General features: G+C 37.9%; 222 protein-coding genes, 1 other RNA gene and 2 riboswitches (1 of these 225 only partly in view). Of the genes, 49 read left to right on the top strand and 174 right to left on the bottom strand.

Features of this window, described 5'->3' with window-relative positions; genetic code table 11:
• Positions 1–162: 162 nt before the first annotated feature.
• From fabF to MF646_RS03205, 5 genes are all read right to left on the bottom strand, one after another.
• Positions 163–1,398 (bottom strand): beta-ketoacyl-ACP synthase II, encoded by a 1,236-nt coding sequence (gene fabF, locus MF646_RS03225; RefSeq protein ID WP_250095052.1) that lies wholly within the window; start codon positions 1,396–1,398, stop codon positions 163–165.
• Between the two features lie 24 nt (positions 1,399–1,422).
• Positions 1,423–2,367 (bottom strand): beta-ketoacyl-ACP synthase III, encoded by a 945-nt coding sequence (locus MF646_RS03220; protein ID WP_250095051.1) that lies wholly within the window; start codon positions 2,365–2,367, stop codon positions 1,423–1,425.
• A gap of 202 nt (positions 2,368–2,569) precedes the next feature.
• Positions 2,570–3,988 carry a phospholipase D family protein gene (locus tag MF646_RS03215; RefSeq protein ID WP_250095050.1) on the bottom strand — a complete coding sequence of 473 codons (1,419 nt, stop codon included), beginning with the start codon at positions 3,986–3,988 and terminating at the stop codon, positions 2,570–2,572.
• A 77-nt stretch (positions 3,989–4,065) separates the two neighbouring features.
• Positions 4,066–4,341 carry an acylphosphatase gene (locus MF646_RS03210; RefSeq protein WP_250095049.1) on the bottom strand — a complete coding sequence of 92 codons (276 nt, stop codon included), beginning with the start codon at positions 4,339–4,341 and terminating at the stop codon, positions 4,066–4,068.
• 170 nt (positions 4,342–4,511) lie between these two features.
• On the bottom strand, positions 4,512–5,645 hold the full coding sequence (locus tag MF646_RS03205) for a cyclic nucleotide-binding domain-containing protein (protein ID WP_250095048.1): 1,134 nt from the start codon (positions 5,643–5,645) through the stop codon (positions 4,512–4,514).
• A 330-nt stretch (positions 5,646–5,975) separates the two neighbouring features.
• On the opposite strand from MF646_RS03205, the gene MF646_RS03200 reads away from it, so the two are divergent.
• Positions 5,976–6,254, top strand: coding sequence for a hypothetical protein (locus MF646_RS03200; RefSeq protein ID WP_250095047.1), 279 nt, complete (start codon positions 5,976–5,978; stop codon positions 6,252–6,254).
• Positions 6,255–6,324: 70 nt separating this feature from the next.
• Here the strand turns inward: MF646_RS03200 and MF646_RS03195 are convergent, their stop codons facing one another.
• Positions 6,325–6,831, bottom strand: a complete 507-nt coding sequence (locus MF646_RS03195) for a hypothetical protein (RefSeq protein ID WP_250095046.1) — start codon at positions 6,829–6,831, stop codon at positions 6,325–6,327.
• A gap of 243 nt (positions 6,832–7,074) precedes the next feature.
• On the opposite strand from MF646_RS03195, the gene MF646_RS03190 reads away from it, so the two are divergent.
• Positions 7,075–7,293 (top strand): hypothetical protein, encoded by a 219-nt coding sequence (locus MF646_RS03190; RefSeq protein WP_250095045.1) that lies wholly within the window; start codon positions 7,075–7,077, stop codon positions 7,291–7,293.
• Positions 7,294–7,325: 32 nt separating this feature from the next.
• Positions 7,326–7,628, top strand: a complete 303-nt coding sequence (locus tag MF646_RS03185) for a hypothetical protein (RefSeq protein WP_250095044.1) — start codon at positions 7,326–7,328, stop codon at positions 7,626–7,628.
• A gap of 161 nt (positions 7,629–7,789) precedes the next feature.
• Here MF646_RS03185 and MF646_RS03180 read toward each other — a convergent pair whose 3' ends face one another.
• The 6 genes from MF646_RS03180 to MF646_RS03155 form a co-directional block, all read right to left on the bottom strand.
• Positions 7,790–11,431 carry a multicopper oxidase domain-containing protein gene (locus tag MF646_RS03180; RefSeq protein WP_250095043.1) on the bottom strand — a complete coding sequence of 1,214 codons (3,642 nt, stop codon included), beginning with the start codon at positions 11,429–11,431 and terminating at the stop codon, positions 7,790–7,792.
• A gap of 110 nt (positions 11,432–11,541) precedes the next feature.
• Positions 11,542–12,351: a hypothetical protein gene (locus tag MF646_RS03175; RefSeq protein ID WP_250095042.1), complete on the bottom strand. Its 810-nt coding sequence runs from the start codon at positions 12,349–12,351 to the stop codon at positions 11,542–11,544.
• On the bottom strand, positions 12,352–16,017 hold the full coding sequence (locus tag MF646_RS03170; protein WP_250095041.1) for a multicopper oxidase domain-containing protein: 3,666 nt from the start codon (positions 16,015–16,017) through the stop codon (positions 12,352–12,354). It lies immediately after the preceding gene.
• A 16-nt stretch (positions 16,018–16,033) separates the two neighbouring features.
• Positions 16,034–16,294, bottom strand: a complete 261-nt coding sequence (locus MF646_RS03165; protein WP_250095040.1) for a hypothetical protein — start codon at positions 16,292–16,294, stop codon at positions 16,034–16,036.
• Between the two features lie 22 nt (positions 16,295–16,316).
• Positions 16,317–16,664 (bottom strand): hypothetical protein, encoded by a 348-nt coding sequence (locus tag MF646_RS03160; protein WP_250095039.1) that lies wholly within the window; start codon positions 16,662–16,664, stop codon positions 16,317–16,319.
• 45 nt (positions 16,665–16,709) lie between these two features.
• The gene (locus MF646_RS03155; protein ID WP_250095038.1) at positions 16,710–17,474 is read right to left on the bottom strand and encodes a hypothetical protein; all 765 of its coding nucleotides are present in this window, start codon (positions 17,472–17,474) and stop codon (positions 16,710–16,712) included.
• 133 nt (positions 17,475–17,607) lie between these two features.
• Here MF646_RS03155 and MF646_RS03150 point away from each other — a divergent pair, with 133 nt between their 5' ends.
• Both MF646_RS03150 and MF646_RS03145 read left to right on the top strand, forming a co-directional pair.
• Positions 17,608–18,024: a hypothetical protein gene (locus MF646_RS03150; protein WP_250095037.1), complete on the top strand. Its 417-nt coding sequence runs from the start codon at positions 17,608–17,610 to the stop codon at positions 18,022–18,024.
• Between the two features lie 35 nt (positions 18,025–18,059).
• Positions 18,060–19,079: a copper resistance D family protein gene (locus MF646_RS03145; RefSeq protein WP_250095036.1), complete on the top strand. Its 1,020-nt coding sequence runs from the start codon at positions 18,060–18,062 to the stop codon at positions 19,077–19,079.
• A gap of 139 nt (positions 19,080–19,218) precedes the next feature.
• Here the strand turns inward: MF646_RS03145 and MF646_RS03140 are convergent, their stop codons facing one another.
• Together MF646_RS03140 and MF646_RS03135 are read right to left on the bottom strand one after the other, a co-directional pair.
• On the bottom strand, positions 19,219–19,386 hold the full coding sequence (locus tag MF646_RS03140) for a hypothetical protein (protein ID WP_250095035.1): 168 nt from the start codon (positions 19,384–19,386) through the stop codon (positions 19,219–19,221).
• Positions 19,387–19,399: 13 nt separating this feature from the next.
• Complete coding sequence (locus MF646_RS03135) at positions 19,400–19,663, bottom strand: alpha/beta-type small acid-soluble spore protein (protein WP_250095034.1); 264 nt, start codon at positions 19,661–19,663, stop codon at positions 19,400–19,402.
• Positions 19,664–19,785: 122 nt separating this feature from the next.
• On the opposite strand from MF646_RS03135, the gene MF646_RS03130 reads away from it, so the two are divergent.
• Complete coding sequence (locus MF646_RS03130) at positions 19,786–19,926, top strand: hypothetical protein (RefSeq protein WP_250095033.1); 141 nt, start codon at positions 19,786–19,788, stop codon at positions 19,924–19,926.
• A gap of 136 nt (positions 19,927–20,062) precedes the next feature.
• Here the strand turns inward: MF646_RS03130 and speD are convergent, their stop codons facing one another.
• Entirely contained in the window at positions 20,063–20,869 is an 807-nt protein-coding gene (gene speD, locus MF646_RS03125; protein ID WP_250095032.1) for an adenosylmethionine decarboxylase, read from the bottom strand.
• Positions 20,870–21,064: 195 nt separating this feature from the next.
• On the opposite strand from speD, the gene MF646_RS03120 reads away from it, so the two are divergent.
• The gene (locus MF646_RS03120) at positions 21,065–22,198 is read left to right on the top strand and encodes a zinc-dependent alcohol dehydrogenase (RefSeq protein WP_250095031.1); all 1,134 of its coding nucleotides are present in this window, start codon (positions 21,065–21,067) and stop codon (positions 22,196–22,198) included.
• A 275-nt stretch (positions 22,199–22,473) separates the two neighbouring features.
• On the top strand, positions 22,474–22,917 hold the full coding sequence (locus MF646_RS03115) for a hypothetical protein (protein WP_250095030.1): 444 nt from the start codon (positions 22,474–22,476) through the stop codon (positions 22,915–22,917).
• Between the two features lie 60 nt (positions 22,918–22,977).
• On the opposite strand, the gene MF646_RS03110 is transcribed toward MF646_RS03115, so the two are convergent.
• A complete protein-coding gene (locus MF646_RS03110) occupies positions 22,978–23,277 on the bottom strand; it encodes a DUF3219 family protein (RefSeq protein WP_250095029.1) in 300 nt (99 codons plus the stop codon).
• A gap of 70 nt (positions 23,278–23,347) precedes the next feature.
• Positions 23,348–24,295 carry a CBASS cGAMP-activated phospholipase gene (locus MF646_RS03105; RefSeq protein ID WP_250095028.1) on the bottom strand — a complete coding sequence of 316 codons (948 nt, stop codon included), beginning with the start codon at positions 24,293–24,295 and terminating at the stop codon, positions 23,348–23,350.
• Between the two features lie 121 nt (positions 24,296–24,416).
• Between MF646_RS03105 and MF646_RS03100 the strand changes: the two genes are divergently transcribed.
• The gene (locus MF646_RS03100; RefSeq protein WP_250095027.1) at positions 24,417–24,578 is read left to right on the top strand and encodes a hypothetical protein; all 162 of its coding nucleotides are present in this window, start codon (positions 24,417–24,419) and stop codon (positions 24,576–24,578) included.
• 175 nt (positions 24,579–24,753) lie between these two features.
• Here the strand turns inward: MF646_RS03100 and MF646_RS03095 are convergent, their stop codons facing one another.
• Together MF646_RS03095 and MF646_RS03090 are read right to left on the bottom strand one after the other, a co-directional pair.
• Positions 24,754–25,773, bottom strand: a complete 1,020-nt coding sequence (locus MF646_RS03095; RefSeq protein ID WP_250095026.1) for an NADH:flavin oxidoreductase/NADH oxidase — start codon at positions 25,771–25,773, stop codon at positions 24,754–24,756.
• Positions 25,774–25,788: 15 nt separating this feature from the next.
• Entirely contained in the window at positions 25,789–26,082 is a 294-nt protein-coding gene (locus MF646_RS03090) for a putative quinol monooxygenase (RefSeq protein ID WP_250095025.1), read from the bottom strand.
• A gap of 195 nt (positions 26,083–26,277) precedes the next feature.
• On the opposite strand from MF646_RS03090, the gene MF646_RS03085 reads away from it, so the two are divergent.
• Positions 26,278–28,065, top strand: a complete 1,788-nt coding sequence (locus MF646_RS03085) for a S9 family peptidase (protein ID WP_250095024.1) — start codon at positions 26,278–26,280, stop codon at positions 28,063–28,065.
• A 159-nt stretch (positions 28,066–28,224) separates the two neighbouring features.
• On the opposite strand, the gene MF646_RS23165 is transcribed toward MF646_RS03085, so the two are convergent.
• From MF646_RS23165 to MF646_RS03065, 4 genes are all read right to left on the bottom strand, one after another.
• Entirely contained in the window at positions 28,225–28,773 is a 549-nt protein-coding gene (locus tag MF646_RS23165; RefSeq protein ID WP_275980185.1) for an acyltransferase, read from the bottom strand.
• A 491-nt stretch (positions 28,774–29,264) separates the two neighbouring features.
• Complete coding sequence (wrbA, locus tag MF646_RS03075) at positions 29,265–29,936, bottom strand: NAD(P)H:quinone oxidoreductase (protein ID WP_250095023.1); 672 nt, start codon at positions 29,934–29,936, stop codon at positions 29,265–29,267.
• Positions 29,937–30,079: 143 nt separating this feature from the next.
• Entirely contained in the window at positions 30,080–30,691 is a 612-nt protein-coding gene (locus tag MF646_RS03070; RefSeq protein ID WP_250095022.1) for a flavin reductase family protein, read from the bottom strand.
• A 74-nt stretch (positions 30,692–30,765) separates the two neighbouring features.
• Entirely contained in the window at positions 30,766–31,206 is a 441-nt protein-coding gene (locus tag MF646_RS03065) for a MarR family winged helix-turn-helix transcriptional regulator (RefSeq protein ID WP_250095021.1), read from the bottom strand.
• Positions 31,207–31,532: 326 nt separating this feature from the next.
• Positions 31,533–31,624, top strand: a riboswitch (cyclic di-GMP riboswitch).
• 21 nt (positions 31,625–31,645) lie between these two features.
• Between MF646_RS03065 and MF646_RS03060 the strand changes: the two genes are divergently transcribed.
• Positions 31,646–31,789 carry an anti-repressor SinI family protein gene (locus MF646_RS03060; RefSeq protein ID WP_250095020.1) on the top strand — a complete coding sequence of 48 codons (144 nt, stop codon included), beginning with the start codon at positions 31,646–31,648 and terminating at the stop codon, positions 31,787–31,789.
• 122 nt (positions 31,790–31,911) lie between these two features.
• Here MF646_RS03060 and MF646_RS03055 read toward each other — a convergent pair whose 3' ends face one another.
• The 36 genes from MF646_RS03055 to MF646_RS02880 all read right to left on the bottom strand — a co-directional run bounded on the left by MF646_RS03055 (position 31,912) and on the right by MF646_RS02880 (position 69,260).
• Positions 31,912–32,883 carry a metallophosphoesterase gene (locus MF646_RS03055; RefSeq protein WP_250095019.1) on the bottom strand — a complete coding sequence of 324 codons (972 nt, stop codon included), beginning with the start codon at positions 32,881–32,883 and terminating at the stop codon, positions 31,912–31,914.
• A 71-nt stretch (positions 32,884–32,954) separates the two neighbouring features.
• Positions 32,955–34,745: an ABC transporter ATP-binding protein gene (locus MF646_RS03050; protein ID WP_250095018.1), complete on the bottom strand. Its 1,791-nt coding sequence runs from the start codon at positions 34,743–34,745 to the stop codon at positions 32,955–32,957.
• 11 nt (positions 34,746–34,756) lie between these two features.
• Positions 34,757–35,905 (bottom strand): nucleotidyltransferase domain-containing protein, encoded by a 1,149-nt coding sequence (locus MF646_RS03045; RefSeq protein WP_250095017.1) that lies wholly within the window; start codon positions 35,903–35,905, stop codon positions 34,757–34,759.
• Positions 35,898–36,380: a lasso peptide biosynthesis B2 protein gene (locus MF646_RS03040; protein ID WP_250095016.1), complete on the bottom strand. Its 483-nt coding sequence runs from the start codon at positions 36,378–36,380 to the stop codon at positions 35,898–35,900. The genes MF646_RS03045 and MF646_RS03040 overlap by 8 nt, the downstream gene beginning before the upstream one ends.
• A 19-nt stretch (positions 36,381–36,399) precedes the next feature.
• Entirely contained in the window at positions 36,400–36,693 is a 294-nt protein-coding gene (locus MF646_RS03035; RefSeq protein WP_250095015.1) for a lasso peptide biosynthesis PqqD family chaperone, read from the bottom strand.
• Complete coding sequence (locus tag MF646_RS03030) at positions 36,690–37,616, bottom strand: HPr kinase/phosphorylase (RefSeq protein WP_250095014.1); 927 nt, start codon at positions 37,614–37,616, stop codon at positions 36,690–36,692. The genes MF646_RS03035 and MF646_RS03030 overlap by 4 nt, the downstream gene beginning before the upstream one ends.
• 109 nt (positions 37,617–37,725) lie before the next feature.
• Complete coding sequence (locus MF646_RS23160; protein ID WP_275980183.1) at positions 37,726–37,914, bottom strand: paeninodin family lasso peptide; 189 nt, start codon at positions 37,912–37,914, stop codon at positions 37,726–37,728.
• Positions 37,915–37,948: 34 nt separating this feature from the next.
• The gene (locus tag MF646_RS03020; RefSeq protein WP_250095013.1) at positions 37,949–39,901 is read right to left on the bottom strand and encodes an asparagine synthase-related protein; all 1,953 of its coding nucleotides are present in this window, start codon (positions 39,899–39,901) and stop codon (positions 37,949–37,951) included.
• Positions 39,902–40,221: 320 nt separating this feature from the next.
• Positions 40,222–40,356 carry a paeninodin family lasso peptide gene (locus MF646_RS03015; protein WP_250095012.1) on the bottom strand — a complete coding sequence of 45 codons (135 nt, stop codon included), beginning with the start codon at positions 40,354–40,356 and terminating at the stop codon, positions 40,222–40,224.
• Positions 40,357–40,370: 14 nt separating this feature from the next.
• A complete protein-coding gene (locus tag MF646_RS03010; protein ID WP_250095011.1) occupies positions 40,371–42,311 on the bottom strand; it encodes a lasso peptide isopeptide bond-forming cyclase in 1,941 nt (646 codons plus the stop codon).
• A gap of 300 nt (positions 42,312–42,611) precedes the next feature.
• Entirely contained in the window at positions 42,612–43,418 is an 807-nt protein-coding gene (locus MF646_RS03005; RefSeq protein WP_250095010.1) for a glycosyltransferase family 2 protein, read from the bottom strand.
• The gene (locus tag MF646_RS03000) at positions 43,415–44,587 is read right to left on the bottom strand and encodes a glycosyltransferase family 4 protein (RefSeq protein WP_250095009.1); all 1,173 of its coding nucleotides are present in this window, start codon (positions 44,585–44,587) and stop codon (positions 43,415–43,417) included. Before MF646_RS03000 ends, MF646_RS03005 begins: the two co-directional genes overlap by 4 nt.
• 85 nt (positions 44,588–44,672) lie before the next feature.
• Positions 44,673–45,887, bottom strand: a complete 1,215-nt coding sequence (locus tag MF646_RS02995) for a protein kinase family protein (protein ID WP_250095008.1) — start codon at positions 45,885–45,887, stop codon at positions 44,673–44,675.
• A gap of 231 nt (positions 45,888–46,118) precedes the next feature.
• Positions 46,119–47,900 (bottom strand): ABC transporter ATP-binding protein, encoded by a 1,782-nt coding sequence (locus MF646_RS02990; RefSeq protein WP_250095007.1) that lies wholly within the window; start codon positions 47,898–47,900, stop codon positions 46,119–46,121.
• A 224-nt stretch (positions 47,901–48,124) separates the two neighbouring features.
• Positions 48,125–49,159: a glycosyltransferase gene (locus tag MF646_RS02985; RefSeq protein WP_250095006.1), complete on the bottom strand. Its 1,035-nt coding sequence runs from the start codon at positions 49,157–49,159 to the stop codon at positions 48,125–48,127.
• Positions 49,156–50,361 carry a glycosyltransferase gene (locus tag MF646_RS02980; RefSeq protein ID WP_250095005.1) on the bottom strand — a complete coding sequence of 402 codons (1,206 nt, stop codon included), beginning with the start codon at positions 50,359–50,361 and terminating at the stop codon, positions 49,156–49,158. Before MF646_RS02980 ends, MF646_RS02985 begins: the two co-directional genes overlap by 4 nt.
• A gap of 87 nt (positions 50,362–50,448) precedes the next feature.
• Positions 50,449–51,630 (bottom strand): glycosyltransferase, encoded by a 1,182-nt coding sequence (locus tag MF646_RS02975; protein ID WP_250095004.1) that lies wholly within the window; start codon positions 51,628–51,630, stop codon positions 50,449–50,451.
• A 27-nt stretch (positions 51,631–51,657) separates the two neighbouring features.
• Complete coding sequence (locus MF646_RS02970) at positions 51,658–52,851, bottom strand: glycosyltransferase (protein ID WP_250095003.1); 1,194 nt, start codon at positions 52,849–52,851, stop codon at positions 51,658–51,660.
• A gap of 20 nt (positions 52,852–52,871) precedes the next feature.
• Positions 52,872–53,291 (bottom strand): FAD synthase family protein, encoded by a 420-nt coding sequence (locus tag MF646_RS02965; protein ID WP_250095002.1) that lies wholly within the window; start codon positions 53,289–53,291, stop codon positions 52,872–52,874.
• On the bottom strand, positions 53,278–54,465 hold the full coding sequence (locus tag MF646_RS02960) for a CDP-glycerol glycerophosphotransferase family protein (protein WP_250095001.1): 1,188 nt from the start codon (positions 54,463–54,465) through the stop codon (positions 53,278–53,280). The genes MF646_RS02965 and MF646_RS02960 overlap by 14 nt, the downstream gene beginning before the upstream one ends.
• A 14-nt stretch (positions 54,466–54,479) precedes the next feature.
• Positions 54,480–55,508: a glycosyltransferase family 2 protein gene (locus tag MF646_RS02955; protein ID WP_250095000.1), complete on the bottom strand. Its 1,029-nt coding sequence runs from the start codon at positions 55,506–55,508 to the stop codon at positions 54,480–54,482.
• Positions 55,509–55,521: 13 nt separating this feature from the next.
• Positions 55,522–56,700, bottom strand: coding sequence for a glycosyltransferase (locus MF646_RS02950; protein ID WP_250094999.1), 1,179 nt, complete (start codon positions 56,698–56,700; stop codon positions 55,522–55,524).
• A 15-nt stretch (positions 56,701–56,715) separates the two neighbouring features.
• On the bottom strand, positions 56,716–57,831 hold the full coding sequence (locus MF646_RS02945) for a glycosyltransferase family 1 protein (protein WP_250094998.1): 1,116 nt from the start codon (positions 57,829–57,831) through the stop codon (positions 56,716–56,718).
• A 10-nt stretch (positions 57,832–57,841) separates the two neighbouring features.
• Positions 57,842–59,005: a DegT/DnrJ/EryC1/StrS family aminotransferase gene (locus MF646_RS02940; RefSeq protein ID WP_275980182.1), complete on the bottom strand. Its 1,164-nt coding sequence runs from the start codon at positions 59,003–59,005 to the stop codon at positions 57,842–57,844.
• Positions 58,995–59,642 carry an acetyltransferase gene (locus MF646_RS02935; protein WP_250094997.1) on the bottom strand — a complete coding sequence of 216 codons (648 nt, stop codon included), beginning with the start codon at positions 59,640–59,642 and terminating at the stop codon, positions 58,995–58,997. The genes MF646_RS02940 and MF646_RS02935 overlap by 11 nt, the downstream gene beginning before the upstream one ends.
• A gap of 2 nt (positions 59,643–59,644) precedes the next feature.
• Positions 59,645–60,253, bottom strand: a complete 609-nt coding sequence (locus MF646_RS02930; RefSeq protein WP_338035466.1) for a sugar transferase — start codon at positions 60,251–60,253, stop codon at positions 59,645–59,647.
• 32 nt (positions 60,254–60,285) lie between these two features.
• Entirely contained in the window at positions 60,286–60,438 is a 153-nt protein-coding gene (locus MF646_RS02925; protein WP_250094995.1) for a YwzD family small protein, read from the bottom strand.
• Between the two features lie 18 nt (positions 60,439–60,456).
• Positions 60,457–61,539 carry an EpsG family protein gene (locus MF646_RS02920; RefSeq protein WP_250094994.1) on the bottom strand — a complete coding sequence of 361 codons (1,083 nt, stop codon included), beginning with the start codon at positions 61,537–61,539 and terminating at the stop codon, positions 60,457–60,459.
• An 18-nt stretch (positions 61,540–61,557) separates the two neighbouring features.
• Positions 61,558–62,448, bottom strand: coding sequence for a glycosyltransferase family 2 protein (locus MF646_RS02915; protein WP_250094993.1), 891 nt, complete (start codon positions 62,446–62,448; stop codon positions 61,558–61,560).
• Between the two features lie 9 nt (positions 62,449–62,457).
• Positions 62,458–63,558 carry a glycosyltransferase family 1 protein gene (locus MF646_RS02910; RefSeq protein WP_250094992.1) on the bottom strand — a complete coding sequence of 367 codons (1,101 nt, stop codon included), beginning with the start codon at positions 63,556–63,558 and terminating at the stop codon, positions 62,458–62,460.
• The gene (locus tag MF646_RS02905; RefSeq protein WP_250095061.1) at positions 63,543–64,703 is read right to left on the bottom strand and encodes a glycosyltransferase family 4 protein; all 1,161 of its coding nucleotides are present in this window, start codon (positions 64,701–64,703) and stop codon (positions 63,543–63,545) included. The genes MF646_RS02910 and MF646_RS02905 overlap by 16 nt, the downstream gene beginning before the upstream one ends.
• Positions 64,704–64,716: 13 nt before the next feature.
• Positions 64,717–65,595 carry a UTP--glucose-1-phosphate uridylyltransferase GalU gene (gene galU, locus MF646_RS02900; protein ID WP_250094991.1) on the bottom strand — a complete coding sequence of 293 codons (879 nt, stop codon included), beginning with the start codon at positions 65,593–65,595 and terminating at the stop codon, positions 64,717–64,719.
• A 22-nt stretch (positions 65,596–65,617) separates the two neighbouring features.
• The gene (locus MF646_RS02895) at positions 65,618–67,459 is read right to left on the bottom strand and encodes a polysaccharide biosynthesis protein (protein ID WP_250094990.1); all 1,842 of its coding nucleotides are present in this window, start codon (positions 67,457–67,459) and stop codon (positions 65,618–65,620) included.
• Positions 67,460–67,480: 21 nt separating this feature from the next.
• Positions 67,481–67,618 carry a hypothetical protein gene (locus MF646_RS02890; protein WP_250094989.1) on the bottom strand — a complete coding sequence of 46 codons (138 nt, stop codon included), beginning with the start codon at positions 67,616–67,618 and terminating at the stop codon, positions 67,481–67,483.
• Positions 67,619–67,900: 282 nt separating this feature from the next.
• Positions 67,901–68,557, bottom strand: coding sequence for a CpsD/CapB family tyrosine-protein kinase (locus MF646_RS02885; RefSeq protein ID WP_250094988.1), 657 nt, complete (start codon positions 68,555–68,557; stop codon positions 67,901–67,903).
• Positions 68,547–69,260, bottom strand: coding sequence for a YveK family protein (locus tag MF646_RS02880; protein WP_250094987.1), 714 nt, complete (start codon positions 69,258–69,260; stop codon positions 68,547–68,549). Before MF646_RS02880 ends, MF646_RS02885 begins: the two co-directional genes overlap by 11 nt.
• 367 nt (positions 69,261–69,627) lie before the next feature.
• Between MF646_RS02880 and MF646_RS02875 the strand changes: the two genes are divergently transcribed.
• The 3 genes from MF646_RS02875 to MF646_RS02865 all read left to right on the top strand — a co-directional run bounded on the left by MF646_RS02875 (position 69,628) and on the right by MF646_RS02865 (position 71,733).
• Entirely contained in the window at positions 69,628–70,110 is a 483-nt protein-coding gene (locus MF646_RS02875; RefSeq protein ID WP_250094986.1) for a YqeG family HAD IIIA-type phosphatase, read from the top strand.
• Between the two features lie 60 nt (positions 70,111–70,170).
• The gene (locus MF646_RS02870; protein ID WP_250094985.1) at positions 70,171–70,707 is read left to right on the top strand and encodes a DUF3189 family protein; all 537 of its coding nucleotides are present in this window, start codon (positions 70,171–70,173) and stop codon (positions 70,705–70,707) included.
• Positions 70,708–70,812: 105 nt separating this feature from the next.
• Positions 70,813–71,733: a VanW family protein gene (locus MF646_RS02865; RefSeq protein WP_250094984.1), complete on the top strand. Its 921-nt coding sequence runs from the start codon at positions 70,813–70,815 to the stop codon at positions 71,731–71,733.
• A 29-nt stretch (positions 71,734–71,762) separates the two neighbouring features.
• Here MF646_RS02865 and MF646_RS02860 read toward each other — a convergent pair whose 3' ends face one another.
• From MF646_RS02860 to dacB, 3 genes are all read right to left on the bottom strand, one after another.
• On the bottom strand, positions 71,763–72,857 hold the full coding sequence (locus tag MF646_RS02860; protein WP_250094983.1) for a hypothetical protein: 1,095 nt from the start codon (positions 72,855–72,857) through the stop codon (positions 71,763–71,765).
• A 58-nt stretch (positions 72,858–72,915) separates the two neighbouring features.
• Positions 72,916–73,179 carry a hypothetical protein gene (locus tag MF646_RS02855; RefSeq protein ID WP_250094982.1) on the bottom strand — a complete coding sequence of 88 codons (264 nt, stop codon included), beginning with the start codon at positions 73,177–73,179 and terminating at the stop codon, positions 72,916–72,918.
• Positions 73,180–73,251: 72 nt separating this feature from the next.
• On the bottom strand, positions 73,252–74,703 hold the full coding sequence (dacB, locus tag MF646_RS02850) for a D-alanyl-D-alanine carboxypeptidase/D-alanyl-D-alanine endopeptidase (protein WP_250094981.1): 1,452 nt from the start codon (positions 74,701–74,703) through the stop codon (positions 73,252–73,254).
• Between the two features lie 157 nt (positions 74,704–74,860).
• On the opposite strand from dacB, the gene MF646_RS02845 reads away from it, so the two are divergent.
• From MF646_RS02845 to MF646_RS02835, 3 genes are all read left to right on the top strand, one after another.
• Positions 74,861–75,118, top strand: coding sequence for a DUF1292 domain-containing protein (locus MF646_RS02845; protein ID WP_250094980.1), 258 nt, complete (start codon positions 74,861–74,863; stop codon positions 75,116–75,118).
• A 24-nt stretch (positions 75,119–75,142) separates the two neighbouring features.
• Positions 75,143–75,340, top strand: coding sequence for a hypothetical protein (locus MF646_RS02840; RefSeq protein WP_250094979.1), 198 nt, complete (start codon positions 75,143–75,145; stop codon positions 75,338–75,340).
• Between the two features lie 252 nt (positions 75,341–75,592).
• Entirely contained in the window at positions 75,593–76,681 is a 1,089-nt protein-coding gene (locus tag MF646_RS02835) for a YkvI family membrane protein (protein ID WP_250094978.1), read from the top strand.
• Positions 76,682–76,794: 113 nt separating this feature from the next.
• Here the strand turns inward: MF646_RS02835 and pfkA are convergent, their stop codons facing one another.
• The gene (gene pfkA / locus MF646_RS02830) at positions 76,795–77,754 is read right to left on the bottom strand and encodes a 6-phosphofructokinase (RefSeq protein WP_250094977.1); all 960 of its coding nucleotides are present in this window, start codon (positions 77,752–77,754) and stop codon (positions 76,795–76,797) included.
• 165 nt (positions 77,755–77,919) lie between these two features.
• Here pfkA and MF646_RS02825 point away from each other — a divergent pair, with 165 nt between their 5' ends.
• The gene (locus MF646_RS02825; protein WP_250094976.1) at positions 77,920–79,119 is read left to right on the top strand and encodes an MFS transporter; all 1,200 of its coding nucleotides are present in this window, start codon (positions 77,920–77,922) and stop codon (positions 79,117–79,119) included.
• A gap of 595 nt (positions 79,120–79,714) precedes the next feature.
• Here the strand turns inward: MF646_RS02825 and MF646_RS02820 are convergent.
• From MF646_RS02820 to MF646_RS02805, 4 genes are all read right to left on the bottom strand, one after another.
• Positions 79,715–80,194 carry a metal-dependent hydrolase gene (locus tag MF646_RS02820; protein ID WP_250094975.1) on the bottom strand — a complete coding sequence of 160 codons (480 nt, stop codon included), beginning with the start codon at positions 80,192–80,194 and terminating at the stop codon, positions 79,715–79,717.
• A gap of 146 nt (positions 80,195–80,340) precedes the next feature.
• Positions 80,341–82,791 (bottom strand): DNA topoisomerase IV subunit A, encoded by a 2,451-nt coding sequence (gene parC, locus MF646_RS02815; protein ID WP_250094974.1) that lies wholly within the window; start codon positions 82,789–82,791, stop codon positions 80,341–80,343.
• Between the two features lie 2 nt (positions 82,792–82,793).
• Complete coding sequence (gene parE / locus MF646_RS02810) at positions 82,794–84,764, bottom strand: DNA topoisomerase IV subunit B (protein ID WP_275980181.1); 1,971 nt, start codon at positions 84,762–84,764, stop codon at positions 82,794–82,796.
• A gap of 424 nt (positions 84,765–85,188) precedes the next feature.
• On the bottom strand, positions 85,189–85,602 hold the full coding sequence (locus MF646_RS02805; RefSeq protein ID WP_250094972.1) for a CoA-binding protein: 414 nt from the start codon (positions 85,600–85,602) through the stop codon (positions 85,189–85,191).
• A gap of 148 nt (positions 85,603–85,750) precedes the next feature.
• Here MF646_RS02805 and MF646_RS02800 point away from each other — a divergent pair, with 148 nt between their 5' ends.
• Positions 85,751–87,064, top strand: coding sequence for a DUF2254 domain-containing protein (locus MF646_RS02800; RefSeq protein WP_250094971.1), 1,314 nt, complete (start codon positions 85,751–85,753; stop codon positions 87,062–87,064).
• A gap of 133 nt (positions 87,065–87,197) precedes the next feature.
• Here the strand turns inward: MF646_RS02800 and fadH are convergent, their stop codons facing one another.
• The 3 genes from fadH to MF646_RS02785 form a co-directional block, all read right to left on the bottom strand.
• Positions 87,198–87,968, bottom strand: coding sequence for a 2,4-dienoyl-CoA reductase (gene fadH / locus MF646_RS02795; protein WP_250094970.1), 771 nt, complete (start codon positions 87,966–87,968; stop codon positions 87,198–87,200).
• 420 nt (positions 87,969–88,388) lie between these two features.
• A complete protein-coding gene (locus MF646_RS02790; RefSeq protein WP_250094969.1) occupies positions 88,389–89,570 on the bottom strand; it encodes an acetyl-CoA C-acetyltransferase in 1,182 nt (393 codons plus the stop codon).
• Between the two features lie 258 nt (positions 89,571–89,828).
• Positions 89,829–90,716 (bottom strand): LysR family transcriptional regulator, encoded by an 888-nt coding sequence (locus MF646_RS02785; RefSeq protein WP_250094968.1) that lies wholly within the window; start codon positions 90,714–90,716, stop codon positions 89,829–89,831.
• A 190-nt stretch (positions 90,717–90,906) separates the two neighbouring features.
• Between MF646_RS02785 and MF646_RS02780 the strand changes: the two genes are divergently transcribed.
• The 3 genes from MF646_RS02780 to MF646_RS23155 all read left to right on the top strand — a co-directional run bounded on the left by MF646_RS02780 (position 90,907) and on the right by MF646_RS23155 (position 93,408).
• Entirely contained in the window at positions 90,907–90,999 is a 93-nt protein-coding gene (locus tag MF646_RS02780) for a YjcZ family sporulation protein (RefSeq protein WP_250094967.1), read from the top strand.
• Positions 91,000–91,131: 132 nt separating this feature from the next.
• Complete coding sequence (locus MF646_RS02775; protein WP_250094966.1) at positions 91,132–93,177, top strand: molybdopterin oxidoreductase family protein; 2,046 nt, start codon at positions 91,132–91,134, stop codon at positions 93,175–93,177.
• A gap of 105 nt (positions 93,178–93,282) precedes the next feature.
• On the top strand, positions 93,283–93,408 hold the full coding sequence (locus tag MF646_RS23155) for a hypothetical protein (RefSeq protein ID WP_275980180.1): 126 nt from the start codon (positions 93,283–93,285) through the stop codon (positions 93,406–93,408).
• 138 nt (positions 93,409–93,546) lie between these two features.
• Here MF646_RS23155 and MF646_RS02770 read toward each other — a convergent pair whose 3' ends face one another.
• Together MF646_RS02770 and MF646_RS02765 are read right to left on the bottom strand one after the other, a co-directional pair.
• Positions 93,547–93,777 carry a hypothetical protein gene (locus MF646_RS02770; RefSeq protein ID WP_250094965.1) on the bottom strand — a complete coding sequence of 77 codons (231 nt, stop codon included), beginning with the start codon at positions 93,775–93,777 and terminating at the stop codon, positions 93,547–93,549.
• 357 nt (positions 93,778–94,134) lie between these two features.
• Positions 94,135–95,307: a sensor domain-containing diguanylate cyclase gene (locus MF646_RS02765; protein WP_250094964.1), complete on the bottom strand. Its 1,173-nt coding sequence runs from the start codon at positions 95,305–95,307 to the stop codon at positions 94,135–94,137.
• A gap of 218 nt (positions 95,308–95,525) precedes the next feature.
• On the opposite strand from MF646_RS02765, the gene MF646_RS02760 reads away from it, so the two are divergent.
• From MF646_RS02760 to MF646_RS02750, 3 genes are read left to right on the top strand one after another with little or no spacing between them, the layout of a single operon-like run.
• Entirely contained in the window at positions 95,526–96,221 is a 696-nt protein-coding gene (locus tag MF646_RS02760) for a 2-phosphosulfolactate phosphatase (protein ID WP_250094963.1), read from the top strand.
• Positions 96,218–97,006: a phosphosulfolactate synthase gene (locus tag MF646_RS02755; protein WP_250094962.1), complete on the top strand. Its 789-nt coding sequence runs from the start codon at positions 96,218–96,220 to the stop codon at positions 97,004–97,006. Before MF646_RS02760 ends, MF646_RS02755 begins: the two co-directional genes overlap by 4 nt.
• Positions 97,006–97,404, top strand: coding sequence for a VOC family protein (locus MF646_RS02750; RefSeq protein WP_250094961.1), 399 nt, complete (start codon positions 97,006–97,008; stop codon positions 97,402–97,404). Before MF646_RS02755 ends, MF646_RS02750 begins: the two co-directional genes overlap by 1 nt.
• Positions 97,405–97,489: 85 nt before the next feature.
• Here the strand turns inward: MF646_RS02750 and MF646_RS02745 are convergent, their stop codons facing one another.
• Positions 97,490–97,840 carry a hypothetical protein gene (locus MF646_RS02745; RefSeq protein WP_250094960.1) on the bottom strand — a complete coding sequence of 117 codons (351 nt, stop codon included), beginning with the start codon at positions 97,838–97,840 and terminating at the stop codon, positions 97,490–97,492.
• Between the two features lie 101 nt (positions 97,841–97,941).
• On the bottom strand, positions 97,942–98,940 hold the full coding sequence (locus MF646_RS02740) for an NADPH:quinone oxidoreductase family protein (RefSeq protein ID WP_250095060.1): 999 nt from the start codon (positions 98,938–98,940) through the stop codon (positions 97,942–97,944).
• Positions 98,941–99,173: 233 nt separating this feature from the next.
• Between MF646_RS02740 and MF646_RS02735 the strand changes: the two genes are divergently transcribed.
• Together MF646_RS02735 and MF646_RS02730 are read left to right on the top strand one after the other, a co-directional pair.
• On the top strand, positions 99,174–99,842 hold the full coding sequence (locus MF646_RS02735) for a 3'-5' exonuclease (protein WP_250094959.1): 669 nt from the start codon (positions 99,174–99,176) through the stop codon (positions 99,840–99,842).
• Between the two features lie 37 nt (positions 99,843–99,879).
• Entirely contained in the window at positions 99,880–100,590 is a 711-nt protein-coding gene (locus MF646_RS02730; RefSeq protein WP_250094958.1) for a YwaF family protein, read from the top strand.
• Between the two features lie 17 nt (positions 100,591–100,607).
• On the opposite strand, the gene MF646_RS23150 is transcribed toward MF646_RS02730, so the two are convergent.
• From MF646_RS23150 to MF646_RS02715, 4 genes are all read right to left on the bottom strand, one after another.
• Positions 100,608–100,733 carry a hypothetical protein gene (locus tag MF646_RS23150; protein WP_275980179.1) on the bottom strand — a complete coding sequence of 42 codons (126 nt, stop codon included), beginning with the start codon at positions 100,731–100,733 and terminating at the stop codon, positions 100,608–100,610.
• Positions 100,734–100,754: 21 nt separating this feature from the next.
• Complete coding sequence (locus tag MF646_RS02725; RefSeq protein ID WP_250094957.1) at positions 100,755–101,090, bottom strand: hypothetical protein; 336 nt, start codon at positions 101,088–101,090, stop codon at positions 100,755–100,757.
• 146 nt (positions 101,091–101,236) lie between these two features.
• Positions 101,237–101,536: a hypothetical protein gene (locus MF646_RS02720; RefSeq protein WP_250094956.1), complete on the bottom strand. Its 300-nt coding sequence runs from the start codon at positions 101,534–101,536 to the stop codon at positions 101,237–101,239.
• A 71-nt stretch (positions 101,537–101,607) separates the two neighbouring features.
• Positions 101,608–103,125: a carboxypeptidase M32 gene (locus MF646_RS02715; RefSeq protein WP_250094955.1), complete on the bottom strand. Its 1,518-nt coding sequence runs from the start codon at positions 103,123–103,125 to the stop codon at positions 101,608–101,610.
• A 142-nt stretch (positions 103,126–103,267) separates the two neighbouring features.
• Between MF646_RS02715 and MF646_RS02710 the strand changes: the two genes are divergently transcribed.
• Entirely contained in the window at positions 103,268–103,576 is a 309-nt protein-coding gene (locus tag MF646_RS02710; protein ID WP_250094954.1) for a HesB/YadR/YfhF family protein, read from the top strand.
• Positions 103,577–103,629: 53 nt separating this feature from the next.
• On the opposite strand, the gene MF646_RS02705 is transcribed toward MF646_RS02710, so the two are convergent.
• The 9 genes from MF646_RS02705 to MF646_RS02665 form a co-directional block, all read right to left on the bottom strand.
• Positions 103,630–103,893, bottom strand: coding sequence for a DUF2564 family protein (locus MF646_RS02705; protein WP_250094953.1), 264 nt, complete (start codon positions 103,891–103,893; stop codon positions 103,630–103,632).
• A 1,213-nt stretch (positions 103,894–105,106) separates the two neighbouring features.
• On the bottom strand, positions 105,107–106,249 hold the full coding sequence (locus tag MF646_RS02700; protein ID WP_250094952.1) for a THUMP domain-containing class I SAM-dependent RNA methyltransferase: 1,143 nt from the start codon (positions 106,247–106,249) through the stop codon (positions 105,107–105,109).
• 122 nt (positions 106,250–106,371) lie between these two features.
• Positions 106,372–106,762: RNase P RNA component class B (rnpB, locus tag MF646_RS02695), an RNA gene on the bottom strand.
• A 69-nt stretch (positions 106,763–106,831) separates the two neighbouring features.
• On the bottom strand, positions 106,832–107,221 hold the full coding sequence (locus MF646_RS02690) for a reverse transcriptase-like protein (protein WP_250094951.1): 390 nt from the start codon (positions 107,219–107,221) through the stop codon (positions 106,832–106,834).
• 11 nt (positions 107,222–107,232) lie between these two features.
• Entirely contained in the window at positions 107,233–107,544 is a 312-nt protein-coding gene (gene gpsB, locus MF646_RS02685) for a cell division regulator GpsB (protein ID WP_250094950.1), read from the bottom strand.
• 77 nt (positions 107,545–107,621) lie between these two features.
• Positions 107,622–108,191 carry an SLOG family protein gene (locus MF646_RS02680; protein ID WP_250094949.1) on the bottom strand — a complete coding sequence of 190 codons (570 nt, stop codon included), beginning with the start codon at positions 108,189–108,191 and terminating at the stop codon, positions 107,622–107,624.
• Positions 108,192–108,253: 62 nt separating this feature from the next.
• Entirely contained in the window at positions 108,254–108,607 is a 354-nt protein-coding gene (locus tag MF646_RS02675) for a CotD family spore coat protein (protein WP_250094948.1), read from the bottom strand.
• Positions 108,608–108,993: 386 nt separating this feature from the next.
• On the bottom strand, positions 108,994–110,256 hold the full coding sequence (locus MF646_RS02670; RefSeq protein WP_250094947.1) for a ribonuclease H-like domain-containing protein: 1,263 nt from the start codon (positions 110,254–110,256) through the stop codon (positions 108,994–108,996).
• 15 nt (positions 110,257–110,271) lie between these two features.
• On the bottom strand, positions 110,272–112,536 hold the full coding sequence (locus MF646_RS02665) for a DEAD/DEAH box helicase (RefSeq protein WP_250094946.1): 2,265 nt from the start codon (positions 112,534–112,536) through the stop codon (positions 110,272–110,274).
• A 432-nt stretch (positions 112,537–112,968) separates the two neighbouring features.
• On the opposite strand from MF646_RS02665, the gene MF646_RS02660 reads away from it, so the two are divergent.
• Both MF646_RS02660 and MF646_RS02655 read left to right on the top strand, forming a co-directional pair.
• Positions 112,969–114,090, top strand: coding sequence for an acyltransferase family protein (locus MF646_RS02660; protein ID WP_250094945.1), 1,122 nt, complete (start codon positions 112,969–112,971; stop codon positions 114,088–114,090).
• A gap of 38 nt (positions 114,091–114,128) precedes the next feature.
• Positions 114,129–115,190 (top strand): serine hydrolase domain-containing protein, encoded by a 1,062-nt coding sequence (locus MF646_RS02655; protein WP_250094944.1) that lies wholly within the window; start codon positions 114,129–114,131, stop codon positions 115,188–115,190.
• Between the two features lie 89 nt (positions 115,191–115,279).
• Here MF646_RS02655 and MF646_RS02650 read toward each other — a convergent pair whose 3' ends face one another.
• The gene (locus MF646_RS02650; protein ID WP_250094943.1) at positions 115,280–116,185 is read right to left on the bottom strand and encodes a CAP domain-containing protein; all 906 of its coding nucleotides are present in this window, start codon (positions 116,183–116,185) and stop codon (positions 115,280–115,282) included.
• Between the two features lie 219 nt (positions 116,186–116,404).
• On the opposite strand from MF646_RS02650, the gene MF646_RS02645 reads away from it, so the two are divergent.
• Complete coding sequence (locus MF646_RS02645; RefSeq protein ID WP_250094942.1) at positions 116,405–116,590, top strand: DUF3918 family protein; 186 nt, start codon at positions 116,405–116,407, stop codon at positions 116,588–116,590.
• Between the two features lie 94 nt (positions 116,591–116,684).
• On the opposite strand, the gene MF646_RS02640 is transcribed toward MF646_RS02645, so the two are convergent.
• Positions 116,685–117,092: a VWA-like domain-containing protein gene (locus MF646_RS02640; protein WP_250094941.1), complete on the bottom strand. Its 408-nt coding sequence runs from the start codon at positions 117,090–117,092 to the stop codon at positions 116,685–116,687.
• A 190-nt stretch (positions 117,093–117,282) separates the two neighbouring features.
• Between MF646_RS02640 and MF646_RS02635 the strand changes: the two genes are divergently transcribed.
• Positions 117,283–117,816, top strand: a complete 534-nt coding sequence (locus MF646_RS02635) for a D-glycero-alpha-D-manno-heptose-1,7-bisphosphate 7-phosphatase (protein ID WP_250094940.1) — start codon at positions 117,283–117,285, stop codon at positions 117,814–117,816.
• A 145-nt stretch (positions 117,817–117,961) separates the two neighbouring features.
• On the opposite strand, the gene MF646_RS02630 is transcribed toward MF646_RS02635, so the two are convergent.
• The 4 genes from MF646_RS02630 to hisD form a co-directional block, all read right to left on the bottom strand.
• Positions 117,962–118,672, bottom strand: coding sequence for a hypothetical protein (locus MF646_RS02630; RefSeq protein ID WP_250094939.1), 711 nt, complete (start codon positions 118,670–118,672; stop codon positions 117,962–117,964).
• A 133-nt stretch (positions 118,673–118,805) separates the two neighbouring features.
• Positions 118,806–120,119, bottom strand: coding sequence for a GntP family permease (locus MF646_RS02625; protein ID WP_250094938.1), 1,314 nt, complete (start codon positions 120,117–120,119; stop codon positions 118,806–118,808).
• 149 nt (positions 120,120–120,268) lie between these two features.
• Positions 120,269–121,273 carry a LacI family DNA-binding transcriptional regulator gene (locus MF646_RS02620; RefSeq protein WP_250094937.1) on the bottom strand — a complete coding sequence of 335 codons (1,005 nt, stop codon included), beginning with the start codon at positions 121,271–121,273 and terminating at the stop codon, positions 120,269–120,271.
• Positions 121,274–121,310: 37 nt separating this feature from the next.
• Positions 121,311–122,600, bottom strand: coding sequence for a histidinol dehydrogenase (gene hisD, locus MF646_RS02615; RefSeq protein WP_250094936.1), 1,290 nt, complete (start codon positions 122,598–122,600; stop codon positions 121,311–121,313).
• 239 nt (positions 122,601–122,839) lie between these two features.
• Between hisD and MF646_RS02610 the strand changes: the two genes are divergently transcribed.
• Positions 122,840–124,096 carry an erythromycin esterase family protein gene (locus tag MF646_RS02610; protein ID WP_250094935.1) on the top strand — a complete coding sequence of 419 codons (1,257 nt, stop codon included), beginning with the start codon at positions 122,840–122,842 and terminating at the stop codon, positions 124,094–124,096.
• 67 nt (positions 124,097–124,163) lie between these two features.
• On the opposite strand, the gene MF646_RS02605 is transcribed toward MF646_RS02610, so the two are convergent.
• The 5 genes from MF646_RS02605 to MF646_RS02585 form a co-directional block, all read right to left on the bottom strand.
• Entirely contained in the window at positions 124,164–124,610 is a 447-nt protein-coding gene (locus MF646_RS02605; protein ID WP_250094934.1) for a hypothetical protein, read from the bottom strand.
• A gap of 425 nt (positions 124,611–125,035) precedes the next feature.
• Positions 125,036–125,239 (bottom strand): cold-shock protein CspD, encoded by a 204-nt coding sequence (gene cspD / locus MF646_RS02600; RefSeq protein WP_034633915.1) that lies wholly within the window; start codon positions 125,237–125,239, stop codon positions 125,036–125,038.
• Between the two features lie 770 nt (positions 125,240–126,009).
• The gene (locus MF646_RS02595) at positions 126,010–126,981 is read right to left on the bottom strand and encodes a YbgA family protein (RefSeq protein ID WP_250094933.1); all 972 of its coding nucleotides are present in this window, start codon (positions 126,979–126,981) and stop codon (positions 126,010–126,012) included.
• A gap of 15 nt (positions 126,982–126,996) precedes the next feature.
• On the bottom strand, positions 126,997–127,860 hold the full coding sequence (locus MF646_RS02590; RefSeq protein ID WP_250094932.1) for a Cof-type HAD-IIB family hydrolase: 864 nt from the start codon (positions 127,858–127,860) through the stop codon (positions 126,997–126,999).
• Positions 127,861–127,990: 130 nt separating this feature from the next.
• Positions 127,991–128,173, bottom strand: a complete 183-nt coding sequence (locus MF646_RS02585) for a hypothetical protein (RefSeq protein ID WP_250094931.1) — start codon at positions 128,171–128,173, stop codon at positions 127,991–127,993.
• 118 nt (positions 128,174–128,291) lie between these two features.
• On the opposite strand from MF646_RS02585, the gene MF646_RS02580 reads away from it, so the two are divergent.
• Positions 128,292–128,861 (top strand): hypothetical protein, encoded by a 570-nt coding sequence (locus MF646_RS02580; protein WP_250094930.1) that lies wholly within the window; start codon positions 128,292–128,294, stop codon positions 128,859–128,861.
• A 51-nt stretch (positions 128,862–128,912) separates the two neighbouring features.
• Here MF646_RS02580 and MF646_RS02575 read toward each other — a convergent pair whose 3' ends face one another.
• On the bottom strand, positions 128,913–129,623 hold the full coding sequence (locus MF646_RS02575; protein WP_250094929.1) for a YhcN/YlaJ family sporulation lipoprotein: 711 nt from the start codon (positions 129,621–129,623) through the stop codon (positions 128,913–128,915).
• Positions 129,624–129,883: 260 nt separating this feature from the next.
• On the opposite strand from MF646_RS02575, the gene MF646_RS02570 reads away from it, so the two are divergent.
• Positions 129,884–130,024, top strand: coding sequence for an aspartyl-phosphate phosphatase Spo0E family protein (locus tag MF646_RS02570; RefSeq protein ID WP_250094928.1), 141 nt, complete (start codon positions 129,884–129,886; stop codon positions 130,022–130,024).
• A 70-nt stretch (positions 130,025–130,094) separates the two neighbouring features.
• A riboswitch (Lysine riboswitch) is annotated at positions 130,095–130,278 on the top strand.
• A 135-nt stretch (positions 130,279–130,413) separates the two neighbouring features.
• Positions 130,414–131,301, top strand: coding sequence for a 4-hydroxy-tetrahydrodipicolinate synthase (dapA, locus tag MF646_RS02565; protein ID WP_250094927.1), 888 nt, complete (start codon positions 130,414–130,416; stop codon positions 131,299–131,301).
• Positions 131,302–131,395: 94 nt separating this feature from the next.
• On the opposite strand, the gene MF646_RS02560 is transcribed toward dapA, so the two are convergent.
• The 7 genes from MF646_RS02560 to MF646_RS02530 all read right to left on the bottom strand — a co-directional run bounded on the left by MF646_RS02560 (position 131,396) and on the right by MF646_RS02530 (position 139,436).
• Positions 131,396–131,860: a hypothetical protein gene (locus MF646_RS02560; RefSeq protein ID WP_250094926.1), complete on the bottom strand. Its 465-nt coding sequence runs from the start codon at positions 131,858–131,860 to the stop codon at positions 131,396–131,398.
• 150 nt (positions 131,861–132,010) lie between these two features.
• On the bottom strand, positions 132,011–132,946 hold the full coding sequence (locus MF646_RS02555) for a DMT family transporter (RefSeq protein WP_250094925.1): 936 nt from the start codon (positions 132,944–132,946) through the stop codon (positions 132,011–132,013).
• Positions 132,947–133,121: 175 nt separating this feature from the next.
• The gene (locus MF646_RS02550; protein ID WP_250094924.1) at positions 133,122–134,321 is read right to left on the bottom strand and encodes a M24 family metallopeptidase; all 1,200 of its coding nucleotides are present in this window, start codon (positions 134,319–134,321) and stop codon (positions 133,122–133,124) included.
• 47 nt (positions 134,322–134,368) lie between these two features.
• Positions 134,369–135,808 (bottom strand): aldehyde dehydrogenase family protein, encoded by a 1,440-nt coding sequence (locus MF646_RS02545; RefSeq protein WP_250094923.1) that lies wholly within the window; start codon positions 135,806–135,808, stop codon positions 134,369–134,371.
• Positions 135,809–135,824: 16 nt separating this feature from the next.
• Positions 135,825–136,859 carry a homoserine dehydrogenase gene (locus tag MF646_RS02540; protein WP_250094922.1) on the bottom strand — a complete coding sequence of 345 codons (1,035 nt, stop codon included), beginning with the start codon at positions 136,857–136,859 and terminating at the stop codon, positions 135,825–135,827.
• Positions 136,849–138,051 carry a M20 metallopeptidase family protein gene (locus tag MF646_RS02535; protein WP_250094921.1) on the bottom strand — a complete coding sequence of 401 codons (1,203 nt, stop codon included), beginning with the start codon at positions 138,049–138,051 and terminating at the stop codon, positions 136,849–136,851. The genes MF646_RS02540 and MF646_RS02535 overlap by 11 nt, the downstream gene beginning before the upstream one ends.
• A 191-nt stretch (positions 138,052–138,242) precedes the next feature.
• Positions 138,243–139,436, bottom strand: coding sequence for a cystathionine gamma-synthase family protein (locus MF646_RS02530; RefSeq protein ID WP_250094920.1), 1,194 nt, complete (start codon positions 139,434–139,436; stop codon positions 138,243–138,245).
• A gap of 187 nt (positions 139,437–139,623) precedes the next feature.
• Here MF646_RS02530 and MF646_RS02525 point away from each other — a divergent pair, with 187 nt between their 5' ends.
• Positions 139,624–141,315 carry a PucR family transcriptional regulator gene (locus MF646_RS02525; protein WP_250094919.1) on the top strand — a complete coding sequence of 564 codons (1,692 nt, stop codon included), beginning with the start codon at positions 139,624–139,626 and terminating at the stop codon, positions 141,313–141,315.
• A 27-nt stretch (positions 141,316–141,342) separates the two neighbouring features.
• Here MF646_RS02525 and kapB read toward each other — a convergent pair whose 3' ends face one another.
• From kapB to MF646_RS02485, 8 genes are all read right to left on the bottom strand, one after another.
• Complete coding sequence (kapB, locus tag MF646_RS02520; protein WP_250094918.1) at positions 141,343–141,723, bottom strand: kinase-associated lipoprotein KapB; 381 nt, start codon at positions 141,721–141,723, stop codon at positions 141,343–141,345.
• 12 nt (positions 141,724–141,735) lie between these two features.
• Positions 141,736–141,927: a hypothetical protein gene (locus tag MF646_RS02515; RefSeq protein WP_250094917.1), complete on the bottom strand. Its 192-nt coding sequence runs from the start codon at positions 141,925–141,927 to the stop codon at positions 141,736–141,738.
• Between the two features lie 9 nt (positions 141,928–141,936).
• A complete protein-coding gene (locus MF646_RS02510; RefSeq protein ID WP_250094916.1) occupies positions 141,937–142,188 on the bottom strand; it encodes a hypothetical protein in 252 nt (83 codons plus the stop codon).
• Between the two features lie 98 nt (positions 142,189–142,286).
• The gene (locus MF646_RS02505; RefSeq protein ID WP_250094915.1) at positions 142,287–142,634 is read right to left on the bottom strand and encodes a hypothetical protein; all 348 of its coding nucleotides are present in this window, start codon (positions 142,632–142,634) and stop codon (positions 142,287–142,289) included.
• A 104-nt stretch (positions 142,635–142,738) separates the two neighbouring features.
• Positions 142,739–143,395 (bottom strand): YpjP family protein, encoded by a 657-nt coding sequence (locus MF646_RS02500; protein ID WP_250094914.1) that lies wholly within the window; start codon positions 143,393–143,395, stop codon positions 142,739–142,741.
• A gap of 99 nt (positions 143,396–143,494) precedes the next feature.
• Positions 143,495–144,982, bottom strand: coding sequence for a glutamate synthase subunit beta (locus MF646_RS02495; protein WP_250094913.1), 1,488 nt, complete (start codon positions 144,980–144,982; stop codon positions 143,495–143,497).
• A gap of 129 nt (positions 144,983–145,111) precedes the next feature.
• Positions 145,112–149,707 (bottom strand): glutamate synthase large subunit, encoded by a 4,596-nt coding sequence (gltB, locus tag MF646_RS02490; RefSeq protein ID WP_250095059.1) that lies wholly within the window; start codon positions 149,705–149,707, stop codon positions 145,112–145,114.
• A gap of 274 nt (positions 149,708–149,981) precedes the next feature.
• A complete protein-coding gene (locus MF646_RS02485; protein ID WP_250094912.1) occupies positions 149,982–150,746 on the bottom strand; it encodes an NRDE family protein in 765 nt (254 codons plus the stop codon).
• 301 nt (positions 150,747–151,047) lie between these two features.
• Here MF646_RS02485 and MF646_RS02480 point away from each other — a divergent pair, with 301 nt between their 5' ends.
• The 4 genes from MF646_RS02480 (at position 151,048) to MF646_RS02465 (ending at position 155,133) form a co-directional block, all read left to right on the top strand.
• Positions 151,048–152,052, top strand: coding sequence for a toxic anion resistance protein (locus MF646_RS02480; protein WP_250094911.1), 1,005 nt, complete (start codon positions 151,048–151,050; stop codon positions 152,050–152,052).
• Between the two features lie 30 nt (positions 152,053–152,082).
• Positions 152,083–152,982 (top strand): hypothetical protein, encoded by a 900-nt coding sequence (locus tag MF646_RS02475; RefSeq protein ID WP_250094910.1) that lies wholly within the window; start codon positions 152,083–152,085, stop codon positions 152,980–152,982.
• Positions 152,983–153,090: 108 nt separating this feature from the next.
• Positions 153,091–154,035, top strand: a complete 945-nt coding sequence (locus tag MF646_RS02470; protein WP_250094909.1) for an MBL fold metallo-hydrolase — start codon at positions 153,091–153,093, stop codon at positions 154,033–154,035.
• A 117-nt stretch (positions 154,036–154,152) separates the two neighbouring features.
• The gene (locus MF646_RS02465) at positions 154,153–155,133 is read left to right on the top strand and encodes a DUF2777 family protein (protein ID WP_250094908.1); all 981 of its coding nucleotides are present in this window, start codon (positions 154,153–154,155) and stop codon (positions 155,131–155,133) included.
• Between the two features lie 57 nt (positions 155,134–155,190).
• Here MF646_RS02465 and MF646_RS02460 read toward each other — a convergent pair whose 3' ends face one another.
• The 4 genes from MF646_RS02460 to MF646_RS02445 are packed head-to-tail and all read right to left on the bottom strand — an operon-like array spanning position 155,191 to position 158,488.
• Entirely contained in the window at positions 155,191–156,633 is a 1,443-nt protein-coding gene (locus tag MF646_RS02460) for a PH domain-containing protein (protein ID WP_250094907.1), read from the bottom strand.
• The gene (locus MF646_RS02455) at positions 156,626–157,102 is read right to left on the bottom strand and encodes a PH domain-containing protein (RefSeq protein ID WP_250094906.1); all 477 of its coding nucleotides are present in this window, start codon (positions 157,100–157,102) and stop codon (positions 156,626–156,628) included. The genes MF646_RS02460 and MF646_RS02455 overlap by 8 nt, the downstream gene beginning before the upstream one ends.
• 27 nt (positions 157,103–157,129) lie before the next feature.
• Positions 157,130–157,348: a hypothetical protein gene (locus MF646_RS02450; RefSeq protein ID WP_250094905.1), complete on the bottom strand. Its 219-nt coding sequence runs from the start codon at positions 157,346–157,348 to the stop codon at positions 157,130–157,132.
• 12 nt (positions 157,349–157,360) lie between these two features.
• Positions 157,361–158,488, bottom strand: a complete 1,128-nt coding sequence (locus MF646_RS02445) for a conserved virulence factor C family protein (RefSeq protein ID WP_250094904.1) — start codon at positions 158,486–158,488, stop codon at positions 157,361–157,363.
• Between the two features lie 177 nt (positions 158,489–158,665).
• Here MF646_RS02445 and MF646_RS02440 point away from each other — a divergent pair, with 177 nt between their 5' ends.
• Positions 158,666–159,388 (top strand): metallophosphoesterase family protein, encoded by a 723-nt coding sequence (locus MF646_RS02440; RefSeq protein ID WP_250094903.1) that lies wholly within the window; start codon positions 158,666–158,668, stop codon positions 159,386–159,388.
• A 12-nt stretch (positions 159,389–159,400) separates the two neighbouring features.
• Here the strand turns inward: MF646_RS02440 and MF646_RS02435 are convergent, their stop codons facing one another.
• The 8 genes from MF646_RS02435 to ilvA form a co-directional block, all read right to left on the bottom strand.
• On the bottom strand, positions 159,401–159,823 hold the full coding sequence (locus tag MF646_RS02435) for a TlpA disulfide reductase family protein (RefSeq protein WP_250094902.1): 423 nt from the start codon (positions 159,821–159,823) through the stop codon (positions 159,401–159,403).
• 121 nt (positions 159,824–159,944) lie between these two features.
• A complete protein-coding gene (locus MF646_RS02430) occupies positions 159,945–160,382 on the bottom strand; it encodes a BrxA/BrxB family bacilliredoxin (RefSeq protein WP_250094901.1) in 438 nt (145 codons plus the stop codon).
• Positions 160,383–160,387: 5 nt separating this feature from the next.
• Positions 160,388–160,741, bottom strand: a complete 354-nt coding sequence (locus MF646_RS02425) for a thioredoxin family protein (protein WP_250094900.1) — start codon at positions 160,739–160,741, stop codon at positions 160,388–160,390.
• A 141-nt stretch (positions 160,742–160,882) separates the two neighbouring features.
• A complete protein-coding gene (locus MF646_RS02420) occupies positions 160,883–161,143 on the bottom strand; it encodes a DUF2524 family protein (protein ID WP_250094899.1) in 261 nt (86 codons plus the stop codon).
• A 52-nt stretch (positions 161,144–161,195) separates the two neighbouring features.
• Positions 161,196–162,119 carry a ribonuclease Z gene (gene rnz / locus MF646_RS02415; protein ID WP_250094898.1) on the bottom strand — a complete coding sequence of 308 codons (924 nt, stop codon included), beginning with the start codon at positions 162,117–162,119 and terminating at the stop codon, positions 161,196–161,198.
• A gap of 22 nt (positions 162,120–162,141) precedes the next feature.
• Positions 162,142–162,663 (bottom strand): type 1 glutamine amidotransferase domain-containing protein, encoded by a 522-nt coding sequence (locus tag MF646_RS02410; protein ID WP_250094897.1) that lies wholly within the window; start codon positions 162,661–162,663, stop codon positions 162,142–162,144.
• 135 nt (positions 162,664–162,798) lie between these two features.
• Positions 162,799–163,431, bottom strand: a complete 633-nt coding sequence (locus tag MF646_RS02405) for a YitT family protein (RefSeq protein WP_250094896.1) — start codon at positions 163,429–163,431, stop codon at positions 162,799–162,801.
• A gap of 975 nt (positions 163,432–164,406) precedes the next feature.
• A complete protein-coding gene (gene ilvA / locus MF646_RS02400; protein ID WP_250094895.1) occupies positions 164,407–165,654 on the bottom strand; it encodes a threonine ammonia-lyase IlvA in 1,248 nt (415 codons plus the stop codon).
• Between the two features lie 253 nt (positions 165,655–165,907).
• On the opposite strand from ilvA, the gene MF646_RS02395 reads away from it, so the two are divergent.
• Together MF646_RS02395 and MF646_RS02390 are read left to right on the top strand one after the other, a co-directional pair.
• Positions 165,908–166,105 carry a hypothetical protein gene (locus MF646_RS02395; protein WP_250094894.1) on the top strand — a complete coding sequence of 66 codons (198 nt, stop codon included), beginning with the start codon at positions 165,908–165,910 and terminating at the stop codon, positions 166,103–166,105.
• A 218-nt stretch (positions 166,106–166,323) separates the two neighbouring features.
• A complete protein-coding gene (locus MF646_RS02390) occupies positions 166,324–166,950 on the top strand; it encodes a trimeric intracellular cation channel family protein (RefSeq protein ID WP_420842473.1) in 627 nt (208 codons plus the stop codon).
• Between the two features lie 44 nt (positions 166,951–166,994).
• Here MF646_RS02390 and MF646_RS02385 read toward each other — a convergent pair whose 3' ends face one another.
• Positions 166,995–167,369, bottom strand: coding sequence for a YppE family protein (locus tag MF646_RS02385; RefSeq protein WP_250094892.1), 375 nt, complete (start codon positions 167,367–167,369; stop codon positions 166,995–166,997).
• A gap of 114 nt (positions 167,370–167,483) precedes the next feature.
• Entirely contained in the window at positions 167,484–168,029 is a 546-nt protein-coding gene (gene racA, locus MF646_RS02380) for a chromosome-anchoring protein RacA (protein WP_250094891.1), read from the bottom strand.
• A 228-nt stretch (positions 168,030–168,257) separates the two neighbouring features.
• On the opposite strand from racA, the gene MF646_RS02375 reads away from it, so the two are divergent.
• Positions 168,258–168,377, top strand: a complete 120-nt coding sequence (locus tag MF646_RS02375) for a spore protein (protein WP_250094890.1) — start codon at positions 168,258–168,260, stop codon at positions 168,375–168,377.
• A 79-nt stretch (positions 168,378–168,456) separates the two neighbouring features.
• On the opposite strand, the gene MF646_RS02370 is transcribed toward MF646_RS02375, so the two are convergent.
• Positions 168,457–169,398, bottom strand: coding sequence for a DUF2515 family protein (locus tag MF646_RS02370; RefSeq protein WP_250094889.1), 942 nt, complete (start codon positions 169,396–169,398; stop codon positions 168,457–168,459).
• Between the two features lie 156 nt (positions 169,399–169,554).
• Between MF646_RS02370 and recU the strand changes: the two genes are divergently transcribed.
• Complete coding sequence (gene recU, locus MF646_RS02365; protein WP_250094888.1) at positions 169,555–170,163, top strand: Holliday junction resolvase RecU; 609 nt, start codon at positions 169,555–169,557, stop codon at positions 170,161–170,163.
• Positions 170,164–170,189: 26 nt separating this feature from the next.
• Positions 170,190–172,769 carry a PBP1A family penicillin-binding protein gene (locus tag MF646_RS02360; protein WP_250094887.1) on the top strand — a complete coding sequence of 860 codons (2,580 nt, stop codon included), beginning with the start codon at positions 170,190–170,192 and terminating at the stop codon, positions 172,767–172,769.
• Between the two features lie 42 nt (positions 172,770–172,811).
• Here MF646_RS02360 and MF646_RS02355 read toward each other — a convergent pair whose 3' ends face one another.
• From MF646_RS02355 to MF646_RS02320, 8 genes are all read right to left on the bottom strand, one after another.
• The gene (locus tag MF646_RS02355) at positions 172,812–176,399 is read right to left on the bottom strand and encodes a dynamin family protein (RefSeq protein WP_250094886.1); all 3,588 of its coding nucleotides are present in this window, start codon (positions 176,397–176,399) and stop codon (positions 172,812–172,814) included.
• Positions 176,400–176,490: 91 nt separating this feature from the next.
• On the bottom strand, positions 176,491–177,006 hold the full coding sequence (locus MF646_RS02350) for a YpoC family protein (protein ID WP_250094885.1): 516 nt from the start codon (positions 177,004–177,006) through the stop codon (positions 176,491–176,493).
• Positions 177,003–177,659 (bottom strand): endonuclease III, encoded by a 657-nt coding sequence (nth, locus tag MF646_RS02345; RefSeq protein ID WP_250094884.1) that lies wholly within the window; start codon positions 177,657–177,659, stop codon positions 177,003–177,005. The genes MF646_RS02350 and nth overlap by 4 nt, the downstream gene beginning before the upstream one ends.
• A gap of 26 nt (positions 177,660–177,685) precedes the next feature.
• Positions 177,686–178,390 (bottom strand): DnaD domain-containing protein, encoded by a 705-nt coding sequence (locus MF646_RS02340; RefSeq protein WP_250094883.1) that lies wholly within the window; start codon positions 178,388–178,390, stop codon positions 177,686–177,688.
• Positions 178,391–178,550: 160 nt separating this feature from the next.
• On the bottom strand, positions 178,551–179,843 hold the full coding sequence (gene asnS / locus MF646_RS02335) for an asparagine--tRNA ligase (protein ID WP_250094882.1): 1,293 nt from the start codon (positions 179,841–179,843) through the stop codon (positions 178,551–178,553).
• A gap of 364 nt (positions 179,844–180,207) precedes the next feature.
• Positions 180,208–181,392, bottom strand: coding sequence for a pyridoxal phosphate-dependent aminotransferase (locus tag MF646_RS02330; protein WP_250094881.1), 1,185 nt, complete (start codon positions 181,390–181,392; stop codon positions 180,208–180,210).
• A gap of 71 nt (positions 181,393–181,463) precedes the next feature.
• Positions 181,464–181,946, bottom strand: a complete 483-nt coding sequence (locus tag MF646_RS02325) for a cell wall elongation regulator TseB-like domain-containing protein (protein ID WP_250094880.1) — start codon at positions 181,944–181,946, stop codon at positions 181,464–181,466.
• Between the two features lie 12 nt (positions 181,947–181,958).
• Complete coding sequence (locus tag MF646_RS02320) at positions 181,959–182,129, bottom strand: YpmA family protein (RefSeq protein ID WP_250094879.1); 171 nt, start codon at positions 182,127–182,129, stop codon at positions 181,959–181,961.
• A 114-nt stretch (positions 182,130–182,243) separates the two neighbouring features.
• Between MF646_RS02320 and MF646_RS02315 the strand changes: the two genes are divergently transcribed.
• A complete protein-coding gene (locus tag MF646_RS02315; RefSeq protein ID WP_250094878.1) occupies positions 182,244–182,399 on the top strand; it encodes a hypothetical protein in 156 nt (51 codons plus the stop codon).
• 156 nt (positions 182,400–182,555) lie between these two features.
• On the opposite strand, the gene MF646_RS02310 is transcribed toward MF646_RS02315, so the two are convergent.
• The 13 genes from MF646_RS02310 to MF646_RS02250 all read right to left on the bottom strand — a co-directional run bounded on the left by MF646_RS02310 (position 182,556) and on the right by MF646_RS02250 (position 195,245).
• Positions 182,556–183,413: a ComEC/Rec2 family competence protein gene (locus tag MF646_RS02310; protein WP_250094877.1), complete on the bottom strand. Its 858-nt coding sequence runs from the start codon at positions 183,411–183,413 to the stop codon at positions 182,556–182,558.
• 41 nt (positions 183,414–183,454) lie between these two features.
• Complete coding sequence (gene dinG / locus MF646_RS02305) at positions 183,455–186,274, bottom strand: ATP-dependent DNA helicase DinG (RefSeq protein WP_250094876.1); 2,820 nt, start codon at positions 186,272–186,274, stop codon at positions 183,455–183,457.
• A gap of 24 nt (positions 186,275–186,298) precedes the next feature.
• A complete protein-coding gene (locus tag MF646_RS02300; protein ID WP_250094875.1) occupies positions 186,299–187,282 on the bottom strand; it encodes a tetratricopeptide repeat protein in 984 nt (327 codons plus the stop codon).
• 63 nt (positions 187,283–187,345) lie between these two features.
• On the bottom strand, positions 187,346–187,729 hold the full coding sequence (gene panD, locus MF646_RS02295; RefSeq protein WP_250094874.1) for an aspartate 1-decarboxylase: 384 nt from the start codon (positions 187,727–187,729) through the stop codon (positions 187,346–187,348).
• Positions 187,730–188,587 carry a pantoate--beta-alanine ligase gene (panC, locus tag MF646_RS02290; RefSeq protein WP_250094873.1) on the bottom strand — a complete coding sequence of 286 codons (858 nt, stop codon included), beginning with the start codon at positions 188,585–188,587 and terminating at the stop codon, positions 187,730–187,732.
• Positions 188,584–189,423, bottom strand: a complete 840-nt coding sequence (gene panB, locus MF646_RS02285; protein WP_250094872.1) for a 3-methyl-2-oxobutanoate hydroxymethyltransferase — start codon at positions 189,421–189,423, stop codon at positions 188,584–188,586. Before panB ends, panC begins: the two co-directional genes overlap by 4 nt.
• 274 nt (positions 189,424–189,697) lie before the next feature.
• A complete protein-coding gene (locus MF646_RS02280; protein WP_250094871.1) occupies positions 189,698–190,678 on the bottom strand; it encodes a biotin--[acetyl-CoA-carboxylase] ligase in 981 nt (326 codons plus the stop codon).
• Positions 190,675–191,814, bottom strand: coding sequence for a CCA tRNA nucleotidyltransferase (locus tag MF646_RS02275; RefSeq protein WP_250094870.1), 1,140 nt, complete (start codon positions 191,812–191,814; stop codon positions 190,675–190,677). Before MF646_RS02275 ends, MF646_RS02280 begins: the two co-directional genes overlap by 4 nt.
• Positions 191,815–191,835: 21 nt before the next feature.
• Positions 191,836–192,966 (bottom strand): N-acetyl-alpha-D-glucosaminyl L-malate synthase BshA, encoded by a 1,131-nt coding sequence (gene bshA / locus MF646_RS02270; protein ID WP_250094869.1) that lies wholly within the window; start codon positions 192,964–192,966, stop codon positions 191,836–191,838.
• On the bottom strand, positions 192,956–193,684 hold the full coding sequence (gene bshB1 / locus MF646_RS02265; RefSeq protein WP_250094868.1) for a bacillithiol biosynthesis deacetylase BshB1: 729 nt from the start codon (positions 193,682–193,684) through the stop codon (positions 192,956–192,958). Before bshB1 ends, bshA begins: the two co-directional genes overlap by 11 nt.
• Positions 193,677–194,087 (bottom strand): methylglyoxal synthase, encoded by a 411-nt coding sequence (locus MF646_RS02260; RefSeq protein ID WP_250094867.1) that lies wholly within the window; start codon positions 194,085–194,087, stop codon positions 193,677–193,679. The genes bshB1 and MF646_RS02260 overlap by 8 nt, the downstream gene beginning before the upstream one ends.
• Before the next feature lie 32 nt (positions 194,088–194,119).
• Positions 194,120–194,920, bottom strand: coding sequence for a 4-hydroxy-tetrahydrodipicolinate reductase (gene dapB, locus MF646_RS02255; protein WP_250094866.1), 801 nt, complete (start codon positions 194,918–194,920; stop codon positions 194,120–194,122).
• Positions 194,913–195,245 (bottom strand): nucleotide pyrophosphohydrolase, encoded by a 333-nt coding sequence (locus MF646_RS02250; RefSeq protein WP_420842474.1) that lies wholly within the window; start codon positions 195,243–195,245, stop codon positions 194,913–194,915. The genes dapB and MF646_RS02250 overlap by 8 nt, the downstream gene beginning before the upstream one ends.
• A 244-nt stretch (positions 195,246–195,489) precedes the next feature.
• Between MF646_RS02250 and MF646_RS02245 the strand changes: the two genes are divergently transcribed.
• Positions 195,490–196,362 (top strand): YitT family protein, encoded by an 873-nt coding sequence (locus MF646_RS02245; protein ID WP_250094864.1) that lies wholly within the window; start codon positions 195,490–195,492, stop codon positions 196,360–196,362.
• Between the two features lie 110 nt (positions 196,363–196,472).
• On the opposite strand, the gene MF646_RS02240 is transcribed toward MF646_RS02245, so the two are convergent.
• From MF646_RS02240 to ndk, 24 genes are all read right to left on the bottom strand, one after another.
• Positions 196,473–197,150 (bottom strand): zinc metallopeptidase, encoded by a 678-nt coding sequence (locus tag MF646_RS02240; RefSeq protein ID WP_250094863.1) that lies wholly within the window; start codon positions 197,148–197,150, stop codon positions 196,473–196,475.
• A 121-nt stretch (positions 197,151–197,271) separates the two neighbouring features.
• Positions 197,272–198,060 carry a sporulation protein YpjB gene (ypjB, locus tag MF646_RS02235; protein ID WP_250094862.1) on the bottom strand — a complete coding sequence of 263 codons (789 nt, stop codon included), beginning with the start codon at positions 198,058–198,060 and terminating at the stop codon, positions 197,272–197,274.
• Between the two features lie 74 nt (positions 198,061–198,134).
• On the bottom strand, positions 198,135–198,734 hold the full coding sequence (lhaT, locus tag MF646_RS02230) for a lipoprotein heptaprenylglyceryl N-acetyltransferase LhaT (RefSeq protein ID WP_250094861.1): 600 nt from the start codon (positions 198,732–198,734) through the stop codon (positions 198,135–198,137).
• A gap of 67 nt (positions 198,735–198,801) precedes the next feature.
• Positions 198,802–199,584 carry a menaquinol-cytochrome c reductase cytochrome b/c subunit gene (locus MF646_RS02225; protein ID WP_250094860.1) on the bottom strand — a complete coding sequence of 261 codons (783 nt, stop codon included), beginning with the start codon at positions 199,582–199,584 and terminating at the stop codon, positions 198,802–198,804.
• Positions 199,585–199,641: 57 nt separating this feature from the next.
• The gene (qcrB, locus tag MF646_RS02220; protein ID WP_034628475.1) at positions 199,642–200,313 is read right to left on the bottom strand and encodes a menaquinol-cytochrome c reductase cytochrome b subunit; all 672 of its coding nucleotides are present in this window, start codon (positions 200,311–200,313) and stop codon (positions 199,642–199,644) included.
• Between the two features lie 15 nt (positions 200,314–200,328).
• Positions 200,329–200,823, bottom strand: coding sequence for a Rieske (2Fe-2S) protein (locus tag MF646_RS02215; RefSeq protein ID WP_250094859.1), 495 nt, complete (start codon positions 200,821–200,823; stop codon positions 200,329–200,331).
• 423 nt (positions 200,824–201,246) lie between these two features.
• Complete coding sequence (locus MF646_RS02210) at positions 201,247–201,708, bottom strand: YpiF family protein (RefSeq protein ID WP_250094858.1); 462 nt, start codon at positions 201,706–201,708, stop codon at positions 201,247–201,249.
• 319 nt (positions 201,709–202,027) lie between these two features.
• Positions 202,028–202,573, bottom strand: a complete 546-nt coding sequence (locus MF646_RS02205) for a ReoY family proteolytic degradation factor (protein WP_250094857.1) — start codon at positions 202,571–202,573, stop codon at positions 202,028–202,030.
• A 107-nt stretch (positions 202,574–202,680) separates the two neighbouring features.
• Positions 202,681–203,931, bottom strand: coding sequence for a tetratricopeptide repeat protein (locus tag MF646_RS02200; RefSeq protein ID WP_250094856.1), 1,251 nt, complete (start codon positions 203,929–203,931; stop codon positions 202,681–202,683).
• Positions 203,932–204,056: 125 nt separating this feature from the next.
• Positions 204,057–205,010, bottom strand: coding sequence for a hypothetical protein (locus tag MF646_RS02195; RefSeq protein ID WP_250094855.1), 954 nt, complete (start codon positions 205,008–205,010; stop codon positions 204,057–204,059).
• Between the two features lie 490 nt (positions 205,011–205,500).
• Positions 205,501–206,796, bottom strand: coding sequence for a 3-phosphoshikimate 1-carboxyvinyltransferase (gene aroA / locus MF646_RS02190; RefSeq protein WP_250094854.1), 1,296 nt, complete (start codon positions 206,794–206,796; stop codon positions 205,501–205,503).
• Positions 206,797–206,832: 36 nt separating this feature from the next.
• Positions 206,833–207,930: a prephenate dehydrogenase gene (locus MF646_RS02185; RefSeq protein WP_250094853.1), complete on the bottom strand. Its 1,098-nt coding sequence runs from the start codon at positions 207,928–207,930 to the stop codon at positions 206,833–206,835.
• A gap of 254 nt (positions 207,931–208,184) precedes the next feature.
• Positions 208,185–209,285: a histidinol-phosphate transaminase gene (gene hisC / locus MF646_RS02180; protein WP_250094852.1), complete on the bottom strand. Its 1,101-nt coding sequence runs from the start codon at positions 209,283–209,285 to the stop codon at positions 208,185–208,187.
• A gap of 42 nt (positions 209,286–209,327) precedes the next feature.
• Entirely contained in the window at positions 209,328–210,131 is an 804-nt protein-coding gene (gene trpA, locus MF646_RS02175; protein ID WP_250094851.1) for a tryptophan synthase subunit alpha, read from the bottom strand.
• Positions 210,121–211,323 (bottom strand): tryptophan synthase subunit beta, encoded by a 1,203-nt coding sequence (gene trpB, locus MF646_RS02170; protein ID WP_250094850.1) that lies wholly within the window; start codon positions 211,321–211,323, stop codon positions 210,121–210,123. Before trpB ends, trpA begins: the two co-directional genes overlap by 11 nt.
• Positions 211,301–211,960, bottom strand: coding sequence for a phosphoribosylanthranilate isomerase (locus MF646_RS02165; RefSeq protein WP_250094849.1), 660 nt, complete (start codon positions 211,958–211,960; stop codon positions 211,301–211,303). Before MF646_RS02165 ends, trpB begins: the two co-directional genes overlap by 23 nt.
• Positions 211,944–212,717, bottom strand: a complete 774-nt coding sequence (gene trpC / locus MF646_RS02160) for an indole-3-glycerol phosphate synthase TrpC (protein WP_250094848.1) — start codon at positions 212,715–212,717, stop codon at positions 211,944–211,946. Before trpC ends, MF646_RS02165 begins: the two co-directional genes overlap by 17 nt.
• Positions 212,710–213,729, bottom strand: coding sequence for an anthranilate phosphoribosyltransferase (gene trpD, locus MF646_RS02155; RefSeq protein ID WP_250094847.1), 1,020 nt, complete (start codon positions 213,727–213,729; stop codon positions 212,710–212,712). The genes trpC and trpD overlap by 8 nt, the downstream gene beginning before the upstream one ends.
• Positions 213,722–215,233 carry an anthranilate synthase component I gene (trpE, locus tag MF646_RS02150; protein WP_250094846.1) on the bottom strand — a complete coding sequence of 504 codons (1,512 nt, stop codon included), beginning with the start codon at positions 215,231–215,233 and terminating at the stop codon, positions 213,722–213,724. The genes trpD and trpE overlap by 8 nt, the downstream gene beginning before the upstream one ends.
• A gap of 296 nt (positions 215,234–215,529) precedes the next feature.
• Positions 215,530–215,901: a chorismate mutase gene (aroH, locus tag MF646_RS02145; protein WP_250094845.1), complete on the bottom strand. Its 372-nt coding sequence runs from the start codon at positions 215,899–215,901 to the stop codon at positions 215,530–215,532.
• Positions 215,894–216,991, bottom strand: coding sequence for a 3-dehydroquinate synthase (aroB, locus tag MF646_RS02140; RefSeq protein ID WP_250094844.1), 1,098 nt, complete (start codon positions 216,989–216,991; stop codon positions 215,894–215,896). The genes aroH and aroB overlap by 8 nt, the downstream gene beginning before the upstream one ends.
• A complete protein-coding gene (gene aroC, locus MF646_RS02135) occupies positions 216,991–218,163 on the bottom strand; it encodes a chorismate synthase (RefSeq protein WP_250094843.1) in 1,173 nt (390 codons plus the stop codon). Before aroC ends, aroB begins: the two co-directional genes overlap by 1 nt.
• Before the next feature lie 174 nt (positions 218,164–218,337).
• Complete coding sequence (locus tag MF646_RS02130) at positions 218,338–219,111, bottom strand: CheR family methyltransferase (protein WP_250094842.1); 774 nt, start codon at positions 219,109–219,111, stop codon at positions 218,338–218,340.
• Positions 219,112–219,315: 204 nt separating this feature from the next.
• On the bottom strand, positions 219,316–219,503 hold the 3' end of the coding sequence (gene ndk / locus MF646_RS02125) for a nucleoside-diphosphate kinase (protein WP_250094841.1). 256 nt of this gene lie beyond the right edge of the window; 188 of the gene's 444 nt are visible here — the last part of the coding sequence; its start codon lies beyond the right edge, outside the window; its stop codon occupies positions 219,316–219,318.

Here is a 219,503-nt window from a genome sequence, read left to right as displayed (position 1 = left end):
TTTCACTACTAATGTTAGTATGTTTTTTTCACATTTTATGGGGGATCTTCAGGCATATTCCTAGAAAATAACCGATTCAGCTCTGCTTACAAGTACGACATTTTTAAGAAAAAAAGAGGGGGGTGTTTCAAAACAGACCTTTTGAAACACCCCTGGTAAAAATTATATTTTCTTGAATGCCAATGTTACATTATGGCCGCCAAACCCTAACGAATTCGAGAACACAACGTTGACTTCTTTTTCTTTCGCTACGTTTGGAACATAGTCTAAATCAAGTTCTTCATCAGGCGTTTCATAATTGATCGTCGGTGGAACAACCCCGTCTCTCATTGCTAACAATGAAAAAATCGCTTCAATTGCACCAGCAGCCCCTAGTAAGTGTCCAGTCATTGATTTTGTTGAACTTATGGAAAGCTTATAGGCATGTTCACCAAAGACTTCCTTAATAGCGGCTGTTTCATATAGGTCATTATAATAAGTACTTGTCCCATGAGCGTTAATGTAATCTACTTCTTCTGGAGATATTCCACTATCAGATAGTGCGAATTTCATTGCTCGTTGACCACCTTCTCCTTCAGGTGCCGGAGTGGTAATGTGATGAGCATCACCAGTTGCTCCGTAACCGACGATCTCTCCATAAATCGTCGCTCCACGCGCTTGCGCATGTTCTAATTCTTCTAAAATAAGAACGCCTGAACCTTCTGCAATCACAAAGCCGTCGCGGTTTTTATCAAACGGACGACTTGCTGTCTTGTGATCTGGATTTGTAGATAAGGCCGTCATATTAGCAAATCCAGCAATCGTCATATCTGTAATTGCAGCTTCTGTTCCACCGGTAATCATCGCGTCAGCCTGACCATTTTGAATGACACGAAATGCATCACCAATGGAATTAGCGCCTGAAGCACAGGCTGTTACTGAACAATTATTAATTCCTTTCGCTCCTGTCTCAATTGACACCCTTCCTGATGCCATATCAGGAATCAGCATAGGGATAATAAAAGGACTCACCCGTTTTGGTCCCTTATCTAAAAAGCGTTTATGTTGCTCTTCAAACGCATCCAATCCACCAATTCCAGAACCGATCCATACGCCTACACGCTCTGCTTCAATGTTATCGCCAATTTGTAATTCTGCGTCCTTTACAGCCATCTTACTTGCTGCAATCGCAAATTGCGTGAAACGAGCCATTCTTCGTGCTTCTTTGCCATCCATAAATTCAGATGGAACAAACTCTTTTACCTCACCAGCCACTTTCACGTTAAACTGGTCTGAATCTACTCTAGTCATCGGTCCAATACCCGAAACACCTTTTTTTACATTGTTCCATGTTGTGACAACATCATTTCCTAACGGTGTCACTGCTCCAATTCCCGTAACAACCACGCGTCTTTTCATATGCTTACTCCCCTTTTAACCGTATTATCTTCCCCATTTTAAACAGAATGAACCCCAGGTTAAACCTCCACCAAAACCAACCATGACAATAACATCATCATCATGAATATTGCCATTTTTTATTTCTGAATATAGCGCCAATGGAATAGACGCAGCTGATGTATTTCCATGTTCTCTAACAGTGGTTGAGACTCGTCCTTTCTCAAGTCCTAGCCGTTCTCTAGCCGCTTCAATAATTCTCATATTGGCCTGGTGCGGTATTAGAAAATTCACATCTTCTTTCGATAAACCAGCCTTTTTTACTACGTTCAAACTAGATTCAGGCATTTGCCTTACAGCAAACTTAAATACTTCTCTCCCATTCATTGCAACATAGTTCGATTCTTTTTCTACCAATAAATGATCCGAACCACTTCCATCAGCACCTAAATCAACTGCCAGAATACCTCTTTGTTCTGAAACGGTACTCAATACAACAGCTCCAGCACCATCACCAAATAACACACACGTATCTCGGTCTGACCAATCAACGATTTTAGAGAATTTCTCACTACCGATAACCAAAACATTGTTGTAAGTCCCACTCTGAACAAACTGTTGACCTGTCACGACTCCATAAACAAATCCTGAACAAGCCGCACTAATGTCCATTGCCGCTGCATTTTGAATTTCTAGTGCACCTTGAACTAAACAAGCTACAGATGGAAACGAATAATCTGGAGTTGCCGTCGCTACTAAGATTAAGTCGATATCTTCAGCTTCAATTCCAGCATCTTTTATCGCCTCTTTTGCAGCCATAATTGCCATATGAGACGTATCAATATCATCACATGCAATTCTACGTTCCTCTATTCCAGTTCTAGTTCGTATCCATTCATCAGTTGTATCTACACGTTTTTCTAAGTCACGATTTGTTACAATATTATCTGGAACATACGCACCAATTCCGATGATACCAACACGCTTCATTTCATCACCCTAACTTTAATTATGACTAGGTCATAATATCTCCTATTAACTATATTACAGCATGTCCTCTTATTTTTGAAGGACATGCTGCGATTTTTTCAATGTATTTTTTGGTTACACTAGAAAGGTTGTCTCAAATCAGTTTCTGACCCCTAGGCCAAATCCCTTATGAAACAACCTCACTAGTTCATATATATTATCTTTAAAACGTCGTTAATCCTGTCTTTTTTTGTAGACGAAATAAATATTTTTTGTATTCAGAGAAGTCTTCTAAATATTCATCTACTGTAACTGTGTAGGTGGTTTCTTCATTGTTCCACAGTTTCTTAAAGTAATGACTCACTTCTTGTACAATCTCTTTATCATTGGACGCTTCAATTTTTAAAGAAGTGTCCAGATTAAAATCATCTAAATTTCTTCTTGTAAAATTAGCTGACCCGCCAATGATCGTACTCATTTCATCCCTTTCAATCAATATGATCTTTGAATGATACTGCTCATCATGGGTGTTATACCATTTTATATTTAGGTTGCCATTTCCATACTCTTCTAAATCATAGGCGACTGGCCTATTAGGGATACCAATATTCTCATTTCCGAATACCGTTTCATTTGGATCTAAGATCATTTGAACATCTACACCGCGCTCGGATGCTGCGACTAGCTCTTTTACGACCCCACTATCAGCAAAGTTAAACATCCCAATATAAATGCAGTCTTCCGCTTTAGTCTGCTGAATCTCTGCAAGGAGATGCGACCTTGTTTTCCCTTCGGTTAGCAATTGAATAGAAATATCTCCTGTCTCCTGTTTATTTTCAGTGAAATCAGGTAATTTCTTTCCTCCTGAAAAGTTTGCAACAGCTTGTTCTGATTGTAAAATATCATCAATGATATTCCCTTCCACAACAAAGGCAATATTAGAGTTATAGCCACTTGCATCATGGGGGTTAGCTGACGTAATCATCGCTCTTTTATCCGTTGTCATCACTTTCCTGTGATTTCCTTTCAAGTTTAACATTTTCAGGTATGAACCTAAGGTCACTTTTGGTCCATTGTCACTAAACGGATTTTGAATCCACCCTTCGCCTTCACGTCCAAACACATGTAAAAAAGCTCGCCAAAAACCTGAATAGATCGGATTCGCGTCTCTAAGCGGCGTTAAATTTGTTAAAATGACATCGATACCATGATCCTCAAGAGCGCTTAAATGTTTAGAAGGATGAGAACGATAAGTCGTATTAATTTCATCCGTAATAAAAGTAATTTCAAGATCTGGAGATTCTTCTTTTTTCTTAATTAATGCTTTTGTAATCCGATCCGTAATGTCCGGGTATTCCTTATCTTCATCGTACTTGTCATTAAACAAAAACATATCAAACACGATAAAATTTTCCGCTTCCTCAATCATTTCAATCACACGCTCAAAAATGTGATGATCACGTACTAATTCTCCATCTTTTTCATAAGTCAAATCAGATAAAAATTCTACATTCGTTACATGATGCACATTTCCTTCATACGAGACCCCTTCAGGAAGAGGTTTGTATAACCCATACACCGTATACGGAACAACGGTAATAATGAGAACGACAAACAAAACTAAAAAAAGTTTCTTTAACATCTACACCAACACCTACATAAAAAATTCGATTGTGTTAGTATCTCAATCATGTAAAAAAATCATTCAATATTCTCGGTTTAGTAGACAATTGAGAAGGATGTATACTGCTTTGTTTCTTCTTGTTCGTGTAACTCAACATCTGTCACTTTAGAAAACATAGGACCCTTTTTCACCGCTTGAATAAATGCTGACATGTCCTCCCTAGAGCCCTCTGCATCGATCTTAACCGATCCATTTTCTAAATTTTGAACAGTCCCTTTAATGTTGTGCTTCAAAGCTTCATGCTGAGTAAAATAACGAAACCCAACTCCTTGAACCCTTCCATGAACGATTGCCTGATAATGTACTAACATCAAATTTCTCCCTTCACTGTTTCTACAATCAGGGTACCTAGTTTCACAAAAAATGAAAAGCAAAAGGGCTGTACCGATAAAGGTCGAGCTTTGACCTTTTGGTACCCCCCTTAAGAAGTGAATATAGTGGCTGCATTTTTAACTTGCTCAATACCTAGCTAAGTGATTTTTTACAAAGTTAGGAATTCTGTAAAACCTAAAATAAATAACACCCAGATCCCGATCATCATATGAGAGATAGAAACTCCCACAAGAGAGCGTTGGCGAGCAAACATCCATCCCCAATACAGACCAGGTAGAAAAGCCGTCAGGGCAAACCAAATATTTATATGCGAATGTGCCATCGCAAACAATAAATTTGATAACAAGATCGATATTAAAACTTTCCTTTTTGTATAAGGAAGAAACTTGTACAATGCAGATTGCAATCCTGCTCTTGCAATAAACTCTTGGACAACAGAAAACAATATATAGACTACTACAGAAAATGCGAACACGGAATACGAAAATCCGATGTCTGCAAACGTTGCTTCTATGTTAAACAAAGGAATGTGAGAAAACGCAGGTATAAATGTAATTAACCCCCACTTTAAAATCAAGAAAAAGAATAAAACAGGGAGTGTCAATAGTATGGCTTCTTTACTATGCCGCTTCCAATTTTTCGTCGTTACGCCAAATGATTCAAACGAATAGCCACTTTTTTTCATAATTATTACCATAACTAATGCAAAAATGATTATGATACTAATATCAACATAGGTGGACACACCTACTGCTTCAACAAATACGGTAAGTGAAATTAATAAGAGCGTATAAATAGATGTTACTGTTAATAAATTGGTTGTTAACATCCCTAATGCTTTATACGATTTTCTTTCTCGCTCATTTCTTTGCTCTAATTCGGTCGATAATTGAGACGCCACCTTACTAAGCAGCCGTACTTGAAGATCTTTATATCGATCTGCCGCAAAGAGCATTGCGACATTGATTTTAATAACTGAAGTCGGACCTTGAGAGATAACCGTTTCTGTTTGCTGCTGCGATTCATCAAAGAAAGTACGATCGCCAAACATAGCTCCGTCTTTATAAACGAGGCTTTTGTCTCCTTTGAACAGTTGAACCATGCCGCTTTTTATTATATATAAAAACGAATTCGGCTCTCCTTCTTTTATGATGAAGTCGCCTTTTTTATAATAGACAAGCTCAGAAAATTTACTGAGCATTTTCATCTCATGTTCAGTGAACTCGGCTGTCAGATGATTGCTTTTCATCTCTGCGGATAAGTCTACGTTTGTACTAATCATCTGAATATTCTCCTAGTATAATAATTTTATAGTAACCATTATACTGTAGTAGAGATTAGGAATGAAGGTATGCGACTGTGCTAATTTTTAGTAATCTGTCGTTCTCATATGAATATAACGTCACATTTCCTTTTAAAAATGCTTTAAGTTTGCTGTTGTTGTAAGTAAGTTAATACCGTATAGTGTACAAGCTGAATAAAAACAAATTCAATAAACAAAAGCCTCTTTCTAAAAATTAGTATACTAGTCCATGCAATCTACACTTTTTGTCATATAGTATACTATCTCTACAATAAAAGTGGAGGAAAAAATTAGAAAGGGGAATGAAATATGTCACTAAATAAAAATTTAGGACTTGAGGATCTTCTTAGAGACCTTTTAAAAGATCGCAGAGATAAGAAATGTGGTGTTGAGGAAATCCTAAAAAAACTTCCACCTAACTATCCAGTTGGCGGCATTTTCTTAAAAGGAAAGTTAGTACCAGTGGCAGCTTTCTCTAACCTATGTGACTGCCTCGCTTACTTTATTGACGAAGACGGGCAAGTAATTGTCGTAGATGTTGATAAAGTATCAGGTGTAGCATTTGGTGAAGATGTAGAACCTGCATAATGTTCCTATTTCATATAGGGGAAGACATCTTACCGCCTTCCCCTTTTATTATTAGCATCAGGTAGAATCTTTAAGCATTAAGATCTTCTCTCCCCCAATGAATGCCATCTATTTTATTAATATCAAAGGATTTCATACTACTTTCGTCGTCAGTAAAATGGACAATCGTTCCCTCTGCACTAATATTAATGAACCTTGCTACTTCAACAGCAGCTCCATTTAGAAGAACCTCGTTTACCGGAAAATTTGCTGGTAATGTTTGAAATAATGGAACAAATGGACTTTTATATACGGGTAGATTCTTTTGTTTTTTCTCTAGTTCCTTACTTCTATCTAATTGTTCTTTGTAATCTTGGACAAGTTGTGTGAAAAGACTCTCTACATCCTCTTCTTCAGTATTAGTTGAACCTAAAAGGTCTGTTAACTGATGTTCCAACTCTCTCAATGTCACAAAATCATCGTCTTTTTTTCCTGTTTTACCTCTAGAATAATACATACTCTGATTACCTTGACACGTTTCATTAAATATTTTAGGTATTGACTTAGATATCTCTTTTACATACGTCTTCATAGCCATTCCATTCTCTCCTTTTCTGATTATGATTATTATATGGGACATTGACCTTCTAAGTGTGTATCCAAAGAAGATTGGGCTTTATCGAGTATGAAATCTTCCGAATACCAAAATAAGGTAATTAGGCTGCGAAAATAGATTAGTGCTCAGTTAATATTGGTTGCTTGTACCTTTCGATCTATCTCTTTCTTCATAGGATATAGTAGATCCTAATGAAAGAGGTGAATGAATCAATGAGCCATAGCTTTGAATGTCATTCTTGTGGAAGAGTGCGTCATGATTGTTTCTCACGTTGCCATTGCGGGTTTGACTTCCGTCATTTTAGACACCACCATGATTTTCGCAGACATCATGATTTTCACAGACATCACCGTTGCCACAGCTTATGCGACTGCCGCAGAAGATTCGATCATAGAGATAGACACTTTGACCACCACTTTAGACACAGAGATCACCACTGTTTAACAAGACATGGAATATGTGATGACAGGTTTAATGTGCGCCTAAGAGGCCTTGATGGTGGATTTGCATTTAGACTGCGTCAGCTGATTGGGTGTGTTGTGAAATTTGAGATTGAATGTGGAGATGAGTGTAGAGAATTCCGAGCAATCATCTGCCATGTTGGACGTGACTTTGTGGAAGTAGAAAAACTAGATGACGACAAAAAACGTCGAAGAGACTGTGACTGTAAAGGTCGTAAAAAACGTGATTGCACGTGCAAAGATCATAAAAATAGATTTATGATCGTGCCATTAGATGAAATTAAGTTCTTTAAGTTAGATGATAAAAAGCACTGCTAAATGATTAGTGATTTTTTAGTGTGTTTCGATCTAGAAACACACTATTTTTTAGTTCACAAACAAAAGAAAAAGGCATCTTTTGAACTACCTTTTCCTTCAATCTATTAATTACACGTATTGGTCATAATAGTGGCCGAATTCCGTACCTCCATTTTTTATCACTATATATCTTTTATAGGTGGAAGATGTGCTTGAAGTTTATCGTGAACACGCATAATTCCCCATAATCCAAGTTCTACATTCCAACGTATATTTCCAGTTCGATACAGATAGTCGCCTGGGTAATGGTACGTTCCCCCTGCTCCTCCCGTAAGCCTGGCATCTAATTTTTCGCCGATTATATTTTGTCCTCTAACTGACTTAAAAACAGAATCTACATCTTCACTGTCGCTTCTCCAATAATGACCATGAATATGAAAACTATTTGACCTTCTTCTCTCTGCTGGCGTAACTAAACGTACAGTCACAGGCTCACCTGGGTAGGCTTCAAAGAGAGGGGTAGCAGGATCTTGAAATGCTTTCGAACTTGCCCAATCATTAATAATCAAACTCTCGCTAAAGCGATTTATTAGTCTTTCCGTACGATAGTTAAAACCACGAGACCCTTGATCATACGTGTCAAATTCTTCTTCATCTATCTCTTCTAACAGACCATCTACCGGATCTACGATAAGCTGCCCGTTTTTGTCTAACAGTCGTACACCATCATGCAGCAAAAGAACAAATTCTCTAAAATCTGGAGTTACTGGATTTGAAATAATGACATTGCAACCTGTTTTAACCGGTTCTAGCGTTAGTGGGTCAAGATACTCTGACCCTCTAGCTTCTGCAATAAAGGCTCCAAACGCACCGTGGTGTCGATGATTTCGTATATCAGCCATATCCCACATGTTACATGCACCGTATGCTTTATCTACAAACCAACGATACGTGATCGATTCTCCCGGTCCTACTGTTTGATCAGGATTAAAGCCAACCGTTTCCCCGCTTGAGGACTTAACATCATAATCAATCAACTGTGGATGCAGAGATATGCGAGGTGATGGCGGATAAAACGCTGCTACTTTTATATCTGGATAGTGATGAACTCTATCTTCGTTATGAAACAATTTTGGATCTAATTTATTTACTAGATGAACCTCAACACAGTCTCCTACATTTCCTCTTAATACTAACGGTTCTGGGTTTATTCTACCAGATAAAATATCAACGACATCTTCAGCTAGTGCAAAAACAATCGCATGAGGATCATGATCACCATATTCGTTATATTGAATACACGTTTGAAATGCAACAACATCATATCTTCTAACCGGAGCACCTTCAGGGCAAATCGCACCATCATCACAGGCCTTTACAGGAGGACTTCCCGTCACTTCTGGTAATGGAGTGACTCGTGGTGGCGGCAATGGTCGGTCTGCTAATGGGATTAAATCACAGACTTCCTCGTCATAGGCCCGCAAGATCCCCCAAGTACCTACCCACAAATCCTCTTGATCTTCAAAAGCCCATAAATAATCTCCTGAACGCGGTATAAACGTTTCAAACGTAAATGACTCAGATATTCCGATATGCTTTGCAGTTATTTCATTTGAATCTAAATCTCGCCTTGCTTCATTCCATCGTAACCCGTGGACATTGAAACTATGAGATTCTTCATGTGCACCCTGCAAGATTCGAAATCTGATTGGATCTCCCTCATATGCCCTAAGTAATGGTGTTACTGGGTCACCATGCACCGTAGAACTAAATGCATAAGCAGGGTCGCAATTGTTGTTTAAGCGGAACTGTAGTGGTTCATTTTTGTAATTGACACCAAATACTCCTGGATCCTCATGTGAATTTGGAAACGGAGGTGGTTCAATTGGGCAATTATCTTTATCGAACAGTGGAGTGAAATCTTGAATAAATAAAGTGTAGTCGCGGTAATCTGGGATGAGCGGATTGGTTACTGTAACCTGCGTACCTCTATCTACTTCTTCTCCTGTTTTTGAATCGAATACGGATGAAAACCTTGGCAGTATATTAATGGAACCAAACAGACCATGTTGTTGTTGAGCCACAGCAAAAATATGATCATGGAAAAAGGTCGCTTTTAGCTCAACATCTGCATACCATTCATATCGAATGGTTTCTCCAGGGAGACAGCCACTGTTATAATTCCAACCGACATTTGAACCATCTCCAGCAATCGAATCAAATTTCACAAAATGAACATGTGCGCCGCACTCATACGTTCTTGTCACGAGTTGAAATGCATCTCCATCAAGTATATTTGGAAGTCGATTCGTAAAATTGATGCGGATACACGTACCAGCTTCTGCATGAATGACTAGTGGTTCGGGCTCCTTCTTCCCTGAAAGAACATCTTCTAAATCTTCATCCAACACATAAATTCTGCCTTTTGGGTCATGCCAGCCTTCACGATTATAAATAAGAGGTAATTCTATTGCAGTGACATTAAATTCTTTCACAACGGGATTTCCCAGACAGGTATCAACGAATACGGCACCTGGTCGTGCACTAGGAACAGCAGCATTCTTTTCAAGTTCTGTCATTTCTCTACCTCCGACAATGCCAAGTGGAGGCCTTGGTGCTTTACATCCAACTTTTCCTGGAATGAAGTTTGGATAACCTGGTTTTTCTAACGTCGGTTCCGGCGGACAAGGCCGATCTGGTAATGGCTGTAACGCAGCGATCGGAACACCATTTGGGTAACACTGTGAACCGTCTTGTAACGTATTAAATATTCGGTTAAGACCCCACATTCCATCTTCAAAATGAGGGTATAAATGACAGTGAATAATGACATCTCCATATGCCCCATGTAAACTTCCTAATCCATATAAAGGTTCCACTGTATAGTGATTTTGCGGGCTGATTGCTTGAGCATCAATGATATTAGAATCAACATCTTCCGGTGTAGCAAGCCATTGGTGTACGTGATAGTGAAATACATGGGTTTCCTTCACGCCCCCATGAATTAATCTAATTTTCGTTGGATCCCCGATATACCCTTTTAAGATGGGGGTTGCAGGATCTCCAAACACCCATGAATCATGATGCACCTCTTCTCCATCAAGTTCAGGATTTACAACTCCTTCTTCTATTAATCTCGCTCGGTTGGCTAATGATTCAGCCCGGTAATTAACAGCATGAATCGTTTCTGCAGGCTGACCCGTCATGGGATTCATACGCTCATTTCCTGTTAAATCATCACCTTCTGGTTCATCATTGAAATACCAGGCATATTCTCGAAATGATGGTAATAACGGATGATGAATATCTGCAAAAACACCGCTATTAATAGGGCCTCCTGTTTCTGGATCAGTCCAAGTTGAACCTCTTCTTTGGACAAGAATAGCACCAAACAGACCATGAATATTTGTTCCCAAATCTTCCCCGTCAATTGGGTTAGCCATATCGGAAAAATAATGAACGCCTTCTTTATCTACGTTTAATCGATAAAGTATCTCCTCGCCAGGAAGAACGGTTGTATCTGTATTAAAGCCTACATTTGCTCCATCAGAAGTCATGACATTATAATTCGCTTCTTGAAAATGCATAGATGAGGGAGTTTGTAATTGATTCTCAAACAAAATTTCTACTTCATCGCCTGCATTTGCTCGAATTGTTAAAGGCTGAACGAGGTCAACTGTACTAAAGGGATTATTTCGAACTAATTCACGCACTTTATCTTCATTTTCTTTTAATACATACATTTTTCCATCGGGATCGTGATCGCCGAAATTGTTATAAACAATTCGGATTGGAATAGCGACAACATGATACTTTCGTAACACCTTACTATCTCTCCTTTACAAATTAACTAGGACCAGTTTACAAAAGTGTCAAAAATCCTTTAGATGAATAAATGCTGATCACATTTACTTTATCTAAAGGATTTATAAAACTATTTACGTCTTCGTCTTCTTCTTTGTCTTCGTTTTCTCTTTTTAAATATGCTTATTCTAATGACGCTTATATCTTCCCTCCTAATTCGCATCTCTCTTTTCCCTTTGCAAAAAACCAAAACATGGTCATCCATATCAACAAACTCACCAGCCATGTTCTTTTTCTGTGTTCTTACAACAATTCTCTTTTTATCTTGTTCAAGAAAGCAAAGAAATGTTTTTAGGGTTAAGCCAAAAAATAACTGGATCAACTCAGGAGACCTAGCTACCGTTGCACCAAAATCTAGAGTAATAGCACGTCTGAGACATGGATCAATAGCAATTAAGTCCTGTCTGTGCAACGGCTCTATAAATCTCTTTGGATGTTTAATAGAGCAAACATCTTCTAATTGAATGAGGAGCTTATCTTTTTCATCTTGAAGCAGGACAAAATCTCTTCCTACGAAACATAGATGTCCAGTCACTTGCAATTTACGCTTTTGCCCTTCTTTGGCAACTTGAACTCGAATGCATTGCCCTAGCAATCCTTCAAAAGCCTCTCGCAACCTTTCTTCTTCCTCGATATGGGCTGCTCCTTCAGCTCTATTTCTTCTATTCAAAGCTAGGCTCAATAATAATTGATTGGCTGCTCTAATTCTTTCCTCAAGCTCTTCTAACACATCTTCAGGAAGGCAAGAGGTCGGTGACGGGAATTTTGGCGTTGGGATTTGCTTGGGACAACATTCTTCGGGTATACAAAAATCATCTGGTGCGTCTGCAGGGACAAACGGCGGACAGCGAAATTCGTTACAATCATGATCGTGACTCATTTATTCCACCTCCGGATCAAGGCATGATAAATCTTTAATAGGTAGAAGATTCGGTTGCAGTTTGTCATGTACTCGAATAATTCCCCACATTCCTAATTCAATATTCCATCTAATATTTCCGGTACGGTACAGATAGTCTCCTGGGAAACTATAAAGACCTCCAGCTCCATAAGCAAGACGAGCATCTAATTTTGCACCAATTATATTTTGTCCTCTGACAGATCTGAAACTAGAATCTACATCTTCACGATCACGTCTCCAGTAATGCCCATGAATATGAAATGAATTTGACCTTCTTCGTTCTGCTGGTGTTATTAAACGTACAGTTGTTGGCTCTCCTGCATAAGCTTCGAATACAGGAGTGGCGGGGTCTCGGAATGTGATTGAACTAGGCCAATCTTGAATAATAAACTTCTCCGTATAGCGGTTAATTAATCGCTCTGTTCTGTAATTAAATCCACGTGACCCTTGATCATACGTATCAAACTCCTCTGGATCGGTTTCCTCCAATATTCCATCTAACGGATCAACGATCAATTGCCCGTTTTTATCTAGTAATCTCACACCATCATGCATTAACAGAACAAATTCTCTATAGTCTGGGAGAAGTGGATTGCTAATCACAACACTTGTTCCTGTCTTCACAGGCTTTAATGTGCAAGGGTCAAGATAGACGGATCCTCTTGGCTCACATATAAATGCACCAAATGCTCCATGGTGACGGTGATTTCGGATGTCTGCCATATCCCACATATTACAAACACCATAAGGTTTATCTACAAACCAGCGATACGTGATAGATTCACCAGGCCCAACTGTTTGGTCGGGATTAAATCCAACTGTTTCACCACTTGATGATTTCACATCAAATTCTACAAGCTGCGGATGAAGAGAAATTCGAGGTGAAGGAGGGTAAAATGCTTGCAACTTCAAATCAGGATACTTGTGAACTCCATCTTGATTGTGAAATAAGTCTGGATCTAACATATTTACTAAATTAACTTCAACGCATTCTCCAACGTTCCCTCTTAAGACCAATGGCTCTGGATTAATCTTTCCAGATAAAATATCATCAACATCTTCAGCTAGAGCAAAGATAATTGCAAAAGGATCGTGGTCCCCGTATTCGTTATATTGAATACATGTTTGAAGAGCAACAACATCATATCTGCGGATTAGCGCACCATCAGGACAAACAAGACCATCATCACAGGCTTTTTCTGGAGGACATCCAGTTACTTCTGGGAGAGGACGGGTTCTAGGAGGAGGCAATGGCCGGTCTGGTAATGGAATCAAATCGGCGACTTCTTCATCGAACGCCCTCAAAATTCCCCACGTACCGCACCAAAGGTCTTCTGCGTCTTCAAAAGCCCATAAATAATCACCTGATAGTGGAACAAACGTTTCAAAAGTGAATGACTCTGATATACCAAGGTGCTCCTGATTGATTTCATTTGAATCTACGTCTCTACGTGCTTCATTCCATTTTAACCCATGGACATTAAAACTATGACTCTCCTCATGGGCTCCTTGTAAAATCCTAAATCTTATTGGATCTCCTTCATATGCCCTTAAAAGTGGTGTAATTGGATCACCATGAACAGTAGAACTAAATGAGTATGCAGGGTCACAATCCTTACCTAACCTAAATTGCAATGGTTCATTTTTATAGTTCACACCGAATATTCCTGGATCTTCTTGGGAGCCCGGAAATGGTGGCGGTTCAATTGGACACTTATTTTCATCAAATAATAAGGCAAAGTCATGGATAAACAGTGTATAATCACGATAATCTGGAATAATCGGGTTTGTTACCGTGACCTGTGTTCCATGGTCGACCTCTTCTCCTGTGCAAGAATCAAACACACAAGAAAATCTAGGAAGAAGGTTTATAGAACCAAAAACCCCATGTTGTTGCTGTGAAGACGCAAATAGATGATCGTGGAAGAAGGTTGCTTTTAGTTCTACATCCGCATACCATTCATAACGGATTGTTTCTCCAGGAAGAACACTACTGTCATAGTTCCACCCTACGTTCCCTCCATCTGATACAAGCACGTCAAATTTAACAAAGTGAACATGCATTGAAGATTCATATATACGAGTAACTAATTGGAAAGCATCTCCATCTAGAATATTAGGCAGGCGATTTGTAAAATTTATTCGAATACATGATCCAGCTTCTGCGTGCATAACAAGTGGTTCAGGCTCTTTTTTTCCTGATAACACATCATCTAGATCTTCATCTAAGATATACATTCTCCCCTTAGGGTCATGCCACCCTTGTTTATTATAGGTAATCGGAAGTTCAATTAATGAGACATTAAACTCTTTTACTACTGGATTACCGAGACAAGTATCTACAAATACAGCTCCAGGTCTTGCATTTGGAACAGCCGCATTCTCTTCTAGTTCCGTCATCTCTCTCCCACCAACAATTCCAAGTGGTGGCCTAGGTGCTTTACACCCTACTTTCCCAGGTATAAAATTTGGAAACCCAGGTCTTTCAAGTGTTGGTTCTGGTGGACAAGGTCGATCTGGAAGTGGTTGTAATGGCTTAATAGGCACACCGTTTGGATAACACTGTGAACCGTCTTGCAACGTATTAAATATACGATTGATATTAAACATCCCGTCTTCAAAGTGCGGATATAAATGGCAATGAATAATGACATCACCTATCGCTCCATGTAAGCTTCCTAATCCATAAAATGGTTCTATCGTATAATGATTTTGCGGGCTGATTGCTTGGGAATCTTTCGTAAATGAATCAACATCTTCAGGATCGAATAACCACTGGTGAACATGATAATGAAACACATGGGTTTCTTTTACTCCACCATGAACCAACCTAAATTTCACTGGATCACCAACATATCCTCTGAAGGTTGGTGTTGCAGGATCCCCAAACACCCATGAATCGTGATGCACCTCCTCACCATGTGCACCTGGTGCTACGACTCCTTCTTCGATTAATCTGATTCGATTCGCTAGTGGCTCTGATCGATAATTAATGGCGTGAACCGATTCAGCCGGCTGCCCTGTCATTGGATTAATCCGTTCATTTCCTGTTAAATCATCATTTTCTGGTTCATCATTAAAAAAGTAACCATATTCTCTAAATGAAGGTAGGATAGGATGATGAATATCCGCAACCGCCCCACTATTGATTGGTCCTCCCGTTACTGGATCCGTCCAAGTCGATCCTCTTCTTTGTACGAAAAGCGCACCAAATAAACCATGGATATTGGTTCCTAAATTTTCTCCCTCAATTGGATTTGCAACATCTGAGAAATAATGAATCCCTTCTTTATTTACCCTTAAACAATATAAAATCTCTCCTCCTGGCTCAACGGTTGTATCAGGATTGAACCCAACGTTCGCTCCATCTGATGTCAACACATCATAATCCGCTTCTTGGAAATGCATGGAAGATGGAGTTTTCAGTTGATTCTCAAACAGAATTTCTACTTCATCCCCAACATTTGCACGTATGGTTAGCGGTTCCACTAAGTCAACAGGTGTAAAGGGATTTTTTTGAACAAGATCTCTGACCAATTCTTCATTTTCTTTTAACACATACATTCGCCCATCTGGGTCATGATCACCGAAGTTGTTGTACACGATTCGGATGGGGATCGCGACCACGTGATATCGTCTTAACATATGAGTCCTCCTCTCATTAGAATACCGGAATTGTTGGTCCGTCTTCTCCTTCAATAAAAAAGGCGTGAAGGGTATCAATATGAACTTCCCAAATTCGATTTTCTAATTGTTCAATGTGAGTTCTTTCGACATCAATGAGTAGTTGATCTTCTATTACATCAATAAGAATTCCTATATACATAAACGGAAATTGTGGAACAAGGATCAAAACTCTGTTCCCTATAAATTGACTAAAATGATCAGCTAATGCTTGAGTTCGTTCATCATGATTCAACATACTACTCTCTCCTTTTAAACTTTTACGTTAATGGAATAATCGTCTCAGGATCAAAAAGGGTTATTCCGACTACTTTTTCGATTGGAAAACTCAGCGGCGTTGGAAACTTAAAAAAAGGAGCATTCGGCATTTTGATTATGGCATTTTCAATTGTTAGATGGCCTAACGTTACTTCAACAATTGTTCCTGTAAAAATAGGTCGGAATGTTTGACCTAAAATATTTAATTGATGGGACTCGAGTACAACTAAGACGTCTTCACCGATTAAGTCTCGAATCAAACCAGTGTCTGTACCTACTAACTCTGACAATGGCGGTAGATCTCTCCTCTGACCTTGTTTCTGTTTTTGCTTTTGTTTCTTTTTTCCCATATCCGTTCATTCCTCCGCGCAGTAAGATTTATACCTCTTGATTGACTAACGCTGTTTCTTTACTAACAATGAAAGTAAACTGAATAATCTGACTGTTTTAATAAAAATGATGTCCTTTAGTGGTATAGCTCGCTCCTCTTTTATACTTTTTACCACCACTTTGTCATTTTCAGATTTAATAATCTTGCCAATGAATTCTGATTCCCTCGTTACAACTTGAACACGTGTATGTTTCCATGTCTGTAAATTGGTTCGTAATGTTTCTTCAAAAAATTGTTGGACCAAAACGTCTTTTGATGCGACTGTTTCACTAAAACGAGTAATTAACTTCGTTCGTAATTCTTCATCGTATACAAAATGTTGATGAGTCGATGAAACTTCTGGTAATCCATAAGGGACTTTCGCTGATTCAATCGTTTGAAACGGAATCCATATCCGATCTTTTAATGTGAGTAACGTAACAAAGTCACGGCCTATCGTATTGACTTTCCCTAAAAATTGAACAGGATTTGTACCATTCTCTACGTAGACTTCTACTTGCTGATTGCGTTTGTGTTTAAAAAATTTCCGCAAGACAAGAAACTTTTTTCTTTCTGGTAACGCTTTTCCCATATTCAGTAAGTTGGAACGGTGCATATAATCCTCAACCATTTTTAATTCTTCTGTTGGGAGCTCACTAGAGGGAGACGTTAGCCCTTTTCCTTTCTGTAGACTCACAACATTTTCTAAGCTTTCATTGATCTTCTCTTGCCTTCTCTTCTCCCAGAGCAACTTCGAATACTCGTCTAATCTGATATCTGATCGTTTCATGCCATTCCCCTCCCTCCTTTCTTATCCCAACATATGACCGTTTTCCTATTTGTGGAATATTCTGGTGAAAAACTGGGCTTTTGACTAACCAAATTTGGGCAAATGCATATAGTGAACTTGGGAGGGATTTTTTGTGACTGCTTCGATTTTATGGCTTCTGTTTTATGCAAACTTCATTGTTGCTGGGATGTCTTATGCATACTTATTTAAGTACAGAAAGTTAATTGGCTATCACTTAGGAATGAATGTCGCGATGACACCTACTGGTATTATTTCGATTGCATCAGGGTTAATCCTTATCTATCATTTTCCTTTACATTTTACAGAGATTACGATCATTACGACGATCATAGGGGTTGTAATAGGGATTGTGTTCGGGGCGTTAGTCGAATATCAAACGGTTATTATGGGTGTAACAAGCGGTGTCATGGCTGGGATTATGGCTCCCATGATTGGAGATATGGCCCAACATAGTCTACTATTAATTGGATTTACTGAATTTCTTCTCTTTAGTTTGATTGGTATGCTTTGTTTTTCCATTCGATCATAGTAAGCACTGTTGAACAATGGTGGTGACAAAAACTTATGTACAGATGGTTGTTATTTTTTATCCCTTTTCTTTCTCTAGCTATTACTTTTGGATCCCATTCTGTTATACAAATCATTGAGTCTATTACAATGATTTGTTTCATAGGCCTTTATTTCTTTATCCACTGGGTGATTGGTGAGAGAACCTCTTCCCTTTTACGTCATCCTTTTTCTAAAAAGAAAGAAATGAGGGTCTATTTGGTTATATTGTTTACTTTCCTAGTAACTGGATTTTCTCAATTAGTGATATGGGCCGAATTTTTAACCAATGGAGATTTCAAAGACAGTGCTCTTTGGAAGATGATCGGTCTCTTATCTACCACCACAATGATTGGAATCATTGCATGGTTCAGACCTTTGTTGATTGTCCTATTTATATTATGTATCAAGCGGACAGAAAAAAAATGGCCTGCAGTTGTTCTCCTTTTGCTATTCACCTTAACGTTCTCACTCTCAGGTCACGCCGTGCCATTCAATATGGTGTTTTCTCATTTTTTGCATATACTTGCTACGGGGATATGGGTAGGTGGATTACTCGGGTTTGTGATTTACTCTTTTGCCTTGGATCAATCTTCAGAGAAACTAAAATTTATACACCAACGCTTGTCATGGTTTTCCATCGTCGCTTTCGTTCTCGTTGTTGTCATTGGCTTTACTGGATTCATCATGAGCTTCGCTTATATAGGAACGTGGGAATCACTTACAACAAGTCAGTATGGAGACTTACTTATTTGGAAAATTATTCTTTTTATCGTTATTTTAATGATTGCCGCATTTCACCGCCTCGTGTGGTTACCTAAACTTAACAAAGCCGAAAAATCTCTAGATAAACAAAAGACATTTAACAAGTTAGTATGGACCATTCGAATTGAGTTACTCGTCATTACTGCTGCAATCATCATAGCCGGTCTTCTTTCAGCAACCTCGCCGCCAGGTAACCCTACGGATAATATAGACCAAGCTCCTAATCAACATAACCATTCGTTTATTCCTTCTTCAGACAGCAGTCTTTCGTAGTGGCTGCTGTTTTCTTTATAACAACAACCTTGTTGTACAAACATAAATTAAAGATAAGGTTTTAGTTTTTCGTGCACAAAAAAGGAGATACAAAAAGCACCTCCTTTTAACCGCTTTTGGACAACAATAATTCACCACTTCACCCAGTTCTAATGCGTTTGCGTCTCGATGGTCCTTCTTGCTGCTTTTCTGCAAGCTCATTTCGTTCTCCACCATCTGATAATTCCTCTGCAAATTCATGGTCATATTCTTGTTCTTGCAATAGATGCTCTACCGGTTCCTCACAAACATCTCTTCGTTCCTTCACGAGTTCCACCTCTTCATTTATTTAAATTTTGCTGCGCCATTCGAATCATTTCTTTTACCATACTCCCGCCGATTTTGCCACCGACCTCACCTGCTTGTTTGGAAGTAAGGTGACCGTTGTAGCCTTTTTGCAATGGTACATGTAAGTCTTTTGCCACCTCATATTTTACATTCTCAGGATTTGAAGTTTTGAATCCCTCTTTTGCCATTACTTGTCCTTTGAAGTGATTAACCGCTTGTTCTGCTTCAGGTACAAGTAATCTTTTTCTTCTCGCCATTTGGATCATCTCCATTTCTACTCTTATCATTCCCTCTTTTGTTAAAAGCTTTCATAGTAGTAATTACCTTTGTTAATTGCTGCTTAACAATACAATAATAAAGAAGCAAAGGAGGGATTGATATGGATAAGAAAGACAAGTTAAACAACGAAAACACGTATAGAGCTGGCAATTATGCTTCAACAGATAACCATATCCCAAAAAGTGTTCGTGACGAATTCTTTAGTGATGATATGAAAACGTCTCGTAAAAAGAATAAATAGCGAAGGGGCTGTCCAAAAAGGTGTGATTTTAAAGGCCACTGAAAAAAGTCAAAACCATACCTTTTTCAGTGGCCTCGTGATTTTGACCTTTTGGACAGCCCCGCCTCTGTTATCGGCTTTCGAAACACTTCTCTAATTAATGAATGTTTTTCCCGTAAAAGATCTCATCCATCTCGGTTGTCAGCTTTGCCGTGATTTCTTCCGCTTCTCCTGGATGAAGATCTACCTTTGTTGTGCCGAACAAATAATTATCCAAATCAAATTCTTTTAGTTTACATTTCGTGTGAAAAATATTTTCTTGGTAAATATTCACATCGATCATGTCATACAATTTTTTCACTTCATCCGGTATGTAGTTTTGGATGGAATTAATTTCGTGATCAATAAATAACTTTTGTCCTTGAATATCCCGTGTGAAACCACGAACACGATAATCCATTGTCATAATGTCCGTTTCAAACGAATGGATTAAATAATTCAGAGCTTTTAGCGGTGAGATTTCTCCACACGTTGACACATCGATGTCTGCTCTAAACGTACTAATTCCTTCTACCGGGTGATATTCAGGATACGTATGAACGGTGATGTGACTTTTATCTAAGGACAAAACAACTGATTCTGGCAATGGTCCAGGTGATTCATCATAAGATTCGGTTGGTACTTCCACTACCGGCCCCTCTGATACTAGTAACGTAACACTCGCCCCTTGTGGAACAAAATCTTGCTTAGCGACATTTAACACATGAGCACCGATAATTTCTGTTACGTTTTCAAGGATTTTCGTAAGACGATCCGCATTATATTGCTCATCAATATACTCTATATACGCTTCACGCTCAGCCTTCGTTTTCGTATAACATACATCATACATATTAAAACTTAATGACTTCGTTAAATTATTAAATTCATGCAACGTCACTCGTTGTTCTGGTGTTATTTTCATGAATAAGGTCCCCCTTATCTCCCATTATCTTGTCAGTCTCGGTCTTATATTTTTTATGTTACCCATCTTTACTAATCTAAATCAGTAATCCTCACATTGCATAATAGATATAGATGTTAATAATTGACTGACGTTCGAAGTTACTTAGTGGAGATACTGTAAATGTAAAAAAAGATAAATGAATGGAGTGTCATCATGAGAGCCGTAACATATCAAGGTCCAAATCACGTGGAAGTGACGAACGTAGAGGACGCTAAAATTGAGAAAAAAGACGATATCATTGTAAAAATAACGAGCACAGCCATTTGTGGCTCTGATTTACATCTGTACCAAGGTAACTTTCCTGTTCCAAAAGGATATAGCATCGGTCATGAACCTATGGGAATTGTTGAAGAAGTCGGCCCTGATGTAACAAAAGTAAAAAAAGGGGATCGAGTCGTTGTTCCTTTTAACGTAGCGTGCGGTCATTGTATTTATTGTGAACATGATTTAACGAGTCAATGTGACAATTCCAATCCGCACTATGACTCAGGTGGATATTTTGGCTATACAGAAAAATTCGGAAATCATCCAGGTGGTCAGGCTGAGTATTTAAAAGTCCCATTCGGCAACTTTACTCCTTTTGTCATTCCAGAATCATGTGAGCTTGAAGATGAATCTCTCCTCTTTTTATCGGATGTACTACCAACTGCGTATTGGAGCGTCGAACATGCGGGCGTAAAAGAAGGAGATACTGTTATTGTACTTGGATCCGGACCAGTTGGTCTAATGACGCAAAAATACGCATGGAGAAAAGGCGCCAAGCGTGTCATTGCTGTTGACTATTTAGATTACCGCTTAAATCACGCGAAAAAAACAAACAATGTTGAGACATTTGACTTTACCGAGTTCCCTGACATGGGTGAACATTTAAAAGAAATCACTTCAGGCGGTGCCGACGTTGTCATTGACTGTGTAGGAATGGACGGAAAGAAATCTCCACTGGAGTTTATCGAACAGAAATTAAAGCTGCAAGGTGGAACACTCGGTCCGGTTCAAATTGCAACAAAAGCTGTAAGAAAAGCTGGAACGGTTCAATTAACCGGGGTGTATGGCAGCCATTATAATAACTTTCCATTAGGTCCATTCTTCTCACGAAACATTACAATAAAAATGGGACAAGCTCCTGTCATCCCAATTATGCCGACGTTATATGATCAAATTATTAATAACGAATACGACCCTAGAGAAATTATTACACATGTAGCTAACCTTGATGATGCGAATGAAGCGTACAAAATGTTTAATAATCATGACGATGATTGTATTAAAGTTGTTCTAAAACCATAATCCATTTGTTGAAGAAATAATGAGCATTCAAAAGAGTATAGGAATACACTTTTGAATGCTCTATTTTTTGTACTTTCTCTTTATCCAGCTTTCTAAAATCCCATCCTCACTCTTCAGCCACTATCCTAGCTCAAACCCTGTTTTAACCCACTTATACCTTCCATCATCTCTTTTACAAACAGTTCCCTCAAAAAAGTTCAAATTTTTTCAAAATCCATAGTGTCACATTTACCCATAGATGAATATCTTGGTTTTAGAAAAGGAGGAGAAAATCAATGCACAATCAGCAAATGAATCAACTGCCACACGGTCAACCAGTTCAGCACGGAATGATGCCGCAGCAACCACATACGGCGATGGATCCTACTATGCAACAACAACAACACATGGGATTAAGTCCTGATCATCTTCAACAATTACATGATTTATGTCAAAGGTATCATCATCACTTAATGCAATTTGAAACTCAAGACGGTCAAGTTCATGATGGAATTATCGATGGTATCGACCGGAACGGCGTGAACATGCTTATGCCAGCCGGTGATACGGACCGCGATGACGAAACAGATCTTCGTTATGGAGGGTATGGCGGTTATTTCCCTGGTGGAGGATATGGGCATGGCTATGGATATGGTTTCCCTAGAAGATTCCGTCGTTTTAGACGTCGTCATTTTCCATTCCATTTCTTAAGAAGATTCTTCTTCCCTTATTTTTATTAAATCCAATGAGAGGATGACGTTGATATTCCTTCTGTCATCCTCTCCTCTTTATTGCATGTTTTACGCTATCTCAATAAGTTGAAGGTGGAACACCCCTACATTATTTTCTTCATACAAATTGGTAAATGACGTAGAATAGTTCTGAATGGTACCCTTGAACTCTATCTCTTGTGCTGGAACCCTCACATCAAAATTCATTTTATAGAGCAATGTAGTGATTTTGTGATATTCCTCTCCACTTCTCACTTTAAAATCAAATGTGATTTTCGTTAAAGATTTCCCTTCATTTGATTCTACCTGCTCAGACTTAAAACTGATTACAGGAATTGATACATCATTTAAATAGACTTCCGTTACCACCTATCCTCACCTCATTTACTCTATTTTGTTTAATTATATGCTTACAATTGGATAAATTGTCTTTTTCCTGTCATTCTAAATCTAAAAACTTCTTAATTTCACCTTTTTTCTCTTCGAACACATGCTTTCCTAATGCAATTAATTCATCAACAAATGTCACATCATCAAAAGGAATTTCATCTCCTAAATCCCTATTTAATCGAAAATATTGATTTCCTAAAAGAATTTGACAATGATAGGAAATCGATTCAGACGAAAGATCAAGAGCCAAGTCAAGTAACTTAGGTTGAACTTTCATGGTCATTAAACGAAAAGGCAACCACTTTTTAATTCCCCAATATTTGTCTGGTTCAATATTGTATTCAATGTCCTGTAACCCTGTACCAAGTGATAAAATCTTCAAGTCTCCTACATTCAACTTAAAATAATCAAGTGCCTCTGTAATACAAACCAATGATGGATTATTGGCCCATAACCCTCCATCAACAGATAAATATTTATTTTTAATGTTGTTTGGCGGAAAATAAACAGGTGCTGAACAAGATGAGAGCACAGCATCCCATAATTTAATTGAGAGATCATCGCTGCCAGGATGACCATAATTTGAGCGGTATACATACGGTTTGCCATGAGTCACATCGACCGCTGGAATTAAAAGCGGTTTCGCTATATCCGATAACGTTAAATCACCAAACATCCCCTTAAAATATTGGCGCAAATCCTTATCACTATAAACACTTTTAAATATCCCAATTTTCGCCTGGCGCTTAAAAACCTTCTTTCCAAATTGTTTATAACTGTCTAATACATCAGACATTCTTTTTTCTAAAATAACCGATGTAGCAATAATCGAACCTGTGCTCGTTCCTGCTACAAGGTCAAATAAATTCGTAATAGGCTGGTTGTATTCTTCTTCGAGCGCTTGTAATATCGCTACTTCAAACACTCCTCGAATCCCACCACCATCAAGGCATAAAATCTTCAAGATCGTCACCTTTTCATGCTTAGTTTTAGTCATAGCATTTACCTACTAATGAAGCAGTATTACAACAATTCCAAATCATTACATTTTCTATGTCAGTATAGAACTTCTTACTTAAGAGAATTTTATTATTGAGTAAATGAAGGAGTTGAACCAAATGGAGTCAAATAAGCCAGTAGAATTTGATCGCTACACAGCGGCACATTTAAGCCCTGACATGTTACAGAGAATCGTATCGTTAGAAGACGAAATTAGAAGTACAACCGATAAGGATGTTGTTCTGATTGCGTACGAAGAAAGTCAGCATAATGCAACTTAGGACTAAAGGGGATGTATCAAAGCCAATATTAAAAGATGGCAATGGCTCCGTTCGCTACTCGCCTTGAGAGGAGAAACCCACTCCTCTCAAGGCTTTCAAAAGATGTAGCGACTCCGCACATTGCTTCGGGGTTATCCCAAAAGGTCAAAAAACAGACCTTTTGGGATAACCCCTTTTAAAAACTATACCCTGCTCGTAATGCATTCGGAGTTAAAATTTCACCGCCTAATGCAAGCGACGCTTCATTCGCCCAAAACGGACTGCGAAGCATTCCTCTACCTACGGCAACAAGATCTGCTTTTCCTTCACGAACAGCCTCATCACTAAACTGAGCATCTTCCATTCTTCCAACAGCAATTACAGGTACATCTAACGCTTGTTTCACTGCTGCAGCAAGGTCGACTTGATATCCTTTGCCAGAGTATTCAGGTCCGTTGTTACTTTCCCCACCTGAAGAAATATGGAAAATATCCACGCCTTCTTCTTTATACTTCTGTGCTAACTCAATCGCATAATTCACATCGTAGCCTTCTTGAGCGTACTCTTTTGCTGAAATCCGCATAATTAAAGGCATCGATTCTGGCATAACGCGACGCGCAGCTTTTATGATTTCACGACCAAATAAACTTTTATCTTGCCCGTATTTGTCTTCTCGCTGATTCGTTAAAGGAGATTGGAACTGATGAATTAAGTACCCATGTGCTCCATGAATTTCAATTGTATCCACCCCAGCCGCTACCGCACGCTGAAACGCTTGTTCAAATTTACCTACCATCTCTTCTACTTCTTCTGTTGTTAATTCTCGAGGCGCTTTGTAATCCTCTGAAAAAGCAACTGATGTTGAAGAAACAGGAACTTCGGCATCCTCTGCTTTTCGACCAGCATGTGCAATTTGAATGCCTACTTTCGCACCGTAGCTTTGGCAAGCCTTTACGATCCGTTCAAATGCCGGAATATGATCATCGGACCAGATTCCTAAATCAAAATCAGAAATTCTTCCATCTGGCTCCACATCTGTCATCTCCATAATAATTAACCCTGTCCCGCCAATCGCTCGACTTGTATAATGTGTGAAATGCCAATCATTTGGCTTCCCATCTTTTGCCGTAACGGAGTACTGACACATTGGTGGCATAACAATTCTATTTTTCAGCTGTAATCCCTTATATTCAAATGAATCTAACAAAGTTGGCATAATTAGTCTTCCTTTCTAATACTTTCTTGATACAGCAAACTGCTGTACTTCTGGAGGAGTTGCAAACCAATCTCCTGCTCTAGCGCCGAAGTTTTTGAAATGTTCCGTTTGATTATGGAACTCGACTGCAGCTTCATCTCTCCACTCTTCGACCATCACAAATTTCGTTTTTTCTTCCGTATCTTCATACAGATGATATGTGATATTTCCTTCTTCTGCTTTTGAGTTCGTAATTAAGTCCTGAACGTGATCAAGAAACAGCTCTCTTTTTTCAGGCAACACATGAAGATAAGCATGAATAACAACCATAACGTTCCCTCCAACTACATTGTTTTTTATTTATGTATCCAGTGTTAAAAAATAACAAAGGCAACATCTACACTATAATCATTTACGAAATCAATAGCAAAAAATCTGCTTATTTGAAATGGAAATATTTAGAACAATTGAACAATCTGTTAAAATATAACTAGCAATCTATTACCCAATTAAGGAGTGAGCTATTTGATCCAATTCCCTAAGCCTGATGTCGAACAATTTTTTCGTACATACGCAATTTCCACGTTTGCTGTAAGCAAGGATGAAAGCAGACTCATTTTCAGCAGCAATTTAAACGGAAAGAATAACCTTTGGAGTGTTGATTTCCCAAACCAGTTTCCTTCTCTATTTGCTCAAGTGGATCAACAATGTAACTTTATTAAAATAGATCCGGAGAATCGCTTCGTCCTAGCTGGCTTTGACGATAACGGTGATGAAAACTATCATATATACGCCCTTCCTGCAGAAGGTGGAAAACCGCAGCCACTTATTACAGGTGACAAGACCGATAAATTCTTTTTTGCCGATCAATCAAAAGACGGCAACATTCTTTATTACATTACAAGTAAAGGCAATTCTCAGTTTTTAAACATTCATCGTTATGACATGAAGTCAAAAGAAGATACGATTCTGTATAAGGGTGTCGAAGCACCGACCTACCTTTCTGCTGTAGCAAAGGATGAAACCAGCTTTGTCACAGCTCGAATTTTTGCTAACACGTACCAAGTAGCCTACCTTCATATTGACGGGGAAGAAGTGCTGCTTACCCCTTCAAAAGAAGAGGTACACACTGTATCTAGCCCTGTTTATGTCGATGAAGCAACTATTTACTTTGTAACTAATTATGGAGAAGAGTTTTCCTATATTGCTTCATTTGATATTGCTAGCCGAACGTTCACACCACAATTAAAACTAGAACAAGAAAATATCAAGTTCATTAAATGGAATGAGAAACAAAAGAAGCTGTACTTTGCAACCGAAAAAGGCGTAACGGACCATCTTTATTCATTTGAGCTAGGTGCTAAAGCTCCGGAACGTATTGAATGCCCAACAGACGTAATTGAAGAGCTTGTTGTCAGTGAACAAGGCAACCTTTATCTTCGTGGCAGAAGCTCAACCGTTCCAAGCAATATTTATGTACAAAAAGCAGATCAACCATTTGAACAACTAACAAAAAATAACGTCCTCGGTGTCTCCGAAGAACAAATGGTCGAACCTGATGTCATCACATATAAATCGTTTGATGGGATGAACATCGAAGCCCTACTCTTTAAAGCAAAACCAGAACTTTCAAATGGCTATACGATCGTCTGGCCACACGGGGGACCACAGTCAGCGGAAAGAAAATGGTTCAGAGCGATGTTTCAATGCTTTTTAAATCGCGGCTATACGATTTTTGCACCGAACTTCCGCGGGAGTACGGGCTACGGTGCTTCTTTTACAAAGCTTGTTGAAGGAGACTGGGGTGAAGGCCCTCGCCTTGACTGCGTACACGGTATTGAATGGTTATTCGAACAAGGAATTACGAATCAAGAAAAGCTATTTGTCGTCGGAGGAAGTTACGGAGGATATATGAGCTTGCTACTTGCCGGAAGACACCCTGAATACTTCCGAGCAACAGTTGATATTTTTGGAGTAAGCAATCTCTTCACATTCCTTAATTCCGTTCCAGAACATTGGAAACCAATAATGAAACGCTGGTTAGGAGATCCAATTGAAGACAAAGAGCGCTTAGAAAAAGATTCACCTATTACGTACTTAGACAACATGGTTAAACCGATGCTCGTTATTCAAGGGGCGAACGATCCTCGAGTTGTTAAAGAAGAATCTGATCAAATTGTTAACGCTCTAAAAGGAAACGGAGTTGATGTGGAATACCTCGTGTTAGATGACGAGGGTCACGGATTCTCGAAAAAAGAAAATGAGATTAAAGTTTATGAGAAGATGCTTGAGTTTTTGGAGAAGCATCAGTAACGGTATTAGAGGCACTTCGGTGGTGCCTCTATTTTTGTTATGCCATGGCAGATTTTGACGAGTTCTAAAAAATTAAACAAACGTTTGATTAATCTTGCTACAGGTTAAAATATCTGCAGTTATTATTCGTTTCCAGTTAAATTTTTTCAAATTTTTGAATCAATCTAAATCTTTAATTCGTATAGCCGGTGTACCTGCGTATAAACCATTTGACTGACAATCTTTATTAACGAGAGCGCCAGCCGCGATTACACATCCATCTTCAATAACGACCCCTGGTAAAATTGTCGCTCTAGCCCCAATCCAACACCCTTTACCAATAGTTATAGGCTTTCTATTTGATTCACCAGCCCTTTTATTTGATTTTCCAATAGCATGGCTAGATGTACAAATTAACACATCAAAAGCTATAGAGGTATTTTCCTTTATTGTTACTCTCTCCCAAGCGTCAATAAATACATTATGGTTCAGGAAAACACCTTCCTCTATAAAAATGCTTTTACCTCTAAAAGTACATCCTGACCTAATATTAGAAGTCTTGATTTTCATTCCTGCACACCTATATAAATAGAAACGAATTTTTTGAGGGATTAATATAGATTTTGCAATTGTATTTACCAATAAATTCCAAATAATCGTAGATACATAGATTTTAATTAATTTCATATTATATTCCTTTCTTTTTCTTGATTTTATAGTTTTTTCCAAAAAACCTCAAGAAAAGAATATTTAATTGAATGAAAATAAGGTTGGCGCTTAGGGTATCTCAATATTAGATAGCAAAGGGGTTTGATTCTCGGAAAAAGAATTAAATAACTTTATGAGAAAAAACTCAAGTTATTTCGGAATCATCAGTAAGAGTTATGAGGCACTTAAGTTGAATTAAACAAACGTTTGATTAATTTTTTGTAGGTAGGTCTCGAGGATCGTAATTATTTGCATTAAAATGACGAGTAGTCCTAAAGAAATGACAAGTATGCTCAATAATTTTTAAAATAGTAGCTGTTATATTGTAGACATTCCTTTTTAAAAATGAGGGGCCTTCTATCAAAAATGCCACCACCATAATAATCCACTCTCTCCTTTCCTGGGCAAGCGCATAAAGCAACATTTCCTTACGATTCTCGACGTTTCCTACCGTCTAACCAGACAAAAATCCCCTCGCATATAAAGGCTTCTATAGCGAGGGGACGTTATTATTATTGATTTCCTTTTTTAATCCACTCAGCAACTTGAACCGTACGCTTCGCTTGGTACTTCGCTGCTTCTTCTACATTTTCTTGCATCTTTCCATCTTGACCTACTGTTACACTTGTTCCGTACGGGTTCCCGCCTGAAGCAAATAATAAAGGATCTGTGTAGCCAGGTGATGCAACAATCGCACCCCAGTGGTACATTGTTGTATAAAGGGATAGAATCGTTGCTTCCTGCCCACCATGTGCATTACTTGCTGAAGACATCGCACTAACCGCTTTGTTAGCAAGTTTTCCTTCAAACCATAATCCACCAGTTGTATCAATGAATTGCTTCATTTGAGCTGCCATGTTACCAAAACGTGTCGGAACACTGAAAATAATCGCATCTGCCCACTCTAGATCATCCAATGTAACTTCTGGTACATCTTTTGTTTCTTCGACATGCGCTTTCCATGCTGGGTTTGATTCAATCGCTGCTTCAGGAGCAAGTTCAGGTACTTTCAGAACTTTCACTTCTGCACCTGCTGCGTTCCCACCTTCTTCTGCCCACTTTGCTAATTGATAGTTTGTACCTGTAGAACTGTAATAAATAACTGCTAATTTAACGTTTGACATATTGATCGACTCCTCATCTTTTTTATTAGTTTGACCAAATAACTTCTTTATAAAACTCATAGCCTCTCACACTCCTTTTTATATGTACTTACATCAGAAGACCAACACCCCCTTAAAAAGTTCTAGTTTATATAAAACGAGTTCATACAATATGAATTCGAGATATTTGTCGTGAAAATTCCCTTCTGATGTAGAAGGGCAATTTATTGTGGACGTTCAAGTTCAAACGTTTCACCTAACTTAGAATAAGCATTACCAGCTAATCGGCTGACTGGTTGTAATCTTAAAGCATCAATTCTCCCATTCTCATACAATTCTTCTCGAATGTGGTATTGAACAACACGCCCAATTAATAAGTCACAAGAAGGACTGTCATCTGTTCCACCAAGAGATATCGCTTTTTCTAGCACACATTCCATTCGAATCCTTGCTTCCTTTATACCCGGTACACTTATTTTTAAACTATCAACGGGCGTTAAGCCTGCATCTGCAACTTCACTTTTATCTGAAGGGAGGTTTTTAGCGGTCATGTTGATCTTTTCAATAAAGGATTCATCAGAAATATGAACAACAAATTCATTTTGCTCAATCGCATTTCTCGATGTATCTTTCATTTTCCCATTTTTCCGACCGACAGAAACAGAAATCAACGGCGGATTTGACGAGACGACATTAAAATAACTAAATGGTGCAGCGTTAAGGACACCCTGCCCCGAAAGAGTCGTCACGAAAGCAACCGGTCTTGGAATAATGCTTCCCGTTAAAAACTTGTAATTCTCACGTTCAGCTAACTGGTATGGATCAATTGATTTCATTATGCTACCTCCTGCCTATCTCTATTACATTATGAATTCATTTAATCTTAATTCGAGATAAATAAGTAAAAAAATTAAAGCTCTTGTGCATAAAAGCCTAATTTTTTTAATTGCTCAATCATTAGTTCTTTCTCTTCTGCTTTAAGCCCTCCAAAGATCTCTTCAATAGCTTCTTTATGCTTCGGAAAGATTTCTTGCATTAACTGAGTGCCTTCCTCTGTAATTGTCGCATACGTGACACGACGATCTTTCGGGCATGGCTGTCTTTTAATATACTGTTTCTTCTCAAGCTTATCAACTACATACGTAATGCTGCTACTTGCAAGCAATACTTTTTGACCAATCTTTTGAATTGGTTGATCGCCTTTGCTGTAAAGAAGTTCAAGAACACCAAATTCAGTTGGATTTAAACCATAACCTTTTATATCTTCTTCGACTCGTTTGGTAATGGCTTGAATCGCTCGGGTCATGACAACAAATAATTTTAATGAAATATCCTCTTCATATTTATGCATAAATATCAGTTCCTTTAATTACCTCAGTTTCGAGATAATTATACAATTTACTTTCACTCATTGTCAACTACAACTATAGTTGCAGGAAGAATTAAACATTTCCATTTTATTACAACCGTTTCAGAAAACCAATTCGACAAAAGTCTTTGTAGGATTTTTACAAATAATGTCGATATTTTTGGAACTTTTTACTAATATTGGCACAAAAAATATGGTACTATTGTAGTGAGATAATTAATGAAATTTTAAGAAGTGTCTGAAAAATTTACTTCTGCTAACTTTTTACTAAACTACTTTTCCTTGTTCAATCTTTTTTATAAAAATAATAGCGAAAAAGGCAAACTTCTTGAAAAATTAGGGCGCAAAACTACAGATCTAAGGTGAAAATTTCTTTTGCTATGATGGCTGAGTTACCGAACAATGGAGGCGGAGAAAGACTGTGATTGTATCTTCAAATGCAGAAAAAATGGAAACACTTGACCAAGAATGGGTCACGCTATTACAGGAAGCAAAAGAAATTGGACTTACACCTGAAGAAGTAAAACAATTCATTTGTAAGAATAGCAAACTAACTAATAAGTAATGATTCTTTAAGTCTAGTTAAAAAGTTAGTAGGATAAGAAGCAAAGGTGGGGGATAACCCATCTTTTTTTCTTATATTTTTATTTACCCATTTCATTTAGGTAATAAACCTATTTTTCAAATTTATTTTTTCTTTAATGTTAATATATTTATTTCCGGAGGATTCAAAAATCGAAAACGTAACATTGGAATCGCATCGCTGCTCCCAAGTCCCGTACTGACATATTGCTGAATCCCGCGGTACTCCCATAACCCTTTTACCCGATCACGCGGCGGTAAAATTCCTCTCCGGTCATACCACGGCTCTGGAACGAATAGAGCACCTATAAATGGAAGACGTATTTGCCCACCATGATAATGCCCTGCCAAGAGTAAATCAAACTGTCTAAACATAAACTGAGGGCTAGACGCCATATAATCGATTCGACGGTCAACGATTGGATAGTGAGAAAGGGCAATCGTTACGTTCGATTTATCCAAAGACTCCATTTCATCAAACAATTGCTTTTGATGATCCATATACGCTTTGTATGCCTCATTATTCGGCTCTGGTCTATTTAAGTATATTTCTTTATTTTTTACCGCTATGTCAAATTCCACAAACTGAATCGCAGCTCCTGCTTCATCATTAATTGTATAAATCGATTCAAGCAGCTTTACTCCACGGTGTTCCATGCCTTTAATGAATTCATCCTTCTCAAAAGGCCTGGTAGGGTGCAGGAAATAGTTGTTCGGATCCGCATTCCCCGGCACGTAAAGGGCATGAGTCTTATTATGTATCCCTTCAATCAACTGATAAAAAGGCCGATAGTTTGTACTCGCATTGCTATCTAACATATCTCCAGTAAAAACGATTGCATCATACTTAACTGAGTTCACCTTCTCAATTAAACTCGCTTGATTCTTCCCAAATTCTCTTTCATGCAAATCGGTTATTTGAAGGATCGTAAACCCGTCAAATCCCTCTGGCAGGTGCTCTATTACTATTTCTTGCTCTACCACAATGATCCGCTGATTGTCCCAAACCGTATAAATAATTAGAACAACAAATAGCAATAAAAGACCTAGCATCCCTTTTCCTCCTACTTTCCTCAATGACTCTCTCTCCTATCTAAACAGCAGGGGTGTTTCAAAAGGTCAAAAACGGACCCTTTTGAAACACCCCCTTAAGGTGTAGCTTCCATTTGATTTCGTAACAGGTGGCTAAATGTACTTTTCTTTTGAGCAGCAAGCTGTGTGAATCCACCCTTTTGAATGATTTCTCCCCCATCAAGAACAACAACTTGATCGGCATTTCGTATTGTGGATAAACGGTGTGCAATAACGATAATGGTCATCTTTCCTTTTAATCGTTCCAAAGCTGCCTGGATTTTTGCTTCATTTTCTGTATCCAAAGCACTTGTCGCTTCATCTAAAACAAGAATGGATGGATTTCGTAAAATCGCTCTAGCTAACACAAGGCGCTGCCGTTCTCCCCCAGACAGTTTAATGCCGCGGTCACCAATTAGTGAATCAAGACCTTCAGGAAGCTTTCTTACAAATTCCGCTGCGGATGAAAACTCAAGTGCTTCCCACATCTCCGCTTCGGTTGCATCAGGTACGACCAACTGCAAGTTTTCTCGGATACTAGCATTAAACAAAAACGGATCTTGAGGTACATAGCTGATCGCTCTTCTAAGTGAAATGAGATTGTCACTTGTTAAAGGAGTACCATCAATGAGTACTTGACCTTGCTCCGGTTGATTTAACCCCATGAGTAAGTCAATTAACGTACTCTTTCCTGCACCTGAACGCCCGACAAAAGCGGTCATTTGATTTGCTGGGATTGAGAGGTTAATATTTTTTAAGGCGTAACCAGATTCGTTGTAACGGAATTGAATGTTTTGGCACTCGATCCCTTTATGTACTTCGATTGGCTTTACATCTGTACTATTGATGTTTTCAAATTCCTTTGCTTCCCTGCATTCATTCTGCAATGCTTTAACCGCCTTAAAAGAAGGCATCGTCGTGGCAATTTGCTCTAAAGAACCTTGAATTCCAGCCACTCGTGGCCAAAGTCTAGAGAATATGACGATAATGAGCATGAGTTGAGCTGCTTGGGCGTTAAACAAGTTTACTGCGATAAAAATAAAGACAGCAATCAAAACCGCAGAAGCCACTTTGTAATAAAGCTGTGAAGTCGTTTTTAAAACGGTATATTCCACTTGTTCCTTCTCCATGCTTGCTGTTACTTTTTTAAACCAGTTCATACGGGATTCTTCTAAAGTATTGCTTTTAATATCTTTGATGCCGTTGATTTGGTCTGTGACACCACCTAAATATTCTTTCCCTAATGTAAAGTTACGACTCCCTAACTCTAGAGAACGTTTAAGGAATTTACGGTTAAAGAACAACAAAATTAAACCGCATGCTAAGACAAATGAAGTAATACTTGGCGATAGCCAAAAAGCCAATCCAATTTGTATACAAGTAAAAATCAGAGAAGCTAAAAATTGTAAAAATGAATGAGTTCCAGCACTTGAACGAGCAATCTCAGCTGTCATAAAATTCACGAGATCAGATTTTCGGTTTTTAATAAAAAATCGCCAATTGGCATGAAGCAATGAACGGTAGGTCTCAACGCGCATATGTCTGAAGAAACCATGTTGAATTCTAGTATTTCGAATCGTGATCTGCCTTTGGATCAAGTTTTGACCAATAACAATCAATACAAAGGCTGCTAAAATGACAGGTAGACCTACGGCACCAGGAATATCTTGCAAAAAGCCTAGTACTCCAGCTAAAGGCGTCCCTTCTGCATCTAAGTTTACAACCCCAGTCATAGCGATCATGGGAATTAACAACAATATCCCAATCCCATCAAGCAAACCAATTAACATCATCGCAAACATATTCGTGTATAGCTTCTTCCCAGCATATGCATGAATCTGTTTAAGAAAATAGAGAATATCTTTCATATAAATACCTCCTACAAAACAGCCTGTTTCCTAGTTTTCCTCCAAGCCCATAAGACAGGTCGAAGGGGAAAATATAGAAAATGAAGGGGTTTCGGTAATGGTAACGTTTGAGCATCCTCTGGAAATGGATGCAATAAGCTGAGAAGGTGGATCGCCTTTTGCTGAGTAGACATTAATGAAAAAAGATGGCTCGCATGATAGCTTGATATGTCTTCTGGAACCGGATCTGTATGTAAATTCACCATTCTTTCAAGATAAAAAATAGCCTCTTGAGCTAATTTCATCGCTGTATTCGTTACAAACGGAGTCATTTCTTCTTTGAACTCAGCATCTAACAGTTCAGAAGCTAAAATGATCGCCTGACCACCAACATGAGGATTGTGATACTTTTGAAAAAGCTGATAAACCTTAGCCCAATCAAGTTCCTGTTTCATAATTTTTTGGATATCAACTAACCAGCGCAGCCGTGACCAACCATGTCTTGCACCGTGTGCAACTAGGAAGACAAATAAATCTTCTTTCCCAAGCAAATATACAGGTGATTTTGTATTAGAACTTTTATTCCTGCGTTCCCATAACTCTTGAAAACTTGGTTCTTTCCCAGGACCTGGATGTAGACGCCAATGAATCTCAAGCTTCATCTGTTTCACAGGATGATAGTAAGTCACATGATGGTGCCTCCAGCGCCAATCGTTTAATACGGATTCAATATAATCATCTTTCTCATATCCAAGTTCAACTAGAATCTCCTCTGCTCTCTCAAGATGTTCAATTGGAATGAGAAAATCTAAATCACTCGATGTACGAAGCGACAAATCTCCATACAGGTCATGAGCAAGAACAGGCCCTTTTAAAAAGAGTGTTCTTATCTTACTGTTAGAAAAGATTTCACTCACCTTTTCCATTTCTCCCGTTAAGGACATCATCCTAAATATATTTTGCTGATAATGTACTTGCAAAAACTTTGAAACATGAACTGGAACATCAAGATTCTTAACCTTTGAATGTAGCAACGGAAACACACGATGATGTAATGAAAGATTTAAAAATAATTCCCAGTCTAATTCTGGCATTCGAGTGTTCGTATTGTTATCCTTCAATAATTCAAAGATATATGTAAGTTCGCTTGATATGCCAGCTGTGTTAATTGACTTATCCATAGGTTTCTCCTTCAACCTTCTCAGGCGTAATCTCCTTTGCAAATTTTGCAATCACGGTAAATTTCTCCATTCCTTCTGAACCAGATACGTAAAACGGTCCGCTACGCAGCCATGCATGTGCGGCGAAATTCCCTTTGTCGTCCTTCCCGGTTCCTAAATACAGCGTACTCTCAATGTTCCTCTTCTCTAGCATCTTCATCCCAGCAATGGCCTTCACCAAACATTGGCTTTCCCAAAATGTATAACGACTCATAATATGGGTCGCATTTGATATATTAAGTAACGTTTCTCTATTCGCCATGTTCGGAGTATAAGTCGTTTCTTCCATTTTTTTACCGAGTGAAGGGGCGATTTTAGCGAAAGGACGAGTTTTCAAAAACCTAGCCCATCCTAAATAGATAAACGCTTCTAACAATAACTTTTTTGTTTCCCACTTTAATTCGAAAAAAGCTTTGGCCCGTTTTACTATTTTCATATATACCTCCGAATCAACTTTAGCCTTCTACATGTACTAACCCTTCATCGATTAATTGACTTAAAAAGGTAATAACATGTTCCTCGCACTCAGCTTTTCCTACATCGTACTGTGCCTGCAATTTAGTTACTAAACCTTCAATCGTAATTGGTTCTTTGATCGAATCCCAAATCTCTCCACCTATATCCCCAAGGTTGTAGTACTTGCCATTATGGATACTTAGCATCACTTTTTCCCCATCCATATCGGAAACAATATTGCCTTCAATTTGACTAACGACATGAGTATTTATAATATTTTGATTTTTGATCATATAACCTTCTCCTCCTCATAGACAGTTTCTAAAATTAATTCAGTTAAGTCATGGGCAGTGAACCTAGATATTGGTCGCTGCAATTGGAACAATTCAATATGATTAGCCATTCTAGCTGTCGTGTGGAAATGCCAATCCATCAAACCTGCTGGGCCAATAAAGAAATTGCGATATGTATGAACAAATAATGTATGTAATTTGTTTAAATTTTGGATGGGCAGCATCTCAATTTCTTCATTCTTTGTTTTCACAAGTTCGATGACCCCAGCAAGCGGCAAAGGTTCAGTTACAAATTGATTCGTTACTGGTATCGCAAATTTTGTTTCACGATCGATAATGGGACGGTATCCATCTGATGTCATCCCAAATTGACTCAAGCTCTCTAACCAAAGTTTTTGTTGAGGATAAGCAGGTGTAACGATTGGACATCCGGATTCATTTAATGTTACAGGTATTACATCATCACTTAATAGTTGATAACCTCGCTTTATAAAAGCCGAAGCTAATGTGGATTTTCCTGCACCAGAATTACCTACAATCGCATACGCTTTTCCACCAATAACGACTGCACTGCCATGTAGTGGAAGAACTTTCCTTTGCATTAAGATTGCTCCCATACAAGTTCCTAACGTATAGAGTCTAATGTGGTCTTCATGAGCATCATCAAATGAAGAAACAAGAATTTCGTTTCCATTTCTGATTAGAAAAATCGCGACCTCTGGCATACGGAACATGATGAATGTTTCATCGATGACAAAATACTGATCATCCTCCGAATGTTCAAACCAGACTTGTTGTAAATCTGCTTGTTTTATGGCTACGTCGGGTACTTTAGCTTCTAGTTTAGTTGGAAGTAACTCTGGTAGAGGAAATTCGCTTGATATGGTTAGGCCGAAAGCTGTATAAGTTCTATAACTATTCACTGTGTTTCCTCCTAATAAATAATAAAAAACCAATTAGTGTTCCCTTATACTTGCTTAAGGTATAAGGGCCTTCACTTTCATTAATTCAATTTATAAAGATCTAAGAGATTTAACTACCCAAACTTCCTCCACCAACGCCTGAAGTTTTGTTTTTGCAACTTGCATTTGATTGATCATCATGTGTTTCGTGCCTTCCATCAGAAACATCAAAACAATCTGCATTTGCATTACCTGGTCCATTCATTGTCATGCTAACATCTAATACTTCTAATAATGGCTGTTTCCACTCTTTTCTCATCTATCTCACCTCCTTTCAATATTCATTTCACTGGTCAGAATCTCTTTAAAAAACGGTAAACTATTAAACTGCGTGTCAAAATTTTAAATTCATCTTCAAAAACCATTTCTGGACGTGGAGTATTCCCTAGTTTTTGCAAAGCATTTTTTAGAATTCCACCGTCTAGATAGTAAGAAACTTGGGGATCCTTAATCATCTCATGTAATTGTGAAATAAAATCACCCCACTTTGGAGTCATACGATGAATTACATCAGCCCCTTGAATCCCGCGACGGCTTTGATTTAATCTAACGGTATCAGGAAGAACCCCCTTAGTCGCTCTTCGAATAAATGAGCGTTCCATTCCTCCGTTAACATATTGTTCTTCAGGCAACGATAGACAAAATTGGATGACTCTTAAATCATTTGTAGGATCTCTATCCCACAAGGAATAACGCAATGATAATTTCGTATTAGCTACCCCGCTTTTATTCCAAGTATATAAGTTCTGGTAATATTTCTTTCTATAATCAGTTAGGTTTCCGACACTTGACCCACCATTTAAGTTAACTCCATAATCTCCTAGTTTTTCAAAAACTTTAGTCCTTTCAGCTAAGGATGGGTTAATGAAAACCGGAAACTGATAGTCACTTTGAGCACCTTTGGAGAATAATTGGCCTATTTTAGGAAATGTCTTTTTAGCAACAAATGGAATCATGACTTTCTTACCAGTCCTAAAATTCCTACAGTAAGCGTCTAGCTCTTGATTAAGGCGTAACCAGTTTAACTTCTTCATTAAATGACTGTAATATTGATAGGTTAAAGACAGAGACCCCCATGAAATCGAGTGATTCCCTCTTGCACCGTTTAAAAGAATTTTAATTCCATCTTTATGTGCTCTTTCACTTATCCCCTTAAGCCAAAAAGTGTTTTCAAAAAATTTAAATGGCATCTCCATTATGTCTAAGAAATTATCAATTTCTGTTAAAGGACTTATGCCAGCAAAATCCAAGTAGTTGTCATTTATGTTTCCGACGTGTTTGACCGTTTCCTTTATAAAAGGTCTTTCATCGGGTACATAATACTTATCAGTCCAATCGACAAAATCTCCTTCTGGAATATAACTATACGTATGTAGTTGTTTATTTTCTTTTTGTAGATTTTTAGCAGCGAAACTAACAACTGATCCCGAATCTAAACCACCACTTAAGTGAGATCCAACCTTACCAAAAGTTCGAAGCCTATCTGAAACAGCCCTTTGAAACACTTCTTGAAAAGCTTCTTCATATTCTTCGTTAGAACTAAGTTTTAAGGTTTCATTAACTTCAATTTTGCTGTACCTTTGTAGGGTGACTTTTCCTTCTTTCACAGTCAAACTATGTGAAGGAGGTAGTTGATGCACAGATCGATATGGTGTTGACACCATGTCTACAGATTCGACTATGTTAGGAATTGCAAGAAATTCAGCCATCCATTCTTCGTTTAGTTCTTTCTTTAAGTATGGTAATGTGAATAATGGCTCTATTGTGGTTGAAAAAGCAAATCGTTTGGAATCATTGTAAAAGTAAAGTGTACGAGATCCACTGAAATCTCTTGCAGCAAAGAGTTTCTCCTTCTTTTCATCCCAGATGACGATTGCAAAGTCACCTATTAAGTACTTAGGTACATCTTCACCCCATTTTTGATAAGCCAAAACAATTAATTGACTATCAGGCATTGATCTTCTATCTTGTTTATTAACCTGTAACATATCAAATAACTCTTTTCGATTATCAAGGATCACGTCAGCTGTTATAGCTAACTGTCTATTATAGTCATAATAAGGTAGTTTTTCATTGATGGATTCAGATGTAATCCATTGTGCATGACACCCCAGGAAAATATTATCTTGTTGCAAAGTATGAACATTATCTGCAGGAAAACACTGCGAAGATTTCATTAAATCCATACTACAGTTATTATTTATTGGTTCTTTTTTAAAATTATATATGCCAACAATTGCACTCATTACAGCCTCCTAACATCACTTTATTCGCACACTTTATAAAGAACAATAGGGAAGTTAAAAAAGATAATGATTTAATTTCTTATAATTACATAATCTCTAATTCTTAATTAAAGAACGAACCCATAAAAAAGTGTTTTTACATAAATGTCAAATGTCCTTTTTTGTGATATAAAAAAATAATCTGTAATTTTTACCGCTTGTTACTACTTGCTAAATTAACTTAATAAAACCTAGTTTTATTAAGTTAAAGTTCTCCTAGAAGAGAACTTTAACTTAAATCTAGTATGATTTCATATGTATGAAATCGAAGGTAAAAAACCTTAACTCCAAGTCAATTCCCATCGAGGAGTCCCCTCAGGATACGCTTGGTCTAGATGATCCCCATCATTCGGGTTAGCCATTGTCATGTCTACGTCAAGTACTTCTAATTCCGGTTTCTTCCATTCATTTTTCATCGTCTCACCTCCTTTCAAGTAAATCTTTTTAAAAATTTTGAAACAATTAGACTGCGCATCAGTAACCTATAATTCGGATCAATGGCGTATTCCGGAAGAGGTTCCTTTCTTACTTTTTCAAGAGAGTTCTGTATAACCTCTCCGTCCACAAAGTTTAATAATCTTTCATCAGTAGCAAGCTGCTCAACGTCTTTCATAAAATTATCCCAAATAGGAGTCATACGATAAAGCCAATCAGCCCCTTGGACACCTCGTATACGCTGGTTCAACCTTACTTTATCAGGTAATAAATTTTTAGTAGACCTTCTAATGAGTGCTCGATCCATTCCATTCTGAACATACTGTTCTTCAGGTACAGATAAACAAAAGCGGATAACTCGTAAATCATTGGTTGAATCTCGTTTCCATAACGAATAGCGTAAAGATAATTTAGCAGCTAGAGTATTCGTTGCATTCCAATGAAATATATCCTCAAAATGTCTTTTTCTTTGTTCATAAATATCATTTGTACCAAACCAACCTGTTTCATCTAAACCATACTTATTAATTTTATTAAATACATCTTTCTTATTTGCGAATTCCGCATTAATCAATCTAGGAAATTGTTTAGTTGTAACAGTAGAATTAAATTTATTAATGAATGGAAAAGCTACTTTTGCAAGTACAGGGATTCTGCGTAATCGAGCTCCTCCCGCATTCTGGCTATACTGATCCAATTCTTTGTAGAGTTTAATCCATTTCATTTTTTTAAGTAGAATTGCATAATAATTTAATGCATGCCCCCAAGAAATAGTGAAATTTCCTCTTCCTCCGTTTAAAAGAACCCCAACTTCCTTTTTATTAGCTGTTTCAAACATTCCTTTTATCCAAAAAGAGTTCTCGAAAAATTTGTATGGCATTTCTAGAATATCGAGGTATTCATTAATTTCAGAATATGAATCTTTTCCATCAAAATCTAAATAATGATCCTTAATTCCTCCAATATGATTAACCGTTGATTTAATAAATGGTCTTTCGTCAGGCAACAACCGTTTTTGTGTGTAATCTTTAAAGCCTCTAGAAGGAATATAACTAAATGTATGTAATAACTTATTTTCATTTTTTAGTGACCTTGCTGCGAAACTGACAACTGAACCAGAATCTAACCCTCCACTTAAATGAGCACCAACCTGTCGGTGTGTACGCAAACGAGCATTAACAGATTTTTGAAAGACTTCCTGAAAGGCTTCTACATACTCATTTTCAGATTTTAATTTCAATTTACTGTCAGCTAACAAAGTACAATATTGTTTAATTTTAACTTTATTTCCTTCTACAGAAATAATATGAGCAGGTGGTACTTGTTCAATTGTTCTATAGGGAGTTATTGATGTATTTACGGTATCTACAACTGAAGAAATAGCCAAGAATTCAGATAACCAATCTTCATTTAACTGCTTTTGTATATACGGTAAATTTAATAATGCTTCTATAGTTGTACAAAAAGCAAAATGCTGTTTGTCATGGTAATAATATAAGGTTCTAGTTCCTGAGAAATCTCTAGCTCCGAAAAACTTTTGTTTTCTCTCATCCCATATCATAAAAGCAAAATCACCTATTAAGTATTTGGGACAATCCTCTTCCCACTTGTAATAAGAAAGTAAAATTAATTGACTATCTGGAATGGTTTTTCTTAAACCTGTTTCTACTTGTAATAAGTTAAATAATTCCTCACGGTTATCAATTATGGCATCCGCAGTAATAGCTGCGTTTCTTTCTGAATCATAAAATGGCAATGGTTCGCCTATAGATTCAGGTGTAATCCACTGCGAAAGACATCCAAGGAAAGCATTATTTTTGTTCCAGCATTGAATATCATTAGCAGGAAATTGAGCTAGATTATCCATAATGATTGAATAATGATCCCTTGTAACAGGTGCATTATTAGAATGATAAATTCCAGCAATTGCGCTCATTAACTTCCTCCTATCGTGTTGTTCTTTTTAAAGAACAACACTACCAAAAAAATGTGTGGATAGCGATATCCAACAGTTTTAAAAATTTAATAAATTATTACTTTATAAAGGTCACTTGGTTATTCTTTATAAAGAACGTCTGTTACCTTTATCATACAACATAATCACCATAAGTCAATAACTCTCTATATAAAAAGTTTTAATTTTTATCGTTTTATTCAGAGAAAAAGACGGATTTAATTAGGTAAACAAAGTATCAAGCTTATATATTCTTACAATAGATTTACATTCTCCATATAGTTAATTATACCTATAGCGCCGTAGGGATTTATATAACCCATTAGGCACTAATCCAACAATAAGTGGTCGAATAGCATAAATATAAGATGTACACGGCAGCTTCAACATTTTATACCCACTGAATCGTACGTATGCCTCTTTTAATCTCAAACTATATTTCCTTCTCTTAATTGCACTTCGATCATCCCTTACTTCATAAAGAGACTCTTTAATATTGCAGCCCCTCGATCCATTTGCATACATCCTAAACCAAAGGTTATAGTCTTCAACACGTAAAGTTCTCTTTGTAACATCATAGCCATTAACAGCAAACAAGGCCTTACGCCGAACCATAGAAGGTGCATGGCAAAAAGGTGATTGGGCGATAAAATCCTCTGGCAATGGTTCTTCAATTGGAATAATCTCACCCCAAAACCCTTTTTCATCATAAAATCTCATCCCTGTACTGACAATATCATACTGTTGATTATCATCTAGAATCCTTACTTCTTTTTCTAATCGTTCAGGTAGAGAGCGATCATCAGCATCCTGTCTAGCAATATACTCTCCCCTACAATATTGAAGGCAATGGTTTAGGCTATATGCAAGTCCCTGATTTTTATCATTTTTAATCACTTTAATGTTAGAGTTTTGATCTGCATATTGTCTTGCAATACGATAGGTGTCATCTGTTGAACCATCATCGCACATAATTAATTCCCAATTCTTATATGACTGATTTACTATTGAGTCTACACTTTCTCTTAAAGTACCAGAACAGTTGAAAATCCCCATAATTATTGATACTTTGGGCTTATCGTACTTCATACTACCCCCTCTTTTCTTGCCCTTTCTTTCATAACAAGCCTATTTCTGTCCTCAAGAATATGTTTCCAAAGTACCCGTTGATCAAATTTTTCACGAACAAATACGATAGCTTTTTCACCCATTTCGTGACGTAGCGTTGGATTTAACATTGTCTTCATTGCTTCAATTAAAGGATCTACTTCACCTTTTGGAACGACCAGACCTGTTTCTCCTCGCAGCATAGCATCAGTAGGTCCAGGTATATCAGTTACAATAACGGGAATTCCCATTGCTTCAGCTTCAATAACTACAGAACCAAACCCTTCACGATAGCTTGGTAAAATAAAAACATCAAGAGCAGAATAGTATTTTTCTACTTCATTGGTAAATCCACAATATATTACTGTTTCACTTTGCTGAGACCATTCAAATAGGTCCTGGTGAACTCCAGCGTTCTCCTCAGGACCAATCATCATTAATTTAACATTAACATTATGTTGCGAAATATATTTAAACGCTGATAGAAGCTCATTAATTCCTTTATCTTTATTAAGCCTCCCTATAAAACCAAATACTAGATCATCATTGGAAATCTTATATTTCTGGCGAATCTCATCGCTCCATTTTTGCTTTGAAGTAAAATCAAACCTATTAAGATCCACCCCGTTCGCACTTCCATTCCATATCACGTTACTTTTGTTACTAGTATAAAGCTTTTCTGATTTGCTGAATTGTAAGTTTCCATAACTATCCGGCTCTATATAGGTAGAAAGAGAGCATACTATCTTCTCAATAGCTTTAAAAACCCTTCTACGCCAACCAGTAAAACCGACATAACGTATTCCCCACTGGCAATATAATCTGACAGGGGTTCTTGTTAACCATGAAGCTATTGAAGCATATAGTGCAGCGTTAGGTGTGGAATATTGGACTATATCAAATCTCTCTTTCTTGAAAAGTTTATATAGAAGATCCAAACTATTTAATGCACCTAGCCCATCAACACCCCTTTTCATGGTAATTGGATTATATTTAATATTTTTTGGTAAGAAAGCTATTAATTCTTCATCGTAATTACAAACTATTGTTATGTCGTAACCATTCTGTGATAAAAAAATAAGTTGTTGCAGGAGAAAACTTTTAATTGTTATGGATGTCGTTGTGACAACACACATTCGATTTTCCTTCATTTACAACACCACAAATTTCTTATAATAATTAAATTACCTTGAATAATGATATTCATATGACAGGTTGTTTTGAGTATTTTAGCTGTTATTTAGAAACATTTTCTTTCAAACAAAAGAATTCTCTGCTTCCATTATTAAAATCTTCAAATAAAATAAACCTATTTACCCACGCTACAACATCTTTTAGTTGCTTATCAGAATTAACCTCCCTACATTCTAGTTTAAGAATTGAAAGCTCTATATAAAATAAATAACGGTAAACATCAAAATCATTTAAATTTTCTATAAGATCAGAGTTAAGAGTATTATTATTTTTGTTTTTTATTTCGTTTAATAATTTCATAAAACTATTTTCTAATACTTTATCTAAACTCAATATCCATTTGTTATCATACACCTTAAAATGACTATTTTTATTAGCAAGCATAAACATCATAAAATAAAAATCAAAAAAAGCTGTACGACTACCTTGTGTGTTCCAATCAATAACAAAAGTATACCTTTTATTACTGAGAATGTTACCTTCCCATAAATCACCATGTGAAAATACAACGACAATGTCTTTTTTATTAATCTCCTTTAATTTCATTCTTATTTCATAATAAAATCTTTTTATTATTTTTAATTCCTCAATATATTTTTCGTTATTAATAATACGTTTCTCTAGTATAGTATCTAATAAATTTAGCTTACTATTAAGATATAAATTATAATTTAATACGTCTGGTTTCTTAGTAAACATGAGATCCTTTAAAATGGGTAATGCATCTTTATAAAATACGTCTATATTATTAGTACTATATGATTGGCTTTTAATATTGATGAACTCTTCAATTAAGCATCTTTTCTTTACATCCCAGTCTAAGAGATTTGGTTTAATTTTACATGTTGAAGCTACAATTATTGTATTGATCCTTTTTTCTACTTCATGATTACTTATACACACTGGAAAATCTGTAATAACTTGTTCAGCTTTAAAATTAAATATTTTATTCTCACCTTGACGCAGGTTTAAAAGCAAATGACCACAGAAAGTTGAAGTTATAACTTTTTGAGAGTTTGTATTTTTAAAAATTCTCTTCTTCTTATAAAATGTAAAAGTAAAAGTAAATACTCTTATTACCCTAACTACAAATAAAGGTAATAATCTTGAAATTTTCCAAGTAAACCTTTTTTCAAATAAACCCATCGGTTTTGTCTTAAAATACAAATAAAAAAAAAGAGGAAGAAAAGAAACTTCCACATTGATATAGACTTTATCTCTAACGTAAATATAATAATATTTTTTATTATTATCCATTTTTTCTCCTTAACTGAGTGAATTGCATAATTAAACCAGTCTCGCATTGCTTTCAAGACAAAAAGAGTCCCTTCCCAAAAGTAGAATAGTAAGTTACCGGACCAACTAACGGTAGGAGGAAGACTCCCTAACGATTAACTAACCTTTCATTGAGAGGTACTCATGAGCGACTAGCAAAATAAAAATTAGCTTCTCATGTTCCATAGATAAGGCTTTATGAATTTAATTTTTTTAAATAATTGATTTTACAACCTTATTTTTAATTTCTGCTAGTTTACCTTTTTTTATCTCAAATACAATATCACAATTTTCAATTGTACTTAAGCGGTGTGCAATAATAATCAATGTCTTTTCCCCTTGTAAACCGTCGATAGCTTTCATAAATTCTTTTTCAGTTTGATTGTCTAGAGCTGAAGTGGCTTCATCCATAAATAAAATCTCTGGATTATGATACAAAGCTCGAGCGATTCCAATTCTCTGTCTTTGGCCTCCCGAAAGCCTGACACCTCGCTCCCCAACTTCTGTTTCTAATTTATTAGGGAGCGATTCAACAAATTCTTTTAATTGCGCTTGTTCTAGTGCTCTCCAAACTGCATCGTCATTAATCTGCGAATTTTCTATGCCAAAAGCAATATTTCCCCGTATAGTATCATCTGAAAGAAATATAGATTGGGGAATATACCCTATTTTTTGTTGCCAAAGTGATTTTATGTTTTTTATTTCGTTACCATCAACAGATATACTTCCTTTTTCCGGATGTAATAATCCAAGAATAATATCAACAAGAGTTGTTTTCCCAGCACCTGACTCCCCTATAAATGCAACTGAATTTCCAATCGGTATAGTTAAAGAGACATCTTTTACTGAATACTCTTGTTGACCTGGATAACGGAAAGATACTCCGGTTAAATTAATTGATTGATGAAATGCTCTCCTTCCTTTACGGATTAACAGGTCATTTGCATCTTTATCAAGAATACTATTAGAGGATTTGTCTTTGTTGTTAAACAAATCGTCGTAAACAACTGTTAAAGCTGGCTGACTGTATCGAATAGTTGTTATTAATGCAACAACACGATTGATCGAAGGCATTAGTCGAAAAGCTGCCATTGCGAAAAGTGCCATTGTAGAAACTAGCTGTGTTGTATCTAAACCTTGGAAAATGATAATAAGCATAGTAATAAGAACAATAGATACCAATAATGTCTCAATAAATAACCTTGGAACTAACTCTAACATTTTCATAAAACGGCTGTTTTTTACTTTAATAAGACTTTGCTTTGTGTAAGCGTTTATAAAGAAGCCTTCTTTCCCTGACACTTTCACTTCTTTACTTGCTCCTAATCCCTGATTAACCCACTTTATAATAGTTCCGCTTACTTTTTGTTGTTCTTTTCCTAAATAACTAATTTTTCTCCGGAACACTTTGAAAAATATAACTACACTGCCACCTAATAATACAGAAGCAGTGATAGTTGCTACAGGTGATGTAAGTAATAACAATATTAATATAAATGTAATGACTAGTACCTCTGTTAGTAGTTGAAAGCTAGACATCACAATTCCTTGGAACACTTTAGGTACTTCTCCGTTTACATTCCTAAGTAGATTTGAAGTATTTTTTTGCAAATGGAAAGTGTAAGGTTTTGTTAAGTACTCTTTAAATAATTCTCTTGATAGTTTTACTTGTTGATTATAAATGACTCTATACTGTACATAATGGAAGAATAATAAATATACATTCTTTAAAAGAAAAACTGAAAGTAAAAAAACAACTGAAAATATAATAAAACCTGTTGTTGTCTGGAATTTAAATAGTTCATATATATATGATAATATTGCTTGCTCTTGTATCATTCCTGGATTAGTAACCATACCAACAAATGGAACAATTAAACCTATTCCTATTGTTTCAAATAGAGCTGCTACGATCATCATAAGAAAAATAATAAATAGCTTTTTCTTTTCATTTTTATTAAATAATATTAGCAATTTTTTTATTGTATCAATCAACCTAATCAACACCTTTAAATTTAATTATGTTTGAATCAGTTCGTTGGAAAATAATCAATGAAATATATCATTCTTATTTTTCATATCTGTTAAGAGATATTGCTTTTTGTTTTAATGAAATTTATATATTTCATTATATTTAACATAATTTAACTGTTCAATTGTCACAATCCTTAGTTCCTAAAAAATTATTAAAAATTTCAAACATCGTTTGGAAAAATTATTTAAGAAGGTTTTCTAGAATATTTTTTAATTCTTATTTTATAATAAATAGTTTTGAAAAGTAATTTTTCATTTTTTTTTAGACATATTTTCTTTAATATATTAATAAATATTGAAGGAGCCTTATATTCTTCAATGTCCTCATAAAATTCTTTTTCATTCAATACTTCAGATATTATTTCATATTTTCGATTCACTGGAATGGTGCTTTTTACAATTTCTTGCAAGTAATTCAAAGTAACATTAGTATAATGCCTTTTTACTTCAGGTATGTAATTTTCAAGATTATATTTTTCACATAAATTTAACATAAATATTTTATTATCTAGAACATCTCTATACAAATCTTCCCTAAATGTCTGAGTTAAAGAATCTCTTGGATAAATATTGTAGTTATATAAAGGTTGTTCGATAAACACTAAATTCTTAATAAGTGGTAATAATGTAAAATTGAAACGTGCATCTTCACTGTGATTCTTATTCTCATCAAATATTATATTAAAATCATTAAATATTGATGTTTTATAAAGTTTATTAACACTTGATACTAGACTGTAGGTTTTGTTTTGTATCAATGAAGGGATTATCTCTTCAACTATTTCTTTATTATTAATAATACAATTAACATTTTTCCAAATAGGTGTTACGTTGTTTGTATTATTTTTGTGGTTAATAATAGTGATCGGGCTAACAACTATCTCTGCATTAAAGGTTATCGCTGTATCAATTAATCTTTCATACATGTTTTTTTCAACAGTATCATCTGGATCAACAAATCCTACATACTCTCCCTTAGCAATTTCTATCCCGCTATTCCTAGCTGATGAAACACCATTATTTTTTTTATGTATAACAATTACTCTATTATCATTCTTGGCATATTTTTCACAAATTTCACCACAATTATCTGGTGAGCCATCATTTACGAGTATTAGTTCAAAATCTTTAAAAGTTTGAGCTAAAATTGAATCTATACATTGCTTCAAGTACTTTTCAACATTATATATTGGAACAATGATACTTATCTTAGGATTCATCCTACAAATTCCTTTCTATTAATAAAACTATCCAGCTTTTTGCTCTCATTTTTCAACTTAGCTTTATCTTTTATTAAATTTGCAATTAATCTTGATCGTTCTTTTCTATTTTCGATTAAATATTTAACTTTCTCATATATTTCTTCATCATTACTTTTAACAATATATCCATTGCACTGATCGTTGATTTGTTCAAAAGCACCTACAAAATCAGTCGTAACAATCGGCTTATTTAAACTCTTAGCTTCTGATAAAGTTAAACAATACCCCTCATGTCTGGATGTTTGAACATAAATGTCTGATTTCTCAATGAACGGATATGGGTTTACTTTTGCTCCAAGTAATATAAAATCATTGCTTACTCCATTTTCTTCTATTAACTTTTCATAACCTTTCCTAGCATTACCCTCCCCAACACAATACCACCGAACGTTATAGCCTTCTTTCCGAAGTTTTGCTAATACTTTTATGGCTATGTCTTGCCCCTTTTCCTTTGAAAGTCGTCCGACGGTCACGATCTTTATTCCTTTAAAGTCATCATCAAATTCAACAGATCTTTGTGCCATTTCTCTAATTAGTTCTTTAGATATAACATTCATAAAGACATCAGTTTTGCTTTCTATATTAGGGATTTTCTCTATTAATTTTTTACTAGCCTCATTAGAAACCGCAAAGATTTTGTCATATTGAATGTATAGTTTTTTATATAGTCTCTCATTGATTAAATGTTTAGAAACATCAAAGTGAACCCACGAAATTTTCTTCTGCGCTGTTACTTTATTGGCTATATAATAATCAATAATATCTGTTGGTCCTTGATATGAAATGGCAACATCATATGTTGTTTCTTTTATAGGAACACTTTTTAATACTTCTTTGTAAAATAAATATCTGTTATCAAGGTATTTCGACACTAAATAAGAACACACAAAACTCGGAATTCTTATAAATTGTTTTCTTAAGTAATAATCTTTGACTGTTTGTTGAGGTGGCTGCATAATAACAGGCTTAATCTCTTTAAACCAAGTAGCTTCCTCTACTTTCACCCAGTCTGGAATTTCCTTCAAGAAACCACCTTTTTTCTCTAAAAGTAAAACTGTAATATCATATTGGTCTTTTGGCATGACAGATAAAAGTGAAAGCAATGACTTTTCTACACCACCAATATTCATACTGCTAAGCATGAATAATATTTTCTTCATTATGGCCACCTCTTAAAAAATGGAATAATTATTAATTAAGTAAGTCTCAAACAGTATAAAAATACTATTTGAGACTTACTAATTAAATTAGCTTGAAAGTTTTTCTATTTCTTTTGTCGAATCAACAATTTCATTGCTAAGATTTTTTTTGAGCTTATTTTTTAATATTTCGTCATCTAATATTTTTTTGATTGCTTGATACATCTCTTCCTCATCAAAATTCACAATTAAACCCGTGTGGTTATGAGTGATCTGTTCTTCTGCCCCAGTAAATTTCGTACTAACAATTGGGTTAGAAAAGCATCTGGCTTCTGCTAGTGTTATACAATATCCTTCATGACGAGACGATTGTACATATACATCACACTCTTTCATAAAAGGATAAGGATTAGATTGACTTCCTATTAAGATAAAATCATTTTCAACCTCATACTGTTTAATAAGTTGTTCATACTCCATTCTCGCATGCCCCTCACCAAGGCAATACCACTTAACGTTATACCCATTTTCTTTTAGCTTCGCTAATACAGGAATAGTGAGATCTTGCCCCTTTTCTTTGCTTAAGCGACCAACAGTTAGAATTCTCACTCCATTAAAAATGTCATCAAAACCTTTTTCTTTTGATGCTAAAGTAACTATTTGATTCTTTGATAAAACATTATAAAACGTATAGAATTTCCCCTTTAATTCAGGAAGCTGATTCACCAGGACATTTTTAGCTTCATTTGAAACTGCAAAGATCTCATCGAATTTTGGGTAGAGCTTTGATGCAAATTTTTGGTCAAATCCTATTTTCGAAATATCAAAGTGAATCCATTGAATCTTCTTTGCTGCTTTCATTTTATGGACGACAAAATAGCTTATGAGATCCATTGGACCAGCATAAGCTACCGCGATATCATACTCTTGATTCAGTTTTGGATGATCCTTTAATAAATATTTGAAGAAATGACTTCGATCTCTAGTTGCTTTGGATAGAATGTGTATGACTGCAATTTGACATGCCTTGATTACTTTACCTTTCTTTAATAAGCTCTTAGCCGTTAAGAGAGGAGGATTATTTAGAGCATCTTTTATTTCCTTAAACCCATTAAAATATTCAACGTTGACGCTGCTTGGAATATCATTTAAGAAACCGCCATACTCCTCTAGCATAAATATTGTTATATCATATTCATCTATAGGCATTTCAGCTATCATGTTCAGTAATGCTTTTTCAGTTCCACCGATATTCATATTTTTTACCATGAATATTATTTTTTTCTTCATTAGGCATTACACTCTTTCGATATAAATTTATCCGATTAATTGATAAAATTTTTCTAGCTCTTCGACATTACCTTTCTTTTCTACTTTCAAATACTTTACAATGTTTTCTTTAAGATTATCATCTTGTAGAACCTTCATAATCCCATTTGCTACAGCTGCTGGATTCATATCCACAACAAGGCCATTTTTCCCATGAACCATTTGATTGTATACAGCATCAAACCTAGTTGTAACGACTGGTACATTCAGCATTCGAGCTTCTGCAATAGCAAGACCAAAGCCTTCAAATTTTGAGGTTTGTACATATAAATCAGCATGTTTAATGTATGGATATGGATTCGCTTTTACACCTAATAGAATAAAGTGATCAGATAAATGGTTTTCTTTGATAGATTGTTCGATCTCTTCTTTTAATGGGCCTTTTCCTAACGCATACCATTTGAAGTTAATACCTTCTTCTTTCAGTTTCTTACATGCTTCTATTGCAATATCATAACCTTTTTGATTAGCCAGTCTACCAATTGTTAAAATTTTGATGCCATCAAAATCGTCCTCAAATCCTCCGTCTAATTCAGCCATTTTTGTTATAAATCCGGGATCGTTAATGTCATATAAGACTTTGACTTTATTTGTATAGTCTGGAAAGGTTTCTAAAAATATATCCTTTGTAGAATCGGAAACTGCAACAATTTTATCGAACGTATTATAAAATTTCTGCTGAAATCTTTTCTCTAGCTCATCGAGTTTGTAACTAACATTTACCCATGCGATTTTTTTCTTTGCTTTTATCTTTTCAGAAACATAGAATGTTGGGATCCCTTGGGAATAACTAATGGCAATGTCATAGAATGTAGGGTTAGTTTCTATCACCTTCGAAGCATACTGCCAAAATAAGCGTGCTTTTTGAGCATTTTTATAATTGTTTTTTCGTATTTTGAGAGAAAATTTCATTCTTGAAGTTAACATTTTAAAATTAGATTTCTTGATTGAGTTTACAAGGGCATTCTTTAAACTTAGATTAGAAAATGTTGTGTATTCCAATGGAGTTAATATATTAACTTCTTTAGGGACTAACTTTTCCAACACTGTTCCATGTGCAAAAAGCATTAAATCGACTTGATACTTAGAATAATCGAGCAAAGATAATAAAGTGACTAAACTCTTCTCCGCTCCTGCACAATCCAAAGATTCAATCACAAACAATAATTTTTTCTTCTTCATTGTATCAATCTCCATGTTTTTTAAACTATTTCAAGCTTCTCCTTCACAATCGTCGAAGAAACTCCCTTCGTATAAGGAAAAAACACCAGCTCCACTCCAGCTTTATTAAACTTAGTTTCAACCTCATTAAAAAGAGGGCTCCCTTTCCAATCATCTCCGACAAACATCACATCAAATTGAATTTGTTCCCAAGCAGCATACTTATCACGATGCACTTGTGGAACTACTTTATCTACATATTTGATTCCCTCAACAATCTCCATTCTTTCATTATGTGGTATAACTGGCTGTTTCTTTTTGTAGCTCATTACTAATTCGTCTGTACTAACGCCTACGATTAAGTAGTCGCATTGCTCTTTTGCTTTTTTTAATATATTTAAGTGTCCAACATGAAACAAATCAAAAACTCCTGTGGTGTACCCAATTTTATACGGCTTCATGTAATTCCCTCCTTTTCTTGTTAAAGCAAACTTCATCTAGTTTTTCCTTTACGTGTTTACAAGCTTCTCCGTTCTCAAATGAACCTACACTTTTTTGAAATCTAGATAGATCTTTTTGATACTCTTCGCTACTGAAGTTTTCTATTTTATGTAACAGCTCTTTATTGCTAACAGCGGTTTTAAATGGCAGTTTATTAATATCAAAATACAGGCTACGGTCATTTTTTGTATAGTCGACAAGGTCTGGAACATACAAGAAGCATGGTCGTTTCGTTAAGCTAAAATCAAACATTAAAGAAGAATAATCACTTATAAGTACATCAGATATGCTTAACAATTCTTGAATATCATCGTATGCCGTAACATCCATAACCCTTTCGCCATAAACTAATTCACTTGATTTAGACAATAGGTGAGGATGGAGCTTGATAAGAAACGTCCACTCTCCTCCATATTTCTTTTGTAATTGATCCAACACTTTATCATAGTCAAGATTATAAACATCTAATTGATTATCTTTCCTAAACGTTGGTGCATATAAGATAACCTTTGAATTTATTGGTATATTTAATGAACTTAAAATCCTTCTTTTTGTACTTTTATTACTTTGAATTAAAAGGTCATTTCTTGGAGTGCCTTGTTCAAAGATTTCACCCGAATACCAAAATGCTCTTTTAAAGATGTCTGTACTATACTTACAACCAGATAATAACAAATCACATTTCAGCGAATCTTTTTTTGCCATCTGAACATATTGTTCTGGCAGAGATTCCACAGCATCCTTTTCAATTTGTTTTAATCTCAGTGAACTATGCCATGTTTGGATATAATACTGCTCTCTCCTTTTTACGAATAGTTCAGTAGTACGAAAGTTTGTAATAATTACTTTCGATGTACATAATTCGTAGAAATATCTTACTGTCATCACCTTAACTTTCCGGATTCCATTTTTTTCTGGAATTAGGTTAGGATTATTAAATGCCCATACTAGATCGTATGTTTTAGCATCGTTACTTTTAAGAATGTACTCGGTTATATATTTTGGATTGCATCCATATTGGCTCCCGTAATAGCTAAAGAAAAAGATTTTATTTTTCTTAATAGGAAAACAGTTAAATAGATGGATGAGGAAGAGAGCTAGTGTTGTTTTTATGCTCCCTATTAACTTATTCATTTAACATGCCTCCTCTATGTATTAATGCGCTCTAGCCCAATCGGTCTTGGGAGCAATTTTATTTTTCTTAATAATTTCTTAGCTGCAAGGAAACCAACATTTAAGTAGGGATGAATTAAAAATAAAGCCAATTGTTTTTTTAATTCCTTATCCTTCTTTACAGCTTTATTAAATTGTGCAGCATGAGTTTGAATATAGTTTTTGATTTCTTGCTTATGTATGCCACCTTTATCCTTTTGTCCATTTAATAGAAGAAGGTTAAAGTGAGTTAAACATGTTCTTACTATCACCTTATATGATTCATCAATAAGCCCTTCATAATGTCCTTCAATAAAAGAATGCCTTTCTTTTAACCCTTTGATAATATCTAAGTTTCTCGGTGTATAGGTTGCAACTATGCTGTCACTCCGCTGCAGATAATAGAATTGGGGTCGATTTAATATCACATACTTGTTCACTTGATGCATCACCTTATGAGCCCAGAACACATCTTCAAATAGAACGCCTTTTTTAAACGGGATATCTTTAATCAGCTTTGTTCTATAAAGCTTCCCCCAAGCAAAGTTCTTCACTCTTTCATTAATGACTAACTCAGACATGACTTCTTTATTATTTAAGATCACGGGAGGATCGTCTTGGGAATAGTACCTATTATCAAATAACAAATGATCTTCATAGGCATAATAAAAAGCCGATTGCACGACATCCGCTTGAAACGATAAACTAGTCGATACCATGTCCTCAATCATAGAAAGATCGGCCCAATCATCACTGTCAACAAACAGGGTATACTCTCCTGTTACATATTTCATTCCATAATTTCTTGCATCTGATAGACCGCCGTTTTGTTTGTGAACTGCTTTGACGCGAGTATCTTTAGCTGCATACTCTTCAATCATTTTCCCGCATTGATCAGGAGAACCATCATTGACAAGAATCACCTCAAGATTTAAGTAAGTTTGATTCAAAATGCTATCTACGCATCTAGCAAGATAATTTTCTACTTTATAGATAGGAACAACAACACTCACTTTTGGTAGCATGTTTTGTCCCTCCTTACACAAGTTGATATAACTTCTCTAATTCGTCATTATTACCGTAGTTTGTAGCTTTACAATTTTGTGTTAATTTAGTTCGTAATCGAGTATCTAGATAAAGCTCTTCAATACCATTTGCAATCCCTTCAATGGACATTTCGCAAATGCACCCATCAAACCCAGTTCTTACTTGGCTATTTGCTGTTGTATAGTTTGTGATTAACACTGGCTTCGATAGGATTTGAGCTTCCCCTACTGTTACAGCTTTTCCCTCATAACGCGATGGCTGGACATATAAATCAGCTTCTTTCATAAATGGGTAAGGATTGATTTGTTTCCCTAATAATATGAAGTGATCTTCCAGACCGCTCTTTTCAATCAACCCTCTTATCATTTCTTCATCTCCGCCATATCCAACAACATACCAAGCTATGTTGTCATAGCCTCGATTTTTTAATGCTTTTAATGCATGTACGGCGTTGTCAATTCCTTTAGCATGGGATAGTCTAGCCACAGTAATAATTTTAAACCTTGGATCCTTAACCATTGGATTTTCAACTTTTTCATTTGCTAAATGTCTAACCATATCTGGAGAAGTAATGTTCTCTAAGACTACAACTTTCTTTTGTAATCTAGGATATTTTTGAATAAATGAATTTTTACATTCCTCAGATACAGCTATAATGTAGTGAAATTGATCCCACATTTGAATATCCATCTGTACATTCGTTTCTACTGTTGAAAAGTCGGTATGGATCCAGGCGATTTTTGTTATGGCCTTCACTTTATTAGCAATGAAATAATGAGGCCATAAGTAACTAATGGCAACATCATACTCTTTCTCTAATTTCGGTAGAAAGGGCAATGAATATTTCCACATATATTGCATTTGCTTATAGCCACTTTCAGAAGAGTTACTTAGACTTGCTTTGTATTTGGCAATTAGTCTAACAAGCCCTAATGAAAGGTTTCCAGATTTTAACGTTTCTCCTATGGAAAGTCGAAACGTTTTATATGGCTTTAACTCAGTTAATAGGTTTGGCTTACTTGGAAGTAGGTTCATAAAGTCACCAGTATGACTGTAGAGCATGACATCAACATCATACTTTTGATAGTCAAAGTTATTGAGCATACTGATCATGCTTCTTTCTACTCCGCCAACCTCCATATCAAATGAGGAGATTAATATCTTCTTCATATGTCCCTCCATTATTCATTGCGATTGGTAAATACTCATTAAATTATCAATCCCAACCGGTAATGAATAACCACTTTTTTCAAATGCTTCGGTTACGTCTAATTTCTTTTTCTCTACTTTGTTAGCTGCTTCAAGTATTTTCTCTGCCCAAATATCAGGGCCATCAGCTAGCTTTAATTTTGTAAGTAAATTCATGTGTAAGTCAGCTTCTGGTTGAATCGCTTCAGAAACAATACAAGGTACTTTGCAAGCTTGAGCTTCTAACAACACTAAGCCCAATCCTTCATAAATAGAAGGAAACACAAAAACATCCATGCTATGTAACATAGTATGGATATCATCTCTAAGTCCGACGAATCGTATGTGTTCGTATAAGCCTTTTGCTTTTGCTTCTTCTTCAATTTGTTTGCGAAGGTCACCGTCTCCAACAAGAAGCAATTTGGTGTTACTGTTTTTATTTAGCGTACTTTTTAGAATATCTAATAAAAAAGTATGATTTTTCGGTTCAATAAATCTGCCAATATGGCCAATAACAAAGCTATCTTCTAATTGTGCTTCTTTCTTGAACCTCGTTACAGCATGTTTATGATCACCTAAAAACGTTGAATACTCGATAAGATTAGGAAAAAACGAATACTTTTTGCTGTTAACTACTTTATTACCAAATAAATAACTACCAGCTTGATTGCTGCACGCCAGTAACTTCGTTGAAACCCCAGAGATCACCGTTCTCATTGAATGAATATATAGTTTTCTAATTAAACTATCGCTTTTATCGAGGGTCGTATGTGCATGTGCAATTCTCACCTTAACTCCGGCGAGCTTTGCTGCTATATTAGCAATCCCGCAATGAAACAGTGTATGAGAATGAACCACATCATACGGGCCATGCTTCTTCATTACTTCTATCATTTCTTTAATTGATTGGGTGTTTGATAACTTTATCACTTTCCCGCCCAATTGCTTAATTTCTTCGTCATAATGAGCATCCTCTTGACTGTACGAAATAAAATCAAATTGCACTTTTGTTCTGTTAACATTTCGAAAGACATTCATTAACATAGTTTCCGTTCCAGCACGGTTCATTGCACCAACAACGTGCAATACCTTTAATGGCTTACGAGCATTCATTTGCTACCCCTTATACTTTTAATTTTACCGACTTCTTAATACAGTCGATTACCCTCATTTGGTCTTCTTCTTTTAAGTTAGATCCTGAAGGTAAACAGATACCTGTAAAGAATAACGTTTCTGAAACATTTTCTGCTTCATCATGTTTGTAATATGTTACACCTTTGAATAGCGGCTGCAAGTGCAGTGGCTTCCAGACAGGACGTGCTTCAATGTTTAGTTCTGACAATGAATCTATTAGTGACTGAACGGATACACCCGCCTCTTTTTTGTTGATCGTTAATGCCGTAAGCCATCGGTTTGACCGGGTACCTTCTAATTCAGGCATGAATTTGAATCCTGGTAAATCAGCTAATTCTCGTACATAGTTTTCAAAAACCCTTCGCCTTGACTCCACTCTTTCATGTAATACCGCTAATTGCGATCTTCCAACGCCAGCAAGTATATTGCTCATCCGGTAGTTGTAGCCTAGTACACTATGCTGGTAATGAATGGCTTGATCCCTTGCTTGCGTTGCTAAAAAGCGCGCCTTTTGAAGTGCCTCGAAATTGTTAGAGACAAGCATTCCACCACCGGATGTCGTAATGATTTTATTTCCATTAAAGGAGTATATTCCAAACTCTCCAAAAGTCCCGCTTGGCTTTCCTTTATAACTTGAACCAAGTGATTCAGCAGCATCTTCAATCATCGGTACTTGATAAGCACGGCACAGTGAAACAATTTCATCCATTTTTGCACTTTGACCGTATAAGTTTACAACGATGACAGCTTTAGGAAGAGCTCCTGTAAGTGCCGCATCTATGAAAGCTTTTTCTAATGCCTGCGGAGACATATTCCATGTATCTGGCTCAGAATCAATAAAGACTGGTTCAGCACCTTGATAAAGAATGGGGTTCGCACTTGCCACAAAAGTAAGACTTGAACAAAATACTTTGTCTCCTTTTGTTACTTCTAATAAAGAAAGAGCCAAATGAATCGCTGCGGTTCCTGAACTTAACGCGACAGCTTCATTGACTCCAACATAAGTAGCTATTTCTTTTTCAAATGCATCGACATTCGGCCCAAGTGGTGCAATCCAATTTGTGTCAAAAGCTTCTCTTATGTATTTCTGCTCTTCCCCGCTCATGTGCGGAGATGACAGATAGATTTTTTTATTTTCTTCCTTATTGTACAAGTTTATCACCTTCTTTCATTGTTAGTTTTGCAGGAATACCAACAGCTGTTGAATAAGCAGGAATGTGAGAAATCACGGTTGCTCCAGCACCAATGGTCGACCATGCCCCGATACTAATATTGGGAATAATCGTAGCACCTGCCCCGATATGCGCACCTTCTTGAACGACGACCGATCCAGTTATCGTTGCATTTGGTGATATATGAGTAAAATCTTCAAGATGGCAGTCATGCTCGACAATGGCCCCTGTATTGATAATTGTATGATTTCCTACTTGCGTATCTGAGTTAATAATAGAATATGGCATGATAACTGTACCGTAACCAATTTTTGCTTCTGGACTAATAATGGCTGAAGGATGAATTAATGTTGTAAATAACTCCATTGGTAAATCTAGTTGACTAACTACTTTTTTTCTAATTTCGTTGTTACCGATACCAATAACAAACTTTATATCCTCAAAACGATCAGCAAACATATGTGCCGAAGCAATTGGTCCTGTATACAATTCATTTTTTTTCTGAAAATAGTTATACTTATCATCTAGGTATCCAATAACTTTCATTTCCTCTATAGATAAAATGAGATCACTTAACACTTTGCTATGACCACCGTGGCCAATGATTACAACCTTCACTCCTACTCACCACCAATTCTTGAATTAGTACCTTCAAACCGCTCAATCGTCGCGCTTCCTGGCTGGTTAATTCCTTCACGCTTCACCACTTTATAAACAGTTAAGAAAAGGATCTTTATGTCCAAAAGGAATGATTGATTGTTCACATACCAAACATCTAATTGAAATTTTTCTTCCCATGAAATAGCATTTCGCCCATTTACTTGGGCCCAGCCGGTAATGCCAGGTCGAACATTATGCCTCTTAAACTGTTCTTCCGTATATAAAGGAAGGTAATCCATTAACAAAGGTCTTGGACCAACTAAGCTTATGTCCCCTTTTACAACATTGATTAGTTGTGGAAATTCATCGAGACTGAGCTTCCGTAAGAAAAGCCCAAACGAGGTTAATCTTAATTGGTCTGATAGTAAGTTTCCATTCTGATCTTTTGCATCTGTCATCGTTCTAAACTTGTAAAGATAAAACGGCTTCCCGTGTATACCAGGACGTTCCTGCTTAAAAATAACTGGCTTTCCGAGCTTTACTCTAATCAATAAAGCAATAATGGTGATAACGGGAAATAAAAACAGTAATAAAGATAACGAAATAACCAAATCGAAAGTGCGTTTGATATCGGTCACCCCCATGTTGAACTACTTCTCATTCATTTCGTATCTTTATTAGCTGTCATAAATTCTTGTTTTATATCTTCAATTATTTCTGTTACACCAATGTTTTCTGTTTCTAAGCCTTTTTTATAAATGGTTATTAATATTTCTTGTAATTTCTCCTGATCAATTTTATCTGCGATTTTCATTAGTTAAATCCCTCATTTTCACTCACTAAATGGTAGAAATTCACTTCTATAAATGATATTTAAGGATAGGACATGCTCTTGATAAAAATAAAACAAGTAACAAGCAACGATTGCGAAATATATAAATTTTTGATCCTTTTCTTTAAACACTTTTACAACCCAAGCAATAAGGATTAATTGATAAAGCCCAAAGTAAATATTAAACCTAGCAAATATCCAGTTCTGTGAAGCAATAATAATAAATACGAGATTCAATAAACATAAATTTACGATATAGTCGCTCTTAGGGAATAACTCTCTTAATCTTTCTCTTCCTATAAAAGCCAGGGCAAGTGGTGCTGCATTAACAGCAATTCTAAGAACATTGGCCCCGCCTTCAGCAAAGTTTGCGTAATTCCCATATTGACTATCAGATATAGCTGAGAAGAGTAATTCAGAAAATTGGTTATATCCGATAACGATTACCACTGCTAATGCTAATATACGGAACGTCGTCTTCGTCCATGCCTCTCTTCGAATAATAAAATAAATAGGGATTAAAATAAGTGCACTTTGATGAAAAGTTGATGCAATTAATACAACGATAATGAATTTTTTCCAACTTCCATCGAATATATATTTGGTCGCTGCAAAAATGACAGCGGCCGCAAGAAATTGCCTTATCCCATTCATCGAAACCAAAAATAAGCCACTTGCTATATAAACATAGAGGCTTAATTCAAATAATCTTGCATATTTATAAAGAACCATGACAATTAGAGCATTTGTTATTAATGCAGTAGTAAAGATCATGATTTGAGCATCATAAGAGAAATTCTGCAAAAACATTTGCAGTACTCCAAATCCTATGTCTTTCTCGTTGCTAATGTACTCCCAAGTAAATATATTTTCATCATATATGCTTCTATACACATACGTGTCACCAATATTTCTCCTTAAACCAGATACTAACACTAAAGTCATAAGTGCAAAAAATGCAAAGAGTCTATTTGGTCTAACTGACACTGGTGAATTTGCAAATACCGTTGCAGGTTTAGCTAAATATCTAGCATAGATGGAAAATACAGATACAAGCGAAAGATTAATCCATAACATTGTCATCTCATATTCCCTCTCTGATTACACATTAGCAACTCGAGTTTTAGATAATACATAGAAATAAAGAACAAGCCCTAAAGGAATTGCCAGTACGGTTAACCCTTTGTTAGGAGTTTCACTTACGAACTTACGGTTACTAGTTAATAGACTGCTTGAAACATAATGAATCGCTTGCCTAAATTTAAAGGGAGTCGTTGCAAACGGAAGCTTCATTAATTCTTTTCGATAAAATGCAAACCCATTAGGATTCTTTCGATATTGATTTAACATATTTAAAGAAGATCCATCTGCTAAATATTCTACAACGCACAACGTTTCATTCATTAATAGTAACTCAAACTCTTCATCCAATTTGTAATATTTATAAGCTAATCCTACGTATTTTTCATTTTCGAATAAAGGATAAGGAAACTTCTTTGTGAGCTCTGTTCGATAGACTAGTTTTTTATCACCTGTCACCCCATGCTTCGTATACAACTCAAATAGAGTACAAGTTTTTAGATTTTCGGGAAGCTTGGTACCAATTACTTCGCCATTTGAATAGGAATCAAGTCCAACTATCCCGCTCACTTTATCGTTTCCATACTTTGACCAAAATGTCAGGATCTTCTCGACGGCGTCAGCAGGCATAAAATCATCTGAATCAATACATACATTTAACTCCGTATCGATATGCTCATAAGCCGTATTGTGAGCGCCATGCATTCCTTGATTTTCTTGCCAGTGGTACTGAATTCCGATAATTCCTTCTTCGATCCATGAGTTTACTAACTCTTCTGTGTTATCCGTAGAGCCATCGTCAACTATTAACCAAATAAACTCTTTATTTGTTTGGCTTTTTAAGCTTTCATAGCAGTTATGAAGACAATAAGCTCTATTAAATGTTGGTGTAAAAACGGTTAATCTTTTCATCATGCACCTCTAAATCGCAGAATAAAAGACTTGTGTCCATATTGCTGTATTTTTTATGTCGTAGCCTTTTTCTGATAAAGATTGACTTGATTTGATCCTAGGAAAAGAGTGAGTTGCTAGGTTCTTTATTTGTTCGACCCAACGTTTTCTTCCATCTAAAGAACAATATTGTACTAAATTCATTCCCATATCCACTTCATTCGTAATTTGATCCGATACGATACATGGCAAACCGGCACCTTGAGCCTCTATGAGGGTAACAGGCAAGCCTTCATGTAACGATGGGAACACAAATGCATCGAAACCTTGCAGTAAACGATTGATATCGCTGCGAACCCCAAGGAAGTGAACTTTCTCTTCTAGGTGTAAGGTTTTCACTTTTGCTTCGATTTCTTCTCGTAAAGGACCGTCGCCAACTAGTACAAGCTTAGCATTAGGTATTTCTCTACAAACATCAGCAAAAACATCTAATAGAAATACGTGGTTTTTCTGATGGTTAAATCTTCCTACATGACCAATGATAAACTCATCATCAAACTCTAATTCCGTGCGTATTTCTTTACGAACCTCTTTGGAAAACATAAACTTCTCGCACTCAATGCCATTTTGTAAGATCTTTACGTCTTTTGTTTTCCCTTGATATAACCACTTGGCTGCCGCTTCTGAACAAGCAAGGAAATGAGTAGCATTTTGTAATATATGTTTCCCTGCATACCATTTGTACATTTTTGCTGGCAGGCTTCCTTCACTGCTTGTATTGTGACTATGAGCGATTCGTACGGGTATCTTGTTTTTATTTGCTGCTCGTAATACAAATCCGCTCATTTTATCCATGTGAGAATGTACAATTTTATATTGTGAATGCTTAGAGAAAAACTGTTCTAATTCTTTTATGTATCCAAAGTGACCTTTCTCAGTAATATAAGGGATCTGGTAAACTTTCCCACCCATGCTTCTTATTTCGTCATCAAATACTCCTTCTTTACACGTTAGAAAATCAAATTGAACTGTTGATCGATCAACGTTTCGGTACAAATTCATGAGAAGGGTTTCGGCTCCGCCACGGTTCATATTCACAACAACATGTAACACTCTTATTGGATCGCCCATTCCACACCCTCCTGTTCATTCATATTTTTACGATAGATTCTGCTTAATTCATCGATAATGTTTTTGATTGAATATTTATTTTTAATTATGCTGCGACCGTTTGTGCCTAAAGTCTTTAACAATTCTCGGTCTTTAGCCAATCTAGTTAATTTTTCTGCAAAAGCAACAGGATCTTTTGGATCAATGACCCATCCATTTTTATTATTAAGAACTAATTCACAATGTCCTCTATTCTCACTAGCAACTACAGGCAAACCACAGGCCATTGCTTCCATGATGTTAACTGGCAGCCCTTCTCTCAAGCTTGAAGCTACAGCTACATCACAAATAGGCAAAAGCTGATCAATATCTTTGCGGAACCCTAAAAAATCAACTTGGTCGATAACATTTAGACTTCTCGCTAACTCTTCACACTCATGTCTTAATGAGCCTTCTCCAGCTAGTAAAAGACGAGCTTGAGGAAGCTCGTCTTTTACAGTCGCAAGAGCACGAATAAGCAATTGCTGATTTTTATTTTTGTTAAATTCAGCGGCATAAAACATTAGAAAGTCATTTGGATTGTACCCCAATTCTTCTCGATTTTCCTTTTTTGTTTGATCAGATAGAGGCTTAAAACGGTCATAGTCTATTCCGACACCATGGACATGTTCTATATTTTTCGCTTTAAATCTATGAGTATTTGCTAGCTTATAATCCTCTGAATTAATCGTTATTAATTCATCAGTAAGGTTAGATAAATAGCTTTCAATAGGATAATAAACCATCCAATTCATCAACGGTGCTCCTTTACAGAAGTGAAAGCCGTGGGCAGTATAAAGCACCTTTGTTCCTTTTTTCCTCACTTGTCGAGCTGCTAGTCTTGCTAGGACACCACCAAGTGGTGTATGACAATGAATCATGTCATATTGGTGTTCATGTAAGATCGCTTTTAATTCTTTATAAGCTTTTACGTTTGTAAAATGAAATGGAGAACGCGCAATGGGTATAGAAAATTTTTGATCTGTGTATGGTAATTCCATTGTTCCGGCGGCCGCAACATGAACGTCCCAGCCTTGTTCTTTAAACCATTTCATATATGGTAAGTGAAAGGCTTTAAAATGATAATCAACTGTCGCACAAAATAAGATTTTCTTTGCCACTGTCATCACCATTCCCAGCCTATTTAATATATTCTTTTTCCATAACTTTTGATAGATAATCTAATAGTTCGTACTTAAGTTCGTCGTGCTGCAAGGCAAATTCAATCGTCGTTTGGATGAAACCCATTTTATCACCCACATCATAGCGAACCCCTTCAAAATCATATGCATAAACAGCCTCTTGAAGATTTAAACTGGCAATAGCATCAGTCAATTGAATTTCTCCACCTGCCCCAGGTTCTTGCTGTTCTAGAATATCAAAGATTTTTGGACTTAGAATGTATCTGCCTAAAATAGCTAAATTCGAAGGAGCTTCTTCTAGATTTGGTTTCTCAACAAGATTACTTACGTTGTAAAAACGCTCGCCTATTTCTTTTCCAGCAACGATCCCATATCGCGACACATCTTCATCTCTTACGGTTTGCACACCGAGGATGGATGATTTATAACGATCATATTGTTCGATCATTTGCTTTAAACATGGTTTTTCTGCTCGGACAATATCATCGCCTAAAAGAACAGCGAATGGTTCATTGCCTATAAATTTGCGGGCACACCAAATGGCGTGACCAAGGCCCTTTGGTTCTTTCTGACGAATATAATGAATATCTACGAGCTTGGAAGACTTTTGAACTTCATTAAATAACTCAATTTTTCCTTTGTTTAATAGATTTTGTTCTAGTTCAAACGAATGATCGAAGTGGTCTTCGATCGCTCGTTTTCCTTTTCCGGTTACAATGATAATATCTTCAATTCCTGATTCCACCGCTTCTTCAACAATATATTGAATCGTTGGTTTATCAACAATCGGGAGCATTTCTTTTGGCATTGCTTTTGTTGCTGGTAAAAAACGTGTTCCTAATCCCGCTGCGGGAATAATGGCTTTTTTGACTTTCATTAGATCCTCTCCTCTTCAATTTTTACCCTGGTATTGGTAATGGTTTATCTTCAATCCGTTTAATGTCGCTCTCTTTGCGATTCGCTAAAGAAACAAGTGTAGCAGCTAATGTTTCTTTGTCTTGTACCATATAAGTACGAACGATCTCATCAATTTCATCGATAAACACATTTGCTGTTTTTCCGATATAAATTTTCGGAAAGACTTGTTTATCGTGTACTTCGTTTTCATTAAGTAATTCTTCAAACAATTTTTCACCTGGTCTCATACCGGTATAGTTAATTCCTATTTCATCAACTGAGTTTCCAGAAAGCTTAATTAAGTTCTTTGCTAAATCAACAATTTTCACAGGGTCTCCCATATCAAGGACAAATGTCTCTCCGCCTCTTGCTAAACTTCCAGCTTGGATCACCAGTCTAGAGGCTTCTGGAATGGTCATAAAATAACGGACCATATCGGGGTGAGTTACAGTTACCGGCCCACCTTCTTGTATTTGCTTTTTAAATAATGGAATGACACTGCCGCGGCTGCCTAAAACATTTCCGAAACGCACCGCAATAAATTTTGTTTTGCTTGTTCGTCCCATGTCTTGAATAATCATTTCAGCGAGCCTTTTCGTCGCACCCATCACACTTGTCGGATTAACGGCTTTATCTGATGAAATCATCACAAATGTCTTCACATAATTCCACTCAGATGCTACAGCAACATTTCTTGTCCCAATAATATTATTCTTAACGGCTTCTTCAGGATTTCGTTCCATTAAAGGAACATGTTTATGGGCTGCTGCATGGTACACAACATCTGGATGGTGCTTTTTCATAATAGAGATCATTTTATCGAAATCTTGAATGTCTGCGATTTCCGTAACAATTTGAATGTTTGAATCTCTGTGAACTCCCCTTAGCTCCATCTCAATCGAGTAAATGCTATTCTCACCGTGACCTAGTAGTATTAATTTTTCCGGATGAAATTGAGATACTTGCCTGCATATTTCTGAACCTATCGAACCGCCCGCTCCTGTGACAAGAACGACTTTGCCAGAAACATACTCCGAGATACTTTCAATATCTAATTCAACTGGCTCTCTTCCAAGCAAATCCTCTACTTGGACATCACGGAATTGTTTGACAGAAACCTTTCCTGTTACGAGGTCTTCTAGCATAGGCAAAATTTTCGTTTTGGCTTTTGTTTTAGCACATTCCTGAAAAATTTCATTTAATTCTCTCTTACTTAATGAAGGAATTGCTATAACGATGTTATCGATACGCAAGTTATGAACTGTCTTTTCGATTTGATCAATCCCGCCTACAACTGGAATTCCCAAAATATCGAGGTGATGTTTTCTCTCATCATCATCGATGAATGCAACAGCTAAAAGTTCTGCCTCGTTGCTATTTTGTAATTGTCTTGCAACCATCGTTCCGGCAGCACCCGCACCTATAATTAACGTTCTTTTTCTGTTCTCATTCTTTTTGATGTATGTATCACGTACAATCCTCCACCAAAAACGCGACCCTCCAATAAAGATCATGTGAAGCATCCATGTTGTTGCAAGCAAGCGTAAAAATACTCCTTGTACTAACAATTGCTGTACTACGGCCGCTATTAAAATCGAGAATGTCACAATCTTTAAGATGATAATTAATTCACCAATGCTCGCATACTCCCAGGCTTTTTTATAAAGTTTAAAATGAAATGAAAACACATGATGACAAACTAATAATGTAATCGCCGTTATAATGAGAGTTGAGTTCAAGATAAGGTGCCGATCATACACCAGTAAATTACTTAAAAAGATCGTTGTAACTATAAATAATGAATCAATTAAAATTAAAAGAGATAACCTTTGATGATATGCCACTTCTTCCCCTCCTTTCCTTACTTATAAGCGTAACGTTCTTCGTTCTATCGCATAATCTATAAGCTTCCTTATTTCTTCCAGCTGTTCTTTTGATGCATCTTGCTTAATATACCTAACTGCTTTTTTAATTGACTTTGGGTATTTATCGATATTTTTCATTCACTTACAACTCCTTTGCATCCATTTAAAAACTTTAACCGTACGGCTTCACGTAGAAACCATACAGTTAAAATACTTAAATAAAATCGGGCATTTAACCCGCCCTCACACCACACTCTTGATGACTAGCATCTAAGGTTTTTCAACCCACAGCATGACCGAGTACCTCCATCGATAATGGCAAGGAGACATCACCAAAATTTTTTCATGTCAATTGGTTCTTAATAAAGAACAAGTTGATCAAAAAAAAGAATTTCAAGAACTACATATTTGTTGTTCTTTTTAAAGTACACTTTTAGCTTTTGCATTGAAAATGACACCGAGTAATTTCGCATTCGAAATATCCAACATATTTTTTGCTTCTAGTGCTTGTTCATCTTCGGTCTTTCCATCTCTGATAACCATTATGACTCCATCGCACCTACCTGACAAAATCTTCGTGTCGCCCTCCTCTAAAACAGCTGGCGTATCGACTAAAACATAGTCATATAGTTCTCTTGCTTGATCTAAAACTTTATCCATTAATTGAGATTTAAATAACCTTTCTGTATCTAACGGCAGTGGCCCGCTTGTGACGACATTAACTAAAGGAACTTCTGTATGATTGATTGTTTCTTCTAACAGTTTTTGGCCTATTAAAATATTCGTAAGACCTACGTTGTTTTTAATTTTAAAGATCGTATTAATTGACGGTCTTCGAACATTTGTATCAATTATTAATACCTTTTTACCGTCATGAGCTAATGATATCGCCAAGTTAGCGGTTGTAATCGATTTTCCTTCACCATAGTTCGGTGAGGTAATGACAAAAGTTCGACAGTGATTTTCCAAGGCTGTAAACTCAAGATTCGTTTTTATGGATTCATACTCATCATTAATTAACGATTCTGGATGTTTATTAATTGTTATGAATTTCTTTTTCTTAAATTTAAGGAGCAATGGTTTCACCTCTTACAGAAGGGTTCGTTTTATTATTTTCATTCTTGTTAAGTGATTTTTTATTCATTTTTGAAACAGATCCTAAAACAGGGAGTTCGAGAGACTTTTCAATTTGTCGTTCTGAGCGGAACCGATTATCTAAGCTGTCTAGAAGGAAAACCAAACCAAGTCCAACAACGACTCCAAATGCGAACGCTAATTTAATGATGCGGTTATTTGCAGGGTTAATCGGCCAAGCATTTTCTCTTACAACAGCTTCTGCAAAAATCTCTACCCCTTCAAAACCTAAAAGCTCAACAGCTTTTTCTTTATATACATTTGCCACTGTATTGGCAATGATTGTGGCTTGTTCCTGGCTTGTATTTGTCACAGTTATTGCAACTATTTGGGAGCTATCCACTCGTGAAACATTAATTTGTCCCCTTAAAGACTCAGCAGTTTGGGTTAGTTGTAATTCTTCAATGACAGCCTCCAAGACAGGTGGTTCAGTAATAACTACTCGTAACGTATCAAAGAAACTAGAAGTCTCACTAATCATAATTCTTGACGTTGAATCATAAATGGGTGTTGGTTTGTTTAGATGATTGTAAATGGCTCCAGCACATGTAGTAATAACAGTAATTACAACAACCATCCATAGCCGTTTCCTTATTACATCAAATATCTTTCTAATATCAATTTCATTTCCTTTACCCTGCTCCACTTTTTCACCTACTCATTATTTTATTAGTTCTTTATAAAGCACAGACGAAGCAAAAAAAATTACTATGGACCAGATTAAAGAACTAGAACTTTTGAACCGGTATTAATTTTTGGATTTTTTTACAAAATTTTTGTCATTTCTTACCCTTATTTTAGTTCTGTATAGCGAACGTGTCAATAAGAGATTTCAAATTTCTGAAATTTTTTCTATATATAGAACAAAATCTGGTCTCAATTTAAGCTTTATAAGACTTTAGTCTCGGTTGCCTAGACCTCTCTCTTTCATTTTCCTAAACATCCTTGTCTAATATTTGCTAAAATAAGAAAAGATAATCTAATACATATACATAAAGGCAGTGAATCATAACATGAAATATTTCAAACCAGACTTTGAACTTCACCACTTCTCTGATATTACAGCAGATTGGTTAAAGAAAAACCAAATCAAGACCATCTTTTCTGATTTAGACAGTACCCTCGCTAGTCACGACCGCCCTGCTGGAGATGACCTAACGAATTGGATTGCAATGTTAAAAAAACAAGGTGTGCAATTAATCGTTGCATCGAACAATAGCCAAGGACGTGTCGATCGTTTTTGTGAGCCGAATGGCATTATTGGTTTTGGCAAATGTAATAAGCCAGCTGCCTCAAGAATTGAAAAACATATGAAAACCGTCGGTGCCACAAAAGAAACAAGTCTCTTCTTAGGAGATCAGTTATTTACTGATGTTTGGTGCGGGAAACGTGCGGGGATGAAGACTGCTCTTGTGAAGCCAATTGGTCAAGAGCATGAGCCGATTCAAATTGTTCTTAAGCGTAAGCTGGAGCGCTGGGTGAAAAGCCGCTGGTAAGTATAATGTGTTGAATGAGTGGGAAACTATCTTATCCCCTTTAATAAGAGGTGATTTGACATGATCTATATTTACAATTGTTATGCAGGCACCCACTCTTCCGCTCTTTGTGCAGCTTATCATTTAAAAAAGATTCCGAATGATCGCGTACCAACAAAAGAAGAGATTTTGGGAATTGATATCTTTAACAAATTAACGTCAAAATCGTTAGGGAAGCTTATTTATCATGGGAAAGATGAAGATGGCAGCCAGGTGTTCACACTGGGCCGTGGCCTTTCACACAAAATGGTGACAGCAATGAGCGAACTCCTTCTATTGTTAGAAGGCAAAGGCTATGAGCATGAGAAAGTAATCTGCTCCAACGCGTCTCCTACGGTACCACTTGAAATGACGTTTGGCGGGCTGTTTTCGCACAAGATGCATATTGATTTTATTGGTGTTCCATTGCTTGTAAAAGGAGCACAAAAAACGTTTCCGAACATATCAAAGTTAGTTGAAAAGACGAAACATGCTGCAAAAACCTCCACGAATTCAATTGAGGTGCTGGAGAATAAGGAATTGGAAGTAAGTAAGATCTCGAATATCATATCTCGATAAAGATTCAGTTGCAAACTGGGTCTTTTTTTCTTTAACTTCACTCCCCAATTATCACATGAAAACCTCTCCATCAACTCATACTACATACAGGAGGTAGTGTAGCACATGATACATATTTTTCTTGGATTTCTTTTGCTTTTTGTTCCTTTTACCGATATTGCCGATGATTTATCAATTAAATATAACGGTGAGACGATTGCGTCAATTTCTCGATCTGACTTTGCCAATAATCTATTAGGAAGAGAAATGATCGATCATGAAACATATGATCAATTTGTCCAACAACTTGATCAGGTAACGTTTGAACCTCCTGTTAATGCACAGATTGATAAGTTGGGAAATCTTGTTTCTGAGCAAGTTGGGTATCGGTTAAATAAGCATAAGTTAAAACAGTTATTTTACCAATATTATTTTGGCAAAGGTCCGATGGAGATAGATGTTCCGAGACAGGTACTTCACCCGCGAGTCGACAGTGAACTTCTTTCTGATATCCGTACTCGGCGAATTGGTCAGTATGTTACGTACTTTAATAGCCGCAACAAGCAACGCTCTCATAACATCAAATTAGCTACAGAAGCCATTAATAATCAAGTCGTGTTTCCTGGAGAAACGTTTTCGTTTAATCAAATTGTTGGAAAGCGGACAAAGGAACGAGGGTATTTGCCTGCTCCTGTCATTGTCAGAGGTGAGCTTTCTGAAGGAATTGGTGGCGGGATCTGTCAAGTATCTTCTACTTTGTATAATGCCGTCGATCGTGCGGGGTTAGCTATTGTTCAGCGTTATTCTCATAGTCGCAGGGTTCCTTATGTTCCGCGTGGTCGTGATGCGACCGTCAGCTGGTATGGACCTGATTTCGTGTTTCGGAATGAATTGAATCAACCTATTTTATTGCAAGCGAGGGTGTATGGCGGGCAAATGAGCGTCGTTGTGCTTTCTTCCGAATCGATTAATGTGGAACAACGTACCGTTCCCGGTGCGCCGCAGAAGTTACCTCGAGAAATTAATATAGAAGAGGATGACCAATAAGGAACTAGTTCCTTATTGGTCATCCTCTTTTAATGGAGTAAGTCAGTTGGGACGCTTTCTAACTTCCAATCACCTGTTGGTGAGTCACGTCGCACTTGGAATGTATAGAATGAACCTACTTCTCCTTTGTTCTTCTTTTTCACGAGAAAAGATAGCGGAAGCTCATATACAAGCGGTCCAGTTATAGACGGCGGATTTTTCTTTTTAACAAGTCTTATGGACTCAATTTCTTCAATTAATTTTTGTGATTCCCCGTTTTGATCTTTATAGATTAAATTTAGTAAATCAAGATCATTTTGATTTATTGCGATTAAAAACAGTTCAACTACCTGATTTGGTGGCAGTTGCTGCACGTACGGAGCAAGCATTCCTCCTGCCTTATACACCATTACTTGATGGGATAAATCAAGACTTTTCGATCTGTGCGTCGTACTGCCTTTAAAGTGGATACAGAAATGTCCTGGAAAATTATTCGCTAGCGCTCCCCCGCCATGTGGCATTCCGTGCATGGAAGCTGCAATCATTTTTCCTTCATGGTGCACGAGGATCGCCCGTCTTTTCCAGCTCCACTTTCCACTATAGATTTCTTTCATGATTTTTGTATCTTTCGTTGTTAATGGTTGGACATCTGCATGACTTGATCCTGCTCGTCTTTGCGCTTCAAATTTTAAGCCTGTTTCGATATCGGTAATCGTGAAAGAAGTGTAGCGCGGTATTAGCTTGTCAACTTCCTCCCACGAGAGAACTGTACCGAAGTGATGCGCCTCTAACCCACTAAAGTAATCATTAAGTTTATTGATGATTTTTTCTTCAACTTGAATTTTTTCTTTTTGTTGAACATCATATAACCCGTTTTTATAATCAAGCACAAAAATTCTTACGGTCCCTTTATCTTCAAGTAAAAGGTAGTGGTTGGAATGAGGTATTTCTGAGACAGGCTCAATCGTTTTTGCTTGGAATAGGGCTTGAACGATTTTGTCTGACTTGATCTTAAGTACGGTTTGATGTAATGAATGGCTCGAAGATTTGACTATGAGAGATACTTGTCCATTGCCTTCTGCTGCAGTTACGGCAGATGGTAACATCATACAAAGGACAAACAGCAAGATAATTGTTTTTTTCATTTGTCTGACTCCTGTTTATGTTTTTATTCGTTTTCCTCAGTGTTTAAACAGGAACGTACTATGAATCGGTTCCTTCCATTTCCTCCATAATTGCGGGGTTAAATAAGGAGCTTGTTATTGTTATATTCGGGTCAGGCATATCTGATCCGTCTGTATATTCTGCAATTTCTTCTTCAATTTTACGTAAGTCTTCCTCGATTAGATTTGTCGGTTGATTTTCTTGCTTTACTTGCTCTAACTTCGCTTGGAGCATTTTTTTCGTTTCCATAAGGACATAGAGATTTTCTAATTTTTCAAAATAAGTTAATGGTTGATGTTCCATCTTAAGCCTCCTGCATCTTCTGAGATGATATTTATAATTCCTCAGGCCAAACAAAGCTATTCCTGCTTACTGTTACAGATTGACTAGCTGCAGGACAATTTGATCTTCCAATTGTTTCGCTTTCTTTCCGTCTAATACGTTGTTTAACAGAATGGAGAAAATCACCGTTTCTCCTGACTTTGTTTCCACGTAACCAGATAATGTACTAACAGTAGTTAGTGTTCCCGTTTTAGCTTTTACCTTCCCTACTGCCTCTGGATTTGCTAAACGTCTATACAATGTGCCTCTTTCTAATCTGTTCTCCCCTCCTGAAACAGGCAGCGAATGTAAAAATACAGGGAACCAGTCTTCGGATTGAACTGAAAACAAAATTTTTGTTAATTGATTCGCTGAAATTAAGTTAATGTGAGATATGCCTGATCCGTCTCTTATGACTAATGTATCTGTCTCTACCCCAAACGAACGTAATTGTTCGTCCATCACCTCTAGTCCCTTTTCCCAGCTACCTTCCTCTTTCATCACCTTCCCCATCTCTTTAACAAGCACTTCTGCATGTCCATTGTTACTGAGTTTCATAAAAGGGACCATGAGCTCTGACAGTGGAATGGATTCACGTACGGCTAATAGACTTGTATTTTCAGGTGTTACTCCTCGTTTCACTTCACCAAGAAGCTTGATTCCCTTTTGTTGAAGCGCTTCTTCAAACATAGCAAGTGCGAAATCTGTTGGCTCCCAAACTGCAACTGTGCTTTTTTCTTCCGAAGTGTCTTTTGAAATTGTTCCTTCAATAATAATAGTGTTCGTGCCATGCTCTCTATTGACTGTTATTTTTGTTGTGTGATCAGCAGAAACGGTTTCTGTTTCATTGACAATGTGAACATATTCCGTCTGTGGTTCGATCTGAATTTTACCACTTTGACCTATATCTTGTGGGCTAACTTTTACAATAATTGATCCGGCATCGTAATCGTCGTCAGCGGATACTGTTAAAGCGGAAATAGCTGATCCATAATAGGTGGTTTCATCACTCCACGGTAAATCGACTGAATAGCGTGTGTCGTCATACCACGAGTCATCTCCAATTACATCGCCTCGAATGAATTTGACTCCTTTCTTTTGAAGGGTCCCTACTAATTGATCGATGTCTTCTTTCAGTAAGGTTGGATCTCCTTTTCCTTTTATATAAAGATTTCCATCTAATAAGGCCCACTTTATATTTCCATCTGTTACTAACTCTGTTTGAAACGTGTAATTATCACCTAATACTGCCAATGCTGTAGCTGCTGTAAAAAGCTTCATATTTGAAGCTGGTCTTAGGCGAGTTGTACCATTGTGTTCCATTAACAGCTCGCCTGTTTTAGCTGATCGAATACTGATGCTTGCTATTGCCCCCTCCATACTCGGATCCGTTTGTATAAGGTGCTCAATTTGATTCTTCATAAGCTCTCTATTTGTTTTCGCTTCGACAAACGGAGCATGGAACACGAGACAAATGACTATGATTGCTACAACAATTTTACGCATACGATTTACTCCTCCATCAAGAAAAGGTTCCTTTACCTTAATTAGTATGCAAAATGAACGATAAACCAATTCTTATGAAAAATAATCAACAATAAAAGGGGCAAATTATAAGTAGTACGTTACCTGGCGTACACTTGATGATATGGTGGTGAGCTTGATGGAACCAAATGAAGTTAGAGACCAAATAACGATAGAAGATGAACAAGGACATATGAAAGATTATGCAGTCGAAGCGTTATTTGATATGGAGGACCATTCATATGCTCTTCTAACATCAAACGAAGAAACCATTTTAATGAGAGTCGAAGATGAAGAGGATGAACAATACCTTGTAGGGATCACAGACCCTGAAGAAAGAGATTCCATTTTGGAAGCATACGAAATTGCTGTTGAAGCGAATCCTGCTGAAGAATAAACCTAGGTCTATGAGGTGATTGATGTGGCAAATGAAAAAAGTGATGTTCAAGAACATGTCCGAATGGGTCAAGGTGGAACAATGGGACTATTTGGATTAACTGGTCCCGATGAGATCGCTGACTACTCTCTTTCACCGAAGAAGGATACAACAGGCCAGATCGACAGAGAATATGACGGTGCTACAGCAACATCAAAAGAAACAGAACAAAGATCAGAATAGAACATGGAAAGCTACGGTATCTTCTTTACGTGCCGTAGCTTTCTTTTTTTGTCCTAATTGAGTTGGCATTATAATTTAGATAATACATACAGTACGTGAAATTATATGTATCATCTCTTAATTTCCAGTCACTGGCCCTAACATTTTTACAGCTGTACCATTTTCTCAAAGTATTGCTATTGATAATAAATTTGCTCGTTTCAATCCATAATAATAACCTCCTTACAAATATTCACAGAGGTGGTGACGATTGTGACGAATGAATCTCCTGCTCATTTAAATGCGTTTAAAATTGCAGCTACTTATATAGGTACCATTGTTGGGGCTGGTTTCGCATCTGGTCAAGAGGTACTTCAATTTTTTAGTGCGTTCGGATTATTAGGAATATGGGGAATTGTTCTAGCAACCTCACTTTTCTTTGTCTTTGGTTATATGATTTTAGTTATTGGACGAGCTTTAAGCGCTTCTGCATATGTGGAAGTTGTTCGCTTTTCAAATGGGCGGTTTTTCGGTTCACTGATCGATTTAATTATTACGATTTTCTTATTTGGAGCCCTTGCAGCGATGATTGCTGGTGCTGGGGCTATATCTGTTGAACAATTTGGTTTGTCCTCATGGTGGGGTACGATTTTGATGGCACTGCTTGCACTTTTCACGGTCATTCGTGGAATCAAAGGAGTCATAAATGCGATTAGCTATGTTGTTCCCGTTTTATTAATATCTGTTTTATTAATTTCACTATATGGAATTTATCGTAGTCCTGTAACAGTAGAAGATATTGAACGTACGGCAAACTTAGTAGGTGCCGCACCTAACTGGTTTATTGCTGCATTAAATTATGCTTCCTTTAATTTAGTTATTGCAGTTGCTATTTTGGCCCCAATGGGACCGAATGCAACGAAGAAAAGCACTCTGTTCTGGGGTGCGTTGTTAGGAGCTCTTGGTTTAGGCCTTGGTGTGTTAGCGATTTATTTTAGTGTTTTGTCTAATATTTTGGTAGTGGCTGTAGTGGAAGTTCCGATGATTTATATCGCTTCTCTCATCTCTCCGTTCATCCAGCTATTGTTTGCAGTTGTCTTATTTTCAGCTGTCTACTCTACAGCTGTTAGTAATCTGTATGGATTCGTTTCAAGAATGACCTTTATTGATCAGAAGTTTCGCATTTCGCTGATCGTTGGGACAACAATCGCTGCTTTTATTGTGAGCCAAGTTGGATTTTCTACGTTAGTAACGTATTTATATCCGGCTGTCGGGTATGGGGGATTCATCTTTTTTGCAGGATTGCTTTATGTGTGGGTGTTTAAGCGTGAGGCTTTAAGGGCTGCTGGCAAGAGCGGTTGATTTGTAGAGTTCATTTCTGAACACTCGAATCTGCTATATTTGATTTCCTCCTCTCACCCTCTTGCCACGAACCGCAACAAAAAGACGTGCCATCGCTGACACGTCTTTTTTGCTTAAATTGAAAGTTGACTCGATAATTCATACATTTTCGTATCGATTTCATGCGGTTTTGAAAAAATTTCATCGAATGAAGTGCTCACTAAGACATTTTTTTCAATTCCAACAGCTAAGCCAGATTTGCCTTCTAATAGTAAATCAACGGCGTGAGCGCCCAAACGGCTCGCTAAGACACGGTCAAATCCAGTTGGAGAGCCGCCCCGTTGGATATGTCCTAAGACGGTTACACGAGTTTCGATATTTAATTGCTTTTGAATGCTTTCTCCGATTTCAACGCCTGAGCCTACGCCCTCAGCGACAACAATAATACTATGTTTTTTTCCGCGCTTGGCGCCTCGTTTCAATCGATCGATAATCTCTTCCATATTATGTTCAACTTCAGGAAGCATAATGGTTTCTGCTCCGGCCGCGAGCCCACTCCATAATGCGAGATCTCCAGCGTGGCGTCCCATCACTTCGATAACATACGTTCTCTCGTGTGAGGATGCGGTATCTCGAATTTTATCAATAGCGTGGATGATCGTATTTAACGATGTATCAAAGCCAATTGTAAAATCAGTACCTGGAATATCATTATCAATCGTTCCTGGTGCTCCAATCGTTGCAACCCCATGTTCGGCAAGTTTTTGGGCTCCGCGATAAGACCCATCGCCCCCAATAACTACAACGCCCTCAATTTGATGTTTTTTTAAATGTTCAACAGCTTTTAATTGGCCTTCTTTTGTTTTAAAATCTTCACTTCTTGCTGTGTGAAGCATCGTCCCACCGCGATGAATAATATCACCTACAGAACCTAAATTTAGTTCCTTAATATCGCCTTCCATCATCCCAGCATAGCCGCGGTATACACCAAATACTTTGCAATCATGGTATATCGCTTTACGAACAACGGCACGAACGGCCGCATTCATTCCTGGTGAATCTCCTCCACTCGTTAATACAGCAATTCGTTTCAATCTACCCACTCCTAGCTATAAATTCACTATCTTTTAGCAAGTATTTCAATAAATGGGCGTAGTTATACGTACGTGAACGTAGCTTGACTTTTTTTGTAATTGACAGTGTATTTTATCATGTTACAGTAAAAGAAAATGCTTTTAAATAGGATGGGAGTGGAATTATTGGAACAAGCCGTAAGAAAAGCAGCTGGAGAGGAACATGTTGCATCAAAATCTGATCATCTAGTATTTTTAAGTGTCGTCTTTTGTTTTTGGTTTTGCACTTATATTTACATACCTGTTTTTGGCTTATATTTAGAGGATATTGGTTTTAGCTATTCTATCATTGGAATCATCTTAGGAAGTTATGGGGTGACACAAATCATCCTGCGTTTTCCTTTAGGTGTCCTTTCAGACCGACTGGCAGGTTTACGAAAGCCACTACTCATTTCTGGTTTTGTTATCGCATTCATTAGCAGCCTTCTGCTTATTTTCACGCAATCGTTTATCGGAATCTTTACTTCACGTCTTTTAGCAGGAATTACTGCTGCGATGTGGGTGATGGCAACTGTGTTGTATTCTCAATATTTTAAGACAGAAGATGCTTCCAAAGCGATGAGTCGTGTGCAATTTTTAACAGTGTTTGCGCAATTCTTTAGCATGATGATTAGCGGGTATTTAGTCATCCAACTAGGTTGGTCATTTCCGTTTTGGGTTGCTGCTGTTACCTCCATCATTGGGCTAATCTTAGCTTTTCGTATTAAAGAAGTTACTGGATCAACAAATAAAAAACCTATTAAAATAACTTCGCATATACAAAAGACGTATCAAATCCATGGACTAAAAACGATTACATTCCTCTCGTTAAGTGGACATGCGATTTTGTTTATTACCATTTTTGGGTTTTCACCGATGTATACAACACAGCTTTCATCAGGCAGTCATGCAATCACGTTGTTAGTTTGTTCATTTTTTATCCCGCATGCACTTGCTTCCGTTTGGCTTATGTTTTATCAAATTGATCTAAAAAAGCAAAAACTTGTTTTACTCTTTTGTTTTGCTTTCATGACACTGTTATTGTTCATGCCTCCTCTAGTAAACTCATTTTTATTGTTTTGTCTCATCCATGCTGGAATTGGCTTATTACTTGGGATTATTTTTCCTCTCCTTTTGGGTATGGTGATTCAACTTGCTACAAGTGAATTGAAAAGCTCAGCAATGGGGTTTTATCAATCCTTTTATGCCATTGGAATTTTGGCTGGGCCGTTGGTCGCAGGAGAGTTTGCAGACAGAATAAATTTACCTTTTGTCTTTTTCTTATGTGGAATCATATCTTTATGTGGGTTTATCATATTACTTTTCTACCGCCCAAAATATCAATAAACGATAAAGGGAGGTGCCGTAAATAGGTTGCGAATTCCGTTACCTATCGCAAAAAAACCAGATTTACACATGAAAATGTATATCTAATTGCACCGCATAAAATGCGGTGCTTTTTCCATGAAAAATAGCCCAGTCATTAATCTAAGCTAATTCTTATATTTATTTATAATCGCATCTTCAACAATAAAAATACATATTGGTTTGTATGAAGTTCTTTTTTCCATACTGATTTATCTGTTTGGGTCTTCATTGGCTTTATGAAGACTCTTCCCCATGCTTTTCTAGGCTGTTTGGCATTCATCAGCTTTATGAAGATCTTTTCCCCTTCTTTTCTGAACTGGTTTGGCATTCATCAACTTTATGAAGATCTTTTCCCCTTCTTTTCTGGACTGGTTTGGCATTCATCACCTTTATGAAGGGGAATTTGTAATACAATTTAACATACGAAATTTCACTCAAAAAACGTATAAATCCAACTATATCAATGCCCATCAAATTACTATACAATTTGATAGGCATTTTAGCTTGCTTTTATAATGTTTTGATAGGAAACGGAATCCGTTAGTAATCGGTACCTTCCTTTTCTTACGAATCCTTACGAAAACAAATAAAAAACAAGCAGTCCTCCCAAGCAAAACGTAACAACGGTTTCTCCAATGACGGAACCTGTTTTAACATAAATGGGTGTTCTCACATTCATTTTGATTGGATAAAATAATTTCACTCCTTGTGGGGTCATCGCATCAAGTACAATATGACTGCCCACACCAAGAAGGAGTCCGAGTTGGATTGCATTGGCTCCTTGGATCGTTAATTGCTCGGTAAGCATATGAACAATCACAAGAAATAGCAGGCTATGACTAAACGAGCGATGTCCAAAAACGGTGCTAATCGTTCTTGATACTATCGGTAGTCTTCTGCCGATCATTGATTTAGGGTGGCAAATGTCTGGAATAATGGCTCCTGCTAATGCCGTTGTATAAAATAAAAATGGCTCATTAATTGTTCCGGGAAACTGATTTTCATAGATCACAGCTGCCGTCAAACCACCAATCAGGTGAGTTGTTCCTTTCATCGTCTTCTTCCTTTTCTTTTAGTTTACATAATATTGTTATGGTTACCTTTTGTACTATTTAAAGCATTAATGAAGGGTACTGAAAATAGTCCATTTTCAGTACCCTCTACTCACTGAAAAAGGTCCCCCTTTTTCAACGGTTTCAATTAATCCTCGTTTTTCGGTGTTGTATCAATCTCTTCTCGAACTTCAATCACATTGCCGCTAGTTGATACGTCAATGATGAACGATCCATTGCTATAACGATCACTATTTCGATAGTTATCTACTTCCAATGTTTCTTCATGATTCTTATCAGTGATAACTACAAACGTTCCATCTTGATCTTTTACTCGTTTGCATGCGATGACTCGATGTGGATTTGATTTTAATTCACGTAACATGACAAGTCCGCGTTTCGCTCTACTTGACTTATCAAATTCGGTAATTGGTACCTTTTTCACTGCCCCGCGCTGTGTGACGATGATAAATTCAACTTTCTTATCGTCTGCTAGGAATGTGGACGCATCGACAACATGGTCTTCTTCCTTTAGGTTAATTGCTTTGACACCAGCTGCTCTTTGGCCAACTAGGTTAATTTCTTCTTCACCGAGCCAGAGCCCGTATCCTAGGTGGGTTGCGATAAATAATTCTTCATTTCCATTTGTTAACATACAAGCTACAACTTCGTCATGTTCCTTCAACTTTAGAGCCATTAAAGGCTTTGAAAAACGTTGAGCTTGGTATAGGGACAATTGTGACTTTTTAGCCATTCCATTTTTCGTGATAAACAGAAGCGATTGCTCTTCTTTAAACTCTTTAACTGGCAATGCTTTAATAATTTCATCATCTGAATTGTACCCGCTAACTAGGTTGGCTACATGTTGGCCGTTGTCTTTCCAACGGATATCTGGGAGCTGGTGAACTGGAATATAGAGATAGTTTCCGGACTTTGTAAACAACAACAACGTTTCTGTTGTGTTAATTTCAAAATGCCCGAGTAGGTAATCTCCTTCCTTCATCCCAGGATTCTCTCCATTTGATGCCCCGTATGAACGGATGCTTGTTCGTTTTACATAGCCTTCTTTTGTAACGGTAACCATAACGTCTTCTGATGCAATGAGGACGTCCATATTGATTTTGATTTCTTCGATTTCTTCTTTAATTACCGTACGGCGTGGGTCAGCAAATTCTTTTTTAATCGTTTGAAGATTGCTCTTAATAACTTGGATAAGCTTTTTCTCACTGCCTAGAATCGCTTCTAGCTCATGAATACGGCGTTCTAGCTCAGCTGCTTCTTCTTCGAGTGTTGTAATATCCGTATTTGTTAAACGGTATAGTTGCAATGTAACAATTGCTTCTGCTTGTGCTTCTGTAAATTCAAATTGTGCAATCAGGTTATCTTTCGCATTCTTTTTATCTTTAGACGCACGAATGGTTGCAATGACTTCGTCTAGAATTGAAATCGCCTTAATGAGCCCTTGAACAATATGTTGACGGTCCAACGCTTTGTTCAAATCGTATTTGGCACGTCTTGTAAAGACAAGCTTTTGATGGTCAATGTATGCTTGGATTAGTGCTTGCAGTCCCATTAATTTCGGTGCTTTATTGGCGATTGCTACCATGTTGAAATTATATGTAACTTGTAAATCAGTATTTTTTAATAGATAGTTTAAGATTGCATTTGCATCCGCTTCTTTTTTCAACTCAACAACGATTCGTAAACCAGTACGATCGGTATCATCTCGAACTTCTGCAATTCCGTCTACTTTCTTATCAAAGCGAAGCTCATCCATTTTTTTCACTAAGTTAGACTTAACGACTTCATATGGAATTTCCGTGATGACAATTTGCTCACGACCTCCGCGCAACTCTTCCACTTCTGTTTTCGCCCGAACGACGACCTTTCCTTTTCCGGTACGATATGCTTGGCGGATGCCATCGAGACCTTGAACGATACCTCCTGTAGGAAAGTCAGGGCCTTTAATGACATGTAACAGATCATCAAGCGTTGTTGTTGGCTTTTCCATTTGCATGATAACACCGTCAATAATCTCCCCTAAATGATGCGGAGGGATGTCGGTTGCATAACCAGAGGAAATTCCTGTGGAGCCATTGACTAGCAAGTTCGGAAACATGGCTGGAAGGACAACTGGTTCATCCTCTGTATCATCAAAGTTAGGAATGTAGTCAACCGTATCGCGATCAATGTCACGCAGAAGCTGTGATGCAATTTTCGATAATCTCGCTTCTGTATAACGCATCGCTGCCGGTGGGTCGCCATCAATTGATCCGTTGTTTCCGTGCATATCAACTAGTAGGTTACGAACCTTCCATTCCTGACTCATTCGAATCATCGCTTCATACACAGATGAATCACCATGTGGGTGATAGTTACCGATGACGTTACCAACGGTTTTCGCTGATTTACGGAACGGTTTATCTGCTGTGTTTCCATCTTTATACATTGCGTATAAAATTCTCCGTTGTACGGGTTTTAAGCCGTCTCTTGCATCAGGTAATGCACGCTCCTGAATAATGTATTTACTATAGCGACCAAATCGGTCACCGATGACTTCTTCTAAGGGAAGGTCTAAGTAACGCTCTGTTTGTGCCAAGCTTACTCCTCCTCAATAATTGCTAAGTTTTCGTTTTCTAAGATGTTTGAGTCTTCTTCCATCCCAAATGCAACATGAGACTCAATCCATTTTCGTCTAGGTTCAACTTTATCTCCCATTAATGTCGTGACACGCTTTTCAGCACGTGCTGCATCATCTAGTTTCACACGAATTAGCGTTCTCGTTTCTGGGTCCATCGTTGTTTCCCATAGCTGAGTTGCGTTCATTTCACCTAAACCTTTATAACGTTGTAATGTATAGCCACGACCGACTTTTTTCGTCGCCTTATCAAGTTCACGCTCGTCCCACGCATATTCGATTACTTCTTTTTTTCCGCTGCCTTTGCTGATTTTATAAAGCGGAGGCAAAGCAATGTATATTTTCCCTGCATCATACAGCGGGCGCATATAACGATAAAAGAATGTTAGCAAAAGGACTTGAATGTGCGCACCATCGGTATCCGCATCAGTCATAATGACGATTTTATCATAATTGACATCTTCTAACGTAAAATCAGACCCAACCCCTGCACCGATCGTATGAATAATCGTCCGAATTTCTTCATTTTTCATAATATCTTCAAGCTTTGCTTTTTCTGTGTTAATAACTTTCCCCCGTAAAGGCAAAACAGCTTGGAACTTACGGTCTCGTCCTTGTTTAGCCGATCCTCCAGCGGAATCACCCTCAACTAAATACAATTCATTACGTTGTGGATTTTTCGATTGAGCTGGTGTCAGCTTCCCGCTTAATAGGACGTCCTTCCGCTTGCTCTTCTTGCCGTTTCTAGCGTCTTCACGTGCTTTTCTTGCCGCTTCACGCGCTTGTGCGGCTTTCACAGCTTTTTTTATGAGCATTGTACTGACATCAGGGTTTTCCTCAAAGAAATAAGACAGCTTCTCAGAAACAACGCTATCTACTGCCGATCGAGCTTCGGTTGTACCGAGCTTTCCTTTTGTTTGCCCCTCGAATTGAAGCTTTGCTTCAGGTACGCGAACGGAAATGATTGAAGTGAAGCCTTCGCGAATATCTGATCCATCTAAATTTTTATCTCTATCTTTTAACAGTTTCACTTTACGTGCATATTCATTTACAGCGCGCGTCATTGCTGCTTTTGCACCAAGTTCATGTGTTCCGCCATCTTTTGTACGAACATTGTTAACGAAGGAAAGAACATTTTCTGTATACCCATCGTTAAACTGGAAAGCGAATTCAACTTCAATGTCGTTTTGGTCTCCTGAGAAAAAGACGACGGGACTTAACGTTTCTTTGTCCTCATTTAAATATTCAACAAACGCTTCAATTCCATTTTCAAAATAAAACTCTTGCTGTGAACCTTCGCCACGTAAATCGACTAGTTCAATTTTTAATCCTTTTAAAAGGAATGCCGCTTCACGTAATCGTTCTGTTAACGTTTCAATGTTATACGTAGTTGCGCTAAAAATGGTTGGGTCGGGCTTGAAATGAATGGTTGTGCCTGATTTGCGCGTCTTCCCTGTCTTCTCAAGTGTAGTAGCAGGTTTGCCGCCATTTTCAAAACGTTGCTTATATACTTGCCCATCTCGCTTAATTTCAACAACGAGCCATTCCGATAAGGCATTTACGACAGAAGCCCCTACACCATGGAGACCTCCACTTGTCGCATAGCCTCCTTGTCCGAACTTTCCACCGGCATGCAAGACCGTAAGAATAACTTCAGGTGTTGGTTTCCCAGATTTATGCATTCCTGTAGGCATTCCTCGTCCTTCATCACTAACAGAGATACTGTTATCGCGGTGTACCGTAACATTTATGTATGATCCGTGTCCAGCAAGTGCTTCGTCAACGGAGTTATCAACTATTTCATAAACAAGGTGATGGAGACCACGAGCGTCTGTACTCCCGATGTACATCCCCGGACGCTTTCTCACTGCCTCTAACCCTTCTAATACTTGTATCGCATCATCGTTATAATCCAAATGTTGTTTCTTAGCCAAAGTTGGTACTCCTTTCAACATGCTACTTTTCGTATTGTAGCACAAACGAACAAATGTTTCTATTTATCGAACAGTGCTGCTTTATCTATTGTAGCGGTTATTTCTGTATTCGCAACCTCTTTTCGATTATCCTGCATTTTCTTTAACATTCTGAAAAGAAAAGGGTGGGCTCTGCAAGGCTAGTGAAAAAGGCTAATGGTAACCTTTTTCACTAGCCTTGCAGCTTCAATGTTTCGGTGAAATAAGAATTAATTTCACCTTGTCCTCTCCCCATTATGTAATATCTTAAAAAACCTTCTATGAGTGGGTTTCTCATAGAAGGCGGCTACGTGCAAAGACATTGCTAGTATAGATCAACGTACTGATTATTGAGTGACTTTTCACCTTGTTCAGTATTCATTCTCTCTATTTTTAACCACTGTTTCTATTTCCACTTTGCATGTTCGACTTTTATGCAGCGATTCATGACGGTTTGAATTCCTTTTTCAGTTAACATATCGTATGCCTCTTCGTTTTCAAGCCCGAGTTGCGCCCAAAAAGACTTAGCTCCCACTTCAATCGTTTCACGTGCTACTTCCGGGAGAAATTCACTTCTTCTAAAAACATTAACAATATCAATGTCACCTTCAATTTCTTTAAGTGATTTAACTGCTTTCACCCCTAGAACTTCATCTGCTGTAGGATTGACTGGGATGATCTCATATCCTGCTTTTTGCATTGCTTCTGACACCATGTATGACGTTCGCTCTGGGTTTGCTGACAGACCGACAACTGCAATTCGTTTGCTTTCGTGTAATAATTGCTTCACTTCTTCATTGCTTGGGTATTGAATGGCCATCTAAACACTCCTTTATTCTTTTTCACTCTTCACATGTTTCCGCATGATCGGCTCATTTTCCTGCATAAACGAAAAGTTAAATGTTTAATTTTGACAAAATAACTAAAAATACTACGTAATACATCGTTAAAGAGGGAGGTTGTTTGTCATGAAAAATCGTCCCACATGGCTTATGTTGCGCTCACATTTTTGGTTTATCCCGGCATTATATGGACTCGTCTCTTTTATACTCGCCTTCTTGAGTGTTCTATTTGATATGTATGTAAACAATGATGTTTTGCCTGGATTTTTTATCGTTGACATTGGTTTGGCACAGACTCTGTTAAGCACAATCGCTTCTTCTCTGTTAACGATGACAACCATTTCATTTTCAACGATTATGGTCGTTCTTACAACCTACTTATCACAATTTTCTCCACGGACAATGCAGGATTTTTTAACGGATGACAACACACAGCGAATTCTTGGTGTTTTCATTGGCGGATTTGTGTATGCTTTAATTTTATTGTTGTTCATTCGAGAAACAAAGGAGCAAACGTTGTTTCTCTCACCGACACTAGCTGTGTTATATGCGATCGTTTGTGTAGGCTTTTTTGTATTTTTTGTCCATCATGTAGGAAGATGGATTCAAGTGAGTAATTTAATTCATCATATTACGCGAAATACAATTGAATCGATTCATGCCAATTATGAAGATGAGATGATTGAAGCTGCAGATGAGCCGTGGAAAGATTGGGAGAGTGAAGAACTAAATTTAATTGAGCCTACATACATTCATTCTGAGAAATCAGGGTATCTGCTTGTTGTTGAAATCGATAAATTAGTTGAGCAAGCAAGTGATGATGATATTATTATCAAAGTAGAAGTTGGACTTGGTGAGTTTATTGAAAAAGGTTCAACCATCCTTTCCTTTTGGGGAAATAAGAAAAGCAACGTAGATCAGGCTACGTATCAAGATTTGTTTCATGTAGGAGAAGAACGGGCGACTATTCAAGATATTGATTTTGGCCTTACAAAGCTTGTTGAAATTACTTTACGAGCGCTATCTCCAGGCACAAATGACCCGAATACGGCCATTAGCGGCATTCGAGCACTAGCTAGAATTCTGAAAGTGTTAGCAAAAAAGAACCTTCATCGTTCTTATTATAATGATAAATTTGAAAGTTTACGTGTCATCGTAAAACAGCGACATTTTGAAGACTATTTATATCGTTGCTACTATCAAATCAGACATTACGGGATCGAGGATGTATCCGTTGTTGCTGCTATGATCGACTCCTTACAATTAATTGCCTCACAAAATGAGACAAGAATTAAAAAGATGGTATGGCAATTCTCTCGTTACATCCAGCAAGGAATCAAAAAAGAAGCGATATTGGAACTTGATCGTAAATATTTAAATGAAAAAATCTATAAATTAGCTATTCAAACGGAACATGCGAATGATTACCATCCTTTATAGAGTAAAATGAATTACAAGTGTAGTAAAAGCCGTTATTTGCTCAAAGACTCTTTAAAACGGGATTTGTTTTGAGCAATATAACGGCACTCCGTAAACCTTAACTTGCACTTATACTTAGAGGGCCTGAAGTTCACTACAGCTTATAAGAAGCCCCGCTTAACCATTGCGCCCCATCGATGGTAATGCAATCTCCGTTAATATAACGGGCTTCTTCTGAGAAGAGAAACGCAGCGACTCCAGCTACTTCCTCTACTTTTCCAAATCGTTTTGCCGGAATGCCTTCTATAATTTTTTTATGAACACGCTCATTCTCAATCAGCTTATCGACTCCTCCAGTACCTTCAATTGGCCCTGGTGCAATTGCATTGACGCGAATTCCGTACTTGCTTCCCCATTCAACAGCGAGTGATCTCGTCATCGCTAATACACCAGCCTTAGCGCTAGCAGAGTGAACAACACCTGGTCCTGCTGTCCAAGCGTATGTTGCAACAATATTGATGATGCTCCCAGTCTTTTTCTCTTTGATCCAGTCCTTTGCCACCGCTTGTGTGCAATACCATGTTCCATTTAAGACAATGTCAATAACAGAGTTCCAGCCGTTTAGTGATAACTGCTCTGCTGGGACGAGAAAATTTCCTGCCGCATTGTTAACAAGGTAGTCAACTGCTCCAAACTTCTCTTTCGTTTGACTGACCATCCATTGGACTTTTTCTGGGTCACGAACATCCATGACAATTGGTAATACCTGTCCATCAAACGTCTCAATTTCTTCTTTTGCACGTTCCAATTTTTCCTCATCCCGCCCACTAATTGTCACAAAAGCACCTTGTTTTGCAAATCGTTTGGCCATTGCTTTTCCCATGCCATTGCTACCACCTGTCACAATAACTGCTTTTCCTTTCACAGCTCTGCCCCCTCTTGAGTGAATATTCATTCATTTTCCTATTTCATCATACCATGTTCCTCTTATAGTTAGAACTCTTTTTATTCATTGTACTAATAGAAAAAAGACTCTTTTATGAAGGCTGTTTCGCATACTTTGTTGTTTTTATGGGTTACGTGTCCTCCACATGTTCGTTCCATTGCGCTCCAGCCACTCGCTTTCCGCGGGGAGGTGCCGAGCCTCCTCGGCTATTTGCCTGTGGGGTCTCGCCCCTACCTCTTCAACCCGCAGGAGTCGAGTGACTTCCGCTCCATTTCACTACGAGAAAACACAATTTCTTCACAGCAACACTCTTTACGAAACAGCCTTTATTAAAAAAAAGACACTGAAAAGATACAATCGACCTTTTCAGTGTCTCTAAAATGAACCTTTTTCTTCTATTTAGTTACGTTCAACAATAAGTGCTGTTCCTTGACCGCCACCGATACAAAGCGTCGCTAAACCGCGCTTCGCATCTCTGCGCTGCATTTCATGTAACAAAGTTACTAACACACGTGTACCAGAAGCCCCTACAGGGTGACCTAACGCAATTGCACCACCGTTTACATTGACCTTTTCAGGATCTAAGCCAAGATCTTTTACGACAGCTAATGATTGTGCTGCAAAAGCTTCGTTAGCTTCGATTAAATCTAAATCTTCCACTGTTAATCCAGCACGCTCTAACGCTTGTTTCGTTGCTGGTACCGGTCCATATCCCATAATTTTTGGATCAAGTCCTGCATTTCCGTATGATTTAATTGTCGCTAATGGCTCAAGTCCAAGCTCTTCTGCTTTTTCTTTTGCCATTAAGACTACCATAGCTGCTCCATCGTTAATTCCAGATGCATTCCCTGCAGTAACCGTACCATCCTTCTTAAAGGCAGGACGTAGCTTTGCAAGCTTTTCGATTGTTAAACCATGCTTTGGATGCTCATCTGTATCAACTACAATTGGCTCCCCTCTTCTTTGCGGGATTTCAACTGGGACGATTTCATCTTTAAAACGGCCCTCTTTTTGTGCTTTTTCTGCCTTATGTTGGCTATGTAGGGCAAACTCATCTTGCGACTCTCTGCTTAATTCCCATTGTTCTGCAATGTTTTCAGCAGTAATACCCATATGAAAATCATTAAATTTGTCTGTTAAGGCATCGTGAATCATTGTATCAATTAACTGGCCATGTCCCATACGTTGACCCCAACGTGCATTTGGTAGAACATAAGGAGCGTTACTCATGCTTTCAATTCCACCAGCTAAAACTACGTCAGCATCTCCTAATGCAATAAATTGCGCTCCCATACTAACCGTACGAAGACCTGAACCACATAATTTATTAATCGCTGTAGCTGGTGTAGTTTCTGGTAAGCCAGCATTAATAGCAACTTGACGTGCTACGTTTTGGCCAAGACCAGCTGACAGAATGTTTCCAATTAGTACTTCATCAACTAGTTCTGGAGCAATATTTGCTCGTTTGATTGCTTCTTTTGTTGCGACAACCCCTAAATCAACTGCTGATACACTCGCTAATGAACCACCGAATGTTCCAACTGGCGTCCGTACTGCACTTACAATGACTACTTCTCTCATCTTTACTCCTCCTGCGACAAAAAAATGTATTCGATTTCCTTACACATACTTAATTCGACCAAAACATTTCAATTCCTTCAAAAAAATACAATTTTTCAGAAAGAATATGTTTTATTTTGTGGAGGAGGGGGAAAAGGGTAAGTTATTACCTTGTCAGTTACCCTTCTGTTAGAATGTAAATATTAAAAAAACCTTCTATGAGTGGCTTTCTCATAGAAGGTTTGCAAAGAGCAGAGCTTGTTATCTTCATTGTAGATTTTACGATTTATTTAAATTTAGTATTTTCTCGATAAATAAATCATGTGCTCGTGAGACAAATTCATGTTTCCCTTTTATAATAGATAATTTTCGTGTGAACCTTTGGTTTGCAATATCGATTTCTTTTAGCTCACCTAATTCTAATTCCTTCCTTACAGTTAAGCGTGAGATCATCGCTATACCAAGTCCTGCAGAAACCGCCTCTTTGATTCCTTGGCTGCTACTAAAGACAAAGGATCGCTTCATTTGTAATTCTAGATGCTGAATCAATTGGTTACTATACGCCCTTGTTCCGGATCCACTCTCTCTTAATATCCATACTTGATCTTGTAATAATTCAGGAGTTACTAAACTGACTTGTGCTAATGGATGGGAACTTGAAGCAATAATAATCATCTCATCATCCATGAACGGGACAGCTTCTACTTCCTGCTCGCTAACTTCTCCTTCAATTAAGCTAATATCTAATTCATTTGTCCGTGTTTTCTCCATAACTTCTTCTGTATTTCCAACCATTACTTCAACATTGACCTTTGGGTGATCGTTCGCATATTCAGCAAGGACTCTTGGGAGGATGTATTCCCCTATCGTAAAACTAGCTCCAATTTTGATCGTACCTTGAACAATATGTTGTTGATCGGCAATTTCCTGCTTTGCTTCTTCATAAAGAGATAACATTTGTCTTGCCTTTATATAAAACATCTCTCCTGCTGCTGTTACTTTTACTTGTTTCGGTGAACGAATAAACAACGTTGTTTCTAATTCACTTTCTAGATTGCGTATATGAAGACTAACATTTGGCTGTGATAAATTTAGAACCTTTGCCGCTTTTGAAAAATGCTTTAACTCTACAACAGTGACAAATATTTTTAAATGATCGATATGCATAATAAACTCCTCAAGTTTCATTTCCTTTTATTTTATCATAATTTTTTCAAATGATAAGATTCTCCTATATTTGATTGACTTATGATCAATAGGCACCTGCTTAATTTTTCATTTAATGGTCCCCTGCCCAATCAAATTCACCACCTCATCATACAGTGTAGTATAGCAACTCAAAAAGGAGGTATTCCACATGGGTTACTACGGCACAGGTGGTAGCGGATTTGCGTTAATCGTTGTGCTTTTCATCCTACTAGTTATTGTAGGAGCTGCTTTTGTTAAATAAAGAAAATGACAATAACAGATGAGGCCATTGAAAAAGGTTAAAACCGTACCTTTTTCAGTGGCCTCTTAAACTTTTCTACTATTCAATTAAATGATATAATCTACTAACTTCATTTTGGAAAGGGTTAAAATTATGCAATCATTTGTATCAAAAGAAGACGGAATTTCCCCAGCGGTTTGTTCTTTAGATTGTCCTGATCAGTGTGGACTATTAGTACATAAAAAAGCGGGGAAAATTGTTAAGATTGAGGGTGATCCTAATCACCCTGTTACACAAGGAGCGATTTGCAACAAAGTTCGTCTTATGACAGAACGTCTCTATGATCCGAAGCGACTGACCACTCCGCTAAAACGTGTCGGTGCTAAAGGCGAAGGAACCTTTACTCCTATTTCCTGGGAGGAAGCCATCGAAATCATTGCTTCCAACTGGCAAGAATTAATTGAAAACGAAGGACCTGAGTCAATCCTTCCATACAGCTTCTATGGAAATATGGGAAACATCAATGCAGAAGGTATGGATCGTCGCTTTTTTCATCGACTAGGTGCCAGTCAGCTTGACCGGACTATCTGTCAAGCTGCAGGGTCTGTAGGCTATCGCTATACGATGGGTGGAGCATATGGAACAGACCCTGAGGAAACAACGGAGACGAAACTTTTTATTTTGTGGGGAATTAATGCTGTCAGTACAAACATGCACCAAATGATGTTGGCTCAAAAAGCACGAAAAAATGGGGCGAAAATCATCGTCATTGATGTTCATAAAAACCAAACAGGCAAAATGGCTGACTGGTTTATTCCGATTGTTCCAGGTACTGATAGCGCGCTAGCTCTTGGAATGATGCATATTCTTTTTAAAGAAAAGTTAGTTAATGAACCATTTATGAAAAAATACACGGTTGGATATCAACAATTAGAAGAGCATGTAAAGCAATATGATCCTGAAACGGTTTCTGTGATTACTGGAGTGCCAGTCGATGACATTTATAAATTATCTCGTATGTATGCTGCCACCTCCCCCTCCCTTATACGTATCGGGAATGGCTTACAGCACCACGATAATGGTGGGATGATTGTGCGGACGATTTCATGTTTGCCAGCCCTTACAGGAGCATGGCTTGAAAAAGGCGGTGGTGCGCTCAAATCAAATTCAGGATTTTTATCTCACAACTCGTCAGCATTGCAGCGACCAGATCTGCTAAAAAATAAACAAACTCGCGTGTTTAACATGAACGAACTAGGAAAAGTGTTACTAGAAACAACTCCTCCTGTAAGGTCTCTTTATATTTATAATTGCAATCCCGCAGTCGTCACACCGGATAGTAATAAAGTGCGAAAAGGGTTGGCACGCGAGGATTTGTTTACTGTTGTTCATGACTTATTTTTAACAGAAACAGCGACATTTGCAGACGTAGTATTACCAGCCACTTCAGCTTTTGAGAACACTGATTTCTATACGTCTTATTGGCATCATTACATTCATATGCAAAAGCCTATTATAGAACCATATGGAGATAGTAAGTCAAACACTGAGGTATTCCGATTGTTAGCAAGATCCATGGGATTTACAGACGATGCCTTACAAGATTCAGACGAAGAATTAGTTCGTCAAGCTGTCCATCATCCAGAGAATCCTTTCTTAAAAGATGTACAGTTCGATGAATTAGATGAAAAACTGTATATCAAAGCAGATCGAAAGTCATTTTCTTTAGACAACCTTACTACTCCAAGTCATAAAATTGAACTTTATTCAGAAACTATGGTCAAAGATGGATATCCTGGGTTACCGACACACATACCTTTGGTTGATGACGGCGAGTTTCCCTTTCTATTTGTTCCTGGCCCAAATCATAATTTCTTAAATTCCACGTTTTCCAATAACGATAAGCACATAACGTTAGAAAAAGAACCTAAAGTTCATATAAATCAATTGGATGCACAAAAACTTGGAATTGCAGACGGTGACATGATTCGAATCTGGAATAATCAAGGCGAATGTGAATTAATAGCCGCAGTAGGAGAGAATGTTCTTCCTGGTGTTCTTGTCAGTCAAGGCTTATGGGCTGATACGCCCGGAAAGAAGCAACTTGTCAATGCATTAACACCTGACCGTCTATCCGATATGGGCGGAGGGGCTACGTTCTTTTCAGGTCGTGTTGCTTGTTCGAAAGAGTTATCCTAGAAATCTAGTAATACTACTTTTTTGTCATATTAATCACTTACATTCATATACTTGGACAAAGCGTATATAAAATAATAATTAAAACAATGAACGGTGGTGCTTAAATTGAAAATTATTTCATGGTATGCGCACAAGGAAAACAAACATGAAAAAAAAGAAGATCAAAAAGTAGCAGCAAAGACTTCTTTAAAGGACCTCTTTAAGGCAAAGAAAAATGATCAATCCGAATAAGTAACGAGATAATGAGTAACAGCAACCTTCTATTCTTCCATTGATAGATTGGTTTCTGTTACTCTTTTTACTTTTAATACAAAAGCAGAATCGGTTAAAGCACCAGGTCTGTTTTGCCCTTGTGCTTTAACCCTTCTTTCATTTTAATTTTCTTCGATCCAATTCAAACTGCCCGGTTAGATATACAATTACCCCTTTTCTCCCTAGAGACTGAATGGATTTAATCTTTCTTAATACTAGATCCGCATGTCCTCTTTGTTCAATTGTGTGTAAGACTTCTTTGACCGTTGCTTGTTGGTTTGTTGCAGGAGAAACCAATATATCTTCCTTAACAATCCCAAATCGTTCCTCTAAGTAGTTTTCAATCAAAGAAAATCACACCTTTCTTTTTAAAATCCAATTTATAGTAAATGATTGACCTTTTATTCTGTTCTTTTTCAAATCATATACCTCACAAGGTCGTCCCCTCAAACCTTTCGTCAGAATATATCTCATTAAAATAATCACTCATTTCACTATTTAGACAAAAGTTGAACAACACAAGTACAGAAAAGGTCAAAACCGCTTTTTTAGCTCAATTTTTAATTGCAATGACTCCTTCCTTTGCTTTAATAGCATTAAAAAAAGCTACTAACTTTTTTATCCGTTAGTAGCTCCATTCTATTCAAGCTATTTGACAATGTGACAAAATCGAGTAAATGTAATAAAATTTACATTTTATCGTCTCTAATTTCTCATTTTTGATACACTTTTAAATATTTTTTCAAAGATATCAAACTTGCGAGATTGAACATCGCTCAGATCTTCTGTATAAAATTGATAATTATTTTTACCCTTTCTTTTCGCATGATACATTGCCTTATCGGCATTTTCAATTAGCGTTTCCCTATTTTCTCCATCTTCTGGATAAACGCTAATTCCTATGCTTGGTGAGACCGTAACTTCTTGATCCTTTATTAAAAATGGCTTAGAAACAGTTGTGATAATCCTTTCAGCAATATCACTCGCTTCCTCTTTATCTGCTTCCTCACAAACAATAACAAATTCGTCCCCACCGAGTCTGACAATTAAATCTTCCTCACGAACACTTTCGTTTAACCTATTGGCTACTTCTTTTAATAGGAGATCACCACTCTCATGACCATACGTATCATTCACCTTTTTAAATCCATCCAAATCGATAAACATTGTCACAAGGGTATGATCATGGCGCTTCGATCGTGCTAATGCTTTTTTTAATTGGATGTCTAGGAGCTTTCTATTTGGCAATTCAGTTAAATCATCATAGAAAGCAAGCTGTCTTAATTGGTCTTCACGCATTTTTTGCTCAGTAATATCCAAAAATGTCCGATAAACACTCACCAATTTTCCGTTTGAATCATTGAACGGAACAGCCTTATTCTCAACCCATTTAACCTTTTGATTCTCCAGTTCAATTCGATGGGTATATGTAATGGAAGTTCCAAATAATAATTGTTTCTCTTTATTTAAAGCAAGCTTCATATCTTCTTGGTGGATGACATCTTGCCACTTAAATGGATTACGTTCAAATTCTTCTTTTGTACACTCAAAAATGCTCTCAATCCTACTTGAGACATGAATCGTTTTGTTCGTTACATCATAAGCGAGATGAATTAAGTCGAGATCATGAATGATTTGTTTTTTTTCATTTATTTCTTTTTGCAAACTCTTTTCTTTTGCCGTTATAGTCGCTAATTTTTCGTTCAACTCCCTTTGCGCAGCAGACTTCTTACGGTACATTCGTTGTAAGCTAATAATCGGGATTAGTAGAAATATAACTATGACTAGCATGTCCATTGTTAATTGGCCAATGATCATCAAATAAAATACATACAAACTGAACAAGAACCCATATAGATAAATCACTGATTTTGTCATAGTTACACACATCCATTTTAAGAGTGACGTTGAATACAACGCATTTACCTTCATCTTACTACAAGAGGCTTAATATCGTAACCTAAAATTCGACAAATTTCTTAATTGTTCACTACCTTTTTTTACAATAAAAGATGCAGACAGTTTTTTAGGAACATCTCTTTTGCTAGGCGAATATAGTAACCTTGAAACTAAGCCTGTTATAGGAGAGATATAAAATGACTATTGCCATACATCAGGGAAATAATCTCGAGTTGGAACGATCAGATATTAATATCGTTATTGACGTCATACGTGCATTCACAGTAGCTCATTATGCCTTTTTAGGAGGCGTGAGAAACATACTACTCGTTAAGTCGACTGATGAGGCAATAACATTGAAAAAAAAACATCCACATTACCTATTAGCTGGAGAAGAACACGGCATAGCGATAAAAGGGTTTGACTTAAGTAACTCTCCTAAACAAATTACACAGGAAAGGTTGACTGATAAAACTCTTGTTCAAAAAACAACAAATGGTGTTAAAGCAACGCTGCACTCTTTAAATACGAAACACCTCTTTGTTACTGGCTTTTCAAACGCAAAATGCACAGCCGAATATGTTAGGAAGTTAAATTCATTAGCCGATAAGAAGCTCATCATTAACATCATTGCTTCTCATCCTACCGGAGATGATGACCTAGCCTGTGCAGAATATATAAAAAACGTAATTTTAGGATCGAATACGATCACAGCCGCAGAAGTTAGGACTAGAATTATTCACTCACATGTTACACAGAAATTTTTTGATGAAACAAATTTAGATTTTGATCCTGAGGATATAGGTTTTTGCTCTAAGGAGCACAACAGCCATTTTATTATGGAAGTGAACAAAAACAGAAAAATACCAGTGATTGAGAGGAAAAACGTATGAATGTCACATCAACTTCTGGATTAATTCTTCCAGAAAGACAATTAAAGCCGAGAACAAAAGGACTCACTGTGTTAATTGATAACGGGTTATCGTTACATGCATTTCAAGACGCTATCACTAGCTCACCTGAATTGATCGACTTTGTTAAATTTGGCTGGGGGACGTCTCTCATAACGAAACAACTTCAAGAGAAAATAAATTGTTTAATGGACCATAACATTTATTATTTTTTTGGCGGCACTCTTTTTGAGAAGTTTCTAAGTCAAAATAAAATTGATCAATATTATGATTATTGTAAAATGTACAACTGTAAATACATTGAGATCTCTAACGGAACGATCGACCTTTCAAATAAAGAAAAAGCAAAGTATATATCTGAATTCTCAGCAGACTTTCACGTTTTTAGTGAGGTAGGCAGTAAAAATTCAGAAAAATCCGATAACTACTGCACATCTGAATGGGTTGAACAACTACACGAGGATTTGGATGCAGGATCAATAAAAGTTATAACAGAAGCCAGGGAAAGTGGTACAAGTGGTATTTGTCAAGGCAATGGAGACATGCGCTATCACGTTATTGAGGAGATACTTGCCTCTTCCATTAATAAAGAGGATATCATTTTTGAAGCTCCAACGAAAAAGATGCAAACATTCTTCATACAACTACTCGGTTCAAATGTGAACTTAGCAAATATCCCTTTTACTGACATCATTTCATTGGAAACTCTTCGATTAGGTTTACGCTCTGATACGTTTAATTTATTTGATAAGAAGGAGTTAGAATAATGAGAGAGACAAACAAATTGTTTCACCTCGCGATCCCGTGTAAGGACTTAGATGAAACAGTAGATTTTTATGAGAAATTAGGCTGTAAATTGGCAAGAAGGTATGACGACCGGGTTACGTTTAATTTTTTCGGAGATCAAGTGGTATGTCATTTAAATCCAAATGACATTGACTTATCACCAAAAATGTACCCACGACATTTTGGACTCACCCTTATTAATAAGAAAGAATTTGATCAACTTCTTGAACGAGCAAAAGCGAACGCTCTCCCGTTCTATTTGGAGCCAACTACTCGCTTTGAAGGAAAGCAAGAGGAACATATCATGTTCTTTTTAATCGATCCTGCCAATAACCTATTGGAATTCAAATATTATCATGATATTGAAATGGTTTACTAACCGGGTTAATCCCAAGAGGCTTTTGACCTTTTGGGATTAACCTCCTTACCATATCAAATGACATAAAGGTATGTAACACCTAGAGTTACTGAAATTGGTTAGGTGTTTGATTCATATGATTCATATTCATATGATTCGTACTATGTGTCATTGGTTGCATAGAAGTAGATTGCATGGAATGCATAGATTGCGATTGAGATAAGCGCTGATTTTCTTGTATTAACTGGTTACACATGTGAGAAAGTTGTTGAATTTGTTGACTTGCCATCCCTTCATGCTGAGCAATCTGTTGAAGTTGGCTAGTAATTTGTTTTAATTGAGAAGCGTGTTGTTGTTCCATTTGCTGCATTTGGTGCAGCATCTGCTGTAATTGCCCTGTCATTGATGTCATGTTCATGGATGTCATTGAACTCATTTGATTCGGTTGTTGAATCATAGTTTCATTCCTCCTAAAGGTTTGATGTTATTGGTACAAAAGTAAATTAACCTTGAATGGAATGAAATATGTGTGAAATTCCAGTTTTTTTCACAAGTCAACTATAACTTCACAATTGTCCTTCCACGAACGCTGCCAGCAACAATTTTGTCCAACACTTCTGGTAATTGGTCTAGTGAAACTTCTGTAACAACTTCATGATTTAAATGTACCGGCTTTAAATCAGTTGCTAAGCGATCCCATACCTTTACTCGTGTGTTCATTGGACAATACACGGAATCAATTCCTAACCAATTTACTCCTCTTAATATGAATGGAAACACTGTCGCCTCGACCTTCGTTCCACCCGTTAATCCACTATTAGCAACAGAACCGCCGTACTTCAGTGACGCAAGCACAAATTCCAGCGTTTTTCCTCCGACTGGATCAACCGCAGCCGAAAAGAGCTGCTTTCGTAACACTTTTTTATCTTCTGCGACTAAATCGTTACGATGAAGTACCGTTGAAGCTCCTAATTGACGTAAATAGTCGTGTTCCTCTTCTTTTCCTGTACTTGCAGTAACTTCATACCCTAACTTAGCTAACATATCTACAGCAAGACTCCCTACACCGCCAGTTGCTCCTGTTACAAGTACTGGGCCTTGATCAGGAGTTAAGCCATTTTCCTCTAAACGTTGAATCGATAAAGCCGCCGTAAATCCTGCCGTCCCTATAGTCATTGCTTCTTTAAGAGTTAATCCTTCAGGGAGCGGAACGACCCATTTTGCCGGAACACGTGCTAGTTCACTAAAGCCACCATGATGAGAAACCCCTAATTCATAACTTGTTACAATGACCTCGTCCCCTTCAGAAAACCGTTCATCTTTGGATTCAAGCACTGTCCCTGCCAAATCTATTCCTGGAATAAGAGGATATGATTGAATAATTTGATTTGGAATCGTGGCCAATCCGTCTTTAAAATTTACACTTGAGTACTGAACTTTAATCGTCACATCTCCTGTATGTAAATCAGATGGTGATAACTGCTTTACTTCCATCTTTGTTTTTCCGTCTACTATATCTAAAACGAATGCTTGAAACTGATTTTTCACATCATTCATCCTCTCTTGTCTTATCTCATTTATTTTAAATAATCCTACTGCTATAAGAATTACTTCTGTAACAGCACTGGCGTTTCCTTCCACTTTTTTTGACAAATTAATGGCTTGGACAAGACTGAAGATCAATTTCAATCTACAATAATAATAAAAGGAAAATGCTTTGCCTATGATTTGCATTTAAATAGTCTTTGAAGCGCAGAGTATAAGTAGGAATAAAGAAAGGATGATGTTTGTTGGTAGCCGTCATATTTGATCTGGAACTCATCAAACGATTTAGAAAAGGTCAGCCTAGTGAAATCGTTGAAATTGGGGCATGTAAAGTTCACATTGGGAAAAAAGAAATCATTGACCAGTTCCAGCTCTATATTTTACCAAAACGAGGTCACATCTCTAAAAGCACAAGAAAGTTCATTAAAATGAAAGAAGAGGATGTAGATAAAGCCGTATCATTCGAGGAAGCTATTCGACAATTTGCTAACTGGCTTGGTGATGACTATTATTTATGTTCATGGGGAAAAGACGACAAAGCGCATTTTATTAATCAAGCTGCTCAAAACAAGATAAACCTAGAATGGCTACGAAATTACAATGACATCCAAAAGCCGATCGGAAAATTAATAACTCAAAACCCAAACAATCAATTAGGATTAAAAAATGCTTTGAAAATTGCAGGAATCGAACCAAAAGGGAAAGCACACCGAGGGATTGATGATGCGATAAATACAGCCGAACTTTTTATTAAGTTTATTGATAGAATTGAGTTACAAGAAAATACATTGTCCGAAAAAGAAATCCTTAACCAATATAAAAAATATAAGCGATCTAGGTTTCGCCATACAGACCAAAGACAAAATAAGAAGGAACGCACGACCGCCTTACATTCGTCTAATAAACCGACTTAATACGTCTACATTCTTTGTTTAGTAAAGGAGGAGTGGTGTGACAGCTATATTTGAACGAGGATCTTATGTGAACGATGCACTCTTTCTTTCTCCTGTCCATATAACAACGTTAGTTCTTTTCGCTGTGCTCGTTTTTTTGCTTTTTTTATTCCGGCATTCCTCTTTTTTAAGGAAATATGGTCGCTGGATTCTTATTGTCACTTTAATCTTATCTGAAATAAGTATCATAAAATGGAGTATTTCTGTAGGGCTTTGGGATATTCGGATTAACTTACCTTTACAACTATGTACAATAAGCCTCTATTTGTGTGTATTTATGCTCATCACGAAGAGGCGCTTTGTATTTGAAATTGTTTATTTTTTTGGTTTGGCAGGGGCTTTGCAAGCACTCATCACACCTGAATTATTTTACACATTTCCTCACTTTCGCTTTCTACACTTTTTCATAGCCCATTTTGCTATTATCTTAGCCATCCTATATATGGTGTGGGTAGAAGGAGCAAGCATTACACTTAGATCCGTCTTTAAATCATTTATTGTATTAAACCTATTTGCCCTTATCGCACTCTTTATTAATATCGCAACGGGGGCCAATTATATGTTTCTTGCTCGGAAACCGCAAAACCCGAGCATTCTTGACTTCTTAGGACCATACCCTTGGTATATTCTTTCCCTTGAAGTTATTGCTTTGGTGATGTTTCTTCTCCTCTATCTTCCCTTTTTAATTAAACAAAAGCGTTTAAAGTAAGTTTGAATGTTCTTTGTTTAGTGTGGAGAAGATTCAATCTCTTCAGTATAAAGAGGAACGACTTCCCCTCTTCCAATATAGGTAAATACCGTCATAAAAGCTAAAAAAGAAATTATTAGTAGTACAGAACATAATCGTTTCATTTCGTGTTTTTCCTTTCAATTTTAGTGCAGGTCACTTTTGGTCCTAACCATACGAGCGGTAGCTAATGCTGGATACGTGCGAATCACTTCATTCTCTTCTATCCATACATCGACTATATCCCCCTCTTTAATCTGATCAATCTCAAGGGCACGTAAATTTTCATCAAATAGCGACGCCTCTCTTATATCAACGTAAATGTTATTACAAAGTAACAACCAATGGTCTTCTACATTACATACTTCGCTTGATAAATTTGCTTTTTCTTTCACTAAAGATTCTAAACTGACCTGATTCTTTTTTCGGGGGAAATACGGACTAAAAAAAGAGATCCAAGCCTTTTTCGTTAACGGTAACATCACCTTTTCACCTTCCTACTTTTTATAATAAAACGATCTATTTCTTCAATTCGTTTCAGCCAAAAAAAGAAGGAGGTGACCCAAAAGGTTCAATCCCCTTTTTCGTCACCTCCATGTTCAATCCCTTTTGCATAACCTAGTCTAGTTCAATGCAAGGATATATTGGATAAATCAAACTGATATTCATTCATATATCGCTGTACGAGGCTTGCTTCTTGCTCTGATAATCCTTGTAACGCTTCACCGCAAACGATGGCTGGACCATAAAGAGCTTTCACTTCATTGTTCTTTACTTGTACACCATCTTGGTGACAAACGAAGCTATATTTCTTTTCTCCTAATGTTAAACCAAGAATTTTTGCCTCACCATGAAAATACGTTTGTGGATCCGTCTCTAAAGCTATTACTGAACTCTCTTCTCTTGGATGCATTTCAACTATACGCATTCGTTATTTCACTCCAACTAAAGATTGTGTCAATAGTATTGCCAAAAAAGCTAAGATCCAACCATTTCCACCTAAAACTTATATAATCTGCGGTATTTTTCTTCTAGGTAACGAACAAGCGGCTTAGAATCAATGCCTCCACCTGTAATATCCTTAATAATCTCAGCTGGTTTTTTCATTTTTCCATGCTGGTGAACTTTATTCGTTAACCATTCACGAATAGGAGCAAACTCACCTTCTTTCACCAATTGATCAAAGTTAGGGAAATCTTTCTCCATCGCTTCTTTTATTTGGGCTGAATAAATATATCCAAGTGCGTATGAAGGGAAGTAGCCAAATGCCCCAAACGACCAATGTACATCCTGAAGAACACCCTCGCCATCATGAGAAGGACGGATACCTAAATACTCCTCCATTTTGTCGTTCCAAGCTTGTGGAAGTTCAGCAACCGTAATCTTATCTTCCATAAGAGCTTTTTCAAGTTCATAACGTAATATGATATGTAAACAGTAAGTTAGCTCATCACTTTCAATACGAATTAGCGATTGCTTCGCTTGATTCACAGCAAAATAGAAATCCTCTAAAGATACATCATCAAATTGACCTGATGAATGGCTCTTTAGTAAGTCATAGTTGCGCTCCCAGAATCCAAAATTCTTCCCAACGAATTTCTCCCAGAATAGCGATTGTGATTCATGAATTCCCATCGATGTTCCATCAGCAAGCGGCGTTCCGATTAATTCTTGTGAAATATTTTGCTCATATAAAGCATGACCGCCTTCATGTATCGTTCCGAATAACGCTACACGAAAATCATCTTCATTGTATTTAGTCGTTACACGAACATCATTAGGGTTAATCCCAATTGCAAACGGATGAACGGTCTCATCTAAACGACCAGCTTCAAAATCATAGCCAATCTCTTTTAGAATATCTAAGCTTAATGCTTGTTGATTTTCTTTAGGGAATTTCTTGAAAAGAAAATCTGTCTTTGGCTGATGAGATGACTCCATCACCCCTTTTACTAATGGAATCAGTTGGTCACGCAACTCTCCAAACACTTTGTCAATCGTATCAACAAACACACCTGGCTCATAATCATCTAACAATGTATTATATGGGTGACCTTCGTAACCCCAATAACCAACAAATTTCTTTTTAAATTCCACTAATTTTTCTAGGTTGGGACGGAACAATTCAAAGTCAGCCTTATCTTTTGCCTCTTCCCACAGTGACTCAGACTGAGACTGCAGCATGACATATTCCCTAAATTCATCTTTCGGGATTTTCGCATTTCGTTCATATGTCTTATGGCACTCGTCAACTGTCTTTTTTGTGATATCCGATAACTTACTATATGTACTTTCCTCACGTAATGCTTTTAAATAATTACCCATTTCTTCAGAAGTGGACAAAGCAAATACTTCTGATGACAATGTACCGATTACTTCTGATCGTTGTGATACTCCTTTTTTCGGAGCACCTGTACGTGAATCCCAAGCTAATAGAGCTAGCGCTTGCCCGTAGTCCTCCATTTTCTTTACATACTGCCTAAATTCTGACTCAAGATTTTGTATTTGTTCTGTCATATTTGGATGTCCCACCTTTACTCAAATATTAAATTTCATCCTTAGTCATTTCGCTATACGAATAAGTTTATCCTGCACGATAAATCAAATTATAGAAAAATGTCGACTGCTATGATATTGTTTTTACGAGGAGGGAAAACCATTGCATGTAACGATTACTGATTCAGCCGTAACATTATATATAAAGGAAATACCGCTAAAACAAGGGGATTCACTTAGACTTTATGTAAGAGTAGGTGGTATCGGATCTGGTGGGTTTTCTGTAGGTGTGATAAAAGCAGATCCAACCCCAACATCATATAAGATCAAAAAAAATGGGATCACTTTTTTTGTAACTGAAGATGACTTTTGGTATTTGGATGGAATGACGATCGACTATGACGAAGACTTAGGCTATTTACATTTTTCAAATCCTAAATTCGAACAACTTGATCATCCTGAAAATATATAAGAGAAGAAAAAGGACGTTCCTAGTAGGGGCGTCCTTTTATTGATTGCACATACTTATTCTTTTGCTTCCTTCAGTTGATGATCTGCTTTGGCTATCAGCTCTTGCGACATTTCAAAAAAAGCTTGATCAACACCAGTTTGATGAGCCATTGCTCTGTGAAGCTGCGCTTTCGCATCATTTAACGCATTTGTTGCAGCCTCAAGCTGCTCCTCATCCATACTTCGTGTTGCTTTACCAACCATATGTTCTGCAGACAGTACAGACATCTCTACTTGTTTTATGTCGTTAAATCCCGTTTGATTATAATGTTCTGACATAGCATATTCTCCCTTCCTTCAACTAAATGACAATCCTCAATTTCAGGTTGTCCATATCCTACAAAATCATACTTTTTACTGAAGTAAGAAAAAAAATTTGAAATGAGGAGAATATTTTATTCTTTAGCGGACATCATAATAACCGAGGAGCAGTTATTGCTTCTCACACACCATTCACCAACTTCATCAATTCGATGAACGATTGATCAACTCTTATGAGGTGGTTGCGTTGTACACAGTCCAAAAATTTCAAACATGTTCTTTGTAACATAAAATGAAATGAGGTGTCTGTGAAAGACAATAATCGTTAAGGCCGCAGAGAGTTACTAAATAGTATGTGAACGATTTTATCAACCTTTAATGAGGTGATAGCGTTGAACAGGATCCAGAAATTTCAAGAGTGTTATTTATAACATAAATGAAATGAGGGGTGTCTGTGAAAGACAATAATCGTTACGACCGCATAGGGTACTACTAGTAAAGCTAATCGATTCTCAAATGTTTGAGGTGATTCTATTGTACACATTCCAGGATTTTCAAGAGTGTTATTTGTAACATAAATGAAACGAGGGGTGTCTATGGAACGTAATAATCGATACGGCCGCAGAGAATAAAGAAAGTAAGGTGTTTGGTTTGAAGGGATGACCACATTGCGTTGGTCATCCCTTCTTTTTTATAAATCTGTTTTCGTAAGGATTGATGCTGTGAAATGGAGCGGAAGTCATTCGACTCCTCCCCGCGGGAAAGCGAGTGGCTGGGAGCGCAAGGAACGAACATAAGGAGAACACGTACCCAAAAACAACAATGTATGAAAAAAAAAGGAGAAAGTCAATAAGATAACTTTCTCCCAAAATACCATGATCATATTCAAGAATCATATTACATATGACAATGTGGTTTAAAACGATTTCTCTCTGTACACGCGACGTCGCTGCAATCACCTATTTGTGATTGGATTGGATCGTTATCTTCCTATTGTATATGTCAACATCAACTTGATGGGATATGGTTTAGGAGGTTGCAGGACTCCTGCCCCCTCACTAATAGAATGGTGCATTTCAAACACCCTTATGCTATAAATATCTTCCACTTAACATCAAAGAGGCAATGAGTGTAGTCGCTACATTATTTGAAGAGAAGCGGTTTCACCTGACACATAGTCATTGCCACCTTTGTTCCATTTTTAAGACAGCTACTTTACTTAGCCATTAGATCAGTCGTTTTTTCTCGGTGGACGCGGTCCAAAAAATTGGTAATAATCAACCTTTAAGTTTCCATTATACAGTTTCCGCTTCTTTGTTGCCTTCTTCCCATATAGTTCTTCAAATCCTTCATGAGATGTTAGCATATATATCGACCATGTATCTAACAATTGAAAGGTTTTTCCCATGTCTTTATACATTTGCTCAACCTCTGGTCGTTCCCCAAGACGTTCACCGTACGGTGGATTTCCAACAAGAATGCCATACTCGCCGCGATGCCTAAAGTCTTTTACTTGCATTTGTTTAAACGTAATCATATCACCGAATCCAGCTTCCATTGCATTGTTCGTTGCAAGCTCAACACTTCTATGATCGATGTCAGCACCTAAAATATCAAGAGGCTGGTCATACTTAGCTACATCTTCCACTTCTTGACGCGCTTCGTTCCAACGATCCTTTCCAATCCAATGCCAATCTTCCGATACAAAGTCTCGATTAAAGCCAGGAGCAATGTTTTGTCCAATCATGGCTGCTTCAATCGGAATCGTTCCTGATCCTGTAAATGGGTCAGCAAAAGGGCGATCTGGTTTCCAAGGCGTTAACATAATCATCGCTGCAGCTAATGTTTCTTTAAGCGGAGCCTCATTATGTAAATATCGATACCCGCGTTTATGAAGCCCTGTTCCACTTGTGTCAATCGTTAGCGTTGCCACATCTTTATGAAGAGCCACTTCAATCCGATAAAATGGTCCATTTTCATCAAACCAGCCTCGCTTATAACGCTTCTTCATACTTTCAACAACAGCCTTTTTCACAATAGCTTGGCAATCAGATACACTAAACAACTTTGATTTAACCGATTTACCAATGACCGGAAATTCAGCATGAACAGGGATTAAATCTGCCCATGGCAAGGCTTTTGTCTTTTCAAACAACTCATCAAATGTATACGCCTTAAATTCTCCGACTTTTAATTTGACCCGATCCGCTGTTCGAAGCCATAAATTTGCTCGAGGAATGGCTGATACATCTGCTGTAAATGTTACTTTTCCATTATCAACTTGCACATCTTCATATCCTAAATCTTTTACTTCACGTGCAACAAGAGCTTCAAGCCCCATCGTTGCTGTTGCAATTAATGTCACTTTTTCCATTATGTACTCCTTACCAAACATAGTGCTTCTATTATACGATTTCAAACTTCTGATGACAAACATCGCAAAAATAAAAAAAGCCCCTAAAAGGGGTTTTCTGTAAGAAAATCATCCATTAAACATTCGATAAGCCATGTTCTGTACCTTTGTACTGCAAACGGTGATGAACCTCGTACTCCGGTGGCAATCATCTATCTACAAGGGATCTCTCCCTTGTCCTTCTCAACAGTTCAATTCCCGTTTAAGAAGATGCCCCTACCATATTTTGGGTTTCTCGCTCGTGGGGTTTACCTCGTTCCACTCCATTCGTTTCCAAATGGACTCCGTCACTGTGGCACTTTCAAAGGCATCACACCATATCAAATGACGTAGGTGCTTACCTTGCCGTTAGTCCAGTCAAAACCAGACTACCCTAGCTTATTGATTGGCTAGGCACGATCACTACGGACATCGCAGCCCGTGCGAGCATGGACTTTCCTCTACACGTCAAGCGTGCAGCGATTACCTGAATGTTTAACGTTGTCTTAAGCGACAAAAATAAGTATACCTTGAAAAAAGGTAAGTTTCAACAGGAAAATTATTTCAATTTTTTCGAATGGCCTGCCTTGCCAAAGAATCGGCATTTTTATTTTGGTTGCTTGGCACCCATTTCATAAAAAACAATTCGAATTCGTCAATTCGAGAGATAGCTTTTTCTAAATACGGTTGAAATCGTTTGTTTTTTACGTAGCGTTTTTCAAGTGCATCATCAATTAACTTTGAATCAGTCCGAAACGAGGCAATCTTGATTCCACGATCAATGCATAAATCAAGCGCAATTATAAGAGCCTCATATTCCGCCTCATGATTGGACATTTGTCCAAGTGGGACGGAATGATTTTCAACCTGACCGTTTTTGTAGTTAATGAATATACCCGCTCCAGAAGGACCAGGGTCTCCGGCACTTGCGCCATCAATATAAACGTCGATCATTCATTAATCTCCTACTCGTACAATTTACTGCCAAAAACTTTCTTCTCTAAATTAGATAATCGTTGAAGAATATCATAATTTGTGCTGCCAACGTTTTGAGTTGGTGCTTGACGCTGAGACCTATCAGATAACTTCTTTACTTCCCGTTTAAGATGTGCATTTTCTTGCTCTAGTAGCTCAACTTTTCGTTGAAACAGTTCGTAATCTTGTATAATAGCGTCTAAAAACTTATCGACTTCATCTGGGTTATAGCCTCTCATGCTTGTTTTAAAATCTTTTTCAAGAATTTCTTTCGCCGTAAAGCGAATGTTTTGTTGGTTCATTTCCCTCACCTCTACCCACGTGTATGAACAGCTTTACTCTCTATTTTTCCAAAAGTTTGCCTTCTTGTCAATTTAAATTACGATTCCCACTCTGTACTAAAATTGTCGAATTGTTCTTCTTGAACTAATAAGTCGAGATCTGTGGGTGTAATAAATAATACAGGAAAAGACTCACTTGCTTGTCGCTTTTTAGCCACTTCTAAATAGAATGTTGGAGACCCGGGCTTGTCTTCATCATAAAGCAATAGCAAGCCATCTGCTTTTGCGATAATAAATTCGTTTTTTTGCCTTAATTGCATTGGATTGTCATAAGGTCTTTTCGTAATACTATCAACAAAATCGGCTTGACTAACGATGTCTTGGTAATATGATTTTGTTGCATCTTGCCAACGTTCTTCTTGATTAAGAAATGGTGTTAAGATAGCCAATTGCAACTGTGGGTATTCATCTTTCAATGTAAAAACGACTTCAGCTGCCCATAATTCAACTCCTAGCTGACCGCTAATAATCACCCACTCTAACCCTTCATCAATCAATGAACGCAAGCGATGTTCTAGTGCTTTCTTTATGTAATGGATTCCTTTATGCTTTTGATCAAAAATTCCTAGTTCATGCCCTTTGTATCCTGAAACGGCAATGGTTTTCATTTTATCGCCTCTTCCTGATAGAAAGAGCGAACTGATATCAGTTCGCTCTTTTTTCATCATTACTAACGTCTGCCGAAGCCAAATCCTGGGCCTGCTTGAGGACCGAAGCCTGGTCCTGCTTGCGGGCCAAATCCTGGGCCTGCACCTGGACCAAATCCTGGGCCGAAGCCTGGAGCAGTTGGCTGTGCGAATTGCTGGTGAAAGATTTGTTGACTCTGAGATGTTGTATGCGGGAAGCTCGCAACATGTTTATAAACGTGATTTGTATTATAGTGAGTGTGTGATGGATATACATGTGGCACGATATACTCACACGTCTTATCAACAACTTGATGTTGAGTAGGTGCTACTTGTGCAGGCATCACCTGAGTTGTTGTTGGAAGCTTACAAACTTTAGGTCTAGGTTTGCAAAACATAAGTTAATTCCTCCTTTTTTATTTGAGTCAATATTAACCTATGTTACAAAAGTATTTGTTGTACTAGTTGTTTGACCTAATTAACCGCCTAATCCCTTTAAAACCAATGGTTTGGGTCTCTGTCTATAAGAGAAAGAGAGCCGAATCACGAATTTCACTCATAATAAACAAAGTTAAGCCAATCATTACAAAAAATAATACTAAAATAGCACGATACATTTTGTTCACTCATTTCCTTAAAAAGAATTACCGAAACATATTGTAATCGTTTCTGAACGTCTTGACAATTACTTTTTTTACATTACATATACTTACAAAAACGATGTTGAAATTTGTTTAAAAACCACTAATAATGCGCTTCCCCAGGAAATGAGCGCTGCATGTCACTAACTGATTTTTTTCTCCAATCTTTTTATTCTAACATGAAGATCGTTAAGCATTTTTTCTTGCTTCACTTTCTGATGATTTACTAAATATTCTTCATCTGCAAGAGCTAATTTAGAATAGTATATTGCTTTTTCATAATCTTTTATTTGATGTTCATGTATTTTAGAACATTCAACTGCAGCTAAATACGTGTACTTTTTTGTCCCCACCAGAGAAGAAAAGCTTTCTAGTGCCTTCTCCCAATTCTTTTCTTTTTTTAAACACGTAGCATAAGCAAACATGCTCGCTTCAGCTACACTTGATCCTACTCCCTTTAATAATTCGTATTGAGCCATAGAAATCTCTTTCTCCCCTATCGCCTCATACCATCTCGCTACTTCGTATTTTTCTTTATTATTTAAAGAAAATGAATCCCACTTTAGAATCATCGATGATAAATGGCTATAAAGCGTCATTAATGAAAGGACATCCCACTCATGATGTTGGAAGATTCCTTTTACGTATTCCGGGGTTGGATCTTGCAAAAAATCAAAATACAACATAGGCGCCATATAACTAGGCGTATCTTCTATTCTTTCAAATCCCAATATTTCTTTTTCGACAACTGCTAATTTACAAGAAGGAAGAAGGTCTTTCCACATTCGTCTAGATGCGTGAAGCAAATCAAAATGTCCAAATTTCGGAAGTTTCGGAACTTGATCACGAACAAACGTGTGACGAGTCTTTACTTGTGGCCAATCGAATGCTTTTCCGTTGTATGTTACAAGATTCCCTAAAGTTCCTACGTCTGATAAAAAATGGTGATAAAGAGCTACTTCTGATTCCGGCCCGGGCAAAAAGTATTGTTTTACTCCAACATAATCTTCTTTAAAGTAAGCGTACCCTAGCATAAATATTGTATTCCCAACACCGCTGCTTAGACCTGTTGTTTCTGTATCAAAAAAAAGTAATTCTTCAACCTCTCGATCTTTCGCTGACAACGGGTGTGAAAAAGTATGTTCCTGCCACCTTTTCACTACTTCTTTCGTCATAGAAAAGTCATATTTCCCATGTTGGTGATCTAATGGATAATGTTGTTCCCTTATCATCGTATATTGATCCTCAAACCAAGTTGGAGTGGTTTGAAAAAGCCGCCAATCATTTTCAAAAGGGATGAGCTTCTTCTCCTCGGTTTTACACGTTGGTGGTCGTTGTATGAATGTTTCTTCTTTTTTCTTTTCGATTCCCATGTGCTGCTTCATACGCTGCAACTTATTTTTCATGCCTGCCACCCTCCCCTATTTCACTCTTAGTAGTCGTATAAATCGTTTTACTAGAGCCTTTATATTGCCTTCAGCTGCACCAACACAAGCGGGGCACCCATGTTCACAACAACAATTTGAAATTAGATGATCAACTTGTCCTAAAATCGTCGGCAGATTTTGATATACCTCTTTCGCTAAACCAATTCCACCTGGGTATCGATCATAAACGAAAATCGTTGGCATTTCAGAGTGTTCTGCTTTCATTTGTGGAACGACATGAAGATCGTGACGATCACACATGACAAAGACAGGTGCGACTTGTTGAATCAATTGTGCTAAGCCTGTTAGTGCTTGGTCAAAAGGACCTTCTCCAAATCGCTTAGTTATATCGGAAGAAAAGCTGATCCACATCGCGTTTGTATGAAGCTCTTCTTCTGGTAAATGAATGGGCCCTGAACCAATATTTTCAAAGGTTGATAGACGAATCTTCTTAAAAATCGTTGCTTTTGCATTTACCATGACATCTCCGTAACTTACAGTAACCTCTTTGTCAGTTTGAATGAGATCTTCTTCTAATACTTTTAGTTGAACAGCTAAGTTAGCATCCGTAAAATATTCCACGTCTACTTCACGGACAAAAGCCTTTTTCTCATCCCAGTCTAAATATTCCACTTGGTACTGCGTTCCTTGGTGTAAATAGATCGCTTCATCATGCAACAATGTCATTGCACTAAATCGATCCATTTCACCAATAACTGAAGGCTTAGACACATCACTTTGATCGATAATTACAACGTTTTCCTGCGATGCAGAACGTAAGCTAATGCCATGAGCAGGAAACGCATCATTCATCCAATACCACTTATCTGCTCGTTCATGCAGGACGTTCTCTTCAGTTAGAAATTCAAGGATATCCTCAATTTCCACACCATCAAACGTCTCACCCCTTTTAAAGGGGAGTTCATAAGCAGCACATTTTAGATGATCAACAAGTATAACGAGATTATCTGGGTTGATTCGAGCTGATTCTGGACTTTTATCAAAAAAGTATTCAGGATGTTGGACTATATATTGGTCCATTGGCGTTGAGCCAGCAACCATAATGATCACGGACTCATTTTGTCTGCGCCCAGCCCTTCCTGCTTGCTGCCATGCACTTGCAACTGAACCAGGGTATCCTGTCATAATACAAACTTGCAGTTGACCAATATCAACCCCTAATTCCAGTGCATTTGTACTTACGACACCAACGATCTCACCCTGCCGAAGTCCACGTTCAATTTCCCTTCGTTGTTTCGGTAAATACCCACCACGATATCCACGAATGGTATCGGGTCCGATATGCTTTTTCGTCAATGCTTGCAAGTGGCTTAAAATAATCTCCACACGGACCCTGCTTCTAGCAAATACGATTGTTTGAATGTTATTTTCTAGAAATCGTTTAGCAAGGTCATTGACTTCAACCGTTGCACTTTTGCGGATATTTAGCGCTTGATTCACAATTGGCGGATTGTAAAAAAGAAAATGTTTTTTCCCTCTTGGAGCACCATTTTGATCAACTAACCGCATCGGACTTCTCGTCAATTCTTCGGCTAGTTCTTTCGGGTTGGCAATGGTTGCTGATGTACAAATAAAGATTGGATTGCTTCCATAATAATTAGCGATTCGCTTTAACCTGCGGATGACGTTAGCAACATGGCTTCCAAACACACCACGATACGTATGAAGCTCATCAATCACGATGTACTTTAAGTTTTCAAAGAAAGCGACCCACTTCGTGTGATGTGGCAGGATGGCAGAATGAAGCATATCTGGGTTTGTAATCACGACATGGCCAGCTTTTCTAACTGCCTGACGGATATTTGGCGCCGTATCTCCATCATAGGTAAAACACTTCAAGTCAATGCCCATTTCATCTATGATTTCATTGAGTTCACTCTTTTGATCTTGGGCTAGCGCCTTTGTCGGAAACAAGTAAAGAGCTCGACTTTCCTCATTCTCAATAATTTCTTGCAACACAGGTAAGTTATAACATAGCGTCTTTCCAGATGCTGTTGGTGTAACAGCAACAACATTTTCCTTTTTCCTAGTGTATTGAAAAGCCTCGGCCTGATGCGAATAAAGCGAGCCAATCCCCCGTTTTCTAAGTGCCTGTTGGATTTTTATGTCCAAGCTACTAGGGAAATCAATCGATTTCGCTTCAACTTCTTCCATTTCATGCCAATGAACAATTCGTTCTTTCCAATCATCATTCGTACGAAAATCATCTAATATATGTTGTAAGCTTTTTTTAAACATTACACACCTCAAATTCCTATACTAAAAATAAGTTACAGTCCTTCTTCTATATAAATAGTCTGTCGTCAAACATCACTAAATCTAGTTTACTTTTTTATTTTAGCGAATGTTTGTTTGTTTTTCTAGCATGAACGCTATGAATCTCATGAAAAAACACGATTAAATCGTTTGTAAATGTTTGGTAGTCGTTACAACGAAATGGATTACGATTGACATCTATTCGCCTTCCTTTTACCATTGTACGAAACATGGTTTAGCTAAACTAGAAATCTACAGTTTACAATTTTGTAATAAAGGGTATAGATTACTTGGGGTATGAGTAAACCTTAAGTACGTAATATATCTTTCTCTAAAGCTTAATAGTTAGTCAAATTTGAAACTTATTGAAGCACTCGTAAAGAAGAAAAATAGATAGAAAGATGTTGATTCGTTATGGGGAAAAAACATATAAATGAAATTTCTTTCTTGCGTAGTATTGCTTGTTTAAGCATTGTGCTGCTTCATTCGATTGCTTGGGGAATGGAATATGTTGGTTTTTTATTAAATCTGCCTGAATACAGTGAAATGATTCTTGATTCCATTAATGTTTTCTTGTATTATGGAACACCTACTTTTATTTTTATTACTGCTTTCATATTAGGATATAGTTATAAGGAGAAAGCGAGCATACCAAAGGGCTTTCTCACTAAACGATTAAAATTCATTCTAATCCCATACGTCTTTATGGCTTTTCTATACGCGGCCCCCTATAGCCTACTCTCGTTAGAGCAATACACGGTAAAAGTACTTTTAAACATTTTTATTGGAGATTTCCATGCTTATTTTGTACTAATCATTTTCCAGTTTTATATATTGTTTGTTTTATGCAAAAAGTGGTTAGATCACGCACATCCAAGCAAAGTCATTTTTTATTCGTTATTGATTAATGGAGCGTATTTATTTATTTTTAATTTTACAAAGCCACTCGACTTTGTTTTTAGTGACTATGTGTGGGACCGATTTTATTGGATCCCCTTCCCTGGCTGGATTTTTTATTTTTCAATCGCTTATTATATTGGGCAAAACTATGAAACATTCATCCGGTATATTCAGAAATACAAAGCCATTGTCATAGCTGCCCCTTTTGTTACCGGGATTGCCCTCCTCTATTTTTATCATAGCGGGTTGATTACGATCCATAGTTCTAAGAGAATTGATATTTTATTTCATACATTAAGTGTCATTGCATTTGTTATCTATGTTGCAATGAAAATGAAAAGAATCCCTTCTTTATTTATGATCATCAATAAGTATTCGTATGGGATCTATTTGCTGCATACAAGTTATATTTCAATACTAATTGTTTTCTTCACATTATTGTCGGTGAATTTTGGGATATTTACGATTCTCATCCTCTTTGTAGGAAGTACATTATTCTCAATTATGACGATTTATTATTTAAATCGGTATAATTTTGGAAAGTATATCGTTGGAAAGGTGGATATACCGAAACAGGTAAAAAAAGTTACTTCAGAAGCTGTTTTTGCCAGCAATAAGCAACATTCAAATTCTTAGACATATCAACAAACATACTTAAGTTAGGGTGCATCATTATGATTGGACGAAAAAGGAAACTCATGCTGCTTGCAGGAATGGTTCCTATTTTAGCTTTCAGCCTTATTAGTTGCAAACATTCAACCACTCAAGGGGATTCAACTTGGGAATACCACACTCATCCAGAAGAAGCAGGTTGGTCTAAAAAGAAATTAAATGAAGCAAAAAAATTTTATAATTCACTTGGCTCAACTGCTGTCATGGTCATTTATGATGGAAAGGTTCTCGTCGAATGGGGAGATGTCACCAAAAAAAGCAATGTTCATTCGGTAAGGAAAAGCTTTTTAAGTGCCCTCTACGGCATTCATATTGAAAACGGGATCATTCATCTAGATGATACATTAGAGGAACTAGCTGTCTCAGACCATGACCCCTTATCCGTTTTAGAACAAAAAGCAAAAGTCGAAGACCTCCTCACCTCTCGTTCTGGTATTTTTTTAAGGGCTGGCGAGGAGTCGTTAATGATGAGATGGAATCGTCCAGAACGTGAAGCCTATATACCTGGAACGTACTTTCATTATAATAACTGGGATTTCAATGTTTTAGGAACGATCTTTAATGAAAAAACGAACACAGATCTCTTCAGCGAATTTCATGAAAGAATTGCCCTTCCTCTTGGTATGGAAGACTATACACCGGAAGATTCTTTCTATAAGTATGAGCTTAACCGTACGATCCATCCATCTTACTTATTCCGAATGTCCGCAAGAGATATGGCTAGATTCGGGCAATTGTATCTTCAAAATGGTCAATGGGCTGGAAAACAGTTGATTCCAAAAGAGTGGATCAAAACAAGTACATCTAAGCATACAGCTGTACCAGCTTCTAAAGAATATGGATATGGGTATATGTGGTGGGTAGCGGATAATGGTCGATTTCAAGATTTAGGTTTGTACTCAGCAATTGGCCGTTACGGTCAATCAATAGATATTGTTCCAAAAGAAAACCTTGTTTTGGTGCATCGAGTAGATTCGGATCATCTTTTAAATCGCACGTTTAATCATGTGAATGATCGAGATCGGTTACGTTTATTAGAGATGATTCTCGATGCCAAATTATAGATAATAAAGAAAAACAGGCTCCATTGAGGAAGCACTAAGGTTGATAATACCTTCTTGCCTTACCTTGAGCCTGTTTTTACTTCTTTTTTTTAACGAGTTATGAACATTTGTGTCCAATAGTGTCCATTCTCTTGGTACCCGACACCAATATGTGTATATGAACCATTTAAAATATTTGCTCGGTGTCCTTCACTATTCATCCATGCTTGTACGACTTCTTCTGCTGAACGTTGACCTTGGGCAATATTTTCTGCTGCAGCTTGATAAGAAATATCGTGGTCCCTGATCATATCAAAAGGAGATCCATATGTTGGACTAGTATGTGAAAAATAGTTATTTTCTTGCATATCATTCGACTTTACTCTCGCAACATTGCTAAGTGGTGCGTCTGCCTGCAAATCTGGTAACCCATTATTTCTTCTTTCCACATTTGTTAGTTCAATAACCCTTTGCTCAATCTCACTAATTCCCTCAGTTGTTTCTGCTTGAGGTGTCTCTTCTTGTTGAGCTGGTGCTTCTGGCTGTTGCTCTACAGGCGCTTCAGGTTGTTGCTGTGCAGGTTGCTCTGGTTGAACAACTTCAGGTTCAGGAGCCGGTCCGCCCCCTTGCCCTGGTGGCATCCCTCCACGTAAACGTTCAGCAATATCCTCAGGAGAAAGTCTTGTTGCTCCTTCTGGTAAAAGCCGAGCAATATCTTCTGGCGTTAATTGATTAGCACCTTCAGGCAAATGCTGCATTACGTCACCCGGTAGCAATCTTGCAATTTCGTCTCTAGACATTTGAACAGAGTGTTGTACTTCAAAGTCATATTTTGCATGTTGGACTTGGATTGGTTTTGTGTGAGGGTATTGTTCACTTGATGCTGTTGTAAAATCACTTGAAATTTGCCCTTCTCCAACCCCTACTCCTTCCATTGCATTTTGATCTTCTTGACAACCGACAATAAGTAGTAGAAATGCACTCATTAAAGCAACAAAGATAATTGTTCTTTTCATTTTTTTTGCTCCCTTGTTTTGTATTTTTATTGTTCATTATTGTTCATCATAGTTGTTCAATATATAGACTATTTTCATTGGTAAATTTATGAAATATTGAACTGAATTTATTGTCTAACATAAGTTGGCAAGAAACTCGACGCATAACTCTGCACGAAAAAACTGATCATAACTAATGTTTGATACACAGATTCAAACAATTTTGAAGGGGGAAGCAAAATGCAAATGTTTGGTCGTAAACGTAAAAGAAACGGAAATGGTTTAATGATGTCTGTTGTAGGCTTAGGAGTTGGAGCAGCTGCCTATACGATGATGCGAAACAGAAATAATGGCGGGGGCAACATGAACATGATGGAACCCCTCAAAGATATGTTAGGCCAAGGTCAAAACCAAAACCAACGTTAAGTGAAAGAGGATAAGTCAAAACGACTTATCCTCTTTTCTTTTATGCAACAAAAAAGCATCAGTCTCATTACAGCCTGATGCTCTTTATGTTACGTTATGCTATTTTTAGTGTCTTACCGAAAGGCACCTTAGGAACAAAATCATTCGGAACTAACCACATAACGTCATATTCTACCTTTAAATCTTCATAAAAATAACCCGTTACATCTGTAATATAAAATAAAATGTCGATATTTTCAGTTTCTCCCCATTCCAGAACTTCCGTATATGAAGATTTTCCGTGTTTATAATACGTCACTTTTGCTTTATCAATTGAAGAGACATCTCTTATTTTAAAATCGGACTGAACGAGTTGTGTTTCCGGGTTTAATTGTGCAAATAAAGAAATGATGTTATCAATTAATTCTGTATTGACTTCGTTTGTTGATGTATCAACCGCTAACGCTATTTTTTTTCCTTGATGACGTTGAAGTGTTGTTAGTAGTGCTTTTTGCCATTTCACAAAGCATCGCCCCTCAATAATCATTTTCGTGCAATGATTATTTTGTTTACCTAAAGCAAAAGATATTCTTGTCAAAAGAGGATATATATCTTAAAGAGGATCCAATGTTAATAACAACTTAGTCATAAAATCAATAAGGCAAATCGTAAACAATGTGGTTGATTTTTTTGTTTCTAAAGTGGAGGTTATTATGAATAAAGCTGTTTTTCTAGACCGCGATGGGGTTATAAATGAAGTGTTAAGTAAAAGGGTTAAATTCGTGAACAACCCTAGTCAATTTTACTTATTAGAAGGCGTTGGTGAAGCAATACGTCTGTTTAATGAGGCATGTATTCCAACATTCGTTGTTACAAATCAAGGTGGTGTGGGACTTGGATTTATGAAAGAAGCATCTTTAATAAAGGTTCACAAAAGAATGGTAGAAGAACTAGCAAAATACGGAGCTCATATTGATGATATTATGTATTGTCCTCATAAACCTAAAGCTGGTTGTGCATGTCGAAAACCAGAAGCACAAATGCTTTTGGATTTAGCTTCCACTCATAATATAAATTTATCATCTAGCATTATGGTGGGAGATCGCGAACCTGACATCGAGGCAGGTAAAAAAGCCGGCTGTAAAACTGTATTTATTGGTGACGAAACAGATAATTCTGCACAGGCAAACATTGTGTTCCCTCACTTATTAGCAGCAGCTCCCTGGATTTTAGAGGAATTAACATAAAGCCTTGAGAAAAGGAGTGCACTGAAAAAGGTACGGCTATCACCTTTTTCAGTGCCTTCGAGAGGAGCAGGTTTGTGCTCTTAAGGCTAGCTAAACTAATTGTATTCCAAGCTTTAGTGACCGCTCCGTTCACTAATGTTTCCTATTAATCCCAATTATTGTCCCAATTGTTATTATTCCAATTGTCGTTATTCCAGTTGTTATTATCCCACGGATTCATTTGTGTTGTTTGACCGGCTTGCCAGTCAGCACTATCCGGTGTAAATGGTTCATCATGCCCAGGGAATCCTGGTCCAGCTTCTCCCCATTGACCAGCTGGTACTTGAGGCATTCCCGCACCTGGAAACCCTGCGCCTGGCATTTGCCCTGCTCCCCATTGGTCAACTGGTGCGTGAGGCATTCCTCCTCCCGGAAATCCTGGTCCCGGCATTTGTCCCGCTCCCACTGGCGCGTGAGGCATTCCTCCTCCCGGAAATCCTGGCCCCGGCATTTGCCCTGCTCCCACTGGTGCGTGAGGCATTCCTCCTCCCGGAAATCCTGGCCCCGGCATTTGGTGGCCTGCTCCCACTGGTGCGTGAGGCATTCCTCCTCCCGGAAATCCTGGCCCCGGCATTTGGTGGCCTGCTCCCACTGGTGCGTGAGGCATTCCTCCTCCCGGAAATCCTGGCCCCGGCATTTGGTGGCCTGCTCCCACTGGTGCGTGTTGTATACCAGCCCCTGGAAAGTCCATAGGGGTAGTTCCGCATTTACCGCACTTACATCCTTTAGCAGCTTGCTTTGGCTTTTGGATTTCCCACCCTGGACAAGTTGATTGGCTTACTGGTTGTTGCCAGTGGTTATGTGAATAATGATTCATTTACAATCGCTCCCTTCGATACATAGTTACAATATCTATGCTATGCATACACCTATGGAGCGTTCAAAATTATTTTATAAAACAAAAAATGACCCAGCACGATCTATCATTCATGCTGGATCATTATTATTCATTATAGTCCGATTGCAAATAATGCAATTGCTAACACGACACCTAAAAGAGGAACAACAACCGTTAAAGCTCCAAATGCTGGATACGCATCTTTGTGTGTTTCTCCTGCAATGGCGCGTATTGTCGTTACAGCATATCCCCCATGTGGAAGGGAATCAAGTGCACCCGATGCAAGTGCTGCTGTTCTGTGCATCGCATCAGCATTCACTCCCATTTCTAAATAATGTGGAGCGAGAAGTGGCAAGGCAATTGCTTGTCCACCTGAAGAAGATCCCGTTACCCCTGCAATTAAACAAATAGCAACTGCACTTCCAATTAATGGGGCACCAGGTAGGTTCGTCATAAATGCTACCGCATCAGCAAATGCTTGCGTTTCTCTTGCTACTCCACCAAAGCCTACAACAGCTGCTGTGTTTCCAATAGCAATAAGAGCCCCTGTTGTTCCTTCTTGAATAGCGTTAGAGAAATTCTTGAAGTATTTATAATTTAGTACATATGTTGCAATCACCCCTGATAACAATGCAATAATCAGTGCTGACTTTTCTAAGAAGCCATGCGTAAAGAAGGTGACAACTAACACAACAATTAGTGGAATTAAACTAATATATGGATTTGGTAGATCCTCACGACTATCTTCTGGATCATTGTCTCTTGCTTCAAATCTTTCTCCATTGTTTACCGCTTTCTTAATCATCTGCTTTAACCACCAATAACCAAAAATGATCATAAAAACAGCAACAATTAAACTAACTTCCCAAGCGGCATATGGCGTAGTACCTAAAAATTCAATCGGAATCCAGTTTTGAATTTCAGGTGAACCCGCAGAAGTCATCGTGAAGGTGACGGAGCCAAACCCTAACGCAGCAGGGATAAACCGTCTTGGTAAATCAGCTTTCTTAAATAAGCTGACAGCCATCGGGTATACTGCAAAAGCTACAACAAATAAGCTAACTCCACCATACGTAAGAACCGCACACGCAATCACAATAGCAAGTGCCGCTTGTTTCATTCCTATTTTCCCAACGATCCAGCGAGCAACACTGTCTGCTGCGCCACTATCTTCCATTAACTTCCCGAATATCGCACCAACTAAAAACATTAAAAACCATGATGCCACAAATCCAGAAAATGTGTTCATATAACTCGTTAAAAAGTCAGCAGCTCCCGCTTCTGCCAATTGTGGAAAAATTGGTAAGCCACTAAAGATTGCACAAAGTAAAGCTGCAAAAGGAGCAGCAACTAATAAATTCATTCCCCTAACCGTCAAAATAATTAGTAGAGCCAGTCCACCAATTAGTCCAATAAAACTTAGCATTTTTCTCTCTCCTTTAACCTGCTAAGCTCTGAAACTAGCAGTTCATCTTACACAACCAATAAAGCGCTTTCCTTTTTATATGCTAGTTTTTATCTATAGAAAGAGGTGGGCAGAAGTAGAAGTTTTCCTTTCATCTCTTGCCCACAAATTTACAATCGATCTTTAACAGAATCTCTAATGATTAGTTCTCCTGGTAAAGCATGTATAGATGCTTTTTTCTCTTCCTCATTCATCTCATTCATTAATAATTCAACCGTCGAATTAACCATGGCATCAACAGGTTGTTTCCATGTAGTTAACGAATAGGAAGGCCAACTAGCCATACTAATATCATCAAATCCGATAACGGAAAGATCATTTGGCACTCGTAATCCTAATGACTTAGCCGCATCCATCGCTCCAAGTGCTGTAATATCATTTCCGCAGAAAATGCTATCAATTGGTTTGTTTGATTGTAGCAGTGTTTTTGCTGCCGCATATCCACTTTCGTAAGAATAGTTACCTATCTCAACGGCTACATCAAAAAAACCATGTTTCGCTAATGATTCTTCAAATCCTTTTTTCCGGTCCATTGTTGTTGATGTTTCTAATGGACCAGAAATAAAGGCAAAATGCTTATGTCCCGTTCTAACTAAATAATTAGCAATTTCCTGACCTGCAAAATAATTATCACAAAACACAGCACTATAATTAGAATTTTCTATATAACGGTTAAACAGAATCACAGCAATATCATTTTTCAGAAAACGCTTGACAGCAGATGAAGAAAGCAAAGCGTCGGTAATAATAACCCCATCGACGTGATATTCAATCAAATGACTGATTTCATCTTCTTCAACTAGATTGTGCTCTGAATTCATAAAAATTAAGTGATAACCTTTTTCCGCTAATTTTGTATAAAATTTCTCAAGCACTTCAGGATAGAATGGATTTTGGATGTTCCTCATCACGATCCCAATCATTTTTGTTTTATTAGTGATCAAACCTCTTGCGATAGCATTCGGTTGATAACCTAACCTCTCTGCTGCAGCAAGAATTTGGTTGCGTTTTTTTTCTGACACATTAGCACCTGAACCAAAAACTCTTGAAACCGTCGATTGCGAAACACCCGCTAATTTAGCAACATCCATTGAAGTAACTTTCTTTTTGGTCATATTTATTCCCCCTTGTGTCAGGGAAATTATATCATATTTAGTTGTTTACTTTTTCTTTTTTGTAACGTCTTACGCGAAGGTCAGCTTGAGCCTTATGTCCCATGAACCCTTCAAGTTCACATAGACGAGAACCATATTCACCGACAACAACACTTGCTTCAGGAGTAGCTTTTTGATATGTGCATGTCTTAAGGTACTTACCAACCCATAGACCGCCAGTGAATCTAGCCGCTCCTTTTGTTGGAAGTGTATGGTTCGTTCCAATCACTTTATCTCCATAAGCAACATTTGTTTCAGGGCCTAAGAATAATGCACCGAAGTTTGTCATGTTCTCTAAGAAGTAGTCTGGGTTTTCCGTTAGGATTTCCACGTGCTCATAAGCTAGTTTATCTGCTTCAACTACTGCCTCTTCTAAACTATCTACTATTATAATAGATCCATAATCATTCCAAGCTACGCTTGCCACATCCGCTGTAGGCAGTGTTTCAAGCTGACGCTCAATTTCTTTTACTGTTTCTTCAGCTAACGTTTTAGACGTTGTAATTAGAGCAGATGGAGATGTTGGACCGTGCTCTGCTTGACCAAGTAAATCTGTAGCAATGATTTCTGCATCTGATGTTTCATCTGCGATTACAAGTGTTTCAGTTGGCCCAGCGAATAAGTCAATTCCAACTCTTCCAAATAATTGGCGCTTTGCTTCCGCAACAAACGCATTACCAGGTCCTACAATCATATCTACTGGCTCAATTGTTTCTGTTCCAACGGCCATTGCTGTCATAGCTTGAACGCCACCTAAAATGTAAATTTCATCAGCGCCAGCTAAATACATTGCTGTTACCGTTGCAGCAGGAATTTCTCCTTTTATTGGAGGTGTGCAGCCAATCACTCGCTTCACTCCAGCAACTTTGGCAGTAAGAATACTCATATGCGCTGAAGCAACCATTGGATACCTTCCGCCTGGAATGTAACAACCTACACTATTCACTGGAATATTTTTATGTCCAAGTGTCACACCTGGCAAAGTTTCTACTTCAAGATCTTTAATACACTCTCTTTGCTTTTCTGCAAAGTTGCGGACCTGCGCTTGTGCAAACTTAATATCTTCAATTGTTTGTTCAGGAACTGAATTCACAATTTCAGCAATTTGTTCATCCGTTAAGCGAAAGCTTTCCGCTTTCCAGTTATCAAACTTTTCAGCTAATTCACGAACAGCTTTGTCACCATTTTCTTCAACATCTTTTATGATTCCACTTACTATTTCTTGTACCTTCGTATTTGATTCTTTGATTTCCACTTCACTTTTACCAGTTTTAAAAAAAGTAGCCATTTTGTTCACTCTCCCTTTCTTTTTGCATACGTATTCAAAAATAATCAAATAAAAATGTTTTTTCCATTGCAATCTTGAATATAAAAAATATTTAAATTTGAATACGTATGCAAAACAAATTATAAACACGTTTTTATAATCTGTAAACCCTTTCTTTCAAAAAAATGACTAATTTGTGTCGTAATTTCTCCATACTACAAGTAATATCAAACAAAATTACACTAAAAAGGAGTACGATTATGATAAAGACGCTGGACCTTACTAAAGCCATTTTAAAGCATGCCAAGCGTTTTGATTCTTTAGAAGAATTAGAACCATTATTACAGCAGGCAAGCGAAGCAAACTATGTCCTCTTAGGAGAGGCTACTCATGGCACATCTGAATTTTATTCATTACGTGCTGAAATTTCAAAATGGCTCATTTCTAAGAAAGGATTTCAATTCATTGCAGTAGAAGGAGATTGGCCTTCATGTTATGAAGCAAACCGATACATTAAAGGTTATAAGAATTCATATTCGAATGCAAAAGATACTCTTGCCGCATTTAAGCGCTGGCCATCATGGATGTGGGCAAATGCAGAGATAGTTCCATTTCTTGAATGGTTAAAACATTATAACTCTCATGAAGAAGCAACTGATAAAATTGGTTTTCACGGAATTGATGTGTATAGCCTTTGGGAGTCCATGTCTGAAATTGTAGATTATCTTAAAAGTATTGAGTCACCTGATCTAGAAAAGGCAAAAGAAGCTTTCACCTGTTTTGAACCGTATCACAAAGAAATGCAAATGTATGGTGTTTCGGCTACTTTTTATGCTCAAGATTGTTTTGAAGAGCTCGTAACCCTTCTAGAATCCATGCATAGCAATCGTTCGATTTATAAAAAGGACGCAGAAGCCGATTTAAACCTTAAAATGAATGCACTAGCTGTAGAGAACGCAGAAAGCTACTACCGCACGATGGTAACCAATGATAGTGAATCATGGAATATTAGAGACGAACATATGGTTGAAGCTCTCGATCAAATTTCGAATTACTATGGTCCTAATGCGAAAGGAATCATCTGGGAACACAATACACATATTGGAGATGCCCGTGCAACAGATATGGCGGAAGAAGGTATGGTGAACGTTGGACAGTTAACACGAGAAAAGTATGGAGATAATCACGTTTACGCGATTGGCTTTGGAACGTACGAAGGAACAGTGATCGCAGGTGAGAAATGGGGGGAACAAGCACAGAAAATGGACGTCCCTAAAGCGATAGCAGGAAGTTGGGAAGCTGAACTACATGAAGCAGGAGCATTTGATAAATTTATTATGTTTAATGAGGCGAATCACTCCTTATTTTCTGAAGTAATAGGTCATAGAGCCATTGGCGTCGTCTACAACAACCAATACGAACATTTAGGCAATTATGTTCCTTCAAGAATTTCGGAGCGTTATAACGCTTTTATTCATATTGAACAGACAGAGGCATTAACCCCCTTGTTTGATTAATAACAGCTTACAAAATGACCCGTACCTCCTGTTAAAAGAACGGGTCATTTTGTCTGTAATAAACCTCCTAACGGGATAATGTTAGTCTGTTCCATTCATGAGTAAGCTCAGCTAACTTATCTTTAATGTTATTTACTGATTGATCGTCACCAATTTTTTTGAAATAAGACAATTCAATTAAAAAATGGTCGATCTCGTTATAAACAGTCTCTTTATTTCTTTTTACATTACTACTATTTTTTGAGGCTGCTTTCATTGTAAAGTCAATATCATTGTCCAATAGCTTCAATACATTGGGACTTTTAAGCTTTGCCTCTACTAATTCAAGAAACCCTTTATGTCTTTTAAAGATTAATTTATTGTTTACTTCACTATTGTAAATGTTTAAGATCATTCTACCTTTATTGAAACCCCAAAAAATTCGATATTTATCTTGGAGTACCCCATTTATTAGCTTATCTAATTGGTTTTTAGGAACATAAATGGATAAATCATCATAATGCGTTGCTTCCATTTGAACACCCCTCACATTTATTGTACGAATCAGGTATTACTAATGTGTATACACTCAACCGAAACAATAGACTCTTCCAAGGGAACTGAAAAAGCTCTTTTTCTTTTTCAGTTCCCTTGAAGCAATGTGCTGAGCCGCTACGATCCTTTAAGTCAGCTATGAGCGGCTTTCTCTTAGCTTGCGTGCAGCGTGCGGAGCCATTGCTACTTAATCGAAGCACTGAAAAAGCTCTTTTTTCTTTTTCAGTTCCCTTCCCTATTCGTTTACGTTAACCAATAAAATGTAAGCCCTTACAATACTATTATATTCACGTTTTTTAAATCATGCCACATTTATTCACTTTATCCATAACTTCTACTGTTGAATATTGAACAAACAAAAAAAGACAATGTCTCATATTTGAGACACTGCCTTTTAAAAGCAATTTATAGTTTTACTACGTTAGCTGCTTGTGGTCCACGGTCGCCTTCTACGATTTCAAATTCAACTGATTGACCTTCGTCAAGTGATTTGAAACCTTCGCCAGTGATAGCGCTGAAGTGTACGAATACGTCGTTTCCGCCTTCTACTTCAATGAAACCGAATCCTTTTTCTGCGTTGAACCATTTAACTGTACCAGTTTGTGCCATGCTAAAAAACCCCAATCTTAAAATTATTTACTTAATATGCAATCGTATTTACAATCCGAGGTAAATAAAAATTCACATATTATAAGGAACATCAACCACGAATCGAGTGAATATCCCTTATAACATGTGAATACTGAACTCTTTTATGTGCTGCTAATTGATGCAATTTGTTTCTAATGGGAAAATATAAGGATCCATCAATCAATCTCCAGACGATGAAAGCCCTGCCTCTCGTTCATCCTTGCGGCTCCTTGACCGCGCCAGCTGAATGAAAAGCGCTACCTTTTTAAACTGAAGTTGACGACCGTTAATTTAACTATAGCCTATTTATTTGTAGATTGCAAGTAACTTTCCATTCTTTTGTTAAAAACTGTCCTGAATTTGGAAAGTAATGTATAAACCCCACCCTATTACTGAAACTGTTTCATAACAGGAGACTAAATAAAAACAGAGCTTCTTTAAAAAGAAGCTCTGAACTGTTATTTTTCTTTTCTTAATTACGGCTATAATAATCATTAATAGATTCAAGAATAGATTGATCTTCCTTGATTTCCACTGGCTTTTGTGATGAATTCGTTTTTACTTTTTTCATTTCCCTCTCACCCTTCTGTTTAGTATTTTGAATTTTTCTTCTCTTTATCTTGGTTTTATTATATATCATCTGTTCTATATCAGTCAACACCTTTTTTGTTGTTGTATTAATACATTATTATGTGAGTAATGTTAAAAATGACACAGACACAAAAAAAATAGGCTGACACAAAGTCAACCTACGATAGAGCCCTTCCTTTCCCAGAATCACTAATTGCTATTAGCCCTATAGGGTAAGGTTCAAAATATGTTTGATTTAATAAATATTCATTTTCAAAGCGGTGGCACCATGAATGAAGAATCCCAAGCACACTGCTTAATGGAATTTTTTGATTCTGATACTGATCTAACAACTGAAAGAAATGATCTTTTTCGGCTTTTGTAAGATGTTTAGAAAAGTAACCAAATACATGCTGACAAACATTCATATGTGAGGTTGGCTTTGCAGGATTAATAAACAACTCATCTAGTGCACGTTCGTAATTTTCAATTACCTGTTCAATGGAAAGGTGATCATGATTGGCAACGATTCTTCCAAGCTGTTTCACCTTGACTTGATCATAAGCCATAAATAAGTATTTATTCTTTGCATGGAAAAGAATCAGTTCTGATTTGCTCTTCATTTGCTTCACAGATCGAAATTCTGAAATCGTAAATAAATGGGTAAAAAAATGCTCTCTAAGAACAAAATTTCTAAGTCGCCCTTCGTCTTCACGAGGCTTTAATGGAAAGAAGTACTCAATACGAGTAGCAAAGATTCCACTACCATTTCGAATAACAGGAGATTTTTCGATCCCGCTATACACCTTTGCATCTGTTATTCCACACGTCGGCGAACGATTTTTTAATAAGAAACCATCTACTTCACCAATATCCCCTAGAAACTCATTAGCAAATTCCGTCATTTGAAGCGTCAAATCTTCATTCGTTTTCGGTTGAATTAATTTATTTTCATCTCCATCGGAAACAAGCCGAACTACTTCTCTTGGTGTTCCTAGACCAATTTCCATCTCCGGGCATATAGGAATAAATTCAACATAGTCGGCTAGCTTCTTAACGGTAGGCTCATTTATTTGATCGCCATTATATCTGCAAGCAGCAAACTCCATACATTTACTGACAACCACTTTCGGTTTAGCAAACGTCCGCACACCTTCACCTCTTATCTACTTATCATTCAGTTGCCTTCGAATGGCTAATGCGACTCCATCTTCATCATTTTGTTTTGTAACAAAGTCAGCAAGGTCTTTGATCGCTTGTTCCGCATTTCCCATCGCTACTTTATATCCTGCCACTTTAAACATGGATACATCATTAAAACTATCTCCTATTACCATTACTTCATTCATGGAAATCCCTAGTTGTTTTGCATAAGCTTGTACAGCGATCCCTTTTTGAGCTTGAATATTCGTAATCTCGATATTATCTGGAGCAGAAGCACTAACCGCTATGTTTGGAATTTCATGAAGCTTCTCTCTTACCTCATTTAGTTTCTGTTCGTCTTTTGAAAAAGCTAATACTTTTAAAATAATCGTATCTTCTTGATCTAGTAGTTCATCATAACTTCCCACTAAAGATATCGATCCCATCTCAAATCGCTCTTTAGCCATCGCTTGTAATGTTTTAAAATCCTCATCAGAACCTGATGAAACGAAAAAGTCAATAACTGCTTGAATGGCTTTTTCATAGTTATCAGAAAATGTTCCTCTGTTTGTATACAACTCAAAATAAATATCTTGTGTTAGCAACATATCAAATATTTCTTTGCTATTTTCTTTTAGAAGTGGGATCGTCGATAATAGTGTTTCATTTTCATCTCGAAACTGAGCTCCGTTCACACTAATAACAGGACAGGTAATTTGAGCTTGCTTTAATGGGTACCGAGCTTCTCTTTCATCTCGTCCTGTTGCAACAACAACCTCAACACCAAATTGTTGCGCTTCTTTCACTGCTTTAGCATTTTCTTTTGTAACTTCATGTGCGTCACCAAGTAACGTACCATCCATATCAATTGCAATTAATTTAACCAATGTATTTCCACTCCTATGTCTTGTCTCTTTAAGTTATTTTAATCCTTTTACTATATCATATTAAGAAATACAAAATATTTAAAAAGTAAAACACGAGCACGCATTAGCATACTCGTGTTTTATTCTTCATTTATTTGTCGTTCTCTCTTTTATTGTATTGCTTCATCATTTCCTCAATTTCAGCGAGTTCTTGATCTGCTTCTTTTGCCTGCAAATATTCGAGTGTATGCGCAACCCTGTTCCCTAACATCATAACCCCCAAAAACAACACAAATATGATAGAGATTGAAATAATTAATAATGCAGTATACATTTTGCGCTCCTCCTCTTCCCTTTGCTACATCATACGGAGGAACTTTAACGTTAATGCATACTTTTTCCTTCTCGATTCATACTAGGGGAAACGTTTGTATATCGGAGGTAGATGCACCTTGAAAAAGAAACATGTCTTTATCTTGTTTGGAACCAGTTTGATTCTTGCAAGTTGCGGAGCCGATTCGGAAGCTGATATTGTAGGTGATGTAGAAGCTCAACAATTTAGAGCTCATTATCAAAATGATGGCCCTGCCCCTCCTAGTATTAGAGATCAAAACAAACAAAGGGTTCCTCGTTATACTGCGCTTCAATCTTATGCAGATGAAGCCGGACATTATATTAGTGACACTGCCACCTTGTTAGAAGAGATTGCTCCGTTCTTTGATCAACCACATGTTCAATCCGCTGATGTTGACAATACGTTAAGTAAAATAAAAAACATCCGCGACAAGAGCTCTGAATTCATTGATTTAAATCGACCAGAACCGTTTGATAGTATGCATCATGTACATATTTCAACATTAATGGAACTTGATGCATTGGAGAGAATTTTAAAAGACATGAAAGATCCTGTTCATCATCTTCAAGTGACAAACGCTCGCGTCTATTACGAAAATGCAATTTTGTCACATAAATTAATGGAACGTGAATTCCTTTCAGTCACTGAAGACTTCGGAATTCATTAAACAATATTGGGTGTTCGACACAAAAAGAGCAGGGGTTTTTCTTCCCTGCTCTTATCTACGACCGCGTATTGCATCATCCACTAAATCAGTTAGTTCCCCAGCTGTTCCACCAATGGAATCAAATGGTTTATCAAGACCAACATGATGCTCGACAGCATTCATTCGGTTAATCATCTTTCGATCTGTTGTAATACGGACATTTCTAAGGTCTGTTATTTGTCGTACCTCTTCTTCCACTAACCTTTTTAACTTGACTCGATCTTGTTCACTTGACTCAACACCAATTACGATATGGTTGCCATCTGTCATAACATGGGCATCCCTAACATTTTCTAATGATTCAACACGCGTCTCAATTTCCCTCGTTATGTCGGTTGTTGCTTGCTGATTCCTTATTTTGTTCTTTCGCGCAACATGAGGATCGTTGCTGTATGAGTATTTATCACGCAAAACACCAGGACGATTACTAAGGATTCGGGCTCCTTGTTGATTAAGTCCCTCATGATTCATACTCAAATTCCGGTGCCTCGTTGTATATGAACCTCTATCTGTTAAATGACGTACTGGATCTGTTAACCCTTTTGGTGATTGATCTGGGACCATCATATCACTAAGAGGTCCTTCTAGAGCACGTACCTGCTGAACTCCATACCCATTAAAACCTTCATTCCTGTCAGGGCTGGCTCCCATTTCCGCTTCTTGAGGTATGGTGCATCCTGTTAATAATGCGGCCGTGATGACCAAATAACCTACACATTTCATTGGAATCCCTCCTACCTTTATTGTGCGGAGTAAATCCACATCTCAACCTGAAAATATCTAGAAATCAACTTGCAATTTTTGTCGTTTTATTACTAATTTCATCTATTTATGACTACTTTAGAAGAAACACTTTTCAACATACTTCTAATGGGTATAATAATTTTTATAAATAGACATTTGCTTAGACACATCAGCGCTTTTTCTCATTTCAGCCTAATCAAGTCGTCTGTTTGTTCATTCTTTTTGAGGTGGAGTGCAAAATGATATGTGTAGAAATAGAGCAAAAGCGATTACAAATGCTGAACCTTGCTAAAAAGTATGGAATGACAGCAAAAGTAACCGTTGAGTGTAGTCAAGAACTGGACAAGCTTTTAAATTTATTACAAAGAAATTCTCATTAAAGCATTGCAATCATCGTAAACATTTGGTAAGGTAGACACAAATTACGTTATATCTTACTTCATACATTGAAGTGAGGGTAGAGGTGCAAGGATCATAAGTACATTAGCGGAGGAGAATGAGCTCTGAAGATGCTAATTGGAAAGGGATACTTGCCGAAGTTAATGAGTTCTCATGTCTCATTAGCTGGGACTGTTCTAAATAAGGGCAGTACTGTCATATAGCAAAAATTGCTATATGGAGGGCTATCTCACACATTGAATTGGTTTTGCTGCATTTGCTAAACCTAACAACAATGAGTAGAGGCCTCATTGTTGTTTTTTTGTGCCTCCCAGTAGCCCATCTTCCCCTACGTATATAGAAAATTATTTATGAATTGAGGGTGAATTGGATGAATTTTGGTCGTATTATCACGGCAATGGTCACACCATTTAATCAACATGGACAACTTGATGTACCTGCAACACAAGAGCTCGTAAAACATCTTATCGCAAATGGAACGGATGCAGTCGTCGTAGCTGGAACGACAGGGGAGTCTCCTACTCTCTCTACAGAGGAGAAATTATTGCTGTTTAAAACTGTCGTTGAAACAGCAAATGGCCAAATTCCAGTTATCGCTGGAACAGGCTCAAATAATACTCAAGCCTCAATTGAACTTACAAAACAGGCTGAAGAAATCGGTGTAGATGGAATCATGCTTGTCGTACCTTATTACAACAAACCTTCTCAAGAAGGAATTTATGCGCACTTCAGTACGATTGCAAATGCAACGAAATTACCTGTCATGCTTTATAATATTCCTGGAAGAAGTGCGGTCAATATGAACGCAGAAACAACATTACGTTTAGCACAGCTACCTAATGTTGTCACAATCAAAGAAGCTAGCGGCGATTTAGATGCAATAGCAACAATCATCGAACACGCACCTGAAGGTTTTACAGTATATAGTGGAGATGATAGTTTAGCATTGCCTATGTTAGCAATTGGTGGGGCTGGAGTTGTATCCGTTGCTTCCCATATTGTTGGTAACGAAATGCAGCAAATGGTTCGTAACTATCAAGCAGGTCAGGTGACAGCTGCTGCTATGCAGCATCGTCAGCTTCTCCCAGTGATGAAGTCTCTATTTATGGCTCCTAACCCAACAGCTGTAAAAGCTGCAATGGAAATGAAAGGGATAAAAGCAGGCCCTGTTCGCTTGCCTCTAATTCCTTTAACGGCTGAGCAACAACAAGAACTACAGTCAGTTGTTCAACCAAACATTAATTTTTTTGTTAGCTAATTAATAGACCAAACCGCTCAGAGATCACTCTGAGCGGTTTTTATTTATTATTTGAATGTTTACAAGGCGCTTAGTGAACCACTTAGTAGGTAAATCACCTATATCCTTTTGCTTTTTCATATAAATATTGCACCCCATATAATAAGTATGCTTTATAGTGTAAGTAGATAAAAAACTGAAGAGGATTTAATTGATTAAGACGTATAATTTTATATTTTTTTAGAACATCAATGATTAAAAAAGCAAAAGTTGCATCGGCTACGACATTAAGAAAAACAAACTTTTTAAAGTTTCCAAATGAATATTTAAGCAACCACATGGAAAGTGGCATATAGGGGCCAACACTAAAAGGAAGTTCGTCCCTAAGAAATGATTTTTGTTTATCATAAAACTTCCACCAATTTCGCTTGTTTCCGTACAAATGATTGACAATCTCAAAAACAATAATAAAAAAACCTGCAAAAGAATAACGTTTCCTACTACTTTTTCCTATAAACAATAGAGATAACCACGGAATCATTAATGCCAAATTAAACACAAAATGCCTTTTTGTTATCATATGAAGTTTCACCTCAACCAACTTAATTTACTCTTATTAAAGTATCCAAACTCATCATTAATATAAGCAGCAAAAAACCAAAGCGCTGTTCGATTTGGCCTTTTGCTGCTTTACAATGTTTCTTTAGAATAATGGACACGCTAAGAAATACTACATGCTTTTTTTGTGTAACACTTTAGACATTTTTTTTGGTTTCATCAGTGCATTTTCTAAATAACCAGTTCCAAATAAAACACCGACCACAATAAAGATAAATCCAAACGTTTGATACCAATATACTTGTTCGTTTAAAAAAATAGCTGAACTAATTAAACCAAAGAAAGGCACGAAGTTATTAAAAATAGCTGTTTGCCCTGCTCCAATTTTTTGGATTGCAGCATTAAACAAAAAATGCCCAACCGCAGTAGCGACAATCGCTGAAACAAAAAAGATAACATAGATGCCTAACGGTGCGCCAATCATACTTCCAAAACTTCCTGGTTCTAACAGAAAGCTAATGAAAAGAAGTCCAATTGATCCAATTAGCAGCATCATGCTTGTCATTTGTTTTGAATCTAAAGTTGCAGTCGCTTTTTTAATATAAATAAAACTAATCGCTTGTGCGAACATTGCGATAAAAATATACATCTCACCTAGAGATATAGCACTATCTCCTCCCCCGCCTTGAATAAAAAGTACACCAATAAAACCTAAACCTATTCCGACGACCCTCCACCTCGTTAAGCGATCGCCAAGAAAGACAACAGCAAGAATCGAAGTCGACAGTGGGAGAAGCGCTAAAATTAAAACAGCATTCGAAGCATTAGTCATTGTTAAGCCCATCGCTAAAAAATAATGATGAGCAACGACACCAAAAAGAGCTCCTAATAGCGTGTATTTCCACTCTCTTTTCGTTAGCTTCCTCATTACTTGACTTCCAATAATGATAGCAGCTGTTGCCACTCCTGCAGCCATAATTCGAAATACGGTCATTGTTATCGGTGGAAACGCCTCTACTAACATTTTCAACATAACAACATTTAATCCCCAAATAATCATCACAAAAAAGACAATGCCATATGTGAATATCAGAGATTTTTCTTTCATAGCAAACCGTCCTCTCTACATTCCGTAGTAGTATCTTACCACCGCCAATATGTATGGTCACTAGTTTTTTCGTGTTACGTAACAATTTTTTAAATACGAACCCTTTACACTTGTGATAAAACACAAAAAAGGTGACTCAATAAGGTATGCTTTACCTCATGAGTCACCTTGCTCATTAAGACGTATGCTCATCTGATATGATTGATAACATCGGCTTTTCATACAAATCACGTGGGAAGTTTGTTAAAAGCTCAACACCTTGGTCTGTTATGCGAATCGTTTCCGTTATTTCCACTCCATAATCGTTATACCAAATACCTGGCATTAAATGAAACGTCATATTTGGCTTTAGGATTGTTTCATCTCCTGGCCGGAAGCTAACAGTATGCTCTCCCCAATCAGGTGGAAAACTTAGCCCAACCGAATAACCAAGCCTGGAGCTTTTTCTGTGCCCATGTTTACCAATTGTCTTGCTCCAGATTCGTTCAACTTCTTCCGCACGAATTCCAGGTCGAATAAAATCAAGTGTTGCCTCTATTCCTTCTTCAACGACTTTAGCAAGTTCCTTAACCTCGTTTGGCGCTGTGCCAATCGCCATCGTTCTTGCCATTGGTGCATGATAACGTTTATAGGCACCAGCAATTTCTAAAGTTAAAAAATCACCTTTTTGATAAAGTCGGTCCGTCCATGTGAGATGAGGGCAAGACGTATTCTCATTTGTTGGCATCATAGGTACAATCGAAGTATAATCCCCACCAAATTCTTTCGTTCCCTTTATTTGAGCATAATAAATTGCTGCTGCGACATCTGATTCTCGAACACCAACTTGAACACGTTCGTATGCTGCTGTCATGGCACTCTCCACAATCTTTCCTGCTCTTTTCATATAAGTGATTTCATCATTTGATTTTATAAGCCGAATCATATTTACCAAGCTTGACGTATCTTTAAATGTCGCATTTGGCAGACCGTGTTTTAACCGTTCGTAACAAAGAGCTGTAAAATAATGAACATCCATTTCTATACCAATCGTTCTCCTGCTCTGACCAATTTCCGTTAATATATTAGCGACAAAGTCTATCGGGTGTCGTTCCGTTGACTGAACATAAAAGTCAGGATAGGCAATAATATGGTGTTCATCAAGCCACGTTGTTTTTGCTACACCATTTGCGTCCATTTGACGCCCAATCCATAACGGTTGAGCGTCTTCTAACGTTACAACCATCATTTGATGGACATAAAAACTCCAAGCCGAATAATTTGTTAAATAATACATGTTGGAAGGGTTAGAAATAAGAAGAACATCAACTCCTTCATCAACCATCCGCTTTTTGACGGCCTCCAACCTTCTCGTGTACTCTTCTAATGCAAACAAAGATTTCACCCTCTTTCTATAGCCCCACTCTCATATTTAGCGAACAGCTATTTTTGTAATTTAAACGCCACTACTTTTTGTTCCGTCATCGCTTCAATTGCATACCGAACTCCTTCGCGACCAATTCCAGAACCCTTTATTCCACCAAATGGCATTCCGTCAATTCTTACATCACTGCTATCATTAATCATGACTCCTCCAAATTGAAGCTCATGAATTGCTTGAAATGCTGTTTCTAACTTCTCTGTAAAAATGCCGGCTTGCAAACCATATCCACTGTCATTTGATTGCTCAATGGCCTCTTGGAGCGAATCAACAGGTTCAATGAGTACGACTGGACCAAAGACTTCTTGTGTTGCAATCGTTGCTTGTGTCGGAACATTCGTTAGGACAGTTGGCTCAACATAAGCTTTCTTCCTTTCCCCTCCACAACAAATGGATGCACCTAGTTTCTTTGCTTCAGCTATCCAGCTTTCAACTCTTTTTGCTTCTTTTTCAGAGATCATCGGTCCAATATCTGTTGTTTCTTCACTTTTTGTTCCTACTTTTAATTTTTTCGTTTCTTTAACAAATCGAGTTAAAAATGTTTGATACAAGGGATACTCAACATAAATTCGTTGGACACCAATGCAATTTTGACCTGCCACTCCAAATGCCCCAGACACTGTTGACGAAATGGCTTCTTCTACATTTGCATCTTTAAGAATGATGGTTGGTGAATTAGAACCTAGCTCCATCCCTGTTTTCTTAACTCCGACTTTTTTCGTAATTTCTTTCCCAGTTTCATAGCCTCCCGTGAAAGAAACAAATCTGACATCGTCATGTTCTACTAATGGATCGCATATATTAGAACCACGTCCTGTAATAACAGATAGTATATTTGCTGGCAGTCCCGCGTGTAAGAAAGCTTCTGCTAATCGCAAAGCACTTAATGGCGTCAGAGATGCCGGCTTAACGATAACTGCATTACCTGCAGCAATAGCTGGGCCTACTTTATGAGCAACTAGATTAAGAGGATCGTTAAATGGGGTAATTGCTGCAACGATTCCTACTGGAAAACGATATACATAACCAACTCTCGTTTCATGACCAGGCATCTGTGAAAAAGGGATCGTCTGCCCATCAATTCGTCTTGCTTCTTCAGCACTTAATCGGAGTGTTTCAATACAGCGAATCACTTCTTTCCTAGCTTCACGAATTGTTTTACTGCTTTCTGCTATGATGGTATTTACAAAGCTAGTTTTATTTGCCTCTATATAGGAAGCTGCCTTATGAAGAATGTTCATTCTCTCATGCACAGATAAAGTTGCACTTTTTTCTGCACCATCTTTTGCCTTTTTAATTGCCTCCTTAACATCTTCAACACTCGCTGACGGTACCGTTGCTATTAATTCACCCGTACCCGGATCAAAGACATCCATTTCTTCCTTTGCCTTAACCCACTCGCCTCCAATTAACATACGTTCTTGAACGATTTGGTTTTTCATTTTATCCCCCCTCTTGTTACCTGCCACGTTCCATGTGTATTAAATCGATAAGAACGGCAAATCCCGTTTCTTTAATTCCTGCTCCTGCTCCAACAAGTGTAATTGGTCCAGACAAGTCACATTGATAGGTTATTGCATTCATCGCACCTGATACCCCAGCTAATGGGTCATCTAATGTCACCATCTCCGGTGCAACAGAACCCTTTACTCCCTCTTCTGTTCTTTTCAATGAACCAATTAATTTCCAACATTTCCCTGATCTCTTTGCTTCTTCTATGGCACTTTGTGTTACACCTGTTATTCCTTCACACGTAACATCGTCTCGTTTCAACGGCACACCAAGGACAACATTCGCTAAAATTAACACCTTATATAAAACATCGTACCCTTCGACATCAGCAGTTGGATCTGCTTCTGCATAGCCTTTTTCCTTTGCCTCTTGAAGTGCTTCTTTATAACTAAGCCCTTCTTCCATCCGCATTAACATATAATTCGTTGTACCATTTAAAATACCGCGTATTTCATTGATATCATTTCCAGTTAACGTTTCTAATGGTAAACGCAACGCCGGAGAACCGCTCATTACGGCGCCTTCAAACGACCAGCGGACACCATTTTCTCGAGCAAGCTTAGATAGGGTATCATATGCTAAGGCAACAGGACCTTTATTTGTCATCACAACATTTTTTTTATTCGAGAAAGCCCAAGTACAATGATCGATAGCAGGTTGGCCTGTAACAACGTCTGTAAACGTCATTTCAACAACAGAATCTGCATTAGATTTCTCAATGGTCTCCTGAGTTGACCAGCCCCTGATAAGACCTGGTTGATCAGGGTATGAGTCTAGGCTCCCTGTTTCCTTAATTGAACTCATCACTTTATCTAAACAGAGACCATCTGGATGATGAAGGGACCCCTTATACAAATCAGATATGGAAACAACTTTAAAGTCCAGATGTTCCTTCTTAAGCTTCCACCCTTTTTCTCTTAAAATTTCAACAAACCCTTGACCGACTCCGCCAAAACCAATTAAATCTACTTTATGTGCCACCTTCAATCCCTCCCTTTTTCATCAAAAGTAAGGCTGCTTTCACAAGTGTGTGTGTGCCAATTTCTAACGCACGTTCATCAAAACAAAACGAAGGCTGGTGAAGACTTGTTTTCATGTTGTTCTGATCAGCTGCTCCAAGAAACATCATCGCTCCAGGAATTTGTTTCGTTATATGACTGAAGTCCTCACCGCCTAATCCGTATGGTATCGAATGAATAGCAACATTGGGGTCTACTAATCTAATCGCTTTTGAAAGAACATTCACCATGTCAGGGTCATTTATAAGAGCAGGTTCCCCATGATGAAGGTACAGTCGATAGGAACCACCTAGTGCTTCAATTTGAGCTAATCCTTTATCAAGTTCAGCTGAAAGGTGATTCCTTGCTTTCTCAGAATACGTTCTCATCGTTCCACGAATCGTTACCTCAGATGGGATTACATTTGATGAGACTCCTCCTGTAATTTGACAAACGCTTAATACCGATGGTTCAAGGGCAGAAGTTTGTCTAGACGGCAAACTATACAAATATGGCAATATCAAAGAGCTTAAATAGATTGGATCAACTGATTGTTCAGGGTATGCCCCGTGTCCCCCTGTTCCTTGAATCGTCACCGTAAAGGTATCGACATTAGCCATTGCCACTCCCGCCTTTAACTTCACTTCACCTATTGGAATATCTGGATCTAAATGCAAGGCAAAACACGCTTCCACTTCATCTAATGCTCCACTATTTAATACATACTGTGCACCTGTTTTTCCGAATTGATCTTCAGTTTCCTCTGCTGGCTGGAATAAACACTTTACCGTTCCATGTAGCAGATTCGCTTCATATAAGCTTGATAGAAAGTAAACCGCTCCAATAAGCATGGCTGTGTGTCCATCATGCCCGCATGCATGCATCACTCCAGTATGACATGACTGATACGGGGCTTTCGTCTCCTCTGTTATCGGCAAGGCATCAATATCGGCACGGAGCCCAATAACTGGGCGCTCTCCATCCCCAACTGTTGCAATAACTCCTGTATCTAATCCGATTTGATCTTTCCCTGATTGAATCGATACACCTGGCAACCCTTTAATTTGTCGAATAATATAGGCAGTTGTTTGTTTTTCTTCAAAACTTAATTCTGGATATTGATGTAGATGTCTTCTCCACTTAACTAATTGTTTCTGCCACTGACCTTTTGCCAATTGCCATCACCCTTACATTGCAGCTTTATTTGAGGGCCCTGAAAAGGACGGGTTTTCCTTTTCAGAGCCCGAAGCAATGTGCAGAGCCGTTGCAAGTCTTTAAGGTCTTTATGAGTGGGTTTCTCATAAAGCGCAACGTGCGGCGCCATTGCTGCTTAATCGAGGGCCCTGAAAAGGACGGGTTTTCCTTTTCAATGGCTTTTTATTTCATCGAGTGCTTGCTTTAAATCATTAAGTAAATCGTCAATATCTTCAATCCCGGCAGAATAGCGTACTAATCCTTCTGGTATCCCTAAAGCAGCACGTTCTTCCGGTGTATTTTCAACATGACTTGTCGTTCTTGCAGGACCAACGGTTGTTTCAACAGCACCTAAATTTGCAGCACGGTGAGCATATTCTAACTTTGGTAGAAATTGACGAACAGCATCTAGTTCACCTTTTAAGGCAAAGCTCAGCATCCCGCCAAAGCCCTTCATTTGCTTTTTAGCAATCTCATGGTTTGTGTGCGTTTGAAGCCCTGGGTAATACACTTGTTCTATTTTTTCATGATCTTCTAAAAATTGAGCGACTTTCATCGCATTTTCTTGCTGCTTTTCCACACGCAGCTTTAATGTTTTCATCCCTCTCAGAATGAGATAGGCAGCCATAGGATCCATTGTAGCTCCATTTATTTCACGATAATGATAAATATCCTTTACAAGGGATTCTGACCCACAAACAACCCCGCCTAACGCATCTGCATGACCACCAAGAAACTTAGTAGCACTATGAATAACAAGATCCACTCCAAGCGTTAACGGGTTTTGATTGATCGGGGTTGCGAATGTATTATCAACGAATACAAGCGCGCCAACTTTTTTCGCCGCTTTTGTAATTCGGACAATATCCGTAATTTTGACTGTTGGGTTCGTCGGCGTTTCTAAATAAACCAAGTTACAGCCTTTTGCAATTTCTCTTTCCATTTCCTCATGATTTCCTGTTTCAACGAGCTCGACTTCTATATTTAATCTAGGGAGAAATTCCGAGAATATTTTATTTGTTCCTCCATAGGTATCTTTAATAGAGACAACTCTATCACCAGGTTTAAGTATCGTAAGAAGTGAGTTTGATATTGCTGCCATTCCTGTTGAAAAACTAGTAGCAGCTTCTGCATGTTCTAATATTTTCACTTTGTCTTCAAAGGATTGCACAGTCGGGTTCGTATTTCTTCCATATATATGACCTTTTCGCTTTCCGATCGCCACTTCATACCATTCATCGATATCATCATAATTGTAGGCAACACTATGCACGACTGGAACTTGAGTTGCTCCGTGTACTAAATATTCTTTTTCCCCTGCCCAAACTGACTTTGTACCTGCTTGTAAACGTTTTTTTGCTTCCATGTTGCCACCCCTCTCTTTTGTTACTTTCATCATATTCATTTACATAGAGCAAAACATTCAACAATTTGTATGAAAAAAAAAGACGGTTATTCATCTTTTTTTACAAATGTTCTGACATTGTCTTACAATAGAACATAATCATATTCATCTTGTAATGTAATAACCTTGTTGTAAGGAGGATGGTTTTATGACAATTACAATGAATCGTGTTCAGTCGTTAGAAATCCTCAAATCAGCAGTCACTCGGACGGGCGTATCCGAGTTAGAAAAGACCAATGTAGATTGGGTATCCGTGATTGAAACACCTGTCGAAACTTTTGTTCGTAAAAATGAACTCGTTCTCACAACTGGGATTGGCTGTGCCAATAATGAACAAACGTTCTATGAATTTGTAAAAGAAATAATCGAAGCAGGTGCTTCAGGACTTGCTATTGCAATCGGCCCTTTTGTGAAAGTGATCCCAAATTCAATCATTGAGCTTGCAAACAAGCATCAATTCATTTTAATCGAATTAGATTGGTCCATTCGATTTTCTGATATCTTAGAGCAAGTCCTTGCAGAAATTCATGAACAAAAACATCTATACCTTGAAAAGATTGAAAATATTCGGAAATCTCTACTCGACTTCATCCTATCTGGTAAGTCCTTAAACGTTGTTGCTGATCATGTAGCTAAGTCCATTGATTGTGGAGTATTAATTGCCGATAAGCGTGGTGTCATTCGCGGCAAGTCAGACCCTTTTCCTGATGATTTATTGACTAAGTGGGCTGATTTTTTGCATAAGCAACTAGAAGAGGACGGAATATATCACTCTCTTGACCAAACGTTTGAATGGATTGAGTATGACGGTGGGTATGCCTTACAAATAACAATTCACTCTACCGGAAACATTCAAGGCTATATTGTTGTTGGTGGCTTCGGAGCTGAACCTTTTAGTGAAGAGGAACATTCTGAGTGGGTAATGTTGCTTGAACACGTAACGACCGCTGTAGCCATTCATTTCTTACACGAACAAGCGGCTAAGGAGGCTGAATGGAGGCTACGAGATGATTTTGTTTGGGAGTTGTCTAGAGATGCCATTCCTTCAACCGAGCTGATGCTCTCAAGAGCAAAATCTCTTAATTATCAAATTAATCTACCATATATATGTCTAGTCGGGAAACCAGAACAGCTTGAAGAAAGCTTTCGGTCAATGAAGCATTTATCGATTACATTTGACCACTGGCTGCATGAATGGATTCGTCATATGGAAGAAGAAGCTGAATCGATTGCTAAATCGATGGCACTAAAATCATTGGTCACATACCAAAATGAAGAACTAATCATCTTTTTGGAAGTTAATCATCATGTTATGGAACAAGCAAGAACCTATATCAACAAGCTACAAACTCGTTTTCAATTCCTTAATCCTTCGATCTCCATAACTTGGGGCATCGCTAAGCAATATGGTTATTCTTGTTTTGGAACTAGTTATCAAGAAGCAAAAAAAGCATTAGAAATTGGGCGGAAAAGGAATGGAAGAAATAGCATATCTGTTTACGCCGATACAAAAGTTGATCGTGTAATGGATAATTTATTGAAAAACGATGAATTAATTGACATCGCAAAATCAATTCTTGATTCTCTGCTTCGCTACGCTGAAGAAAGACAGATTGACCTTCTCCATACATTTACCGCATACCATCATAATCATGGGAATGTTAGTCAAACAGCAAGGGAATTAAATCTACACCGTCAATCACTTCTTTACCGTTTACGAAAAATTGAATCGTTAACGAATTGTTCCTTAGATGATCCTGACGAATTGTTTTTACTGGATTTAAGCATTCGTTTATGGCTTCATGGAATGGATATGAAAGAAGCCGAGTATAGAACATAATTCTATACTCGGCTTTGTTTCAAAAAATTATGATAATCCATATTCTTTCTTACACTCTTCTAACTTTTCTAATGAAAGCTGGGCCCACTCTGTCTCTACATCCTCTAACTTGCTAATCTCATCATGTAGAGCTTGCTGAAGTGAATCCTTATAACTCGGTACTTCCCCTTCATATGCCTTTAATGACGAGAGAGGCACCCACGTTTTCTCAAACTCAGCCAATGCTTTCCGCTGATGAAATAAAGGTACATCTGTCATCTTTGGGTTGTGAAGATCACCTTGTGTGGGATGTTTAATAACAGCTTTAACTTTCACAAGAGCACGGCCGTTCTCCTCTTGCCTTTCAATTAATTCCGCAATATAGACCCCTGTTTTGTAAAATGCTCGTACATACTCAACTCCTGCCAATATTACCCCTCCTTATAAACCACCGAATCCTACTATAAACATAGCAAGCAAGTAAACAATAATTAAGAAAAATCCAATAGCAAAGCACCATATGGCTCGCTTCTTTTTCTGATGGAGAATACTATAAATACCAATTCCACCAAACAAACCTGTCAATAAAAACAATAGAAATGCGATTATAACGATGATGATTTCTTGTGACATATATCCTCCTTATAACCCAGGCACTAACCATGTAAAGAGTCGCCACATAAATTCAGATACAGGTACAAAGTATTCCTCAGATATGGCTCCTAAAGAACTTGTATCTGAAAAGCTGTCAATAATGATAAACGTAAAAGTTATTAAAATGGCAATAATTGTAATTGCTAAGATGACAGCTAATACAAGCGCATAGGCTAGTATAACTCGAATCGTCCACTTTAACCATTCTGGACGTTTTTTTTCTTCCATACGTGATTCCAAAAAAAACCCCTCCAACAGCATTGATCGTTCATACCTTAATCCTACCAAAAAAAACAAAGAAATTAAGTAAGATTTACGAAAAAATAATGAACAACGTCTTAATCCAGTTTAAGTTTGGTGAGAATTTCCTGTATTGGTACACCCTCTGGCGTTGATACATCACTAAAATCGAAATCTTCAAGATTAATGATCGTAGTTTCATCGTTTTTATTTTCATCCATATTAATAGTATCATTTAATTCTTCACTTCTAGTATTGTGTTTGGGTTCCTCATTTTCTCTCTCTATAGTAGCAGCCTGTAATACACCTTCTCTATCTTCATAAGTTATAGACTCTATTTTATAGTTTTCTACCTTCTGAGTTCCGTTAAATTGTAAAATCACGAGAACCCAAACGGTAACAAACATCGAAGCTGCGAACAAAATTGCTAGTAATTGCTTAATCATAGTAGTACCTTTCTTAATCATATTAATATAAAAATTATATCATATTAAAAAATAGGCGGAGTATGAAGTTCACACTTTCAAAGGATACAAAAAGACCGTGTATATTATGAATATACACGGTCTGTACTATTCCATTTTGGAGGCATATCTTTGCCCCAATGAATATTTCCAATAGTATGATGTTTTTCATGTTGATCTAGGTACGTATGGTAGTGAAAATTAAATACATAGCCTTGCTTAGGTGGTTGATCTCTTCGTACATGAAAGCGGAAGATATCTTCTCGACTTTCTTCATTGTAAAGATGAAAAATTTTCTCTCCTAAACCAGCCGATGGACTTGTCGATATTTTAATTTGCTCCCAATCTCGATCGGATAATGTTTCAGTTGTCTCACGTAAGACAGAGTCGAGTCGCGGTAAAATCAGCTCATTAAAAGACATACTTATTTTTTCACTAATCACTGTGCCAAATTTAAACATACTCTGTTCGGCTGCTTGTTTCATAATATAATCATTAATGACATCGGCTGATGATGCATTCCTGTGAATATATTGCTCAGTCTTAGCTGGTAATACATCCCCGAACAGATCATAACTATCTTCATTTACTTGATATATTAGCGGATTCTCATTACTTTCACCTTGTGTCTTCTGTGGCTCTTCGGCTTGTACGTCTCGAACAAAATCGATCGAAGGAACAAACAGTCCAAATGTAAGAAGAGCTGATGAAATGACGAGGCCACGCTTCACTTGTCGAAGCATATTCATACGCCCTTTCATAGTTTCAATTTTCTATTAACTCTATTCTCTCATGAAATCTATGAAAACGCCATTACAATCCCGTTACAAGCTTATGAAATTCTATGGTAAATTTGAACTCCCCATTAAGTAACGATCGCATTCTCTTGCTGCTTCGCGTCCTTCATGAATTGCCCAAACGACTAAGCTTTGGCCACGACGATTGTCTCCTGCTGCAAACACGCCAGGAACACTTGTCATGTATTTTCCGTACTCTGCTTCAATTGTAGAGCGAGATGTCGTTTCAATTGACAACTCTTCAATTATACGTTCTTCCGGACCAGTAAAACCGATCGCTAAAAATACTAGATCAGCCGGCCAAACCTTTTCAGTACCGGGAATAGGTGTACGGATTTTTCTACCTTTATCATCAATCGTTGTTTCTACACCAATTGTATGGATTTCTTTTACGTTTCCATCTTTGTCACCAACAAACTTCGTTGTGCTAACTTGATAACTACGAGGATCTGTACCATAAACTGCTTTCGCTTCCTTCTGACCATCTTCTACTGTGTGGATAATAGGAAATAATGGCCAAGGGTTCTTATCTGAACGCTCATCAGGCTTTTGGCGATTAATATCGAATTGAGTGATTGATTTTGCACCGTGTCGCACTGATGTTGTAATACAGTCAACCCCTGTATCTCCACCGCCAATAACAATAACATTTTTGTCTTTTGCAGAAATGTAATTGCCATCTTCATGGTTTGAGTCTAATAGACTTTTCGTATTTGCTGTAAGGAAATCCATCGCATAATGAATTCCTTTTAATTCACGACCTTCTACTTCTACATCGCGCGGTTTTGTAGCACCAGTACATAATAGAACAGAATCGAAGTCCTTTTTTAATTGTGCTGCTGAGATATCTTTTCCGATCTCTACATTTGTTTTAAATGTGATTCCTTCTTCTTCAAGAATTTTCACACGGCGTTCAACGATATGGTTGGCAAGTTTCACATCAGGAATCCCGTATGTTAAAAGCCCACCGATCCGATCTTCACGTTCAAACACCGTCACAGAATGACCTGCTTTGTTCAACTGAGCTGCAGCTGAAAGACCAGCAGGACCAGATCCTACAACAGCAACTTTTTTGCCCGTTCTTTTTGAAGGGGTTTGTGGTACGATCCAGCCTTCTTGAAATCCACGCTCAACAATATGATACTCAATGCTCTTAATAGAAACAGCATCATCACTAATGGCTACTGTACAAGACCCTTCACAAGGGGCAGGGCATACTCGACCTGTAAATTCAGGGAAATTATTTGTTTTGTGCAGTCTTTCAAGTGCTTCCTTCCATTTACCTCGATATACTAAATCATTCCATTCTGGAATTAAATTGTATACAGGACACCCAATTTCTCCAGATCCGTCCATAGTTGTTCCAGTTTGACAAAAAGGAACGCCACAATCCATACAGCGAGCTCCTTGTTGGCGTAAAGCTGGTTCAGGCATTAAAATTTGAAATTCTTTCCAACTTTTTGTCCGTTCAAATGGATCTCGTTTCGTTGGATTCTCTCTTTTATATTCAATAAATCCAGTTGGCTTCCCCATCGCATTCACTCCAATCTCTTCTATCTCTAAAAAATTAGAAGGAAAGATGAACTCAGAAGGACGGCCTGATCTTAAAGTTAACGATCCGTCAGCTTACGATCGATAATGCCGCCCCTTGAGACACCTTAACTATTTTCCACTTACCCGAGACTTATCACTCTTATTTTCATCGAAAGCAACCATCACAGCATCACTATCTGTAAGCCCTTCTTGCTTCACTCGATTAATAGCTTCAAGCATTCTCTTGTAATCTTTCGGAATCACTTTAACAAACTTCGCTAGTGATACGTTCCAGTTTGCAAGAACAGCAGCTGCTTTTGTACTCTTCGTATAAGCAGAATGTTTTTCAAGTAGTGTACGTAATAGATCCATATCTTCTTGTACTGTTATATCTTCTAATAACACCATTTCTTTGTTGCATTTTGAAGCGAATGTTCCATCTTCATCAAGCACAAACGCTATACCGCCAGACATACCAGCAGCAAAGTTTTTCCCAACTGAGCCAAGGTTCACTACAACTCCGCCAGTCATGTACTCAAGACCGTGGTCACCAACACCTTCAACAACAACACTCACACCGGAGTTACGAACAGCGAAACGCTCCCCAGCAATACCATTGATGTAGGCCTCTCCGCTTGTTGCACCATAGAAAGAAGTATTCCCGATCAGGATATTTTCTTCAGCTTTAAATGAAGAGCCTACAGGAGGGTGAACGATAATCTTTCCACCTGATAATCCCTTACCAGTATAATCATTCGCGTCACCTTCAAGGCGTAAGGTCATTCCTTTTGGAACAAAGGCACCAAAGCTTTGACCAGCTGAACCTTTAAAGTCAAACGTAATCGTATCTTCAGGTAATCCTTCAGCCCCGTAACGTTTACTAATTTCGCTTCCCACAATCGTACCAACAACACGGTCGATGTTTTTAATTGTAAATGTACCTTGAACTTTTTCACCATTTTCTAGCGCTGGCTTACTAGCTGCTAAAAGTTCTCTTGCATCTAGTGACAACTCAAGCTGATGATCCTGGCTCTTTGTACAGTAATTACTCTCATGATCTTCTGGATTCGGTTGGTAAAGCAAGTTTGATAAATCAATATGCTCAGCCTTCCAGTTATCTACCTCTTTATTTGGTTCAAGAAGATCTGTACGACCAATTAATTCATCCAATTTCTTAAATCCTAGTTCAGCCATTAGCTCACGGATCTCTTGTGCCACAAAGTGCATGAAGTTTTCAACGTGTTCAGCTTGACCCATATACTTTTTGCGAAGTTCAGGGTTTTGCGTAGCAATACCGACAGGACAAGTATCTAAGTGACATACACGCATGATGATACAGCCTAAAACAACAAGTGGTGCTGTTGAGAAAGCAAACTCTTCAGCTCCAAGTAATGCAGCAACAACGACATCACGGCCCGTCATTAGCTTTCCATCTGTCTCAAGTGTTACACGGTTACGTAAGTTGTTTAGTAGAAGTGTTTGATGAGTTTCTGCTAGACCAATTTCCCACGGTAAACCAGTGTGTTTGATACTTGTTCTAGCTGCAGCTCCAGTACCACCATCATATCCACTAATGATAATTCCGTCTGCACGGCCTTTTGCAACCCCAGCTGCAATCGTACCAACACCTGTTCCAGCAACAAGCTTCACGCTCACTTTTGCTGTCGGATTCGCATTTTTCAGATCATGAATAAGCTCAGCTAAATCTTCAATTGAATAAATATCATGGTGTGGCGGTGGTGAGATAAGGCCTACACCTGGTGTAGAACCACGAACCTCTGCAACCCAAGGATAGACCTTGTTTCCAGGTAATTGACCACCTTCACCCGGTTTTGCCCCTTGCGCTACTTTAATTTGGATCTCATCCGCATTTACAAGGTAATGACTTGTAACCCCAAATCTACCAGAAGCAACTTGTTTAATAGCACTTCTACGTAAATCTCCATTTTCATCAGGAGTAAAACGAGCTGGATCTTCTCCACCTTCCCCTGTATTACTCTTTCCGCCAATACGGTTCATTGCAATCGCAAGTGTTTCGTGTGCTTCTTTTGAGATCGAACCAAACGACATGGCACCAGTACGGAAACGTTTGAAGATTTCTTCTACTGGTTCAACTTCCTCTAGCGGAATAGATTTACGGCCATTCTTAAACGCAAGCAATCCACGTAACGTTGTTTGCTCTTTTGTCTGTTCATTGAGTGCATTGGAATACTTCTTAAATAAGTCATAATTGTTATTCCGACATGCATTTTGCAACATATGAATCGTATGAGGATTGTATTGATGCGGATCCCCATTACGACGCCATTGAAGGTCATCACCTGGATCTAACGCCTTATCTACACCTTCTTGTTTTGAATAAGCACGATTATGACGTGTACGTACTTCTTTTTCAATTATTTCTAGATTCACTCCACCAATTCTAGTTGTTGTCCACGTGAAGTAGCGATCGACGACCGATTCATGTACACCAACAGCTTCAAAAATTTGTGCACCTCGGTAACTTTGAATTGTTGAAATACCCATTTTTGATAAAACTTTCATAATTCCTTTTGCCGCAGCTTTAACATATTTGTTTACTGCTTCAACATAAGAAATCTCTTCAAGTAATCCATCTTGGATGAGCCCATCAATTGAATCAAATACAAGATAAGGATTAATTGCTTCAGCACCGTATCCTAACAAACATGCAAAGTGATGAACTTCTCTAGGCTCACCAGATTCAACAAGCAAGCTTACTTTTGTTCTCGTTCCTTGACGGATTAGGTGGTGATGCAATCCTGAAACTGCTAGCAGTGCAGGGATCGCTGCTTGTGTGTCGTTCATTCCACGGTCGCTTAAAATGATTAGCGTGTGGCCACATTTAATCGCAGCGTCAGCACGAGCAAATAGCGAATTAAGTGCGTCTTCTATTTGACTTTCTTCCTTTGAAACATCAAACAAGATTGGTAACGTAATAGATTTGAAACCTTCCATTTTGTTATGGCGAAGCTTCGCTAACTCTTCATTGTCCAAGATTGGATAAGGAAGATGAATGTGGCGACAGCTTAATGGTTCTGGATTCAGCAAGTTACGTTCTGCCCCAATAGTCGTACCAGTAGCCGTAACCACTTCTTCACGGATTGCATCAATAGCTGGATTCGTTACTTGAGCGAATAGCTGTTTGAAATAGTTGTACAAAAGTTGAGGTCTCTTTGATAAGACAGCAAGTGGTGAATCATACCCCATTGAACCAACAGGATCAACCCCATCTTTTACCATTGGCTGGATGACCTTTGACAACTCTTCATACGTATAGCCAAAAGCAAGTTGGCGTGTACCAAGGTTTTTAAAGTCCGTATTTTCAACATGAGCAGTCTCAAGAACATCTTCAAGGTTAATTAAGTGCTCGTTAACCCAATCTTCGTACGGATGTTCACTAGCAATCTGGTGCTTAATTTCTTCATCAGGAATAATACGGCCTTCTTCCGTATCAACTAAAAGCATATGTCCTGGGTGAAGACGTTCCTTATAAAGGACGTTTTCAGGGTCAATATCAAGAACACCTACTTCAGACGACATTACGATATAATCATCTTTTGTTACATAATAGCGAGACGGACGTAATCCATTTCGATCTAAACATGCTCCAATTTGTTTTCCATCTGTAAATACAATCGCTGTAGGGCCATCCCAAGGCTCCATTAACGTGCTATGGAACTGATAAAATGCTTTCTTTTCAGCACTCATTTGCTCATCATTTTGCCATGGCTCTGGGATCATCATCATTGCTGAATGAGCCATCGATCGGCCTGCTAATGATAAGAATTCAATCGTATTATCAAACATCGATGAGTCCGATCCACTGCTATCAACAATTGGAGAGATTTTTTCAATGTCCTCACCAAAGGCATCTGTTTTAAACATAGCTTCACGCGCATGCATCCAGTTAACATTTCCTTTTACTGTGTTAATCTCACCGTTATGAATCATATAACGGTTTGGATGTGCCCGCTCCCAGCTTGGGAATGTATTTGTACTAAATCTTGAGTGAACAAGTGCAATAGCTGTTTCAAAATCAGCATCAGGAATATCTAAGAAAAACTGATCAACTTGTTCTGTCGTTAACATCCCTTTGTAGACGATTGTACGACTTGAGAAACTTGCAAAGTAAAATGATTCATCTGGTGGAACAAGATCAGCAAGTTCATGTTCAGCACGTTTTCGAATCACGTAAAGTTTACGTTCAAAATCTAACTCCGTTTTAAGTTCTGAGCTGCGCTTAATAAATAGTTGACGAATAAATGGCATTGCTGCTTTTGCCGCATTACCAAGCATGGAATCATCAACAGGAACATCGCGCCAGCCTAGAAGCTCCAAGTTTTCTGTTTCTATAATGGCTTCTAGCCCTTTTTCGCAGTTTTCCCGTGCTTCTTCATCCTGTGGCAAAAATAGCATCCCTACTCCGTAGTCGCCTGCTTCAGGAAGAGCTATACTATCTGCTAAACAGACTTTTTCAAAGAAACGATGAGGAATTTGTAACAGGATCCCTGCACCATCTCCTGTATTTACTTCGTCACCTTGCCCACCACGATGTTCTAAATTTCGCAGAATTTGAAGTGCATCTTCAACTACTTGATGCGACTTCTTCCCTTTCATATGGGCTAAAAAGCCGATACCGCAATTATCATGCTCAAATTGTGGATCATATAGGCCTTGTTTTTTCGGTAATTGTGCGTACCGCATTGGCATCAACCCTTTCTCCAAAAAAGTAAAAATCAATCAACTCTCCCCAAAAAGCTATGAGCTAATATACAGGATCATATCATTTTTCTGACATTTCGGCAAATTGAAATTTGCTGAAATGTGTAATGAAAGCGCTTTACGTATGGTATTTCCTCAAAAAATTTTTATTAATTGTTTAAAACGACTAATTATAATTTCGTATAAAAATTCTATTTTATTGTATAAAAATTCATCGATTTTCGTTCGTTAATTTATTTTTTATAAAAAATATTTTTTAGGTTTCAAACAACATGTCAACTTTGTCTAAGCTCTTTCCATTAGGGCCATATCCTTGCTCAATAAAACGAATGAATCCTTTTTTAGAGAACAGAATGACCGTAGAAGCGCGAGTACCGTAATTAAAACCCTTAATAAAAATCGGCGAAAGCATGCGTTCAATCTCAATAGGAACACCTGTACTTGGGAGCTGGTCATCGTGAAATAATCTTTCGTCCTTTAGAATATCCATGCATCGTTCAATCAGACACTCTTCGTTCATAGACTCTAAGAAAACATCTGAAAGTTTTTCTTTCAGTTTTCTAGCCTTTGGCCAGTCTGTATTTAACTGGGCATTGCTCACTACATGTAATCCACTTTCTAATCTTTCGCTATCTGCCCTGTTAGAACTATAAAGCCACTGATCACCTTCACCTGTAATCAGGTTAAAACCTTGATATAAATCTTTTTCCTGCAATACTTTCCTTACATATGCTTCTGGTTCATCGTTATGAAGCAAGAAGTCGGTAACTAATGCTCCTCGTGATTTCATACCTTCAACGCTACGCTGTTCCCTCACATTCGTCACTGCTGCAAGCCTTCCGCTCTTGGTCACCCCTAACCAGGTGCCACCTTTTTCAAGATCTCTTCCTGCTACTACAGCTGTATCACCCGTCCATAAATGTGCTCGTTCTGTTGCACGATTAAAAAACTCATCTCTATTGCTGACTAATACTACGTCATATTCTGAATGTACATGTAACCCTATAGCAAGCAGACACATATAATCACACCTTTCACACAAGCTTTATGTACAAATGATATAAGAAAATATTTAATCCTTACCATTGATTACACCTTCCCTCTTCAATCTTTAACATACTTAATTAATTCACTACATCCAACTAGAGGATGATTGTATTCATCCATAAAATCCATCATAATATTACATAGCTTGAAACTGGATGAGTATTCAATACGTAAGATAGAATAAGAAAAGAGATAAAATTGCTAAAAGATCAACCTTAACCTTTTAGCAGCAAAAACAAGAACACACCATTGCCAATAGAGGAGGAATGATTCCTATGAGTAAGGCTAGCAATCAAACAAATAATGTATTAGACCAATACAAGCAAGATGAAGACCTTTCAAAACTCCTAAACTCATTAGATTCTTTAGGAGAAGATGAACAACGTGAAGCCGGAGAATCTTTAGAAGCATTAAAGCGCCCCGTAAAAGAAATGATGCAAGATCAATCAAATCAATTACCTACTCAGCTGCATCAATTAAAGGAAACAGTCAGTCAGTTAGAACCAACTTATTTGAAGGAAAGTCAGACAAAAAAATGGATTAACAAACTATTGCGACGCAACCCCATTGAGCAATATGCTCGTAAATATCAAACGGTCGAAGCACAAGTCGATGATATTGTTGAGGGGCTTTTAAGTGGAAAAGATAAGTTACAAGAAGATACACTCATGCTTCATCAACTAAAAAGTGTCGCTAAGGAGCGGATTGCTAATTTAAATGAACAAATTGATTTAGGCAATCAACTAAATAAGATGCTTGAAGATGAAATGGTGAAAGAACAATGGGCTGATAACCCAAACGAATTAAAAAAAGGCCAGTTGAAAGTCATTTCTCGTGTAAAAAACATGTCGCAGGCAGTTATGGTATTACAGCAATCATTGGCTTCTGTTGATTTAATTGTTGAAAATAACGACAAGCTTGAAGAAGCGATCTTTAACGCAATTACAATGACGAAAAACGTAATTACGGTTTCTGCTTCAATCCAATTAGCGTTGTCAAATCAGCAGAAGGTCATTAAAGCAGTCAAACATGTTAATGAGGCAACTGAATCGATGTTATTGTCTAACTCTGAATTGTTAAAACAAAACACAGAAGAAACATTAAAAACTCTTGAAGAGCCTGCTATTGCGATTGAATCGTTTCGCAAGGCATACAACAATGTTTTTGAAGCCATTGAATTAACAGAGAAATCAAATGAACGGATTGTGCAGACTGGTCAAGAATTTATACAAGAGCTCGACTCATTAAATAAGGAAATGAGAACAAAATTATTAAAGTAATGGGCGAGCTATTTAGAAAGGCGGGGTTTGATGGAGTGGGTAGATAAAATGAAGTTGATGTTTACACCGGCTCATAAAAAGCCGGTCGAGGATCACATTATTAGAGATACCGCGACAAGAAGTATGCTAGAGGATGCAGAAGACTTGCTTGTTAGAATGGCCGAAAATGCCCCTTCTTCTAATCAAAAGAAATCCATCCGTCGCAAACAAAAAGAATGGCTGATTAAAGTAAAAATCAATCATAAATATATCTCTGTCGTAATGCTGGATCAAAAACACTCATCTTCCCCTATTAAAAAACGGATCGTCATCGTTTGTTTTCGTAAATATATGAAAGCTAAAAATGGAATTGGCATTTGTAAAGAAGCTTCAATTCGCTACATTAAGGATGGACGAGCGCACATTCGTTCCGTTCGTGAATCATCCTTATTTCAAAGTCTTTTTTACCGTATTCACCATCTTGATTTAGCCTATTCAAATGATGCGGTAACGATTCAACAATCGGCTAAAGAGTTATTAACAAATCAGCAACATTTGTTACAAGAAACAAAAACAAATGATTTATCCATGTTACTTGAAGAAGCGAAGCGCTATGTTCGAACAGTAAATCAGTTTTCCGTTGATCCACTTATCGAAAGCAAAATGCAGAGACTTATACAACAAGGAGAGAAACTACAAACTGATTTTACATTATTAGATTTCGAGGAACGTCACACAGTTAGGCGTATGTTTAAAGAAGACGTCCCCTCCATTATTCATACTTATTTATCGCTTTCATTAAAACATCAGTTAGATCATAAAGAAGAGCTTTATGTTGCTTTATCTAAAATGGAATTAACTTTAATTCGTTTTGTCGAACGTTTGGAGCAACTTCGTGTGGAACGGATGAATCATTTATTGAAATTACAGTCAGTAAGGTATGATAAATAAGAATCGCAAAAATAGACTCTGCCATTTGTAATTATTTTCCTTGTCACCTTTCATTTCTTTGCTTACACTTAATGTAAGTGTTTTCAATTGATTGGAGGCTAAAATTATATGTCTACTATTATAAAACTGTCACCGTCTATCTCTCTAATAGACGGTTATGACTCAAACCTTTCCTACAGGACAGGTACATACGTTTTACACGAGAAAGAAACAACGTTAATTGAAAGCGGTCCGTCCCCTTCTGTTTCACATGTATTAAAGGGCCTTAAAGCACTTGATATCAATCCATTAAATGTGGCTTATCTTATTGTAACTCACATCCACCTAGACCATGCAGGTGGAGCGGGGCTTTTACTTGAACACTGTCCAAATGCAAAACTCATCGTCCACCCTAGAGGGGCAAGACATATGATTAATCCCTCTCGCCTAATAGACGGTGCAAGAGCTGTGTATAACGATAAATTTGAGAGTTTCTTCGATCCAATCGTACCCGTTTCAAAAGACCGTGTTATTGAAAAAAATAATGGTGAATCATTACAAATCGGGCAGGATTCGATACTTACTTTTTATGACACACCTGGTCATTCTGCTCATCACTTTAGTATTTATGACTCAAAATCGAAAGGAATCTTTACTGGGGATACATTAGGTGTACATTATGAACTCTTGCAAAAAGAAGGATATCACTTTGTCCTCCCTTCAACGTCCCCAAGCCAATTTGATCCAAAAGCTATGTTAGAGTCGTTGAAAAGGATTGAAGATCTTAACGTAGAAGCAATCTATTTTGGTCATTTTAGCGCATCTTATGAACCTAGTTTGGTTTATAGTCAAATTAGAAAATGGCTCCCTATTTTTGTTTCTGTAGGTCAATCTATTTACGGCAAAAACGAAAGTGAAGAGAAACTTGCTGAAACGTTACTTGCAATGATTCAAGAAGAACTTGACCAACAACAGATTCCGAGAAATCACCCCGTTTATGACCATATACAACTTGACTTACAAATTTGTTCAATGGGGATTTTTCATTACCTTCAAAAAAAAGAGATACAGTAAGTACTCCGTCATGAGACTGGATAATACGGCCTACTTGCGTAAAGTAGGCCCACCTTATTATAATGTGAATACCATTTTAAATGATTAGATACAATCACCGATGAAGTGAGGGGTTTTATGGACCGGAAACAAGCACAATCAAACATTGGCAATGTTGTGAGAATAGATGAAGGTGATTTAGGCACTTATTACGGTATACTAGAGGAAGTAATTGCTGAACCTAGAAAACCATGGCGAGGAATTGTAGTTATCCAAGGCGTTTTTGACCTACCTAATTTAGTAGATAAGGAAAATCACTCAGAAATCCCGCGACTTCTATATAAACAAGGAGAAACACGTGAATTTGAAGGAATAAAATTATCGGTAGTATCGGATGACGATCTTCCAGATACATTTGAGATGAGTGTTAATAAAGCTGTAAGGACCCGACATTTTGAATGGCAAAGGGAAATTGAAAGTCTTAAAACAAAACAAGATATGTTATTGCACTATTTTTCTACTTCTAATGTAAATCTAGACAACTTCCAATCAAACAAACACTCTGACGTAATCACCTATACGTTTCATCATGACGGCGATCGTTTTATTTTAATTGACGAGAACGAAGAACGTCTTGATTTAGAGGACTGCCCTTTTACGATGAAGTGGGAAGCGCAAAATGAAAAAATGATTGGTACATATGAGCGAAATGGCATATTTGTTTCAGAGCATGGATATCGATATAGCCCAAAAGAAGGGGATCTCTTTATGATCGATCGTGAGCAATTTGATCCTTATGTCATTCTTCGGAATGAATTAGAGCCAGCTGCTCTATCATCTCTTGAAAAAAACTTGGAACATTTCCAACTTACTCACGAAGATTTGGTAGATTGTCATAACTCACTATTAACTCAACTACTAAATACAAAAGATCAAAGAACGTTTCGCGGTGCTAATTTTTTACTTTATAAAAGCCCTGAAGGTATGATCCTCGTGCAGCATCATTATGAACGAACCCTTCATCATTACAAAAATGATCGAATTTACGATCGGTTTGAATTTACGACTGATCAAGGCAAACGAGCAATCGCAACATATACAAATGAATATTCTATATAATGGCAAAGGGGCTGTCTCAAAGGTCAAACATAGACCTTTTGAGACAGCCCCCTTTTTTTATTTGTCTATTATGTTCGTTCGGCCTGAATACCATTCAAACAACTGATCAGCTGTCTTTCTATCAAGGTCTACGGCGGTAAATGATTTTCCAATAACACTTGATAATATCGAAAAGCGGAAGCTAGCTAATTGTTTTCGCTTTTGAAAAAAGGATGTCTGAATTTCAGCTGCTTGTATTTTAGGCTTTTCTGAGACAACGAGCATTTGACTTATTTTCCGATAACGAATCCATACATGTGTTTGATTGATTCCTGCCCCAGCATCACGGTATTGCCAAAAACCAAAAACAAGGCAGATGGCAACAACAATAAACCCATAATAACCCGCGGGATGGATAAACCAGCCAGTGATGATAGTAGCTAGTAAAGGGACTGCCGTTGAACGGATGAAAAAGCGAATGAGTGATCGTCTAGGAGCAGGCGTTATTTCAAATTGTTCAGCATACTTCGGTAAAAATTTTGATAACTCCTCGATCATCTCTTCATCTTTAGTGATAGGAAAAAGGACGGTTGATAATTGTTCATCATTTGTCCCTCCACCAGCACTTTCAACATATACAGAGCTGAAACCAAAGGGCTGACGAAATAAATTTCGAACAACACGTACAGCAGTCACCTTATGCGTATGTATCGTTAATTGCCTACGCTCAAGCAGCCCTCTAGAAATGACCAACTCATTGTCGAACTTCTCAATTTTGAACCGACCATATTTTAAAAGTGTCCCCAAAAACGAAATGCACCAAGATATAAATATAACAAAAACGATAATCATGAGAATAATTGCCAGTCCTGAACCTGACAAAAAACCAAATACTTGTTCATAAATCGCTTCGGGTAGAAATTGTTCAACTTGAGTAAATAATGCAGCCACTGCAGAGATCGTTAATCCTAATCCACTAGATGTCAACGCGGCAATGACTAAACGGTTTGAAGAAAGATGCCAAATAAAATCTGCTTGTTCTTTCTTTTTCTCCTCTTCATCCATAGAGGCTTCCACCTGTTTTTTTAGAAGTTCAGAACGAATTTCCTCCGCTTCTTCACGACTAATAGCAATCAAACTTACCTCTGGTTCTGCTCCCCCGCCAGCAGTTTCGATTTTCACTTTTACTAAACCAAATAATCGTTGAAACACCCCTGCCGTTATATCAATACTTTGGACACGCTTCTGTTGAATATAGCGCTTTTTTTTAATAAGGAGTCCTTTTTGAATGTAAAGTTCTCCTTCAACAATTCGATATTTGAACGTAAACCAATGAGCAATACCGCTTAAAAAGACAAAAATAAGTATCCCTAGCCATATGTACTCAAACCGAAAAAAACCTACTGGCTCACTTGTACTACCTAAAAAGAAAGTTAAAATAAACGGAAGTAAAAAACTTCGTAAAGTAGTTAGGAAAGAAACAAAGATAGCGGCAACATGTAGTCGCTTAAGTTCACTCATCCTCTGCCACCGCCGCTAGCTCAGCGATTCTATCCCGTAATTCATCTGCAACTTCCATTGTTAAAGAAGGAATTTGATGAACGGTAGCAGCAGTAGATATTGATACCGCCGCTAATTTATACCTTCTTAATAGAGGGCCTTGCTCTGTGTCTACATGTTGGACACGAGTCATAGGAATTAACGTACGTTTGACGATAAATACACCACGTTGTAAATCAATTTCATCTGCCAATACTTCATACCGCCATTTCTTCCATTGTAACGGCGGAATAACAAAAACCGTAATAACAAAATAGACAGTAAACCCACTTAGTAATATCCATAAGATCCATAAAGGAATAGAAAAGAAATATACAAGAACACCATAACCAATTGGAATGAGCGCAACAAACAGACTCTCAAAACATGCGCGAAGCCTCCAAACTGGCAATGCTTTTTTAGATAAGAATTGGGATGGTTCGTGGCGCAAAGCACAACCTCCTAATATCAAAATAATCTACGAGCCTTCTTCCTCATCTGTTACATAAATAATTTGTACACCTAAATCTTTCAATACGTTTAGTAAGGCACTGTTTAGTTCCTTGTCATAAACTAAGCCGATGGATTCCACTAGCTCTAATTCCTCAAGATGACCTGCTTCTGCATCTTCAATTAGCTCTACCATATCATCCATTTCACGGCTTTTCAGCTCATTTAGCACCGCTTCTTTCGTCATCCTTGCCCACCTCTATTCATTATTTTTTCGCGATTCGGTCATTTGCTTCCAAACAGACCCTTTTGCTTCTTCGCCACCTTCAATTCGCGCAAGTGCCATTTTCACTTGTAAAGCAACTTCAAACTCAGGATCTGATTCAGCTTGTTTTAATGCCTCAATTGCTTGATCGTCCCCAACTTCATATAAAAACATAGCTGCTCTCCAACGAACCAGTTTGTTCTTATCTTTTAATGCTTCCATCATAGATGGAATGGCTTCTTCCATACCTAAATCTGATAAACAGTCTCCAGCTGTCCGACGAACAGTAACAGAAGTATCCTTTAATGCTTGATATAAATAAGGCAATACTTCTGTTGTTTCTATCATCCCAAAATAGACAGTGGCTAATCTTCTAATTGATGCTTTCTCATCTTGTAATGCTTTTGCTAAAACAGGAATATCTTTTTCCTTTGGATTCATTCTCTCGAGTACGGCATAACGATCACGCCAATCTTCTTGATCAAGCATATCTAAAGTGACATCAATAAATCGTTCCCGCTTTGCTGCTTGGATATCCTCTTTCCCATTTGCCATCGCCACAAGTCCATTTAAGCGATCTTGAGAATATGCTGCTGATATTTCTTCAGCAACGTCTTTTGCAATTTCATCTAATTCACCATAACGTACGCCTTTTTCAACCCATTTTCGTTCCATAACAACATTGTCGTCCTCTTTTTGAGCCTTAGCAATCGCAAGAGCAAAACGTTCTGGCAACCCTTCTCGTTTTTCCTGTTCCCCATCTGATAATTTGATTTGCATCGGTATCCCTTTAAAAGTTTGGACAAATACATTCACTTCACCAAAATGCTCATTTACTTCGTTTTTTTCTGATTGTGACTCAACATCCTCTCCAAATACAGCACGCACATGTGGAAGGATGTTTTTCCAATCTACCTTTGGATGTCGATCAATCGCAATGAAGTCTGCTACATGGTACACACCTTTTACACCCTCAATATTAAATAATGATTGTATGTATGAAGGGGCTTCGTTCTTATTTTTTTCCGTATAACTATTTCTAGCACTTTCACCAAGACTCTCACTTAACGTCAATTTCATCGTATTAGGGCTTGGTGTTGGTTCAATTGATGTTATTTTCATAATGAAAAACCTCCACAGCTTTAGATATCTTCTCCCTTTGATCTTATCATAGCACCAATTTTCGTGCCAATCAGATGATTCTCATGTAAGTTGCTAACAAGTATGTAAAAAATATTATTAGAAACATGAAAAATGGAGCTAGTCTGTTATAATAGAACAAAAGGGAGGGTTTTTTCAATGAGAATAGCTTTTTTATCTGATATTCACGGAAATGCTACTGCTTTAGAAGCGGTATTGCGCGATGTACAATCTCAACGTGTTGATAAGATTTGTTTCCTTGGTGACTTATGTTTCCGCGGTCCCGAGCCAAAGCGCGTTCTAGACATTGTTCGCAGTCTTGATGCGGATGTCATTAAAGGAAATGCCGATGAATGGCTTGTTCGTGGAATAAACGAAGGAGAAGTCCCTGAAAGCGCTCTTACTATTATGAAGCAGGAACGAGAGTGGACATTACAGCGCCTTAGCGATGAAGACCTTACATATTTGAAGGGACTTCCAACTGAATTAGTATTGGAAGATGGGTTAGATTCAATCGTTCATGCGTTTCATGCGACACCTAACAGCTTGTTTGACGTCGTACTACCTGATCAAACATCAGAAATTGAAAATACAATTATGCAAAGAGACGATGCTGACCTTTATGTATATGGACATATTCACCATCCATATATCCGTTCGCTTCATGGAAAAAATGTCGTAAATACAGGAAGTGTTGGTATGCCATTTGACGGACACCCACTCGCTTCTTATTTAGTAGCTGAAATTGAGGAGGGACGCCATCGCCTCCATTTAAATCGCGTTCCATACAACAGAGAACATGTTGTTGAAATTTATAAGCAGGGTGGGTATCCTAACATTGAAACAATGGGACGAGTTATTTTCTATGGTGTCAGACCGTAATTGATAACGGACCTATGCCTCAAGTATTGATGTAACACCTTTCATAATTTCCATTATGGTTGCCTTATCGTGATAGATGAAGGCAACCTCTTTTTTTTCATTTAACAAAACAGTTGTTGGCACCCCCATACACTGGTATAAATCATACACTTTCGTTCCCTTGTCTTTTAACACCGGGAACGTATAGCCATTCTTTTCAAGAAATACATTGACGTCCACTTCTGGGTCACGCCCTGTCACATGAATCATATACATATCAATCTGATCCGTTTCCATTGATTGGTAGAGCACCTGTTTTGCTTGTAAATCTCTTTGTGAATCTGGGCACCATGAAGTCCAAAATGAAATCATCGTGACTTTTTTAGTTGCTTCTTCAAGTGACCATTCCATATCTTTCCTTGCCATAGGCAATGTAAAGTCAGGTGCTTGTTTCATCTCACATCATCCTTTTTTATAAATAATATGGTGAATTTAAGGAGGGCACTGAAAAAGGAGGGTTTTCCTTTTTCAGTGCCCTCGATCCAACCTTAGTTTGAGTCACTAATCTTCTCTATATTTATTTACTACAATGATCATTGTAAGCAAGTGCTAAGTTACGAATAATATCTTCAGGTGCTGCTCCCTCAATTTGTTCACGTGGAATAAAGTGAACAACTTCCTTCCCTTTTAAGATAGCCATTGATGGCGAAGAAGGTGGAATATCCGCAAAATAAGAACGCATTTGCGCAGTTGCTTCTTTATCTTGACCTGCAAATACAGTTACAAGATTTTCAGGCGTATTGTCATGTTGAAGAGAGGTTACAGCAGCTGGACGAGCTAATCCCGCAGCACAACCACATACGGAGTTAATGACAACTAATGTCGTACCTTCTGCTTGCTCCATATACTGATCCACTTCCTCAGCTGTTGTTAATTCTTTAAAGCCGTTCTCTGTTAATTCTGCCCTCATCGGTAAAACTACTTGACGCATGTATTCTTCGTAAGCCATTGACATGTTTATTATCCCCTTTCAGTCTGTTCGTTTTCTAGCAAAGCCCGCGCCGCCGCATAAGGCTTCAGTACATCATGAATGAATCCAATCGATTGAAGTGCATAAATGCGCTCTACTCCTAGTCCTTTTTGAAACAAAAGTAAACATGGTACGCTTTTGATCTTCCACTTTTGTGCAAATGCAGGCGAGTGGTTAATATTCAACGAATAAATAGGCAATGACTCTAAGGTGGAATCAACAACCGCTACCATTTTTTCTGCTAACTTACAGGTTCCACATAATGGTGTATAAACAAAAACAACCGTTATAGGTTCTCGATCTGCCAGCATTTTTTCCAAGGTACTATGTGATATTTCCTCCATCTCATTCCCTCATTTCTTCATTCCCTATTTTAGCAGAAAAAGAACAATTATGTATAGGAGAAAGCTGAAAACCGTACCACTGCTCTTTTCACAAAAAAGAGGTTGTCGTAAATACGACAACCCCAATGACAATGTTACTAACTAACGCTTCAGTATAAAATGATTTTGTAGTTGATTGACTTGAATTTGCGTACGGTGCAATTGATCGCGTTGCTCAGGAGTGGCTGCATGCATAAGAGTTCCAAGTTCATCATTTAAATCTTGCAAATTCCTTTGTGCTTGGATGTACTCCCCGTAGTCTCCTTCTTGTACACGTTGTGAATCTTCAAAAGTCCTTTGTGCTTCTTCAAGTGTTGTTTCTGCTTTTTCTAGAAAATGTTCAAGATGAGTGCGCTCTGCCATGATCATTCCTCCTAATAATCTGTGATGTATGATCTTACTTTGCGCAACTAAATCAAACGTTATTCATCAACTTGTATACCATTAAATCATGAGCGACAATCGTCCCATCTAAAACCGAGCGAACTTCTTCTTCCAACTCATTCTCCGCTCCAGCATACCTTGAACTAATATGGGTTAAAATTAACTGATCAACGTTCGCTCGTTTTGCAATTGATGCCACTTCAGTAATCGTAGAGTGGCCAAATTGTTCAGCGTGACTTTTTTTATCTTCCCGAAATGTACCTTCGTGAATGAGCAAATTAGCTGATTCACTAAAAGAAATCATTTGTTCTAACGGTCTTGTGTCACCTGCTATAACAACCTTTCTTCCCTGCTTTTTTTCATGTAGAAACTCATTACCATCAATGATTCGACCATCAGGAAGCTCAATCGTTTCTCCTTGTTTAATCCGTTGGTAGATTGGGCCAGGTTTGATTCCAAGTTCTTGCAGTTTTTCAACTTTCAGCGCCCCTTGTTGGTCTGCTTCTGTTAGTTTAAAGGCAAAACTTGGCATAACATGATCTAATCCCATCACTTCTACCTTTATTGAATCGTCCTCATATATAATACCCTCATCGATCGAAATGAAATGGATGTCATACGAAAGGTATGATTTTGAAATCGTTAGCGCTGTTTTCACAAATGTTTCCACACCGTCAGGTCCATAAATCGTTAACGGCGTTTTAGCACCTTGGGCCGATCTGGAACAAAGCAAGCCAGGTAGACCAAACAAATGATCACCATGTAAATGAGTTATAAAAATACGATCGATTTTTGTTAACGTAATTGGACTTTTCAAGATTTGGTGCTGTGTCGCCTCTCCACAATCAAATAACCATTGCGTGCTTTTCTTCTGCAAGAAACGTACAACTAAGCCGCTCACATTTCGACTTGTCGAAGGAACTCCTGAACCTGTTCCTAAAAAATGAAACTCCATATACCTCACCTATTCTTTTCTATTACTTAGCTAATGCATCTGCAAATGCCTTTGCATAAGGAGGTAAATCTGGAGGTCTACGACTTGAAATAATATGGCCATCAACAACAACCGCCTCATCAAACCATTCTGCTCCCGCATTTTCCATGTCATCACGAATGCCAGGTGTGCTTGTTACTTTTCTTCCGTTCAAAATTTTCGCTGAAATCAGTACCCAGCCAGCATGACAAATCTGACCTATTGGTTTTTCGTCTTTATCCATTTCTTTGACAAAAGTTAATACTTCTGGATAGCGTCGTAATTTATCTGGTGCCCATCCACCCGGGACAAGAATTCCATCATAATCTTTTGATGATACTTCTTGATAACTATAATCAGAAGTAGCCGGCACTCCATACTTTCCAATATATGTCTTATCCTTTTCATTTCCAACAAAATGTACAGTTGCCCCCTCTTCACGCAACCGCATAACAGGGTACCAGAGTTCTAAATCTTCAAACTCCTCATCTAAAATAGCCATTATTTTTTTTCCTTCTAATCGCACTGCTATCACTCCTTTTCACTTATGTACATTGTAAGTATAGCATGACTAATTCTTCAGCAAAAATGATATCATCTACAAAGAAGGGGTTATCCTAAAAGGTTTTGACCTTTTGGGATAACCCCGAACATACTTATATTATGATTCATTAATTGTTTGAGAATGAGCCTTTTCGAATACAGGTTGCTCAGCTGGTGCTTTAATCGGTGATTTTTTGTAACGGCCTATAATCGTACTTGCTACAAAAATTACAAATACAGAAAGCAATGCATTACCCCAGCCAACTAAAAGGCCTGCAAAGATAATAATTAATAAATCACAAATAAAAATCGACAACCCGCGATTGACCTTCCACTTCTGATCAAGGTAAAGTGCCAAAATGTGGATTCCTCCGAGTGAGGATCCATTATTTAATACTAATGTAACTCCAAAACCTATGCATAACCCAGCCAAGATGGTCGAAAGCCACATCGGGACTGAAAAGAATGGCAATAGGTCTAACCCGTCACGAACGAGCGAGATACCAATGATCGACATAAAACTAGAAATGGTAAACCACTTTCCTAGCTTTTTAAATGACATTAAGAAAAAAGGTAAGTTAACTAAGAAAAACAGCACACCCCACGACCATGGGCTCACAAACGTTAATACTGTCGCAAGTCCTGCTGTTCCTCCAAAGGTAAGCTCATGTAAAGCTAAGAACTTTAAGCCGATTGATGTAAGGAATAAACCTAAAATAACTAAAGAAACCATTTTTAATCTTTCTATCACTAGTTCTCACCTCGACTTCCTCTACTATACTATCTACATTACGAGAAAAAAGTAGATTGGTCAATGTATACATCTGAATTTTTATTCATCAGAATTATCAGATAACTAACTGTTTTCAACATATTTTAAAAGTACACAACAGAAAATATGCAACTTTTTATACATTATAAACATAAAAAAACGAGAACCATCATAGGTAAAACGTTATATACTTTGTTCTTTCTGACAACAAAATATATAAAAGAATATACCTATCGTTCTCGTTTTTTATAAGGCTATTTTCGCATACTTTGTTGTTTCTATGGGTACGCTCTCCACATGTTCGTTCCACCTGAGCTCCAGCCACTCGCACCGGGGAGGTGTCGAGCCTCCTCGGCTGTGGGATCTCGACCCTACCTCTTTATGAGGCCACTGAAAAACTTGTTTCTTCATTTGATATCATTAGATTCACCTACATCTATGTAATACCTAAATTATAAAATAAAATGACAGTGAAATGTTTGATGAAAATTAAACTTCAGACTGTAGACAAAAGGCCTTTGAGTTTCATTTCTCAAAGGCCTTTTTACGCTATTTCTCCTATTTCTTTTGATCGTTGAAGAGTAGGGAATTTCTATCTTCCCACTCAACAAAGCGGACGGGATGGGAGGGCCGACTCCTGCAGGAGGGAAGGGCAGGTTGAAATCCACCGGCGCAGCCGGTTAGTTCAACGCCCGCCTGCGGAAAGCGTGCCCCCCATCCCGGGAGCGAGGTCGAAGCTCCTTTTCAAGTCCGAAATAAACGAGCACTTTTTCAGTGGCCTCCCTCTTCATCCCGCAGGAGTCGAGTGACTTCCGCTCCATTTCACTACGAGAAAACACATATCTTCACAGCAACACTCTTTACGAAAACAGCCTTTAATAAAATTCAACTGATCAATCGTTTCAATTAAATTTCTAGCTTACTGTCCGCCTAAAGTTTTCACGTGATTTAGCCTCAAATCAGTAAGTGAAATAAGCTCTCATCTTTATTAATTTCCTGGTAATCAAAGCCTTTTTTCAAAAGTCGATCTATGAGGCCTGGATAGTCATCACGACATTTCAGCTCAATTCCAAGTAAGACAGGTCCATTTGATTTGTTGTTTTTCTTTGTATATTCAAACCGTGTTATATCATCATCAGGTCCTAGAACCTCTTGAATAAATTCTCGTAGTGCTCCAGCACGCTGAGGAAATTGAACGATAAAATAATATTGAAGTCCTTCATAGATTAAAGATCGCTCTCTCATTTCCTGCATTCTCCCAATATCGTTGTTACCTCCACTTACAACACATACAACGGTTTTGCCTTTAATTTCTTCTTTATAAAAGTCAAGAGCCGTAATTGACATTGCTCCAGCTGGCTCAGCGACAATCGCATTTTGATTATACAATTCTAGAATTGTTGTACAAATTTTCCCTTCAGGAACTAATACAATATCATCTAAAACATTTTGACAAATTTCAAAAGGAATTTGTCCAACTTTCTTCACTGCTGCGCCATCTACAAATTTATCAATTTTTTCAAGTTCGAGTACTTGGCCCTTCTTAAGGGATTCTTTCATAGCAGGAGCACCTGCAGGCTCACAGCCAATGATTTTCGTGTGTGGACTTATGCTTTTAATATAAGTTCCAACTCCACTTATTAATCCCCCTCCACCAATCGAGGAGAATAAATAATCAATATTTTCATCAATATCGTTCATGATCTCCATTCCTACCGTACCTTGACCAGCAACAATCTTTTCTTGATCAAATGGGTGGATAAATGCCATTTCATGTTCATTACAATATTCCATTGCTTCATTAAATGAGTCATCAAAAGTGTCCCCAGACAACACAACGTCAACATATTCTTTACCAAAAAATTTCACTTGATCAACTTTTTGACGCGGTGTCGTTGACGGCATAAAAATTCTTCCTTTAATTTTCAGCGTTCGACAAGAGTAAGCCACTCCTTGAGCATGGTTTCCTGCACTTGCACAAACAACACCATTATTTAACTCTTCTCTCGATAGACTAGAAATTTGATGAAACGCACCTCTAATCTTAAATGACCGAACTACTTGCAGGTCTTCTCGTTTTAAATACACGTTACATTGATAACGCTCTGATAATACTTCATTTTTTTGTAACGGAGTATGTGTCACTACATCCTTTAAGCGTTGGTTCGCAATGATAATATCTTCAATATGTACGGTTCCCATAATCGTAATCCTTTCACTTTAAAAACTGTCTCTACTTTTACAATACGTTTATCTTATCATACCGGCTATCATTGCGTAACCCCTCTGTATCGTAATGAGTGAAAAGAGCAAATGATGACGCTTACACCCTATTCGTTTTTTGATCATTGATTATTTAATCATTCGTAACTATAATAAAGAGGGTACATTGTAATTTATAACAAATACATATGTCATTTGAAACATTGTTTGTTTTATTCAAGGAGGGGTGACCATGGGAAAAAAGATTTCAGTATTAACAGCAATTATGTTTGTGTTGTTTCTTTTGCCAGTACAAGTACTAGGTGCAGGTGGCGGATCTGAAGAAGCAGCAAGCAGTGAACCTTCAGGTATGCTTGTCCTAGCTCTTACAATTATGTCAATATTAACACTTGTTACTATGATTTTTTATTCGTTTCGTGATAATGGTTAATGACACTGTTTAACCAAGAAAAGAGGAGGCAATGGCTCCGCACGTTGTACGCCTTCTATGAGGAAACCACTCATAGAAGGCTTTTTAAGTGAGAGACACTTCTTTCTACTAGGCAACGGCATCGTACATTGTTTCGAGAGTACTGAAAAACCTTTTTTAGTACCCTCGTTGGGACACCTCCTTTTTCATGCTTACGATATTAATAGGAGATGACCGACATGTGGGAAGTACTAACTATTATCGGAACGATTGCTTTTGCACTAAGTGGAGCCATTGTTGCGATGGAAGAAAAATATGATTTAATGGGTGTGTATATACTAGGTCTTGTTACTGCATTCGGGGGAGGAGCTGTACGAAACCTTTTAATTGGAGTTCCGGTTTCAGCTCTATGGGAACAAGGTTCGTTATTTATTATTGCTATCGTTGTTATGACGATCGCTTTCCTGTTTCCTGTTATATTGCATCAACAATGGATTAAATTTGGTCTTTTGTTTGATGCGATTGGCCTCTCTGCTTTTGCCATTCAAGGTGCGATGTATGCAACGGACATGGGCCACCCATTGTCTGCTGTTATTGTAGCTGCTGCCTTAACCGGAACAGGTGGTGGGATGATAAGAGATGTTCTTGCTGGAAGGAAGCCATTATTCTTGCAACAAGAAATTTACATTGTTTGGACAATGGTAGCTGGTGCACTTATTGGTCTGCATGTTGTCACAACTCCTATGGGCTATATCGTCTTATTTGTTTCTGTCATTATTCTTAGGATGTTATCGGTCCATTACAAATGGCAGCTTCCGAGACGTGAGTTAAAGAGCTTTCCCGAAAAAACAAATACGAGCCTCTAATAAAAACAGCTGACACATCTAATATGTGTCAGCTATTTTTATTTTTATTGTTGTAATGCATCGATCAGTTGTTTCAAAACGTATTCAACAGACTTATATGTTTCCATTTGCCGTTTTCTCCCTGTCTCTTTATAAAAAGTCTTAATCGCGACAATTTCTAGGTTTTCTTCAGTTTGTTGTAATTGACTAGGATGTAAATGCATTGGCTTCTCATTTTGAACGAAATTTTTCGCCAATGGCAACCATTCACTTCTCACACGATCTACATTTTCGGCAAAAGGTTTAACGACTCCGTAAAAATCAGGTTCATAATTTTCATCTGCTCTAACAGTCTCAACATACATTTTTTCAGCTTCTTTATTTAAACGACGTAACTCTTCAGTTAAAGTAGTTAATTGGGAACGGTTTACTTCACTCATTTCAGCACCTCCGCTCCCAATCTTAGCAGAAAGGCCCTTCTAATTAAAAGGAAGTTGTCTCATTTTTATAGAGCGTGTTGAAAAAGGGAAAATTACCTCTTTTTGCACAAAAGCTTATAGTGAAAATAGCTGCATAAAAGAGCGCCATTTTTTCGGTTTAACGTTCCCTCCAACAACCATTGGCAATTCATCATTGTCTGATACTGCCCTTACTGGCTGATGAACTTTGCTTTCCATCTCGCACAGGCGTTCTTCAAGACTTTTAATCATTTTCATCATATCCTCTAACTCCGTACGATGTTTTAACAACTGATAGCTAACAACATCATCTGCTTTTTGAGAGATTTTTTCATCTAATTCATTCACCCGACTCATAACAGCTTCCAGTTTTTCTTCGTACGCCGAAGTTTCTACAAAATGCTTATTCACTTCAACAGCTTTCACATTGTTACCCTTTATTTGAATATCTCTCATCCGTTTTCCTTCTTTAAGTTGATCTTGCACGTTTCGCATAATCGCCACATGTTCATCTGTAAATAAATAATGTCCATGTTCATTTGTCTCACACACTAAACCAAAATATTTCGCCCACCGTTGTACCGTTGTTGGATTCACACCTAACTGCTCAGATACCTCTTTTGTTTTCATAGTCATTTCCATCAGACGTACCTCCCTAATTTTTGGTCTTGTACAACGAATTCTCCTTTGTGTATGAAATCCCTCCAAGCCTGACAAAACTAGAACTGATTCGGCAAAGAAAGTGAGAATAACCCTTTCTCACACAAATACGTTCGGATTTTGACAAAACTTGTTATTTTTTTGTTCGCATTCATTACGAATGTCGAAGACTGTGGATTCACATACTACAGATGAAAGGAGGCGTCCGATATGAATAAAGAGCGTAAACGTAATAGTGAAATGAATACTGCCGATAAAACAAAAGAGCAAAGAAAAGAAGGATACACAGGCGATAAGAAGCTAGGTGGACCAAACCGCCCGGCTGAATAATGTATGAAAAGGGTACTGAAGCAGTCAAAGTTACTGATTCAGTACCCTCGTTTATTTTAGAGTTCTCTCCTCTTCCATTTCATAGAGATCCTTTTACCTTTTGCATTAAATAAATTTCAATCCATTTTTTTTGTAACCATTTCGTTCGATCAACAGGCTGTATTTTTCTTAGATTTGAGAAATAGCACTCTGTTTTCTTTACCGATTGTGACCAATCGATCTTCTTCTTCCAATGATGAGCCACTATAGGATATGTTTCTCTAAGCTTTGGACTCGTATTACCAGTGGACCACCTGAAGTATTGTTCATAGTCATTTCTTGAACCTGTTGGAACTGTAGCTAAGCAAAATTGATAAATAGAATCATGGATCTCTGGGTGAAATAAAAGAGATTGTAACTGCCTCCCTAACCAAATCCTCGACTTAACCTTCTTAAAATTACGGACGTACAGGCCATATATTTTTTTTTCCATACTCGGAAAAATGACATAGCTCATATGTGCATGTTCTTCTAAGAAATAAACGAGAGATGAAAAAACTTTCTTTTGATAAAGAGGATGTTTCATAACGGGTTCCTCAATTGTAAATTGCTCATTGATAATTAATGATGTACAAAGTCTTTCTTCATCTCCAAAATCCCAAAACCACTTCCATTCCTTTTGCATAAATTCCGACACTTCTAGTTGTTTAAGTAATGAAAAGTCCGCGTGCTTTTGTTTTTTAGAAAATTCGTACCATAGTAGTTGTGGGTATGCATCAGCGAAAATCGTCCAATTTGCCCTTTCAAATGTTTGGAACAATAAGTCACTAAAAGGGCCCGTTATTAATTGTTGAAACCATTTGCTTTTTAAATCCGTCATATTCCAGCCAGCATTCCTTGATACCAATCCTGCTAATAAAGCCCATTTTATTTCAGGATTTTTTTTATAAAAGCCTTCATAAATTACGGTACGTGAAATATTATCAATGTTGCCGATTTCGGTTTTTCTTTTTATTTCATTTATAATTTTTGATTGTTTCATATTTTGACTTCTCCTCGGTAGTTTTACAAGAAAATCTATACCAGTTACTTGACTTATTATGGTAAGATTACTTGATGGAGTCTACTTTTACTGTTTCTAGTTTTCAGTAGTTCCATTCACATAAATGATTTCGTATTTGAAAGGTTTGTGAAAAGAATGGCGATACGTTATCCAAATGGACGGCGTTTTAACGAGCAAAAGTCCCCTACAAAAAAAGTTCGAAAAAAAGAGTTGACGTATAGCAACCGTGGAATGACGTTAGAAGATGATTTAAACGAAACGAACCAATATTACCTTGAAAAATCAATTGCTGTTATTCATAAAAAGCCGACACCTGTACAAATAGTCCAAGTTGACTATCCAAAACGTAGTGCAGCAGTGATTAAAGAAGCCTATTTTAAACAAGCATCAACAACCGATTATAATGGAGTTTACAAGGGACATTATCTAGATTTTGAAGCAAAGGAAACAAAAAATAAGACTTCTTTTCCATTGCAAAATTTTCACAAGCATCAGATTGAGCATATGAAACAAGTACAACAACAAAATGGAATTGCTTTTGTCATTTTGCGCTTTTCACTCACTGATGAAATTTACTTGCTTGATGCAAAACATTTAATACAATTTTATGAACAAAAAGAAACTTCTAGAAAATCAATTCGTAAGTTAGATATTGAAAAATTGGGTTTTTTGATTAAAATAGGATATCATCCACGTATTGATTACTTACAAGTAATCGACACAGTTTATTTACAAGATAAATGAACTTAGAGAGAAAGGGAGAAATTACGATGTCGAATGAAAATAATACAAGGCAAGGGCGTCGTCAAGCCCGTGAACAGTCGAAAAAGAAAACAACGACAAGTAAAAAAGGAATTTGGAAAAAAATATTGGTAGCGATTGTCGCATTATCTGCTATTGCTGTTATTGCTGGAGGGATTACCGTCTTTGCAATGATTCAAGGCGCTCCTCCTCTTGACGAAGAGAAGCTAATGCTGACACAAGGTTCACAGTTTTATGATCAAGATGACGTGTTTGTCTCACAATTAGAATCATCTGAACGCAGACAAAATGTTAGTATTCATGACGTGCCACAAGTTGTGGAAGATGCATTTATCTCCGTTGAGGATATTCGATTCAGAGATCATTTTGGAATTGATATTAGACGACTTTTCGGTGCTGTTCGAGCAAATATAAGAGAAGGATTTGGAGCTGAAGGAGCTAGTACAATTACGCAACAGCTCGTTAAAAACTTATTTTTAAATGAACAAAAGCAGTTAACGAGAAAAGTTCAAGAGCAATATTTGGCTATTAAACTAGAACAACAATATTCTAAAGACCAAATTCTTGAAATGTATTTAAATCAAATTTATCTTGGTTCTGGTGTATACGGTGTGGAATTAGCATCACGTACGTACTTTAACAAATCTGTTGAAGAACTTAGTTTAGCAGATGCTGCATTACTTGCAGGAATCCCTCGTCGTCCGAGCTTCTATGACCCAACGAAAAACCCTGAAGCTGCGGAAAGTAGACGGAATCTTGTTCTATCGTTAATGGAGCACCACGGTAAAATTACAAGTGAGCAAGCTCAAGAAGCAATGGCTATCCCTCTTGCGGATCAATTAGTGTTAACTGAACGTGAATCCTATCCGTATGAAGCTTTTTATAATCAAGTTCTAGCTGAGCTTGAAGCTATGGAAGGAATCACCATTAACGATATTTATAATGCAGGACTAAAAATTTATACAACGCTTGATGTTAGTGCACAGGAGCACGTCGAGAGAGTACTTCAGACTGATGAATTTGTGAACGTCTATCCTGACAATGAAGATTTCACGGCAGCTGTTACCCTTCTCGATACGAAAACAGGACAAATTAAGGCGCTCGGAAGCGGTCGTGAAGATACAGGCTACCAACGAGGGTATAACCTTGCAACTGATGACCGCAGACAGCCAGGATCAACGATTAAACCGATTCTAGATTACGGTCCAGCGATTGAATATTTACAATGGTCAACCGCTCACCGAATCGTTGATGAAGCCCATTCTTATGCTGACGGTACACCGATTAATAACTTTGACCGTCAATTTCAAGGACCAATGTCCATGCGTACTGCTTTAGCACGTTCTAGGAATGTCCCAGCCGTAAAAGCATTACAAGAAGTTGGACTAAGTCGTGCCCAATCATTTGGTGAAGGTTTAGGGCTTACATTTGAATTACCAGAAGGCCAAACGCAGATAGATGAAGCATATTCATTAGGAGGTTTTCACACTGGTGTGACAACAAAAGAACTTGCTGGAGCGTATGCTGCATTTGGAAACAATGGGATGTTTACAGAGCCATACACGGTTCGTAAAGTCGAATTTCCTGATGGTCGTATTATTAATATGCAGCCGGAATCAAGCCAGGCGATGAGTGATTACACAGCTTATATGATTACAGATATGCTAAAAACGGCTGTTACAAATGGAACTGGTGGCGTAGCCAATATACCTAACCTTCCAATGGCTGGAAAAACAGGTACGACAAACTTTGCTCGAGAAACTCGTGAAGCCCGCGGTTATCCTGAAGGTGCTGTTCCTGACATTTGGTTTTCTGGCTATACAACTAACTACACACTTTCTGTTTGGACAGGGTTCTCTCGCCAACCAGAGGATATAAGTAATAACTATTTCCCTAGTGGTGCAAATTCACGTCAAGCCGCTCAGCAAATCTTTAAAGCTATTATGCAAAATATCTCTGCTGATATTGAAACAGAGGATTTCACGATGCCAAACTCCGTTGTCCGTGTTGGAGTTGAACGCTCTACCGGCTTACTGCCTAGTGATTTCACACCACAAAGTGAAATCATTTATGAGCTATTCGTTCGTGGGAATGAGCCAACTCGAGTATCTGAACAATTTAAACGTCTTGATGCTCCTACAAATTTAATGGCAAATTACGAAGAAAGCGCAAATCAAATTATTGTTACTTGGGATTATCCAGAAGAGCATGCCGATAATGTAACATTTGAAATACAAGTAGCTATTGATGGTGGAAGTGCTCAAACGCTTGAGCGTAAGAAAGAGATGCAATATATATTCGGGGACCCGCAACCAGGCTCAAGTTATGTCTTTAGTGTCATAGCTATTTCAGATGAGGATAGTAGCCTGCGCAGTGACCCAGCTTCTGTTCAAGTGAAAATTGAAGAAGAAGAAGTTGAAGAAGAAGTTGAAGAGGAAATCGAGGAAGAAGTTGAAGAAGAAGAGGAAGTGACGATTCCAGATCCTCTTGATGAACTCGAAGATGATGAGCCAGAAGAAGATGATGATCAAACTGGTGATGGTGACACAGCAACAAATGAAGAAGAAGAAGAAGCTGAAACTGAATAATAACAATAAGCCCCGCATGCGCGGGGCTTATTGTATATTCAACTATTCTTTTATTTCCTGTAATTGTTCTAGCTCTTCTCTTATCGACTGTGCGTGCTTCGGGTCAGAGAGTGAATCAAATCGATCTAATTCACGCTTCAAGGCTGCTTGCATTGATTGTTTAGCTGCATGAACTAATTTTTCAAAATTCCGGTGTAATTTTTCTTTTGTATCACCTTCAAGATCTCTTAACAGATCACTTGTTTTTTTCGCGCCCTCTTGAACTAGATCTTCTTTAAGCTGTTTCACCTTTCCTTGTTCAAAGAACGCCTTTAACGATTGGAAATAGTTTTTGTATGGCTCTACCTCAACCGGGATATACCTCTTGGTTTCTGATGGGCTAAAGTCAGCCTTTTCTATTTCATGAGTCATAGAAAACGCATGAAAGTCTTTACGTATTTCCTGAATGGTCTCTTCTATCCATTCTTCTAAGGCTTGGTATAGTGCTAATTCGATCCGTATAAACGTAGCCTCAAGCTCTTGCTTGATAAAATGTTCCCCTTCACTTCTCCATTCCTTCAATGACGAAAGCAACGCCTGTTGTTGAGCTCGTTTGCTATTGCCAACAACAGTAGAAACATTAATAGACTCAGAAAATTGATCACCTAATACGTACCGAACCCTGTCACGTAAATACAAGAATAGCTGGCTTACTTCACGTGTACTCAGTTGCTCTGCAGTTAGAGGCTTATATGATTTAATTTTCTCATTCCAAACTGAAATGGTTTCCTCAATTTCCTGCCTTCTTGAGGTTTTTGTTGACTCTTCCCCATTTGCATATTCAAGCCCTTTTTCTAAAATAGCTTTATATCTTCTTGACTCTTCTTTCACTAACTCAAAGCTTAACCGCTTTAATTCAGTAACCGTATTTTGATAAAAAGATTTCTCAAATGTCGCGAACATGTCATCAGAAGACCGACCATCCCGTTTAGCTGCAAGCCCTTGCTTACTAGAAAGTGGATAAAGCCTCGGTTGGTGCACCCCATTTTGAATGAGTTGATCGTATACATGTTTTTTTACACCATTTAATTCATATGGACTACTCGCTAAATCGGCAGCATTTAAAATAAAGTAAAGTTTATCTGCTCTGAATCCTTCGTTCACTTTTGCCATTTGTTGTAAAAATTGCTGATCAGCCTTCGAAAAGGCATGATTATAATATGTTAAATAAAAGATAGCATCTGAATCTCGTAATTGTTTAAAAGCAACATTCGTATGTCTGCCATGTATCGAATTTACTCCCGGTGTATCTACTAATACAATTCCCTTTTCTGTTAATGGACAGTCAAAGTACAAGATCACTTTTTCAATAAGACACGCATCATGTTCATTTGCAACAAACGGTTGTAGTTCTTCTAACGTCACTTCAAAAGAACTCCCTAACTCCCACTTCCCATCTGCGATACTATTTTTTAAGGTTGTTAAGTAGGACTGGTATGTCTTTTGCCAACTTGTTGTTGCGTTCGTGTCTTCTTTCCACGTATGAATCGTTTCTAAACGAACATTTCTATCTAATTGAGATGCAACAGATTCGATTTCTTTGTTTAATTGTTCCTTTGACTTTACTTTCACAACGGCCGTTCTAGAACGGTGCCCTTCTTCTGATCGCTTTACAACGTTAACCGTTGCTGTCGTTGGATGTGGCGATACTGGCAATACCGTTTCACCGAGTAATGCATTTGCAAAACTTGACTTCCCAGCACTAAACGCTCCAAATAGTGAAATTGTAAACGATTGGTCCCGGTATCGTTCTAATCTATTGATCAATACTGATCGCTCATAGTTCATTCGTTCATCTTCCCGATAATCATGAAGGACGGATTCTACTCGCTTCGTCCACATTCCCGCTTTTTCTTCATCAAAGTCAATTTGTTCGTTCGCTTGCTCTGGCTCCCAATCTGTATCAATGACTGTCTCCTCAGGCAAAGTAATTGATTCAAAGGACGAGGTTTTAGGGAAATCTGGTACAGGTTTATCCATCGTCGCAACAAGCACGTTTTCATAAGCACCAGCATCTTGATATTGATTTACTTTTTCTTTTTGTGCACTTATACACTCTGTAAAACGATCATTAATATTTGTTAGCTGCATTACATAAGCATCTAATTCATGTAATCCTTCTAGCTCTTTCTCTAACTCAATTCGTTCCTCATCCCAATGCCTTTCCATCCCTTTAGACATAAGGTCAAGAACTGTTGATGCTTTTTGGCGAAGCTGCTTAACGACAGCTGCAGTCCGTTCCTTTGTAAAAGTGTAGACATATTCTCTATTTTTAGGACCGACTTGAACGGCCTGTTGGAAAAAGTCACGGTCAATCGTTGCATGTAAATGTTTAAGCTCTTGTTCGACAATTTCTCGATTCGATAGCTTCGTAAAATCATACGATTGAAAGATCTGATGAAGATGAAACTCTAATTGACTCTTTACTTTATCTTGTGTTTCTTCAATAAGCTCCTTTAACCTTGCCTCTTGTTCTTCTTCTGTTTTCTTCTTTGAAAATAAGAATCCTACTTTAAAACCAGGTTGGATGCTCTCAAGCCAATTACGCACTAATTCAGTTGTTGTATATGGAAAAATCGTAACATCCTTGACAAGCTCTTGCCATTTTTTTTCAAATGCTTGTTCAAATCGTTTCTTAGCATGAAAGGTTTCATCGTACTTGGCAGCAACCTCATGCCTTCTTTCTAATTGTTCAACCGAGTAACCTTCCTCCTTCATCCTCCCTTTTACTTGTTCCAATTCATCTTCTTTCTCCTCTTCAAGCCGATGAATGATGCTTAAATAAAAGCCTTGTTGCAGACGCTGCTTCGCATAAGGGAGAAGCTTCCCACCATGAAATAAAATCGCTTTCATGTCCTGTTCAAATTGAGTAAGTTGATTTAGTGGATGACTACGTGCTTTCATACTCGTATAGGAAAGTTTAATCATATTAATTCCCCACGCTGAAAATGTGTCGCGTACGGACTTATCAAACGTTTCAAATGACAGCTCAGATTCATCGTGCTTATCGATTTGGTTAACAATTAAATAGAGAGGCTTCTTCTCATCTGATAACTGCTTTAAGAACGTTAAATTCGTTTCCGATTGAACATGATTATAATCCATAACATACACAATAAAATCGGTTGTATATAACGCCTCTAAAGTCACAGCTTGATGAGTTGGATCAGTTGAATCCACTCCTGGTGTATCATATATTACACTGCTCTCGCCCAAAAACGGTAATGGTGCCTCAATTGTTAATGATGAAATTTCTCCGCCATTCATCCCCCATTCTCTTACTCTTTGCCAAGGGATTTCCCCTGTCCATTCCTTTTTTTCGCCATTTAATGAATGAACCGTAAGCCCTAATTCCCCATTTTTTATTCCAATAATATTGGCACTCGTTGGAATTGGACTTGTTGGCAGCATTTCTGCTCCAAGTAAATAATTTAGGATCGTTGACTTTCCTGCAGAAAAATGTCCACAAAATGATACTTGAAATTTACCGCTGTCCTTTTTTTCATCTACTAATCGTTGACGTTCACGTTCTTTCTCTGTTACGTCAACAATCTTAATTGGTGTTTCTATACCTAGTGCTTTGCTGCTCATCTAATCACCTGCTCCTACAAAATCTATCTATGTATTCTGAAAATAAATAAGAAAAAATAATTAATTTGTAAACGAAGAACAGTATCCCCTTTTAGTTTCCTCGCTTGCTTTTATATGTCTCTATCACTTTTAATTTTGCATAAATTTTTCTAAGCTCCACAAACAATGCTTTTAGCTGAACGTACGTATGATAACGAATGGGGCCAGTCAGAATAAATTCAAGCCTCTCTTCACAATTTACTGGCTTATATTGTAGCGACTTGACTTCCTTAGTTATCGTTTTTAATCCTTGAACTTTCGTTTCATTCATCCAAAACAATGCATCGATAAAAACGGCTGTCATGATGACCATTTTTCTTTTTGCTGCATTTGGATTTCGATTAGCATAGAAATGCTCAAGCCCAGGCTCTTCATCTTTCCACCACTCGAGGAGCTGAGGAACATACGCATGCTTTTTTTCCCAAGGCTTTTTTTCCATCGTTATATCATAATAGAATGGAGCAGCTTGACATATGTCTTTTAAGGACGAAAGTGTATCGTCCTTACTAACATATGATTCGTTATAAAAAGGTGGAACCTGAAAAGCTTGCGGGATGTATATGTTCATATTCTTTCTCTTGCTTTCATTCGTTTTTGTCCTTCACGACACATTGGCAGCAATGGGCATATGTCGCATTGAGGAGATTGCGCTTTGCAGTGATAACGACCAAAAAAGATCAATTGATGATGAGAATCTGACCAGCGTTCGATCGGGATTTTTTTCATTAACGTGTCTTCAACTTGGCGAACATTATCCTTCCAACGGCAGATGGCAAGTCGTTTTGAAACTCGTTCGACATGAGTATCAACAGCGATTGCTGGTACTCCAAAAGCTACTGAGGCAACAACATTGGCCGTTTTTCTTCCAACACCCGCCAACTTAACAAGTTCATCTCGTTCTTTTGGTACTTCCCCATTGTATTCTTCAAGTAATGCTTGTGCGAGTTTTTTTATATTTTTAGCTTTACTACGAAATAACCCAATTGATCGAATATCCTGCTCAAGCTCTTCTAATGGTACCTCAAGGTAATCCTCGGGCTTTTTATATTTAGCAAAAAGATGAGGAGTCACTTTATTTACGAGTGCATCTGTACATTGAGCGGATAGTAAAACAGCGATAACTAATTCAAAAGGATTAGAATGAGTTAATTCACACTCAGCATCGGGATACATATCCGCAATTACATCAAGAGCTTCGATTGTTTGTTTCTTTGATAACATGAACCTAATCCTCTCCTTAAAACGACTTACGATTGATCGAGCCAGCTAAAACCAGGATATGATTCAGCGTTTGCTCTTTTTTGTTCTTGTTTAGGCGAATGCTGATATTTGCGAAATTTTTCCCCATGTGCGCGAGCCTGTTCAATGGTTTTCACACCATTTCGCTTCCATTCAAAAAGAATGCGGTCAATATACCGAAAGTTTAATTTGCCAGACACTACCGCTTCTCGTAATGCTGCAGTAATTAGCTCCGTTGTATGTCTATCTTGATCTAACCACATCCCAAGTGTTTCTGCTTCAATAGGTGACAGGGGTCTGCAGAATTCTTCTTCAAAACGTTTATATAAAAGTCCTTCTTCGCTTTCTTTTTGTTGTTCTTCGAAATCTACTTCTTCTCCTTTTAACAACTGGATTAAGCGAACCCATAACGGTTCAAGTGTATAATATTCAAATAGGATTCCTTGCTCATCCCATTTTTTATCTAACGTTAAAAAACCTTTTCGTATTAATTGACCTAACATATCTGCACAATCATTCATCGACAGCGTCATACGCTCACTAAGAAGCTCAGGCGTCGGGAAGCCATCTCCATCCTCAATACAAGATTGGACATGTAACAAAGCCACTAGTTCACTTTCTTTTAAACCTAATTCGGAATAATGCTTAAGAAGCAAAGTAGGAATGGATAGCTGTCTTTGGGTTGTCCATTTCAAAAGTAAATTATGATCCATTTCAAAACACCTCATCCATTATTATAACATGATAGCATCAACTAGTCGTTTCCTTTTCCTTACACAATCAAAACCACGATTAGGCAAATCAGGGGTTATCCCAAAAGGTATAATATTGACCTTTTGGGATAACCCCTACATACATTTAGTCCATTAAGAATTACGGATACAAACGATTTAACAATCGAGGGAAAGGAATGGTTTCACGCACATGTTCTACTCCTGAAATCCATGCAACCGTTCTCTCAAGTCCTAATCCAAACCCTGAATGCGGTACGGAACCATATTTACGTAAATCAAGGTACCATTGATACGCATCCATTGAAAGATTATGAGCCACCAGATTACGTTTTAATAAGTCATAATCATGAATACGCTCAGAACCCCCAATAATTTCACCATACCCTTCTGGTGCAATTAAGTCAGCACACAACACTACATCTTCTCTATTAGGATCAGGCTGCATATAAAATGGTTTTAACGATGTAGGGTAATGAGTAATGAAAACTGGTTTCTCATAATGCTCTGCAATCGCCGTTTCATGTGGTGAACCGAAATCATCTCCCCACTTTATATCATCGAAGCCTTTCTCTTGCAAAAACGTAATCGCTTCATCATAAGTTATACGCGGAAACGGAGCTTTAATCGCTTCAAGTTTAGATAAATCTCGACCAAGGGTTTTCAGTTCCAACTGACACGACTTTAAAACAGATTGAACAACGTACGCTACGTATTGTTCCTGAATTTCTAGGTTTTCATGAAATTCAACAAATGCCATCTCTGGCTCAATCATCCAAAATTCAATTAAATGACGACGTGTTTTTGATTTTTCGGCACGGAATGTTGGTCCAAAAGAAAACACACGTCCCATTGCCATCGCAGCAGCTTCCATATAAAGCTGTCCGCTTTGAGAAAGATAAGCATCTTCATCGAAATACTTTGTTGCAAACAACTCAGATGTTCCCTCAGGAGCACTTCCAGTTAAAATTGGAGGATCTATTTTCACAAAATCATTCTCATTGAAAAATTCATATGTTGAACGAATGATTTCGTTTCTAATTTTCATTACAGCATGCTGACGCTTAGAGCGTAACCATAGATGACGATGATCCATCAGAAACTCAGTACCATGTTCTTTTGGTGTAATTGGATAATCTGTCGCTTCATGTAATACTTCTATTTTAGTTACGGTTAATTCATATCCGGATGGAGCTCGATCGTCTGCACGCACAACTCCAGTAACATATAATGAACTTTCTTGCGTTAGGTTCTTTGCTTTTTGGAATATTTCTTCCTCTACGTCCGCTTTTACAACGACTCCTTGAATGAAGCCAGTCCCATCACGCAACTGTAAAAAAGCAATCTTACCACTTGAACGCTTACTAGCAAGCCAAGCGCCAATTGTAACTTGTTGCTCGACAAATTGACCGACTTTTGCAATTGTTGTTTTCACATTCATACCTCCTACTATGTATACCAATCTTCATTATACCCTTGTGTAAAATTTCAAGTCAACGATCCATGAATGAAACGTGCGAAAAACAAAAATTCAAATTATTCGCTGAAAACATAAGAAACAGGCGTAGCAAAGGAGGCCAGGTCCTCCCCGTGGAAAGCGAAAGGCCACTGAAAAAGGTCAAAACCGTACCTTTTTCAGTGGCCTCGAAAGCGAGTGGCTGGAGCTCAAGTGGAACGAACATGTGGAGAACTCGTACCCCATAAAAACAACAAAGTATACGAAAACAGCCTTAAGCCTTAACTAAAGAAGCAAGAAAGCATAATTAAAATAAGAAAAAGCCGCATGGCGCGGCTTTTTCTTATTTTGTATGATTACGTACAAATCGTTCGATACGTGTCAATGCTTCTTCTAATAAATCAAAAGATGTTGCATAAGATAAACGAACATTATCTGGTGCACCAAAACCTGAACCAGGTACTAGTGCTACTTTTTCTTCCTCTAAGATCGCCTCAACCCACGAATCAACATCAGCAAAACCATTTAATTTCACAGCTTCGCTTACGTTTGGAAAAAGATAAAATGCTCCTTTTGGTTTAACGCAAGACACACCTGGGATTGCGACTAGCTTTTCAAACACTCCATTTAAACGTTCTTCAAACGCTTGTCTCATGGTCTCAACTGAACCGTCATCCTCTGTGTACGCAGCAATCGTACCATACTGTGCATTTGTTGTAGGATTTGACGTACTATGACTAGCTAGGTTGGTCATAGCTTTAATAACTTCAGCGTTTCCTGCAGCATATCCGATTCTCCAACCAGTCATTGAGTGAGACTTAGATACTCCATTAACAACAATCGTCTGTTCTTTTAATTCATTTGAAAGCTGAGCAATAGATGTATGTGTTGCCGTACCATATACAAGTTTCTCATAAATTTCATCAGAAACAATTAATACATTATGTTTTACACAAACGTCTCCAAGCTTACGAAGCTCATCCTCTGAATACATAGAACCCGTTGGATTACTAGGTGAATTTAAAATGAATGCCTTTGTTTTCTCTGTAATCGCTTGCTCTAGTTGTTCTGACGTGACTTTAAATTCATTGCTTTCAAGTCCTTCAATATATACCGGGCTTCCTCCAGCAAGCTTTACTTGTTCAGGGTAGCTCACCCAATAAGGTGTGGGGATAATTACTTCATCCCCCTCATCTAAAATCGCTTGAAATAATGTGTAAAGTACATGTTTTGCACCAGAACCAACGAGGATTTCTGCTGGCTTATACGTGATTTGTTGATCCTGCTCAAATTTACCAATGATTGCTTCTTTTAGCTTTGGTAGCCCTGCAGAAGGAGTATACTTAGTATGTCCCTCCTCCATAGAACGAACAGCAGCATCAATTATGTATTGAGGTGTATTAAAATCTGGCTCGCCTGCTCCTAGCCCAATGACGTCATGTCCTTGTTCTTTTAATTCCTTTGCTTTTGCTGTAATCGCTAACGTTGATGAAGGTGTTAATGTCGAAACTCTTTTCGCTAATCTCATATGTATGTCCCTCCCAAGTAATATACTATACACTATAAATTGTCCAGAGCCATCATTCAAGTATGAAATTGTTAATCTGTTCGTAATAAATATCTTTTCATGAACGTTCCTTTTTCAAACGTCACATAATAATAACCTTTTCGGTTCTCATCATTGATGTACGTAATTTCGTATACAGGTAACTCTCTTTCATATCCTAACTTAGCCGTTCGGATACGTGACACTTCTTCATTTCGCTCTACAATGGCAACAGCCTCTTCTCTTGTTATGCCGTCACTTGCTTTTTCTACATGATGAAAGTCATATTCAGCAGACACCCATACAATTGTTTCTTCATCCTTTTCATCTAATCCGGTAAAGACATAAAAGGCATCCGTTCCATGATAGTAAGTGACAGTCAATACAGTTTTGAGTAACGATTGTCCCACGACATAATTTTCTGCTTGTGCATAATTATGTCTGAGAGGTTCACGAATCGATTGATATGCATACACACTAAGTCCAGTTAATGATAAGACAATAATAATAACAATAAGAATCATCCATTTTTTCATATATATCTCCTGTTACGTACGATAAATCGAAAATACCATTGTGTCGTTATCCTTATCATCCAGTGCTAAGCCGAATAATAAGTCCTGTTCTTTTAATGTACGATTTAGTGCATTAACAATTTTATACGTGTCTTGTGCTTTTTTTACTCGTGTCGTTGATAAAACAACCATTTTTTGTCTCATGTTTTCTCCTCCAAATATATATTAGTTCCTTCCTTGATGCACAAGTTTTGCTAAACATAGTAATAAGGGTTAAGGTGATACTAAAAGTACGCCAAGCAAAGGGGGGCGTAACTAGTGTCTAACAATGAGCAATCGATGGCAACACGCTATCAAAAAGAAAAGGAAGAAGTGGCTCTGCTTAGTCGAAAAGGCTTGAAATGGCATCAAGTTTTTCCGATTTCAATCAGACAAACGTTATTTCCTTCAATGTTTCAGAAGGATCATAATTAAACTGTAATACAACCAACCAAAATAACTGCCTGCTCACACCTCAAAATGTTCTGCACAAATGCCTCGTGCAGAACATTTCACTTTTCCCTTAACAAATCATTCCTCTGACGAAATCATTATACCATTAGCAATAACCTTCGAAAACCATTGCTTCAATCACCCTTTAAAATGAACGGTTACAAGCTCATAATCATTCTGATTTACTTTTATAATAACAGCTCCATTTTGTTTCAATCGATACGTATCGATCCACGTTTCCTGCAACCGTTCTAACAACTGTGCACTGACTTCTCGATTTTCTCTCGTAAACAAAACAGCTACTTGTGGGTCTATTTCATTTAAAAACCGCTGGCTCGTTCCATTATTTGTACCAAATTCGGCAACTTTTAATACTGAAACAGGAGACAGCTCATCATTCATCCATACTCTCTCTATGTCTTCGTTTGCTTCAGATGAAAAGAAAAATTGATGTTCTTCATGAATAGTAACAATAAACGAAAGCGTAGGCATGATTGTAGAAGGGCTCGGCAAAACCTTCACGGTAACATGTTCGGCAAGTTCCTTTGTTGTATCGTCGGACCAACCGACAATCCGAACATCAAGTTTCTCATATTGCGTATTTGCCTGGTCCAACCCTTCTTCAGGTACGATTAACGTTTTCGCTCCCAAACGTGTTACAATTTCTTCTACATTCCCACTATATTCTTTTTCAAACCTCGGCAAGATAATGGTATCAATGGATGTTACATTTAACTTCTTCAGCCGGAAAAATAACGATTCTTCAGAGTCTTCTTCACCTGTGCCAATGAGAACTGATTCCTCATTTGGTAATTCTAAATATGTTGACTCCCCATTTGGAAGATCCAAAAATACAAAGCCAACATCCTTTTCTTCTAGCTGTAGATCTAGCTCCATTTCTTCTTGTCCATCTGAATTACTAACCATCCGAACTTCCAATCCTAATAAACCAGCTAATATGCCCACACAAAGAAGTCCGATAAGAATTTTACGCATCTCGCCTTAAACCCTCCATTAATTTTTAATCGATGGCAGCCTTACATATAATCTTGAAATTGTTCAAGTAGATCTTCTAGCTTCCCTTCGTGTACGGGTACATTGGGCAAGGATCGAATAAATTGTTTTCCATATCGTGTCGTAGAAATGCGCCGATCTAATATGAACACACAACCACGATCTTGTGTCGTTCTTATTAATCTGCCAAACCCTTGTTTAAACCGAATAATTGCTTGAGGCAAAGAAATTTCCATGAAAGGATTTCTTCCTTCTTCTTTCGCTTTTTCGTATTGGGCCTGAAGCAATGGCTGGTCAGGGGGGGAAAAGGGCAAACGAACAATAACTAAATTTCGAAGCTCCTCTCCTGGTAAATCAATCCCTTCCCAGAAGCTACTTGTGCCAAAGAGAATAGCTTGATTTGTTTGTTTGAACATTTTCATCAGCTTTGCTCTACTCCCGCTTGTCACTCCTTGACCTATTAACTGAAATGTAGAAAACTCATTAAACTTCTTTACATGATAATATACTTGTTTCAGCATCTCATAGGACGTAAAAAGGACTAACATTTTTCCACTTGATGCTTCCATCATTCTCCATAATTTAATGGACACTTCTATGGCAAAATCTTCATCCGATACTTCTTTAATTGCAGGAATATCACTAGGCAAAAGCACTCTAACTTGATCCATATACGAAAAGGGAGAAGGGATGACACATCGTGCTACACCAAAATCAGTTAACCCTAATCTCTTTTCTTGGTAATCAAATGAACCATTTATAGAAAGTGTCGCTGAAGTCATAACTACACTTTTTTTCTTAGCAAAGAAACGATCCGCTAAAATTTCTGACACATCAATAGGTTTGCTATATAAAAAAGTCGCATTTTTCGCACCTCTTGGCTCTACCTCTACCCAGTACACCATGTTTGGGTCATATTCAAGCAGTAATTCGTATAACGTTTGTTCTTCCTCATACACCTGATCTATTAATCCTTCGACATCAGCAATAAGACTGCGGTCTTTGTAAGTCATATCATCCTTCTTATCAGAGAATGGTTTAACCCAATTTTGCAGTTCAGCTATGCAATCCTTTGTCTGCATATGAACACGCATTGCACACTCAAGAATTGCTTGCCATGTTGAACTAGATTCCAAATAGCTCGCATATCGGTAACGGAGTCGACCTACATCAGTTGCACTTGCTTGGTTTTTTGATAAGACATACCCATGCAACATACGAAATAATTCATCAACTTCATCCTTTAATTTTTGGACTAATTCTAAACTAGTATCAGATGTTCCAACACCTTGAATTTGGTATTCGTGGATAAGGCGATATAGCTGTTCTAGCATACCATCCTCTTGACTTAACCCTAGTCGTTGAAATAGGTAAGAAAACGAGACAAAATCTGCTTTTGCGCCTAAATGGTCACTTGCTGTTTCTTCTAAGTGATGCGCTTCATCTAAAATCGCATATGAATATGTTGGCAGCAACCGTTGTTCATGGACTAGATCTGTACATAAAAGGGCATGATTCGTTATCACGATGTCTGAAGATTGAGCACGTTTTCTCGCTCGATGATAAAAGCAACGTGAGAACCACGGGCTATAGCGGCCAAGGTCTGAAGCTGCATCACTTTGTACTTCATACCAGAAGCCTTTCCCTCCTGAAGGAAGGTTTAATTCTTCCATATCTCCATGCTCTGTCTCTGTTAACCAAATTAAAAGCAACGCCTTTGTCAAAAGCACATCATAACTATCTTCATGAATATGCAATAACGATTGCTCAAATTTACGCAAGCATAAATAATGACTTCTTCCTTTCAGCAATGAAACACGTACGGAAAAGGGGAGAAGATGATTGAGTAAAGGCAAGTCTCTTGATAGTAACTGCTCTTGTAGTGGGATCGTTTGAGTACTCACAATAACAGGCTCATTTTTTGTATAGGCAAAAAAAGCTGCTGGAAGTAAGTACCCTAATGACTTACCCGTCCCCGTTCCCGCTTCGATCATTTTATGTTCATTATGTTGAAATGCCTCATCTACTTCCATCATCATTTTTTGTTGCCCAGGTCTTAACTCGTAATTTGTAAAAGCCGTTTGCATCTTTCCATCTTCATCATATAACGTTTGCAAATAATCATTGAAAAAAGGTTGAATCCCTTTTTCTTTTAATTCAGGTTCATCCTTAATTTTCTTTAAAGCGATTTGACGGTAACAATCATATTGCTCATCATCCGTTATCCCTTGAGTAAGCTTCTTGTGAATGATTGATTGTAGCATAGGTTCTAGATCACTTTTAAATCTTCTTGAAAGTGGTGCCAATTGTTGTAGTGTTAACACTGGCAGTTGATTTAATTTATGTAATAATGACAAAAAAAGAGTCGATGTTACTTCTGCATCACTATCTGCTTGATGTGGCCTGTCATGAGAGAAACCAAGGTGCTCAGCTAGCTGACCTAATTTGTAGCTTTCCTGCTTTGGTAGTAATACTCTTGCTAATTCAACTGTATCGAAAACAGGCATATCGGGAAGTTGATAGCCTTCTAATTCCATTTGGTTCTTTAAAAAAGCTTGGTCAAAATCAACATTGTGGGCAACAAAGCTGCTATTTGTAAATAACGGAAGTAACTCAGGAATAATTTCACGAAAAGAAGGGGCATTTTCTACTAAATCATCAGAAATGCCCGTTAACTCTTCAATAAATGGGGGGATAGTTTGCCCAGGATTAACAAAAGAGGCAAATGTTTCAACTATTTCCCCCTCTTCTATAACTACCGCCCCAATTTGAATAATCCGGTCCCCTTTTCCTACAGAGTGGCCCGTCGTTTCAACATCAACCACAACATAACGTTCGTTCATAGTACACCTCGTTCTATAAAAACCCTAATCAACAAGTTGCAGTTCCGAAATTTCGGGCCAACTTTTTTGCAGCCAATTAAGCGAGTAAGTAATGTTTTTATTATTTGGGTCTAAACGCATTGCTTCATGAAATATTCTTAATGCATTGGTTTTATCGTCTAATAATGCATAATTCCATGCTAGACCATGTAAAACGTTTACTGAACCTAAATGCTTTTCTTGCACCCGTTTGTAACAATGGATAGCAGCTTGATGATAGCCATGCCATTCACAAACGTATGCAAGAGCAAGCAAGGACTCTTCAGAATCCAAAAGTGAAATGCTCGTTGTCCAAGACGTCCAGGCTTCATCTAGGTTCCCATCTTGCCACTGACAACACCCTAAAAAAAAGAATGCTTCTCCATCATCAGGAACTTGTTTAATATAGGATAAGAAATATTGTTTTGCTATATGGAATACTTCATTAAAAAAGTAACAGATACCTAAATTATACACGACATCAAGAGATGAAGTAAGGTCATTTGCTTTCTCAAATGATACGATGGCATCATCTAGACGTTCTTCCCTCGTTTGAACGCAACCTAATCCTACATGTGCAAAGTGCTTAAGAGCAGGGTAAATACTTACTTGTATTATATATAAAAATGCTTCTTTTGCTTCTTCCAGTTGCTCTGAAAATAAGTATGCAAACCCTAAATAAAGCCGCCGCAACTCATCATTTGGTCCATTTCCTGACTCTTGTTTTAACGTACGGGCTGCCTGCTCAAACATCTCCAGTTCATAAAACGTTGTGCCTTTTGAAGTATAAGAAAAGGACGGCTCTCTTTCCTTTTTAGGATCTTTTAACTCATTTATCTTTTCATCAAGTTCTGTCCATTTATCTAATAGGGTTCCTGCTGTTTCTTCTAAATATTTTAAATGATTTTCTTGTTCTGCTTCAGACATGAATGTCCATTTTTTTTCTATGTTTTCATATATGGCATTCCAAGATGTAATCCAATCGTTCAAAAAAACCCCTCCTCTCGATGGTTATACTTAAAGTGTTTATCGAAGAGGAGGGGAATATTCGAATTATAAGACGGTAGAAGCTGGCTCCTTGTCTAACATTTGAACAATTTGATTGTTCTCATTCATAATTGCTACTTTTGGCTCGTGGTCCCTTACTTTCTCTTCTGCCACTTGTGCATAAGAAATGACAATAATGACATCTCCTTCATGAACAAGTCTTGCAGCAGCACCATTTAAACAAAATACATTGCTGCCTCGTGGACCTTTGATCACATATGTTTCAAATCTTTGCCCATTGTTATTATTTACAATTTGCACTTTTTCATTTTCTAAAATATCAACTGCATCCATGATGTCTTCATCAATCGTAATACTGCCTACATAATTTAAGTTTGATTCCGTTACACGTGCACGGTGAATTTTTGACTTCATCATCGTACGATACATTTACTTTTCCCCCTCCTGTATATCTACTATATAATTATCAATTAACCGAGCGTTCTTATAAAAGTAAGCAACAGCAAGGATTACTTTGCCACTAAGTTGTTCCGATTGTTCTAGACTTGGATAACGAAGGACATCTACATAATCAATCCTGCCAGATCCTGTTCCAAGGCGATTCTCTAGCTCAGCTAAAATGACAGAACGCCTTGTTTCACCAGAGAGGATCAAATTGGCTCCTTCCTTTAAAGCTTCATATAGGAACGGCGCTTCAGCTCTATCCTCATTCGTTAAATAAACATTTCTTGAACTTTTTGCTAATCCATCCTCTTCACGAACCGTTGGACATCCATGGATGTTTACAGGTACATTAAATGCTTCAACCATGTTCATAATAATAGCTAGTTGTTGCGCATCCTTTTGTCCAAAATAAGCCTCGTTCGGTTGTACAATTTGTAGTAACTTCATAACAACCGTTGCGACACCGTCAAAATGACCAGGTCGACTCGATCCACAAAGAACATCTACACCACTTGTAACATGAATGGACATTGGCATATTTGTAGGATACATTTCGTGAACAGACGGATAAAAAATAACATCTACCCCGGCTTTTTGGGCGATTTTTTCATCCCTTTGAAAATCCCTTGGATACCGATCCAAATCTTCATTTGGTCCAAACTGAAGCGGGTTTACAAAAATACTCAAAACAACAAAATCATGGTCTTTCCTTGCTGCTTCAATTAAACTCACATGACCTTCATGTAAGTAACCCATAGTTGGAACAAATCCGATCGAAAATCCCGTTTGTTTTGCAGCTATTACTTCATTCCGCACAGCTTTTATTGTCTCAACTACTTTCACTTGCTCACGCCTCCGTACAAACCCGAAAGCGCCTCTTCACTCATTGTAAAGGAATGCTCTTTAGCTGGAAATTTCTCTTCCTTAACTTCTTGCACATATGACTTTAATGCCTGCTCAATTATTGGTGATACATTCGCATAGCTCTTAACAAACTTAGGCACATGAACATCCCCATACCCAAGAATATCATGATAAACAAGAACTTGGCCGTCCGTATCAACACCGGCTCCGATCCCAATAATTGGAATATTACACTTTTCCGACAACATCTCACCTACTTGCTCCGGGACACACTCAACGACAATAGCAAACGCACCAGCCTCTTCTAACGCTTTAGCATCTGCTAGCAGTTTTCTAGCTGATTCAGGGTCTTTCCCTTGCACTTTATATCCACCTAATACACCTACCGATTGAGGAGTCAATCCTAAATGGCCCATTACAGGAACGCCTGCTTCTGTCAGTTTCGCAACTGTTTCAATGACTGGTCCTGCACCCTCAAGCTTAACGGCACTAGCACCACCTTCTTGGAGTATCCGTTTCGCATGGGCAAATGTATCCTGTAAACTAGCGTGATATGTCAAAAATGGCATATCTGTAACAATGAATGTATTTTGTGCTCCTCGTCTTGCCGCCTTCGTGTGAAGGACCATGTCGTCAATTGTTACTGGTACAGTTGAATCATAGCCAAGAACGACCATTCCAAGAGAATCGCCAACAAGGATCATATCCATTCCTGATTGTTCTACAAGACGTGCAGCTGGTGCATCATAGGCAGTCATCATCGTAATTTTTTCTTTCATTTGTTTCATCTTCATAAAACTAGCTGTTGTTTTCATATGTTTTCCTCCTTTTTTACGAGGAGGGCTTCATGACGTCAAATAAAAAAGGACTGATCCTCCAATCAAATACACAGTCATGTGTTAATCGACAGGAGGGCAGACCCTTTTTACGCATTCTAAAACAATTTGCATGACACAAACTGTTTGTTGACGTTATGTTATGAACCCCTCTGTCCTAGTCCTCATGGATCAAGGCAGACCCGTTATCATTGTATTTATCGGTGCAGTTCCTATTGGATACCGCCCATTCCTAAAAAAGTATAACAGATTTTTATTCTTGTTGGGAAACAATTTCAATATCAGCTGAATAAATTTTATGTTCTTGACCTTGTTCGTCCTCTAGAAGAAGAACACCGTCATTCGTTATTCCTTTAGCATAACCATAAATAACCTCACGCATCGTCCGGGCGTAAATATAGGTGCCTATACTGAGTGAATAAGCTTCCCACAGCGATCTTATTGTTGTAAATCCCTCTTTCAGATACAAATCATAAAGTTGCTCAAATTCATTTAGAACCGCTGAAATAACTTGAGCCCGATCGACTGATTCATCTTTCTCAATCGCTAAAGATGTCGCAAGCTCTCGTACCGCTGGATCGAAGTCATCTGACCGTTGATTAGCATTCATGCCAATACCAATAATGACCGAATGTACCCGATCAGGGTCTGCTTGCATTTCAGTTAATATCCCAACGAGCTTTCTCCCTTTTAAAAGGATATCGTTAGGCCACTTTATATCACACTGAATCCCCGTTATGTTTTTAATCGCTCGAACAACGGCAACAGCTGTTAACAAAGTCAGCTGTGGAGTTTTTTGCGGAGGTAAATCCGGACGCAGGATTATACTCATAGATACACTCGTGCCCTTTCTCGAATACCAATCACGACCAAGTCTCCCTTTTCCAGCTGTTTGTTCATTAGCAATAACGACATGGCCTTCGGTTGCACCTTCTTGTGCTAATTTATGCGCTGTATATTGAGTTGAGTTTGTCGTGTCAAAATAGGTTAATTCTTGTCCTAATCGTGTTGTGGATAACCCCACTTTAACTTCATGAGGGTGGATTCCATCACCTTTACTGACTAATCGATATCCTTTTCTAGGAGCTGATTCAAGTTGATAACCGTTCTTTCTAAGCTCATCAATATGTTTCCATATCGCCGTTCGTGAACAGCCTAATTGCTGACTAATCATTTCGCCAGAAACAAACTCTCCTTGATGCTCGGCAAATATTTTTAGAAGCTTTTCCTTCAAAGCTCATCCCTCCTCTCGAGTAAAGTGTTCAAAAGATCTTCCTTGTTATTACGATATTGACCAGTAACAACTAACTGTTCTGCTAGCGTAAGAGCTTCTTTCACCCAAGGTCCTTGTGGCTTTTCTAATGAATGGATAACATCTGCTCCAGTTATCGCAAGCTCTGATTTATGGCGAATCGGTAGTGCTTCCCACATTACTTGCAATTGATCAATAGACTCGCTCTCTTTGTTACCTAAAAGCCGTAACGTTTCAACATCCCTCGCTACTTGGATTGAAGCATAATAAAGATCTAGCCAACCCCAACGCTGATGGTTTCGTTTTTCATAATAAGTTAGTCGTTCACGTATCTTTTTTGATTGTTCGTTTGACAATGCAAGATTTCTCAAAAATGGTTCATCAACCTTATCTAAACAAAGACAAAATGCCGTTAGACAAAGTGTGTCTGAGGAATGTGTTAACGATCGAAATTGAGCTAATTGCTCTAATGCATGTTCTGTAAGCATTAGTCCTGGAATTGACTTGAACAACAGTGTCGTCTTTATCATTCGTAGAGCTTGATTACGATGTTTCCCTTTTAATAACTTGATCCATTCCTTCATAACTCGTTCAACAGCAACCTTTTTCAACAAGTCATGTTGAGCCGTAATGACAGACATTAGTTCATGATCTACATCAAACCCTAGCTCACTTACAAAACGAAAGACACGCAGCATTCTAAGTGGGTCTTCGGTCATGCGATCATATGGTTCAATTGACCTCAGAACATTATGTACCAAATCATTCTGTCCACCGACGAAATCAATCAGTTTGCCTTCATAGTCCATAGCCAAGCTATTTATCGTAAGGTCTCGGTACTTTACATCTTCGACTAATTTCTTTCCTCTAATCGTAGTCACTTCATAATGTTCGCCTCTATATTTGACGATCACTGTTTCGTGCAGATTGTTCATTCTATATGTTTTCAAAAAACAGGTAGACACCTCATAAGGAGTGGCTGTCGTAACAATATCAATATCAGCTAATTTACGGTCTAATAGTAAATCACGGACCGCACCGCCGACAATATAGGAGTCAAACCCTTTACCTTTTAATATATGTAGAACTTCTCGTGCTTTCTTCCATTCACTTGCCAAAGCGAATTCCTCATTTCCGAATTACTCATTTAGCAATATTTGTTGATAAAGCTTCTCATACCTTGAGACAATGATTCGAGAATGAAAAATGGTTTTCACTCTTTCTATCCCACGTAAAGAAAATGCTTCATAGCTTGCAGCATCTTGTAAAAGCGAAATCGCTTTATCAGCTACACAGTCTGTATCACCAATCTCGCAAAGATATCCTGTTTCACCATCTACTACTACTTCTGGGATTCCTCCTGTTCTTGTCCCTATAACAGGGACGCCACAAGCCATTGCTTCTAATGCAACCAGTCCAAAGCTCTCCTTCTCACTTAACAGCAACATAAGATCACTCATTGAAAGAAGCTCAGCAATATGCTTTTGATTACCTAAAAACAATACCTTCTCTTCTACTTGTAATTGTTTTGCTAACTGTCTAGCAACAGCAAGTTCAGGGCCGTTCCCTATTAACAACAGCTTTGATTTTACTTTAGCAGATATCTTTGCAAAACTTTTAATCACATCTGACACTCGTTTAACTGGTCGAAAATTAGAAATATGAATTAAGATCTTTTCATCCTCTTGAAGTCGGTAATGCTCCTTTAAGTCAGCAACCTCTCGTTTCATATAGACACGTTCATCAATAAAATTATAAACTGTCTCAATCGGTTTATCCGTTGAAACAAGTTCCCGGGTCTGCTGCACTAAATCATCAGACACAGCTGTGACTAGATCTGACTTTTCAATCCCAAATTTTATAATGTCTTTTAAAGATGGATCGTAACCAAGTACAGTTATATCCGTTCCATGTAGAGTTGTCATAATTTTCACATCATGATCAACCATTTGCTTTGCTAAAATCGCACAGATCGCATGCGGTACAGCATAATGGACGTGGATAATATCTAGTTTTTGTCGTTTTACCACTTCAGCCATTTTGCTAGCAAGTGTTAAATCATACGGTGGATATTGGAAAACAGAGTATTGATTCACTTCGACTTCATGATAGTATATGTTTGGGTATACACGATCTAAGCGAAACGGAACACTAGAAGTAATGAAATGAACTTCATGACCTCGTTCTGCGAGTAGTTTTCCAAGTTCAGTTGCAATAACCCCAGACCCACCAACCGTTGGGTAACAACTGATTCCTATTTTAAGACTCATAAATGCCGTTCCTTCCTTCAAGTAAGTTCGAAATGACTATCGGTTTCGTTGTTTTAAACCCTTCTGCATAAGTAACCCCAGCTTCTTTTCCGAATAAACGGTCTCTTGCTTCAACAACAGGTATGTATCCATTCGTTAACGGAGTCTCTACAGAATCGGACGTTTTGGTAAATTGACTTTTATATGCTTGTAGCGCTTGCATTTTTGTTTCGAAAAATTGAGAGACATCTACGACAAAATCAGGGTGCTCATATCCATTAATAAAATAAAAAAACACATCATCAGGACGAAAGGCATCTAATTTATTATCTTTACACTTATATCGCTTGATTCCCGCATTAAAGACAGCCTCTTTTACAATATCCGTACAGGCACCATGGTCTGGATGGCGATCCACATGATAAGGAGTAAACACAATTGACGGCCTATACTTACGGATGACAGATACAATATCGGAAAGTTGGTCTTCGGTAACGTTTCTCAAACCTCGATCGCTTAGAGTAAGTTGTATGCGGTTAGTAAGGTTTAAAATGTTCCCTGCAGCCTTTGCCTCTTCTTGCCTTTGCTCAACCGTCCCATTTGATGAATACTCGGCCTTTGTTAAGTCACAAATACCTACACGATAGCCCTCGCTTGCATATTTAGCTAAAGTTGCACCCATCCCGATTTCAACATCATCGGGATGGGCACCAAAGGCAAGAATATCTAACCTATCCATTATATTCATCCTTATCCGCTTCGCGCCAAGCAAAGTCCCCACGGTCTAAACCTTTAATAAGAACTTCAGCTGTACCGATATTGGTTGCAAGCGGAACATTTCGAACATCACATAAACGAATTAAAGCCGTTACATCTGGCTCATGGGGCTGTGCTGTTAATGGATCACGGAAAAACAAAATCAAATCAAACTTATTCTCTGCTACAAGAGCTCCTATTTGCTGGTCTCCTCCAAGAGGCCCCGATTTAAAACGTGTAACAGATAATTCAGTTGCTTCCATAATACGAGTCCCCGTTGTGCCAGTACCAAACAATTCATGTTTAGCTAAAATATGCTCATATGCAGTTGCAAATTGAACCATTTCTTCTTTTTTCTTGTCATGGGCTATAAGTGCAATTCTCATCCGTATTTCTCCCCTTTTACGTAATTAGATTGTTATTCAATAATATGTTCTAATCCATAGACTAACGTATCAATTTGAAGGACAGCATCAACAGCTAATTTTACCCCTGGCATAAATGATGCACGGTCAATGGAGTCATGACGAATGGTTAACGTTTGACCAACACCTCCAAAGATCACTTCTTGATGAGCGACAAGTCCAGGCAAACGGACACTATGAATTCTCATTCCCTCAAAATCTGCCCCGCGTGCACCAGCCAATTCTTCTGTTTCATCTGGATGACCTTGAGCTTTTTGCTCCCTCGCTTCTGAAATAAGTTGAGCTGTTTTGACAGCAGTTCCTGAGGGAGCATCTAATTTACGGTCATGATGACGTTCTATGATTTCTACATCTGGCAAATATTTTGCTGCCATTTGTGAAAATTTCATCATTAAAATTGCGCCAATTGCAAAGTTAGGTGCAATGATAGCACCGATTCCCTTATCCTCAGCAGTCGTTCTAAGCTCAGTTATGTCCTCTTCTGTAAAACCTGTTGTTCCAACTACAGGGCGGACACCATTTTCAAAAGCGATTTGCATATGTTTTTTCCCAAACGCAGGAGCAGTTAAATCAATGAGGACATCTATTTCATTTTCTTCAAAGCATTGCTGCATATCTGTGTAGATAGGTACATCAATCCCGTGAAACCCATCTAATTCGCTTAGCTTCAATCCATCGTGTTTTGAATCTACAGCAGCAATAAGTGTAAATTCTTCTGTATTTGTAACCATTTTTACTGCTTCTTTTCCCATGTTCCCCCGCGGCCCCGCGACGACAATCTTAACTTTACTCACTTGAAACACCTTCTTCTTCTATTCTTGTCCAACGATCTTTATCACGTGATTCAAATTTATTCATTACGAGATCAAAAGCTTCTTCTAAATCAATATGTAATGAATTAGCAAAACAGATTAAGACGAACAGAATATCCCCCATTTCTTGTTCCATAGTTCGGTCTTCTTCCGTTGTCTTTTTCGGTTTTTCTCCGTAGTAATGGTTCACTTCTCTTGCTAATTCCCCAACTTCTTCACTCATTCTAGCTAGCATAGCTAAAGGACTAAAATATCCTTCTTTAAATTGCCCTATGTACTGATCAACTTCGTCTTGCATTTGCTTCATTGACTTTTCATTCAACTAGACTTCACCTCACATCCTATCAATCCATGTTAGCGAATTGTTCCCAATTTGACAAATAAAAAACAATGATTTGCCGATAAATGCCAATTTTTATATAATATTCGTATTGTTCGGAGACGGCTGCCTTCAGCAAATGTCGATTATGTAAAACAGTAACCTCTTTGGGACACCCTAAACAGAAGAAGACCTTACTCCAACAATTGTATTTTATCATAAGGAGGACAAAATGACTTATAAGGTTCATATCAAAAATATACTTTTTATTTTATTAGGTTCATCTATCCTGTCTTTTGGTCTCGTTTATTTTAATATGGAAAACAATTTAGCTGATGGTGGATTTACCGGGATTACACTAATCCTCTACTTTATGTTTCTCGTTAATCCAGCCATATCAAACCTAGTTCTGAACATTCCTCTCTTTTTCATTGGTTGGAAAATCCTTGGAAAGGTAACCTTTGTTTATACGATTATCGGAACAGTAGGTGTTTCAATCTTTCTTGAAATCTTCCAACGTTACACTTTGATCAACATCCCATTGCATGATGATATGACACTTGCCGCTTTATTTGCCGGTGTCTTTATCGGTGTTGGCCTTGGTATTGTTTTTAAGTATGGAGGGACGACGGGTGGAGTTGATATTATTGCAAAATTAGGATTCAAATATATTGGCTGGAGCATGGGAAAAACGATGTTTATGTTTGACGCACTCGTTATTGCTACGTCTTTGATTTATTTAAATTATCGTGAAGCCATGTATACACTATTAGCTGTTTTCGTTGCAGCAAAAGTGATTGATTTTATCCAACAGGGTGCTTACTCTGCAAAAGCTTCCCATATTATATCTGATAAGGTTCCAGACATTGCCCAAGCGATAATGAATGAGATGGACCGTGGGGCAACGATCTTGAAAGGAAAAGGAAGTTTCACAGGGACAGACAAGGAGATTCTCTATTGTGTTGTTGGCAGAAACGAGCTAATTCGCTTGAAGACCTTAGTTGAACGAATTGATCCACATGCATTTGTTACAGTTAATGATGTACAAGACGTCATTGGAGAAGGGTTTACACTTGATGAAAATAAGAAACCACTACATCTATAGAAAAAAGGGCTGGCGCAAAAGTCCGGAGCGGGGGTGTCTCAAAAGGTCCAAAACAGACCTTTTGAGACACCCCCTATAGAAAAAAGCTTGGAGCACATGCTCCAAGCTTTTTAATCATCATTATTCATACCAATGTACATAAGGATGAATCGAACAAGTTCAAGTAATGCTACTAGAGCTCCGGCAACATATGTTAATGCTGCAGCATTTAATACTTTACGTGTATCACGCTCTTCGTCATTACGAATTACTCCGGTTGAGACAATTTGTTCCATCGCGCGGCTGGAAGCATTGAATTCAACTGGCAAAGTAACTAATTGGAATAACACAGCCGCAGCCATCGCAAAGATACCTAGCAGAATAAAGTTAGAAGCACCTAACAAGATCCCTGCCAAAATTAAAAAGAACGATGCATTTGAACCAAAGCTAGCTACAGGAACGAGGGCGTGACGAAAACGTAAAAACGCATAGTTTTCTGCATCTTGAATTGCGTGCCCGACTTCGTGAGCCGCTACTGCCGCACCTGCTACTGATGTTCCAAAATAGTTATCAGTAGATAAACGCACTACTTTTGAACGAGGGTCATAATGATCCGTTAACATCCCTTTTGTTTCTTCTACACGAACGTCATATAAACCGTTATCATCCAAAATTTTTCTTGCGACTTGCGCTCCTGTCATACCAGAAGAAGCATGAACTTGTGAGTACTTTTTGTACGCACCCTTCACTCTCATTTGTGCCCAAATTGGGATTATGAGAAGAAGAATAAAATAAACGATAAAACCCATCGAATGTACCACCTCTGTTGTAAGATCTTATCTAATATTTTAAATTGAACATCAAACAAAGTCAAACAAAAACCCTATCATTACAGTGTTTTCAAGCAGTTCTCACAATTTTGTCACAACCTTATTCTTTCACACGAACTTTTTGTTTCTCTGCTTTGTATTTTTTATAACCTACATATGATAGGGACATTGTAATCATCCCGCCAATGGTGAACATAACCCACCATAGGGACGGGTCTGCACTATCTTCTTTCACTCTATTATACAGATTCGTCCACTCCGCTTCCATTACTTCAATATGAGAGACCACCTTATCTTTATCTAGACTTTCCGATCTCATACGTTCGAGAAACGTTATTTGAGAATCAATTCTTTGCAACTCTTGCGGTTCAATATTTATGAATAAAGCTGGGCGAATCATATCGTAATGACGTAAAAATTCATTGAAGCGATGTTGATAAGCTTGGTTATCTCCGTCTTTAGCCGTTTCTTTCATAGTAGCTAACGATTGCATAACCGACTTTTCAGTGTGCAGCCAAAGTGGATGGTGCTCACTGGACAATGCATCAACAGCTAGACGAAAGGCTGTTACTTTATAGATTCTTTGATCTATAGACATATTTGTAGCTGTAACAGCTTCAACTGCTCCCTCAAACGAACCTGTAACTGTTCGTAACGCAGTCATTGTTATTCCTTCCTGTTGAAAATCAACGTCTAAGAAAGTAACTGAAAAATAATCCAACAATTGCTTAGCTTCTTCAAATTGTTCTCGTTTGACTAACTGAAGGATTTGGTCAGATGTGTGATTTAGCTCTTTCCATGTATGTAGCGATGTCGATTCATCTGCTTCAATACTCATTGGAAAACTTAAAACGAGTGCGGCAACCATTGCCATGATTACTTGACGCATGTTTGTCCCTCCTTCTTCTCATAACATCCTATGAAAGAATGGACAAGAGTAGACCAAGAAAGAGAGACAAACCCTCATTGAATTTCTAATTTTAATCGATTATTTCCGACGCTTAGTAAGTAAACAACCGCAATGGAAAAGATACTAAGCCAAAAGGTAAAGTACCCAATCAAGTCGATGTCAGGCATGAGCCGGGCTGACACCCATGGGTGCATCATAAAGACATAATCGATGATATCGTTATGTAGTGTCCATATGGCTGCGATAACAAGGTGAAGTGGCTTGATCCTAAAATAAGGGGCATATAATACTGCTTGTAACGCCATCCCCGCATGAGAAAAAATCAACATATAATTTTTCCAATCAAGCGTATCCCCTGCCCATCCTGCAGCAACATTCATAACAACCGCCCAAATACCATATTTAATAAGTGTTACTGCAGCTAACGCTTCAATAATCGGCCAATTTCTTCCCATTAAAAACGCCAATAAAACAAAAACAAAAAATAAACTTGCCGTTGGACTATCAGGAACAAATAACAAAAAATGTGATGGCGTCATTGCTAATTGACCCTGATACCATATATAGCCGTAAATGGTTCCAGGAACATTGATAAGCAACAACAATATGATCACCCATTTTTGACCAAATCGTTCAAGCAATTGTTTTCCCATAGCGTTCCTACCTTTTTATGTAAATTTTGATATAAGAAAAGCTGACTGTAGCAGTCAGCTTTTTCTTTTATTCATCTTCAGGTTGACCATGAGCTGCAATGTATTCAGCGAGAATTTCAAGCTCCTCGTCTGAACCTTCAAATAATCCAGCAGGCATCGAACCAATACCGTTAATAATAACATCCATTACTTCTTCAGCAGATTTTTCTGTATCTAAAAGTGATGGACCACCAGCTCCACCAGTCATCGTATCGCCATGACAACCAATACATGAAGCTTGAGCAGAGTAGATAGCATAACCTTCTACGTCTGTATTGATGTCGCCCTCTTCTACGATTGCGCCTTGCTCAGCAGCAGCTTCCCAATCATGTTGGTCAACTGACTCCCAAGTTAAGTAGAAGATAGAAATGAAACCAAGCATCATCATACTTGAAGCAATTGGGCGTCTAAACGGACGGCGCTCTTTTCCTGTATCTAACCAAGGAGCTAGTAAAAGTGCACCAAATGCAAGTCCTGGCATTACGATCGTACCGATGACATTAAAGTCACCTGATGCATATTGATATTTAAGTAACTGATACAAGAATAAGAAATACCAGTCAGGTAATGGAATATATCCAGCGTCAGTAGGGTCAGCCATACGCTCAAGCGGTGCTGGGTGAGCAACCGTAATGAGAAGGTAACCCATTAAAAATACCGCACCAACCATCCACTCTTTCAGTAGGAAGTTCGGCCAGAACGCTTCTGTCTTACCTGGATATTCCGAGTAATCCTTTGGAATATTGGGTTTGCGATTGTTTGCCTTGACACGAGAGTCACCGACAAACTTCATCCCTTTACCACGTTCCATCTCGTTCCCTCCTTTTCAATTGTTAGCTTTTTAAGCATAGTAGTAAGTTAGTAAATCTTACAACGGTCCAGAAATACCTTGTTTACGGATCATATAGAAGTGAGCCGCAAGTAAACCAAGCAATGCTGCTGGTAAGAAGAAGACGTGGATTGCAAAGAAACGAGCAAGTGTAGCAGCACCAATAATTTCACCGCCGGCAAGCAACGTTTTTGTAAATCCACCAACAATCGGTACACTTTCAGCAATTTGAAGTACAACCGCTGTTGCGAAGTATGCCTTCATATCCCAAGGTAATAAGTAACCCGTTACTCCTAATGCAAGCATAACAAAGAAAATAAGGACACCAACTACCCAGTTTAATTCACGAGGCTTCTTGTACGATCCCGTAAAGAAGACACGCAATGTGTGTAGAAACATCATAACAATAACTAAACTTGCGCCCCAGTGGTGCATACCACGAACGATCACACCGAAAGCGACTTCATTTTGTAAGTATGCTACTGATTGATAAGCGTTGACAATATCTGGTACATAATACATTGTTAAAAACATTCCAGATAAAATCTGAATTACTGTAATAAAGAATGTTAATCCTCCGAAACAGTACACGAACGCAGAGAAGTGGTGAGCCGGGTTAACATGCTCTGGTACTTCATGATCGGCAATATCGCGCCACATTGGCGTAATATCGAGACGCTCATCAACGTAGTCGTAAATTTTTTGAAGCATCAATTACGCCCCTCCTTATGTTCGCTGATTAATTTGACCTAAGTATACTTTTCCATCTTCCACTACAACATCATAAGCGTCTAGCGGACGTTGTGGAGGTGTACCCGGAACGTTAATACCATCTCTATCGAACCTTCCGAAATGACATGGACAATAAAATTCATCCGGCTCTTGCGTTCCATATGCTACTGTACAACCTAAATGCGTACACGTCGGTGATAAAGCTGTAACCGAATTATCACGAATGTAGATGAATGCTTCACGAGTTACTTCTGATTCATACCATGCATCAACTTGTTCAAATGAGAATCTGAACGTTTGTGGCTCTTCCGTTAGTTCGTCCACATCACATACATAAATCAGGTCTGACTCCGCACCAGCTTTTAGCGCAGGATCAAGCGCAAATCGAGCCATTGGCATTAACATACCTGCTGCCATAAAGCCACCAACACCTGTAAGTGTGTATGTTAAAAATTGTCGCCGTGAAACTCTGTGGTCTTTTTCACTCACTTGTTTTCCCCCCCTTACACAATAAGGTAAACCCAAAATTGGGCACAAAATAAGCACATATTATACTAGGACATACCCATGATAATACAACACGAATGAATTCGCAACATTTTCCGCATTCTGGCACAAATTCGGCATAATTTCATGGGCATATGTGTGAAAAGCATCATTGACTATCATAACAGATTCTGATTTTTTATCAAAACTTGTCTATAAAAAAATCAAAAAAGAGGTTATCCCAAAGGTGAATTTTGACCTTTTCGGATAACCCTGAAGCAATGTGCGAAAGTTGCTACATCTTTTAAAAACCTTGAGAAGAGTGGATTTCTTCCTATCAAGAAGCGTAGCGACCGGAGCCATTGACACCTCCGTACCGGATTTTGAAAGCAAACCATTGTTTACATAAAGACGAAAGAAATCAGCTTACTTATTTTGCCACTGATTCGTTAAGATCGGAATAAGTTGCTTCATTTGATCACTAATAACATCTTTCTTATAAGTCACATCCATATGTTCAAGAGGAATCGTTGGCATCCACAATAACATCCCATCTAATTCTCCTTCGACCGTTTTCCACTCACCGTCGGAAGTCAAGAATACAATATGGTTGATTCCTCCCGCTCGCAATTCTTCTTGCCACTCAGATAGTCTCTCGAGACGTTTGTCAAACTTCTCTGATTTCAAATAAGCAAATGATGGGAATTGAACAACCCTGCCATGAAATTGCTTTTCTACTTCACCTGTGATAATTGAAATAAATTCGCCCATCGCTACCGTTTGTTTTACTTCTTTTTGCCAAGATAACGGTATTAGCGGAATGATCGCTGTATCAACGTATTCTTTTGCTTGTAAATATGTATCCATTTCAGTTGCTTGCCATTTCATATGTACACACCTTCCACATTCAACACACAATTTGTTAAATTACCTTTTTTACAATCTAAGTATATAGTACCTTACTGTATGCGAAAATTAAAGTCACTAAAGAGGTACGGATTTGGGTAGGATTTCACCTTTCTGCACTCTCTAGGCAATGTTGTGGGACCTTTGCCTTTGGTTTGAGAAATGTCTCTCACCTAAAAAAGTCTTCTATGAGAGGGTTTCTCATAGAAGACACGTAACGTGCGGAGCCATTGCTACTAATACGCAGCCACTAGAAAAAGGTCTGTGATTACTTTTTTGTAACCTTGAGTCACCCTCGTCCTTAGCTTTCTTCTAATTGCTTAAGTTCCAGCACTAAATGTTTAAAACGTTCCTGATCCTGTTCATCAAGTGCACGGTCAATGTCTGATAATAATTGTTCCTTTTTAAAAGACTTTAATGCACGGTCTAATATCCATTCCGTCTCTTTCTGAAAAGCGACTGCAAGTTCTAAATTCTCGGGAATATGCGGGTTGTCTTCTAAAACAACTAGGTACGGTGGGTATTGTCTAGCTCCAGTAAAATGAAGTTCGATATAAATGTCCTCCGTTTGATTTAAACGAATATCGTGGAAAGCTTTTTCTGCATCAGTTGTAACGTGCTTTTCTTTATGAAAAGAGAACGGGATACTGTCTACTCCCTTTGCTGAGATTATCAACGCTTTTGGAGTATGCGCAGCCTGTTCAACAAAATGCACTCTTTCCATTAACTCATCATCACTCATTAAATAATTCAGCAGCCATGCACATTCACGCCTTTTTAATTCAAACTGTTGCAAAAAGGTCTTTAGAAACTCCTTCTTATCTACAACTGGAATGATGTTGCCCACGCTTCACCCCTCCTTACATCCTTCTCACTCATCACTATTCATTTGATGGATTGTATGATGTTAGTATTCGCTAAATTCTTTGAATTTCCTTTCAGAAATCGAAATTCCTATAAATTTTCAAGTAATTCAACAATATCTTCTCTATCGGGTTGATATTCAATTACTTTTTTAAATTTTGGAATGGCTTGATCTCTCATCCCGAATTCAAGTAAGAAATACCCGTATTCCTCTAAGAAGTCTATATCGTCTTTGTAAACTTCCTCAATTTCTCGGTACCTTTCATATGCCTTCTCATAATTATCTTGTTCTTTTAAAGCTGTTGCCCCGTACCAAGTGTAGAGTGAGTCTTCTTCACCATATTCGCGCATATGCTCCATGAGTTCAAGTAATTCCTCATATGATTCTGTATGCTTAAGATAGGCGGCGAGTGTTTGGACTGCTTCTACATTTGATGGGTTAAGAGCAATCACTTTTCGTAAGAGAGTCTCACCTTCAACAGGGTTTTGTTTCTTGAAGCTCAATTTTCCTGCATGGATATAAAGTGATTCATTAAATTCATCAATCTTCATCCCACGCTCTAATGTTTCAAATGCATCATCAAGCCTTCCTTCAGCCTCATACGCTTTTGCCAAGTAAGGATATAGGCTTGAGTAATCAGGATCAAGAGCCATCAGTGCTTCCAACTGTTCGATAGCTAAAATCATATCCCCTACCTGAAAAGCCGTAAATCCGTAGCCAAAAAGAGCATTAGGATCAAGATGATTTTTCAACCCTCTTTCGTAATATTCTAACGCATCCTCAAATTGACCGCTAGCACTGTATGCATCTGCTAATAGCAGTTCAACATGGACATTCGGTAACCGTTCGCTTGCATGAACTGCTTTTTTTAAATAAGGAATGCTTTTTATGTAGTCCCCACGTTCTAAATAAAATTCCCCAAGCCCATAAGAAATAATCGTCTCATTAGGAGCGGCCTGTGCTGCTAAAAGCAACTTCTGTTCTGCCACTTCATCAAGAGATTGCATTTGATATAAATCAGCTAATAGTAGCTGTGCTTGCAAAAAAGCCGGATCCTCTTGCTTTATTTCTAACAACATTTCAATGGCTTCGTCTTCCTCGTCCATATCAATTAATAGTTCGGCTGCAAATGCATAAAGACTTCCTTCATCAGGATATAACATTAACAACTCATCAATTATTTTTTTCGCTTTCTCCACATGTCCTAATTCGTGATACAATTCAGCAATATCATGCTTTAATTGATGATCAGCATTTTTCTCAAGTTTTGCTAACTGCTCTAATCCGTGCTCTACGCTTCCGCTTTCAATCGCACTTATTGCCTGTTCAAGTACATTCATTTTATATCCCCCATTATAATCACCAGCTTACGTACATTCTTTCGACATTTATAATTTATACCCTTTTAAAAAAAGAAGAAACCATCATCCAAAGAATGACGGTAATGTAATCACTAAAGAATTTATCACAAGTAATTTTCTTGTTGATATACATCAGCTGATACATCTTGCAATGACATGAACCTCCCTGGCCGAATCACTTCAATGAGACGCCCGTAGCCTGGTTTTAGGGAAATTGTTTCATACGTTTTAACAATTTCACCTTTTAAAACAACTACAACAGGTTCTTTTTTATAATAAACAATCCCGTCTCCTCGTGCAACTTTTTGGTCGATTGAATGAATCTGATCTTCTCTTTCATCAATAAATAATAGATAATCAGCATCACTGCCTTGAAGCATTGTACCTTTGTTTGGGTACAGCCCAACTTTTTGTAACAAAGGCTTCTTCCAACATGCAAGTACTTCTAATGGATCTGTTGTGTGAATTTGAAAGAGCGAGCAATAAGCCATCCATTCCTTTAACAATGCAGCTTCTAATCGATCTGATGAAGGAGTTATAATCGGAATAAGCACAGTTGGATAGGTTAGCAATGTCTGGGATATATGTGTCCAAGGTATGGTTTTCAACTGTTGAAACGACTGAATTTCCACTCTTACAAATGGAATACGGAACTGTTGAAACACTCGAAGGACTGCTGGACGCAATAATGAAATGGGAATAGTCATGCCAACAACATAATCTAATGTGCTACTTGCCATTGCATGTTTGGCTCGCTTAAAAACCGCTTCAATTTCTCGTTCATATTGTACACTAGGAGCAACAGCCACTCCCGTGCATCCTTTTTTAATAAGATAGCTCTGTCTGTCTTGAAACTCCTGAAAATCTTTAGAAGCAAGAAGTTCGTCATCGTACATAATACGACCATTTGTCATCAAAACCCCTGACATGTTTACCCTTTGTTTGTTCCATTTATCAAAAGAAGATGTGACATAATTAATTTGACCGTTCTCTATTAAATAAGACCGTATTTGATTTCGTTCTTCATCCATTTTTGTAACCTTGTCTAATAAATACATCACCATTCCTCCTACAATGACTAGATATAGACAAGCTATGACCGAAAACGAAAAAAGAGAACTGCAACACTTCTTTTTTTTATATATTTGAATGTCAGAATTTTTTAATATTGTATTGACATTGGTTTATTTCTGTATATAATAAAAGTAAGCGTATGGTTTCTCTCCACTCCTATCCATACAATTTTTAGCTTATTGCTAAGCCCTCATTTTGAAAACGCTTACGTTTTCGGATGAGGATTTTTTTTGCTTTTTAGAAGTCTTGTACTTCGATATATTTTAATGATGCACGTTTCTTACCTCTTCTCGCGCCGTTTTTCCTTCATCTCCCTTATGACGCTCTTTTCTTTGCTCTTCTCATGTCGTTTTGTCCTTCATCACTTTTTTCTTCTACAACCTCTTCTAAACCAGAAATCATGATTCAACACAAAATGACGTATGATGGAACCATACGTCATTCGATCGATCGTTATACTAAATTAAGACCTAACTACTTACCTTGCTGAAGCTGTTTAATATGATCAAAAAAGTTCGGGTACGAAACAGCGATTGAATCACTTCGACTTATTTCAACATCTCCATCAGTAATAAGACCTGCAACAGCTAAAGCCATTCCAATTCGATGATCACCGAAACTACTTACGGATGCACCGTTCAAAGAGCTTGGACCTTCGATAATCATTCCATCATCAGTCGCCTGAATCTTTGCACCTAACTTTGTCAGTTCACTTACAACCGTATCGATTCGATTGGTTTCTTTTACTTTTAACTCTTCCGCATCACGGATTACTGTTTTCCCTTCTGCTTGGGTTGCTAAGACAGCAATAACAGGAATTTCATCAATTAGTCTTGGGATTAGGTCTCCCCCGATTTCAATTCCTTTCAATGATGATGTAGAAATTGTAATATCAGCTATTGGTTCGCCACCAACAACTCTTTCGTTCTGAACCGTCATGCTTGCACCCATTTGCTCTAACACATCAACTATACCCGAACGTGTAGGATTCATGCCCACACCTTCGATTGTAATATTACTGTTTGGAACAATTGCAGCAGCAACTAAGAAAAATGCTGCTGATGAAATATCACCAGGTACAACGATGTGTTGAGCTTTTAACGTTTGACCTCCTTCAACAGAGACCGTTAATCCATCGCGCTTCACATGAACTCCATAAGCCTCAAGCATTCTTTCCGTATGATCTCGAGATAAGGCTGGTTCAGTTACGGATGTAACACCTTCACTTTGCAATCCAGCCAATAATATAGCAGATTTCACCTGTGCACTTGCCACTTTTGATTGATACTGGATTCCTTTTGTAGCCCCTCCTCGAATGGAAAGCGGTGTGAAGTTCCCCTTTTGACGTCCATCAATAACAGAACCCATTTCACGTAATGGGGCAGTAACACGGGCCATTGGACGTTTCGCTATTGAATCGTCTCCAATAATTACAGAATGGAAAGGTCTTGTTGCTAAAATACCTAACATTAGGCGAGTAGTTGTTCCTGAATTTCCAACATCAAGTATTTCAGTTGGTTCTGCTAGTCCATCCCAACCTTTTCCCTCAATCGTAACTTTTTCTCCTTCTTGTTTAATAGTAACTCCTAACTTACGAAAGCAAGAGATCGTACTTAAACAATCCTCCCCTGGCAAAAATCCTTCCACTGTTGTTGTTCCTTCAGCGATCGCCCCAAACATAACAGCACGATGGGAGATCGACTTATCCCCAGGAACTTGAATGGTTCCATTTAACCCTACATGTGAATGTTTCACAATAGCAGTACTCATCATATTCCTCCTAAAAAATCTTCAAATTTTCGCAATTTATAAAATGTACGTATCATACATCTCTTGTTGAAGATGTATTTGAGCTCGCTCACGATCTTCTTCAGAACGAAAACTAAGCCTTAAAACCCCCATTATATCTTCGCGTGTTTCTAAAATACGAATATTCGTTAAACTTATTTGATGCTGAGCTAGTATCCCTGTAACATCGGAAATAACACCAGGGTGGTCAGGTACATCAACAAATAAATCGTAGAATGATGGGATTGCACCTTTTTTTCGAACTGGTAGTCCATCTCTAAAATCTTTTGCTTCTTGAAAATATGTAAATATAGCTTCTCCACTTTCTTCTTCAATCAATGCCTTCACACATTCCATTTCGCGAGTCCAACCTTCAAGCAGCTGCAATAAACTATCCTTATTATGTAATAGGATGTCTCTCCACATCGCAGGATTAGATGAAGCAATACGTGTAATATCCCTAAAACCTCCTGCAGCTAATCGCGAAACAAGTGGATCTTCCCCTTCAATTTTGGCAATTTGATGGACGAGACTCGCTGCGATAACGTGAGGGAAATGACTAATAGCTCCCGCTAAACGATCATGCTGCTCAGCTGATAATTCAATAAAAGTTGCTTTCGTTCCTTTCAACCAATTTTGTAATTGAATGACGGCACGAACATCGGTTCCTTCTGCTGGCGTTAAAATATAAAAGGCATTCTCAAATAAATGGGATCTTGCTGCCTCTACACCACTTTTATGCGAACCGGCCATTGGATGACCACCGATAAACGTCACCTTTTTATCCTGTAGATGTTTTGCTTTTCCGACAATACGTACTTTCGTGCTTCCAACATCGGTGACAATCGCTCCAGTTTTCAATGAAAACTGTGCAATCTCTTCTACTAACTGCTCCGTTTTTAAAACCGGTGTAGCGAAAATGATTAAGTCCGCTCCCTCAACCCCTTCTCTTAATGAAGTGGCCGCTTCATCAATGACTTTTAATGATAACGCTACTTTTAACTGTTCTCCTGAAATATCGTAGCCCCGAATATGAACATCGTGTTCCTTTCTTATTGCAAGCGCGATAGAACCACCAATGAGTCCAAGTCCTACGACAAATACCGTTCGCTTCATGCTGTGCTCCCTTCCCTGTGTTAAGAAAAAAACGCCCTTCATTAAAAAGCCACAAAAAAAGGTACAAACCAACCTTTTTCAAATGCATGGAATAAGCCGCAATGGCCCGATACGATAAACCCGCTCATAGCATTTTAGGTATGAGACACTTCTCTATAGCAACGGCGCGCCACATTGCTTCGAGGGCACTGAAAAAGAAAAATGCCTTTTTCAGTGCCCTCATTAATCATGAAAGACGATTTCCCTTCAACTTCTTATTGTCCGACTGGTTTTGTAGCTAACATTTCTTCTAAAACAGCGAACAACTCTTTATTCTCTTCTTCGGTTCCAATAGTAATCCGGACGCAAGTTGGGAAACCAAGTGCCTGTCCTGATCGAACGATGAACCCTTTCTTTAGCAAGAAGTCAAAGATCTCATCACCCGGTCGATTAAAATCAATTAAGATAAAATTCGTTTGCGATGGGTAATATTTTAAACCATGCTGTTTGCAAAACTGCTCAAACTGTTTCAAAGCCTCTGTATTTTTTTCAACACATGTTGAGATAAATGCATCATCTTCAAGCGCGGCAACAGCTGCTGCATGAGCAAAAGTCGTATTGTTAAATGGCGGTCTTACAGGGTCAATGAGAGAGATAAGCGCTGGATTAGCGACTCCATAACCAATTCGTAATGCAGCTAAACCGTATGCCTTTGAAAATGTACGTAACACCATTAAATTATCGTACTTTTTCAATAACGGCAAAGTTTCTGGGTAGTCACTAGCCGTAACATACTCATAATAAGCTTCGTCTGAAACAACAAGAACATGTGAAGGGACACGCTCTAAAAAGCTCACAAACGCTTTTTCATCAACATATGTACCTGAAGGATTGTTAGGGTTACATACCCAAACAATTCGAGTATTTTCATCTATCGCATCTAGCATTGCATCCAAATCATGAACACCATCAACAGAAGGCACTTCTCGAACTTCAGCACCTTCGATCGTTGCGTTTAGCTTATACTGCGAAAACGTAGGGTCAGCTGTGACGGTATTTGTTTCAGGTGATAAAAATGCACGACATAAAAATTGAATAACTTCGTCCGAACCGTTCCCAAACACAAGTTGATTCCCATCAACACCAATTTTAGCTGCAACCTTTTCTCTAATCACTGCTGCATATCCATCTGGATAAATCGCTGTTTGTGACGCTGCTTCTTGAATCGCTTTTGCAGCTTTCGGTGAAGCTCCATATGGATTTTCATTTGAAGCAAGCTTCACAACTTTCGTTAATCCTAATTCTCTTTTTACTTCCTCTATAGGTTTGCCTGGCTTATACGAAGGTAAACCGTGTAATTGTGGTTTTGCTTTCATGATAGCACCTCATCTTATAAAAATATGCATCTATCTATTATGTTACGACGAAATGAGCGAAGTGACAAACTTTTTTATTTCCTGAAGTGCTGCTGGTCTTGTTTCCTTATTTCGCAATGCCTCTTCCTGTTCTCCAATAACAGAGACTAGGGCACTTCCAACTACAACTCCATCAGCATGTTGCGTCATTGCTTTCACTTGCTCATTCGAAGAAATTCCGAACCCAACTGCCGTTGGAATCCTGCTAGCTTCACGTACAGTTTTTAAAAAGTCATATACTCGTGGATCTAGTTCATTCCGAACACCTGTTACTCCTAATGAAGATACGCAGTATAAAAACCCTTTTGCTCGTTCTGCAATCTTTATCATTCGTTGCTTAGAAGTTGGAGCAACGAGCGAGATGAGAGATAAATGATTCTCTTCACAAAGTTTATCTAAATGCTCACTTTCTTCAAAAGGAAGATCTGGTACTAACAATCCATCAATACCTAGCTCCGCTGCTTCATTTACAAACCGTTCTTCCCCGTACTGCAACAATGGATTAAAGTAAGTAAAAATAATTACAGGGATCGTTAACCCACGCTTTCTCATTTCAGGGACAAGTTTTAAGGCCGCTTCTAAAGACATGCCTCCTTTTAAGGAACGCTTTGATGCAGCTTGAATCGTTGGTCCATCAGCGAGAGGGTCTGAATACGGAATTCCTAACTCTAAAATACTAGCTCCAGCTTCTTCTAATGTTAGAGCTATTTCGATTGTTGCATCAGCTGATGGATCACCAGCTGTAATAAACGGAATAAACAATGATTGATCGGTACTTGTAGCTATTTCCATTCGCTTATTCGCCATTTGAATCACCTCTAAAATGCTTCATTAATGTGTGAACATCTTTGTCTCCTCTGCCTGATAAGCAAACGAGAATAGAGTCATCTGGCGTCAACTCTTTTGCACGTTCAAATGCTTTTGCTAAAGCATGCGCTGATTCAATTGCAGGTATGATACCTTCTGTTTCAGATAACAACTTTAATGCATCTAACGCTTGTTGATCAGTAACTGCTTCATAAGACACTCGTCCACTACTCGCTAAGTAGGCATGCTCTGGACCTACACCAGGATAATCAAGACCAGCAGAAATGGAATACGGTTCTGTAATTTGCCCTGCTTCATCCTGTAATAAATAAGTAAGTGACCCGTGTATAACTCCCTTTCTTCCATGAGTCATTGTTGCAGCATGTTTATCCGATTCCACCCCTAAGCCCGCAGCTTCAACTCCTATTAATTTAACTGTATCTTCAAGAAACGGATAAAACATCCCAATCGCATTACTTCCACCACCGACACATGCAATAATTTCTGTCGGCAGCTGACCAACTCTTTCTACAAACTGCTTTTTCGCCTCGTCTCCAATAATACGTTGAAAATCGCGAACCATCTTCGGATAAGGATGAGGTCCTACAACGGAACCAATTAAATAAAATGTGTCCTCCGCGTTTGCTACCCAATAACGAATGGCTTCATTTGTTGCGTCTTTTAAAGTTTGGCTGCCTGAAGTTGCAGGCACGACTTCTGCGCCTAGTAATTCCATCCGGAAAACATTTAGAGCCTGTCTCTCCATATCTTCTGCACCCATAAACACTTTACAATCAAGTCCAAATTTTGCTGCAATGGTCGCAGATGCAACCCCATGCTGCCCTGCACCTGTCTCTGCAACGATTTTCGTCTTCCCCATTTTTTTGGCTAGCAACGCCTGACCCATCGCATTATTAAGCTTATGTGCCCCCGTATGTAAGAGGTCTTCGCGTTTTAAATAAATTTTGGCTCCTCCTAATGATTGAGTCAAATTTTCTGCATACGATAAAGCCGTCGGTCTACCTGCATATTCTTGTAAATGAGTAAGGTACTCTTTAGCAAAAGATTCATCTGCACTTGCTTCATCTAAAGCCTGTTCTAGTTCTTCAATGACACTCATTAAGGTTTCCGGAACATACTTCCCACCGAAATCACCGAAGCGTCCTCGTTTATCTGGGTACGTTGTGGTCATATCGCTTCATCCTTTCTTCTAGCTGCCTAATAAGATCCCTAGACTTCTTTCCATTTTCTTCAATACCACTTGAAACATCGACTCCATCTGGCCGATATTGTAAAACTTTTTCGACATTTTCTGGGCGGATTCCTCCAGCAATGAAAACCGGAACACCTTGTCTTTTCCCTTCTTCTAAATATAAAGGGATGTAGTCCCAATCAAATGATACGCCCGTTCCTCCCCACTGGTCCCCCACCTTACAGTCAACGATATAACCTGAGACGATCCCTTCATAACTTTGCATGAGTTTGATCGCATCTTGATGATGATGAATGGCTTTCCAAATTGGGATGTCAATTTGTTCTTTAAGTTCTTTTACTTCTTCTGCAGATTCATTGCCATGGCATTGAATCACATCAAGCGGGAGGTCTTGAATTGACTCTAAAATTGACATTACAGATTCATTGACAAAAAGGGCGACGAGTTTTTTATTGTTCTTGCTTTCATGCTCATGTAGCCACTCTAATACTTGTTCGCGGACAACCTGCCTTTTGCTCTTCGCAAACACAAATCCAATATAATCTGCACTACTAGCCAGTGTTACTGTCGTATCATGAGCGGAGTGATTTCCACACAATTTAAGAAGAGGCTGCAATGGCTTCTCCTCCAAACAACGTTGCAATTCCTTTTTCTGGCGACTCAGCTCTCATTAATGATTCTCCAACTAGTACACCAGCTGCTCCTGCTTTTTTAACTCGTTTAATATCGTCACTTGTGTGAATGCCGCTTTCGCTAACAAATAAACTACCTTCAGGAATAAGTGTAGCCATGTCTTCCGTTTGGGTTAAGGATGTTTCAAACGTTTTTAAATTACGATTATTAACGCCAATGATCTTCGGAGCAAAACAAGAAAGGAGTTCTTCTAATTCTTCTTTCGCATGAACTTCGACTAAACATTCTAGTCCAATGCTATAGGCGTAATCATATAATTCTTTTAATTCTTTAATTGGAACTGTACCTACAATAAGTAGCATCGCATCTGCACCGATATTCCGAGTTTCTTCTACTTGTTTTTTATCAATAATAAAATCTTTTCTCATCACAGGTAGATGTACTTCTTTTTTTATAGCAGAAAGATAATCACGGTGTCCTTTGAAATAGGTAACATCCGTTAACACAGAAATTGCATCTGCTCCGCCTTTTTCATACCCTTTAGCAATCTCTACGGGATTAAAATCCTCACAAATAATTCCTTTTGAAGGAGACGCCTTCTTTACTTCTGCAATTAGACCCGTGGAACGATTTGAATTGTTTAAAGCTTTGTATAATGAGAAGTGTGGTACTTCCGTATATTCAGGCATGATTAATTGCTCAATTTCTTCACGTTTCGTTTCTAATATTTTCTCAAGCATATTGCTGTTTCTCCTTTTGAAGTGATTGATAGTGACGATACACCTTACCTGATTCAATGGCGTTTTGTACTTCTTTCACACCTTCTTGAATGGAATTCACCCGATTGGTCGTATATAGCGCAGCAGCGGCATTAAACGTGACAATTCCGTGAGCCGAAGTGTTTGCTTCCCCTCTTAAGATCTCTTTAATCAGTAAGGCACTTTCCTGAGGTGTTCGTACTTGAATATCCTCCAAACTTCCTCTCTTCAAGCCAACATCTTCAGGTGAAATGGTATAAATTTTTTGTTCGTCTCCATTTATCTCAATAACATTTGACTCCGTTGTGATTGATAATTCGTCCAAGCCTTCCCCACCGGTTACGAGTAATGTCTTAGTTGTCCCCAACCTTACTAGTGTGTCGGCTAATTTCTTTGCAAATTCATGGTCGTACACACCAATTAGCTGATGCTTTGCTCCAGCTGGATTAGTTATAGGTCCCAACAAATTAAAAATTGTTCGAAATCCAATTTCCTTTCTAGGTGTAACTGCATGCTTCATTGATTGATGATAAAGCGGTGCAAATAAAAAGCAAAGATTGGAATTTAACAGAGCACTTCTCGCTTCTTCCTTATTATGTTGGGTTGGAATAGAAAGCTCCTCTAATACATCTGCACTTCCACTCTTGGAAGAAACCGCACGATTTCCATGCTTAGCAACTGGAACGCCCATAGCAGATAAAACAATCGCAGAAGCAGTTGAAATATTAAATGTACTTAGATCGTCTCCACCTGTTCCACATGTATCAACTACTGGAATATCATCTGTTTCTAAGCGAAGAGAATGCGCCCGCATCGCTTTAGCAAATCCTGTCATTTCATCAACTGTTTCCCCGCGAAAACGCATGAGCGTTAAAAGGCTCGCAATTTGACTAGGAGTTGCAGCTCCTTGCATAATTTCATTCATTGCTTTCTCTGCTTCTGCTTCTGTCATTGTGTGTCCATCCATGCATGAACGTAGAATATCTTTAAGCATGAGTGGTTACCCCCTTTTCCCCGAACATTTTTTCAGCTAATTGTACAGCTCGAATGAGTGCTTTCGCCTTATTTTGCGTTTCCTCATATTCTTTCTCTGGTACGGAATCAGCAACAATTCCCGCTCCTGCTTGTATATATGCCTTTTTATTTTTAATAACCATTGTTCGAATCGCAATACATGAATCGATGTTGCCATCGTAACCAAGATAACCAATTGCCCCTGCATATACGCCTCTTTTCGTTGGCTCTAGCTCCTGTAATATTTCCATTGCGCGAATTTTCGGTGCTCCTGAAACAGTGCCTGCTGGAAAAGATGCCATTAATGCTTCTAACGGCTTTGTCCCTTGTCGAAGTCGTCCAGTTACTTTCGAAACAATATGCATAACATGTGAGAATCGTTCAATCGAAAGCATTGTAGGTGTTTTAACAGATCCATATTCAGCAATTCGCCCGACATCATTCCTAGCTAAGTCAACAAGCATATAATGTTCAGCACGTTCTTTTTCATCTGCTAATAAATCCTCCGCGAGTTGTTGATCCTCTTTTTCATTTTGACCTCTTTTTCTCGTTCCAGCGATAGGATGAATTTCTACATGACCATCCTGCACTTGAACAAGTCTTTCTGGAGAACTTCCTACTACTTCCATCTCATCAAACTTTAAATAGAACAAGTAAGGGGACGGATTCACCATTCTTAGTACGCGATATACTTCAAGTGCAGAAGCCGACACACTCATCTCAAATCGCTGTGAAAGTACTGTTTGAAAAACATCTCCAGCTAAAATGTAATCCTTTATTTTCTTTACATCTGACAAAAATGCTTCCTTTTCATAGTTCGAAGTAACATTCTCAAAAGACACTTCTTCATCCGTTTTTGGAACGTTTTTTAACATTAGTGCATTAACCGGTTGTTCTAATAGCGAAGAGATTCGCTTTATTTCTGCTCTTGCAGAATGATACGTAGTAACTAATGATTCTTCTTTGTTAGGTCTAGCATGAACTAATACGGATAATTCTTTATTTTGATGATCATAGGCAATTAATGTTTGACAAAATAAAAATTGATAATGAGCTAACCTTTCTTCGCTACTTGTAGCAAGTGTTGGTTCAATCGTCTCAATTGCATCATAGCTCATATAGCCTACCGCGCCACCGCGAAAAGGAATTGGTATATCTAACGGTTGAACGTTAAGAAAATTCATCGTTTCATCAAACGCTTCTTGAAATGACTGTTTCTCAAGAACAATTTCACGATGCTTTGAATACGTGCGATAAACGCCTTTCTCCTCAATTAATTCAAACATAGGGTTTAACCCTATAAAGGAGTATCTAGACCACGAAGACTGCTCATCCTTACTTTCTAGTAAAAATGACACTTGATCACCTAATTGATGGACAATCTGTACTGGAGTTAAGCCGTCAGCAAAAAAACGTTCAAAAACAGGGATGGTATTAAATGCTTCAGCTGCTTTTTCAAATTCTAAAAAAGTTGGGGTTATCATTTGCAATCACTCCTTAATGGGAATGAATGAAATGAGTGGGAGGGGTGTGGGGTATATCCAGCCAAATTATCTAAATGTGTACTTTAGATTCGGCTCTTTTATAAAATTAAAACCTCCTAAACAAAGCGTTTAGGAGGATTATAGATAAACGTATCCCTCAACTAAACTCAGCTCTCCTCAACTCAATCTCATTCTCTACTAAACTAAATATTCATTCTTTTTAACGTAAAACATTACTAAACTAGGCTCGAAGAAAATCATTTCTTCATCTCATCTGCCCCTAGTCTAACGTTTTCTTAATCATTCGTCAAGGTTAAATCCGGTCGTAACTTCGTTGCTTCTCGCAAATAAGCATGTGCGATCTCTTCTTGAGCAACGTCTGTATTGACTGTCATTAATACTCGAATGCAAAGCGGCAGGCTCCCAGGAACAGGAATTTCCTGTGCACAAACAACTGGTACGTATGACCAGCCGTCAAATTCCCTTAATACTTTAGCAGGAAAAGCAGCTGTCACATCCTCGGTGACTGTAAAAAGTACTTGTGCTACACTTTTAGGATCGATGTTATTTGTCGAAATTAAGACTTGTACAAGTTCTTTTGATGCTTCAACAATCTCGTTCTCCGTATTTGAATCAATTGTAATAGCTCCACGTATTCCTCTAACCATTTATCTCCACCTCCATCTGTTCAACTAGTAACTGTTCAATGGTATTAGGTGGAACTTCGATTAATATCGCCTCTTCGATCTTTCGCAAAAGAACCATTCGAATCGTTCCAGCTTCTGCCTTCTTATCATTTTGCATCTTCGTTACGAGCCTAGAAACTTGCAATTGGTTTGATATTTTCGTATTATAACCTAGTTGTTTAAACCATTCTTCATATCTTTTTACGTCTAAGTCTACTTCAAAAATTTGTTCACTTAGTTTCAAAGCAAAAATCATCCCAATAGCTACAGCTTCTCCATGTGTTACAACTCCATAGCCTGATTCTGACTCGATCGCATGAGCCAGAGTGTGCCCGAAATTTAGATAGGCTCGAACACCAGATTCTAACTCATCCTCTGCAACAATATTCGCTTTAACAGCTAGGGATTTCTCTAGCATTTGATTAACTAACTCTACAGGAAGTTCCTCAAACGAAGTAACTTCTTCTTGTAACCAATTTAAAAATGTATGATTACGAATAAATCCATGCTTAATCACTTCAGCAAACCCAGAACGCCATTCTTTTTCTGGCAGCGAATAAAGAGCTTCTGTATCATAAAAGACTGCCTCAGGTTGATGGAAGCTCCCTACCATATTTTTTCCAAGTGGATGGTTAATTGCCACTTTGCCTCCAACACTGCTATCATGTGCTAACAACGTAGTCGGCACTTGAACAAAGCGGATGCCACGCATATACGTAGAAGCTACAAACCCAGCTAAATCGCCAACAACTCCACCACCTAATGCGACAATAACAGATTTCCTGTCTAATCCACTTTCTAAAGCCTTAGTCATAACCTGTTCATAAACTTCAAATGATTTGGATGCTTCTCCGCTTTTTATTACCGTTGTGTAAATAGGAAGCTTCTCATGAAAGCTTCCTACTACATCATCTAAATAAAGCGGTGCGACAGATGAATCCGTAATGACAAGTACAGATGACACATGACTCTCCATAATCGAATCCATCATTTCGCCTATCTTTGAACGTAATCCAGTATTGATAAAAACTTTATACGCTTTTGACTTCGCTTCAATTAGAACGTGATTCATTAAAACTCCCTCGCTTTAGCCTGATGACGTTCTACATTTTCTTGAATCGTACCGATTTGATCGTGACCGAACGTTTCAAGTAACGCATTGGCAATTTCCCAAGCGATTACTGACTCAGCGACAACAGAAGCAGCTGGAACTGCACAACTATCAGAGCGTTCAATACTTGCTTCAAATGGCTCTTTCGTTTCAATATCTACACTTTGAAGTGGTTTATATAATGTAGGAATTGGTTTCATAACACCACGTACAACAATTGGCATACCTGTTGTCATTCCACCTTCTAGCCCACCTAAGCGATTCGTTTTTCGACTATAACCATGTTCTTCGTCCCAAATGATTTCATCATGCACTTGACTTCCTGGTAAATGTGCAGCTTCAAAGCCAATTCCAATTTCGACTCCTTTAAAAGCATTAATACTCATAATCGCTGCAGCTAATTTACCATCAAGCTTACGATCATAATGAACGTGACTGCCTAACCCAACTGGAACATTTTCGACTACTACTTCCACAATACCCCCAATTGAGTCACCGTCTTTTTTGGCTGCGTCAATTGCTTCCATCATTTTCACGCTAGCTTCTTCATCTAAACAACGAACTTGTGATGCTTCTGAACGCTCCTGAAGATCTTCTACAGAATCATAGTGAACATTCTCTGCTTTTACTCCCCCGATTTCAAGAACATGTCCTCCTACTTTAATTCCAAAAGCTGCAAGGATCTTCTTCGCAACAGCACCTGCAGCCACACGCACGGTTGTTTCACGCGCTGATGAACGTTCTAATACATTACGCATATCACGGTGCCCATATTTTATCGCCCCATTTAAGTCAGCATGTCCAGGACGAGGGCGTGTTAATTTACGTTTCACTTCTTTTTCTTCTTCTTCACCAATCGGTTCTGCCCCCATAATTTTTGTCCAATGAGTCCAGTCTTTATTCTCTACAACAAGAGCAATTGGTGCACCTGTTGTTTTACCGTGGCGAACTCCGCTTAAAATTTGAACTTGGTCCTTTTCAATTTGCATCCTTCTACCGCGTCCGTATCCTCCTTGTCTACGGGCTAAATCATTATTAATATCACTCGCTACTAACTCAAGTTGAGCAGGTACCCCTTCAATTATCGTCGTTAGTTGCGGGCCATGTGACTCACCAGCTGTTAAATATCTCATCTCGACTCCTCCAATTCCAACAACACTTTTCTCTTTATCGCTTTTATGCGTTAAATTATAACATAGTTTATAATGTGCTGTCTCAAAAAATTTAGACAATTTCGTTATTATTTAGACATTTTATCAAACTAAGACCAATTCGTCTAAGGAAACTTTTATAACCTATTCTAAAAGCTATATTTTTTTATAAAAAAACGTATCTTCCGGCTCAAATTGATATATAGCCGGATTAAAGATTTGCTCTGTACTTCCAACAAATAATACTCCTCCAGGCTTTAGTGCTTGGCTAAATTTATGGTAAAGCTCATTTTTTGCCTCTTCAGTAAAATAGATCATAACATTACGGCAAATAATTAAATCATATTGATTTCCGAAGCGATCCGCAAGTAAATTTTGCTGCCTAAATTCAACAGTTCTTTTAATTTCCTCTTTTACTTGATATCCGATTGGCTCTTTCACAAAATATCTTGATAATATATCTGCAGGAACTTCCTTTAATGAACGTTCCGTATATAATCCAAGTTTAGCGCGCTCAAGGGTTGCACGATCTAAATCTGTCGCCAATATTGACACATTTCTAATTGGCATAAATTTAGACATAACCATAGCTAATGTGTAAGGTTCTTCACCAGCAGAGCATGCAGCACTCCATAGTTTTAACCTGGAACGCCCATGTAAAAGCCTAGGAAGAATCTTCCGCTCGAGCACTTCCCATCTCTTTGCATTACGATAGAATTCAGATACGTTAATTGTCATTTTCTCAAGAAATTCATTAAACAGATCCTCATTACCCGACATCGCTCGGTAAAATGATTGAAAATCTGGATAGCCTTTTTTGCTGCGCAAAGAGTCTAGGCGGCGCTTCATTTGTGCTTCTTTGTACAAAGACAAATCAATCGCTGTTTTCTTTTTCACATTCAATATAAAATGCTCATAGTCTTGACTCATGTATGTAACCTCTCGTTCTGTAATGGATTAATCATACGACGAATAATTGAAAATTGCTATGATAATTTGCATGCTAAACTAAGACTAGTAACATGTATTCAAATTCAAACCAATAAACTCTCATAAATAATAAGACTACAATCTTCTTTTTCTTCCACAAAAAAAAACTCATCCAATTGGACGAGCTTTTTAGAAGCGCTTACATTATACCCACTTACTAACTTCTTTTTTATAGTTATTTAGTTCTTGTTCATGAAAGAAAAGAGAAATTTCTCTTTCTGCACTAGCCGGTGAATCTGATCCATGAATTACATTCATAGATACTTGTACACCATAATCTCCTCGAATAGTCCCTGGTGCCGCTTCTGCAGGATTTGTTGAACCCATCATCG

Origin of the sequence: Halalkalibacter alkaliphilus (genome assembly GCF_023555415.1) — a bacterium.
Lineage (GTDB): Bacteria > Bacillota > Bacilli > Bacillales > Bacillaceae_D > Halalkalibacter > Halalkalibacter alkaliphilus.
Note: the sequence above shows the minus strand (reverse complement) of the source record. Positions and strands in the feature narration are given on the sequence as shown.

Coding starts and splice junctions, on each gene's coding strand:
- MF646_RS03205 (WP_250095048.1), bottom strand. CDS start 5,645: ATGATTAGTACAAACGTAGACTTATCCGCAGAGATGAAAAGCAATCAT.
- MF646_RS03045 (WP_250095017.1), bottom strand. CDS start 35,905: ATGGATAAGTCAATTAACACAGCTGGCATATCAAGCGAACTTACATAT.
- MF646_RS03155 (WP_250095038.1), bottom strand. CDS start 17,474: ATGAAACGATCAGATATCAGATTAGACGAGTATTCGAAGTTGCTCTGG.
- MF646_RS02460 (WP_250094907.1), bottom strand. CDS start 156,633: ATGAGTGAACTTAAGCGACTACATGTTGCCGCTATCTTTGTTTCTTTC.
- MF646_RS02635 (WP_250094940.1), top strand. CDS start 117,283: ATGAATAAAGCTGTTTTTCTAGACCGCGATGGGGTTATAAATGAAGTG.
- MF646_RS02545 (WP_250094923.1), bottom strand. CDS start 135,808: ATGAAAAACCAAATCGTTCAAGAACGTATGTTAATTGGAGGCGAGTGG.
- MF646_RS03090 (WP_250095025.1), bottom strand. CDS start 26,082: ATGGTTGTTATTCATGCTTATCTTCATGTGTTGCCTGAAAAAAGAGAG.
- MF646_RS02690 (WP_250094951.1), bottom strand. CDS start 107,221: ATGATCGACGTTTATATTGATGGCGCAAGTGCCGGAGACCCTGGTCCT.
- trpB (WP_250094850.1), bottom strand. CDS start 211,323: ATGACCACAACGTACCCAGATAAACGAGGACGCTTCGGTGATTTCGGT.
- MF646_RS02920 (WP_250094994.1), bottom strand. CDS start 61,539: ATGACAATGTTATGGATTAATCTTTCGCTTGTATCTGTATTTTCCATC.
- MF646_RS03145 (WP_250095036.1), top strand. CDS start 18,060: ATGTACAGATGGTTGTTATTTTTTATCCCTTTTCTTTCTCTAGCTATT.
- MF646_RS03200 (WP_250095047.1), top strand. CDS start 5,976: ATGTCACTAAATAAAAATTTAGGACTTGAGGATCTTCTTAGAGACCTT.
- MF646_RS02875 (WP_250094986.1), top strand. CDS start 69,628: ATGAAATATTTCAAACCAGACTTTGAACTTCACCACTTCTCTGATATT.
- MF646_RS02370 (WP_250094889.1), bottom strand. CDS start 169,398: ATGAAACAATCAAAAATTATAAATGAAATAAAAAGAAAAACCGAAATC.
- dinG (WP_250094876.1), bottom strand. CDS start 186,274: ATGAACGAACGTTATGTTGTGGTTGATGTTGAAACGACGGGCCACTCT.
- MF646_RS02755 (WP_250094962.1), top strand. CDS start 96,218: ATGAATGTCACATCAACTTCTGGATTAATTCTTCCAGAAAGACAATTA.
- MF646_RS02750 (WP_250094961.1), top strand. CDS start 97,006: ATGAGAGAGACAAACAAATTGTTTCACCTCGCGATCCCGTGTAAGGAC.
- bshA (WP_250094869.1), bottom strand. CDS start 192,966: ATGAGTCTTAAAATAGGAATCAGTTGTTACCCAACGGTTGGTGGGTCT.
- MF646_RS02440 (WP_250094903.1), top strand. CDS start 158,666: ATGAGAATAGCTTTTTTATCTGATATTCACGGAAATGCTACTGCTTTA.
- MF646_RS02390 (WP_420842473.1), top strand. CDS start 166,324: ATGTGGGAAGTACTAACTATTATCGGAACGATTGCTTTTGCACTAAGT.
- cspD (WP_034633915.1), bottom strand. CDS start 125,239: ATGGCACAAACTGGTACAGTTAAATGGTTCAACGCAGAAAAAGGATTC.
- MF646_RS02745 (WP_250094960.1), bottom strand. CDS start 97,840: ATGATTCAACAACCGAATCAAATGAGTTCAATGACATCCATGAACATG.
- MF646_RS02575 (WP_250094929.1), bottom strand. CDS start 129,623: ATGAAATGTGTAGGTTATTTGGTCATCACGGCCGCATTATTAACAGGA.
- MF646_RS03100 (WP_250095027.1), top strand. CDS start 24,417: ATGGAGTCAAATAAGCCAGTAGAATTTGATCGCTACACAGCGGCACAT.
- MF646_RS02780 (WP_250094967.1), top strand. CDS start 90,907: ATGGGTTACTACGGCACAGGTGGTAGCGGATTTGCGTTAATCGTTGTG.
- MF646_RS02240 (WP_250094863.1), bottom strand. CDS start 197,150: ATGGGTTTTATCGTTTATTTTATTCTTCTTCTCATAATCCCAATTTGG.
- MF646_RS03170 (WP_250095041.1), bottom strand. CDS start 16,017: ATGTTAAGACGATATCACGTGGTCGCGATCCCCATCCGAATCGTGTAC.
- MF646_RS02210 (WP_250094858.1), bottom strand. CDS start 201,708: ATGAAATGGCAAGCAACTGAAATGGATACATATTTACAAGCAAAAGAA.
- MF646_RS03050 (WP_250095018.1), bottom strand. CDS start 34,745: ATGAAAGATATTCTCTATTTTCTTAAACAGATTCATGCATATGCTGGG.
- hisC (WP_250094852.1), bottom strand. CDS start 209,285: ATGAAAGCAAAACCACAATTACACGGTTTACCTTCGTATAAGCCAGGC.
- MF646_RS02740 (WP_250095060.1), bottom strand. CDS start 98,940: ATGAATGATGTGAAAAATCAGTTTCAAGCATTCGTTTTAGATATAGTA.
- nth (WP_250094884.1), bottom strand. CDS start 177,659: ATGTTATCAAAGAAACAAACAATCGAAGCTCTTGATGTAATTGCGGAT.
- MF646_RS02725 (WP_250094957.1), bottom strand. CDS start 101,090: ATGTTACCGTTAACGAAAAAGGCTTGGATCTCTTTTTTTAGTCCGTAT.
- MF646_RS02890 (WP_250094989.1), bottom strand. CDS start 67,618: ATGAAAAATATCGATAAATACCCAAAGTCAATTAAAAAAGCAGTTAGG.
- gltB (WP_250095059.1), bottom strand. CDS start 149,707: ATGCGGTACGCACAATTACCGAAAAAACAAGGCCTATATGATCCACAA.
- rnz (WP_250094898.1), bottom strand. CDS start 162,119: ATGGAGTTTCATTTTTTAGGAACAGGTTCAGGAGTTCCTTCGACAAGT.
- MF646_RS02515 (WP_250094917.1), bottom strand. CDS start 141,927: ATGTCACAAGAAATCATCATCGTTATAATCGCATTTCTATTGTTTTTA.
- MF646_RS03040 (WP_250095016.1), bottom strand. CDS start 36,380: ATGAAAATAGTAAAACGGGCCAAAGCTTTTTTCGAATTAAAGTGGGAA.
- MF646_RS02340 (WP_250094883.1), bottom strand. CDS start 178,390: ATGGATCATAATTTACTTTTGAAATGGACAACCCAAAGACAGCTATCC.
- MF646_RS02395 (WP_250094894.1), top strand. CDS start 165,908: ATGGGAAAAAAGATTTCAGTATTAACAGCAATTATGTTTGTGTTGTTT.
- MF646_RS02985 (WP_250095006.1), bottom strand. CDS start 49,159: ATGAATCCTAAGATAAGTATCATTGTTCCAATATATAATGTTGAAAAG.
- MF646_RS03130 (WP_250095033.1), top strand. CDS start 19,786: ATGGATAAGAAAGACAAGTTAAACAACGAAAACACGTATAGAGCTGGC.
- panB (WP_250094872.1), bottom strand. CDS start 189,423: ATGAAAACAACAGCTAGTTTTATGAAGATGAAACAAATGAAAGAAAAA.
- MF646_RS02250 (WP_420842474.1), bottom strand. CDS start 195,245: ATGAAGCAAATGCAAGACGAAGTTGATCAGTACATAGGGCAATTTAAA.
- MF646_RS02630 (WP_250094939.1), bottom strand. CDS start 118,672: ATGAATCATTATTCACATAACCACTGGCAACAACCAGTAAGCCAATCA.
- MF646_RS02785 (WP_250094968.1), bottom strand. CDS start 90,716: ATGCATATCGATCATTTAAAAATATTTGTCACTGTTGTAGAGTTAAAG.
- MF646_RS02790 (WP_250094969.1), bottom strand. CDS start 89,570: ATGAGAGAAGTAGTCATTGTAAGTGCAGTACGGACGCCAGTTGGAACA.
- MF646_RS02925 (WP_250094995.1), bottom strand. CDS start 60,438: ATGAAAATCGCAGATAAAATTGATCAGGAGAAATTACAAGAAATATTA.
- MF646_RS03010 (WP_250095011.1), bottom strand. CDS start 42,311: ATGAGCGCAATTGCTGGAATTTATCATTCTAATAATGCACCTGTTACA.
- MF646_RS02665 (WP_250094946.1), bottom strand. CDS start 112,536: ATGTTTAAAAAAAGCTTACAACATATATTAGATGATTTTCGTACGAAT.
- MF646_RS02965 (WP_250095002.1), bottom strand. CDS start 53,291: ATGAAGCCGTATAAAATTGGGTACACCACAGGAGTTTTTGATTTGTTT.
- MF646_RS02945 (WP_250094998.1), bottom strand. CDS start 57,831: ATGAATGCTCGTAAGCCATTAAAGGTATTGCACGTTGTTGGTGCAATG.
- MF646_RS02650 (WP_250094943.1), bottom strand. CDS start 116,185: ATGAAAAGAACAATTATCTTTGTTGCTTTAATGAGTGCATTTCTACTA.
- MF646_RS03105 (WP_250095028.1), bottom strand. CDS start 24,295: ATGACTAAAACTAAGCATGAAAAGGTGACGATCTTGAAGATTTTATGC.
- MF646_RS02605 (WP_250094934.1), bottom strand. CDS start 124,610: ATGGAAGCAACGCATTATGATGATTTATCCATTTATGTTCCTAAAAAC.
- MF646_RS02475 (WP_250094910.1), top strand. CDS start 152,083: ATGGAGTGGGTAGATAAAATGAAGTTGATGTTTACACCGGCTCATAAA.
- aroA (WP_250094854.1), bottom strand. CDS start 206,796: ATGAGTACTGCTATTGTGAAACATTCACATGTAGGGTTAAATGGAACC.
- MF646_RS02845 (WP_250094980.1), top strand. CDS start 74,861: ATGGAACCAAATGAAGTTAGAGACCAAATAACGATAGAAGATGAACAA.
- MF646_RS02860 (WP_250094983.1), bottom strand. CDS start 72,857: ATGAAAAAAACAATTATCTTGCTGTTTGTCCTTTGTATGATGTTACCA.
- MF646_RS02700 (WP_250094952.1), bottom strand. CDS start 106,249: ATGGAAAAAGTGACATTAATTGCAACAGCAACGATGGGGCTTGAAGCT.
- galU (WP_250094991.1), bottom strand. CDS start 65,595: ATGAAAGTCAAAAAAGCCATTATTCCCGCAGCGGGATTAGGAACACGT.
- MF646_RS02435 (WP_250094902.1), bottom strand. CDS start 159,823: ATGAAACAAGCACCTGACTTTACATTGCCTATGGCAAGGAAAGATATG.
- MF646_RS03115 (WP_250095030.1), top strand. CDS start 22,474: ATGCACAATCAGCAAATGAATCAACTGCCACACGGTCAACCAGTTCAG.
- MF646_RS02350 (WP_250094885.1), bottom strand. CDS start 177,006: ATGAACATATACATCCCGCAAGCTTTTCAGGTTCCACCTTTTTATAAC.
- bshB1 (WP_250094868.1), bottom strand. CDS start 193,684: ATGGATAGGTTAGATATTCTTGCCTTTGGTGCCCATCCCGATGATGTT.
- MF646_RS02915 (WP_250094993.1), bottom strand. CDS start 62,448: ATGAAAAGATTAACCGTTTTTACACCAACATTTAATAGAGCTTATTGT.
- MF646_RS03165 (WP_250095040.1), bottom strand. CDS start 16,294: ATGTTGAATCATGATGAACGAACTCAAGCATTAGCTGATCATTTTAGT.
- MF646_RS02310 (WP_250094877.1), bottom strand. CDS start 183,413: ATGCGTAAAATTCTTATCGGACTTCTTTGTGTGGGCATATTAGCTGGT.
- MF646_RS02980 (WP_250095005.1), bottom strand. CDS start 50,361: ATGAAGAAAATATTATTCATGCTTAGCAGTATGAATATTGGTGGTGTA.
- MF646_RS02865 (WP_250094984.1), top strand. CDS start 70,813: ATGATACATATTTTTCTTGGATTTCTTTTGCTTTTTGTTCCTTTTACC.
- lhaT (WP_250094861.1), bottom strand. CDS start 198,734: ATGGGAAAACAATTGCTTGAACGATTTGGTCAAAAATGGGTGATCATA.
- dapA (WP_250094927.1), top strand. CDS start 130,414: ATGAATTTTGGTCGTATTATCACGGCAATGGTCACACCATTTAATCAA.
- MF646_RS02995 (WP_250095008.1), bottom strand. CDS start 45,887: ATGGATAATAATAAAAAATATTATTATATTTACGTTAGAGATAAAGTC.
- MF646_RS02525 (WP_250094919.1), top strand. CDS start 139,624: ATGACAATTACAATGAATCGTGTTCAGTCGTTAGAAATCCTCAAATCA.
- MF646_RS02200 (WP_250094856.1), bottom strand. CDS start 203,931: ATGAATGTACTTGAACAGGCAATAAGTGCGATTGAAAGCGGAAGCGTA.
- MF646_RS02425 (WP_250094900.1), bottom strand. CDS start 160,741: ATGGAGGAAATATCACATAGTACCTTGGAAAAAATGCTGGCAGATCGA.
- MF646_RS03195 (WP_250095046.1), bottom strand. CDS start 6,831: ATGGCTATGAAGACGTATGTAAAAGAGATATCTAAGTCAATACCTAAA.
- MF646_RS02645 (WP_250094942.1), top strand. CDS start 116,405: ATGCAAATGTTTGGTCGTAAACGTAAAAGAAACGGAAATGGTTTAATG.
- MF646_RS02530 (WP_250094920.1), bottom strand. CDS start 139,436: ATGGAAGCAAAAAAACGTTTACAAGCAGGTACAAAGTCAGTTTGGGCA.
- MF646_RS03120 (WP_250095031.1), top strand. CDS start 21,065: ATGAGAGCCGTAACATATCAAGGTCCAAATCACGTGGAAGTGACGAAC.
- aroH (WP_250094845.1), bottom strand. CDS start 215,901: ATGGTTAGAGGAATACGTGGAGCTATTACAATTGATTCAAATACGGAG.
- MF646_RS02675 (WP_250094948.1), bottom strand. CDS start 108,607: ATGTTTTGCAAACCTAGACCTAAAGTTTGTAAGCTTCCAACAACAACT.
- MF646_RS02445 (WP_250094904.1), bottom strand. CDS start 158,488: ATGAAAATAACATCAATTGAACCAACACCAAGCCCTAATACGATGAAA.
- MF646_RS02950 (WP_250094999.1), bottom strand. CDS start 56,700: ATGAAGAAGATATTAATCTCCTCATTTGATATGGAGGTTGGCGGAGTA.
- speD (WP_250095032.1), bottom strand. CDS start 20,869: ATGAAAATAACACCAGAACAACGAGTGACGTTGCATGAATTTAATAAT.
- MF646_RS02955 (WP_250095000.1), bottom strand. CDS start 55,508: ATGCTACCAAAAGTGAGTGTTGTTGTTCCTATCTATAAAGTAGAAAAT.
- MF646_RS02225 (WP_250094860.1), bottom strand. CDS start 199,584: ATGGAACGTGGTAAAGGGATGAAGTTTGTCGGTGACTCTCGTGTCAAG.
- MF646_RS03095 (WP_250095026.1), bottom strand. CDS start 25,773: ATGCCAACTTTGTTAGATTCATTTGAATATAAGGGATTACAGCTGAAA.
- MF646_RS02480 (WP_250094911.1), top strand. CDS start 151,048: ATGAGTAAGGCTAGCAATCAAACAAATAATGTATTAGACCAATACAAG.
- MF646_RS23160 (WP_275980183.1), bottom strand. CDS start 37,914: ATGAGAAAAGAGTGGAAACAGCCATTATTAGAAGTATTAGATGTTAGC.
- MF646_RS03135 (WP_250095034.1), bottom strand. CDS start 19,663: ATGGCGAGAAGAAAAAGATTACTTGTACCTGAAGCAGAACAAGCGGTT.
- MF646_RS23150 (WP_275980179.1), bottom strand. CDS start 100,733: ATGAAACGATTATGTTCTGTACTACTAATAATTTCTTTTTTAGCTTTT.
- MF646_RS03035 (WP_250095015.1), bottom strand. CDS start 36,693: ATGATCAAAAATCAAAATATTATAAATACTCATGTCGTTAGTCAAATT.
- MF646_RS02820 (WP_250094975.1), bottom strand. CDS start 80,194: ATGAAAGGAACAACTCACCTGATTGGTGGTTTGACGGCAGCTGTGATC.
- qcrB (WP_034628475.1), bottom strand. CDS start 200,313: ATGCTTCAAAAAATTTACGACTACGTTGATGAGCGTCTCGATATTACG.
- MF646_RS03160 (WP_250095039.1), bottom strand. CDS start 16,664: ATGGGAAAAAAGAAACAAAAGCAAAAACAGAAACAAGGTCAGAGGAGA.
- MF646_RS02760 (WP_250094963.1), top strand. CDS start 95,526: ATGACTATTGCCATACATCAGGGAAATAATCTCGAGTTGGAACGATCA.
- MF646_RS03000 (WP_250095009.1), bottom strand. CDS start 44,587: ATGAAGGAAAATCGAATGTGTGTTGTCACAACGACATCCATAACAATT.
- MF646_RS02385 (WP_250094892.1), bottom strand. CDS start 167,369: ATGAGTGAAGTAAACCGTTCCCAATTAACTACTTTAACTGAAGAGTTA.
- MF646_RS02555 (WP_250094925.1), bottom strand. CDS start 132,946: ATGAAAGAAAAATCTCTGATATTCACATATGGCATTGTCTTTTTTGTG.
- MF646_RS02720 (WP_250094956.1), bottom strand. CDS start 101,536: ATGCGTATAGTTGAAATGCATCCAAGAGAAGAGAGTTCAGTAATAGCT.
- MF646_RS02705 (WP_250094953.1), bottom strand. CDS start 103,893: ATGTCAGAACATTATAATCAAACGGGATTTAACGACATAAAACAAGTA.
- MF646_RS03020 (WP_250095013.1), bottom strand. CDS start 39,901: ATGAGTGCAATTGTTGGCATATATAATTTTAAAAAAGAACCAATAAAT.
- MF646_RS03065 (WP_250095021.1), bottom strand. CDS start 31,206: ATGCATAAATATGAAGAGGATATTTCATTAAAATTATTTGTTGTCATG.
- MF646_RS02320 (WP_250094879.1), bottom strand. CDS start 182,129: ATGAGACAAAAAATGGTTGTTTTATCAACGACACGAGTAAAAAAAGCA.
- MF646_RS02245 (WP_250094864.1), top strand. CDS start 195,490: ATGACTTATAAGGTTCATATCAAAAATATACTTTTTATTTTATTAGGT.
- MF646_RS02870 (WP_250094985.1), top strand. CDS start 70,171: ATGATCTATATTTACAATTGTTATGCAGGCACCCACTCTTCCGCTCTT.
- MF646_RS02610 (WP_250094935.1), top strand. CDS start 122,840: ATGATAAAGACGCTGGACCTTACTAAAGCCATTTTAAAGCATGCCAAG.
- aroC (WP_250094843.1), bottom strand. CDS start 218,163: ATGAGATATTTAACAGCTGGTGAGTCACATGGCCCGCAACTAACGACG.
- MF646_RS02805 (WP_250094972.1), bottom strand. CDS start 85,602: ATGGCCATTCAATACCCAAGCAATGAAGAAGTGAAGCAATTATTACAC.
- MF646_RS02330 (WP_250094881.1), bottom strand. CDS start 181,392: ATGAGATTAGCGAAAAGAGTTTCGACATTAACACCTTCATCAACGTTA.
- MF646_RS02420 (WP_250094899.1), bottom strand. CDS start 161,143: ATGGCAGAGCGCACTCATCTTGAACATTTTCTAGAAAAAGCAGAAACA.
- racA (WP_250094891.1), bottom strand. CDS start 168,029: ATGGAAATGACTATGAAAACAAAAGAGGTATCTGAGCAGTTAGGTGTG.
- fabF (WP_250095052.1), bottom strand. CDS start 1,398: ATGAAAAGACGCGTGGTTGTTACGGGAATTGGAGCAGTGACACCGTTA.
- MF646_RS02975 (WP_250095004.1), bottom strand. CDS start 51,630: ATGAAGAAAAAAATAATATTCATGGTAAAAAATATGAATATCGGTGGA.
- MF646_RS02130 (WP_250094842.1), bottom strand. CDS start 219,111: ATGAGTCAAGACTATGAGCATTTTATATTGAATGTGAAAAAGAAAACA.
- gpsB (WP_250094950.1), bottom strand. CDS start 107,544: ATGAACCAACAAAACATTCGCTTTACGGCGAAAGAAATTCTTGAAAAA.
- MF646_RS02620 (WP_250094937.1), bottom strand. CDS start 121,273: ATGACCAAAAAGAAAGTTACTTCAATGGATGTTGCTAAATTAGCGGGT.
- MF646_RS03015 (WP_250095012.1), bottom strand. CDS start 40,356: ATGAAAAATGAATGGAAGAAACCGGAATTAGAAGTACTTGACGTAGAC.
- trpE (WP_250094846.1), bottom strand. CDS start 215,233: ATGATAACCCCAACTTTTTTAGAATTTGAAAAAGCAGCTGAAGCATTT.
- MF646_RS02570 (WP_250094928.1), top strand. CDS start 129,884: ATGATATGTGTAGAAATAGAGCAAAAGCGATTACAAATGCTGAACCTT.
- MF646_RS02450 (WP_250094905.1), bottom strand. CDS start 157,348: ATGACGAAAGAAGCGGTGCTAAATGAGCTGAAAAGCCGTGAAATGGAT.
- dacB (WP_250094981.1), bottom strand. CDS start 74,703: ATGCGTAAAATTGTTGTAGCAATCATAGTCATTTGTCTCGTGTTCCAT.
- hisD (WP_250094936.1), bottom strand. CDS start 122,600: ATGGCTACTTTTTTTAAAACTGGTAAAAGTGAAGTGGAAATCAAAGAA.
- MF646_RS02715 (WP_250094955.1), bottom strand. CDS start 103,125: ATGACAGAACAAATACAAAATCTTGAGTCAGAATTTAGGCAGTATGTA.
- MF646_RS02655 (WP_250094944.1), top strand. CDS start 114,129: ATGATTGGACGAAAAAGGAAACTCATGCTGCTTGCAGGAATGGTTCCT.
- recU (WP_250094888.1), top strand. CDS start 169,555: ATGGCGATACGTTATCCAAATGGACGGCGTTTTAACGAGCAAAAGTCC.
- MF646_RS02560 (WP_250094926.1), bottom strand. CDS start 131,860: ATGATAACAAAAAGGCATTTTGTGTTTAATTTGGCATTAATGATTCCG.
- MF646_RS02495 (WP_250094913.1), bottom strand. CDS start 144,982: ATGGGGAAGCCAACTGGATTTATTGAATATAAAAGAGAGAATCCAACG.
- MF646_RS03215 (WP_250095050.1), bottom strand. CDS start 3,988: ATGTTAAAGAAACTTTTTTTAGTTTTGTTTGTCGTTCTCATTATTACC.
- MF646_RS02905 (WP_250095061.1), bottom strand. CDS start 64,703: ATGACAGTGGCAAAGAAAATCTTATTTTGTGCGACAGTTGATTATCAT.
- MF646_RS02960 (WP_250095001.1), bottom strand. CDS start 54,465: ATGAATAAGTTAATAGGGAGCATAAAAACAACACTAGCTCTCTTCCTC.
- MF646_RS02910 (WP_250094992.1), bottom strand. CDS start 63,558: ATGGGCGATCCAATAAGAGTGTTACATGTTGTTGTGAATATGAACCGT.
- MF646_RS02500 (WP_250094914.1), bottom strand. CDS start 143,395: ATGCTTCGACAAGTGAAGCGTGGCCTCGTCATTTCATCAGCTCTTCTT.
- MF646_RS02355 (WP_250094886.1), bottom strand. CDS start 176,399: ATGAGCAGCAAAGCACTAGGTATAGAAACACCAATTAAGATTGTTGAC.
- trpD (WP_250094847.1), bottom strand. CDS start 213,729: ATGCTTAAAGATATTCTACGTTCATGCATGGATGGACACACAATGACA.
- MF646_RS03220 (WP_250095051.1), bottom strand. CDS start 2,367: ATGAAGCGTGTTGGTATCATCGGAATTGGTGCGTATGTTCCAGATAAT.
- MF646_RS03005 (WP_250095010.1), bottom strand. CDS start 43,418: ATGAAGTACGATAAGCCCAAAGTATCAATAATTATGGGGATTTTCAAC.
- trpA (WP_250094851.1), bottom strand. CDS start 210,131: ATGGCGAATAAGCGAATGGAAATAGCTACAAGTACCGATCAATCATTG.
- MF646_RS02195 (WP_250094855.1), bottom strand. CDS start 205,010: ATGTATTTATTAGACAAGGTTACAAAAATGGATGAAGAACGAAATCAA.
- MF646_RS02585 (WP_250094931.1), bottom strand. CDS start 128,173: ATGTATACTGCATTATTAATTATTTCAATCTCTATCATATTTGTGTTG.
- MF646_RS02670 (WP_250094947.1), bottom strand. CDS start 110,256: ATGAAAAATAAGTTGCAGCGTATGAAGCAGCACATGGGAATCGAAAAG.
- MF646_RS02660 (WP_250094945.1), top strand. CDS start 112,969: ATGGGGAAAAAACATATAAATGAAATTTCTTTCTTGCGTAGTATTGCT.
- MF646_RS02325 (WP_250094880.1), bottom strand. CDS start 181,946: ATGAAAAAATGGATGATTCTTATTGTTATTATTATTGTCTTATCATTA.
- MF646_RS02680 (WP_250094949.1), bottom strand. CDS start 108,191: ATGAAAACCATTGCCGTTTCAGGATACAAAGGGCATGAACTAGGAATT.
- MF646_RS02470 (WP_250094909.1), top strand. CDS start 153,091: ATGTCTACTATTATAAAACTGTCACCGTCTATCTCTCTAATAGACGGT.
- MF646_RS03210 (WP_250095049.1), bottom strand. CDS start 4,341: ATGTTAGTACATTATCAGGCAATCGTTCATGGAAGGGTTCAAGGAGTT.
- MF646_RS02765 (WP_250094964.1), bottom strand. CDS start 95,307: ATGACAAAATCAGTGATTTATCTATATGGGTTCTTGTTCAGTTTGTAT.
- MF646_RS02260 (WP_250094867.1), bottom strand. CDS start 194,087: ATGAGAATTGCACTTATAGCCCATGACAAGAAAAAAGAAGAAATGGTT.
- MF646_RS03175 (WP_250095042.1), bottom strand. CDS start 12,351: ATGAGTCACGATCATGATTGTAACGAATTTCGCTGTCCGCCGTTTGTC.
- MF646_RS02430 (WP_250094901.1), bottom strand. CDS start 160,382: ATGTCAATGGCTTACGAAGAATACATGCGTCAAGTAGTTTTACCGATG.
- ilvA (WP_250094895.1), bottom strand. CDS start 165,654: ATGGGAACCGTACATATTGAAGATATTATCATTGCGAACCAACGCTTA.
- MF646_RS02625 (WP_250094938.1), bottom strand. CDS start 120,119: ATGCTAAGTTTTATTGGACTAATTGGTGGACTGGCTCTACTAATTATT.
- MF646_RS02970 (WP_250095003.1), bottom strand. CDS start 52,851: ATGAAGAAGAAAAAATTATTGTTTGTGATTGAATCTTTGGATTGTGCA.
- MF646_RS02800 (WP_250094971.1), top strand. CDS start 85,751: ATGAAAAATCGTCCCACATGGCTTATGTTGCGCTCACATTTTTGGTTT.
- MF646_RS03070 (WP_250095022.1), bottom strand. CDS start 30,691: ATGAAATCAATTGATCCATACCAGTTAGCTGAACGTGAGAATTACAAG.
- wrbA (WP_250095023.1), bottom strand. CDS start 29,936: ATGAGTTTTATAAAGAAGTTATTTGGTCAAACTAATAAAAAAGATGAG.
- MF646_RS02485 (WP_250094912.1), bottom strand. CDS start 150,746: ATGTGTCTGCTTGCTATAGGGTTACATGTACATTCAGAATATGACGTA.
- MF646_RS02775 (WP_250094966.1), top strand. CDS start 91,132: ATGCAATCATTTGTATCAAAAGAAGACGGAATTTCCCCAGCGGTTTGT.
- MF646_RS02375 (WP_250094890.1), top strand. CDS start 168,258: ATGAATAAAGAGCGTAAACGTAATAGTGAAATGAATACTGCCGATAAA.
- MF646_RS02465 (WP_250094908.1), top strand. CDS start 154,153: ATGGACCGGAAACAAGCACAATCAAACATTGGCAATGTTGTGAGAATA.
- trpC (WP_250094848.1), bottom strand. CDS start 212,717: ATGCTTGAGAAAATATTAGAAACGAAACGTGAAGAAATTGAGCAATTA.
- MF646_RS02505 (WP_250094915.1), bottom strand. CDS start 142,634: ATGATTAAGCAATTACTAGCAATTTTGTTCGCAGCTTCGATGTTTGTT.
- MF646_RS02855 (WP_250094982.1), bottom strand. CDS start 73,179: ATGGAACATCAACCATTAACTTATTTTGAAAAATTAGAAAATCTCTAT.
- ypjB (WP_250094862.1), bottom strand. CDS start 198,060: ATGCGTCAAGTAATCATGGCAATGGTTGCCGCACTCGTTTTAAGTTTT.
- MF646_RS02360 (WP_250094887.1), top strand. CDS start 170,190: ATGTCGAATGAAAATAATACAAGGCAAGGGCGTCGTCAAGCCCGTGAA.
- aroB (WP_250094844.1), bottom strand. CDS start 216,991: ATGAATCACGTTCTAATTGAAGCGAAGTCAAAAGCGTATAAAGTTTTT.
- panD (WP_250094874.1), bottom strand. CDS start 187,729: ATGTATCGTACGATGATGAAGTCAAAAATTCACCGTGCACGTGTAACG.
- MF646_RS02185 (WP_250094853.1), bottom strand. CDS start 207,930: ATGAAGCGAACGGTATTTGTCGTAGGACTTGGACTCATTGGTGGTTCT.